We start from the raw sequence: 230,686 nt of genomic DNA, 5'->3' as shown, positions 1-230,686 counted from the left end.
CAGGTATATTTGCCTCTCATATTGGTTTTGAAAGTGCCATCGGCGCCGATACCTGGAACATGACCCGCAGTATACTGGCCGAAAACTCACCTTACTATCTATCTGGGGCGAAAATATCCTATACAAGTAATGATGAAAAGTGGTTTTTAAGTGGGTTGATTTTAAACGGTTGGCAACGTATTCAGCGAGTGCCGGGTAATCAAACACCTGCTTTTGGGCATCAAGTTACCTGGACACCCAATGACCAAATCACCCTTAACAGCAGTTCGTTTGTTGGAAGCGATACACCGGACAGTACCAGACAAATGAGATATTTTCATAACTTTTACGGTCAGTTTCAATTTAATGAAAAATTCGGTTTGATTGCTGGCTTTGACATTGGATGGCAACAGGAATCTAAAGGTAGTCATGATTACGATGTTTGGTATTCGCCGGTATTGATTGCCAGATATACCCCAAGTGAAAATTTGGCTTTTGCAGCGCGAGCAGAACATTATTCAGATATAGACGAAGTGATTATCTCAACAGGAACTCCAAACGGCTTTCAAACTTTTGGGTATTCTCTTAATATGGATGTGGGCCTTATGGATAATGTGCTCTGGAGATTGGAAGCGAGATCTTTTAACAGCCGAAGAGACAATATATTTCTGGACAGAAATCAAATACCGGTAAGAAAAAATTACTTTGTCGGAACCTCATTAAGTATTGCTTTCTAATGGATAATGGATAATGGATAATTGATAATGGACATTGAATTATCGTAATTTTGTTGGGTGAAATATAATATAGTTAAAGACAAATGTTTTTCATTATCAATTAAGGTGCTTATGCTAAGTAAGAAATTACAGGAAGAGATAAGAGAATATGTAATGAGCAGGCAGCTTTTACGTCAAGAAACGGCCATTGGGGCGTTAATCCGTGTATCTGAACATGCTGTATCAAAAGCTGATTTTATTCATAAACTTTCTATTTCTTTAAAGTAAGCAAATGAGACCGAATATTGGATGTTACTACTGAAAAAGACCAATTATAACAAGGAGCTTTAATGTATGAAAATGACAAAAGATTTGGACGAATTGCCAAGATTATTGACGTCTATCTATCCTAATCACTAAATCAAACCGCAACAACTAACTGTTAATTATCCATTATCAATTGTCTATATTAAAGTGGAAGAAACAAGAAAGTCGGCTGAAGAATTTTTAAACCTGATAAAAAAATCACGGAAAGGAAAATTAAAAATCTACATCGGTATGAGTGCCGGGGTAGGTAAGACTTACCGCATGCTGCAAGAGGCCCATACATTACTGAAAAACGGTATTGATGTAAAAATAGGGTTTGTAGAAACCCACAATCGGGAAGAAACCCATGCATTAATTTCCGGGCTTCCAATCATTCCCTTACGGAAATTGTTTTATAAGGGAAAGGAACTGGAAGAAATGGACTTGCAAGCTATTATCAGTTTACGTCCTGAGGTGGTCATAGTCGATGAATTAGCCCATACCAACATAGAAGGAAGCAGAAATGAGAAAAGATGGCAGGATGTCCTGGATATTATCGATTCAGGAATCAATGTCATTTCAGCAGTAAATATCCAGCATATCGAAAGTCTCAATAATGAAGTCAGGGAGATCACAGGTATTGAGGTAAAAGAGCGAATTCCAGATAAGGTGCTAAGGTTAGCGGATGAAGTGGTTAATATAGACCTGCCGGCGGACGAATTGATAGAACGGCTAAAACAAGGGAAAATCTATAAGTCAGACAAAATACAGACAGCATTAAATCACTTTTTCAAAAGTGAGCATATTCTACAACTGCGTGAGCTTGCATTAAAGGAGGTTGCTTCACAGGTAGAGAGAATAGTTGAAACTGCGATTACCAAACCCAACGCATTAAAACATGAGCGGTTTTTGGCTTGTATCAGCTCCAATGAAAAAACTGCCAAAACTGTAATTCGTAAAACTGCCAGATTAGCAAACTACTATCACAGCAAGTGGTATGTGCTTTATGTGCAGACTCCTAAAGAAAGGGGGGACAGGATACAGTTGGATAAACAGCGGTACCTTATCAATCATTTTAAACTAGCTACCGAATTGGGGGCAGAAATAATAAAAGTAGAAAATACTTCGATTTCTAAAGCTATTGTTGAGCAAGCCGAACAAAGGAAAATCACCACGATATGTATAGGGAAGCCTCATATGACTTTGTTGAAAATTATGCTGTCAAACAATGTGTTCAACGAGCTTTTGAAAAAGCTGTCTTCAAACAATATTGACCTTGTTATATTAAGTTAAATATATAAAATAGAGCACGACGAAATGCGTCTCACAATAGGATGATTACCAAAAAGCAATATACCATCCCGGACAAGTTATGACCTTTAAAAAACAAAATGTAAACAGATGAAACAAAGCATGATTAAAGTTAAGTCAAATGAATCTGCAAGTAGACTGGTAGGATGCTATGTTTTCTTAAAAAACGAAAAAAGAGCGTCTCTATTATCAAAAAAAGTGCTCCGTAGCGGTATCGCCCTTGGTACGCAGATAGAAGAGGCTCTACAAGGAAACAGTAAAGTGGATTTTTTACAAAACCTCCCAATAGTATATCATGAAGCTAATGAAACATCGCTATTGGATGAGACTTTTAAAAAATCCCGGACTTATTGATTAAAATGGAGCTATTCGATTAATTGCAGACTGTGAAATCAATCAAAATGCTGGCCTCCATAATCTAAATTTCAAAAGCTATAAAATACTAATGACCGATCCACTTCTACTTTCATTTATAAACTTTCATTTCAATGAAATGGATTCCAACTTTTCACTATTAATTCTAAACTTTTGGCCGTGAAAATCAAAACGAAATTGACCCTTGGGGTAGGACTCCTTTTTTTGATGATACTGCTGCTGAGTATGGTTAGTGTAAGATACATGTTTGCACTCAAAGCCGATACTGAAAACGTATTAGTGGACAACTATCGGACACTGGAATACTCTAGAAACATGCTGCTTACCCTAGAATCAGGAACGGCATCAGCACTTCAAAAATTTGAAGAAACCCTATTAAAGCAAGAAAAGAACTTAACTGAAACCAACGAAAGGGAAATTACTCAAGAGTTAAGAGAACATTTTGATGCATTTAAACAAAACCCCTCTGAAAGAGATATCGAATCTGATATTCGTAATGACATTTTCAAATTGATGGATATGAATATGCAATCCATTCAAAGAAAAAGTGAGATGGCTAAGAATACGGCTAACAGTGCTGTTTTTTGGATTGCCAGTACTGGGGCTTTATGCTTTCTTATAGCTTTTATTCTGCTAATAAACCTCCCCTCAAATATTGCCAATTCTATAAAAAGGTTGACAAAAAGCATATGTGAAATAGCAGATAAAAATTATTCGGAAAGGGTACATTTTGAAAGTCAAAGTGAGTTTGGGGACCTTGCCAAATCATTCAATGTTATGGCCCAAAAACTGGAAGAATATAATAACAGCAATATCGCCAAGTTGACGATGGAAAAAAAGCGTGTTGAAACCTTGATTGATAAAATGCACGACCCAGTCATCGGTCTGGATGAAAAAATGTGTGTCATATTTGCCAATGAAGAAGCCAATCAGATTTTAGGCCTGCCCGCTTCAGAGCTAATCGGATATCAGTCCAAAGATCTAGCACTAAAAAATGATCTATTGCGGGAATTGATTAAGGACATTGAACAAATTAAATTTAATAAGAATGGTACAAAGCCTATAAAAATCTTTGCCAATGGAAAAGAGAGTTATTTTGAAAAAGATATTCAGCATATTTCCATAACCCCCACTGGGGAGAATAAAGCTACGATTGTAGGGCATGTAGTATTGCTTCGCAATGTTACCGAATACAAAGAACTGGATTCGGCAAAAACCAACTTCATTGCCACCGTATCTCATGAATTTAAAACGCCTATATCTTCCATTAAAATGAGCTTACAGCTTTTAGAAAATGAGCAGGTAGGAATCCTGAATGCGGAACAGCAAAATTTGATTGAAAGTATAAAGGACGATGCTCAGAGACTGCTGAAGATTACAGGAGAACTGTTAAATATGACACAGGTAGAGAGCGGTAATATTCAGCTGGCCATTTTACCTACAGATCCAAAAGAGATTTTACAATATGCTATCAATGCCACCAGAATCCAAGCGGATCAAAAACAGATTCAGATGGAGCTAAACTGCCCCGAAAAAGTTTCGTACATCCATGCTGACAATGAAAAAACAGCTTGGGTACTTACTAATTTAATTTCAAATGCCATACGTTACTCGTATGACAATTCCACCATCTATTTGACTATAAAAGAAACCAATCAATATATTTCATTCTCAGTCAAAGATACCGGACAGGGTATAGCTCCACAGTATAAAGACAAGATTTTTGAGCGATATTTTAGGGTGCCCGGTACAAAGAAGGAAGGAACCGGACTGGGACTGGCTATAAGCAAAGAATTTATAGAAGCCCAAGGAGGCCAGATTTTCGTTGACAGTGAATTTGGAGCAGGAAGCACATTTACTTTAATATTAAATTTAGCTAACGTTACCTGATATCTACATTGATGATAAACGTAAGCAGCCTCAGGGCCTTAGGTTATCTGGCAGCTTTGACTGATTCTTCAAAATCAAATTTTTGGGGTATAAACAACCTTCGAGAAATAGCCTACAGTTAAAATATATCCTGATTGACATTCTAAACAACTGGAAATTGATCCTGTGGTATTTTAAGATGACATAAAGTACTACCGATTTATCTTAGATAAAAATAAATAAAACCAAAGGGATCGTGTTTTAGTAAAGGTGCAAAAGGAGGACGGAATTGATGAGGTTCGATTCGTCCCTCATGGGAGAAAAAATAATTACCGCAGAACAATTATACTTTTAATAAGCAAACAGTGATCATGCAGGCTGGATGATATGTTGTAATATGGAGATAGTATAACCCCTACATATTACCAAATCCATAATGCTGTCTACCTCCAAAACACCTTTACCTTCTACACGGAGGATCTTATCACAATCTTCCAGATCAAAGTTGGCCTTATAGTCTGGATATAGCTCACCTATCATAGCAAGTATCCTGTCAGCTACTTCAGAACTTGGTATATTGGTGCAAAAGACTTCAATCATGTTTTTAAAGCTATATACAAAAATCAATGTTACAAAATTATCATGATAATTTGTAACTTTAATATGCAAATACGACAAATCCTTAGGTTGATTGCGACATAAGGTAAGCTTATATTTGGATTATGATATCCTGCCATAGAATGTACCGTTCACATGGGGATGACCCTATTTATATCTGGGACTACACACTAGACTCCATGGCAACCTGCCTTACAGGACAAGTTATGGCCTTTAAAAAAACAATTATAAACAGATGAAACATGTTTCTATATTACTGCTTCACCATGTAAATCTGGGTAGCATGGAGAATGCACGGCAAGGTCTGCTGGAGGCCAATGAGTATTTGGCCATTAAAGGCAGGCATGGATTATTCGAAGTGGAGCTGGTGGGTCTGGAAACTGAAATCACGCTCAATAAAGGCTTGTATACCATCAAAGCTGATAAAACCATAGATCAAGTTCCCCGTACAGACCTAATCATCATACCTCCCATACAGTTTGATCTCCAAAAGGGCATCTTTGAAAATAAAGGGTTTTTGGAGTGGATTTTCAGTCAGTATGCCATAGGGGCAGAAGTTGTTTCCCTGTGTCTAGGGGCTTTTATATTGGGAAGTACAGGTCTGTTAAACGGGAAAAAATGTGTTACCCACTGGAAAGCTGCTGACCATTTTAGGCAATTGTTTCCTCAGGCCTATTTGGTGCCAGAAGGCCTCATGACCGATGAAAAGGGAATCTATACCGGGGGAGGGGCATTTTCATCGGCTAACCTCATCCTGTATATTATTGAGAAATTCATAGACAGAGAAGCTGCCATATATTGTTCCAAGATTTTCCAAATAGATATGGGAAGAAATTCCCAATCGGAGTTTATCATTTTTACCGGTCAAAAGGATCATGCTGATGAAACCATCATCCATGTGCAGGAATACGTGGAGAAAAATTTTCAAGATAGGCTCAGTGTGGAGGAGTTATGCCTAAAGTTCAATATGGTAAGAAGAACCCTGGAAAGGAGATTTAAGCAGGCCACCAATAATACTTTAATAGAATATATGCAAAGGGTGAGGGTAGAGGCTGCCAAACGAAACCTCGAAAAAACCAGGAAAACTATCTCCGAAGTCATGTATGATGTGGGTTATGCTGATTCCAAATCTTTCCGAGATGTATTCAAAAAATATTCCGGTATTTCACCCGTAGATTACAGATATAAATATGGATTGGTGGAAAAGCATTAGGTTGGCAAATTGGTTTGTTGCCTTTACTTTTTTAATTTGGGTATAAGCACGATTAGGGAGGAAGAAATTCATTCATTTTTGTTTATCTTTCGTGTACCTATAATCGAGCCTGTACCTTGTTATGCAGGTACTTTATGGGCAGTACCCTCTTCCGGGTATCTGTAATTATCACTCACTTCTCAGATTGTCGGCAGGGTTCCTGCTTGCTGCTTTGTGTGACTGGAAGAAAACGGTCAAGCCGGCAAAAATTAAGCTGAGAAGAATGACCATAAGGATTATTTCCAGTCCGATTTCCGTTCTATAGGGGAAATTCTTCAGCCATTCTTCACCTGACATCCAGGCTACCGGTATGGCCACAAAGGCAGAAATGATTACCAACACCAAAAATTCTTTCATCATGGATACTGTCACTTGCCCAATCCCTGCCCCAAAAACCCTTCTTATCGAAATTTCCTTCCGTTTTTGAGAGGCCATATATGAAACCAATCCTATTAACCCCAAGGCACAAATGAGATAGGCCATAAAGGTAAATAGGCCCAATACTTTGATAAGTTTTTCTTCTTCCCCATAAAATCCCGAAACTACTTCCGATACAGTATACGTTTTAATTTCATTTACCCCAAACAGTTCCTTGGCAATACCCACCACTTGCTGGGTATGGGTTTGGAAATCTCCTTCGATAAACCGATAAGACAATAAGGAGCCCGCATCATCTTTTATAAACATGATAGGCCTGATTTCTTCTTTAAGAGGTTGGAAATGAAAATCAGCTACCACACCGGTAATGTTCCAGGATTTCTCATTCATCATGATTTCACGGCCTATAGCATCTTCTGGGCTGGAGGCACCGATTTCCCTGGCAAAAGATTGATTGATCACCATGACTTCCTTCTGTTCGGGTTCAAAAGCTTTTCCTGCCAGAAAATTCATCCCATAGGTTTTGAAATATCCAGCATCCACGGTCTTGGTATCAAAAAAATTTTCAACCCTTTCTCCGTTCCTTTCAAACTCTGCCGTATTTTTTGACCATCCTGTACTGATGATCGTGCTTCCTGCAGTGGAGACCTCTTCCACATATGGCAATAATTTTATTCTTTCTTTGAGTAAGGCAGCCTTATCCTCTTGTCCGGCGTGGGAGGGTAGGTAGAAATATCCTGTATGGCTATGGTTGAAACCAAGTTCTTTTGTTTTGAAATAATCGACTTGGCGACCGACCAATAAGGTCCCAAATACCAAAACCATGGATAGGGCAATCTGAACTACCACCAAAGTCCTTCTCAATACCAAGCCCGTTTTATGTTTTCCTGAATGTGTTCTAAAGGCCTTAAGAGGACTGAAACCTGAAATCACCAATGCTGGGTACAAACCACTGAGGAGAGTAAGCAGGAAAGTAAATGAAATGAAAAAGATATAAAATTCCGGTTTTAATAAGAAATACCTTAGAAGGCTTTTCTGCAGTCCTAAGTCATATACAGGCTCGATATATGGGACCAGAAATTCGATCAGCATCAAGGATAAAAATCCCGCAGTCAGCACCAAAAGTAATGTTTCTGCTAAGAATTGAGCTACTATATATATCCTAGGACTACCAACTACTTTCCGGATGCCAACTTCTTTGGATCGGGCAAAAGAAAATGCAGTAGAAAGATTGATAAAATTAATACAAGCGGATATAAGCACTATAATACCCACCAAGAATAGGATATGAAGGCTGGCTATAGAGGCTTTTCTGGGATGATCATGCCCATAGGTTTTATCAAAATGGATATCCAATAAAGGCATCAAGGAACATTTCCATTGATTGATAAAAGAGTTTTCTGATGCTCGAAACTTCTGGTTTATATAGCCCTCAATTTTATCAACGGAAGCAGTTCTATCTGAGGTTTTATCCAGTTTAAGGTATAGTTGGAAATTAGAAGAAATATTTCCCCACTTATTAGAAATTCCCAAATAGTCCTGATAGGAATCATATGGAATAAATAATCCTGAAATAAAGTCTGTATTGGGTTTCGAATCATCAAATATAGCTACTATCTGAAAATCGAGTGCCTGGTCCTCATTTGTATCAAAGTCATGGTATACAGTAGACAGTTCCTTACCTATGGCTCCACCTGTAAAATAAGTATCAGCGAGGGATTTGGAAATGGCCACTCCATTTGGAACTTCAAAAATGGAGTTTTTATTGCCTGCTATCCATTGATAATCAAATATTTCAAAAAACGCTATATTCACAGCCGATGGGCTGGGATTCTCTATTTCATCAATTACCCCATTCTTATGGGCTTTCCATTTTCCTATAGCATCGGTTTTATATACGGCTATATGCGCTATTTCAGGGATGTCATTTTTCAAAAGTTCATACAATGGTCGAGGCGCTCCCCTGTTTTCCATCTTGGAACCGTTGAAATCGATCATGGTATTTATCCTATAAATGCGCTCGGCATCAGTATGATAGGTATCAAAGCTCGTTTCATAAGAATAAATTAAGAAAACCAATAGTATTACAGCCATGCCCAGTATCAATCCTGTAATATTGAGAAAAGCATAAAATCTATTTCTGCGAAGGTTTCTAAAAGCGGTTTTAAAGATGTTTCTAAGCATGTTGATGGTTCGTAAAGTATCTATTTACTTTGGTTTCACTTATCTTCTTTGCTATTTAATATTCTATATCTGCCTTTTTTACTCCATCTGGCCGCGTACCCTTACGGGTTCCTCTCCTTCTTTCAGAACCGGGGGTGATTAACCTGCCTTCCGTATTGAACATAGACAGTTTCACGGAAATAGAGTTTATGATTCAATATAAGCCTATTTAGATTAGGTGGATACGACATTCATGCCATATCAAAAACCGCATTGTTGTATGCATACTGGCTTTATTGTTATTGACATATAAAGTGGGCGAACACATTTGCCCGTAGACGAACATTTTTGTTCTTTGGTAGGAAATAGATGATTAGAAAAGAACAGAGTGCCCCTAGTCAGAGATTTATTTATTTCAGTGGATACCAACGTACCTTTTATCTGTATTAGGGATGACTTGAACGGAATAATACCGTTACTTTTTAAACCATATCGGAGACCAATTTTATATTTGTATGAGAGGCTGAAGTGGTAAAGTCTACCTGCTGGCTTTGGATAAGGAGAAATTGGGGCCGTCTGGAAGGGGAGGATAAATAGTAAAGTTTGTAATAATTTTTACTGTAAGAGGCTGAGTACATGTAATAATTATTGCATAGGGATTAAATAATAGAGAGAATATTATAACCGTAAAAATAGGTGTCAGGTATGATTGGCATTTATTTATTATAAATATATTGATTAAAAAGATATAAAAAATAAAAGGGAGCGTTTAGCTCCCTTGTTTATTCTATTGTGATATCATCACCATATTGACTGGCCAGAGATATCATTTTTTCCCATACTGGCATCAACCCTGCTTCAGCGGCTGTTTCTCTGCTGACGATATTGCCTGATCTGAATTTTTCACTTTTTCTATCATCTTCATTTCGGATGATATAATTAGCTTTTAGGTGTAGCTGATCTGCTATCACGTAATGTGTTATTCTATATGAGATGGAGTCATTGAGGCTGATCCAGGGATTTCTCATGATCCTATTCTGTGAATCCCCTATCAACATTAATGGTGCATAATCTTTATACTCCTCATTCCATCCCTGTATACTTTCCAGTTCATTCATAAATTTAAACTGATCAAAATCTTTATCCGGATTTAACTGCACCGAGATGATGCTGTTTTTTTCTACTTCTCTAAAGAAATCGCTTTCATAGGATTTAACTGTTGGCTCTATATGGTCTTCCGGCGTAATGGTAGTTTTGTATGCGTGATCAGCTGTGCAGGCTCCCAGACTAAAAATAGACAGGAAAGCAAGTCCAGCATATTTTGTTATTTTGCTAGCTTTTTTCATGGTCTTCTAAAATTTATATTAAATTAATTGTTTTCTTCTTCCGATAGGATAGAAGCATCTTTTTCTTTTAAAAAAGACTCCCATTCTTCGAATGCATCAGATTTCATTACCTTGGCAAATTTTACCTGACCGCCTTTTTTCTTTTTGTATTCATTGTAATCGTTAAAAAGATCTACAGGTATCAGTTTGGTCTCTACTCCTTTGAGTGATTTACTTCTGGCTACCTTATAATTTTTATTGTTTTCCTGAAGTATTTCATCAAGAGCTATTGCTATTTCAGATTCATTATTGCCTTCTTTGTTCTCATCATATCCGAGGTACCATCGGTGTATGTATTCATCATTCTTTTTTACTGCTGCTACAGTAAATTCGGTTATCGTCACTTTAAACTTATTTTGGATCTCTTCTATGGCCTGATCCATCTGATGTACACTAAGCTGTGACCCTACTACATTCAGAAAGAATTTGGTTCTACCCGTAATGATGATCTCAGCCTTTTCTTTATCTGTCACCTGAACGGTGTCCCCAATCATGTATCTCCAGGCTCCTGATACTGTAGAGATGACCAGTATATAATCGACGCCTTCTTCTACTTGATCTATAGTAAAGGCAGGAGCATCTGGGTGGACTGCACCAGATTCGGTCATATGCTCAGGCTTAAATGGTACAAACTCAAAGAAGATGCCATTATCCAATACCAATGCCATGGCTGTAGTATCAGGGCGGGCTTGAAAAGCCAGAAAGCCTTCAGATGCCAGGTAGGTGTCTATATAGGTAAGGGGATGCGCCAGTAATTTTTCAAAACTCTTCCTGTGTGGTTCAAATGCTACTCCTCCTGGTGTATAAACCGATAGGTTGGGCCAGATATCATGAATATTGTCCACCTTATGGTATTCTATGACTTTCTTCATCATCAGCTCTATCCAGGACGGGATACCACTGATACTGCCTATATCCCAATCTTTGGCTTCCTTAGCTATCCTCAATACCCTTTCATCCCAATCTTCTATAGAAGCGATCTCATCCCCAGGCTTATAAAAGTTTTTGAACCAAAAAGGAATCCTGCTGGCGCTGATACCACTGATTTCTCCTTCAAAAAAACCGTTGTTTTCAACCAATCCGGTAGAACTTCCGAGCATCATGATCTGCTTTTCAAAAAAATCTGATGGCAGGTCATATTTTGAAAGGGTCATGATCTGCTTTACGCCTGTTTTGCGGATGGCATCCAGCATATCTGCCGTGACAGGGATATGCTTACTACTGCTGGTGGTACCGCTACTGACAGCGAAATATTCATTTATCCCCGGCCAGGTTATATCATGATGTCTTTCATGGATTTTGGACCACCATTTTTCATGGATACTGTCGTAATCGTGATAAGGCACCTTTTGGCCAAAAGTTTTGGCAATATCTTCATCCTCACTGTCTAGGATCTGATCAAATCCGTGATATAGACCAAAGGCAGTATCCTTTGCGGTATCTAACAAGTCCCTAAGCACCGCCATCTGGGCATCTTTGGGGCTTTGGTCAGAATTAAGTTTTTCACCCAGCTCAATAGCTTTTTTGATAATTTCTCCGATTACTGCCATCTATGTATTGCTATTATATTATAGTTTATAAAAATTATATATTATATGCAATTAGCAATTATCAGACCATCCAAACTTTTAAGTCACTTATAATAATATATTTTAAGTTACTGATCAAACTAGTTCGCGGAGGTCTACCGGTACGACCCTGGACACACCGGCTTCTATCATGGTGATGCCATATATGATATCGGTGCTCGCCATGGTCCGCTTGTTATGAGTGACGATGATGAACTGGGATTCTGATGAAAAGGTCTGTATGATGTTGTTGAATTTGTCTATATTGGCATCATCCAAGGGGGCATCCACTTCATCGAAAATACAGAATGGGGCTGGCTTTAATAGATATATGGCAAATAATAGGGAAGTAGCTGTCAGTGTTTTCTCACCTCCCGATAGTTGGTTGATAGTCAGGGGACGTTTTCCCTTTGGTTTGGCCATGATTTCTATGGTGCTTTCCAAAGGATTGGTAGGATCAGTCAGTTTAAGATCACAATCATCTTCGGCCGTAAAGAGTGACCTGAATACCTTGATGAAATTTTCTTTTATTTTATCGAAAGCATCCATAAAGGTGGTTTTGGCTACCTGATCTATTTCCTTAATGGTCTCTAATAAAGAGTTTTTAGCTTTTATTAGATCTTCTTTCTGCTCAGTGATAAATGTGTGTCGTTCTTTGATCTCATTATACGCTTCCATTGCCATAGGATTGATGGGGCCTATTTTGTCCAATTTTTCTTTGGCTTTAGCTACCTCTGTGCGTAACTGGTGGTCGTCCCAATCAGCATATTCAGGCGAGATTTCCGGATCTTCTTCCATCAGGGTATCCAGATCGATTTCAAACTCCACACTCAGTCTTTCTTTCATTCCGGAGAGCTTAAGCTTTACCTCATTGAGGGATTGCTGCAGTTCCATGATGATCGTGTCGATGTGTTCTTTTTGTTTTTGGATCTCCCGCAGTGCTTTTTCGATTTCGTCTATATTGCCACGGTAGGCATAATAAGCTTTTTCAGCTTCATTGACCCCGATTTCTATCTGTTCTTTTTCAGTGTAGAGTTCGATCAGTTCGTCATCTTTTATCTCGTTATTGTCTAAAAGGTTCTTCACCTCCTGCTCTATGCCGGATAGTTCATGCTGGGATTTTTCTATTCTTTCTTTACTGGTTTCAAAAGCATTTTGCTTAAAATCAATTTCCTGCTCCAGGCTGTTTACCTTGTTGATATGCTGATGGTAAAGTATGTTTTCCTGATTGAACAGATTGGATTTTAAAGAGACACTTTCACTCTCCACCTGGAGATTTTCATTGATCTCCTCCAACTCATATTCCAGTTCTGAGAATCCGGATTTGCTGGCATCCAAAGACGGGAGCAGTTCGGCTACTTCTTCTGATAAGGAATCTATTCTGATCAGTATATCTTCCCGTTTATTGGCATTTGTAGAAAGCAGTTCAAATAGTTGTTCCTTTTTGGTCCTTACCGAGATATATTGTTGGTTGTATTCATTTATTTCATTTTGCAGGACCTCGATTTGCGATTTATGGGATACTTCCTTTAATTTCATCAGGTCACCCATTTTTCTGTCCAGATCTGATCGCGTCTGGCTTACTTTTTTATTGAGTTCCTTGATGTCTTTTTCCAGTTTTTCCAGATTTTTTGCACGTCCTATTCTTTTGCCCTCAAATAGACCTACTGATCCGCCGGATATGCTGAATTTTCTTTTGGTCAATTTACCGCTTTCGGTGATGAAGACTGAAGTATGATCTAGTGGGATATCTCTGTATTCACCTTTGATGATATATACGTCATCCAGTATGAAACTGATCAGTTTACTGTATTTTAGATCGTATTCTATGATTTCTGTGGCAGCGATGACATTGGGAAATAATTTGGTGACAGAAGGCTGAAATCTCTCAAAATGTTCCAATATGAAAAAATTCGCCTTACCCCTGGCAGCATCGCTGAGCAGGTTTACGGCAGCAATGGCCTGGGCTTCTGTTTCTACTACATAGTAGTTCATATAACCTTCCAAAAAATTCTCTATGGCCACCCTATATTTCTCTTCAGTAGTGAGTATATCAGATAGCAGTGGGGTGTCTTTTCCCCATGAACTGTTTTTTTTCAGGAATTTTATGGCCTCAGGAAATCCTTCCAGATTTTCCACCAGCGATTTGGTGAGGTTGTACTCGTTTTGCTTTGCATCCAGTTTTCTGCTGGATTGGGTTACTTCATCTTTGATCAGGTCGATAGTGTGCACAGCCTCTTCTATCCTGGCAAGCTGATCTTCTTCCTTTTTTTTCAGCTCATGGAGCGCATCTGTCCTTAGGTCCAGTTCCTCTTTTAGCAGCACCACTTTTTCTTCAAACTCAGCCAGGTTTGCTTCCTGATTGTCATCATCTGTAGCTGTTTTTTCCAGCTCTTGTTTTAAAGTAGAAAGTTGGATTTGCTTTATTTCCAGGTCTTTGGAAAGTTGATATATCGTTTCTTTTCTACTGGTAAATTCTTTGTTCAGTACCTTTTGCCGCTCTTGGGATAGGGCATAGGTATCTTTTTGTTCCTGAAGCTCAGTCTTCAGATTATCCACTACAAATTCCTTTTCTCTTAGGAGTTTTTCTGCTGATTCTTTCTCCTGTTGCAGAGAGCGAATACTGAATCCCGCCCTGTCATTGCTTTTTCTGTCCAGATCTATCTGTTCGCGGAGCTTTTGTCCACGGTCTTCGAGAAATCTCAGCCTTTCATTTTTGATTTTTTTATCACTTTCAAACTGTCTGATTTTATTTACCTGCTCGTTGAGCGACCGCTGTCTGGCCGAAAGTAGTTTTTCTTTTAGGAGGAGCTCATTTTTGTTTTTTTCAAGCAGGGCTTCCTGTTCAGCTACTTTAGCGTTAAGGCTGAGTTTCCTGTCCTGTTCCTGTGTGATGCTGGCGGACATTTGGACCAGCGCAGTGGTGTGTTTGTTCACGCTCTTTTTAGCCAGGGCAATACTTGCTGCTTTATACTCTTTTTTTACAGTAAAATATTTTTCGGTCTGCTTGGCCTGTTTTTCCAGTTGCTTCAGATTTTTCTCAATTTCAAAAAGCACATCTTCGACTCTGGACAAGTCGCCATCTGTATCTTCGAGTTTGCGTAGGGTTTCTTTTTTACGTGTCTTAAATTTAGATATGCCGGCCGCTTCCTCGAAAAGATCCCGTCGGCTGTTGTTTTTATCATTCAGCAGTTCATCGATCATCTTCAGCTCTATGATGGCGTAGCTGTTAGAATTGATGCCGGTATCCATAAAGAGGTTGGTGATATCTTTAAGCCTACAGGTGATGCCGTTCAGGAGGTATTCACTTTCTCCGGATCTATAATAGCGGCGGGTGATGGTGACCTGTGTGTACTCAGTAGGAAGCAGGTTTTTATTGTTTTCAAAAGTCAGGGAAACCTCAGCCAGATTGGTAGGTTTACGGTTTTTGGTGCCGTTGAAAATCACATTTTCCATTTTGTCCGAACGGAGCATACGTGTCTTTTGCTCCCCCAGCACCCAGCGTATAGCATCGACTACATTGGATTTACCGCAGCCGTTTGGACCTACTATTCCGGTGATGCCTTTATCAAAATGGATCACCACCCTGTCCCCAAAACTTTTAAAGCCTTTAATCTCAAGCTTGCTGAGCTGCATATAAATATAATCTAATCAACGAAATACCAACAAAATTAAGCAGATATCCCTAATAGACAAGTTGCAGGGGTGAGGAATCCTCTATTTACGCTACCTTTCTGAATATTCAGCCCTTAAAATGGCTTCTTCTAACAGCTGAAAATCAACCTTTAATTTTAAATCTGAAACTATTTGGCCTCTATTTACTTTTCTATTAGAAAAGAAAAATGTCTACATTAGAGCAGACAAACAAATAAGACACCGTGGATATAGGAACAATAGTATATATAGTTTTAGTTATCATCTATTTTATCTTCACTGCATTTAAGAAGAAAAATGCGCCTGAGCAGGAAGAGAGATATGAAGGGGAGGAAGCGGGAGAAAAAAGACCTGCCTCATTTGAAGATATGCTGCGCGATATACGCAGGGAACAGCATGAACGGGAAAGGGATATAGAACATGCTGGCCAGGGGGACGTGGCAGATCATAAGTATCAGGATCGAAAGGAAGATACCTTTGAGACCAACTATGAGCCCTGGGAAGAAAAACCTGCCTATAAGCAACCTGAACCTGCGAGGTCTGTTCCAAATAAATATTATGATGATGCTGAAGGAAGTCTGAAAAACTATGACAGGAAGCCATTAGTCAAACTGGATGATCAGATAGACCTGGATTCCGATGAAAAAATATTGGGAGAAGTAGAGGACGTAGCTGAGGAGTATGGCGGAAAAAACAAATACGGCCATCTGCTTAAAAGTCCTGAAAGTGTACGCGATGCCGTGATACTTACCGAAATATTGAACAGGAAATATTGACAGCATAAAAGGGTGCTGTTTGTCATTTGCATATGGCTTAAACTGGTTATATTTTTTTAAAATTAATAAGCAGAAACGTAGCGGGGTAAAGTAGTTCCCGACCCGGGGACCTTATTTGTGAGGATCTCTCATGGATAACGCCCTAAATGGACATTTATGACAGGCAATGGATGAAGTTTGCCTCCTGCCGGATTCATTTTTTATAACCAAATATCTGAAGGCGTACTTTAAATTCTTGTATTTTGACTATATGTGTCAAAAAAATAATGGTTATCCATATTAATATTATCTTAGATGCCTAAATGCAATATGATATGGCAAAGGAAAACCAGATAGAGCAGCAGAAGATCCTAAGAGTATTTAAACTCATCAATTTATTAAAGACTAATGCCGGAAAGTCAGTCAAAAGATTAGGTGAATCACTTGATACCGATCCCCGTACTGTTTACCGCTATTTTAATCTTTTGGAAGCTCTAGGATTTCAGATCGAGAAACAGTTTGGTAAATTCAGAATAGTGGATAGAACGGATAGTTTGACAGATTCCTTTTATGGTACCTTTACAGAGGAAGAATCTGCATTTTTGGCCCAGGCCATCTCAAAATCCGGTAAAAAAAATCTACTCAAAGAATCTATTTTGAAGAAAGTCATTGCCCGCTCACCATTGGAACTGGGTGCCCAAAGAATATTCAATGCCAAGCTCGGGGTGTTCGTAGATGAACTGGCTGAGGCTGTAAAGCGTAAATATCAGGTGGTGTTGATAGATTATTATTCTTTGAACAGTGATTCGGAGAAAAACAGGAGGATAGAGCCTGTGGGCTTTTCAAAGGATTATGAATACATACATGCCTTTGAGGTCGAAACCAAATCTATGAAAAAGTTCAAACTAGAAAGGATCAGTGAGCTCGAAGTGACGAGTAAAAAGCATCAATACGAAAGTCTGCACATCGGGTATGGAGATGAATTTTTTGGTTTTTCTGGTACTGCCAAATATCATGTAAAACTTAAACTCTCTAAAAAAGCATATCAACTATTGATCGAGGAATACCCAGAAGCCAGGCCGTTTACCACGACGGCCCATAGGCAGTTTTATTATTTTGAACATGATATAGCGGAATTTCCAGGTATATCCAGGTTTATATTAGGATTGCCTGGGGAGGTGCAGGTAATGGAAGGCGATGAATTAAAGGCATTTTTAAATGAGCAGCTGACTAAACAAAGGTTTTAGAATGTCTTCAGACTAAATCTAAACGTAGCACCTATGGACATTTGCCCAAGGTAATTAAGATGCTCTTCCTTGATTTGAAAGATACGCGGATAGCCTCCTGTCACCTGGGCGTCTCTCATTAGCAGGATTAATTTTCCAGCAGGGGTCAATTGCACCGTGCCTGGGAAAACAGGGTGTGTGAGTATTTGGGGTAAATGATTAGGTAACCTTTCCTCTAGGATGATCGCCATTCTGTTGCTGTGCAGGGATATGGTATACCTATTTTGAAATATTTGACCTTGAACTTCTTCATTTAATAAGGAAAACTCGGGCCCCGGATATACGTCAATAGGGCTATCGTTTATCCAAGGATATGCAGGTTTTACGCGTGTGGTGGGAAAGGTGACGGGAAGGGGATTTGAATCGTATGATACGGTATCAAATTTTAGGAGCCGTTCATGGGGGGTTATGCCTTTGGATTGACTCCTGCTTCTCAAGATAAATTCAGAATAAAAGCCTCCCTTGATAGCCATATAAGATCTCAAACCATGCTTTAAATACCCTATCTGCAGCACATCTCCTTTTGATATAGAAAGCCAATGGTGATTTGCCTGCTTCCATGCTCCTTTATTTAAAGATACAGGAGTGATGGCACCCGAGAATAAAACGATGGTTTCATCAGAAAATTCCAGCACAGGTCCTGATTGGGTGATTTCTAAACAGGCTGCCTCCGCAGGATTTCCCAGCAGGAGGTTGGCCATCGAATGAGCATACTGGTCCATAGCACCTGCTGAAGGAACTCCCAAGCTGGAGAATCCATACCTGCCAGTATCCTGGATACTGGTAAATAGACCTGGTTGGAGTAAGGTGACCCTAGCCATTAGCGGTATCAGGAATTAACCCTGTGTTCTGATTTTTTATTTTCTCATATTCATATTCGTCTATTGGATAAAATCGGACTTTATCACCCGTATTTATCCTTACCAAGGGATACTTTTTTGGATCAAAAATTTTTATGGGGCAGCTTCCTATGATATGCCAGCCGCCTGGACTCTCCAGAGGATAGATGCCGGTTTGTGCTCCTCCTATGGCTACAGCACCTGGGGGCACCATGGCATCTGGATTTTGCTTCCTAGGGTGATGAAGGCTATGATGCAGACCTCCTAAGTAAAGGAATCCAGGCATGAAGCCGTAAAAATGAACACGGTATTCCTGCATGGTATGTAATGATATAATTTCCTTTATAGATAACCGTAATGCAGAGGATAGACTATTTAGGTCTTTTCCATTATAATAGACAGGTATAGGCCAGCAGGCAACCTTCATGTGGTCGGGTACATCCAGTATTTCATAAAGCTTTGATAGTTGCGGCAGTACCACTGATCGGTCATAGGCATACCTGAAATGCAGTGAGAGACTATGGTATCCACTGGCGCAGTCTTTTAGATCATCTTTATAAACTTTGCTCAGTACTTTTTGAAATGCCAGTATCTCATACAGCGTCTGGTCGTTGACATTAGGTTTCCATGATATTTCCAGGATATATGGTGATATACAATAAAAACTGATCATAAATTAGCATTCCAGTGTTGATGGATAGCTTTGGCAATGGACTCAGCATGGGGGTGGTCTCCATGGATACAGATCGTATCAGCTTTAATAGGCTGTGATTTACCACTCAGTGTGACTACCTGGTGCTGGTTCATCATATTGTCTATATGGGCAAGTATGTCCAGAATATCCATTTTCAAAGCCTCTGCATGGCTTCTGGGGATAAGGCTGAGATCATCGGCGTAGTTTCGGTCAGCAAAAGCTTCTGACCAAACGCTGATGCCATATTCTTTAGCCAGCAAAGATATGACTGAGGAAGGTGGGGCAAATAGGATAAGATGAGGAAAATGCTGTTGCATGATCTTTAAGATCACTTTGGCCGTATCTGGGCTTTTGGCTGCCTGATGATATAAGGCTCCATGGGGTTTGATATGGTGGATAGTAACGTTTGATTGTATCGCAGCCATCTGGAATGCGAGCAATTGGTCCAGAAGGCTTTCTTCCAGATCTGCAAGCGACATAGGAATGTCCATTCTGCCAAAATTTTCCCTGTCAGGGTAAGACGGATGGGCCCCGATTTTTAAACTGTACTGCTTAGCTTTTATCAGTGTTTGGGCTAAGATTGCCCGATCCCCGGCATGAGCTCCACAGGAGATGTTGCAACTGGTAAGATAGGGCATAATCAGTCCATCTGTTTCCATCCCTTCTCCCAGATCACAGTTAAGGTCTATATGATTCATATCCAGTCTTCAAGTACTTTTAACACACTTCTGCTTCCCAATATTAAGGTAATGATCCATATGCTAAATCCCAATATATTATGCCTCCATTTATTCTTATGTTTACCCAAGATACTGTACTGGTTAACTAAATACAAAATGTAACCAGTCACCAATGGGAGGAGTATACCATTAGTCAATTGGGCAAATGTGATGAGTTCTACAGGTCTGATGCCCAAAGAAGCCAGGGCCAATCCGGTCAATAGTATGAGGCCCATGGTGATTCTCATAGGGGCAGACTTTACATGCTGTGGCCATCCAAAGCAGCCACAGACGACAAATGCTGCAGCCAAAGGAGCTGTCATGGCTGAGGTGATTCCTGCAGCAAATAGTCCGATGGCTATCATATACTTGGCCGCATGGCCATACATAGGCGTAAGGCTTAACGCTAGATCTTTAGCACTGTTGACTTCCTGGGCCTGACTGGCAGCGGCCGTGATCAAAATGGCCAGAGATATCAATCCGCCCAGAATGATACTGACTATGGTGTCGAGCCTGACCGACTTTAGATTTTCAGGCCTGCTCCATCGGTCTGCCACCAGTGCGCTGTGCAGAAAAAGATTGTAAGGAACCACAGTCGTCCCTATAAGAGCTACTATAGTAAGCATATTGTCACCAGATAAGGTAGGGGAGAACCCTCGCATAAGATCAGTAAGAGATGGTCTGGTCATAAATGCAGCTGTGATAAAGGATATGCTCATTATCACCACCAGCACCATCATGACCCGTTCTACCAGCTTATAGTTTCCGGCATATAAAAATACTCCTGACAGCAGCCCGATCATTAAGCTGAATATATTGATAGCAAAGCCATAAGAGGGTATGAGGGGCAGCTCAAAGATCAGTTCGGCACCCATGGCGCCACCGGTAATATTGCCGGCCTGATATGCTGCATTACCAAAGACAACAGCCATAATAACCAAGCCTATAGCTAGGTATCTGGAAAGTGGCTTTTGGAATTGCTCTCTTATTATAGAGGCAAGGCCTTTCTTATAGACCAGCCCAAGCCTTGCTGCCATTTCTTGCAAAATTACCGTTGCTATAACAGAAAGTGCCAGGGTCCAAAGGAGTTCCAGTCCATAATTTACCCCTGCCAGCGTACAGACCGTTACTGTTCCGGGGCCAATAAAGGCCGCAGTGACTAAAGAACCTGGACCAGGCGCATATTTAATTTTTCTGAACTCAAAACCCATTTTGCTGGATCATATCTTATTTTCCCAATAGGTATAAATTTGAGGTAAGCATAAGCTGGAGATATCCTTTGGTCACATTGGCAAAATTCTGGGCCATATAGCCTGCCTGAAGATGAGTGGAGGTAGTAAACTGGTAACCTATAGCACCATATAGCCTGTTACGGTCATATGGCTGATCTTCAAAATGGAAGAATATTTCATTATAGGCAGCCAAAAACACAGTCTTAGGCTGCATCCTGACTTTATTAAGAGGCAAAGTGGCCAATAACCTGTACCTGATCCTGTTCCTGTAGCGATCCCCTACGAAACGCTGTTCCAGTCTACCCCTGTGCTCCAGGGCCACTCTGCCAAGAGCATGGAAGTATAGCCCCTGTTGCCAGATCCGGTGCTCCACTACCTTTCTTCCCCCTGCATCGGTAGTGGGATAGTTTTCTATATACCCATATCCAGCAGTAAGCCATAACTTATCTGAATAGTGATAATTAAACCCTGTCCTGATGAGCAGCTGTTCTCCTCTTCCCGCCACATCATAAAACCGGTCCTGGACTTCATTGTGCATACTCCATTTGTCATGGAAACGTATCCTGTTAAAAACCATGATCCAGCCACCTATTTCATTATTGACGATGTTCTGGGAAAAAGTAGGTAAGGAATATAGCGCTAATGCCATGGCCAGTCCCAAAAATTTTATATGCTTCATGCTTAACTTTGATTAATCTTTCAAGTTCGTAATTTTTTTGAATCTATACATGAAATGATGGGTTTGTAGGGGAGATTATTATTTAAGAGGTAAAAACCTTAAGACCTTTCAGAGAGCGGATGGTGGTTGTTTTGACATTGGCAGTAATTTTTGGTAATTACATTAATTGTTTATTTATTAGGGAAATTTAAGATATATAAAGGAACGGAAAGTCATTTGATCCGATTATCAAGCATGATGGATAAAATTATTTTAACGGTAAGTTTGCTATTGGTAGTGGTGTTTCATGCCGCTGCTCAGAAGGAATATGAAGTAAATATAGAGGATAGGGAAGAGGCCATATCACTGACTCAAAAAGGTCTGCAGCATATAGAAGCGGGGAACTTTCTGGCCGCCATAGCCGATCTTGAAAAAGCCATTTCAGTCGACGGGACGTTTCATCCTGCCTATATCAATCTTTATAAAGCCTACAATCAAACTAATGTAGACAAATCCAAATTACTCACCATACTGGAGGAAGGCACCTATATATTTGAGGAAGATGATGAGTTGACCTATTATCTGGGTTACCTATTTTATGAAAAACAGGATTATGCCCATGCGATCAAACTGTTTACCCGTGCCATAGGATACAGCAAAATCAACGGGGAGGATTTTCATCAGGTATATGGTTACCATTTTAATAGGGGGAATGCCTATTTAAAAACAAAAGAATTTCAAAGAGCCATTACCGATTACGATTATGCATTGCAATTAAGTCCGGGAAATCCAGATATTCTGACCAATAGGGGCATAGCTTATTATCAGGTCAAAAATAAAGATGAAGCCTGTAAAAACTGGAATAAATCTGTCTCTGAAGGTGGCATGACGGCTCAGAAATACATTAAACAATTTTGTAGGTAATATAAATGGTTCTGAATGGTTAAAGTTGACCTGTTATAGTAATGATTGGTAAATATGTGATAAATTTGCCCTTGCTTTAATAAATAATTATTAGGATCCATTTATGGGTATGAATATAGTAATAGCCGGAGCGGGAGATATGGGATATCACCTTGCGGAACAATTAAGTTTCGAAAACAAGGATATCATCCTGATCGATACGGAAAAAGACATACTCGATAATATTTCCAGCAGATTGGATGTCCTGACCATATGGGGAGATTCTGCCTCTATAGATATTCTTAGAAAAGCCAATGTAAACCAGGCCAGTTTGGTATTGGCAGTGACGACTTCGGAAAAAACTAATCTGGTGACTGCGATGCTGGCCAAGCAACTAGGGGCAAAAAAGGTGGTGGCACGTGTAAGAAACCATGACTATCTAGATGTAAATAATCAGGAATACTTCCGCAACCTTGGGATAGATTCCATCATTTCTCCTTCGATGCTTTGTAGTACAGAGATAGTGAAGATGATGAAAAATTCTACTTTTTCGGATGTGTTTGAGTTTGAAGGAGGAAAACTGAATGTAGTCGGGCTTACTTTAGACAGGTATTCGCCGCTGATCAACAAAAGACTTTCAGATTCCAGTACAGATCCGATCTTTGAGGACATCAGGATCATAGCGATCATCAGGGATCAGATTACACTCATCCCCAAGGGGGATACCATCATCAGAAACAATGACCACGTATTTTTTATCAGCAATAAAAAAGCGGTAGACTCTATAAAAAAACTTATCCGGCATAAGGAGATCAATATAAAAAATGTAATGATGATAGGGGGGGATGACCTCGCATTTTCCACTGCTATAAAGCTAGAAGCCCATTACAGACTGACACTTATCCATAAAGACAAAGAAAGGTGCAAATGGCTCAGTGAGCGGTTATCAAATTCTTTGGTCATACATGGGGATTACAAAAATGTGGATTTGCTTATAGAAGAAGGCCTTGAAGAAATGGACGGATTTTTGGCCCTTACCGAAAGTTCTGAAACCAATATCATCACGAGTCTGAGCGCTAAGAACCATGGTGTGTATAAAACCATAGCCCATGTCGATACGCGGGAATATATCCATATATCACACAGTATAGGGGTAGATTCCCTGATCAATAAAAAACTGGTGGCAGCTAACCAGGTAAGCCGATACCTTCGTAAGGGGAATGTGGAAGCCATATCCGGGATCTACGGCGTAGAGGCTGAATTTGTCCAATATGTAGTGACAAAGAATAACCGGCTTACAAAAAAACCTTTGATGGAACTTCACTTTCCTAATACAGCCATAGTAGCTGGTGTAATCCGCGGTGAAGAAGTCTTTATTCCAGATGGTACCTTTACATTGGAGATAAATGATAAAGCTATTGTCTTTGCGCTGCCGGAGGCTAAACCAATTCTTGATAAACTTTTCCATTGATCGATGATCCATTATAAAGCTATTGGGAAAATAATTGGCGTCTTATTGGTATTGTTAGGGATTTTGATGCTGCCCAGCATTGCTTTCTCCGTATACTATGGTAGCAATGATCTGATGGCATTGGTATATTCCGCCATCATTTCAGCCTTAAGTGGTGGACTGATGTTTTCGTCATTTGCCAAACAGGATGAGAATATAAGGAAAAGAGAAGGATATCTTATTGTATCTTTGAGCTGGATATTCATGTCTATTTTTGGGATGATTCCCTATCTTTTCAGTGGGTCTATTCCCTATTGGCCTGATGCAGTATTTGAAACCATATCTGGATTGACCACCACTGGGGCCACCATCCTGGAAGATATAGAGTCTGTACCGGTGGGTATCCTGACGTGGAGAAGCATGACCCAATGGATAGGAGGCCTTGGTATAATCGTACTGACGGTAGCCATATTCCCCCTTTTGGGCATAGGGGGTATTGAGCTTTTCGTGGCAGAATCTCCCGGGCCCACTTCTGATAAACTGCATCCACGCATCAGGGAGACTGCCAAAAGATTATGGTTTGTCTATGTGGGACTTACTTTAGTCCTTATGGTGCTTTATAAACTGGCGGGGATGTCAGTTTTCGATGCGGTAAACCACGCTTTGACCACCATGGCGACAGGAGGGTTTTCTACCAAAAATGCAAGTATGGCGCATTTTGATATTCCGGCTATCCAATATATAGCCATTGTCTTTATGTTTTTGGCCGGCACCAATTTTACCATTATATATTTCGGACTAAAGGGGAAGTTTAGACAGGTATGGGCAAGCGATGAATTCCGTACTTATCTATTTGTAGTCATTTTTATAGTGGTAGTATTGACTGTACCTATTTATTTTTTGACATGTGACCCAATGGAAAAAGCTTTTAGAGACGCCCTGTTTCAGGTGGTATCTTTAATCACTACTACTGGATTTGTTACGGCAGATTACCTGTCTTATCATGATAGTTTGGTGATTATTTTCTTCATGTTACTTTTTTTAGGTGCCTGTGCAGGCTCTACCAGCGGCGGAATAAAATTTGTCCGACACCTGGCATTTGTCAAAAACAGCTATCTGGAATTTAAAAGGATCGTGCATCCCAGAGCAGTGGTGCCACTGAAAATCAACGGAGACAGGGTGACAGGAAAAGTGATCACCCATATTATGAATTTCCTATTAATTTATCTCGCCATATTTGTTTTTGGCACTATAGTGATGTCATTGGCCGGCTATGACCTTATTACTTCATTTGGTTCGGTAGCTACCTCGCTTGGAAATGTGGGACCGGCGATCGGACTGGTAGGCCCGATGGATAATTTTGCTTTTTTCTCCCCTTTTGCAAAATTATTTTTATGTTTTTTGATGCTTTTGGGAAGATTGGAGCTTTTTACCATATTGGTTTTATTTACACCTTATTTCTGGCGGGCTAATTGATCTGCTATATCTTTTTATAAGTTAGTGCGTATCCATATTAGGAAGTTGTATTTATAAATGAATGAAATGTCTATGATATTAAACGGTCAAGTGATTGCTGTTTTTACGGATAAAAAAAGGGGATATACGGGTAACCCCGCGGCATGTATCTACACCAAGACTCCTTTGACAGAGGAGCAGATGCAGCACGTCGCAAAGAAAAACAAACAGCCCGCCACTACTTTTTTATGGCCTGTGGAAGGTCAAGATGGCCATTTCCATGTAAGGTGGTATGCAGTAGATGACGAAATCATCCTTTGTGGTCATGGTGCTGCTGCAGCGGCTATTTTTTTAGGTAAAAAATTTAACGCTCACGATCCATTTACACTGCACCATAAGAAGGGTATAATAAGGGTGCAGTGGCAGATGACGGATACATTTATCATAGAGTTGGAGGCTATACATCTCTTGGAAGAGATAGATGTACCCGACGCTATAGAAGAGGGATTGGGGATACCTATTCTAGCTATGTACAAAACTGATGGTAAACACATCATCATGGTGGAAAGTGAAAGGATTTTATCCAAAATGAATCCTGATTTTGAAAAACTTCGGAACAGTGATATTTTCGGGTATGCCGTTACCGCTCCAGGTCTTGAAGTGGATTTTGTAAGCAGGACTTTAGTTCCACATGTGCATCAGTTAGAAGATCATGCCACTGGATCATCCCATGCAGCACTGGTACCATTCTGGGCCAAAAAGTTAAAATCAGATGATCTGTCTTCTTTGCAGTTGAGCAGAAGAGGCGGAAAATTTATATGTAAGTTTAGGGAAGATCGAAATAAGGTGTACCTGGAAGGGAAATATAAAGCCATAGAGACATTTACGGTAGAAATTTAAGCTTTTGGAAAGGTGAAATAGAAGGTGGTCCCTTCGCCTTCTATACTGTGCAGCCAGATTTTGCCATTGTTCTTTTCTATTAATTCTTTGGAAAGGATCAAGCCCAAGCCGCTGCCTTTTTCTTTATGGGTACCGGTGGTGGTAAAAAACTTGTTGCTGAAAATTTTGGATAGGTTCTCAGCGGCTATGCCTACCCCTGAATCTGAAATGATGATCTTCCAGCTGTCACCTTCATCTTCGGCATCTACGATGATGTTTCCGCCTGCGGGGGTGAATTTTATGGAATTGGTCAATAAGTTTCGCATCACAATATCCACCATTCCTTTATCCGCTTTTACCAATACATCTTCTCTTATGTGATTATCTATGATGATATCTTTTTTTCTTGATAAAGGGTCAATAAATTCAAAATTATCTGATAAGACCTGTTTGATCTTTACAATTTCCGGGAGGGTCTGCATTCCCTGCATTTGGCTTCGGGACCAAATCAATAGGTTTTCCAGTAGAATACTGTTATTTCCTACATTTTGACTGACCAGGGGAATGACATCCCTAAACTCCTCAGGTGACAGTGTATCTTCTTCTAACAGTTCGATCATTCCTCGTAATGCATTAAGTGGTCCTCTCAGGTCATGAGCCAATATGGAAAAGAGTTTATCCTTGACACTGTTCAGCTTATCCAGTTCTTCTGCCTGTTTTTGTATTTCTTTTTTCTGGGCGTCCAATAGCGCCAGGTTGTTTTTTTCATTTTTATAGGAGCGGTAATAAGTCATGGTCAATGTAGTGGCTAGAATCAAAAGAAGGATTAACCCTGAATTGACATACTTTTTTAAAATATTTTTGTCAGCCTGTAGCTGCCGGTCCAGTTCCAGCGCCTTTATTTCTGCATCTTGGCTTCTGATTTTATGGTTGGTAAGGTATTGGTTAATTCTTTCCTCAAAAAGCAATTCCTTACTTTGGGAATATTCTAAATTATATTGATAAGCTGATTTATAATTGCCTATGGAGGCATAGTATTTGGATAGTCCCTGGTAAATAGGCAAGATAACTTCCAGTGAGGGGTGTTTTTCATGTAGAGCCAAAGCTTTGTCTGCGTATTGTAGTGCTTTATCTACTTCTCCCTCATTATAATACAGTAATGCCATCCGTCCGTAGATGTTCAATTCTCCGCGTGGGTATAGGTCTTTGACTTTAGTGAGGTATAACTGGTAATCTGCCAATGCCTCTTCATACATTTTCAATTCACCGTAAAGATCACCACGTTTCAGGATGGCTGTCAGGTATTCCCGGGTATCTTTATTCCCATTGCTTACAGCCATGGATTTGTTGATAGCATCTATTGCTTTATCATATTGGCCCATTTCTCTGAATACTGTACTGAATCCATTATAGGTATATCCTAATCCCACTGGATAATTGATATGGGTGAAAATCGCTTCTGCTTTGGTATAGTAGGATAATGCCTCCTCTTGTAATCCCTGATAATTAATGATTTGTGCTAAATTATTATAAGCATATCCTTCTTCTATCTTATTACCGGTTGCTATGGATATATTAAGGGCTTCTTCATACAGTTCGAGTGCATTTTCCTGTAAATCCAGGTTTCTAAAAGTGACGCCGTACCTGTTTAAATTCTGTGGCAGGTATTTATGGTCATTTAATTTCCTGCTTAAATTGATGGCCTCTAGGTAAAATTTTTGGGAGGAATCTGAGTGATGGATGTACCAGGCAAATTCAGTCAATAATCTCAATTTAACCGTGTCTTCTTCTAATGATTTAATACGGTCATAAAGTAGGGAAATCTTGGTATCCTGGCTATATGAAATGCTCGGCCAGAAAAATAAACATATGCACAAGCATAAAAATAAAATACTGAAATACTTCTTAACCATTCAGATAATAAGATTTATTTCCCCCTTTGGGAGAATTTTGTGAATGCAATTTATAACTAGATATAACGATAACAAATTTTTATATATAAAGAAAAAATTATTTTATCAGACGGGCCTGCATCTTTAATACCCTGTCTTCCAGACTTTCGGAGCTGAGTGTGGACCTAAGTCTGTCCACCATAATAGGGAATGCAAAAGGTGTAAACTTATTAGTGTATTTCAAGATAATTTTTTGGTCGTTTATCCTTTTTACAGCTTCGATAAGACGGTCGTGTTCCATTTGCATGGTCAAAGCTTCTTTTTGTGCCTGCTCTAAAAGTAAATTTTCAGGATCATATTCCTGAAATACTCCGTATAAAATCCCGGAGGTAGCCTGAAGGTGTCTGTTGGTGATGGGTTTACCTGGATATCCCTGAAATACCAGTCCAGCTATGGATGCAATATCCCTAAATTTTCTTTTAGCCATTTCACTTTCATTGATACTGGTTAAAATATCCTCTTTAAGGTTATGCAATGAAAACAGGTCTTCAGCTAGAACATCTTCAATAGGTATGTCACTGTCAGAAAGCAGTTCAAATCCATAGTCATTCATGGCAATGCTAAAACTGATGGGGTAGCTCACACTAATTCTATAAGCTATGAGTGCTCCCAAAATTTCATGGACAAACCTACCTTCAAAGGGATAGAAGAATACATGGGTACCTTCTTTTGAGATGGTTTTTTCAATCAGCAGGGTGCGCTGGTCAGGTACCAGGGACAACACTTTTTGAAGTTCTAAAATAGGTTGTATCGCTGTGATTTCAGCTGAGGCCAAAGGATCATTTCCGGCGAGTTCAAGTTCTTCTCTGAGCATTTTGGACATCTGTGAAGAAAGGGGCAGTCTTCCCCCCATCCATTTGGGTATGGTATTGGTTTTCTTTTTTGATCTTCTCACCAAAACGGTCATGTCTTTTAACATGGCATATTCTAGGCTCTTTCCTGCAAACCAAAAAACATCCCCGGGCTTCATCTTAGCTATAAAGCTCTCTTCCACGACTCCCAGATAGCCCCCGGTCATGTACTTGACTTTCAACATGGGGTCACTGACTATGGTCCCCATAGAAAGGCGGTGCCTCATGGCTATCTTTTTGCTGGTGACCTGATACCTTCCTTCGTTAGAGATTTCTACCTTTAGAAATTCCTCATATCCACCCAGGGATTTTCCACCCACTGTCACAAATTCCAGTGACCACTCATACTCTTCCAATGTGAGCTCTCTGAATGCATAAGTATCTTTAAGCAAGTGAAACATTTCATCTCTGACAAAGCCTATACCTACTGCTATGGTCACCAGAAACTGGACGAGTACATCAAAGCTTTTCTCCATAGGATACTGTATTTCGTATCTTTCCTCTGCTATGGCATGACGCAGTGCACTTCCTTCTATAAGTTCCAGTGAATGCGTAGGAACAAAAAATATTTTACTGGGCAATCCGGGCTGATGTCCTGCCCGTCCCGCCCTCTGCGCAAATCTGGATATTCCCTTAGGCCCTCCTACCTGTATCACTGTATCCACTGGCCTGAAATCCACACCCAAGTCAAGACTGGAGGTGCAGATAACTAATTTCAATCTGCCGTCATGGAGTGCCTGCTCCACCCAGTTTCTCACATCATTGTCCAGTGATCCATGGTGCATGGCTACCAGACCAGCCATATGAGGTGCCTTTTCCATCCATTTTTGATACCATATTTCTGTCTGTGATCGCGTATTGGTAAACAGTAGGGTGGTCTTGCTTTCTTCTATGATTGGAAAAAGTTTCTCTATCATTTTGACACCCAAATGACCGGACCAAGGGTATTTTTCCACTACATCCGGGATAATGGATGTTATGATAATTTCCTTTTTAATGTCTGCCTTTATGATATTTAATTTAGGGGCATTTGGGCCCAGCAATGCAGAAAAAGCTATTGGCATATTTCCTATAGTGGCTGATATGCCCCATATTTTTGGAGGATGTTTTAGCAGGGTTTTAATATAACTCAAAGCGAGCTGAATCTGCACCCCTCTTTTATTGGCCAGGAGTTCATGCCATTCATCTATGACTATAGCCTTCAGGTTGGTGAAGATCGCAGGATTATCTTTTTGGGTCAGCAGCAGGTGCAGGCTCTCCGGTGTAGTGATTAAACATTCAGGCATTTTCTTCTTCTGCTGCGTCCGTTCTTGGGTAGATGTATCACCATTTCGTATAGAAACAGTCCATGGCAGTCCTATCTCCTCACATACAGCTGTCATAGCCTTCTGGATATCTCTGGCCAGTGCCCTCAAAGGGGTAACCCAAATGAGTTGCAGCCCATTTTTTTTGGGCTTTCTCCAATCTGGGTTTTGCTGTATATACTCTATCAGGACCGGTATCCATAAACTGAATGTTTTTCCACTTCCTGTGGGGGCATTTAAGAGCCCGCTTTTTCCTGATAGGTAGGAATCCCAAGCTTCATATTGGTAGGGAAAAGGTTTCCAGCCTCTGGAACCAAACCATTTTTCTAGAATTTGCTTAGCATTATCCTCCATATAATTTCAAATAGTCCTTTAAATCAGATAGTGTATTAGCTTCTTCTGCTTTTTTGTCCTTTCTCCATCTCGCTATCCGCGGAAACCGTAAAGCTATACCTGACTTATGCCTGGAGCTTTGCTGAATTCCCTCAAAGGCTATTTCAAATACTAAAATGGGATTTACGGTTCGCACAGGTCCAAATCGTTCTTTGGTATTCTTTTTTACAAACTGATCCACCTCTCGCATTTCTGCATCCGTCAGCCCTGAATAGGCTTTGGCAAAAGGCACCAAATTAGGGCCATCCCATACGGCAAGCGTGTAATCCGAATACAGGTCGGCCCTTCTCCCGCTTCCTTTTTGAGCGTAAAGCATTACGCCGTCTATAGTCAGTGGGTTTACCTTCCATTTCCACCACCCGCCCCGTTTTCGGCCTACCTCATATGCAGCGTCTTTTTTTTTCAGCATGAATCCTTCTGCCATCATGGTACGGGATGTCTCTCTCAGTTGCGCTAACTCTTCCCAGTGCTTAGCCTCTACCAGGGTGCTCAATTCGAGCCTGTCATGCGGAACGGTAGCTTTAATATGTTCGAGGATATCTCTTCTCTCTTTCATGGGTCTGGATCGGATATCTTCCTTATTCCATTCCAGCGTATCGTATGCAATAAAGGAGATAGGAGCGCTCTGAAGGATTTTTTTTGAGAGTGATTTACGTCCTATCCGGGTTTGAAGCACGCTGAAGGGTAATGGATGCCCATCTATAAATGGAATGATTTCACCGTCCAGTACTGTGCCATCAGGTAAGCTTTTACCCAATGAAACTAATTCCGGAAACTTATCAGATACCAGTTCCTCACCCCTGGACCATACGTATACTTCCCCCTCCCTATGGATGAGTTGTCCCCGAATACCATCCCATTTCCATTCTGCCTGCCATTCGGATATATCTCCCAAAAGTTCAGGCTGTATTTCCAGCGGGTGGGCCAAAAAGAAGGGGTATGGCCGTGAGAGGTTATCTTCTTTGTTTTCATATAAGATTAAATCTTCAAATCCTATTTTCTCTGGAGACCACTGGCCCATTATCCGATGCGCTACCTCGGTTTTTTCCATCTGGTATGCCTCTGCTATGGCCCTGGTCACCATTTGTTGGCTGACACCCACCCTAAAGCTACCGGTCATCAGCTTAGTAAAGACAAAGCGTTCGTTTTTGTTCAATACTTTCCATGCGGCTTTTATTTTATCTTTTTTCGCAGCATCATCCAAGCCTTCCATTTGCTGCAGATAATTGATCCAAAAATGTAACGTTTGATCATCTCCTTCTTCGCCTGGGGGGAGGAGTAAAGATATGGTCTCAGCAAGATCGCCTACGGTATGGTAGGATTCCTGAAAGAGCCATTCAGGTACACCGGAAATTTCCTGACACCATTCTTTCAGCCTGGTAGTAGTTACCTGGCGTTTTGGCCGCTTATGGGTAAATAGAGCCAGGGCCCATAGTTTATCTCGATCAGGGGCTTTTATAAAATAATCCTTAAGGGCAATTAATTTATCTCCTGTTTTATTAGAAAGGTCCAGCTGTGCAAATAAAGTGGCAAAAAGCTTCATAGGCTAATGATTCCTCAAAGCATCGATCAATTCCCCTTTGTTCATTTTGGAATACTTTTCAATTCCTATTTCTTTAGCTTTATCATAAAGGTCATCTTTGGTCCAATCCTCATATTTTGGTGCTTTTCCTCCCTTTTTACCTGTTTTGCTACTATCTGAATTGGCTATGCGGGCGGATTTCTCCTTAGAATATCCCTGGTCCCTGAGCGCTTCGTATTGTTCTTCGTTTTTGATTTTGCTTTTAGCCATTATCCTTGATATTTATAGGTTTACATGAGTTGAAAACATACCCTCATGTTTTTAGGATTTATTATTTTGTAAGCCAAAATAAATGCCAATAGTTTAGCATTGGATTTTTTAGTATTTTTAATTAACCAAAACATATAAGCATGCAGTCAAAATGGAGTAAAATAATAGTTCTATGGGTAATTGGTATCATATGGGGCTGTAGTTCTGAGGAAGAGGGGATTTATACCCAAAACCAGGTGTCATATTCTTTAACGGCTGCGAGTGATTTCGATATTCAAGGCATGGCACATGTACGGGAACTTAGAACTGGAGGTATAGAAATTGAGTTGGTTTTAGAAGGGCTTACATCTACCGAAGCTTATTTTTATCCATCTCACCTACATTATGGACCATATGATAGCCCTAATGCCCCCATGGCCCAAATGCTGTCACCTGTAGATGCCCGTACCCTAGTTAGTAAGACCGTCATAACTACCCTTCATGATGGCTCCATCATGGACTTTAATAGGTTCTTAAGTTTTGATGGTCATATTAAGGTGCATTTGGCTGAGGATGGGCCTGATTACGAAGTTATACTGGCAGTAGGTAACGTGGGAGCCTATAATGAGAGGGTCGTGGATTTGTCAAAAATTGCTGTTTGTTCTCCCTATACCAATTAAAAGCCAACATTAACTTTAGGTTTTATTTACGGCTATAAGACGTAAATAAAACATTTATATCATTCAATAGGGGAGATATGGAGGGTTCATTATATGATAGCATTATTATAGTATGATATATAGATCATTTTTCAGCGATTATATACATAAAAAAGTAGATTGGAAATAAAAAAATGTAATTACTCTTTGTTTTATTAAAATCAGTATTTATATTTAACACGATAAACAACTTGATTTTTTACTTTAACCTCAAACATTGTGAATGGTCGTAGACCATTCACATTTTTTATATATGGCCTTTTATAAAAGTAACTGTGCGCTACTATGGATAAGGTAATACCGATAAACACAGAAGGTCTATTTAACTTATTTATACCGCTTCTTCAGTTCTGTGATTAAATGGTCCAAACCATTAAGTTTTATTTCATACATGGTACTCAGCCACATTCCCAATTTACCTTCAGGGAATCCCTGCCGATGAAGCCAGATAAGATAATGTTCGGGAATATCACATATCAGGCTGTTTTTATATTTCCCAAAAGGCATCCGTTTTGTCACAAGATCTATCAATATTTCATTTTGCATGTATAAAGGTAAACATTAAGTATACATGAAGTGATTGTGATCTTATTAATAATTTAGAATAATTATATATAAGTACCTAAAATTTATATTTAAACCTTAAATTCCTACTAAAATGTATTTAAATATTATTTAGATCAATACTAAATTTCATATTATAGAAACTTTGGATAAATAGGGGCGTTTATGAAGTATAACCAAAATAAAAAAACCATGAAAACCTTAAAAAAAGAATCAGCCGTTAATGAATGTCCAGTTTGTCACGCCTCTGCGGTAGAACCATGTAAAAATCCAGAGAAAAAAGCATCTAGAGAATGTCCCAGAGTAAAATAAATTTACTCGCAATCATAATATAAAAAGCCGCCAGATTTACTTCTAGCGGTTTTTTTGTTTATATTCTTTGATTAAGGGAAGATTCCCAGGTTTCGGTAGCTAATGGCAATTCTCTCTATGGCTACTATAAAACCTGCCGTACGCATACTTTTAATTCCTTTTTTCTTTCTCATATCGTTCATACTGTGATAGGCATTTACCATGGTATCTTCCAGACCTGAATACACCAGATCCTCCTCAGTGGCTCCTCGGATGATCAGTTTTTTTTGTTCTTCTGTAAACTGGCTATCTGTAGCTTTTTCTATACTTTCCATAAGTATTTCATATTTTTTCATATCATACCTCTTTTGCAGTTTCCCAAACGATACCCTGGATAGGTTTTTGAGCCATTCGAAATAGGAAACCGTAACCCCACCTGCATTTAAATACATGTCTGGTATGACCAATATGCCTTTTTCTATCAGAATCTTTTCAGCTTCCTGTGTGGTAGGCCCGTTGGCCCCTTCGCCTATTATTTTAGCCTGTATCTTATCAGCATTTTCATTGGTGATCTGGTTTTCCAGTGCTGCAGGGACCAGGATGTCACATTTATAGGTAAGCATTTCTCTACTGTCATCTATGAATTGGGTATTTTTGTATCCTTTAAAACTGCCATTTTCTTTTTGATAAGCTTTTAACTCTTTTATATCAAGGCCATTTGGGTCAAAAATTCCTCCGTTATATTCGGCTACCCCTATGATTTTAGCTCCTGCTTCCTGAAGGAACAGCGCAGCATAATATCCTACATTTCCCAATCCCTGAACGATGACTTCCTTACCGCCAAGTCCCACCGTAAGTCCAAGTGCATTCATATCATCTTCTACACTTACGGCTTCTCTTAATCCTATATAAACACCCCTTCCCGTAGCTTCTGTCCGGCCGGGTATACCATGAAGGGGCAGAGGTTTTCCCGTTACACAGCCTTTAGCATTTATACTGTCAGGATGAAAAGTCATATAGGTGTCCACGATCCAACCCATTTCTCTGGCTCCAGTACCATAATCCGGAGCAGGTACATCTAAAGCGGGACCTATAAAATTTTTCTTAATAAGCTCTGTGGTATACCTTCGGGTTATTTTTTCCAGCTGTTTTTCATTGTAGTTTCTTGGATTGATCTTGACCCCTCCTTTGGCACCACCATAAGGGATCTCTACCAGCGCACATTTATAAGTCATAAGTGCAGCAAGTCCTTTAACTTCTTCCTCATTTACTTCATCACTGTACCTAATTCCACCTTTTACCGGCAATTTATGATGAGAATGCTGCACGCGGTAACCTTTCAAAACTTCTTTGGTTCCATCTTCATTATCTATAGGGAAGCTGAAACTGTATACACTGTTACACTGTTTGATGTGGTTTACCAGGGATTTTTCTAAATCCATATGTTGGGCTGCATCATCGACAAAACTGCAGACATCCTCAAATAAACTATATTCTTGATCTTTTGACATAATAATGGTGTTAGGTTAAAAATAAGTTCTAATAAAACAACCTTGTTTTAACTTAAGTGTTCCAAAAAAAAAAGGAGGCTGATTTTCATCAAGCTCCTTTTTCATTTATAATATCATATGTCCTGCGTCAACAGGGGGGGACTCAATGTGGCCATGCAGCCCATGGGATTCTGGAAAGAATTAAAATCAAAGCGATACCATAAAACACATATACACTTCTAAAACGACTTCTGGCAGGAGCTATTTTTTTTGATTTACTAAACCCTATTGTAATCAACACTACGGCAATTATATTGATCAAAGGATGCTCCAAAGCATATAATCTTGAAGTAGCATCTGCCATGGTGTGGTCTCCAAAATTAGAAATACCCAGTGGGCTAATAATATAAAGCACTATCCCGGCTAATAACTGTATGTGTGCAGGGATCAATCCAAAAAGTCCAAATTTTCTGTCTTTTTCTGTAAATTCTCTATTGGTCAATGCTCCTATAAGCGCATAGACGAAGCTAATAGTGAGACCCAATAGCACTACATAAGCTAAGTAGGAATGTAAATGAAGTATACCCGTGTACATATCTTAAAATTTTTTTCTGTAAAAATAAGAGAAAAAGAATCAAATACATGCTTCTCCGTCAATTATCCTGGGTTCTTTTGGGTTTCAGGTTCCTGAATATCTACATTACTGAACAGGTAGCCGAATGGATTCAGCTCAGGTACATGCCGGCAAATTACGGCCACTATAGCAAATAATGGAATGGAAAGTACCATGCCCATTACTCCCCATACGGCATTTCCAAGCACTACGGACAAGATTATAAAAAAAGGATGTACATTCAGTTTATCCCCTAAGATGATGGGCTGTAGTATGTAACTGTCTATGAACTGTGCTATCAAGAATGTGGCCGTGATGATCAGTAGGGCGGAGGTATCACCATTTGTCAATAGACTGACTGCTATAGCAATACCATAACCTATTACATTTCCAATGAAAGGAATGATGGACAATGCTGCAGCTAACATGCTGATCAGTATGGCGTTTTCCATACCGGATATATATAATCCGATAGAATATAGAATGGTCAATATAATTCCTAATAATATCCTGCCTGCCAGATAGTTCCTACTTACAAATGAGGATTGATAAATTACTTCTTTAACTTTTTGTCTCCTCTTCAGAGGGAATAACCTTAACAGAAATTCTTTAAATCTGCCCCTGAAATGTATAAGAAAAAAAACATATACGAAGGTGATCAAAAAATCTACAGAGAAGCTCATAAAGGCTCCTAAGGCTGAGACAGCCTGTTCACCCATTTCTTCTGCTTCTTCATCTTCTTCTTCCCGGGCAGCTTCTTCCTGATATTCCTGTGCAGCTCCATTGGCTTCTGAAATTTCTTTAGGAGTTACGCGGTCTAGCTGTTCTTTTTCAATAGGGGTTTCATTGACTAGCCATTCACTTATCTCTTCGAATTTATCCTCCAGTTTGGACTGCATCATGTCCCAATCATCGGCAAACTGTTTGATCTGTACGATCAATAGTGTGATAAAGCCTAATGTGACTATTAACAGGGTCAACGTAGAAACAGAGGTGGCCAGGATTTTACTCCATCCCCATCTTTCCAGCCTATTGGCTATCGGCAGCATCAACAATGCCAAAACCAAGGCCGTTAATAATGGGACCAAAAAAGGCTCTGCCAAAACCAATCCTACAAAGAAAAAATAAGATGCAGCTAAAAATAATGCTATATATAAAACAATTCTTCTCCCTTCCATAGATGCTTTTGAATGCTGACTATGCAAAAAGCTTACCCTAATTTTATAGAGATAACTTTTTTGTCAAATTATTTAAGGTCGGTAAAATTCTTCGTGTTTAAAGGGTATAATTTATTAATTTAGGCTTTTTAATTATTGTTAATATCTATTTATGGCCAAAGGTTTACTATTTTACATAAAAATTCTTTTACTTTTCTGTACTCTGGGTATTTACATCACACCTGCTATGGCCCAAATAATAGTTGATCCAGAGGAGGAAAATGATACTACTCAAATCATGCAGGCAATTCCCCTTGCCTTTTCACAGGTGCCCTATTTTACGTACGGTCAAGGATTGGGGATAATGTCTCCTGATAGTTTATTTTTGATGAACATCAGGTTTAGGATGCAAAATAGAGCAGGGTTTACATTTACGGAGGGAGAAAACACTCAGATTGAAGCCAGAGTAAGGAGGCTTAGACTGCGTTTTGATGGTTTTGTATATAGCCCCAGACTGAGTTACGTGATACAGCTCTCTTTTTCACGAGGAGACATGGACTGGGACAATACTGAATTTCCAAATGTAATCAGGGATGCCATGATATTCTACAGGATAAGTCCAAAACTGATACTGGGAATGGGCCAGACCAAGCTCCCCGGTAACCGCCAAAGGGTAAACAGTTCAGGTGACCTCCAATTTGTGGACAGGAGCATTGTAAACGCTACCTTAAATGTAGACAGGGATTTTGGTATCCAGGCTACTTATTCTGATCGCCTCTTTAGCAATTTCTACTATGTACTCCGTGGTGCTATAAGTTCGGGGGAGGGGAGAAATATTATAGCTACAGACGGAGGACTATCTTATACGGGGAGAGTAGAACTGCTTCCATTAGGACGGTTTGAAAGATTTGGCGATTATTTTGAGGGAGATCTGATTAGGGAAAGGACACCTAAAGTATCCATAGGCATATCTTCCAGCCAAAATAACAATACCCTTCGCACCGGTGGTCAGATAGGAACGCTTCTGTACGAGCCTACAGACATGTCCACCTATATGACGGACTGGTTACTGAAATATCAGGGTTTTGCATTTGCAAGTGAATTTCTCTATAGGACTTCACCTATGGCGTTGACTTATAATGAAGAGGGGAATGTAAGGTACGTTTACACTGGTTTGGGACAAAACTATCAGGCGAGTTATATCTTCTATAATGATGTAGAGATAGCAGGCAGGTACACCAATTTGGCTCCAGGATCTGAAATCAATGCGATGACTCCTACCATAGAACATTATACCTTGGGGGTGACTAAATACCTAAAAGGACATAGAGTGAAAATACAGAGTGACTTGACATATGAAAATAGAATTTTTGACCCTGCTGCAGGAAGACTCAATAATAACAATTGGCAATTGAGGTTTCAGGTAGAATTAGGTATTTAAACAGAAGGCGGAAAATTTACCGCCTTCTGATTAAGTATTTAGTAAAACATGAAGTTGGTCTTCTACTTTTTTGAAATCAAAAGCTTTTAAACCTTTTTCCATTTTATCTCTGATTTCCTTCAAACATAAGTTTCCTATACTTCCTTCATGCTTATGATCGATATCGGTATCGGGATGGAACGCCCCCTTTTCAATATTTCGCCCAACTTCTTTATAGGCATCCCTAAATGGTTGGCCGGCCAGTACCATCCTGTTTACTTCTTCTACACTGAAGAGGTAGGTATAGAATGGGTCTTTTAAAATGTCTTTTTTCACTTCAATATTTTCCAGCATCAGCTGCGTCATCTGAAGGCAGGATTTTATTTTTTCAAGATCTGGAAAAATGGTTTCCTTTAGAACCTGCAGATCCCTGTGGTAACCTGTAGTCAGATTTCCCAGCTGCAGCATGATGCCATTGGGGCTTGATTGGATCTGGTTGGTCTTAGCTCTGATGAGCTCAAATACATCCGGATTCTTTTTGTGCGGCATGATGCTGGATCCGGTAGTCAGTTCGTCCGGAAATCTGATGAATCCAAAATGGGGATTCATATAGGTGATGGCATCGGAGGCCAGTTTATTAAGGGTACCGGCCACTCCTGCAAGGGCAAATGCCAATGTTTTTTCCGTTTTTCCTCTGCTGTTTTGCGCATTGATCACATTATAGTGCATCTCGTCAAAACCCAGCAGTTCAGTAGTCATCGTCCTGTCCAGAGGGAATGATGAGCCATATCCTGCCGCCGAACCCAGTGGGTTTCTGTTGACCAACTTATAGGCAGCCAATACCAGCTCTAAATCTTCGGCCAGTCCCTCAGCAAATGAACCAAACCAAAGTCCGAACGACGAAGGCATGGCCAGCTGTGTATGGGTATAGCCTGGCATCAGGGCTTCCTTATACTTTTCAGCTAAGGCTACCAAAAGGTCAAAGAGAGCTTTAATGTCATCTATCAGTGATTTGATCTCTTCCCTATAGTATAGCTTCAAGTCGACTAAGACCTGATCATTTCTCGATCGGCCACTGTGCAGCTTTTTGCCTACCTCACCATATCGTGCGGTCAGTAAAAATTCTACCTGGCTATGGACATCTTCTACACCGTCTGCTATGGTGAAAGTGTTATTCATTATTTCGGCATAGATCTCCTTAAGGCCTTTTTTAAGTAGGTCCAGTTCCTCAGCTTTCAGCAGTCCTATCTTTTCCAGCATGGAGGCATGTGCCAAAGATCCCAGCACATCATAGGGAGCCAATAAGATATCAAACTCAGGATCTCTTCCAATGGTAAAAGCTTCTACTTCTTTGGTACTGGATTTATCTTTCTGCCAGATTTTCATATGAATATAATTTGATTTTTAATGGGCATAAGGAATCTAGCAAGATAGATGTTTATCACAGTATTTGAAGTTTTCTTCATGCTCGATTTCATAGCATTTCTTTATTTAATGAGTGGGTAACTTCAGCATATTGCTGAATTAAGTTAATGTAAAAATCAATTCCCTGATAGACTTCTTCTACATAAATAAATTCATCAGAAGTATGCGACCGGGCGGAATCACCAGGGCCAATTTTTACAGACGGGTAGGGGATGAGTGCCTGATCTGATAAGGTAGGGCTACCGTATTGGACCAGATCCATTTTCTTAGAAATTAATAAAATTTTATGATCATCAGGTACTTTGGAAGAGTTGAGCCTTAAGGATCTCGGAACCAGTTCAGCTTTTAATATTCCTCTAAGTTCCTCGAGGGCTTCTTCCAAGGTATAGGCATCAGTCACCCTCACGTCTATACAATAGGTGCAAAGGTCTGGCACTACATTATGCTGAAGACCGGCATTGATGACAGTGACCGAGGCTTTGCTTGCCCCTAGAAATTTAGACGTTTTCTTAAAGCTAAAATTTTTTAAAACCTGAAGATCTCCCAATGTTTTATAAATCGCATTTTCACCTTCTTCCCGCGCAGCATGTCCAGATATTCCTTTTACCCGCGCATCTATGACCATAAGGCCTTTTTCGGCTACTGCCAGTTGTAGTAGCGTAGGTTCACCTACTATGGCCAATTCAATTTCGGGAAAATCATTTATAATCGCAGCAATACCTGACTTTCCGCTGATTTCCTCTTCTGCAGTAGCAGCTATGATCAGGTTAAAAGGCAAATCATGTTCATAGTAATAAGTAAAAGCAGCTATAAGTGCTACCAGACATCCACCGGCATCATTTGACCCCAGTCCGTATAATTTCCCGTCTTCTATCTCTGCTTTATAAGGGTTTTTGGTATACCCAGCATTGGGCTTTACAGTATCATGATGGGAGTTTAGCAGGAGGGTGGGAAGTAAGGGATCGAATTTTTTGTTTTTTGCCCAAATGTTATGGTATTTTTGGTGATAAGGGATCTTCTTTTTTAGAAAATAGGCGGCTATAAGTTTTGCGGTGTGTTCTTCATTCTGGCTTATGGAAGGAATTTCAATCAGCTGTTGAAGTAACTGAAGGGTTTCACTATGGACTGCTTTTAAATCTGTGTGGTTCAATGTAATTTTTTTTAAAACCTGATGAATGTACCGACTTTTTCCTCTTTTATAGCCTCATGTACCTGATCCGCGCGGCCTAACCATACTTGCAGGATTCCTTTAGAGATGGCTTTAAAGGCATTGTCCAGTTTTGGGATCATACCGGAATGGATCACATTTTCCTCTTTGAGTTTTTCATAGCTAGAAAAATTAATTTCTGGTATAAAGGAATCTTCATCGGAAATATCTTTTAGTACACCTTTTTTGTCAAAGCAATAAAATATAGAAACTTCATGCTTTTCTGCCAGGGCTATACCGATTTCGGCAGCTATGGTATCTGCATTGGTATTCAGTAGTTGGCCGCTGCCGTCATGAGTGATGGCAGGAACTACGGGTACGCAGTTTTTTTCCAACAAAATTTCTAGAAGGGGGGCATTTACATCTTGGACATCCCCTACATAACCATAGTCTATTTTACCCACAGGTCGTTTAATAGCCCGTATGAGGTTACCATCGGCACCGCTTAGTCCCATGGCATTGATATGATGGCTTTGAAGTTTAGCTACGATCTGTTTGTTTACCAGACCAGCATATACCATGGTGACCACTTCCAGTGTTTCCTGATCAGTAATTCGGCGGCCTTCTACCATATTAGGCGTTATACCTAACCTTTCGCTAAGCCGTGTGGCCAGGACTCCTCCTCCATGCACCAGGACTTTTTGGCCAGGTACTTCCTCAAATAAACTTAAAAAATGGTCCAGCTTATCAGGGAAATCTATGACATTTCCTCCTATTTTTATTATACTAATTTTCATGATTTATACAGTCAGGTTATTTTAAAATTTTGCTTAAAACGGCCTGGGCGGCAAATACCCGGTTATTGGCCTGCTCCTGTACCAAGCTTCTTTTTCCATCCAGTATTTCATCAGAAATTTCCAGGTTTCTCCTTACCGGAAGGCAGTGCATGATTTTGGCATTGGGACTAGCTGATAGTTTTTCCTCCGTAAGCATCCAGTCATCACCCATCATCTGAATTTTTCCATAATCATGGTAGACACACCAGTTTTTCACATATACAAAGTCTGCATCTTTCAGCGCTTCCTCCTGATCTATGGTGATGTGGGCTCCCTGGGTAAATTTTTCATCGAGTTCATACCCTGGAGGATGGGTAATGGTAAGGTCATAATCACAGCCCAAAGCCCATTCTGCAAAAGAATTGGCCACTGCATGGGGAATGGCTTTGATGTGGGGTGCCCAGGTGAGGACTACCTTTGGCTTATCTTTCACCTTTTGTTCTTTGATGGTGATCATATCCGCGAGGCTCTGCAGGGGATGCCTGGTAGCGCTTTCCAAGCTGATGATCGGCTTACCTGCATATTTGGCAAAAGTGGTAAAGATATATTCTTCCATATCTTTTTCTTTATCAGTAAGCGAAGGGAAAGCCCTCAGCGCCAATATGTCAAAATAAGACCCCAGCACAGCGGCTGCTTCTTTGACATGTTCTACTGATTTTTTATTCATCTTCACCCCGTCTTCAAATTCCAATGCCCAGCCATCTTGGTCAATATTCAAAACTATGGCTTCCATGCCTAAATTGGATGCTGCGATTTGGGTACTGACACGGGTTCTAAGACTAGGATTCAAAAAGATAAGGCCTATCCTTTTGCCTTTCCCCAGTGAAGCATCTACGTAGGGATATTTTTTATAATGCAGAGCAGTTTCAATCAATTCATTGGCTGAATCATAATCTTTAAACTGGGTAAAAGATTTCATAAAAATAGAGGTAAAGGGTTAAACAACTTTATTTAAAACAAGGGCTTTTTCAAAGCTTTCCACAAAATAATCCAAAGCAGATGCGGATATATTGAGTGGAGGCAAGATCCGGATGGTATGTTTATTGGCTGCATTGCCGGTAAAGATCCTGAAGTCTTTTATGAGCGCTGAGCGTATAGGCGCCGCTTCTCCCTCCAGATCCAAACCGATCATGAGTCCGCGGCCCCTGACCTGGGTGACCCCTTCCATAGCTTTTAATCTATCTGTTAACTTCAGGCCTAAATGGTGGGCATTCTCAGTCAACTCTTCAGAATCCATTACCTCTAAAACAGCCATAGCCGCCACACAAGCCAGATGATTACCACCAAATGTCGTACCCAGCATACCATGTTTAGCAGGAATATCCGGACTGATGAGTACACCTCCTATAGGAAACCCATTTCCCATGCCCTTGGCTACCGTAATCAGATCCGGCTTTAATCCTTCTACCCATTGATGGGCAAAGAATTTTCCTGTACGGCCATAGCCGGACTGTACTTCATCCAAGATCAATTTGGCACCATACTGCTTGGCCAGGGTCTGCAGTCCCAACAGAAAACCGTCTCCGGGGACCTGAATACCTGCTACTCCCTGAATCCCCTCAATGATGATCCCGGCTATATCTTTACGCTTAAGCACTTCTTCTACTACGCCTAAATCCATAGGCAGGATGTGGGCCTGATGGGCGGCATTAAAGGGAGCTATTATCTTGGGATTGTCCGTCAGGGCTACTGCTCCACTGGTACGGCCATGAAACGCCCCTTTAAATGATATAAAACCTGCTTTATTGGTTTCAAAGGATGCTAGTTTAAGTGCATTTTCGTTAGCTTCTGCACCTGAGCTGCAAAGGAATAGGTCATAATCTTCATATCCCGACAGTTTTCCCAGAAGCGTTGCCAGTTCTTTTTGTATGGGTATCTGTACAGAATTAGAATAAAAAGATATCTTTTCCAGTTGCTCTTTGATTCTCATCAGGTAGTGGGGATGATTATGTCCTATGGAAATAACTGCATGCCCACCATAGAGGTCAAAGTATTCGTTTCCCTGATCATCCCAGAGTTTATATCCTTCTGCTTTTATGGGGGTGATGTCTATCAGAGGATATACGTCAAATGGTTTCATAGTTTTTTCAATTAGAAAGCGATACTTTTCAGATGAAGGCCTGCCGTTTCTTCGAAGCCCATCGCTAGGTTTAAATTGTGGACAGCCTGTCCTGATGCTCCTTTTACCAAGTTGTCAATAGCTGCTGTCACCACCAGTTGTCCTTGTAGATTTTGTAAATGAATGATACATTTATTGGTATTGACTACCTGTTTCAAGGAAATTTCTTTATCTGAAACATGTGTAAAGGCTTCTTCTTGATAGAATTCCCTGTACATCGCGTAGGCGTCTTCCAAAGTCCTGTTGTATGGAAAATAGGCAGTGATCCATATGCCCCTTGAAAAGTTGCCCCGATAGGGTACAAATAAAATCTCTTTTTTAAAATCTTTATCCAAGGCCACCAGGGTGGCATTAATTTCCTTTAGATGCTGGTGGTTAAAAAGCTTGTAAACTGATATGTTTTGGTTTCGCTGGGTGAAGTGGGTGAATTCGTTCATCTGCTTACCCGCACCTGTACTGCCAGTGATACCGGTGACATGGATATCTCCTGCCACTAACCTGTGGGCGACCGCTGGTGCTACTGCGAGCTGAATCGCGGTAGCAAAACAGCCTGGGTTAGCGATCTTTTTAGCAGTCATGATCCTGGATTTGTTGATTTCAGGCAGGCCGTAAACAAAATCCTCAGATTCATCCCTATAATCTGTGCTGAGGTCGATGATAATTGTTTCTTTTGGATACTGATGACGCTCCAAAAATCCTTTGGCCTCTCCATGGGGGAGCGCTAAGAATACCACATCCAGATCAGTGTGGACGTGGTCTGTGAAGATCAGATCGGAGTCACCTATCAGATCAGGATGCGTTTCATAGATTTTTTTACCTTTCTGACTGTTGCTGTGGATAGAAATAAGCTCACAATTTGGGTGGTTTAGCAGTAGCCTTGCCAGTTCTCCACCTGTATATCCTGCTGCCCCGATGATGCCTGCTTTTATTTTAGTCATTATCCAATGTTTTATTGACTTGGTGAAAAATAGAAGTCTGGTTTCCAAATATTTTGGTGAAGCCTTTTACATCATCTCCTGTCCATCCGGTGTTCATTTCTCCGTAGCTTCCAAACTTAGCAGACATCAGGTCATGTTCAGAAGAGATGCCTATAAGCTTAAATCTGTAGGGCAGCAGTTCAACTGATACCTTACCGGTAACGAACTGCTGGGTATCTGACATAAATGCTTCCATATTTCTCATGGCAGGGTCCAGGTAATGGCCTTCATGCAAGTGGGTGCCGTAAAATTCAGATAGCTGGTTTTTCCAGAAAGTCTGCCACTTGGTAAGGGTATGTTTCTCGAGTAGCTGGTGGGCCTTTATGATGATCAAAGCTGCTGCAGCTTCAAATCCCACCCTACCTTTGATGCCGATGATGGTGTCTCCCACATGTATATCCCTGCCGATGGCAAAAGGCGCGGCCAGTGACTGTATTTTTTGAATGGCTTTGACAGGATCTAGGGATTCCCCGTTGACAGCTGCTATTTCACCTTTTTCAAATGTAATTTCTAACGTTTCCGGTTCCGATTTGGTAAATTGTGTAGGATAGGCTTCATCTGGGAGACTTCCATGTGAGGTCAGTGTTTCTTTGCCGCCAACTGATGTACCCCAGATCCCTTTATTAATGGAATAAGCCGCTTTTTCAAAGTTCATTTGAACGCCATGCTCTTTAAGGAAGCTGATTTCTTCCTCTCTGCTTAGCTTAAGGTCTCGTATAGGAGTAATGATCTCAGCTGCAGGATGGATGGTCTGGAAGATCATATCAAACCTTACCTGATCATTGCCGGCTCCGGTACTGCCATGTGCTATGGCAGCAGCATTTATTTTTTTTGCGTGTTCAGCTATGGCTTTTGCCTGAACTATCCGCTCAGCACTTACCGAAAGTGGGTAAGTCTGGTTTTTTAGTACGTTACCAAAGATGAGAAATTTGATTACTTTATCGTAATACTCCTGTGTCACATCCAATACTTCAAAAGAAGCAATGCCCAATGCTGCGGCTCTTTTTTCCACTTCGGAAAGTTCACTTTGATCAAAACCTCCTGTATTGACCATAACAGCATGGACTTCAAATCCTTTAATTTTACTTAAATACAAGGCGCAGTAAGTGGTGTCTAGGCCGCCACTGTAGGCGAGTAGTACTTTTTTCATGACTGGATGATGTTTGTAATGATGTTTTTATTAAATTTTAATAATATTTTTTTCTTGATCCTTACCCATCTTTCAAAAAGGTTTAGATTATTGCTAAAATCTCTCAGTTTAATACCTTTTTTTTGCTTTTGGTCCTTAGGTACATAAAGCATGGCTGTGCAGAGACAGTTTTGCCTGTTTTTACTTTTCAGTATTTCCACATTGACACAGCTTTGGCAGCCTTTCCAAAAATCATCATCCGTGGTCAAGTCTGAATAACTGACAGGTATGTAGCCTAATTCAGAGTTTATCTTCATCACGGCAGCACCTGTCGTCAGTCCAAAGATCTTGGCATGTGGGTATTTTTTTCTGCTGAGCCTAAAGATAGCCTGTTTTATTTCTCTGGCCAACCCAGATTTTCTGAACTGTGGTGAAACAATAAGTCCTGAATTGGCTACGAACTTCTCGTGTCCCCAGGCTTCTATGTAGCAAAATCCTGCCCATTCCCCTTCTTTGGTGAGGGCGATGACGGCTTTTCCTTCCAGCATTTTCTGTTTGATATATTCAGGACTTCGTCGGGCTATTCCGGTACCTCTGGCCTGAGCTGAGAGTGCCATCTCTTCGACAATTGTTTCTGCGTACTCGCCGTGTTTGGCCTCAGCAGGCTGAATAATGAAATTTTTCTTTATCATGGCTGATAGTAAAGAAATGTAGATTCGGTAGATTAGATCTAGACTTTAAATCGGATAAGAAACTTTATTGATAGGTAAGTGTCGGAATAGGTATCCACATAGGATGCCAAGAATATAGCAGGGACTATGCCCTATAAAAAAAGCCGGTCCTTATAAATGTAGTCATAGCCATACTCATCACACCTGAATGGGTGTTTTTAGCGGTGATTCTAGCTATGTTATAGATATAAGTCATTTTTTAAATTGGAAGCGTAAAGTTTGTTACTATTTAAATTAAATGCAAGGAAAGTAATGAAAAATTATTTTTGTCATAAGAAGTACGATGTTTAAATGTAATGGACAAGTATCAGAATTATGTCTTATATCAGTTGGGCACATAAGAAAGATAAAATCCAAAAAACGTAAAGTCGGGAAGGCTTTTTCGCTGAAATGAGGATATTTACATATTGATGCAATGAAAAATGTCTAAAGTAATCAGCTGAAGAACAAGCGCTTCAATCAATAACGAATGGTCCTGCTTATTTCAGGGGGAACTCTTTTTCAAAAACACTAATTTTACAGCTATGAAAGTAGAAATCTGGTCGGACATCATGTGTCCATTTTGTTATATCGGTAAAAGAAAATTTGAAGCTGCTCTTTCTCAGGTTACGTTTCGGGATAAAATCGAGGTAGAATGGAAAAGCTTTTTGCTCAATCCTGAAATTGTAACTGACCCTTCGAAATCTTCTTTGGATTATCTGGCGGAGATTAAGAACATGTCATTGGAACAAGCCAAACAGATGACAGATCAAGTAGCCCAAATGGCTGCCCAATCTGGATTAAAATTTAACTTCGAAAAAACCGTGGTCGCCAATACCCGCAATGCCCACCGCCTGATACAGATGGCCAAGGTGCATTTACTGGGAGATATGGCTGAGGAAATTCTTTTTCAGGCTTACTTTATCGAAGGTAAGAACATGGATGATAAGGATACTCTAATAACCCTCGGAAAAAAAATCGGACTTGATGAAGACGAAGTTAGAAAAATGCTGGAATCGGATCTGTTTGAGGATAAGGTAAGGCAGGAAATATATGAAGCGCAGCAGCTTGGTGTTAGAGGAGTCCCTTTCTTTGTAATTGACAACAAATTTGGAATCAGTGGAGCGCAGCCGGAGCAGGTCTTTGTAGATGCTTTATATAAAGCTTTAGGAGAGAAAGAAGGGGCCTCAGAGTAGGTGGAAAAAATGAGTGGATAGGAAAGATGTCAGGTTTATTGTTGTATATTGGCTCTATTTATTCTCCTTATAGAATAAAAAAAACCGTGTCTTTAGCTCAACCCTAGATATAAAGGATAAAATGAAACCTACTGATGAAGTATAATTACCGATGGCCCTATTTTTAACCTACTCCAGTCCAATGTTAATTTGGATAGCTGGACTATTTATTTTGACGGGGGGTATAATCTTTTATATGTATACCCGATTGGTTTATGCACAAAGAAGATTAAAGGACACGGAAAATAGATTTCGTCTTTATGAAAAAGAAATCAATTCGCTAGAATTGAAGTCACTTGAATCCAGATTGGATCCCCATCTTTTTAAGAACATATTAAACTCTATCCAGTCCCATGCTTATCAGACCTATTATGCTCTGGATAAAATGGCCAATGTTCTGGATTATATCTTATATGAAAGCCAGAACCGATTTGTAACACCCAAGGAGGAAATAGAATTTGCCTTGAACCTGATCGAGATAAACAAGATAAAAACCAGTCCATTATTTGATATAAAAGTAAAGACTAGCATCAATGAATCTGAGCCGCTCTATGAGCAAGAGCTACTCGCCCCATTGATTTCTATTGATTTGATTGAAAATGCCTTTAAACATGCTGATCTCCAAACTGCGGATGCATTTATCTCTATAACTTTTGAATTTAAAGAAAGTGTTTTTTACTTAAATGTTTCCAATAAGATATCAGTAAAAAAGCAACTGTATAAGCAGCACAGTGGCATCGGCACGCAGACATTGGAACAAAGGCTAAAGATTATCTATAAAGAAAACTTTAAACTGGAAAGATTTACAGAAGGAGACGTGTATATTGCCCAACTAAAAATCAATCTACTTGGACACAAAGCTAAAATGCTTGCTACTAGATGACGAGCTTCCTGGACTGACTTATCTGAAAATGCTCTGTGAACAAATTCCTGAACTGGAAGTGGTAAAAGCATTTAATAGCCCTATCGTATTCCTAAAAGAGGCGGCTAATCTCACTTTTGATTTTTGTATCCTGGATATAGAAATGCCAGAAATGAGCGGGCTCCAAGTGAGTAATTTGTTGCAGGGAAAACCCGTTGTTTTTGCTACTGCATATAAACACTACGCTTTGGAAGCTTTTGATCTAAATGCGATTGATTATATTACAAAACCTATCAAACTTGAAAGGTTACAGCAAGCTGTCCAAAAGGCAATCACCCATTTAGGAAAAAAGAAACAGCTCAACACCAAAAATTTTATTCAGGTTAATACGGACAAAGGGAAAGCGATACTTTTCTTTGATAGATTAGTCTACATCAAAACCTCAGATACGGACAGTAGAGATAAAGTAGCTAGACTTTTTGATGGGGAGGTACTGGTGTTAAAAAACATATCTTTTGACAGATTATTGATTGATTTGCCTGAGTTTGAATTTTGCCGGATAAATAAAAAAGAGCTCATCTCCCTCAAAGCTGTACAAGTATTTACCTATGATGAAATTTCTACCAATATATTTATAGATTCGGGCAAACCACTGAAACTAACGCTTAGTGAGGCTTACAAGCGTGAGTTCTTATATAAGATCAGCGGCTGATTGGTTACAATTTTTTCCTTTCTTGGTACACAATCATATGCTTTCATACCATATTCAAAATTTATCGACAGATATCTTTTCATATTTGTGTAAATCAACTGTGCAAACAATGGAGACAGAACTTACATTAAATTCGATCTGGTACCAAAGAAGCCATAAACCTTCTTTGAGGAAAATAGACATTCCTTTCACTTGCAGTGAGCCGATTAGATATTTTCCTTTGGGTGAATGGATAGAAGAAGGTGTATATATGTTTCATATAAAACCTGGAGATCTTGCTGCTATGGTTATAGAGAGGGTCCATTGTCCAGCTTCCTATGATTTTAATCTAATTACTGTAACTAAACCTGCAAAAAGCATCGTGACTGCCATTGAAACTGGATCCGAACTCAGTGTTCTCACGCCCTATACCAGTAGTAAGCTTCTCCGGTCCATCCGGGCACTAGTCAGATGTAAACCGGTCATGACCATAACCTTACTACGTAGCACCTGATAAAAGTGAGGGTGGACTTTTTTAGAATAAGTTCATGACCATCGATCAGTGATAGGTTATGCCTTTTCAGAAACATAATTAAAGATAGATCAAAAAGCTAGCTGATCATGGAGAAAATGAAAAACAGTATATTTTATATAGGAATTATAGGAGGGTTTACTGCATTGATGTATTGGATACTTCTTTTGGGTGCGGGGTTAGAGCAGGGAAGGAATGTAGTGGTTCCCAACACAGGAAAGACCCAATGGCAAGAATTTACGGATTCCCTATTGCATAATTTAGAACATCCATTGGCAATTCTTTTGGCTCAAATTGTTACCATTATATTTACGGTCAGGTTATTTGGCTGGGTCTGCAAGAGAATCGGTCAGCCAACCGTCATAGGGGAAATCATAGCAGGGATTGTTTTAGGGCCTTCTTTGATAGGTATGTATTTCCCCGGTTTTACTGCTACATTATTTCCTACGGCTTCATTAGGCAATCTTCAATTTCTCAGTCAGATAGGGCTTATCATGTTCATGTTTGTGGTAGGGATGGAATTAGACCTTAAAGTATTAAAAAATAAGGCCCACGACGCTGTGGTCATCAGTCATGCCAGTATTATCATACCATTTGCATTGGGGATGGGACTTGCTTACTTTATCTACCAATCATTTGCTCCCGAAGGTGTTCAGTTTATATCCTTTGCACTATTTCTGGGGATAGCGATGAGTATTACTGCATTTCCGGTTTTGGCCCGAATCGTACAGGAAAGGGGTTTGCATAAAACCCGTTTGGGTACAGTGGTGATTACCTGTGCAGCGGCAGATGATATTACGGCCTGGTGCTTGTTGGCTGTGGTGATAGCCATAGTCAAAGCTGGATCTTTTCTAAGTGCTCTTTATATCATAGGCTTGGCAGTTATTTATGTATTATTGATGATCAGAGTGGTCCGGCCTTTCCTTGCCAGGGTGGGACATCTGCATAATACACGCGAAAATTTGAGTAAACCCATTGTAGCTATATTCTTTTTAACTTTAATTATTTCTTCGTATTTAACGGAAGTTATAGGCATTCATGCCTTATTTGGAGCATTTATGGCAGGTGCTATCATGCCTGAAAACACTAAGTTCAGAAATATTTTTATAGAGAAAGTGGAGGATGTAGCCCTAGTTTTACTTTTACCTTTATTTTTTGTATTTACCGGATTGAGAACCGAAATTGGATTACTGAATGATCCATATTTATGGAAAGTGACAGGGTTGATCATATTGGTGGCGGTAGTAGGCAAGTTTTTGGGGAGTGCCATTGCTGCTAAATTTGTTGGACAGAATCTGAAAGATAGTTTGACAATAGGTGCACTGATGAACACAAGGGGCCTTATGGAATTGGTTGTACTGAATATAGGCTATGATTTAGGGGTATTGGCTCCAGAAATTTTTGCTATGATGGTCATTATGGCTTTGGTTACTACGTTTATGACAGGGCCGGCATTAGATATAATCAATAGGTGTTTCCGGTCAGATATGGAAGAAGCTCCCAAGGAGATAAGCCAGATTAATAAATATAAGATCCTGATCAGTTTTGGTAACCCTAATGGGGGTAAAAACCTGCTCAAACTGGCAAACAGCTTCATTAAAAACCTTAATGGTCAGGCTGTCGTCACGGCTATGCACCTGTCACATACTAATGAACTGCATCATTATAATATTGCCCAGTACGAGAGGGAAAGTTTTTTGCCGATTATAGAAGCATCTGAACAATTGGGCCAAAAAATCACCACCTTATTCAAAGCGTCCAACAATATAGATTCAGATATTACTGAAGTGGCCAATAAAGGGGGTTTTGATCTACTGCTCGTAGGTGTAGGGCAGTCCATCTTTGAAGGCAGTTTACTGGGTAAAATCCTAGGTTTTACCACCCGCATCATCAATCCTGAAAAAATCTTAAACCAGGTGACTGGCAAGGAGGGTCTTTTTGAAAACTCTCCATTTGATGAAAGGACCCAGTTAATTATAGCCAATAGCAAAATACCGGTGGGCGTTCTTATAGATAAAAACTTCGAGAAAGCAGAAAGCGTTTTTATCCCTATATTTGCTGAGACAGATTTTTTCTTGATCAGATTTATGCTGAAGCTGATCAATAATTCCCAATCGCAGATTACTCTACTGGATGTGCAGGGTATGCTTAAGGATAATCCGCATTTTAAAGAAAAGATTCGTTCAATAGAACAGACGGCACCAAACCACATTCACGTACTTCGCGAAAAGAATATAGATAAAACCATCGTCAGCAATCAGGACTTAATGCTGGTAAGTGTGGAAAGTTGGAAGAAACTGGTAGATGCTAAAAGTCTTTGGCTTTCCGATATACCTTCCACCCTTATATTGAAAGAGGATTGATTTAAATTAACACTATATATTGGTCATATTTTCACATTCATTGAGATCAATATCATACAAGGAGATAGATTTCCTTTAATCTATGATGTGTGACATTCCATATGGATATGACTGCATTTAATATGCAGCATGATTTTCCAAATTCTCATTGAAAAAAGGAAAATCCCGACATACAGGCTTACAAGGATCATTTAAACTGATGGATGCTATGTAGCTAGATATTGTTTTAACCTTTGATTGATGGCCTTCAATTTAGATATTTTAAAGCTATGAAAACGAGTATGAAGACACCTCTCACACTGGGAGGTTTTTTCACTATGCGAGTGGTCTAATATAGAGGATCCGTCCAAAACTATTATTGACAGTAATGCTTACTTATAAGTATTGGAAATTTGCAATTAGACATTTGGTAAGCTGACTTAAGAGAGCATACTTGAACAAGAATGGCTTTATGTTTCAGAACTTTGATTTGTAGATTAAAAATAACTGTAGGAATCATTTTTCCACCACCAAGATCTATTTGTCAGGGGAATTGTGTCGCCAGGAAAAGCAAAATCCTATAAGATAATATCCAAGGATAGTAAGTAGGTAATATGCTTTTAATGATAGGGCCTTATTTACCATAGTTAAATAATCCACATTCAGTGCAAAAGTTAACTCCCTTTGAAACCTATTCCTGCCCCTGTTGTTAAACAATTACAAATTTTTGAATAGAATAAAAGATAAGAGAACTTATGAAAGGAAAAGTCGCATTGATCACCGGAGGGAGTTCCGGAATAGGCTATGGTATAGCCGAGGCCCTGTTGAAGAATGGCGTAAATGTAGGAATCACCGGTAGAAATAAAGAAAGAATAGAAGAGGCAGCCAATAGGCTTAAAGATGCAGGGGAGGGGGAAGTCCTGGCCATAACGGCAGACGTGAGTGATCTCGATGCCCAGCAGGACGCTGTAAAGCAAGTGACAGAAAAGTGGGGCAGCTTGGATTATTTTGTAGCGAATGCCGGAGTAGGCCATTTTGCAAATATAGAGGAACTGTCAGTGGAGCAGTGGCATGAAACCATAGATACCAATTTGACAGGAGTATTCTACAGTATCAAAGCATCTGTGGAGGCGCTAAAGAAAACGAAAGGCTACTTTATTACCATATCAAGTCTAGCGGGCACCAACTTCTTTGAAGGAGGATCAGCTTACAATGCCAGTAAGTTTGGACTGACGGGCTTCACGCAGGCCATCATGCTGGATCTGAGGCAGGCAGGGATCAGGGTGAGCACGATCATGCCGGGCTCAGTAGCTACGCACTTTAATGACCACCAGCCTAGCGACAAGGATGCCTGGAAGATTCAGATCGAAGATATAGGGGAGATGGTCGTAGGATTGTTTGCTTTGAACGCTAGAACCTTACCAAGCAAAATAGAGGTTAGACCCTCTCAGCCGCCAAGTAAGTAGGATTTATCTACCATAGTAAAAGGTCATATTTATATATGGCCTTTTTTTATACTCCGAGATGAACCTATGATCAGTAGTATTAAGTCCTGAACTTACTTCTAATTGATGACTATTTGTTCATAAAGAATTTTACTTCCAGTTATTATTATAATACTTAATCGTCTCATTCAGCATTTTAAAATCCAATACTCCCTTTACTTCCTTAAGGTGATGGATTATAGCCAATGATTTGCGTAATCTGCTATCTGGATTTTTTACTGTAGTGACAATATATACTAGGCTGCGCTGTTTTCCGGGGGTAAGCATTCTGAAATAGTTGTTGCCTTCCTGATCCTGATCCAACATCACCTGCAACTCTTCTGGCATATGATGCCCAAATTCCGTATGGTCCTTTTCCAGCAAAACGGCTATCATATCACCTTCGTCTACAGCCAAGTTATTCCTGATCTCTTTATTAATTAAGACATACCAATAAGATTTTGATTTCATCAGTGCACACTGGGTTTTGTACCTGCCATTTAAGGTGCAATAAACCCTTCGGTTTTCACCTTCAATATAGTTGGCTGCTATTTCATGCGGTATAGGGATATGGTACTGCCAGAGATTGGAATCAAATTTTTCCATTTTGCTAAAAAAAGTATCCATGGTAATATATCAGATTAAAAGGATCGTTCTCTGTCTGCTAACATTCCCCTATTTACACATTCTTCTTTGAAAACCTGATTCGGTTCATGATATCCTTTACGGTCTTTATAGCTGGTGATCCAGCTATTTACATAGTGATTGAGATATTCAAGTTCCTCTTTTTTATAAAGAATGTAGTCCTCCACTGCTATTACCTCAGCGCATAGGTCCTTAAGCTGCGAGAGATGTGACATGGCAGATCTGCTCGTCTGGGAATTATGGGTATAAAATTCTATATTTTCAAAGTAGATGTCAGGGTTGAAACCATTATGCCGTAAAGAATGTGATAAATATGTGCTAAAAGTATTATAAAAGTTAGTCTTTTTATCCACCCGATAGTCAAGGACCACAAATGAAAATTTGGTTAGCCCATTAGAGAATATGAGATATTTTTTTCGGTTGACATCAAAAACATCACCATACCAGAGATAAAATTCATCTGCTATAGGTTCATTTACCTGTGAAGCTAAATTAAAAAATTCTTTTCCGATGAATGGGTTTAACTTTTTTGAAAAGTATAGACCTAAAGTGTTGGCTTTCGACATGGCATGAGGATCAGGTAGTTAATTGTTTAGGAAGTTGAAGGTAAATATTTAAAGATGTAATATGAAATATACGGCATTTAATTAATTATATTCTTAATATAGAATGCCACCAAAAACAAAAGGTGAAGATTTTCCCTTCACCCCTTATTTATCATCAAACTATTATTAAATGTGAGAGCATCTGGTGCACGTCGATCATCTACTATTCAATGCGCCTCTACCACCACATCTTCCACATGCTCGTCCGCAAAAGACCCCTCCGGCTCTTTAAGAAAGATCAGGCAGAAGAGGAAGCTAAAAGCAGCTCCAGCAGATAGGATGTAGAAGAATGTACTGGCATCTACCATCGAATAGATGATCAGATAAACCACTGCTCCCACATTGCCATAGGCACCAGCCATTCCTGATATCTGCCCTGTCATGTTTTTCTTCACAAAGGGGATAACCGCAAAGGTGGCTCCTTCAGCCCCCTGCACGAATAGGGAACACAGGATGGTCACAGCGATCGCTACCCATAGCGGCCAAGCCGCATTGATAAATCCCATGGCCAGAAATCCCAGTGTAATTCCGCACATATAGATCAGCATGGTCTTTTTCCGGTTTCCCAAAGCATCTGACAGTACACCGCCTATCGGTCTGGCAAATAAGTTCACCACCGCAAAGGAGGCCGCTACCATTCCAGCCATCGTGGGACTGATGGAAAAGGTGCTTTCAAAGAAAACAGGTAACATAGACACTACCGCGAGTTCAGCTCCGAAGTTGGCAAAATAAGTGGTGTTCAGGGCGGCCACACTGGAAAAGGAATACCTGTCCTTTTTTGCAAACCCTTTTTTCAACAGTGGAATATTTACCTGAAGGGTCTTGCCGATATGGGCCAAAAAAACCAATAAGAGAATTCCCCAGATGATATATAGCAACTCCTCAGAGATAAATGGTTCACCGGTATCACTGAGGGATACATTACTCAATCTCCAGGCTAAGGCTCCCAAAGCCCCAACGAGTGGGAAAGACCATAGTACCAGCTGTACCAGATCAACCCAAGAGGTGGCGATAAACGGCTGTGTTTTTTTAACCCCGACGAATTTCTTTCCCTCAGGCACATCCTTGGCTACTCTGTAATAGATAAATCCGTATACAAAAGAAACCACACCATTGATGGCCAAAGCGTATCTCCAACCATCTTCATAATTCTTGAAAAGTTCAAGGGCAATCCATGGCAGTGTCATCGCAGCAAAGGCAGATCCGAAGTTGCCCCAACCCGCATAGAAGCCTTCCGCTCTGCCGACCATCTTGGGAGGAAACCAGTCCGCCACCAGACGGATCCCGATCACAAAGCCGGCACCGATGGAGCTTAGTATCAACCTGGATACCAACAGCTGCATAAAGGTATTGCCAAAGGCAAAGAAAAAGACTGGAATGGACATCACGATAAGCAGACCGCTGAAGATCTTTCTGGGACCATATCTATCAATAAGGGACCCAACAATTATCCTAGCGGGTATGGTAAGTGCCACATTACATATGGCAAGAATCTTAATATGTTCCGGTGTCATCCAGTCCAACTTGTCCAACATGGTGGAGGCCAGTGGGGCCATGTTAAACCAAAGGAAAAAAGTTATAAAGAAAGCAATCCAGGTATAGTGCAGCATACGGATTCTTTCCTGGTCAAAGTCCAATAATTCTGGCTTCTTCATCTTTTTCAATTATTAAGGGTGATTTTGGTCGTTTTTCAACCGTAAAAGTACAGGTGAAGCCTTCGGAAAAACATGATGATAGTCAGGTAAAAAAGTGATTGTTGCCGTGTAGAATATGGTCCATAGGCCATAGTTATTTCGAAAAATAAACATGGTCTATGAACAGTAGAATGTTAATCATGCCGGGCACCCTCCATCACCCTGAAGACATGTAAAATGGCCGGGAAGATTGCCTGCATGGATTCGGCGGCTCCTTTAGTGGACCCCGGTAAAGCGAGGACTAAAGTTTCGCCGATAAGTCCGGCCACACTGCGGGAAAGCATGGAGTAAGGGGTACGCTGCTGGCCATAGGCCCGAATGGCTTCTTCTATGCCGGGTACTTTGGTGTCGAGAAGTGGTTCTACAGCTTCAGGGGTTATGTCTCTTGGTGAAAGGCCCGTTCCCCCTGTGAAAATGACCATATTGACTTTGGTATCACTATAATGCTTTAACTTTTCCTGTATGACATCGTGGTCATCAGGTATGATGATGTAATCTGCTATAGATACTTGATGGGAATTGAGGTTATCAATAATAGCTTTGCCGGCGCGGTCTTCTTTGTCCCCCTTTGATATAGAATCCGAGCAGACGATCACTGCAGCGGTAAAGCTATCAGGGACTGCCTTATTGAAATCTGATTTACCACCTTTTTTTTCCACCAGTTTGATGTTTTCAATGCTGATGCCTTTGTCGATGGGCTTCAGCATGTCATACATCGTGAGAGCCACCACGGAGGCGGCATGCATGGCTTCCACTTCCACACCTGTCTTGTAAATAGTGTGGATTTCCACAATGATATGAATATCTAATCCTTGGATGTCATATTTGACAGAGGTGAATTCTATCGGCAGGGGGTGACAGTCAGGGATCATGTCACTGGTTCTCTTGGCAGCAAAAAGCCCTGCTGTCTTGGCCATTTCAAAAACGTCTCCTTTGGGAACTTTTCGTTCCTGCACTGCCGTAATGGTATCGGGCGAACTCACCTTTACTATGGCCTGAGCGGTGGCCTTACGTAATGTACTGCTTTTATGGGTAATGTTTACCATGGTTGTTTATTTGTCGGATGACGGATGTCAGTAGAACCCGATTTCCGATTTTTTTCATTTAACTTGTCACGTCCTAATTTTATTTGACACAATTTCTTTCTTATCAAAGCTTTCATATTCCATACCTACGTCACGGCGGTGAAGCTATGATTAGTTTCTTTTATAAATATTCGGTAACTATGGCCCGGTCATCATACATAAACTCTGCGTGTAGCTTCTCTTGTCTCCGGTATTCTGGCCTTTTTCTATTCCGGTATTCGGTCCTTTTTTTATTTATTTTCCTTCCAAACTGCCTTTTCCTCACCTATGATCTCTTTGCCCCATATAGGGACTTCTTTTTTAATCCGCTCGACCAGTTCTTCGCAGGCATCTATGGCTGCTTTACGATGTTTGGAGGATGTGAACACGAAAAGACATATTTCACCTGCTTTTATATAACCTAAGCTATGGTAGATGTGCATACAGGTAAGGGGGTATTTGGCAAATACATCTTCCCGGATCTCGAAAGCTTTTTCGAGGGCCATCTCTTCATAACAAGTGTACTCGATTCCTTTTACTGTTCCTTCTTCCTTTACATCGGCCCTTACCTGTCCGAGAAAAATACTGTGGCCCCCTATACCTGTTTTCTTACTGTGGTTTTCTATAGAGTTCCCGATTTTTATAGGTGTGATCGGCCCTTCAACAAATATGTTTTTAGGTTTTCTTTCCATCATCTCAGTTTTTCTGAAGCAGGGATTTTATACCTCCTTCTATTGTATAAATATTTTTGGCCGGCATAGCAGCCTTAAGATCCTCTACCGCTCTTGCGCTCCTTATACCGGACTGACAAAATACAAAAATAGTATCCAATGCGGCCAGTTCATGCATTTTGTCTTTCAAATGTGATAGCGGCATAGGAATATAAGGTAAATTGTCCAATTTTGGCAATTCATGATCTTCTCTCACATCTAGCAACCATGCGTTTTCAGGATGTTCCGCCATAAATGTTTGCACATCTTCCCATCTTTTCAGATCACCTGGACCACACACTACTGCATAGTCCATTTGATGAAATTCAGAAGCGGTCCTGGGCATCAGTTTTCTTCCATCAGGATTTAAACCGATATCAAGCATATAGGTGCCATGGTCTTTAAGATTGTAAAAGAGAACCTTGTGGATCAATGGGTTTCCAAAATTGGTTAGATATTTTATAGCTTCTGTGGCCTGCATGGTACCGATGATTCCCGGCAATACGCCCAACACACCGGTTTCGGAGCAGTTAGGCACCTCGGAGGCAGATGGAGGAATAGGGAATAAATCCCTATAGGTCAAAGGTTCCTCATTATCCTGTACATTCAGTATGGCTACCTGTCCTTCATGTTGGTATATGGCACCAAACACGAGTGGTTTTTTAAGGATATAGCAGGCATCATTGATCAGATATCGGGTGCCAAAGTTATCTGAACCATCCAGCACCAGATCATAGGCGGCTATAACCGAGAGAGCATTATCCTTGTTTAAGAAATAGGGGATCACATTTATCTGAATGTCACTGTATTTGTTTCTTATCTGTTCTGCTGCTACTTCAGCTTTTGATCTGCCGATATCCCTTTCTCCGTAGATTACCTGGCGGTTTAAATTTGATAGGGATACCTCATCACCATCAGCTATACCGATAGTACCCACTCCGGCAGCGGCCAGATAGAGAAGTGCAGGGCAGCCAAGACCGCCTGCTCCCACCACCAGCACTTTAGAATGGGATAATTTTCCTTGCCCTTCCTGCCCAAATCCAGATAATATGGTCTGTCTTTCAAATCTGCTCATGGTAGGTAAATTAACCTCCTGAAAATGGAGGTAATAGGGCTACTTCACTTTCAGGTAATATCAGCTCATTTCCATGAACCTGTTTGCGGTTTACCGCTATTGAAAACTTTGTATGCTTCAGTGCTGGATATTGCTGGTATAGGTAGCCGAGCAATTGGTCCGTATTGGCTATATTTTCCAGTTCCAGTTCATTGGATGGCAGTTTTTCTGCTATCATACCGAAAGCTCTGACTTTTATTTTTCCCATAATTTTCTACTTTTTTCTAAATCTTCAGGAGTATTAATATTTGAGAAGTGCAGCGGTGTGTGGAGTACAAGGTCTTCCATATCTATTTTCACATGTTCAGAATGGATTATGAAATCCTTCATTTTCAATTGACCATTTGTAATATTATTTTTGACCTGCTGTTTCAGATGTGTATGATAGAGGGCAAAAAGAGGATTTATATCTTTCATAAATTCTGAAACGATGATAGATTGGCCTTTAGCAGCTTCTACTAATTTGAATATAGCTTCTTTGGGAATAAAAGGCATGTCACAGCTAAACAACAATACATAGGTGGCCTCATTATGTTCCAGTGCTGTATGTAGGCCGCCCATTGGCCCCAAATCAGGTATCAGATCTTTGATAACGGGATATCCCAGAGCAGTATATTCTTCTTCATTTGCTACGAGTATGGGAGAATATCCTATTTCCTCGCACAGGTTTAACATATAACTTACCATAGGCTTTTCGTTTAGATGGATGAGCCCTTTGTCTGTGCCCATCCTTCTACTTTTCCCGCCGGCCAATATATAAGTCGCTATATTATGTTCCATTATGCTAAAATTAATTTTACTGATGCTATTAACAATACGGTGGTCAGCAGGTATTTCACTACGTGCACATTAAACTTTCGGGCTCCATAGTAGGCACCTGCCATGCCGCCGATCAGGGTGAGTGGCATCAGTAGCCATAGCTGTAAATCTATAGGTGTACTATACGCTGCCGATCCTATATAGCCTGAAACTGAATTCAGAAATATAAAGAGCGCGCTCAATGCTGCTGTCTCCTTCATATTGGTCCACCCAAGCATAAGGAGGATAGGGGAGAGGATTATCCCCCCGCCAATACCGATCAGTCCGGAGAAGAATCCTATGATCAGTCCCAATACAGGTGCCATCCATACTTCCTGATCTACCCTTTTCTCTGCCACTGGAAATAGATTCAGGAAGCGGATAATAGGAAAGAACAACAATATACCAAGTATCTTTTTATAGAGGGCAGTATCTACCAGAATAGTTCCGCCCAAATATGCGGCGGGCACTGAAAATATAATAAGTGACAGAAAAAGTTTCGTGGGGAAATTACAGGTCTTCCTATAGGAAATATATGCAAAAAAGGATACAAATAAATTGATGATCAAAGCCGTTGGCCGTATCTGTTCCGGTGCGAAGTTAAATAGGGCCAAAAACATCAGGTAACTGCTGGCACCACCATGGCCTACAGAAGCATATAAAAATGCCGCCATCGGCATTAGAAAAAACAGGTACATCCAGGCACCTTCTATAAAGTCCAAAGTTACCATGCGTATACGTCCACCACGGTGCCGGCGGCTACTTCTTCTGTATCTTCCGGAAACTCGGCAAAGCAGTTGGAAACACCAAAAGACAATTGGTTAAAAGACTCCTGACCGGTGAGCGTGCTCACTTCATTATCTTTCATTAGTGCTTTCATAAAAAAGGTTAACCCCCCTTTTTTACTGAAATTATGGCTCAAGGTAAGTCTGGCGGTAGGCTGCCAGGGATAGGTATGGCCAAGCAGCTGCAGTAGGCTGGGCTTCACATATTGGTTAAAGCAGGTCATTACAGAAGCAGGATTTCCCGGCAGGGCAAAGATAAGCTTCTCATCTTTCATTCCTGCAAATAAGGGTTTACCGGGACGCTGTCTGATTTTATAAAAAAGCTCTTTCACTCCTGCCTTTTCCAGTCCTTTTTTTACAAAATCATAATCGCCCACCGATATGCCTCCAGAAAATAAGACCACATCATATCCGGCCAAGGCCTCTTCAATAGTGGACTTTAGGGCCTCAGGATCATCGGCTGCTTTATAAGTTTTGATTTCCTTGATGCCCAGTGTCGATAGGTATGCATTCAAAACAGGGCCGTTGCTGTTATAGATTTCTCCGAATTTAAGTGCTGTCCCCACATCCTTTATTTCATTACCTGTAATGATAATCGCTACCGAGGGTGCTTTGTATATTTCCACTTCTGCTATTCCCACAGATGCTAATAAACCGATGGTTCCCGGTGTGATGAGGCTGCCACTTTGGACCAGTAAGTCACCGACTTTGTTTTGGCTACCCTTAAGTCTGATGTTTTGACCTTTGGTAAATCCCTCTAGATCGAATGTAATACGTTCACCTTCTCTATTGATTACCTCCTGCTGAATGACTGTATCAGTACCTTTGGGTATGGGGGCGCCGGTAAAAATTCGCGCAGCTTTATTTTCCGCTATTACCGGCAGATTGGTTTCGCCGGCCTGGATGGTATGGGTGACTTCCCAAAATCCCTTTGGGTCAGTAATCGAAAGGGCATAGCCGTCCATGGCGGAATTGTCAAAAAGGGGGACTTCTATAGGGGAATGGATATCTGCTGCAAGAATAAATCCCACCGAGTTTTCCAATGAAACCTTATGGGTGGGACTTTGAGGGATATTTGTCGAAAGTATCTTTTTTGCTTCTTTTACCGAGATCATGTTAACCTCCTATTTTAATCATGCTTCTATTTTTTATTTTGTCCACGTCGGCCTGGTTATAATCTTTTGTAAACTGTCCGCCCAATATGGCATGTTTGATATAGATAGATTTCTCTATAAGAGGTACCACTGGCTCACCTTTTCTCAAGGTACCCAAAAGATCCATTTCATCTTTGCCGAACAGGCAGTTTTTCATCTTGCCATCAGCAGTCAGCCTCATCCGGTTACAGTCACCGCAGAAGTGTTCACTCATAGTCGTGATAAAGGCAAAGGTGCCCTGATGTCCAACTGCCTTATATTTCTTGGCCGTGTCATGTGGCGCATCCTTCAGTTTGACAATGTCAAACTCCTTCTCCACCAGCTCCAGCATCTGCCGTGCGGTAAGCACCTGATCGGTCTTCCAGTGATTGCCGGCAAAAGGCATAAATTCTATAAACCTGATATGAAGAGGCAAATCTTTGGTCACCTTGACAAAATCCGCTAGCTCATTTTCTATCATTCCTGTGATCGCCACCACATTGATTTTTACCCTGAAGTCATTTTTCAGTAATAACAGGATATTATCCCATACCTGCTGGAACTGGTTCCTTTTGGTGATTTGATGAAAAACTTCAGGATTGAGTGTGTCCAGACTTACATTGACAGATCTGATACCTACTTCTTTAAACAGGTCAATATGCTTATGCACCAGTACCCCATTGGTGGTAAGGGTAAGTTCTACCGGCAGCTTGGCCAACCTACGGATGATGTCCACAAATTCTTTTCTCACCATAGGTTCACCCCCGGTCAGACGGATCTTATCCACTCCAAGCTCCACAAAGGTCTTGGCCAGTGATTCGATCTCATCCGGATTCATCAGGTGTGAGTTAGGCATGCACTGTATGTTCTCATCCGGCATACAGTACTGGCACCTGAAGTTACAGCTGTCCGTAAGGGAGATCCTTAAGTAATTATGAACTCTTTTGTGTTGGTCTATAAGCATTATAGGTTGACTTTTTTACTTTTGGCTGTCGTGGATCAGGTAAATATCGCAAAATCCAGAATGAAACCAAAGCTAATACAAGAGAACCAAGGAAAGTAGCTACTGCTATATCGAAATTATCGTCCAAGGCATTATTCAAAGCACTGTAAAGAAACCATACCTGAATGCTTATCACGAGGATCAGTATCAGGATAATACCAGTCATCAATGTGTTTGATTTATTTGGGTGTGCTTCGTTCTGTGAAGATCTAAAGTCGCTCATGAGGTATATGGGGTATCTTTAAATGATTTGACATATACTTTTCCATCCGCCACCTTTACTTCCAGCTGAGGAAGTGGGCGGGGAGGAGGTCCCTGTATCACTACACCTGTTCTGGGATCGAAATAGCCCTTGTGACAGGGACATTCGATCTGCTGTATATCCGCCCGATATCTTACCGCACAGGCTAGATGGGTACACTTCTGCTCAAAGGCACGCCATTCTCCTTCCTCCAGGTGTATAAGGATATAGGGTATCTCTTTGGTTCCCCTTATTTCGAATTGTTTCATGCCTCCTACAGGCACTTCATTTTCATCGCATATAAAATGTTCGCCCTCGAGATCCTTTTCCGGAAATGCCCAGCTGTTAAGCACGATAGCACCATTGCCCAGTGCCAATGCACCTGAAAACAGGCCAAGGAATTTGGCGAATTCTCTTCTGGAAACGTGGGTAGACTCTTCTTGATCGATAGGGAAATCCCTCTTCCAATCCGGGATTTGTTTGTTTTTATCTTCAGCCATCTTACTGGATTTTTAATGTACTTTTAAATGGGTGCTGCCTTTTGGCATCATGATATTTACCTTGGTGTTCACTTCCTGCATGCCGAAGAAGAACTTATTGACAGGGGTACTATTGGGTCTCATTTTCTGGATTTCCTCTCTGGTGCCGTAGAATAAGGCCTGTGTAGGACATACCGTAGCACACATCGGTTTTTTGCCGGCGCTGGTCCTGTCATAGCACATATTGCACTTCATCATAAGTTCGGCCGCCTCATTTTTCTGTGGCACCCCAAAAGGACAGGCAAGTACACAGTTGGAACAGCCTATACATCTAGCCGTATTTGCGGTATGCACTACTCCAAAATCATCTTTTGAGATGGCATCCGCAGGACAGACATTGGCACAAGCAGGGTCTTCGCAGTGCATACAGACCTGTACCGTGGTCTGGGTAGTCACTGCTCTGTCTACATAGTGAATGTGGATCATACTTTCCTGACCGTTGGTCTCACATTCAGCGCAGGCCATCTCGCAGGCATGGCAGCCTATACATCGCTGCATGTCCACGAAAAATTCCATCTGCTGATCATATTTTGTATTTGGCATAATATGGTGGTTTTGGGTTAGTTACTTTGATATGCATTGGATTCGGATGGATGCGGAGCCAGTTTTCCCGTAGGGTCAAGCTTACAGGCACAGACCTTGAATTCTGGTATCTTGGAGACAGGATCCAAGGTTCCGATCGTCAGTTGGTTGGCAGAATGTACCCCTCCCCAGTGGTAGGGGATAAAGACTGTATCCTCCCTGATGGTCTCTACCAGCTGGGCAGGAAAAAGCGCTTCTCCTCTTCTGGTAATCACTTTTACTAATTCTCTTTCTTTGATCCCGTACTGATAAGCCAGTTTGGGATGGATTTCCAATAGTGGCTCTGGGTATTGGTCCACCAGTTTCCCTATTCTTCTGGTCTGGGTACCACTTAGGTATTGGGAAACCACTCGGCCAGTAGTCAATACAACTGGATATTCCTTGTCCACCACTTCTGAAGATGGTCTGAAAGGCGCAGCGTTGAAATGGGCTTTGCCATCCGGGGTCCTAAATTTTTTATCTTCCCAAAGCCTTGGCGTGCCCGGATGATCCAGAGATGGACATGGCCAGAATATGCCCATGTTATTTACTATTTTTTCATAGGTAATTCCATAGTAGTCGGCAGTGCCTCCTTTTGATGCTACTCTTAATTCATTGAATATAGCTTCGCTGTTCTCGAAATTAAATTTATCTCCGGCACCCAGTCTATGGGCCAGCTCCATGATGATGTCTCCGTCTCTTCTCGCATTGTCAGGTGGCGTGACGGCGGCATTTATTTTTACTACCCGGCCTTCGGCGGTGGTGACAGTTCCTTCCTCTTCCTCGTGAAGGGATCCTGCCATGATCACATCAGCATGTCGGGCAGTTTCATTGAGGAAAAAGTCTATGGCCACATAATACTCCAGTTTTTCCAATGCTTCCCGTACAAAGTTATTGTTGGGAAGTGATACCAGTGGATTGAAGCAGATGGTGATGAGTCCTTTGATTTCACCTCTATGGATGGCTTCGATCAGTTCATAAGCCGAAAGGCCTTTGCCAGGCATATCCTTTTCATCTATGCCCCAGACATCGGCAATATATTTTCTGTGTTCAGGGTTGGTAATGTCACGGTTACCGGGCAGCTGGTCACATTTGTGGCCGTGCTCTCTTCCTCCCTGACCATTGCCCTGTCCGGTGATGGTACCATAGCCGCAGTATGGCCTGCCGATTCTACCTGTAGCCAGTACGATGTTGATACAGCTCACGACATTATCCACCCCTTTGGTATGGTGCTCTATACCACGGGCGTGGAGGAGAAAACTGGTGCTGGCCTTGCCCCAAAGGGTGGCAGCCTGGAGTATAAGATCTTTATTAATGCCTGTGGTTTCCTGTGCCCAGTCCAGATCATAATCTTTTACAGCGTCCAGTGCCTCTTCAAAACCACTTGTATGGTTATCTATAAAGTCATGGTCCAGCCAGTCATTATCTGCCAATATTTTCAATATCATTCCAAACAAAGCGGAGTCGGTTCCCGGTTTGATAGGAAGATGCAAATCAGCAGTTCTAGCTATCGGAGTGACTCTTGGGTCCACTACTATCAGCTTGGCTCCATTGTCCCTTGCCTGCCAGATGTAGTGGGTGAGGGTAGGGAAGGTTTCACTGATGTTGGTTCCGGCGATGATGATGACTTCGGCATGCTTCAGGTCACTCCAGTTATTGGAAATCCTGTCCAGACCAAAAGCTTTCTTATTTCCTGCCCCGGCACTTACCATACACAGACGGCCATTGTAATCCAAGTTGGCCGTCTTTAAAGCCACCCGGGCAAATTTGCCCACCATATAACTTTTCTCATTGGTAAGGGATACGCCTGAAAGCATTCCGAATGCGTCATTGCCATAATCCCTTTGGATCCGCTTGATTTCATTGACAGTCCGATCCATAGCGGCATCCCAACCGATTGGTTCGAAGCCCTTTCCTTCCACCCTTTGCAGAGGAGATAGAATACGGTCAGGGTGGTTGTTTTGAAGATAGCGCTGCACGCCTTTTGGGCAAAGCCTGCCTTCATTAAAAGGGAACTCCATCCAGGGCTCAAAGCCTACTACTTTATTTTCCTTTACCTTTAGCTGGATCCCGCACTGCATCCCGCAAAAACAGCAGTGGGTCTTTACCAATGCGTCCGGCTCATGCGTTCCCTTGTACCCATCCACTGGGGTAAAGTTTTTGTGGGGACCGTGTTTGTCTATTATATTTTCTACTGATGTAGGTAGCTTAGCCATAGTATGTTTAATTTTTATAATTGCTTATCCAAAGAAATGACCTGCATCTTTTCTTGCCTGAAAATGGGCCTTGGCCAGGGCTGATCTTTTTCCTTCCGGGGAATAGTCCAAATGACTTCTTCCGTCTTCCAGTGTGAAATCAAAACCCAGATCTTTGGTGACATCTTTTAAATCATTTACATGAAGTTGAGAGGCAAAGTCCTGCTGGGTATGTGGACATTTAGCCAGGCCTCTTCTGGTACCTTCCACTTTGTAGATATTCGCGCCTACCTGCGCCAGTCTCTGGAAGATGTGGAAGAACTTACCGAATGGCATCCAGATCAGAAACAGGATTACCGTAATGGCATGCGTCACCGACATGAACTGGTGGGTACGCCCCTGCAGGAATGTATAATCATAGGAGATGCCCAATCCGGTAATGGATATGGCGATCAATAGGATCAAGGGTAACCAGTCCCCTTCAAATGTTTGGGTAGCGATCATGCCCCCATGGGTCAGTCTGCGCTTTAGCATGATCACCGCACCTATGGTCACCAGTACAGAGCACCATACCAAGGCGTGAAAGGTAGCAAAGGCGATAGGTGATCCCAGTTCAAACTGACTAACCGGAAATCCAAAGAAATTAGCCGTATAGGTAGTGTCCGATCCTGCTTCCAGTGTGAAATGCACCCAGCCAAAGGTCAGTGGAATGGTCACCGCAAAAGCGATCAGACATCCTGTGGCCAACATAAAGTGTCCCCACCAGCGCATCCTGCCCCTAGGGTAGATATGACGCTGGAGCATGATGTTTCTGAAAAACAATTTGGTGGAATGAAACGCATATTGGGCAAAATCCTTACTCAAAAGAAACTGCCAGCTACGTCTCCAGTAGAGGCGTGTCGGCGGTCTCTGGACCCAAACCGAATATCTGTATGCCACTCCGAATACGGCAAACACTGTCCCGAAGAGATAGGCGATCAGTGCCGCGTCAAAGTGTTGGAGATTTCTGGATCCTATAAAGACTATGATGATTACTGCCAGGGCAGCTATGATAGCTTTGATAAGAGCGGTACGATTAAGCGTTTTAATTAGTCTATACATAGTGGTAGTTTTATAGAGATAATTTAACTAGGTCTTTCAGCCCCTTTACGGTTGTAGAAATACCAATTAATCCAAGTGGCCAGGATAATGAAGGCTCCAAGTATCCAGAAGAAGCCAGTAGCGTGACCGGTTGCGCCGATGAAGGCACCTATCGCCATTGAAAATATAAAAGGTCCGTAGGCAGCGATAGCTGCTGTCCAGCCTATGACCCCTGCAGCTTGACGGGGGTTATGTTTAAATATGATTGGAAATTGGCGAAAAGTTGATGCATTTCCTATTCCCGTGAAGAAAAACAATGAAAGCATAACTCCGATAAATAAAGGGAATTGTTCTAATCCAGTAGGGTTTACCAGATCAAAAGCTATTATCATCACTATACCGCAGAATAATCCAATACCGGTGATAGTGGTAAGAACTGCCCCACCTACCTTATCCGCAATAAATCCAAAGAGCACCCGCGAAGCTGAACCGATCAGTGGGCCATAGAAAGCAAAAGCCAGCGCATCCGGAGCATTTTCAAATTTGCCATAGATGGTATGGATCATCATGGGGAATGCAGCCGATAGGCCGGCAAAGGTGCCAAAGGTCATAAAATAGGTGATGGTACAGTACCAGGTATGTTTTTCACCGAATATATCCAGCTGCTCTTTAAAGCTTGCTTTTACAGGTACGCTTCTTAGGAAATACCAACAAACTACCGCCATGATGATCAACAGCGGTGCATACCAGAATGAAGCACTTTGAAGAAATATGGTTTGCTCTATCATCTCGCCAGTGTCCAGATTCACTTTGGCAAAAAACTGTGGTGCTCCATAGATGGCCACACCGAGCATTACAGGAGTCATAAACTGAGCTAAGCTGACACCAAAATTACCTATACCGGCCTGTATGCCAAGGGCGGCTCCTTTAAGTCTAGCAGGAAAGAATAAATTGGTAGACGGCATATAAGATGAGAAGTCACCTCCTCCAAAACCGGCTGTCAATGCCAGTACCACAAAAACCCAGAAGGGTGTTCCGGGATTCATCACGGCTAGCCCTATACCAATCACGGGTATCAGTTTAATTATGGTAGAGACGGTAATCGTATGTCTGGTACCGTAAATTGGGATCAGAAACGTATGCACTATTCTTAGGGTACCAGCTGCAAGACCTGGAAGGGCTGCTAACCAGAAAAGTTGATTGGAAGTAAAGCTAAAGCCGATACCATTAAGCCGGGTGACTATGGCACTCATCATAAACCAGGTGGCGAATGATAAGGTAAGCGTAATGGTGGTGATGATAAGGGTTCGCCAAGCTATTGCCTTGCCTTTGCTCTCCCAAAATTTTTCATCTTCAGGATTCCACTCTTTTAACCATGTATCCTGCTCACCAGCATTTGGTTTTTTTTCTATTGTACTTTGCTTGAATCCGCTCATGTCTCTGTCTATATGATTTCAGATAATAAGACAAAATTATCTTATTATGAAATAGTAAAACATGACGGAAGTCAGTTTATAATATGATTGATCTTAGGGGAGGGGCAGGAAATGTCTTATAGGGCTATTTTTACTGTATATTATCTTGAATTGCTTCAATTTTAACTGTATTTACGGCCAACCCACATTGGATTTAGCCAAATCTTTTGTTTAATCACTTATACTTTCACTGATCTAAATCAGTTTTTATATTAAAGGATTTCCCCACCTTTGCAATCTGTTTACTGTACTATGAAAAAACAATATCAAAGCGCTATCTATAACTGGCTGATGATAGGTTGTCTGATGGTGACCTGCATGGTGGTGGTGGGAGGGATTACCCGCCTTACGCAGTCAGGACTTTCTATGGTAAAATGGGAGCCTATAAAAGGAGCAATCCCACCACTTACCGAGGAAGCGTGGCAGGAGGAGTTCCGCGCCTACCAGAGTTCGCCCGAATATGAAGTCTATAACACCCATTTTGGATTAAGTGAATTCAAACAGATCTATTTCTGGGAGTATTTCCACCGGTTGTTGGGAAGGATAGTGGGCTTGGTTTTTTTGTTTCCGTGCATTTATTTCTGGGCCAAAGGGGCATTTACATCAAGGCTGAAAAAGCAGGTGGTCATCATCTTTCTGGGAGGACTCTTTCAGGGAGTGCTCGGCTGGTACATGGTGATGAGCGGATTGGTAGACCTGCCCTATGTGAGCCACTACCGCTTGGCTGCGCACCTGATTACTGCTCTAGCGCTGATTGCATATATATTTTGGGTAGCACTGGAAGTCAGAGGGACTAGAGTAAACCAAGGTAAACTTTTGCATCAGTTGAGCATTGGCATGCTGGTACTTGTAGGTGTTCAAATACTATACGGGGCATTTGTGGCTGGCCTCAAGGCTGGCCTGCTTTACAATACCTTCCCAAAGATGGGTTATCAATGGATACCGGAAGAACTTGGCATTGCTTTTCAGATGAACGGCTGGATGGCCATTATAGAAAGCCATGGTGTAGTGCAGTTGATCCACCGTGTACTTGGTGTGGCAGTTTTGGTTATGGTAAGCATCATTTGGGTCAAAACCAGAAAGAGTACTGCCTCCATTTTCATAGCTGGAAATGTATTAATGGCTTTGGTAATAGTGCAGTTCCTGTTGGGCGTTTTTACATTAATATATGCAGTGCCTATCACCTTGGGAGTTATTCATCAGTTGGGGGCGGTTATGGTACTATTTAGTATTATATATCTACTGTATATCACAAGGCCTCATAATGAAAATTCAATAAAAATAGAGGGACGAGCTAAAAAAAAAGAATCACTGATTTAAAAATAATTATGAGCATAAATTAATTATGTGAGGGAACAGCAAGTAGCATCCATTTAAGGATGTTATTATTTGCTATAGCTTAGCCAGTTTGATTGCAAATATATTTACATCAGTCCAACTGGTGTATTCAATATTCGTATTAGATTTGGTAGGTCCTTTAGTGATCAGCATGATCAGCATGATCATAAGCCGATCCATAAAGCCATAAAGCTTATAGTTTAACCTTCCCGCAAAAACACCAACCATAGTAGGTTTCCAAGTTAAGCTTTTGAGAAATTTAGCTACATATGGATTGGTACCGGCTCTGCTTTTTTCAGATTTCCGGGCCACTAAATTTACAGAAATGAAAGCGGTTTTTTTAATATTTAGAAGGTCGGAGTTATCCTGGATGAGTTTATCTAATTTTTCATTGTGTTTTCCATACCTGATACTTGACGCCAATACAATCTTCTCATAGGTCTCAAGGTTTGAAGTTACATCATCGACCGAGACTAGGTCAACCAAGTGGTTGCTTTGTATCAAAATATCTTTAATGTATAAGCAGATTTTCTTTGTCTGTCCCTCCACAGAGGAAAAAATGATAATGGTTTTGATCATGTAGCCCTTCGTATGATGTTGGTTTTAGTTTGATTCCAAACTTTAGTAATTGCCAGTTCTCAAATGTACAGGTACATCTTTTACCGCATACTTCAGAAAGTAAAACTTTCTATATGAAGTTAAATATTGTAATGAAAGCCCCTGACTTTTTCACTTTTTAGAAATGGCCCTTAATTATCAATATGAAGCTGGATGTTAAAATTGGTATGAAGGTAAATATAATCTAATTCCTGTTATTTTATAACAGTATGGTAAAGTCCACAAAACATAAAATGTCAGTCAGGATTCTCCCATTTCACTTCATTTTCCAATGGCTCTCCTTTCTCAAAACTGGTAATGTTATTGAGCGTAGTAGTAGAGATCTGAGTCAAAGCTTCTTGGGTCAGAAAACCCTGATGGGCAGTGATCAGCACATTTGGGAACCCGATCAGCCTCAACAGAATCTCGTCCTGGATCAGATATTCGGATAAGTCCCTAAAAAACAGTTTTTCCTCTTCCTCATAGACATCTACTCCCAGATACCCAATCTTTCTTTTCTTAAGGGCCTCGATAGCATCTGATGTTTTGATCAACGCACCTCTGCTGGTATTAATGATCATCACCCCTTCTTTCATTTTGGTAAAAGCCTCATTATTGAGTAAGTGTTGGGTTTTAGGTGTAAGTGGACAGTGGAGGGAAATGATGTCTGATTTTTCCAGCAGTTCATCCAGGGATGTATATTGTATTCCTTTTTCTTTCAGTCCATCTGCTTCATAAGGGTCATAGGCTATTATTTTGCAGCCAAATCCGAGCATGATGTTGCAAAAAGCAATTCCGATCTTACCGGTGCCTATTACACCAACAGTTTTTTTATAAAGATTGAAGCCGGTGAGTTTTTCTATGGAAAAATTGCCTTCCCTTACCCTGTTAAAGGCCTTATGGATTTTTCTGTTGAGGGTCATGATAAGTGCCACCGCATGCTCTGCCACCGCTTCAGGGGAGTAGGCAGGTACTCTGACCACCTTGATATCCTTTTCATGGGCCGCTTTCAGGTCTATATTATTGTAACCGGCACAGCGCAGGGCGATGATCTTCACCCCGTTTTCAGACAGTCTCTCGATCGCCTGTGCATCTACCTTATCATTCACAAACACACAGATAGCCTCATATCCATTGGTCAACTCTATCGTGTCAGGATTTAAGGATACTTCAAAAAAGGTAAGATCATGCTTCCCTTCTTGGTTATGCAGGTTGAAATATTCTTTGTCATAAGACTTTGAACTGAAAAATGCTACTTTCATGATGATGCCGCGTTTTAGTAAAAATTAAAAATACAGATTTTTGGGCAGGGATCAAAAGAGGAGAAGGGATATAAAAGACAACAACCTAATTTACCAAAACAAATTAGGGCTTCACTGGTCAAGTTAAACTATATGCCTAGTATTGAACGTGCCATAAGTGCAGTCATGCCTTTCTAAACGTTATGCAAAGCGACAGGTTGGTAAAATAGTCGATGGACTTAAATGTTGAAAAATCACATCTTAGCTGCAAAAATAGTTGATGAGATGAATAAACATCATATCAGAGAGTTCCATGGCACCTATAGAATAAAATAGTATATAAAGTTATTATTGATACTACAGTGGTTATTTTAATGGTTTATCATGGTTTTAGGAATTTAAACTAGAGAATATCTAAAAAAGAATAGGGCCAGACCGTATTGTAAAAAAGGGATTAATATATGAGGGTGGAACTCTATTATTCTTGCCCTATATCTTCCAAGTCCAACTTCGAACTTAATTTTAAGACCTTTAAAACAAGCTTTCAAAGCATTTTCTTACTCTGTTATTTCTGGATGGATGATGAATGTATTTTATATTTTCATGGTACTACCTTACCATTATATTTCAATCACTATAACAGCCGGTCTCCAGTTATTCATTAAATTAAAATTCAATATTTATTTAATCCCCAGATCGGGATTGCCAAAATAGGATAAACATCTTAAGAGAAATGACTACCCTCTCCAAAACTTAATCTTCTGCAAATAAGTCATTTCCCGAATTTTTCCTGATTTATAAGGATAGATCCTGTTCTTGGACAGATTGTTAAGCAGGACTCCCATGATAAATAGTATCAGTGTGCCTGTCAGCACCGGATTGATGACATAGAAGAATCCCATATGGGTGATTTCTGCAGATCCGATATTAGCTATCAGTGCCGTAGCGCCTCCGGGAGGGTGCATGGTCTTGGTATACTGCATGACCAGTATGGATACAGATACTGCCAGGGCGGGAGAGAGCCAGAGATAGTCCTCAAAATGAAATAGTTTGTACATCGTCACCCCTATGACCGCGGACATTACATTGCCGAAAAAAAGGTTTCTAGGTTGGGCCAGTGGGCTGTTGGTAGCACCAAACAAAAGTACGGATGTAGCTCCAAAGGATCCTATAAGAAAAAGTATATCTGTTGAGTCCTCTGTATGAAAAACATCCTGAAGTAAGCCGACAGTACTCAGGGCTATAAAGGACCCTATAAATGCCCAGAGATTGTCAATAGGTTGGTGACTGGTCTCTTTATAGACGATGTGGCGGACCTTTTTAATCCCCCTTTTGATTTTTTTTGTGGCCAATGCTAAGTGAGTTTTTTAAGATTGATACTAATAATGTGTAGAGGTTTACAAAATTATCATTTACACACTTAAATCTATAAAAAAACTTACTTTCATCATTTTGTGCATATCAATATGAGCTTTTTTAATTCATATCGCTTATATTCATTTACAATGTCCAATAATACATAATACTATAACTTGGTTCTGGTAAAAGGTACAAATCTTACCGGCATGAGATCTTTTGTCTTTATTTCATGCTTTGTTTTCTCTACCATTATCAGTTTCTGGGTGCTAGCTAGTGGTCCTACCGGGATTATCATTCGTCCACCGACCTTCAGCTGATCTATCAGCGGTTGGGGGATTTGGGAAGCGGCTGCAGTGACCAGTATGGCATCAAAGGGTGCATGCTCCTCCCATCCGGTATATCCGTCCCCGATTTTTACGTGGATATTCTCATATCCGATTTTTTTAAGATCTCTTTCTGCCTGCCGCCCTAGCTTTTCTATTATCTCAACAGTGTAAACTTCAGAAACTATCTCCGCCAATACGGCGGCCTGATATCCAGAACCAGTTCCTATTTCCAACACTTTCATACCTTTTATCGGTTCGAGGAGATGGGTCATATAGGCGACTATATAAGGCTGGGATATCGTTTGGCCATTACCTATTGCTAGTGGTCGATCCAGATAGGCATTACCGCGCTGATTTTGCGGTACCAGTAGGTGGCGGGGCACCTTCCTCATGGCTTCCAATATGAGCGGATTTTTTATACCCCTGTCATCTATTTGGGTTTTTACCATCCTGTCCCGGGCAGATCTGTACTGATCTTTCTGGAAAAATGATATCAAAAATATGATCACCATCCACTTCATACCTTCGTCTAGTTGAATCCATTTATAATTTAAGATTATTTACCGAAAAGTCAAAAAGGTGGATGTGCTTAATAGCTCATATACCCTAGTATCAAATAACATTAATTTCTAAAAAAAAAAATTTTTTTTATTCAAACCTTTATTTGTTAATCATAAGAAAATTCACAGCAGGTAATAATCACCAAATGAGTTGATTAAATACTAAAAAAGATATCAATATCTTTTAATCTTATGGTATTAAATGATAAATACATGACATCTATCATGTTTTATCATAACACGTGTCATAATAGGGAAGAGCATCCTGCTATAGCTTTGTATCATCATAAGGAAAGAAACTAATCTGAACCCCTTAAATGAACAAACATGAAAACGATACATCAAACCTTCCGGATCTTCACTTTCGCTTTACTGGTAATACTAAGCCATACGCTTCATGCCCAGCAAAATTTTACCCTTGACGGAAAAAGTGAGCTAAAGGTGGCCGGTACCTCTACTATCCATGACTGGGATATGGTCTCTACTTCAGGTCAAACGGGTAAAGCCGCTATGAAATTGGAAAATGGTAAGATCACTGAACTGAAATCATTACAATTGACCATGCCTGTATCCACGCTAAAGAGTGGTAAATCTGGAATGGATAAAAATGCTTATGAGGCATTAAAGTCCAAAGATAATCCCAATATACATTTCCAGCTGACAGAAGTCCTTTCTATCTCAGATAATACTATCAAAGCAAAGGGAAACCTTACTGTAGCAGGGACTACCAAAAATGTCCCAATGGAAGTGAATTATAAAGTAAATGGTGAAACCGTACAGTTTACAGGAAAACAAGATATAAAATTTACCCAGTTTAATATTTCTCCGCCTACAGCTGTATTCAATACCATTAAAACCGGAGATGACCTAACCCTTTCTTTTAATTCTACATTTAAATAACACCTTTACAATTCAATCTCTAAGATTATGAAAACGCTTAATACATTATTCGCAGCCGGCCTTTTTTCTGCACTGGCTATTATTGGAGGCAATACAAATGTTTATGGTCAGACTGTAGTGGTTCAGCAAACTGAAGTGGAAGTACAGACAGTCGATCCACTGGAGTTACAGTACCACAGACCTAATAATAAAGATGGTATCAATGTTTTTGAAACATCCAAAGATACCGATGTTCCCTTTACAGGGCTAAGGGTACGTGTAGGTGGTGACTTTGCTTTACAATATCAGGGTATCAGACATAGCAATAACCTGGGTAATCTGTCGATTTTGGAAAGCAATCTTAACCTACCTACTGCTAACCTTAACCTGGATGTGCAATTGCACCGTGGTGTGAAAATGCACTTAAGAACCTATCTGTCTTCCAAACACCATAATGAAGCATGGGTAAAAGGAGGACACTTACAGATCGATAGACTTGACTTTATTGCTCCCGGGTTCTTGGAAGGCATCATGCAGTACACTACCATTACTGTAGGTTTGGATGAATTTGCATACGGTGATGCGGTGTATAGAAGAACAGATAATGCAAGAGCTATTTACAACCCATTCATTGGTAATTATATCATGGATGCTTTTACTACAGAAGGATTCGGACAGGCTACAGTGCAGAAAGATGGGTTTTTGGTAGTACTAGGTGTCACCAATGGTAAATTAAACCAAAACGTGGTGGTAAATCCTGATGTTGACAACAGACTTTCTTTCTTCGGAAAGATTGGATATGATAATTACTTAACTGACGACCTAAGAGTAAGATTAACCGGTTCTATGTACCGAAATCAAGGCCTTAATACCGGTACTTCTTTATATGGTGGAGACCGAGCTGGATCTAGGTATTATGGCATCATGAGAACTTTAGAGGGAGACGCTACTGATTTTGAAGGCAGATTTAATCCAAGATTCAGTCAACTTACAGCCATCCAGATTAACCCATTTATCAAATATAAAGGTTTGGAGTTCTTTGGTATCTACGAAGTAGCCAATAATAGTGAAGAACAAGGTAACGGTTCCTTTACCCAACTGGCCGGTGAGTTGCTATATAGATTTGGCAATACTGAACAATTCTATCTTGGCGGCAGGTATAACGAGGTATCCGGTAAAATGAATGAGACTGCAGGTGAGTTAAATATCAGCAGGTTAAATATCGGTGGTGGCTGGTTTATGACCAAAAACATCCTTGCCAAGCTCGAATATGTGGACCAGAGGTACGATGGATTTGCCGCTCAAAGTAAGTACAACGGTGCCAGATTCCATGGTTTCAATATCGAGGCAGCGATAAGCTTCTAAATTCAAATAAATAATAAAATGGTGCCGGGATATTTCCGGCACCTTATTTAATTAAACCTCCATCATCCATGTCTTTTTTGTTCATCTTATGGAGTATCCTATTTATGGATCCAATATTTTCTTTAGATAAAATCAAGTGGATAGTCTCTGAAGATAGCCGTCTTGAAATAGAGGGGTCTACGAATGTAAATAAATACAATTGTGCCTTAATAGATTATTCAGGAACGGATATCTTGATTCAAAATGATGAAGTAGGGGTAGGTAATATGTCCTGGGCTGGTGATATTGTGATGAAAGCGAATAATTTTGATTGCTTTAATCCCATCATGACCAGAGATTTTCTCAAAACCGTCCAAGCAGAAGAATATCCTGAAATAAGGATCCGCTTTTTGGAATTAGTAGGTTCTAGAAATCCCTCACAAAAAGAAGCTTTTTATGGTAAGGTGGATATTACCATAGCGGGAGTTACGAAGCGTTTTCCGGTAAGCTGTCAACTGGTCACTTTAAGCGAAAATTCAAAAAAAATAGTAGGTAGCCAGTCTTTTAAATTTACCGATTTTGGGATAGATCCTCCTGTTAAATTTTTAGGTACTGTAAAAGTAAAAGACGAGATAAAAGTTAATTTTGAGTTGTTTCTGGTGGGTAAGAAGTAAATTAATATCTGGAATCATTCATATAAATTATACATTGTTTCGAAACCTGATATAGGTCATATTTTTTTTGTCTAGGGGTGCTTTTATTTGTACTTATAAAATACACCAGAATATGCAAGAGCGAAACACACCATGTGAACAGTGTCTGTCAAGGAAATTTTCTATGTTTTCCGAACTTTCAGAAGAAAACCTTTGCAGCCTTACTAAAACTAAAAATCTGATCACCCATAAAAAAGGTCAGATCCTATACTATGAAGGTACCAAACCCATGGGTGTGTTCTGTGTCAGTTCCGGTGTGGTCAAGACTTTTAAAATAGCATCCAACGGTAAAGAACAGATCATCAGGTTGGCTAAAAAAGGAGATTTTCTGGGTTATACAGCCCTATTGGGAGAGGAGACCTATTCCTGCACTACTACCATAGTGGAGGATGCCAATGTCTGCTTTATACCAAAGGAGACATTTTTGGATCTGATATCCAAAGATAGGCATTTCCATCAAAGGCTGACTAAAGCAATCTGTCATGAACTGGGCATAATGGAGGAGCAGCTCACTGATGCTACTCAAAAGACCATCCGGGAAAGACTGGCTTTCACCCTGTTAAAACTTTGTGATGGATACGGTGTGGAAGGCGATAAAAGCCAAAAGATAGATATAGTCCTTACCCGGGAAGAAATAGCGGCCCTAGTAGGTACAGCCACAGAGACAGTGATCCGATTATTATCTGAATTTAAGAAAGATAAGCTGATCACTTTTGAAGGTAAGAAAATAGTGGTTCAGAATAAAGCTGGATTGGCTAAGCTGGCGGATTTTTATAGTTAGTAGAATGCTGAATGCACCATAGATTCATAGCTATTTATAGATAAGTCATTGACAAATGGTGGCATAGAATAAATGTGGCGGGAGAAGTTTAATGCTGCAATCACCATCACATACGATCCTTTCAGGATCGGTTCAAAATTCATAATATCTTTCTATAAACTGCGATCCTTTTAGGATCGGCCTACTAACCATTCATATCGCTTCTATAAGCAAGAAGAAAGCTATTATCCTACATTTAAAACAAAATTTTGATGCTGAAGGCATCACATGTTTAGTAATAATTTTCAGATAGTCCTCGACACTGAAGGTGTCGAACATCCGCGTTGGGGGGAGAATCGAAATTGAATCAAATATCACATTCAAAATTCATAATGTCTTTCTATACAATGCGATTCTTTTAGAACCAGTTTGATGTTCTAAATATTTTTCTATCAACAGTCGGGAATTTATGGTTCAGTCTTAGTTTCCTGGCAAAGCCCTTTTTACCATCCCTATAAGCTGATAGGTCGCTCCTATAGCGGTATATGATGCTGAAGGCATCAAATGTATATAGCAAGGTTAAAGTCCAGTTTGCATTCGACACTGAAGGTGTCGGACAACGGCGTCGGGGGAAATATCGCTTGTGAATCGACTTTCTCAGACGGATTTATATTTCATACCCTTTCAATGGGTAAATCACAAATGGCCAGTACCAATGAACCTAACTGGTTTATTGCCATCCAAAAACCTGACGATAATCAGGTTTTCATGCTTTAAATGTCATTATTTCAGCAGTAAATAGATGGTAAGTTTGTATAAATAATAGATCTATGCAACTGAAATCTAAAACATTAGCGAATTTTGAGATACCAGAGGCACTGCTGCAGCTTCACTGTTTTTCGAAAGCCCCCGTGGAGCTGATAACTAACAATCCACCTCCTCCACCTATTGTGACAGATCCTTTAGCTGATCCTACTTTGGTGACGGCCTATCTTCCTCAGATCCTCGAATGGCTCCATGAGATGGACAAGCCGCGTATGCTGGAGAGAAATACCTGCGATATACCCCTGTTGCTTTTTGACCATGTTATATCCATGAACAGGATACTGTTTCATTATGACGGTACAGGTAATTCCGCTAAGATCATCAAAAACTTCATCCATTTGTTCTCTGATGTTATCAAGGACAGTCAGGTTACGATCATATCGCCAAGCTTTATACCTAAATCAAAGCTGGTGGAAGAGCGGCAGCTTATCGAACTCATCACTTCCCACACGGCTGAAACGTCTTTTATAAAATTCAATTTTAGCAAGATAGGTGATTTTTGGTCCTATGCGACCAAGCATGAATGTACCCTTTTGGTTACTTCCAAATCTTACCAGGCGGATCTGGCAAAGGTGCTATTCCATTTCTACAAGGGGGAAAGGTGGTATGATAGGTTGTCTATTTATTTGGCGCAATAGTCGACCGTTTACTATGGATAATTAAGAAGGTAATATTTATGGTGAAAAAAGTTACTTTTTATCAATATTGTGATAATGAAATCATATAAAAAGGCAATGACATAAAGTTGGCGCCTTTTCTATAGTTTTAATAGCTTAATTATTAGAGATTTATTCCAGTTTTAAATTATGCGGGTGCATCACATACGACCCCTTTAGGATCGGTATATGGTATGAACATTTTACCTATAAACATGTAATCCTTTCAGGACAGTTTCATTACAATGCGGATTTAGCAGATCGGCATTTAAGTTGTCGATTTTAACAGTTGGGTCCCATATTAACTTACTGCCTTGCCCAATAATCCACCACCAGCACTTTATCCAGATGAGGACCCAGAATTTCACCGAAGGTTTTGTGATCAGGGTGGGGGAGGTATTCGTCTCTAGATCTTTCATCCCTGAAAGTAACGAAAAAGCAGTGGGTAAAACCATCTCCCAATCCCTCGGGGCTAACATTTGTACCCCATTCAAAACCTGTGATGCCGTCTATCTGATCGGGAAGGGCTCTGAATGCATCCACTATTTCCTTTATATCAGCTTCGGAGGAGCTGTCTTTGAATTTAAAAAGGACTACATGCCTTAATAGGCTATCTGGTTCATTCATAGTTCGGGAATCCGTTTGTTCATCTCTTAAATCTTGTTGCTCATTGGCTGGAGCATTACAACCTAAAAATAAAACAGGTATCATAAATAGGAATATAGTTTTTTTCATGATGTATAGTAGGTAGATATGAAACCTTAAAGTAAACAAAATGCTTATAAGTGGAACTATTTAAGAGGTCAAAATAAAAAAAATATTTCAATTAAAAGGTTTCGATATTATATTCAACCTCAAAAATAAATCCTCGGCTTCCTTCTCTCTTCCTTTTTTTTATTTGTCAACGTTGTTCTACATAAAACACCCATCTTCTCAAAACCCTCTCTCCACTATCTGAATGTTTTTGGTAGAATATTGGATAAGATCTTTGAAAGGTTTACCGTCATTTATATTTCCTATAGTAGGTTTGCCGTTCGTAAAATGCTGTATATAATATTTTCCTTTATAGCCTTTTGTGTCCAGGTATTTTACCATCTGTTTAAGTTCATCTACACTGATTAGATCTGAATGTACTGTTGTTCTCACTTCATATGCTATTTTAGATTGGATAAGAAGTTGAAGGGTACTCTCAAAAGCATCAAATAAACGGGAACCCGTTATCGATTCAAAGTTTTTTGGCAGGCTTTTAAAATCTAGCGCAATGTAATCCACCAATCCTTGATTAATCATTTCATCTATACGTTCGGGCAGCGCTCCATTTGTATCTATTTTTACATCTAAACCTTTATCTTTTATGTTTCGGGTCAAAGGTATGATATCCCTGTGCAGGGTACATTCACCGCCACTCAATACTACACCATCAATAAGGTGCTTTCTGGATTCTATAAATACCATGGCTTGGTCAAGAAATAATTTTCCCTTTCCCATTACGATTTCCGGGTTGTAACAATATATGCATCGCATATTACACCCTGCAAACCATAAGATGCAGGCTATCTTGCCTGGATAATCCAATAGCGTGAAAGGGGTAATATTGAATATCGGTCGGGCTATCCTTTCTTTATTGACCGTGCGTTCGATTTTTGGGCTCATGTTATGTGGGTCTATGTAAATTTATAAATGTGTTTTATTTCAATACCGTAGGAAAAATATCCTGTTCAAAAATAATATAGATCCATAGCTTAAAATAAGGGATACATCAATCCATATTATGATAATTGTCACATAAGGAGATCTATAATATTGTGTTTACGTTATTGCAGTAGTTATGATAGAAGAATGAGACCCAAGTAAATAAAGCCTGCGCATATAAATGGCAGGCTCTTTATAACAATTGTCAAAGAAGTCCATATATCACGTGGACTTCTCTTCGAAGTGCAACCTTTGGCGATGTTCACCTTTCTTCCCGATATTAAAACTTTCCACAGGTCGGTGATAGCCCATCACCCGGGTATAGACCAGGCATTTTGTTCTTTTTTCTGGTATTGTTTTTAAAATTTCTTGGATTTTCATATTAGTTCTTTTTGGTTTTGGTTTATTTCTGTAATCAAGAGGTCATCACATTTGGGGCAGTACTCATGTTCACCGTTCAGATAGCCGTGCACGGGGCAAATACTGAAGACGGGTGTCAGGGTGATGTAGGGGAGTCTGAAAGTTGACAATACTTTCCTGATAAAATTTCTGCAGGCTTCAGGGCTGCTGATCTTTTCACTCATATACAGGTGCAGGACTGTTCCTCCTGTATATTTGCACTGCAGATCATCCTGCAGCAATAAGGCTTCAAATGGATCTTCGGTATGGTCTACCGGGATCTGCGAACTGTTGGTATAATAGATGTTTTCTCCCTGACCGGCTTGTATGATGTCGGGAAATCTCTTTAGATCCTCCTTTGCAAATCTATAGGTAGTACCTTCCGCCGGAGTAGCCTCTAAGTTGTATAAATTGCCGGTTTCCTCTTGGTAAATTTTCATGGTAGCCCTGATATGCTCGAGGATGACCGTGGCAAGATTGATCCCATATGGAGTGGTGATATCTTCTTTACCTAAGGTGAAATTTTTGATCATCTCGTTCATTCCGTTCACTCCTATGGTGGAGAAGTGGTTTCTGAAATGGGTGAGGTATCTTTTGGTATAAGGGTATAAACCTCTGTCAAACATATCCTGGATAAACTTTCTTTTTTTCTCCAAAGTTGACTTGGCAAACTTCATCAATTGGTTTAGCTTGTCAAAAAGTCCATCCTTATTTCCAGGGTACAGATAGCCGAGCCGGGCCATGTTAATGGTGACTACCCCTATGCTTCCGGTCATCTCCGCACTGCCAAAGAGCCCATTGCCTCTTTTTAACAGTTCTCTTAGATCAAGCTGTAGTCTGCAGCACATACTTCTTACCGCATTTGGTTTATATGCTTCAGGATTTTCTATGCGGTTACCGTCAGCATCTGTCCGGTATTGGCTGCCGATAAAATTTTGGAAATAAGAAGAACCTATTTTGGCTGTGTTTTCGAATAAGATGTCTGTATTCTCTCCATACCAGTCAAAATCTTCTGTGATATTTACAGTAGGAATGGGGAAGGTAAAGGGTTGGCCATTGGCATCACCCTCCGTCATTACAGTATAATATGCTTTGTTGATGAGGGCCATCTCCGGCTTGAAATGTTTGTAGGTGAGCTCCTCAAGGTGGTTTACTCCGCGGGACTTTGCCAATTCCACCAATTCAGGACGATCTAAATCTTTAAACAAGTGCAGGTCCATTTTGGTAGGGATCTGTTCCTTCAGATCTTCGGGAACTGTCCAGTCTATGGTGATATTGGTAAAAGGCGACTGTCCCCACCGGGCCGGCACATTAAGGTTGTATACAAAGCTCCTGATGGCTTTCAGAATATCGTCGTAGGATAGCTTATCTTTAAATACATAGGGAGCAAGGTATGTGTCAAATGAGCTGAAGGCTTGGGCACCGGCCCATTCGCTCTGGAGGATGCCGAGGAAGTTTGCCATCTGGCCAAGTGCCTCGCGGAAGTGGGAGGGAGGACGGCTTTCGACACGTCCCCGTACCCCGTTAAAACCTTCATTCAGCAGTGCTCTCAGGCTCCAACCGGCGCAATAACCGGTTAGACAATCAAGATCATGGATGTGTATGTCACCATTTCGATGGGCATTGCCCTCCTCTTTGCTGTATATTTTATCCAGCCAATAATTGGCGATGACTTTTCCCGCTACATTGTTTACCAGCCCTGCATTGGAATAGGAGGTGTTTGCATTGGCATTTATGCGCCAGTCTGTCTGACCTATGTATTCTTCTATAGTCTGCGTGCTATTGATATAGGTGGTATCCTCGTTAAGTCCCGCTATGTGCTCCCTCTGCAGTTTGCGCGTATGTCTATAAAGCATAAATGACCTCATCACCTCAAAGTAGCGGTGGGCGAAAAGCGTTTTCTCGATTAAATCTTGGATTTCTTCGACAGACCATATGGTACGGGTACCAAGGCTGCAGGATATTACTTCGAATAGTTCTGCATCATATGCTTGATGTACACTGTTAAAGCCCCGCTCCAAGGCGTCTTTGATTTTATAAGCATGAAAGATTTCATAGGTGCCATTCCTTTTGATTACATATTGATCCATAATGTTAGATTAAATTAGCAATAGTTCGTTTCAAGGTAGAAATATTGGACAGGGAGGAAGAGATCATTTGTCATATTGGGTGATGATTAATATCATACCTTTTGGTCCTAAATAAATAATGTTAATTTTTGGTGAATACAGGGTATCAGGATAGCTTTGTTCAAAAAAATAGAAGTTGGGCGAATCATGGGGAATACTTTTTCTTTTAAAAATATTATTTCCATAAATACATTATCATATGCTTTCCATTACAAAATCTTTTCACTTTGAAGCGGCACACCGCATATCAGATTATGATGGTGCGTGCCAGTATCTTCATGGGCACAGTTATAAATTAGAAGTGACTATCTCCGGAAAAGAGATGGTTAAAGGAGATATGCTGATGGACTTTAAAATTCTAAAATCACTTGTAAATAAAATTGCCATTGAACCCTGGGACCATGCTTTAATTTTAAAGGACAATGAAATCAACCATTCTGAATTCGATCATCTGAATGGGAAAACCTATTGGATGGAAACAGAGCCCACCGCGGAAAGAATGGTTTTACACTTATCAGAGCAGCTAGCTGGTTTACTTCCTCAAGGGTTTTCTGTAAGAAGAGTAAAGCTTTATGAAACAGATTCCTGCTTTGCTGAATATGAAAATATTCATTAAAAGCGAGGATTAAAAATAAATAAAATAATAAAAGACTTTTTTGTCCTAAATAGAATTTTATACGTATATTTGTATATCAGATAAAAGGAAAGACTTCAATGGTTTCAAGAAGATGTGAATATGGTATAAGGGCCAGTATCCTCATAGCGAGGGAGTCACTCAAAGGAAATAGGATTAACCTGAGATTAATCTCTGATAAAATCGGCTCCCCCTTGGGCTATACAACTAAGATATTACAGTCACTGAGCAATGAGGGTATACTACTTTCCCGTAGAGGTCCAAAAGGAGGTTTTGAAATTGCACCGGAGGCAATGGAGACTATTAATTTTCATGGGATAATAATGGCTCTGGATGGTGGCCAGATCTACAGTAGCTGTGGACTGGGACTTTCAGAGTGTTCTGAGGACCATCCCTGTCCCATACATGAGCATTTCAATCTGGTAAGGGCAGATCTAAATGCCATGGTGAAAAAAGCTAATCTGTTACAGCTGGCCCATGGGCTGATCAATGGGAAAACATTTCTAAATACCAGTAAAAAAAATACATTAATAAAAGATAAAAAGGTATAAAAATCTAATTAATATTATGAAAAATTTAAATCAGACTATCGGGGAATATGTAGCGCAGGATTACAGAGCAGCTACGGTGTTTGGATCATTTAAAATTGACTTCTGCTGTAAGGGCAACAGGACAATAGAAGAGGCATGTGAAGGCAAAAATATTAATCCAGCAGAAGTAAGGGAGGCACTGGCTGCCGTCCTAAATGAAAAATCTGATGGAGACATCGATTTCAAATCATGGCCCATGGATCTATTGGCAGACTATATAGAAAAGAAGCATCACCGGTATGTGGAAGCCAGAATTCCAATTTTGCTGCAGTATCTGAATAAATTATGCAAAGTACATGGAGATGCCCATCCTGAGCTGTTTGATATTTACCGACTGTTCAGCGCATCTGCCGGGGACCTTACTGCCCATATGAAGAAGGAAGAACTTATTCTTTTTCCATATGTCCGCAAGATGGTGAAGTACCATCAGGAAGTGAAAAGCATGGATGTACCTCATTTCAGTACAGTAAAAAATCCTATCCAGATGATGATGTCAGAGCATGAGGCAGAAGGGGACAGGTTTGAGAAGATAGCCCAATTGACTAATGGATATACGCCTCCAGCAGATGCCTGCAATACTTATAAGGTGACATTTGCCCTATTGGATGAATTCGAAAAAGACCTGCATAGACATATCCATCTTGAAAATAATATCCTGTTTCCCAACGCTGTCAAAGCTGAATGTACTGTTGAAGCCATAGGTGTTTAGTGTGTTAGATGATGAATAGGCCCAGTGGCCACCGGATACTGTCCGGTGGTGCTGGATTTAATTAGAGAAAGGTAAAACGATGCGTAGTTCCTGGGTATTGATATCGCTTTTGAATTTTGTGGTCGCTTCCATCATGGGAGTTTTATTGCGCTATGTTTTCGTAGCAGAAGTACCATGGATGGATTATAGAACCATGCTCCATGGACATTCCCATGTAGCGATGCTGGGATGGGTATACTTGATACTTTTTGCCCTGCTGATAGATGCCTTTGTCCCCAGACATAAAAAAACCTCTTCGTTTTACAACCGCTTGTTTTGGTTTACCCAGTTTACAGTGGTAGGCATGATGATCAGTTTTCCTATACAGGGATATGGCGCTGTATCCATCACATTTTCTAGCCTGCATATTATAGCCAGTTATCTATTTGTCTGGAGGATATGGAAGGATCTAGTGATTGAGAATAAACATATTTTTCTTTTGGTCCGGGCAAGTCTGCTTTTCCTGATCATTTCCACCATCGGCATATGGTGCATGGGCCCTGTGATGGCGTTACAGCTACGGAATGATCCTATATATATGGTAGTGGTTCAGTTTTACCTGCATTTCCAGTTCAATGGGTGGTTTGCCTTGTCTATACTTGCTTTACTGGTATATCAGCTTAACCAATGGGGGCTTACCTTCACGGATTCCCATTTCAAAATCTTCTTTACCGTTTATATTTTCAGTTTAGTTCTGACTTTTTTCCAGGTACTGTACTGGGCATATTTAGAACATTATATGTATGTCATCAATGCAGTAGGGGTGATCTTACAAGTGATGGCATTTGGCTTTTTACTATTGCCGGTTAAAGATAAATTTTTTCAGGTTTTAACTCAAAAATCCGGTACAGTCAGCTGGTTGATAGGATTTGGCCTGGTCTCACTGATCATTAAGGTAGCCATACAGGCCGCTTTGGTGGTGCCGGAGGTAACTGAAATATCCACCACCATCAGGCAGTTTATGATCGGCTATATCCACCTGACCATGTTAGGCTTTATTACCGGACTTATCCTTCTTCTTCTTTATATCAAGGAGGTGGCTGTCATCAAAACCTCCGGCATTTACATATTCAGCATCGGCTATATCATGACAGAAGCTATCCTTTTTATCCAGGGGCTTTTCTTCTGGGCGAGATGGGGGACACTTCCATACTACCATGAAGTACTGCTGGGTTTCTCCATATTATTGCCTTTAGGATTATTGGTAATGGCCATAAAGCCTACTTTATCCGAATATTCACACGCTAACAATCATATAAAAGCATGATGTATCTCATGCTACTCTAAAAAGATTTTAATCAATTTCACATAATCAAAAGGATAAATCTATGAATACTATAAGATCGTCTGCAATGCTGATAGCCCTACTTTTCCTTATCTCATGTGGAGGTGGGGACACAGGTACTATTACCTCCACTACCACCCAATCTTCGGGTGGAGACGACGAACCCCAATCTATAAGAGAAGGTAAAGGTATAGGTGAGATCACCCATGTAGAACTTACGGCAGATATCGATGAAAATATGGTAGAAGTAGGCAAATCCATCTATGACATGAAATGTTCGTCCTGCCATAAGCTGAATGACCAGCGAGTAGTGGGGCCTGGGTTTGAAAATATAACTAACAGAAGAAAGCCAGAATGGATCATGAATATGATTACCAATGTGGATGTGATGCTGGACAAAGATCCTGAAGCACAGGCCATGTTGGAAGAATGCCTGATGAGAATGCCCAATCAAAACGTATCAGTTGGCGATGCCAGGCAGCTGCTGGAGTTCATGCGCAAAAATGACAAAGAGCGTACCGGACAGATGGACGCTGCTGTAAACTAATAGAATAATCCCCCTTTAACAAGAGTACTATGAAAATAAAGCAAGTATTTCGTATCACGGCGGTGTCGGCAGCTATAGTGGCCATGGGCATGGCTACCGGCTGCAGGCCGCAGACCAGCGGTTCACAGAGTGTGGGAGATGCCGCTTCCAGGGTCTATGTGGCGCCCGGAGAGCATGATGAGTTTTACAATATTGTTTCCGGTGGTTTTAATGGGCAGATAAGTGTGGTAGGCCTTCCTTCAGGGAGGGTTTTGAAGATAGTGCCGGTGTTCTCCGCCCATCCTGAAAATGGCTATGGATTCAGCGAAGAGTCCAAACCTATGTTGAACACTTCACATGGCTATGTACCTTGGGATGATCTGCACCATATAGCCATATCTACTACCAATGGTGAGCATGATGCACGATGGGCCTTTGCTAATGGAAATAACACACCAAGAATCGCAAGATTAAATCTCAATACTTTCGAAACAGAGGAAATCATAGAGATACCAAACAGTGCTGGAAACCATTCATCTCCTTTCATCACAGAAAATACTGAATATGTAATAGCAGGTACCCGATTCTCTGTTCCTATAGGAACGGATGAAGACAATGATGTCTCTATAGATACCTATAAGAAAAACTTTAGAGGAACGGTCAGTTTCATCAAGGTAGGTAATCAGGGGGATATGAGCCTGGCATTCCAGCTCGTGACGCCGGGGGTGAATTTTGACCTGTCAAGAGCCGGTAAAGGAAAGTCACATGGGTGGTTTTTCTTCTCTACCTATAATACAGAGCAGGCGCACACCTTACTGGAAGTAAATGCCTCCCAGAGAGATAAAGATTTCATCATGGCGGTAAACTGGAAGAAGGCAGAGGAATACATCAAGGCTGGTGAAGGAAATCTGGTTAAAGCCAGGTACGCACACAATAAGCTGGATCACAATACCCATACTGCTTCCTCTACCATGATGGAAGAAGTGCTTCAATTGGATCCTAAATTATTAAAGGACATCATCTACTTTATCCCTTGTCCCAAGTCTCCCCATGGTACTGATGTAGACCCTACAGGCGAGTATATAGTGGGTAGTGGCAAACTCGCAGCCCTGATTCCTGTTTTCTCCTTTACTAAACTGATGAAGGCGATCGAAGATAAGGATTTTGAGGGGGAATACGACGGTCATCCTATTATAAGATATGAATCAGCGCTTCATGGAGTCGTAGACAAGCCAGGCCTAGGCCCCTTGCACACTGAATTTGACGGGAGAGGCAATGCCTATACCTCAATGTTTGTATCTTCTGAAATAGTCAAATGGGATATAGAAACCTTAGAAGTACTAGACAGGACACCTACTTTCTATTCTATAGGCCACTTATCTATCCCTGGGGGACCTACTGCCAAGCCACATGGAAAGTATATGGTAGCCTATAATAAAATAACCAAGGACAGGTACTTACCTACAGGACCTGAACTGGCCCATTCAGCTCAGCTGTTCGACATATCTGGAGATAAGATGCAGTTATTGTTGGATTTTCCTACCATAGGAGAGCCTCACTATGCTGAAGCTTTTCCAGCTACTTTGATAAAAGATAAACAGGTTAAAATATACAGAATAGAAGACAACAATCACCCATATGTGACCAAAGGGGCTGGCAATGCCAGAGTCGAGAGAGATGGAAATAAGGTTCATGTATATATGACCTCCATCAGATCTCACTTTGCCCCGGATAATATAGAAGGTGTGAAAGTGGGGGATGACGTTTATTTCCACGTCACCAACCTAGAGCAGGATTGGGACGTGCCCCATGGCTTTGCCATCAAAGGGGCCAATACGGCCGAAATACTGATCATGCCCGGAGCCACTCAGACACTAAAATGGACACCGGATAGGCCGGGCATCTTCCCCTTTTACTGTACTGACTTCTGCTCTGCCCTGCACCAGGAAATGTCAGGATACCTCCGTGTGTCTCCGGCCAACAGTACGGTGGCTTTGAAATCATCCCTAGGAGAATAAACCCAACTGGCTACAGGTGGTCAGTCGCCTGTAGCCTTTAAAAAACATATTCCATGAACTCCATGCAGCCTATCTCCAGGATTCTAATCCTACTCTCTTCACTGATTATGGTAGCACTGTTCTTTGTCCCTATCTGGCAGATTCAGATGTGGGCTCCCCAGTATCCTGAATGGCTGAGTATGCATATATGGATAGATAATATTACAGGAGATATTGCAATCATTAATGGTCTTAACCACTATATAGGGATGAAAGAGATCCATGTGGAGATGTTTCCTGAATTTGAAATTATGCCTTACATACTAGGTGGTATTATAGCACTCGGGATCATTCTAGCCCTAATAGGTAAGCAGTTTGGGGTATGGACATATCTTGTGGTATTGGTACTGGCTGGAATAGCAGGGATGCTTGATTTTTACCTTTGGAGCTATGATTATGGACATAACCTAGACCCCACAGCCGCCATTAAGGTACCGGGTATGAGTTATCAGCCACCCTTGATCGGGTCTAAGGAGCTACTGAATTTCCTCGCATTTTCTGCCCCCGATATAGGAGGATGGCTTGCTGTAGCGGCTGGAGTACTGGGTATAGCTGCCGCGGTAATTGAAGTTAGGAAAAGGATTCAGTATAAAACAGCCAAAAGAAATCCACTAGTTATAAAATAAACAATATAATTATGAAAACGCACTTCCTTTACTTTATCCCCATTTTGTTGCTTTTCGCCTGTCAGGTAGATCCAGAGCCGATAGACTTTGGCAAAGATGCCTGTGATCACTGTAAGATGGTAATCATGGATCCTAAATTCGGAGCCGAGATCATTACCGATAAAGGCAGGATCTATAAGTTTGATGATGTAAACTGTAAAATTAACTATATCGATGAAAATGATATTGCGGAGGAAAATTTAAAATATAAACTCGTAATCGACTTTAGCGAACCTAAGACACTTATCAATGCTGACCGGGCATATTATGTCAAGTCGGATGAAATTAAAAGCCCAATGGGCAGCCATATAGCAGCCTTTAATTCAGAGGATGCTGCTCAGCAGATGATGAAGAGGTGGAAGGGAGGGGAGATGTTGAATTACTTTCAGATGAGAGCATCCATAGATTGATCAGTCAGAAAATTCAATGGGGTGTAGATATGATAAACTAAATGGAGATGAAGATAAACCTATATATAATATTTCTAATTTGCTTGGGCATGGCTTCCGGTCATGCTCAGCAAATATCTGTTGGACTAAATGGACAATATAAATCCATAAAGCAGGCAGTGGAGAAAGCCAATGCAGGGGACACTATCATCATCAATCCAGGTATCTACCACGAAAACAATATAATTATCCAGAAACCCCTCACCATTATCGGTAAAGATTATCCTATAATTGATGCCGGAGGAGTGGGTGAGATATTTACCTTGGCGGCTAAAAACATTACCTTAAAAGGGCTATTCCTCAAAAATTCAGGCATGTCCAGTGTGGATGACCTGGCAGGCATCAAATGTCTGGACGCTCATCAGGTAAGGATAGTGGATAATAAATTTGATGATACTTTTTTTGCCATACACCTGTCCAATACCAATGGAGCCTTGATCCGAGGAAACAGATTAAAAGCATCCGCTGCACATGAATATCAACTGGGAAATGGCATCCACCTATGGAAGTGCAAAAACGCCAGGATAATCGATAATGAAATTAAAGGGCACCGGGACGGGATATATTTTGAATTTGTCACTAACTCGACTATCAAGCAAAACCTAAGTGATGGTAACATGCGGTATGGCCTTCATTTCATGTTTTCCCATGAAAACGAATATATAGATAATACCTTTAGAAATAATGGAGCAGGGGTGGCAGTGATGTATTCCCACTCCATGAAGATGCACCGAAATAACTTTGAAGACAACTGGGGCACATCCTCTTATGGCTTACTGCTGAAGGATATGCGCGACTGTGAAATATCCGGAAATAAGTTTAAGAAAAACACCATAGGTATCTATATGGAAGGGACGAGCCGTACCCAGTTTCATAACAACATCTTCAGAGAAAACGGCTGGGCCATCAAGCTTATGGCCAGTTGCGATGACAATGTGTTTCTGAAAAATAATTTCATCGCCAATACATTTGATATCTCTACCAATGGAAAGTTGGTGCTCAATACCATAGATGGGAACTACTGGGATAAATATCAGGGATATGACCTTAATAAGGACGGGATAGGGGATATACCATTCCACCCGGTCAATATGTTTTCTTTCATCGTAGAGCGGGTACCCGCCGCCATGCTGATATGGAGGAGCTTTCTGGTCCAGATGCTGGACAAGGCCGAAAAGGTAATCCCTGCCATCACCCCCGAAAATCTAAAAGACAATTACCCAACCATGAAGCCTTATGATCTCGATAGAAAAAATAAATAAGAAATTCGGAAAGTTCCAAGCCATAAAAGACCTGAATCTTAGGTTGGAACTAGGCAAATCCTATGCGCTCATTGGTCCAAACGGGTCGGGAAAGACCACGCTGATCAAGATCCTCCTAGGTCTGGTGATCCCGACATCAGGTGATGTGCAGATAGGAGGGGAGAGTATCCTGCAGGAATGGAAGTACCGTGAAAAAATAGGCTATATGCCCCAGATCGGTAGATATCCCGAAAACATGACCGTGGGTCAGGTGATAGGTATGATCAAGAATATACGAAACCATAAGGGTGTGATGGATGAGGAACTCATCAAAAGCTTCGAACTGGAAAAGTTCTACGACAAAAGGATGCATACTCTGTCCGGAGGCATGCGCCAAAAAGTGAGCGCTGCCCTGGCTTTCTTTTTCAATCCTCCAATTCTGATATTGGATGAGCCTACTGCCGGACTGGATCCGGTGTCGGTGGAGATCCTGAAGGATAAAATCAAACAGGAAAAAGAATCCGGCAAACTGATCATCATCACTTCTCATATTATGAGTGACTTAGATGACCTGGCCACCGACCTGGTATATCTCTTTGAGGGAGATCTGCTCTATCATGATACCATCAAGCAGCTCAAAAAGGAAACCGGAGAAATAAGATTGGGCAAAGCTATCAGCTGCCTGATCACCCAAAATAATTTTGTCAATCAACTCATAAAGTCATGACACGCATTATAAAATATATCCTTTATGATATGCTGCGGACCCGCTTCATATTATTATACTTAGGTTTTCTGTTATTGGCGACTTTCTCCATGTACATGCTGGATTCGGATGATGCGAAAGTGGTACTGAGCCTATTGAATATCATGCTGCTCATCGTACCTCTCGTAGGTGTAATTTTTACAACCATCCATTTTTATAATTCATATGAATTTATAGAAATGATGCTGGCCCAACCGTTGAATAGAAAGAAAATCTTTATCAGTCAATATCTGGCAGTTATAATGGCATTAAGCCTAGCTTTAATTGTAGGAGTTGGTTTACCCATATTCATTTATGGGGTAAACAGTTCCGCCCTTATGCTGCTGTATTCTGGATTGATGCTGACTTTTGTATTTGTATCCATTGCATTTTTGGCAGCTGTATTTACCAGAGACAAAGCCAAAGCCATCGGGGTAGGACTGTTGTTCTGGTTCTATTTTGCCTTAATTTATGATGCTTTATTACTTTGGGCCATTTACCAGTTCAGTGATTACCCTATCGAAAAGGCTACCCTTGCTATGATTTCATTTAATCCTGTAGACCTGGCGAGGATACTTATGCTACTGCAGTTGGATAGTTCGGCCATGATGGGATATACCGGTGCATTTTACAAAGACTTCTTTGGATCCAATATGGGCTTCATTTATTCGACTATGGTATTGATGCTGTGGGCTTTGATTCCTGTGTCCTGGTCTATGTATATTTTCAAGAAAAAAGATCTTTAATATAACCCATTATGTCTGGTCAGAAGATTATTGATTCAATAAAACCACAATATCTTATGCCGCTTATCCTGATAGGTTTACTGATAGGGACAGTGGGGGGTTGGATTCGATTGGGTTATATAGCTCTGCCTATAGCATCTGCTGCGATGAGCCATGGCTTGCTGATGGTGGGAGGTTTTATGGGCACCCTGATCTGCCTGGAGCGATGTATGGTGATGAAGAATAAGGCTTGGCTCATTGCTCCTATTCTGGGATTGGTGGCTACAGGTTTATTTATAGCTGGACAAGAAGAATTGGGCATGTATTGCCTCGCGGTGGAAAGTGTGGGCTTATTTTTAGTCATGTATATCCAGTACATGAAGCATAAACTTCCTGAACAGGTAGTGATGTGCGTAGGGTCAATTTGCTGGCTTATAGGTAATATTTTGGTGATTAAAACGGGCTTTGTGCCGGTGGCTACCACATGGTGGATAGGCTTTGGTTTATTGACCATAGTTGGCGAGCGATTGGAATTTGGTAAATTCTTACCCAGTCCCTTAGGGAGCAAGGCATTGTTGCATACCTTGTTGACCGTGTTCTTTGTGGGATTAGTGGTTCCTTTTCATGAAGGAGGAAATTGGATAATGGGAATATGTGCGGTTACTATGGGATTATGGTTGCTGCGGTTTGATATGGCACGGATAGCTGTGCGTAAGGGTGGCTATCACCGTTATATAGGTCTTGGGCTGATTATTGGCTATGTATGGTTAGTGATATTTGGTCTTGTACTTTGCCTGATGGAGAGCCATCCCTATTTCTACGACCTTTTCCTGCACACATTTTTCTTGGGTTTTGTCTTTTCAATGATCTGGGCACATGCTCCGATTATAATTCCGACAGTATTTAAAAGATCACAGACGGTTTTCCATTCCATATTATGGCCTCTCTGGAGTGTATTTCAGATTACCCTGATAGGCAGGATGCTGTCAGGGCTTTTGATGATTACCGAGGGAAGAAGCTGGTTTGGGATTGTCAATGGCTGGGTCCTTTTATCCATGTTTTCGGCGATGGTAGGAATAATGGTTTATCAGGTAGTAATGGAGCGGAAGCAGGAAATAGTATTACAAAAAGTGAAGGGATAAACTTAAGGCTACAGGCATCCTTCTATATTAGAAATAAATGGGTAATTTCTTTATAAGGGTTAACAAATCAAAGAACCGGCTCCCCGTGGATTCCTGTTCTTTTTTAATCTTAGTCATACCCGGACATTCTGCCTTTTCAATCAAAGAGGAAATATGTATCCGGAGATTATCATCCATAACATCATTGTACTCCTCCAGATATGGAATGGGATTCAGATAAAACCCTTTCTGCCAGCCTTGGATTTCATCGTCCATCAACCATACATAGGAGATGGGTGTAAGGATAGAATAGTGGAGATGGGGTGGTGGCCGGCTGCATTGCCACTGGTCCCTACGGTCCCTATAGGCTCATTTCTACCTACCCAATTAATAGTGGAAGTGTGGATGGCTTCCACCTTGGCTTAGTAATGAAGTCTTCTTGTAGGGCCAAGTACCAAAACCACATTTCCTCCCATATCGAACAGCCTGCTGTACAGGATAAGACCGTAGGTGGAGCCGACTACCTCAGAGCTTTTTTTTGCAAAAAAACCACTTCTTTATGGGTGACTGATTTACCCCATGGAGAATACCAGAAGGACTGTGCATTGTAACTGTATTTGGCAGCACCTACTAGAGGATTAGAGAAGCGCTGGGGAAGGAGCCACCCTAAAACACCGATGAATAGGATAAAAAGTAGGAGTAATTTGAATGCTTTCATTAGCAATAGGCTTACCAATAGTGGAACATTTTCTTTCGGACGAAAGTTAGATTACAAATAGCATTGATAGCATTTTTATAGCAAAATATTATATAGTAGAACATTATAGTCTTTTCCCAAATTTATTTTATGTCCATAAACAACCTTTTTCCAGAAGCCATCAACCCACAAAAAAACCTGCTTCCCAAAGAAGGGGAGGCCTACTACCACGGAAAAGTAATGGATATCCAAAATGCTGATCAATATTTCAAAATATTATTTGAATCGATAGAATGGAAAAATGACGAAGCGGTAATCTTTGGTAAGCGCTATGTGACCAAGCGGAAGGTGGCCTGGTATGGTGACAGGCCATTTGAATATACCTATTCCAATGTCACCAAGTCTGCTCTCCCTTGGACCAAAGAACTGCAGGAACTGAAAAATTTGATAGAACGATCATCTGGTGAAACCTTTAATTCCTGTTTGCTCAACCTCTACCACAGTGGGGAGGAGGGTATGGCCTGGCACAGTGACGGGGAGAAAGATTTGAAAAAAAACGGGGCCATTGCTTCCTTGAGTCTGGGTGCAGAACGGAAATTTGCCTTTAAGCATAAAGAAAGTAAAGAAACGGTTTCGATAATACTATATAACGGAAGCTTATTGATTATGAAAGGTCTTACCCAATCGCACTGGCTCCATCGGCTTCCCCCTACTAAAAAAGTAAAGGGCCCCAGGATCAACCTTACCTTTAGGACGATAATCAATCATTGATATAAAGATTTTATATTTTTCCCAGCTTTAGCTTATAGTGGAAAAATTTTTTCACTTTTTATCCTATCTTTTCCTTTAATTAAAGATGATCGGTACTGATGACCACTTATGAAATAATGGAGTGCTCCACCTTAGGTTCATGAGATAGTAAGGGGCAATAATGGGTTTAAACTATATTTTTAAAGAATCAAACAATCATAGCAATCTTCATAGCTATGTGTTAAAAAATTTATAAGTGTCATGTATTTAGTTGCCCATAAAAAAAAATATAGCCTGTCTTTGTCTGACGTTTTCACTTCTTATGTATGCATTATTTTTCTTCAATATGTGTGATTATGAAATCCATCATCTGGTTGATGCGATTTTGCATGAGTGAAATGGATTTGACGAAAGCCTTCCAGTCTTCATCAGCACAGTTTTCTATTGAAGAACTGTACTGGTCCCAATCTATCATTTTGATCCGATCCCCAAAAGTACCTGCACAGCTGGGCTCGTGTAATTTATTGGCATGCTGGGCCCATATATTGATCAGATCATCTCTCATTTCATCAAAGGTCATCATCAGGTGCATGGCTGCATGAAGATGCCTTCCTTTCAATTTATCCGAATGCCAGACAAAATCCCGGAAGCTGTCTCTGTGGATATGGTTTAGGTTCAGCGTATGGAGTTCAGGGAGCACATCACCGACATCATACGGCGCCCTGTCCTCATCTGCATATTCCGTAATATTTACGCCCCTGTTCTTTAATTGATTGTCCAGCATCACGGCATAAAACATCGCTTGGTGCACACGGTCATGCATGAGTTCAGCCTGCTGCACAAAATCCTTCCATGTACCTTCTTCATTTTTCTCGATATTTTTCCTATACGCTGTCCACTCGCCTCCGGAGATTCTTTCAGTGAAATCTGGAATCATGTCGGTTTCATCTTCCGCGCCACCATTATACCTGGCCAGTTCGCTCATCATCTCATGCATCAGGGAATGGAAAGTGCCAAATTTTTTCATTGATGTAGCCCATAGATCATCTTCGGTAATATGTGCTGAAATATAATCCCTAAAAGCCCCACCACCGATAGCGTTCATATCAAAATCATCCCGATGATCCTGCTGGCCAGTACTAACCTTACTAAAGGAAATACATAATACGAATATCAATAAATAGATTTTCATTTTTTTTTTTGAAATTATATTATGATAACAAGTTAGACATGATAAGGTTGTGATAAAGAAGATGTTATAAGAGAATGATAGCTAAGTTATCTTAATGATAGAAAGCAATGCCTGAAATAAAAAATGATGGTCTACTGTGGGAGAAAAGTATGTTGTGAGTATTATTAGATCACTATTTGCCATTAGAAAAGATTCAGATATTATTGTATTAACAAGAAACTAAAAAAATGTAAAAACCGGCCATAATAAGAGCCGGTTTTGATGGCTATCAATTTAAACTTTTCTTAAAATTTTAAGTATTTGCCGATAATTTAAACTTGATAGGCACTCTCATTTTACAGTTAACTTTTTGACCTTTTTGGGAACCAGGCTCCCATTCGGGTGCATTTTTAACGACCCTTATGGCTTCTTCATCACAGCCTCCGCCAATGCCCCTAAGTATTTCTACCCCTTGGACGGACCCATCCACTTCGATGACAAAGGCCACATACACCGTTCCCTCTATCCCATCTTTTTTGGCTTGAGCAGGTTAAGTCAAGTTTTGACTGAGGTAAAGGATCCACCCGTCAAATCCTCCCGCAGGCATAGGCGGATTCTCAACCACATCATATACCTCTCCAGAGGAAGCTTTCAACACTGTTTCACCGCTCTCATCAGCATCTATGATCAGTTCATGATCCTCATTCCCCTCACAGGAGAATATTATCACCAGTAATGCAATTAATGGTAGAACCATTAAAAATCTGGATTTTTCTTTGCTTTTGGATTCTGTTTTTCCCATCATAATGATTCTTTTTTTAGTTTGAAATTTATTGAAATAGTTATTCAAAGGCTGTTTTTGCCGATCTGCTATAATAAGTTTAAGTAAAAGATTAGCATATGCGGCCTTGGAATAGGATTTTGTAATGGCATGGTCTACCTGAAATTCATGGACTTCTGTAAGACTAGACTCCAGCGTTTTGATAAAAAGGATGGAACCATAATATGATTTTTACGATCTGAAAAAATATGATGTCAAGGCTGTGATTCTTGGCGGCATGGCTTGCTTCATGTAATACTATCACCTGATGATCAGGGTCCAAAGGGTCATATTGAGGTAAAAATATGTAATTAAAGAAGGAGGATGGCTGAATATACGGGTGGATGGCGATGATATTATTGCCCTCATATATTTTTTCTGCCTTGGAGATATGTTTTGAAATCTGTATTAGTCAAAAGATAAACTTGGCCGTAGCTATAAATACTCCTAAAAGGTAAATACAGAATAGGATTATGAGAAAAGTATTTAGAGAAAGTATTGTGTTTTTAATGTCAGCTTGAACGTTAAATTCAGGTAGTATATAACTATATGTCAAAGGAAAACCCGAACCCTGATCAAAGAAAAAGGATGGAATGGAAAGAAGTGGAATAATTAACACCATCCCCATCATACCAATTAAATAACCACGGTTCCAATCAAAAAAGGTATGATGAGACAAGCTCATCCAATAGAATCCATAAAGCAGCAATAGGCAGATACTAGCTTCCCAAAGATAGTTGATAGTGGCTTCCATAATTATTAAGGTTTAGGTAAATTTTTAATGAGATTTTGAATTTCTTGGATTTCTTCCTCTGATAATTGGTTTTCTTTCATCAGATAGGACAGCATGTTTTTAGCCGATCCGTCGAAGTAATTTTTGACCAGTCGATTCAGGCTTTTGTGCTGATAATCTTCCCTGGAAATAAGTGGATAATATTCATGCGTGTTTCCATAGGATTTATGCGAAAGAAATCCTTTATTTTCTAATTGTTTAATATGGGAAGCTAATGTAGTGTAGGGTGGCTTAGGGTCAGGTATTTCATTGAGAACATTCCTTACCAAAGCTTTCTCCAGCCTCCAAAATATATGCATAATCCGTTCTTCCTGAGGATTTAATGTTTCCATGGAATAAATATAAACTAAAATATTCAATTATAATACGAAAATCTCGTAATAGTACGAAGTTTTTGTAGTTATTATCTATTGTCCATTAGATAATAGCTATGCATAAGACCGAATGATCATTTTTTTCTTCCCTGAGGGATTGGATAATGGAGGCATAGACATTTAAGAAATGAGTATTTGCTATCCCTAAGTGCACATAGGGGATACCTCATTGTATATAATTACAGGTATAGGGTATTGGTGGGGATGGTGCATGGGTGAAAAAAAAGTTACCCATGCACCAGGATTTTATATGTTTGTATGTTGGGATTCTGAGTAATTACTTTCCATTTAAAAATCTTTTTTCAGTATTATACTTTTATGGGGAAATCATATAATAATGAGATCATACTACCAGATTCTTTTTTTCCTTATCGCTCAATCCCCTATATTTTACAATAGCCACTACAGAGATAACCAATAAAATGCCCACTATCCAATAAACCCAGCCAGGTATCGGCACAGGATCTCCAGCAGCGTAGGAGTGGAGTCCGGAAAGATAATAGTTTACCCCAAAGGATGTCATGATGATCGAACTGAAAGCCCACAGACTCGCCAGGTTATATAACAGTGAACTTTTAAAGATGGGAATCAATCTCAAATGAAGCACAAATGCATATACAATGACCGAAATCAGTGCCCAGGTTTCCTTAGGATCCCAGGCCCAATACCGGCCCCAGCTTTCATTAGCCCATACCCCTCCCAGGAAGGTTCCCACTGTGAGCAGAAATAATCCTATGGTGATAGACAATTCATTTACGATATTCAGCTCCTGCATGCTTACCCACCACTGTGCAGTAGGTTTAGCAGGCTTAAAGATTAAAAGTATCAGACTTAATAGGGCAAGGACAGCGGCCAGCGCCAGCGGTGCATATCCGCTTACGATAACTGCCACATGGATTTTAAGCCAGTAGGAGTGGAGGACCGGCATCAGGTTGGTGATCTCCGGATTAAGCCAATCCAGGAAGCCTACGAATAAGAGCGTACCGGAAAAGAGTAAGCTTAAAGGAACGGTAAATTTTGATTTATTTGAAAAAACCAGACCAAAGAAAAGTACTCCCCAGGCAACAAATACCAGCATCTCAAATCCGTCACTCCAAGGGGGATGCTGGGCTATATACCATCTGATGCCCAGATGTGCTGTGAATAATAACAGACCAAGCCAACTAAGTAGTTGCCCTGTATTCCAGGCCCACTTGACAGGCCTGGATTCTTTGAACAGCATAGTAATGCCCAAGATGAGCATGAATATTCCAATAATCCAGAATGGCCCGAAAAGATTATTTCCCAGATTTAGTTTATTATAAAGCAGTTCTGCATTGATCATATTGATAGTAGGGTAGACTTCATTTCCAGCCTTCTGCTGGAAGAGATTGATATAACTCAGGACTTCATCTGCTTCAGCCCAGCTGCCTTCTTCTATGCCCTTGTTAAGGCCTTCCAGATAAAGGAAAGTGATGTTTTTAACAAACGTCGCGTCCTCTTCCTCAAACCCCATATTGTACTGTTGGCTGGTAAACCAGGTATTGTTCCCATCCAGCTTGTTTGGAAAAATACGGAGAAAATCTCCGGTAAGTATAGCATAAAAAATATTGAACCTTTCATCTGTTTTTAGTAGCTCCTTATGTCCTTCATTTCTTTCAGATGGCTTCAGAAGGTTGGCTTCTTCTACCAGTTCATGGAGTAAATATTCCCCATCCTCGCTGAGAAACTGTCGGAAGCTGACCCTATCTGTAGGCTCTATTTCAAGAGCAGCAAAAGCCACCATTGATTTTTTTTTATCGATCTTGATGACAGGAAGGTGGCTCATCGTTACAGGATCCATTTGTACTGCCAGGAGGAATTGCTCTGAATTCAGCTGTACTTCCCCCGAATCTGTTGGGATCTGGATGTATGACTTGCCGTTAAGCTTTCTCATGATCTCATTGGCCAGTGTATTCAAAGGCTTCATCCTTCCATCAAGGTCCTGGACGATAAGCTTACCATAATCGTTTGCTATATCTTTTGGCACTATAGGAGGGGTGGCGGTAGTACTAGTTTGTGCTTCCGCTCCTGTGCTAAAGGCCATCAAGGCCGTGAGTATACCCAAAATGGCCCTTTTACGGATAGTCCCGAGTTTTTTGTTCAGCATCTGAAACCTGCTGCCTTTGGCAAATAGTGTAAGTATCATGCCCAATGTCAACAATGCATAGCCTAAGTAAGTAAGATAAGTGCCTGGTCTATCCTGATTGACAGAGAGGATGGTGCCTTTTTCATCATTGTCATAGGAAGATTGATAAAACCTGTATCCTTTATAATCCAGGACATTGTTCATAAATACCCTATATGGAAATTGTTTTTCGCCATCCATCACCATTACTTCACTGGCATAGCTGGCAGGACTTTTACTTCCGGGATACCGATCCAGTTCGAATGCATTGAGATATAGTTCAAAAGGCATAATCTCTGCCCTAGGGCCATAGGTGAGAGAATAATTTTTCCCCTGATAGGTAAAAGGATGCCATGCTGGATTAAAGCTGACCAGTTTTATATAACTTGCTGTTACCAGTTCATCCTGCTGGTCAGTTACGCTAATCTTGACTACATCCGGTAAATTTTTTGCCAATGTTTCATCTTTTTCTGCTTTGAAAATCAAAGCTGCATCTTCATATATGGATTTTATGATAAAGGCTCCACCGTCCCATTGGTATAGTGACCGCATCTGAAGAGGCTGTACTTCTCCGGCATGCAGTACGCCCATCAGCTGGGTGGACATCTCCATCACCTGTAGGTGAAGGTCTGATTCTATGAACCAAGTACTGTCATTTTTATAGATCCGTATAGGGCTTTTGTCTTCCTGAAGTGTTCCTAAAGATATATTGCCCATCTGGACAGCGTTGCCCTGGGTGATGAGGTAATCTTCTCTACCTGATCCTATGGCTACAGCCACCCCTATGTAGGTTTGATCTCCACCTATGAATTCTTCCTGAGCGCCTAGAATGTATTCCTCAAATGTAATCTTGAAATTCTCACCCAATGCAGCATTAGCAGTTTTAGGTTTGAAGTTATGGCTTATGAGAGAAAATGGTTTTTCAAATCTTTGATCAGTGCCCTCACCGTGTTGTTTTATCTGAATATAGTGACCTGTAGAGTAAAAAGTGTTTTGGCCACTTCCCTCACGTATATGAATAATGCCTTCATTGCTAAAATATCTAGTAACGCCAGCACCCAATATGATGATCACAAATGCTAAATGGAACAGCCCTACTGGCCATCTGTTTTTATGGAACAGCTTATAATGGCCGATATGACAAAGGAAATTTATCGCCAGCCAGAGCATAATGATCTCAAACCACCACGCCTCATACACCAATCCCCTCGCCACCGCAGTGCCATGATCATTTTCTATGAAGGTAGCCACCCCCATAGCGCCCCCAAAGGCGATCAACAGCACCAGGGTCATTCTGGTCGAAATCAAATAACGCAGATATTTCATCTTTTATAATTGTTTTATAATGGTAAGATGGAATCTCGCATGATGTCAATGTATAACGGTATCGTCATGCTCCATTTCATTCTGATTATAGTAAAATACCAATAAATTTATTTTTCATCGTAGGCCTAAAGATCAGCATCAGATAAGCCCAGTTTTGATTGTTTTTTAGTGTTCCGTTATTTTGGACCGCTTCAAAGGTATCGGTATATAAAAATTGGCTGTAACCTCCCTGAAGGGAAATGGCATGGTTGAAAATGTATCCAAATGATAGGTCCAGTTCTGTCCCGAAATAATTGTCCATCCGTTCTCCTGCTCCAGAAGCTCTATAGACAGCTGCATCTGAATAAAACAGGTGGCCATCTGTCTGCACAAAGAATTTTGGGTTAAAATCATAGCGGGCTCTTAAGTAATAGTCCTGCAAGCCCACATTGTTTTCATGGGCTCCACCTACAAAGAATAGATCCATATAACCGTTGAATAAATGGTTGGTGCCGTATAGGGGAGAGTAGGACCTGTTTTCAGAGCGGTCATTGTTTGGTGTTCCGCTTAGGATCTCAAATCCACCTGTTATCCTCAGCCTCCTGCCGGTGCCGGCTTCGCCATCCACCTGCTGTGATATCTGAGCACTGGCATTATAAGCATTGATATTTCTTCCGGCCACATCAGTACCGAACTGATGATAGTAATAGCCAGAAAAAGTGGTATTCCCCATCTGATATCTAAGCGTAGGCAGACCGATAGTCTGGCGATAACGGATACCCTCATCCAATATGGCACCTGTGTCATCTGTTGTAATGTATTGTCTGCCATCATTCCAAAAAAGAGCGGAGAAATGAAAGTCTCCCCACACATTCCCATATCTGGCCATCTGGGCAGCTTTATATTGGTTTGGGACAGTGAAGGTATTACCTGACAGTGCTTGTCCGTCTTGGTTATATCCTCCCCCAAAGTGGAAGTTCATTGCATCTTTTTCATATTTAACCAGTGCAAAATCATGAGCTCTTCCCTGAAGTGCCCAGTCCAAATTGCCCAGAAATCTGAAATTGTCATAATTTAGCTCCTGACGGCCGAGTTTAACTTTCCAATTTTCACTGAGATTGGCCTCTAACCATGCTTCATGAACGGATAGGAAATTATCGGTCAGCTTAATCTGAGCAGTATTTCCCCAAGTGCGTACATCCTGTATGCTCATATAAAAGGAAGCTCCTTCCATTTTGTAACTGGCCTGAAGTCTCGCCCTATGGGCTATAAAAGAAGCTGGGTCGTCCGTTTCGTTGATCAGTCTGTTAAATCCATTTCTGAATTCACCACGCTGGAGGATCTGGCCATCTATGTTAAACTGTGCTTGCGCGCTGGTAAAGGAAAAGGCCATTAATAAGCCCAATCCGTATATTTTTTTTTGGAACATCCTATTTTGGATTATTATCTACTGATGAGTCTAACTGGCTTTTGGGCTTCTCTCGCCTTTCCTTCCTGTAGCCATCTGGGCACTACCTGTTCGAGGAAGTTTACTTTTTGGCTCCTTTCCTTTTCTATATCTACACCAATATAAGTTTGAAGAGCTTCTTTACTATCTAGGTTGGGCATATCTACCGGCCTATTGTGACCAAGGGAAGCCAATACTCTGGCCAAATCTATACGTACTTCCTGAATGATCGATGATCCTGAAGAGATGATACGGCTGGATTCTAGAGGGGCATGGAAGCCAGCTCCGTGAGAGGCAGCCACAAAATCCCATCTCCACTGGGCATGTCTCAATCCGGTAAGGATGTTTTTCATCTGTGCTTCGGTGGCTCCGAGTTCCCAGGCTTTTTCAGCTTCCAGATGGGCCATGGCTATCTGCCTCTGCAGTTTATTGGTGCTTTCCTTTACTTTGCCCTGACGTTCATATACATCGCTGACCAGATCAGATACTTTCTCTCTATGGCAGACAAAACATGAATTTTCTACATTGCTCAGAGGAGATCCTATATGGTGGTCGGTAAATTTCTGTCCTCCTTCAGTTCTGTATGGCATATGGCAGTCGGCACAGGATACGCCCCTTTTGGCATGCACGCCCAGCTGATATAGCTCCCAGTCCGGGTGCTGTGCCTTCAGCATCCTGGCCCTGCTAAGCGGGTGTATCCAGTCCGCAAAATCTATTTTGTCAAAATAGGCTTCGATGTCTTCCACTGTAGTGCCATCGTGCCATGGGAAGGTAAGATACTGGGCACCTTCTTTTCCGGGTTTGGTTTTATCAAAATAATACTCCACATGGCACTGCGCGCAGACAAGAGATCTCATTTCCTGATGGGAAGCTTCATTTATATCCCTTCCCATATTTTCGAAAGCCTCGACCAAGGCTGGCCTTGTAATGGTAAGGTTCATGGTTTCAGGATTGTGGCAGTCTGCGCAGCCTATAGGGTTGATTACCTGGCTTCCGAGATCAGAAAGTTTCTTGCTATAAAACTCAGTGACCCCCATTTCGCTCATGAGACGGGGTACGTCTGGACTCTTACAGGTCCAGCATGTACTTGGCATCACCCCTTCTCCGGCCTCCATGGGTGCGCCTATTCTGATGGATGCCAGTACATCATTTACAGCATGGGCATGGCCTCTTGGCTGGTTGTATCCCTTACTGAAGGCATATCCTGCCCACAGCACCACCATGTCGGAGTTTTCGGCCAAGGCATCCTTAAAGCCGCTGGTATTGTATTTACTCTGGAAGGTGGTATCTATAGTCTTTTGGTAAGACTGATATTGGCGTGGATAATTGAGCCCCCAGATAGAATCACGTGGCTCTATACCTTCGATGGCAACTTTGGCCTGATAGGCAAACCTTGCCTCAGTCTTTCTATCCATAATAGTATAGGCAAGCATTGCCAGTAAAAAGACTATTACGGCTGTGAGAATAAAAAGAATCCAGTTTTTCATGTTGTAATTATTTACTTGTTGATGCGTTCTGTTCTTGGTTTTTCATGGATTCACGGAGCCATTTAGGCACTATCTGTAGATCTGGGGGAGCGTGGGCACGGATAGGTTCTATTTGATGTCCTACCGCTGAGAGGCTTTTAACCCTGCCGTGTGGTGTCTCCCTATGGCACTCCCAGCAGGTCCTATCCGTTCGGTTATAGTGATGGTTTTCTACGAAACTCGCCATCTTGGCATCAGTCACCTGTGGTGTATGGCACCGGATGCAGTTGTCCTGGATCACATTTACAGATGGCTGACGCGCTTTGATCACTTCAGGCTCTGCCCTTAGGGTGAATATGGTGGAATGATACAGACCATCCATAGCTTTGAAATAGTATTGATTAAATACATTGTTGTGTGGCACGTGGCAGTCATTGCAGGATGCTACTTCGCGATGAGAGCTGCGGGCCCAGGTGATATATTGCGGTGTCATCACATGGCAGTTTACACATGCCTGGGGATCATCGGAAAGGTATGAGGCAGCATTGCTCAGTCTAAGGACGTAAAGGCCTAACCCGAACAGTGAAGCTACTAAGATTATGGCTGCCGGTCTCCATTTTTTTGGTGGTATCAAGCTGTACCTAAAGAGGAATCTTTTGAATCTAGGGTATCTCGCCATAATTTTTAAAGGATTAGTGCGATAAAAGTAAAGAACTCTAAACCTTTAAATTATGATAATTATCAGTTTGATAAAAATTTTATAAAAAAAAACTTAAAAAATGGACCTAATAAATAATATAAATACCATTTTTTTTAAAAACATAACTGATAATAAGTGTTTTAAAATGTCAAACCGTGTTTAAGACCATTTTTAAAAAAATTTTTAAAACGGTATGATCTTGCTTGTCAGAGATATTTTCCGGTTCCCAGAATTATTAAAGATTTTATGATTTTACAAAGTATAGGATGCTGAAATTTATTTACTGACTATGTTAGGTAAAAGTGGGGCCGTAGAGGTATTATAATGCTCTGGCTGATTATAGTAGCTTTGAGTATTGTGATGATAAGTGGGGGTTAATTAGGTTATTTAGTCTTTAAATCCAACACCTTTGGAGATGGGTAGTCTAGATGGACCGTGTCATTGGTTTCTTTACACATTGATATACAATGTGGACAGCAGGAGGTATTGGGGAGCATTAGCTTGGAGGTGAGTGCAGCTTGGGCGTAGGTATCAAATAGACCTATTTCATAAAAATTATTAGGAAAATGAAGACAACCATATTTATGTATGAGGTGATATCCATTTGGATCTGATAGTAAATCGATCACGTAAAACGTAGTCATGATGTGCTGGTTTTAAGACTTAAAGACTAAAATAGTATATTAATATATATATTCAAATAATTTTAATTCAAAAATTTAATATCGAGCTTTGTTATATAACCTTTAATAAATAAAATGTAATTTTTTTATGAATACCTTATGCGTTTTCCGTGTTAAGTTTAAGGATATAAAATATTAAGGATGTAGGAAGTGAAGGTTCCTTTATGCTTTTTGTACCAGTTCTCTTAGGGATAAAATTTCTGGTATTAAAGTAATGATTAGATATATTTTATTCTTAAAGATTTAAATGTGGATACGGTACTGTTTAACAGGGTTTGGCAGCTTTTTCAATAAAGAATGATTAATCCAGATAAAAATGTCTTTTTAATAATCTCTTATATCCGTATCTTTGATTGAAAGATAGAGGATAAAGGTTATTTTTTAATTTCATTTTAGGGGCGTAGAAAATAAAAACACACATGGCAATGCCTTTAAAAAGACATACTGCACTCATACCATTGTCCCAAGACCATCACGGAGCCTTGTTATTGGTATGGAAGATCAGACAGGGGTTGAAATCAGGAATAGAACGGAATAGACTGATCGGTTATATTAAATATTTTGCTGAAAGTTATTTAGAGCCACATTTTCAGATTGAGGAGGGGTTGGTATTTTCCTATTTGGGCAAGAATGATTCTATGAGGATTCAGGCAGAATTTGAACACCAACTTTTAAGAACACAGATAAGTAATATAAATCAGCAAGTTCCTAGTGAAAATTTAGATATCAAAAAGTTTTCTGATACATTAGAGTCCCATATTCGCTTTGAAGAAAGAAAATTATTTCAACACATGCAGGCAGAACTGATGGATAAAGATCTGGCAGAGATGGAAAAAGCCATAAAAAAAGTACACTTTAAATTTCAGGAAATTTGGGATGATGAGTTTTGGGTTGAGAATAAGTAATTAAAATTGATGTTAGGAGATCCATATAATAGGTCTATCTTTATTAAGATGTTTTGCCGCATTGACTTATGACATGATTTGTTTTTCAATATATTGGCATATTTTAGATATAATCTGGACCATTGGCTATGCTATTCTATCTAAATAAAATAGATGCCTAAAGATGAAGTAATAGTAAATTAAGATTAATATGTTTTCAAAAGCTTGTGAATATGGTATCAGGGCAGTAATATTTATCTGCTCGCAAACTAAACACGGGAAAAAGATGGGAGTAAAGGATATCTGTAAAGAGATAGATGCTCCAGAATTCTTTACAGCAAAAGTATTGCAATCTTTGGCCAAAAAAAATATAATCAGTTCATCCAAAGGTCCTACTGGTGGCTTTTTTATCAACAGTGAACAAGAGAAGTTAAAAGCCATAGACCTGGTAATAGCCATAGACGGAGACAAAATTTTTAGAGGATGTGCCCTAGGGTTAAAGCAATGCTCAGAACTAAATCCGTGTCCCATCCATAATGAATTTAAGGATATCCGGGAAAGCCTTACCCATATGCTGGAAAACAAAACCATCCAGGAGCTAGCTGCGGAAGTAGAAAACGGTCTGGCTACATTGGCTCGGATCGCTTAGAAGCTATTATTCCTTATCAGGAGATTGAGTATGAGTAGCTATATGGATCTGTTCAGCCCTGGCAGAGATATCTCTAACGATATCATCGAGTTCATGAGCAGAATCCAGTATATAATCTAGCAGTTCCTGGTGGTTTTCCACATTATCACGGTCCATTTTTATTAAGTTTACCAAGCTCATCAGGCGGGCTATAGGTGCCCGTACTACATGGGATTGTATCCAGGATATTTCCTTTAATTTAGAATTTTGTTTTTCTATGGTAGATATATGGTTCATCTGGTCCGTGATGTCATTGGCCAATACAATCCGTGCATCCCTGCCTTTATAATTGATATAGTTGCTTTGGATTTCTACCTGAATAATTCTTCCGTTTTTTGTTATATGTCTATTGATGAGTTTATTATAGGATTTGTTATTGGATGAAGCGACTTTCCATATTTCATCAAATTCTTGAAGATCTTCTTTTGGCCGGATCTCCCTGATGCTCATAGATAAAAATTCTTCGATAGCGTATCCGTAATGTTTTATGGCGGATATGTTAACATCTAAAAACATCAAAGTCTCTGAGTCAAAGACAAACATAGGTTGAGGGCTTAATTGAAATAGATTACCGTATCTTAACTTTGCCTCTTCTAAATCAGATAGTATTTTTTTTCGTTCGATGTTATAAATCAGACTTTTATATAAAGATGATGGGGTGAGTTCATCCTTAAGTAAATAATCAGAAATGCCCAAAGAAAGGGACTTAATACTGAATTCAAAATCAGAATAGCCGGATAAAACAATAATGGGGCTGTTGGCATTGATGCTTACTACCTCGTTAATTAAATTTTCCCCTTGATTATCCGGCAAAGAAAGGTCTAAAAATATTACATCAAAGGTTTTATGTTCAGGACTGGTCAATAACAGGGACGCTTCTTTATAATTTTTGGCGATCTCTATTATCGGAGTGGCTATATGTTCCTCCAGATAATCTGTAATGAGAAGTAAATCTCCAGGATTGTCCTCGATCACAAGTATGCGGTATGGATGGGTATCTTTAAACACTAGTTTATATCTGTTATATTATATATATGATTGGCCCAATGGACTTTCAATTTAGAAACTATTTCATCAAAAATTTCCACTTCCACAGGCTTTACTATATAACCTTCAGCCAGTTTTTGCATTGATATAGGCTGGTCATTTTCATAGGGTGAAGTGCTGATGATGATAACCGGTAAATCGGAAGTTTTAGGATTGTTTTTTAAATGATCGAGCACTTCGTGTCCGTTTTTTTTAGGCAAATTAACATCTAGTAATACCAGATCAGGGTAGGTGGAAATTTGGCCCGGACATCCTTTTTCTAAGTAATGAATTGCTTCTTCACCATTTCTTACGATGCTTACAAAGTTATTTAACTTACTCTCCTGTAAGACCTCCGTAGTTAAAAGTATGTCACCTTCTGAATCTTCTACCAATAAAATATGAACAGGTTTGGCAAATATGATTCTATAAGTGTTTCCATTGTCTTTTGAAGGTTTTACTGATAATTTGCCACCATGACGCTGCACTATTTTCTGACAGATGGCCAGATCCAGCAGATTATTTCTGCTATTTGATGAGATGGGCGAATGTTTAAACGGATTGATAGGAGTGTCTCCTGGGATGTTTAAAGCCACTGTACCTTTATCTTTAAGGATAAAATGGTAGAAATTATTTTTTTCTTCTACGTCAATAGATATTTTAGGATGGACAGTTTCCCTTAGGTGCATAGTAGACTGCATTAAAAGTATGGAAAAAACTTTTTTTAATAATGCAGCGGGTAAATAGATGTCAGCGTACTCCTTGATCTCTATGTGGATACTTTTATGCGATACTCCTGTACCGAGGTGAAGAAATATGTCGTTAATGAGATTTTTAAAATCAATTTTAGCATATACTGAGGGGGATATTTCAGTATGGGCATACGCTAATACCTGGTCCAGGGTAAGATTTATTTCATCCAGGGCCCCTTTTAAGTTTTGATAAAACGGTCCATCTATAGGCAGGTTAACATTGATTTCATCTTTATTATTAAAGTAAGTTTGCAGTTTGTTTAAGGTAGAGATCAGATTTTTCCCGGTTATATTGGCGAAATCCTCCATTAATATGCTTTGGTGTCTTATTAATTTTCGTGTTTGTTCCAGAATATTGTTTTTGCGTCTTAACTCCAATAATCTCTGAACTTGTCTCGACAACTTTTTTAAAGCGTCTATTTGGCTTGTATTTAAGGATCTGGGTTCGATATCTTTTACACATAACGCTCCTATCGGAGCATTATCTGAAGAAACCAATGAAATGCCTGCATAAAAAACCACATGTGGATATCCCGTTACCAATGGGTTATCGTTAAACCTATCATCGATACGCGCATCTTGAACCACAAATGGTTCTTTATGTTGTATGGTATGCATACAGAAGGAGTGGTCTATGATGGTTTCTTTAATATCGATTCCATGGTTAGATTTAAAAAACTGTCTTCTTTCATCCAGAATAGTGATCAAAGAAATAGGGGTCCCGCAAATCATAGCGGCTAAAAAAGTAATATCATCATATTCTTTTTCAGATAAACTATCTAAAATATCATACCCTTTTACAGCATTTAGAGATTGTTCTGACAATTTAAAACTGTTGTTATCTACCATATGTACTTCATTATAAGCTAAATTTTCATATTATCGAAAACCTATATTCTTATGTCAATCCAACACTTTTAATATAGTGAAATTAAATGTGCTGCCTTCTCCTTCCCGGGATTCCACCCAAATGTCCCCACCCAAATAATCCACGATTTTTTTACAAATAGCCAACCCCATACCGGAGCCCGAGTATTGGTCTTTATAATGTAGTCTTTGGAACATGATGAATATTTTTTCAAAGTAATCCGGATTGATTCCTATTCCATTATCTTTCACTTGAAAATGCCAATGATTTTGCAAACTTTTGCTGCTGATCTTTATATGAGGGGTAGCCCCTTCAGCTTGGTATTTTAACCCATTTTCTATTATGTTTAAAAACAGGTGCCTAAGAGGGGTTTTTACACTTTTAATGATGGGAAGTCTTTCATAATCGATGATCGCCTGAGTATCATCGGTTTGTTTTTTTAGCAAAGCTTTGATCTCTGAAATAAGTTCATTCAAATTTATGTTTTCATGTGACTCTTCCATTCTGCCTACTCTCGAATAGGATAACAGGTCCAATATAATCTGCTTCATCCTTTGGGCACCATCTATGGCAAAATGTATGTACTGCCTACCCTTGTCATCAAGTAATGGATTATATTTCTTTTCAATTTGCTGAAGAAAACTGCTGATCATTCTTAGAGGCTCTTGAAGATCATGGGATGCGACATAGGCAAACTGTTCCAATTCAGCATTCGAAAACGCCAGATCTTTGGCTTGTTTGGTTAGGTTTACATTTAACTGATATAACTTTTTTTCCACAGCTTTTCTCTCACTTATATCTGTATGGATACCAAATGCTGCGATCAGTTCCCCTTTATCATTGTAGATAGGTCCTGCACTTAAGTAGAAATGAATAGTTTTCCCTTCTTTGGTTATCAGATCTATATCACCCTGCCAGTGATGGCCAGAAAATATTTCTTGAAAAACTTCGGTTGCAAAAGCTTGATCGGCATAATATTCCAAAGAATTGTCAACTTTTTTTACTTCTTCCTCCTCATATCCCATTAATGACGAGAATGATGGGTTGATGTAAGATGTTTTTTTGTCACTATGGATGATGCCTATACATTCTTTGGAGCTTTCTATGATCTTTTTGAATTGAACCAGTTCCAGTTCGGCTATTTTTTTTGAGGTAATGTCTTTAAAATAAATCGTTAACCCCTGACCTGAAGGGTATACACTGGTATCAAGCCATAGCTCTAATGGGGCATAGTACGCTTCAAATCTAGATGGTTCTTGTTCTTTTAATGCCTGTTCATAACGGCTATGAAATGCCAAATCACGGGTTTCGGGAAACATTTTCCAAAAGTTTTGATTTAAAACCTCTTCCCTTTTTTTGCCTATGATTCGCTCAGCTTCATTGTTCCAATAGGTAATGTTCCATTTTTTATCCAGAGAAAAGAAGCCGTCACGTATACTTTCAAGAGTTTCTGCAATTTTCTTATTAGAGGCTGCTAGTAATGATTCCTGTTCTTTCTTTTCAGTGATATTTTTAGCTATGCCGAATATTAGTCCGTCCTCTTCCAGGGGCGTAGATGTCCAGGCAAGCCAAATATAATTTCCATTTTTTGTAAGATACTTCGTTTCATGGTAGGATACTTTTTGACCGCTACTCAGAAAAGCCAGTGTCTGGTAAGTGTTTTTTTTAAAATCAGGGTGCACTAAGTCTATAAATGGTGTTTTTAATATCTCTTCATGCGTATAGCCCAAAGCCTGTTCGAAAGACGGATTTATTTTCTTGAAATATCCATCAAAACTTGCAATGCATAAAAAATCAGGAGAAAGGTCAAAAAACAGGTTGAGTTCTAGCTCGGCTTTTTTTCTTTGGATATCTGTAGCAATTTGGTCTATGATATATTGGCTGATAGAGAAGCCATGATCCAGGGTTGGATCTGAATTTTTATACAACACTATTACGCCCACTACCTGCTCCTGAATGATGATAGGATATGCTATAGCGCTCTTGAGGCCGTTTTTCCTTGCAAATGCTTTATGTATATAAATAGGACTCTCGTCTAAATCATGTATGATGTGATATGATTTTGACTGCCAAACATATCCAGGTAGACCTTGATTAATGTTCAGGTTGATTTTCTCGTAATCCTCTATATGGATAGCACTACCGAAGTGAGCTGCCCTAAAGAGTCTGTTTTGTTCATAATTGGTAACCCATATCTCACCAAAAGGAAGTTCCCTATATCCTACGATATGCATCAATATTTTCTCATAGGTTTTTTCCAGGGACAGGTTTTCTGAGAATACTTTTCTTAGGCCAAGTTTGAGTTTGTCTTCTCTTTCTGTCGCTTTTTCTTCAGTAATGTCGTGTGCAGCCCCTACCATCCGGACGGCATGGCCATCAGTATCTCTGATGATTACCCCTCTGTCTTTGATATATGTATATATACCGTTGGCTTTCTTAAACCTGTATTCGGATTCCCAGGTAAGGCCTTCCCCTTTTAATACTAGATCTATTGAATCTATTACTCTTTGCATGTCATTAGGGTGTACAAAGTTAAACCAGGATGTATTAGGCATATTGAAATCATCTGCCTGATATCCAAATGCATTATAAAAACCTGTAGATATAAAAATAGTCCCTTCGGTCAAATCCCAATCCCAGATAGCATCAGAAGTAGCCTGAATCACATATTCATATCTTTTTTTACTTTCTTGTAATTCTTTTTCTATTTTTATCCTAGAGGTGATATCTGTTCCCATACTCTGAAATTCCACAGGTTTTCCATCAGGATCCGTAAGACAAATAAAATCCCATAAAGTATGAATGGTACCTCCATTTGGGGTAACCTTGTCCAATTCGACCTTATAGACCTGATTAGGGTTTTGAAGGCATTGTGCGATGATCTCTCTTATTCTGTAATGGTGATAATCTTTTGTAGACAGAAATGAACGCTGATCACTGCTATTGTCTTCGTTGAATACCCAACCAAAATCTTGCTCATATTTTTTGTTGATAAAGGTATAATTTCCATTTAAATCTATTCTCACTACATAATGAGTCTGTGTTTCTACTAAGCCCCGATGCCTAGCTTCACTTTTCAATAATTTCTCTTCAGCCAGTTTTCTCTCGGTGATATCTTGTACCGTACCTTCTAGAAGCACTATTTCTCCATGGCTATTGGTTACTAGATTTTCCTTTTGGTACAGCCACTTGATCTCACCGGAGTTTAAAATTATTCTGTGTTCAAAATCCTTATTGGCATTACCTTCCATAGCAGCAGATAATCTAGAGCTAAAGGCTTTTCTGTCATCCGGATGTACATAATGGAGAAATGCTTCAGGTGCATCAATCACACTGTTTTTATCTATTTGCCATATTTGGTAAATTTCTTCTGACATAAACACATCTCCCGTCATGAGATCTACCTTCCAATACCCTATTTTAGCCAACTGCTGAGCAGCCAGCAGCTTGGTTTCATTGTCCTCTAATTTTGCTAAAGCGGCTTCCCTGTCAGTTACATCCTGACATATTAAAATTTTAGCAGGGTGTAATGCATTAATTACATTAAAGGTGCATGATACTTTTATTAATTGGCCATCTTTTTTTTGGAGGGTCATTAAAATAGGCAGCTCCATATTCAGGGTTTGCTTTGACTTCTTGTTTTTAAAAACATCTATGTTATCATTTAAAACAAATAATTCATTCACTGCCATGTCAAAAAACTCCGAATAATCATATCCCAGTGCGTGTATAGCAGGTTGGTTGACCTCTACTATTTGCAGTGTGTCAGGATGATAAATAAATTTATATAAAGGGTCTAAATTGAAAAGTAAATGGGCATCTTTATGCGAAAAAAACATTTTTTTGGCTATAAATCCTACCTCAGACCTTTCTAATGGGTCAATTTCAGCAGTGATATCCGGTAAAACGTTTGCCGGATCAAACATTTGTAAAAATAGGTATTCAATTTTTTCAGTAGCATTATAGATAGGAGTTACCCTTATTTGTAAGTGCTTGTTAGCGGTATTTGCTTTCGTATGGATAGGTACTGATATTTCCTGCTCTGATTTAGTATTTATTACTACTTGGACAATTTCATATATGCCATCTAGTAAACTTTTTTGAAAGGGACTATCTATTTTATTTAATATTCCTTTTACCTGCCCACCGTCATGTTCTTTTCGATTTAAACCCAGAAGATTTAACATGGCATCATTTATTGAAATAATTTCAAAGTTGGCATTTGGATTCAATAGAAAACCAGGTGTATACGATTTATTGAATACCTCATACATAATTTTGCTGTTAATCATTTTGGGTTTTCTGGGTTTTTATGGTTTTACTTACTCTTTTAATTTTATATCGTTTTCTATTCGCTTTGCATTTTTAATATACACCATATTCTATGATCTTTTTTTAATGGCCATAAAATATTTGCTAATTTGTAACAATTATAAAATAATAGTAAAGCTTTCAATCTATGGTAAGTGTTTGCTACCATGTAAATTTTACCAGCAGAAAGTAAAATTATAGGTTATTGATACTGTATGATTAAGGGTAGAGGCTTAACTCTATGTTTGGATAGGAGATAGGATATTTAGTATATAAAAGTAGAGGATAAACTCATGGCAAATAGGAAGGGCAGCGCAGTAATACTGGAAAAAACAGCAGAGGTGTGCAGCTCTTTATTAGCTGCACACTTGAATATAATGCGTTTCCGGCTATTAATAACCTTAGAATAAAGTTATAGGTCTTTTGATAATGTAAAATAAAAGGTACTACCAATGTCAGGTTGGGACTCTACCCATATTTTTCCGCCATATTTTTCAACTAATTTCTTGCATAGGGCCAGCCCTATTCCTTTTCCAGATGTTGAATCATGATGTTCCAGTGTTTGGAACAGCTGGAATATCCTATTGGCATTTGAGGGGTCGAATCCGATGCCATTATCCCTAATGGAAAAAAACCAGTGGGTTTTGGTAGCATTGAAATCAATATTAATCCGTGGTCTTTCAACATTGAAAGTGAGGCTATTATCCAATAGGGATTCAAATATTTTAGTAAAATCCGATTTATTGCCTTTGATGGTAGGTAGTTTTGGATAGTCGATCAATGCATATCTTGCTACTATTTTATGTCTTAGGGACTTATTTATATTCTGAATAACTTCATTGAGGTCTACCTTCTCATAGGCATCTTTATCATTACCTGCCAAGGTGTATTCCAAGAGACCCTTAATCATGTATTGAAGTTTATCTGTGTTTTGAATCGCATCAGATATAGCTGGAATCACCTCTGGATGTGTGTTTTGATGATAGGCTTCATGAAGATTATTTAGGTTTTCTTTTATCCTGATTATGGGCATTTGAAGGTCATTGGAAGCTATGAGTGCAAACTGTTCCAATTCTTTTTGAGTATCAGCAAGTTCTTTAGCCTGTTGCTTTATATCATTGTATAGGACTTTTAGTTTACTTTCTATCTCTCTTCGCTTACTTATATCTGTATGGATCATATATACGGCTATAAGCTTGCCTTCTTCATCGAAAATAGGACCGCCACTGATATGATAGCTGTGCAGTTTTCTTTCCTTAGTAACAAGTTCTACATCTCCTTTCCAATATTTTCCTGATAACAGCGTGGAAAACACTTCCGCTGCAAGGTCCTCATTTGCAAAGGCTTGTTGGGGTCCACCCAGCTGTTGGAGCTTCTCAGCGCCATATCCCAGTGATTCCGTGTAAGCCGGATTTAAATATATAGAATCATTTACGGTACTGATGATAGCTATTTCATCTTTGGAGTTTTCGATTACATTTTTGAATGTTAATAGTTTAGTAGATTCGTTTTTAATCTTAGTAATATCTTTAAAATAAACAGTAATTCCTCCGTCACTTGGAAAAGCGCTAACGTTAAACCATTTGGCAAAGGGAGGGAAATACTCTTCAAAATTTACGATTTCCCTATCTTTCATCGCCCGGTTGTATTCTTTATAGAATAACAGTTTTAGTGCCTCAGGAAACGATTCCCACAGACTCTTTCCCAACACATCTTCTCTTTTGGAATAAAGAATCTTTTCTGCTTCTTTATTCCAATAGGTTACTTTCCAGTCAAAATCCAAGGCAAAAAATCCATCCTGGATACTTTCCAGGGTTTCAGAAAGCTTAGCGTTTGAATTTTCAAGTGCCTTTTCTTGTTTTTTCCGAGCAGTGATGTCCTTTCCTATAGTGAATAAAAAGCCTTGATCTACAGAAGCTACTGTATCCCAGCCTACCCAGATATAATCTCCTGATTTAGTTCTATATCTTGATTCATTATAAGCCGTTTTGCCGTTTTTCAGTGTTTCAATAGCTCCTTCAACATTTACCAGGTCCTGCTCATGGGTGTAATAATGATAGGTTAAGTGATGGCCGTCTCTTTGTATCGGACCTATTTCATTTAAAAATTTTTGGTTTACCTTAATAAATTTACCTTCTAAATCTACAATGCATAGAAAATCAGGAGATAGATCAAAAAATTGATTTAACTCCAATTCTGCTTTTTTACGCTGTATCTCAATACCAAGTAAGTTGAGGATATCAGTACTTAAGGTTGCCGATATAGCAGATCTTTGTTGTTTTTTATAATATAGCAGGATGATCGCGGTAACTTTTTCATTGAAAACAATGGGGTTTCCCCACACGCTTTTAAACTTATTTGTCTCAGCAAAACTTTTTCTGAGAAAAACGTCACTCTTTTCTATATCCTCAATAAGGGTAGGGTTTCTTGATTTAAATAGTAGCCCAGCTAAACCTTTGTCAAGATTAACCTGAAGGTAATCTTTGTCTATAGTATATGTGCCTTTACCATAGTGGGAACTTAGCGATATTGTGTTTTGGTCAAGATTAGTAAGCCATACCTCTCCATAGGAAGCTTCTGATTTTTTTAGAATGGTTTTTATTGTTTGCTTAAACGATTTCTCTAAAGAAGATTCTGTGGTAAAAATTTTATTGATGGATAATTTAATATCGTCTTCTACCTCTTTGATTTTTTCCTGATGGATGTTCTGCATAGCGCCTACCATTCTTATAGCAGTACCTTCGGCATTGCGCTGGACAAATCCTCTGTCATATACATATACGTATTCACCTGAAGATTTCAAAAAACGGTATTCACCCTCCCATGTAGAAGTATCGCTATTCAGGGTATGTTCTATGTCATCGGTTATTCTTTTATAGTCCTTGGGATGGATCAGTTTATTCCAGGAACTGATGTCTTTGTCCAGGTTTCCTGGTTGGTGACCAAATATTTTCTGAAAACCATTTCCCCAATATAAACTATTAGTCGTTATATCCCAGTCCCATATAGCATCAGAGGTGGCTTGAGTGACGAGTTCATATCGTTTATTGCTGATCTGTAATTCAGTTTCAAAACCTTTTCGTTCAGTCACGTCTCTTAAGGCACCTATCATCCTTATAGCTTCTCCTTCAGCATTTCGTATAAAAAATCCGTCTTCTATGATATCTAGATAAATTCCTTTGGGATTTTTAAATCGATACTCTTTTTTCCAATGAAATGCTTTTGGATTCTCTATGGTTTTTTTCAGGTCAGCGGAAATAATGTCCCTATCTTCTGGGTGTAATCGCTCTTCCCATAGCTTCAATGGAGCGTTTACAGTGTTAGCGTCATTATCTATAATTTCATTGTTTCCTCCCCACTGAATATAATCTTCAAGGATGTCCCAATCATATATAGCATTATTAGTAGCTTTGTTGACGTATTCATGCCATTCTATATAGTGTTTTTTCTCTGTTACATCACGGGAATTGATCACTATACCAGCTACAGCAGGATTGTCCCTCATATCTATGGCGATGGTTTCCATCCATTGATATTTACCGTGAGCAGCTTTATATCTGAAAGTGTCTGAAATAAGTTTTTTTCCCTGCAATAGGTTTAAGAACAATTCCTTAATTCTTACTAAATCATCTTTATGGATTAGTCTGAAGGCGTTTTGGCCTACTAGGTAATCTGATGTATAACCTATGATGGATTCGGAGTTTAGACTGACATAGGTAAACTCTCCTTTCTCATTCAGAATAGCTGTAAAATCAGCCCCATATTGGACCAGGCTCTTGAATCGCTGTTCATTGTGTAGAAGCTGCTTTTCAATCTGTTTTTTATATGTCCCGTCTTTAGCTATACAATAAATTACCTGCTCCCTTTCATCCCATTTAGCTGACCATAATATATATACAATGCTACCATTTTTATGGATATATCGGTTTTCGAAAGTGGATGTAAAATCCCCGTTTATAATCTGTTTGGACTCCATAGAAGTCATTTCTTTATCTTCTGGATAAACAAAGTCTAAGAAAGGCTTTCCTGTTAATTCTTCAGGTTTATATCCTAATATGCTTTCTGAGGCGGCACTCATTTCTACAAATAACCCATCTGAATCTATGGTGCAGATGATGTCAAGGGAATTTTCGAGTATTTTCCCGATTTTTATCCTGTTTTCAAAGGCCTGCTTTTCAGCAGATTTTTGAGAACTGATATCTGTCATTACCCCACGGAGATTTATCCCCCCTTTGGGATCTCTGATAATACTTACTACATCACTGATCCATACCTCAGATTGATCTTTGGCGATCATTCTATAGATATTTAAATGGTTTTTTCGCTCCTTAATTTGAGATTGAGAAAATGCTAATACATGTTCACGATCATCGGGGTGTACATGTTGGAGCCAAAAGTCCCTTGCATACCATGATTCCTGATCATAGCCAAGGATTTTTTTGGCTTGGGAACTTATAAAAGTATATTGATAGGTTTCTGGATCAGCTTCCCAAATAATGGCATCCATACTTTGGACCAGTTCTATATATTTAGATTCAGAAGCCTGGAGCTTTTTGTTACTGATAGAGGATGCTGTGACATCGGTTACGGTATGAAGAATCTGGTCTACTTCCCCATTGTCATTGATGAGTGGGATGTTATGTGGGTGCCAGTACCGAACTTCAAATTCCGACCTACCTCTGATTGGAATATCATACTGTATAGGGTCCAGGGTATGTGGTTTTTTGGAACGTATGACAGTATTTAAAGATTCTGATAATTTTTCAACACCTTCGGTGTAGGATAAGTCATATGGATTTAAGGGGAAAGCTTCAAATAATTTTTTTCCGATTAGCTCATCATTTCGCGTATTAGTTGCTTCTAAATAAGCATTATTTGCTCCTATTATAGTAAAATAGGGTGAATCAGCTTTAACAATTAAAGTTGGGGTGGGGGAGATCATGAAGATCTCACTCATATGTTGCATACTGATCATTTGTATTCGATGGGAAGGAAATATAGGGTAACAAACCAAATACATAGATACTTCTTTTTTTTTGTATGAAGAAGTATATTTGATACTAATCACAAAACATAAAAACTTTTACGAGGTATAAATACCTAAAATATGTAAACAAACTGAAGTAAAGAAGTAAAATTATCATGAGCATTTAGATAAAATAGGAATGTAAAGATCTATCCCATAAAAAATCCTGAATGAAATATAAATTATAGGTGATGACTGTTTTCATTGCTAAGCTTTCTTGGCAAATTGGTGGTACTTTTCCCATCGCTGTAAACCTGCCTGATCATTTACATGATAAAAGTCGTAAAATTAATCCAGATCTTTGGAAATGGTGAAATGTATGACAAAGCCAGGGGAGTCAGATTCTATCCAGATTCTTCCTTTGTAAAAAGATACTATTTTTCTAATTATGGATAAACCTATTTCTTTACTGTCATAAGGCTTGTCACCTTTCACTTCAAAAAGCTGAAATATTTTATTTAATTCATCTACATTATTTTTAGGACCTTTATCTCGGCATGAAAAATTCCAGGTGGTATTATCCGAACTAAAATGGATTTCAATCTCTGGTTTTCCTGGGTGATTGGTAAGGCAAATTCCGATCAGATTTTTAAATATTTGAAAAAAATGAGATTTATGGCCTTTGATTAGGGGTAGTTTGGCTACCTCTATTTTGGCATATTTTTCATGAATGTCATCTTTTAGTATTAAAAGTGTTTCTTTTATTACCTCATTTAGATCTACTTTGGAGAAATGACCCTCTTCTTTGCCGGCTAAAGTATAATCCAAAAGGTCACCGATAAGGTGCTGCATCCTGTCTGTACTCTCCATTGCTTTGTGGATATCCTGCCATCCATCCCCATCTATAGATTGGGCATAATTTGTCTTAAAGGCATGGAGGTTATGGTTTAGTTCCTCTAAAGGTTCTTTTAGGTCTTTTGAGGCAATATGGGCAAATTGGTCCAGCTCCTTTCTATAACGGGTAAGTTCCTTGGCCTGTTGTTTCAAACTATTGTATAGCGTGCGAAGTTTGCTTTCTATATCTTTTCGATTAGAAATGTCAGTATGAATGATGAAAACAGCTATCAACAAGTTGTGGTCATCATAGATAGGTCCTGAACTGATATAGTAACTTCGTATGTTTTTGGAATTATCTTTAAGTTCCACATCCCCTTTCCAATGCCTTCCTGCCAGAAGGTCTGCAAAGACTTCTACTGCCTGACTTTCATTGGCAAATATCTTTTGGGGACCTCCGAGATGTTTCAGCATTTCTGAACCATAACCAAAAGATTCTATAAATGCCGGATTTAAATACACTGATTCATTTATAGTACTGATGATTGCGATTTCATCTTGACAGCTTTCTATTACTTTTTTAAACTGGGCTAATTTAACCGCTGCAGCTTTGGTAGCCGTGATGTCTTTTAAATAGGCAGTCATACCTGTTTTAGATGGATAGGCGCTCACCATTAGCCACATGTCTAATGAGGCGAAATATTCATCAAATCTTGAGCTAACTCCCTCTTTAATTACTTTATCAAACTCTGTATATAATTTTGGAGTTTTAGCTTCGGGTAATACGCTCCAAATATTTTTTCCTAATATATTTTCTCTACTGGCATTGATCATCTTTTCAGCTGCGGTGTTCCAGTAACTAACCGTCCAGTCGCTGTCTATGGCGATAAATCCATCCTGAATGCTTTCTAGAATACTGAGCATTTCCAGATGTGAATTGGCCAAGGCTTCCTCCTGTAATTTTTTTTCTGAAATATCCTTACCTACAGCGATAATAAGGCCATCTCCCGGAAAAGGTTTAGCTGTCCATGATAGCCATTGGTAAGTGCCTGACTTTTTTTTCATTCTGCTTTCATGGTTCATGATCTCACCGGAGGCTACCTTATCTGCCATATCAGTAAAAATATGCCTATCTTCTGAATGGATAAGCTCTATAAAGTTAGTAGATATAATGTCGTCTTTATGGTAACCCAACAATGTGATAAATGCCTCGTTTATTTTCATATAAACACCATTGGCATCTGTGATACACATGAGGTCAGGGGATAGTTCGAAAAAGTGGTCCAGTTCTAATTCTGCTTTTTTTCTTTGAATTTCACTTCCCAAAAAGTCTAAAATCTCTTGAGTGAAAGGAGCACCCTTACTCATGTTCTCTTTCGTTTTATAAAAGAAAATTATTACTGCGATGACTTGCTTATTAGAGTGGATGGGAAAGCCTGAGATAAATCCAAAGTTATTTTCTTTGGCAAAAGTTTTTCTGATAAAATCAGGATCATCTTCTATAGCATCTATATAAAAAGGTACGTTTTGACTCCAAACCTTGCCAGGAAGTCCATGGTCTTTCTCAAACCAGCCATGATCTTCACTTACAGTATATTTATTAATCCCGTAGTGGGCTCTTAAAGCTATGCTTTTCCTATCTAGGCTTGTCATCCATATTTCTCCAAAGGCGTATTCGTGGATTTTATAAATTGCTTTTAAAGAATCTTTTAAGCAATGATTTAATGTTTTTCTAAGGGTAAAGATTTTACCTATTCCTAATTTTAGGCTCTTTTCCACTTCTCTAATTTTATCTTGGTGTATGTTCTGCATGGCCCCCACCATACGTAGGGCTTTTCCAGATTCATCCCTAACTACAAACCCTCTGTCATAGACATAATTATATTCACCATCTGATTTTAGAAACCGGTATTCACCTTCCCAGATGTTTTTATTGCTTGTTATGATTTGTGATATTTGACCTGTTACTTTTTTAAAATCTTTGGGGTGAATCCGCGAATGCCAGGAATGGATGTGGTCCTGGGATAGGGCTGAAGAATATCCAAAAAGTTTCTCTATCCCGCCTCCCCAGAAGACACTATTAGTTCCTATATCCCAATCCCAGATAGCATCCGATGTCGCCTGGGTGACCAGTTCATATCTTTGATTGCTTAGCTGGAGGGCTGTTTCGTATTTTCTCTGTTCTGTGATGTCCCTTATGGCGCCTATCATTCTAATGACTGCTCCGGACCTGTTTCTTACAAAGAAACCGTTAATGTTGATATCTAAGTAATGACCTTTTTCATGCGCTATTCGACAGGTAGTTTCAATGTGCTGAACATCTGTCTGTGAAATCATCTCATTTAGATGTTTTAGGGTGTTTTCCCTGTCATCAGAGTGTATTCTTTCAGAAAAATCTTTTATTTTCTGCTTCATTATTTCACTAGGAGCATTAAACAGCAGGGCGGTATTACCTCCCCATTGAATGAGATCTTCTTCGAGGTTCCAGTCAAAAATGGCATTGTTGGTAGCTTTGTTTACATATTCATACCATTCAAGGTAATGTTTTTTCTCTGTAACATCTCGTGCGTTTATAACCACACCATTGATGATGGGGTTATTTAACATATTAATAGCGTAAGTCTCCAACCATATGTATTTCCCGTCCTTTTTCTTCGTTCGGAAAGTATCGATGACTGTTTTCTCCCCATCTATGATTTTATTGAATAGCCTGATGATTCTATCGACATCTTCAGGATGGATAAAAGAAAAGGCATTTTTTCCTAATAATTGGTCTGTTTCCCAACCTGTAATAGTTTTGGAAGAAGGACTTACATAAGTGCTAATACCGGTTATATTGAGAATGGCTATAAAGTCCGCACCATGCTGTACCAAACTCTTAAATTGTTCTTCATTTAGCTTCCGATGCGCTTCTGCTTTTTTAAATATGGTAGCATCTTTTCCTACGCAGAAAATCCTTTCTTCATTTCTATCCCAATGGGCAGACCATAGCATGGGGATAGATTTTGCATTTTTATGAATAAATCTGTTTTCAAATGATAAGGGTTCTATTGCGCCTATCAGATTATTGGTTTGCTGTAACGTAAGTGGTTTATCTTCCTCATGTACAAAATCCACAAACGCCCGGCCTTCTACTTCTTTACGGGTATAGCCCCAGATTACTTCTACTGCTGCATTAATTTCTCTGACCTTACCTGTGGCATCTACTGTACAGATGATGTCCAGAGAATGGTCAAGAATCTTTTGGATTTTTCTTTCACTTTCCTTCACAAATTCATCAGCATCCGTCACTTCCGTGATCATGTGAAGAATGTATTCTATATTTCCATCTTCATCTAAGATGGGATGGTTCTGCGGTTCCCAGTATTTTATCAGGCTTTGGTTGTATGTATGATGGTGTATGTCATAACTGAACCGTTTCATAATATCTGGCTTTTTAGTAGCAATCACTCTTTCGAGTGAAGAACGAAGCATGTGTAGCCCATGGGATCCATTAAAAACAGCATGAGAGTGAAATACATCGAATAATTTCTGTCCTATTAATTGCTCATTTGTCAAATCAGAAATTTTGTTAAAAGCTGGGTTTGCATTTACCATTTCATAATCAGTAGAAACAGCTTTAATAATCAGCATTGGAAGAGGTGAAATATGGAATATTTCTTTTAAATAACGATTACTGACCATGTAATATAAGGTTTATATCAAAGTAGCAGGGAACTTTGAATGAGGTTGGTTATTTGTAATAATGGATTATCGCTACTGACGGCTACCATATCTTTATAATAGGGTATATATGTATCAAATATGATTATGAATTGTAAATATATAGATATCAATGTAGGTATAGCGCGTGTAATAACCAATTAAGAAACTATTTTTTTCCATGATTAAGCTACCACTAATCCCATATAAATGAATAACAACTCTTTATTTTAGGAACATCTTAGATACATGATATTTTCTTACAAATGTGCTTTCCGTTCTTTCTACAAATTATACATAAATGATATTTTTTCTACCTGTATACAAACCATGTAACATACACCCCATAATGATTGAATGCTTTTGAGTCCAATAATATATTGAATTATATACATAATTCACAAATTTATTTTAAAAAACAATGAATAATACGTGAATTCAATCAGAATACATGATTAATATCATGATTATTGCCTAATGGTAGGTAGAATTATAGTTGAGGTAAAGGATGGATAGAGAATACGCGTGAGGGACATTTCATCCCCGCGAAATCTACGTGGGGACATAGGTATGCCTTAGGATTGGAAGGTGGTAATAATAAATATCCGGATATTGTAAAGTGTAGTAATTATCCCGGTGAAATAAAATCCGGAGCACTGGATTTGCTATTTATTAATTGTGGTGGAAAAGACCCAATGTATCACTTGTGAAGAGCGAAACCTGTAGCCAACTTCCATAGAGGTTTTTATTCATAAAAAAAAGAAATATTTTTTAAACATTCTATGGAAGCTCCATTTTCTCGTATTAGTACCGAATATTGTTATTTAAATGTCTTAAAAATCAGTATTAAATGGATTTAAATTAGCTGCAATATATAGATTTGTTATTTTGTAAACCTTGACTAATAACTCCATATTGTAAATTTTTAAATTAATATATAAACCAAACAAGAAAAAACAGTATAATTCTATTTAATGGCATGGTTTTTTTGGTAATGATAAGAGATGAAGCATTTTGAACTCCAAGGTTTATATGGACTGACCAAATCGAAATGTTCTAATATTTTTAATCTTTTAACCTTTAAAACAACATCAATATGTTAGCAATGAATTATAGAGGACCCCAGCGGGTTCGTATGGATCGAGATAAACCAATGCCTGAAATACTACATCCACAGGATGCGATAGTCAGGGTTACCCGATCTTGTATTTGTGGATCCGATCTCCATTTATATAATGGACTGGTCCCTGATACAAGGGTAGGTTCTACATTTGGCCACGAATTTATTGGAGTGGTCGAAGAAGTAGGATCTGACGTCCATAAATTGAAGGTGGGGGATAATGTAATGGTCCCTTTTAATATTTCATGTGGAGAATGTTCATTTTGTAAGCAAGAATTATATGGTAACTGCCATGAAGCTAACCCAGGAGCTACGGCAGCCGGCGGTATATTTGGGTATTCTCATACTACAGGTGGATATGATGGGGGCCAAGCAGAATATGTAAGGGTCCCTTACGCAAATGTAGGACCTACTGTAATACCTGAAGGAATGGATCCTGATGATGCTGTATTGCTTACGGATGTAGTGCCTACAGGATATCAAGCTGCAGAGATGGGTGGCATACAAAAAGGGGATACCGTAGTTGTATTTGGAGCTGGACCAGTTGGGATCATGGCTGCCAAATGTGCTTGGCTTTTCGGAGCGGGCAGGGTTATAGTTTTCGATAAAGAAGAATACCGATTAGAATTCGTAAGAAATTACGCTAACTGTGAAGCATATAATTTTGAATCCACAGGTGACCCTGTACTTTTCGTAAAGAAAGAAACGGATTGGATAGGAGCAGACGTCTGCATAGATGCTGTAGGTGCCGAGGCAGCCGGCAATGCACTTCAGACCATAACTGGTAGAAAATTGATGCTCCAGGCTGGTTCTGCCACAGCAGTACATTGGGCCGTAAATGCTGTAAAAAAAGGAGGGACAGTATCTATAGTGGGTGTATATGGGCCTACTGATAACCTAGTCCCTATAGGTAATGTAGTCAATAAAGGCATTACCATAAGAGCCAATCAAGCTTCTGTAAAAAGATTACTTCCAAGGCTTATCGAGCACGTTCAAAATGGAGTATTAGACCCAAAAGGTCTAATCACCCATAGAATACCTATGGAAGAAACAGCTGATGCATATCATATTTTCTCCGAAAAACTTGATAATTGTATCAAGCCAGTACTTATACCACCATCCGCTAAACGATAAAATATAATAATCATGGAAAATACCAATCAACAATTTGCACATATAAAAGGCTGGGGTATAGATGCGGATCCTAAAAATGATCCTACTTACCCTATGAAAAATAGACAGATAGCCATTAAAAGAGGATATAGCTGGAATAGGCCTGAACAACAACCTATCAACCAAGAGATCCTTCATTCCATAGAAAGACCGAATGTCACAGCTGTATTTGGAACATCAGCACCACCTTCAGGTTTAAGTGGTGCTATCAGAAGATTTGCTTTTACTCAAAGCGAAAATTCCTACTTACACTGGCTGCCCCTGATCTTAGCCGACCGGGTGAATGAAGTAGAGGGAATAGTGGAAGACTTGAAGGCAGGTCATGTTCCAAACATTTTTGCAGAGAAAGGGTGGAAGGCAAAATGGAAACATAATCCAGAAGGCCTGATATTGAATGTAGCATTGAGTACTGCCGTTGCGACAGCTTTCATTACTTATATGGTAAAAAGCAAAAAGGATTCTGACCTTGAATACGATGATTCGGTTACCGCCAAGGCACATGCTTTAGGCACAGCCGCTAAAAATAAAGGTAAGCGCTATGTGCATAGTGCCCATGACCATCTTTCAGAATCCCCAGCAGACCATGTTGCTAAAAATGAGGTTGAGGCATTAAAAGATAGAGCAAATTCCGAAATAAGTAAGGCTGAAAACTTCACAGATAAAGCTATTGATACAGTGGAACCGCTGATACCTTCTAAAGGCTGGTTGTCCCACCTATTTGCTGCAATTATTCCTTCAGTTGTGAAATAATATATTAATCTGATAAGAAAAGCTATCCGTACATTACGGATAGCTTTTTTTATGAAATGGTTATTTTTTAGAATATTTATAAGTAGCATCAGTTACCTGATATACTTTTGTCATCGGAAATAATTTGACTACAATATAGAATCACTTTTGATAACCATCATTTTTATCCTGGTCATTTCCTGTATAGCATAAGGGATACCTCCCATTCCCTCTCCCGAAGCATCTCTACCTCCAAATGGCATCCAATCCACTCTAAATGCTGTATGATCATTAACCATCACACAGGTAGCGTTTAATTGATTCACACACTCCAGTGCAATATCTAGATTCTTAGTGAACACCGCAGCCTGAAAATGGTAATCAAGTTGATTAGCCAATTGTATTGCTTCCTTTCTATCGCGAAAAGGATATATACAAACTACTGGACCAAAGACTTCTTCTTTAGACATCTTAGCATCTTTTGGGGGATCAAATAACACAGTAGGGCTATAGCAAGTAGCCGATAACCGCTTTCCCCCACATAGGATTTTTGCCCCTTTTTCTTCTGCTTCTTTTACCCACGTATCTATTCGATCCACTTCTTCTGGACTGATGAGGGGGCCCACGTCAGTTTCTTCATCTAAGGGATCACCTACTTTTAAAGCATTGGCTTTAATAACAATTTCAGCTGCAAGATCTTCAGCCATATCATGCTGTACATATATCCTTTGTACAGAAACACATACCTGGCCAGCATGATAAAAGCTACCTTTTATCAGCAATGGTAGCATACTTTCAAGATCAGCATCTTTTTCTACTATAACAGGAGCGACTCCACCATGTTCCAAAGCACATCTGGTACCTGGTGCCAGTTTACTTTTTAAGTACCACCCAACCCGAGCAGACCCTATAAAAGAAAAATAATTTACCCTATTGTCCGTGACCATAAATTCTGCTGTTTCATTATCACATATTATGCACTGCACCCATCCTTCCGGTACGCCTGCTTTTTTCAATATTTCAATGAAAGCCAAACAGGATATCGGTGTATTTGGGGCTGGTTTTATGATCACTGGGCATCCTGCAGCAAAAGCAGTAATCGTTTGATGTACTATCAGGTTGAGCGGATGATTAAAGGCCGATATGGATAAGACTACGCCAATAGGTTCCCGAGTAGTGAAAGCTATTCTTCCTGTAGAAGAGGCCATAAGGCCCATAGGTACCTGTTTTCCTCCTAAATGTGAAATTTCCTCATTGGCTATTCTTATCCCATCTATAGCCCGGAGGACTTCTACCTTTGAGTCTGTATAAGGTTTGCCACCTTCTTGCGCAGCAGTAAGTGCTAGCTCATGAATTTGATCGTTCATAAGACTTGCTACTTTATTAAGAATGGATTTTTTTTTATGGGCTGGAATCCATGTATGCTGATCCAGGAACAACTGGTTTGCTGTCTCTAAAGCTTTCTCTGCTTCGGCTTTACCTACCAATGGGATTTCTTTTATCAAACTTTGGTCATAGGGTGCATACACCTTTAGGATATTGCTCATAATTCTTTCGTTTTTTCTTTTAATTTAACATTAAGAATAGAATGGTTTAAGGAATAATCCACAGGGAGATCAATGACATGGACACCTTTGGTATTTAGACACTTTTTTAATACTTCTCTAAACTCCAAATCGGAATGAGGTCTATAACCGTACGCCCCGAAACTTTCAGCATACATGACAAAATCTGGGTTTTGGTAGTCCAGCCCAAAATTTTCAAATCCCATAGCTTCCTGTTTCCATTTTATCATTCCATATGCTCCATCATTTAATATGATGATGATAAGGTTAAGCTGAAGCCTTACTGCAGTCTCCAGCTCTTGGGAATTCATCATAAACCCACCATCCCCACATACTGATATTACATGTTTATCAGGGTTTAGCATGTTTACTGCCATAGCTGAAGGCATCCCAGCCCCCATAGAGGCAAGTGCATTGTCCAGCAATAGTGTGTTAGGTTTATAGCAGGTATAGTTTCTGGCAAACCAAATTTTATAAATCCCATTATCTAAAGTGATGATATCTTCCGCCTGTAGATGTTCTCTTAATACGTGTACCAGCCGCTGCGGAAGCATTGGAAATCTTTCATCATCTATATATTTGGACAGGTGAAGAGATACTTTCTCTTTAACTCTCTTAAAAAATGAAAAATCCCAATTTTCCTTTATGGTTAATTTTTCAGCCAGGTCTTCAATTGCTTTGGTAATATCACCTACGACATTTAACTGAGGAAAATACACAGGATCTACTTCTGCAGGGTCAAAGTTTATATGAATGACTTTTTTACCTCCATGGCTCATAAAAAATGGTGGTTTTTCAATGACATCATGTCCAATATTGATAATAAGATCAGCTTCATCTATGGCAGCATGCAGAAAATCATCACTCGAAAGTGCCGCAGTACCCAAGTACTGTGGATGCCTTTCATCTATGACGCCCTTACCCATTTGGGTGGTGAAGAAGTAGATGCCAGATGCATCTACTAAATGCTTTAATGCTTCACAGGTTATTTTTCTATTTGCTCCAGCACCTATTAATATCAGGGGCATTTTAGCTTTTTCTATCAACTCTACTGCTTTATCAATGGCCGATAGGTCAGGATGAGGGATAGTATGGCCCACTACTTCATATATATATGCCTCACAGTCCTCCTGCGCTATATCTTCGGGTAATTCCAGATGGACAGCCCCAGGTTTTTCTTGGATGGCTATACGAAATGCTTCCCGGACATTTGATGCAATGACATTAGCGTCGACTATCTGTTTGGTAAATTTGGTTACAGGCCGCATCATTTCCACTACATCTATAATTTGAAATCTCGCCTGCTTGCTTTTTTTTATTGGCTTTTGCCCTGTGATCATTACCATCGGCATGCCTCCCAGCTGAGCGTAGGCGGCAGGTGTCATCAGGTTAGTGGCGCCCGGGCCGAGTGTGGACAGGCATACACCGGGCTGTCCAGTAAGTCTACCGTAGGTGGCGGCCATGAAACCCGCACCCTGTTCATGTCGAGTAAGAATGAGTTTTATATTGGATGCTTTAATGGACTGGAGGATATCGATGTTTTCTTCACCGGGCACACCAAAAATGTATTTTACGCCTTCATTTTCGAGTGCTTTTATAAAGAGGTCTGCTGCTTTCATGTTATGTTTGGTTTATTTGTGTAACAAGGAACTTAGCGTAGGATACCATACTTCTGTTTGATACTTTTTTCTCGCTTGATTTTATGTTTATTTATTAGCTGTAGGGATGAGACAGTCTACAAAATCTGTTTTTTATTATCATTGAACATAATTTAATTGGAACAAGTGAGGAAGAAAGTATCTTAGGTAAATGATTTTATATTCATATAAGTCGATAGTAGGGTAAAATGATTAGTAATAAATCATTTTTTATACTGTAATTATGAATTTGGCATTTTGAAATCAGAACTTACTGCTGGTGGAGCGCTAGTTTTCAGGATGGTCCAGGTCCCTATAGTTGGGTTCGGGATAGTAGGTTATACGTGTCGGGGGGAAATTATTCTAGGAGGCGAGTTTCTTTAAAAAGAATGAAAGACATGCTCAGGAGATGCAAATACGGTTTGGAATAGAAAGTCTTCTAATTTGTATTCATATGAAAAAGTTATTAGGCTAATATTGATCTAAATAATGGGACTTTAAAGTCCCACTATTTAAACCTGTAATTTTGGTTCCCAGCCTTTTTCATAATTACGGCTCCAAAGAGCCATAGCTTTTTTGCTGTTTTTAATATGACCGTTTTTTGGGTCACATTCAAAATTTTCTTTTACTCGTGAAGAAATATTTGCCAAATGACACAAAAGAGAACTCTTGGCCCCTTCATCGATAGGGGAATTCTGATCGGCTTTACCCCTGATGGCTTCAAAGAAATTGAATACGTGGCTGGTGCTCATGTCCCCGCCACCACCGAGTCCGGTACCTCCCTCTACGTTGGCCGAAGTGACTTCTTTTGTCATTTTTCCGGTTCTGTCAAATAGCTTATAATGCCCTCTATCTACATATACAGATCCATCCGTACCATAGATGATAGTACCTCTGTCTCCGCCATATGTTTTTTGGTTGTTTCTGCTCTTGCCGTCCCATTCTATTGTTTTACCCCCTTCAAATTTAAATGTGGCCTTCATAGTATCATACATTGTCCACCCGTCATTTATAAAGTGATATTTGCCGGAATCCACCATTACATAGTTAGGAAAATCGGTCTGCAGCGCCCAGCGGGCTATGTCCAGTTCGTGGGTGGCATTGTTGCCTGTTTCAGCAGTACCGAAATCCCAGCCATACCAGTGCCAGTTGTAGTCCCAAGTATCATGTTCGTAGGCCTTTCGAGGGGCTGGCCCTTGCCAAAGCTCCCAGTCAAGTCCTTCAGGTGGAGCTGCCTTTTTTGGGAGGGGTACCTCGCCTCTATTGTTGGTATAAAAGGCTGTGGCCAGATAAGGATTACCGATTATGCCGTTATGGATATCTTTAATAATTGCTATGGTATGGTCAGAGGAACGCTGCTGGTTTCCCATCTGCACCACTTTACCATATTTTTTCTGATAAGCTACAAGTAATTCTCCCTCCTTGGGGTTGTGGCTGCAGGGTTTTTCTACATATACATGTTTGCCCGCTTCAAGGGCCAGCCAGGTGCCTGGAGCATGCCAATGGTCAGGGGTGGCATTTATAATGGCATCTGTTTCTTTATCTTCAATTACTTTAAAAAATGAATTTTCAAGTTTGGGTTTGTAATCGATTTTTTTTGTAAAATTACCTGCGGCCTTTTCTCTTTGTGATTTCATCACATCACATAAATAGAGCAGATTGACATTACTTTCTTTTAATGCTATAGGGTCATAAAAAGCTCCCAATCTTCTACCAAGTCCTATGATAGCTATATTAAGCCGGTCATTGGCGCCTAATATTTTTCCGTAACTCTTAGCCGTAAAACCAAGCGCTCCCATAGAGGAAATACTGGCAGTAGCCAAAGCTGATTTTATGATAAATTCCCTTCTCGAATTCAAGTTCTTCATGGGTTTATTGTTTTAATTTATTACTTTTCGTACCTAGAAATGAATACCAAGTATCAAGTATAAAATAGGTCCTATCGCTGCTTACCCAACTTCGTTTTTTGGTCTACCCTACTGTCTTTTAACTATTTCTTACTTTTACCTTTCTTTAACTTTTTTAACTTCCGGTATCTTTCACCGGGGATCATTCATCCAACTCCCTTATCTTAATATTCCTAAAACTTACTTCATCACCATGGTCCTGAAGGAGGATATGGCCTTCTTCTGCTTCGCCAAACTTTTCCCACTGAGCATATTTACTGTTGGCTACATTATCTCTGAATGCTTTAGATCCACGCTCGTATTCAAGAACTTTTAGCCCGTTAAGGAAATGCTCCACTTTATTATTAGGGTGTACGATGATCCGGCCTCTGTTCCATTCACCCATAGGACTGACAAACCTGTTTGATTTTTTTGCGGTGATGAGGTCATATAAGGAAGCCAGCGTCCTGTTCCCATCCCTGCCCATCTTGGCATCCGGGTGTCTGTCATCATCCAGGATCTGGTATTCTAAACCTATTGCCGATCCTTTGTTTCCCTCTGTTAAGGTGACAAAATATTTCACTCCACTATTCGCGCCTTCTGTCATTTTAAAATCAAAAGATAGGTCAAAAGAGCTGAATTTGTCCTTGGTTACGATATCTCCAAAGTTAGTGGACTCCGAGCCATCGGCAGCTTCCACTCTTAAGATACCATCTTCTACATGCCAACCATCTTCAGGAAAATTATCCTTATAAGCTCCTTTCCATCCATCAGAAGTTTTTCCATCAAACAGCAGTTTCCAACCCTTCTCTTTTTCATAATCTGTTACTACATTTTTCAACGTATTAACCACAAATACATCTCCGGTAAAAGGTTTTGGATTTAAATTTTCTGTTTGGATTCTGATGTTTCTAAAGTAGCTTTTTTTGCCTTCGTCTTCTGGATTATTTATACTGTGAACCTGAAGGCCTATAAATCCTCTGCTGTCCATATCGTCGATCACATAAGCCACTTCCTGTCCATTTATCCAGGATTTGATAGTATGGCCGATAGCTTCTATTCTGTAAGTGTTCCATTCTCCCATTTTAAAAGCATCTTTTGCCTCAGGATTTAGGTCTAGCGGGTAAATCCAGCCTCTTCTTGCCTCATCATATAGGCCACCTGACCAGGCTCGGTCTGTAGGATCAGCTTCGATCTGATACCCATAAACTAGCCCGTTATTGTCTCTGGCAGAAGGATCAAATTGACCCCTGGCCATGATGCCGGAATTGCTGCTCAAGTCTTCGATCTTCAGGTCAAGTTCCAGAATAAAATCACCATATTCCTGTTCAGTGATCAGAAACGTGTTAGGTGTATTGGCCTTGGCATACCCGATGATAATGCCTTCTTCTACCTGAAAATCAGCTTCTCCCATTACTGTTTTCCAGCCATCTAAAGTCTGTCCATCAAATAATTGTGTCCAATCATCTTCCTGCGATTGCTCAGCAGGTGAACAGCAATAAAATAGGGCTGCGCAAGTACATATAAGCGAGAGTGTTTTTATTATTTTCATAATCTGAGGTTTATTTTGGTCCTATTAAACGTTTATATTCAATAATTAAGGGATTATATTCAAGCGAGTAGGAATGTTTATTTACGGAAACGTTTGCGCATTAATGAGGGTAATGAAGTGATAATTTATCATCATTATATTAGCTCGATCCTCTAAATTAAACACCTTTTAGGGAACCTAAAGATCAATATACAAGCTTATTTAATAAAAAATACAGGAGCGGTTTATTATATCTTTCAAAGATTATTAATATTATGCTTTTAAATTGAGAGTAGTGAACACATCATAATGTGTCTCCATACTCATTTTAATATTAAAACCGAAAACCGAAACAACCCAAAATAATTGTGTTTTGAAAAGAAGAGATTTTATTAAAACAGGAAGTGCATTGGCAGGAACGGCCTTATCCTTACCGATAACAGGATTTGGTTCCTTATTTGGCGACCGGATATATAAGGTGGGTATTTTAGGGTATGGTGACAGGGGATCTGGGTTACATAATATTCTCAACCAGTTACCGGGAAAATTTGAGGTCTCCTCCGTCTGTGATGTACTGGATTTTAGGCTGGATAAAGCCAAAAAAAAATGGGCCGGTAAAAAGATCAAATACTTTAGCGATTACCATAAAATGCTAGAGGAGAAAGATTTGGATATTGTAGTGGTTGCTACTCCTTTAAATGGACATTTTGAACAGGGCAAAGCTACCATAGAAGCCGGGAAGCATCTGTACATAGAAAAGACCATGACTTTTACCGCGGATCAGGCCATGCAGCTGGCTGGAATAGCTAAGAAGCATCCTAAGCAGGTAATTCAGGTAGGCCATCAGTATAGATATTCGCCGCTTTACTTTAAGGTAAAAGAAATGATCAACAGTGGGTATCTTGGCAAAGTGACACAGGTAGATGCTCGATGGGACCGTAACCATAACTGGCGAAGGGCTGTACATGCTCCTGAACTGGAGCGAATGATCAACTGGAGGATGTACAGAGAATATTCTGGTGGACTGGCAGCTGAACTGCTAAGCCACCAGATGGATTTTATACATTGGGCATTTGACTGTGTACCTAGTTCAGTATACGGGACAGGGGGTATAGATCACTTTAATGATGGCAGGGAAACTTATGACAATATACAAGTAAGTCTACGATATGCCGACCAAGGTATGATTGGCAGTTTTGGTGCGACCTGTTCCAATAAGCATGAAGGATACCACTTCAAAATTAAAGGGACTAAAGGAATGGTTTCTTTGCTGATGGATGAAGGGATTTTTTATCCCGAGGAAGAGATCCGTACGGAATTGCAACAAATAGACGGTGTCTCAGGTGCTACTAAACTGGTTTGGGCCAATGATAGCGGTGGAATAAAAATACTGGATCAGAAAACCAAAGATGGATCCATTTATGCCATGGAGGATTTTTATAGGTGCCTTCAGGAAAATAGTTTGCCTCATTCGAATGTTTATAACGGTGGAAGGACGGCTATTGCTGTAGCTTTAGCCAATAAATCGCTGCAGGATAATAGTATAGAGAACTGGCAGGAAAAGTATAGTTTGTAAACCCCGTTACTGCTCCATCAGTTGTCCAAAATCTTCCATTTTATTTAATACCCACCCTGTAGTCTGGTACCATAGGGGCCGTAGGGAGAACCCTGCATGTCGTATTGCCCTGGCAGCCCAAACATTGGAATTGTTCGGGAAATAGTAGTAGGAACTGCTTTTATAAAATTGGCTTTCGGGATAAAATCCTTCTGCTTCAGGTATCGCCCTTCCTTGATTATCCCTTTTAAATTCCTGAATTAAAAATTGGCTCAAGCCCTTTAATTGATCATCATTCATACTTATTCTTACTACATCTGTATCATGATAATAGGATGCTATAGGCTGAAAGATAGGATTGACATGCAATACCGATGCGGTGGGGAAAAATATAGCTTTAAGGGCATACCAGACATTAAACCTGTCATTTGGAAAAAAATCAGCATCACCCCAGCCGATCTCCAGGTAAGTAGTATCAGCAAAAGAAGCTTGTGGCCCCCAAAGGCTGTCCGGTAAGGCATAGGCAGGAATGACCACACCGGTATGCCAGCTTATGCTGCTGACATAGACAGTATGTCGTTCGGCTAAAGTTCGCTCTTGAGCCCTACCACTTATAAAAACCATATTTAGCCCAATAAAGGATATGATAGCCATGTACCTTTTCATACCTTATTAACATGTAGCATCCTTTTTGGTTGGCGATTGATGTAGGTTTCTGATACCGGGGTTTCAAATATTAAACTGTGGCCCCGTTGTTTATTTATTATCTATTTCCCCCACTTTCTGAAAAACCCTAACATAATCTATTTCAAATAATTGGGGGAAATCAGAATGAGAAGGATCGCCACCCTGAACCCCCATGGCAAGGTTAATTAAAATGTAATGTGGATGGTGAAATGGGTTATAACCGTCTGGATTGATGGTCTCTTTAAGCGCTAATTCGTTGAGCAATTCATCATCCAGGTACAAACGGATCAATTCAGGTGTCCATTCCATTTTCCAAATGTGAAAATTATCGGTCCAATCTGCGTCTTTGGATAAAAAATGGCTCAAAGGTATTTTTCTATCTGCCCATTGTACCTTGTTTTTTGGTCCTTCCCATGCTACATTGGCTAAGATAGTAGGCAAACCTCTCCACCGATAATACTCCATGATATCGACCTCACCATTGGCTGGCCAATCCCTGTTTTCTCCCATCGTCCATATCACAGGCCACATCCCCAATGCGGTAGGGATTTTTGCCCTGATCTCAAAGATGCCATAGGTAAACGCTTTCTTACCATGTGTAATTAAACTGGCAGAGGTATAACCAGCCCACTCATCCACCTCTCTCCAGTCTTTCGATAATGTATCATAGGCATCATTTTTTACTTTCTCTCTTTTGCCGTAGATGATGAGTTTACCTTCTTCAATAGCGGCATTTTCAGGCCGATAATACTGCAGCTCATGATTGCGGACAAATCCTGTTTCATAAGACCAGTTCGTAGAATCCGGTCTGCCGTCTACATTAAACTCATCATTCCAAACTAACACATACCCTTCAGGTACAGCTATAGTATCCGATGAACTCAGGGATCCGAAACTCGCTGTGGGAATATGTAAACCAAATATGGTTATGAATATAAATACTAAACCTCTCATACAACAGAAAATATATTTTATGATCATCTATCACTTTTAATGCCTGATATAAAATTATGGTATAATATAAATCTCCATTCCATAACCCTTATAACTGCACTTTTTTAAGGTTGCAAATTTAAAAGACAATCATAAATATTTCGTCACTACTGCACAGATGCCTGCTGACTTTCTTGGGGCATAGGTTTTCTATCTTCAATATGGTAAATTTAAGATCTACCTCTACCTCGCAACATCCGGTCTCCCTCATCCCAAATCCGCCACATTTTCTACTTCCTCCTTCCAACTTCTTACTTTATCCTGTATCTTGTACCATACATCTTTTTATACCTATGGCCAATATACTCATTCCATATCCCCAGCTACAGGGAACTTTCGAAAGTATCTTGATTCTCCACTACAAATTCAGCAAATCAAGGGCAAGTCTTTGTGCAGAACTTTTTGCAAAGGCCAGTTTGGATGGGGTAGCTTCCCATGGTGCCAATAGGTTTCCGGTATTTCTGGAAATGATCAGGAAAGAATTTGTAGATCCTACCGCAGAAGCTGAATGTATGGATTCATTTGGCTTTTTTGAAAGGTGGGACGGGAAGCTTGGACCGGGCAATCTCAATGCACATAAATGTATGGATAGGGCGATAACGCTAGCCAAAGCCCACGGAGTGGGTATGGTAGCGCTGCAGAACACCAACCATTGGATGAGGGCCGGCAACTATGGCTGGCAAGCAGTAGAGGAGGGATGCATTGGGATTTGTTTTACCAACACAAAACCCAATATGCCTGCCTGGGGAGGCAGTGAGCCAAAGCTCGGGAATAACCCACTGGTAGTGGCCATACCCCGATCCAAAGGTCCAATAGTGATAGATATGGCCATGTCTCAGTTTTCCTATGGCAGGATGAGCAGCTATTTAAGAGAGGGGAAAGATTTGCCTTTTGAAGCAGGATTTGATAGTAAGGGTAAGTTGACCAATTCACCTAATGAAATCATAGAAAACGAAATGGCCCTTCCTGCCGGACTATGGAAAGGAGCAGGTCTTTCTCTTGTTTTGGATATGCTCAGTGCCTATCTGTCTGGAGGCAGATCCACAGCGCAGATAGGTGAAATCGGAGAAGAGTACGGAGTTTCCCAAATATTTCTCTGCTTTAATCCGGAAAAGCTAGGAATAGGGGAGGCTAGTGAGGAAATACTTGATAAGATCATCGAAGATTTGGTGTCGTCGAAAGTTTTTCCCGGAAAAGAAGTCCGGTATCCGGGAGAAAACATCCTGAAGATAAGAGAGGAAAACCTACAAAAAGGGGTGCCGGTAAATAAGGAGATATGGAATAAAATCCAAAATGAACTTACTTAAATTTTTTATATAGAGAATGATATGAGAAGAAAGATAGGATTTGGGATCATAGGAACAGGAGCTATCACATCCAAGCATGCCGCCGCCATAGACGAACTGGAAGGCGCTGAGCTGGTGGCTTTGTGCAGTTCATCAGAAAAACGAGCCGGTGTAGCTCAAGAAAAATATAGGGTCAAGGCATATGCTGATCTTACGGCCTTTTTACTGCATCCGGGCATGGATGTAGTCTGCATCTGCACCGGCAGTGGTTATCATCTTGAACCTGCTATCGAAGCAGCCAAAAAAGGCAAACATATTTTTATCGAAAAACCAATAGAAATAAATCTGGAACGTGCCGATCAGATCATCAAAGCCTGCCGGGAAATAGGTGTAAAGCTGGGCGTGGTATATCAAAATAGGTTCAGTGAGGGTTACATTAAGCTAAAGCAGGCTGTAGATGAAGGTAAGTTGGGGAAACTTTTGATGGGCAATGCATATATCAACTGGTTCAGGGAAGAAAGCTATTACAGTAGCAGTGCTTGGAAGGGTTCTCTCCAGGGAGATGGAGGCGGGGCATTGATCAATCAGGGCATCCATACTATCGACCTTTTATTGGATATCATGGGGGAAGTCGGATCAGTGTTTGGCCAAGTGAAGACAGCACTTTATCCCATAGAAGGGGAAGACCTGGGAGCAGCAGTAGTAAATTTTAAAAATGGAGCTTTAGGCAATATCACCGCCGGTACATCCCTTTATCCAGGTTATCCGGAACGGTTGGAAATCTATGGAAGCAAAGGGAGTGTGATCCTATCTGCCGGAAAAATTATTGCTTGGAATATAAAAGGTGAGGAAAATAGATCTGTATCAGGAGGGGTAGAAGATAAGGGAACCTCTGATCCCATGGCCATAGGCCATAGTCTGCACCTGGCCCAGTACCGGGATTTTGTGGACGCCATCTGGGAGGAAAGAGATCCGGAAGTGACAGGGGAAAAGGCCAGGAAATCTTTGGAGTTAATCAGGGGGATTTATGAATCTTCGAAGAGTGGGAGGTTTTATAATTTAGGAATATATCCGATCCCTTAACTAAGAAATATATGTTTTAAAATAAAAACCAAGATCATCCAATTCTATAATTTGTACCGAATCTGTAGTTAGTTTTAAGAATGAGGTTTACTTCTTTTTAGTCTTTTTGGCTGGTTTACATGTTTTGCAAAAATCATAAAGCTCTTTTATCTCTTCTAATACATCTCTATGTAATATCTTCAATTTATCTTCCTGAATACCTATATCAGTTTGGCTTCCTGCCAAAGCATGTCGGGATGCATATTCTTTTTGAACGGATTCATATATAGGACGGGAGTAATTGATATCCGAAAATGCTTTTTTCTCATCAAACATCCTTTTTCTAAATTTTCTAGCATATAGCTCTTTAAGGTCAAAGTCATATTGAGCAAATGCCAACAACTGCATAGCAGTAGCACTGTCTGGTGCTATAATATAAGCACCGTCTCTATTAAAACTATTACTTACCTTATCGTTAAAATTTTTAGAAAGTATGAATTCAGCATTGCTCATATAAAAGGAAAAATCAATGGTAGATGCAGCATTTAAACTATAAAAATTTCCTTCACCAATTTTACTGTTAGGAGATTGAAAATCGGATAATTGAAGAAGGTATTTCCCATCCCAATCTACAATATTCTGCGCCTGACCAATAGATACCAAGGTCAAAAATGTAAGAGTGAAAATATATTTCATTGTATTTTTTTTGATAATTTGAATCTAATGAAAGAATAAGGTGAGTTGACTGATTTTGACCCATCAAAATTCTGGTGGAAAATTATAACTTTAATTTAAACAATTCTATATGTGGTAAAATTATTTTTCTATGCTTATAAGAATGATTTTAACTTTAATAGATTATTATATGACGATGGATAAACCGATAAGATAATTGAAGATTAGATCTAATTCTGGAAGATAAAATTCATGAAATTGCCGGTTTGTACTTTACAGGAATGATGAGCAAATCCTATGAACAGAGATTTAAACGATATTGAGTAAATCTGTAAGCTTTGCAGTAATTAATCAGGAAGAAGCTCTGTGGGATGAGCCTGCTTTAAAATAGCAGTATTAGCAAATAATCATTGGTAAAATAAATATGAGTTGGATCAGTTTTTAAGCCCTAAAAAAGGATAAGATTAAATAAATTGTAATAATAAATTCTAGTAGGAATGATGGGCTCATGCGTTTCCCATATCACCTTCCAGTTGTATTAGATATTAATTTGATTATCAAATTCATAAACCTGGAATTTATTTCTAAATCAAAAATCTGAAATCAACAATTAATCATTCATAACAAAAAAATAAAAAAGAGGTTTTTAGGCCTCTTTTTGTTACCAATACCTATCAGTAAATAATTAAAGTGAAACCCCTCTTTTCCAAGGAATAAAGTCATCCTGTCCCAGTTCCATGGCTTTGGATTTCACTTCTCCGCTGGCTACTTTGATGATGAGTTCGAGCATTTCCTCGCCCATCTCTTTTATGGTTTTCGTACCTTCTATTACTCCTCCGGTATTAAAATCTATGATGTCAGGCATTCTTACGGCCAGTTTGGTGTTTGAGGATACCTTTATTACCGGGGTAATGGGATTGCCGGTAGGCGTGCCCAGTCCAGTGGTAAATAGGATGATATTGGCCCCGGAACCCGCCATGGCCGTGGTGCTTTCCACATCATTTCCAGGAGTACAAAGAAGATTCAGCCCAGGTTTAGTTGCGTATTCGGTATAGTCCAGTACATCCACTACGGGTGAGGTGCCACCTTTTTTGGCTGCACCGGATGATTTCATCGCATCTGTGATAAGCCCATCTTTAATATTTCCTGGTGAGGGATTCATGTCAAATCCTGATCCTACTGCCACAGCTGAGGCAGCATATGCGGTCATCAGGTGGCTGAATTTTTCAGCAATCCCGGTATTCGTGCATCTGTTGATCAGTTCCTGCTCCACACCGCAGAGCTCGGGAAATTCAGAAAGAATGGTTTTACCTTTAAGGGCTACTATGATATCAGAGGCGTGTCCGACCGCTGGGTTAGCCGATATGCCAGAAAATCCATCGGATCCCCCACATTCAAGGCCTAAAGTTATTTTACTGAGAGGGGCAGGGGCCCTTTCATATTTATCTGCTTCTGCCATAGCCAGGAAGGTTTTCTTAATGGCTTGGGAAAGCAGGTTTTCTTCCGTACCCTCTTTTTGTTGTTCCAGGATGATGACGGGTTTTTGAAGGTTTGGGTTGATAGTTTGCAGTTTTCCCTCAAGGATGGAAGGTTGTGCATTCTGACAGCCCAGACTTAGTACGGTAGCGCCAGCCACATTAGGATTATTGATATAGCCAGCCAAGAGGCCACAGAGAGATTCGGAATCTTTGCGAATACCTCCGCATCCACCTTCGTGGGTTAGGAATTTTATTCCGTCTATGTTTTTAAATAACCGATTGTCTTCTTTTGGTATCGCTTTCTCTATGCTTAGGTTTTCTATATCGTCCTTTTGCCCCTGTTTGTACAAATTAGCCATCTGTTGCACAAGTGATTTGTAAGGGTTCTGTTTTCCAAACCCCAACTCTTCCATAAAGGCATCTTTAATGGTGGCCACATTTCTGTTTTCACAAAAAACCAAAGGTATGACTAACCAGTAATTTCCTGTGCCCACCTGACCATCAGGGCGGTGGAAACCCATAAAAGTACGGTTTTCAAATCGGGTAATATCCGGCGGCGACCACTGATATTCACCTGTTTTTTGACCAAAGCTGTTTGCCTCATGCGCTGTATTAGATACTGTGAGTACGCCACCCATGCTGATAGGAGACATAGCTTTTCCCACTATAGAACCATACATGTAAATGAGTTCACCCTTTGCTAGATCGGCAATTGCAAATTTATGTTTTGCAGGAATATTATCCCGAAGAACTATGGATTTACCACTAAATTCTATAGTTTCTCCAGATTTAAGGTCAGTTAATGCTACCAGTACATTATCTTTGGGATGAATTTGTAAAAACTTATGGTTCATTGATTTTTTTGTTTATATTGCGCAATCGATTGCACAATTTATGCAAAACTATTTTGAAAAAAAAACATTAGCCAATATTTTAAATATATCTTAGCAACATGGGCAAAAGAATAATCACTTTGGGGGAAGTTATGATGCGGTTAAGTACACCGGGTTATCAAAGGTTCCTCCAAACGGACAGTTATCAGGTAGTTTATGGTGGAGCGGAAGCAAATGTCGCTGTCTCTCTGGCGCAGTGGGATCAGCATACTGCCCATGTGACCGTTTTCCCAAAAAACGATATAGGAAAAGCTGCGAGCCAGTATCTTAGACAAATGGGTGTTTCCATAGACCATGTTTTTCAGGCAGATGGCAGGATGGGCCTGTACTTCTTGGAAAATGGCTCTATGCAGCGGTCATCGAAGATCATTTATGATAGGTTTGATTCTGCATTTGCTAATTTTGATAGTTCCGCAGTAAACTGGGATGCGATCTTTGAGGGGGCAGATTGGTTTCACTGGACAGGTATAACTCCTGCCCTGTCTGACAATGCAGCTAAGATGACACTGAAGGCACTTCAGGTGGCAAATGATAAAGGTCTTACTGTTTCGGGGGACATTAATTATAGAAGAAATCTATGGCAGTATGGCAAGCAGCCACTGGATGTCATGCCGGAACTCATCAATTATACCCACGTGATAGTGGCAGGATTGGCGGATTTTGAAAACTGTATGGCTATAAGTTCGGAGGATTATAATACAGCCTGTACCCAAGCTAAGAAGGATTATCCCAATATAAAATACATCACCACTACTGAGAGGGGCGCTGTATCCGCTTCGCACAATCATTTGTCTGCTGTGCTTTGGAGCGCTGAAAAATCATCAAAAGACCTGCTGTTTTCCAAGTCTTATGAAATGACTCATATAGTAGACAGGGTAGGAGGAGGTGATGCCTATATCGCAGGTCTGATTTATGGGCTGCTTTATATGGAACCCCAAGAAGCTTTGGATTTTGCTCTGGCAGCTTCAGTTTTGAAGCACAGCATAGCTGGAGATGCTAACCTGGTGACAGTAGACGAAGTGGAAGCATTGGTAAAAGGCGAAAATATAGGGAAACTTTTGAGGTAAAAAGTACGGAAATATATTATTATTCAGGTAATGTCCCTGCATTTAAAGCATTAAGCTTTAAATTTATAATCGTGAAAATTATAAACTTATTTATTGCATGAAACCTACGAGTGAACAATTATTGGCGAGTATTTCCCAAACAGGAATGATACCTGTCTTTAACCATAAAGAGTTAGAAGTAGCCAAAGCAGTATTAGATGCTGCATATACAGCGGGGATCAGGGTTTTTGAATTTACCAACCGTCAAAACAATGCATTGGAAGTTTTTAAAGGTTTAAAAATATACGCCGAAAAATACAAAGATATGTACTTGGGTATAGGAACTATTTTTACAGTACAACAAGTAAAGGAATACCTTTATGCTGATGCTGACTTTATAGTATCTCCTGCATTAATTCCCGAGGTAGCCAAGTACTGCCAGATGAAGGGCGTATTCTGGGTGCCTGGATGTGCTACGGTGACCGAAGTATTCCAGGCCCAAAAGCTTGGTGCTGTACTGGTAAAAGCATTTCCTGGAAATTTGTTGGGAGTTGATTTTATCAAAGCTGTTCTTTCTGTAATGCCTGGTCTGAAGATAATGCCCACCGGAGGAGTGGAACCAACCGAAGAAAATCTCCAAGAATGGTTCCGAGCAGGAGTGACCTGTGTAGGTATGGGTAGTCAGCTGATAAAAAAGGATTTGCTCCAAGATAAAAAATATGATGAGTTGAACGAGAAATTTACTCAGACAATAAGTATAATAAAGAATATCAATCAGAAGACCGAAAAGTCTTAATGTGTAGCAAAAATATTATATGATTAGTAAACCCAAAATATGCTTTTTCTTTTGCCTATTATTATTTAGTGGCTGTCAGCAGACACAGGATGTAAGGGTAATAAAATTAGGCCATGGTCTAGGGGTGGCCCATCCGGTACATGAAGCCATGCTGTACATGGCAGAGCTACTGGAGCAGAAATCAGAAGGGAAAATGAGACTGAAGATCTATCCCAACCAACAACTGGGAAGTGAGAGAGAGCTGGTAGAACTGCTTCAGATAGGAAGTCTAGGCATGACAAAGGTGTCCTCCGCAGTAGTAGAGAGCTTTGCGCCAAAACTTCAGATACTGAGTCTTCCATATCTCTTTAGAGACGATGCCCATAGACAGAAAGTTTTGAGCAGTGATATAGGAAAGCAATTACTTCTGGATGGAGAAGATTTCTGGTTCAGGGGACTAACTTATTATGATGCCGGCAACCGAAGCTTTTATACAAAGAATAAACCAATAGCATCCCCTGAGGACCTGAAAGGGCTAAAAATCCGTGTAATGGAAAGTAACATGGCGACTAATATGGTACGGAGCTTTGGCGGATCTCCCACTCCTGTTTCTTATGGCGAACTATATACCGCCTTGCAGCAGGGGATTGTGGACGGAGCGGAAAATAACCCGCCTAGCCTTTATACCTCCAGGCATTATGAAGTGTGTAAATACTATGCTATAAATGAACATCTGGCTATACCTGATATGATTATCATCAGTACCAAGGTATGGAAGATTCTTTCAGATCAGGAAAAGGAATGGTTACAGGACGCTGCAGATGAATCCGCCATATATCAGTATAAAATATGGAAAGAATCCGTTGAGTTTTCTTTATCGGAGATGGAAAAGGCAGGTGTGGAAATATCCTACCCTGATCAAGAAGGCTTCCGGGAAGCAGTAGAAGGTATGTATGATGCTATCAGAACCAGCCAACCTGAAATGTATGAGATAGTAAGGAAGATTCAGCAAACTCAGTGAAGGAATACTTAATCTGCGACAAACTCCCAAAATAATAATTTATGTTTAGTATTTTTTATAAAAATAAAGTAGACAAGCTAGTGGGCACCGCACTCGTCATATTGATGTCTTTGATGGTCCTTAATGTTACTTGGCAGGTGATCTCACGGTATGTACTGATGAATCCGAGTGCTTTCACAGATGAGCTTTCCAGGTACATGTTGATTTGGCTGGGTATGCTCGGAGCAGCCTATGTTGCAGGTCAAGATAAACATCTCGCCATCGATCTGTTACCACAGAAACTTACCGGTAAACCAAAACAGAATCTGCTGATCATCATCAATGTGGTTATTATTTTCTTTGCGGTGGCAGTGATGGTATTGGGAGGATTAAACCTGGTTTATATCACCTTTATACTAGACCAAAAATCCGCTACATTACAGGTTCCTTTAGCTTTTGTCTATACCATCATCCCCTTTAGTGGACTGGTAGTAACCTACTATCAAATAGTATTGATTTCTTCACACCTGAATAGCAAAAATATTAGCGCATAATGGATTATATCAGCATATTGATTCTTGTATTTTCTTTTTTGGTTTTAATGGGTATTGGCGTTCCAGTGGCATGGAGTCTTGGATTGGCGAGTTTTGTTACATTAATGGTTTCTGTGGCCGTAGGGCCCTCTGCGACTACTATAGCCCAAAGGATGGGAACAGGACTTGATAGTTTTTCTTTATTGGCCATTCCCTTCTTTGTTTTGGCAGGAGAGATCATGAACCGGGGAGGAATAGCCAATCGGCTAATAGAACTTGCCAAATCCCTTATGGGGAGATTGCCTGGGGGATTGCTTTATGTAAATGTACTTGCTGCCATGCTTTTTGGAGCTATAGCGGGATCAGCGGCTGCTGCTGCCTCTGCTATTGGAGGGATATTAGGACCCAGGATGGAAAAGGAAGGCTATCCAAAGGAACTGGGTGCGGCAGTAAATATCACGGCATCCACCACAGGACTCATCATCCCGCCATCTAATATTTTGATAGTGTATTCCCTCGCATCTGGAGGTGTCAGTATCGCAGCACTATTTATAGCGGGCTATATTCCAGGATTATTTATCGGATTATTATTGATTATTACTGCCGCCATATTTGTAAAAAGAAAGAACTTACCGGGTGGTGAAAGAACCTCTTTGAGGGATTTGGCAAGAAGTTTTTTCCGTGCTATACCCAGCTTGATGCTTTTGGTTATAGTAATGGGAGGTATAGTGGCCGGTATTTTTACGGCTACGGAAGCTTCTGCTATTGCGGTTATTTATACCTTAGGGTTATCGTTTTTTTATAGGGAATTGAAGTTGATTGAACTACCCTCCATATTGCTCAAAGCATCCGAAACTACAGCGATAGTAATGCTCCTTATCGCTACATCTATGAGCATGTCATGGGTGATGTCCAGCGAAGATATCCCTCAGTCTATTAGCAGTACGTTATTATCCCTAAGCGATAATATTGTTGTAATCTTAATTATTATCAACTTATTGCTATTGTTTGTAGGTATATTTATGGATATGACTCCTGCGGTTTTAATATTTACGCCTATATTTTTGCCCATAGTGGTAGAATTGGGAATAGATCCCATTCACTTTGGAATCATCATGATCCTAAACCTGTGTATAGGGCTATGTACCCCTCCGGTAGGGTCGGTGCTATTCATAGGGGTAGGAGTGGCCCAGAGTACTATTGGTAAAGTGGTAAAGCCTCTGATCCCATTTTTCATAGCAATGATTTTAGGGCTTATAGTGATTACCCTTTTTCCAGATTTGACATTATGGTTGCCAAGGGTTTTGGGATTGTAATTTATTTGCCTTACTAAAATACAGCACCAGTGTTTCGCATTGTCTGGAATAGAAGCGGTCAATGGGTATGTTAAAGGGGATCAAGATGGAATCGAGCATCATAATAGCTTCATGCACAGGCAATCCCTTTTTAGCTGTCGGGGATGGGAGATTCTTCCGAATTAATCCGGGAGAGGTGATCCCGAATTTTGTGATGTTATAAGTTATGACCAGATAAAAGTATCCCTTTCCTGGTCTTCAGAGAGCGTGAATGAGTGGAAATAACCTGAAATGCTGATAATATTAAAATGAACTAAAACTTAACAATAAGAAGCCTACCTATTTTTATATGAACGTAAAAACAGATTTTCCGGCAATGGAAAATAATCGTGATTGGTTTAATATTTACAGACTTAGTTTTTAAAATAATTTTGTTTTCATTTTTCTGAATAGGTTCTAAAGGGTTGCTTCAGAAAGAGTAGGGTATGATAACAATCTAAGTGGGTTGAATTTATCTTCTACTGTATCCGCATACAATCCTTCCTGGTGATATTCTAATATATAGATTATTATTTAAATGTAAGGGATAAATTTCTATTGCCTGCGCAGGGCACGGCAGACCGGTATAAGTTTTACCACGATATGGATCTGTAAAAGGATTACACCATAATTTTAAAAAATGATTTTGGAATTTATACAAAGCATAAAAAAAAACCGGGTAGTAATTTCTACCCGGTTTAATAAAAATAGTGGTTTTTATGATATTAATATCCAGGGTTTTGATATCCTGCTCTATCCCCTTCCATAGCATCTATCTGACTTTGTGGTATAGGGCGCAAATAATGGTAAGGCTGGATATTTCTGGTAATCGTTTGTGCCGTACGGTCTCCATAATTTCTACCGGCTATCTGGTACGTACCTGCCAGCTCGTTCCATTTTTGGGTACGGACCAGGTCATACCATCGGTAACCTTCTCCATAATATTCTCTTGAACGCTCCGCAAGGATATAGTTGATATCGATGATAGCGGGAGTGGCTGCAACCATTAATGCACTGTTGTCCACTATTTTTGGTTGGTTGCCATTGTTGTCCCAACGCCATACACCTGCTCTTGCCCGGAGTACATTGACCAGATCACGTGCACTTTGAGGACCTGTAGCACCCTTTACGGCGGCTTCAGCGGCTATTAAATAAAGCTCTGAAAATTTGGCAATATTAAATGGTCTTGTACTTCCTGCATTTGGTTCACCTAATCCAGTGCCACTATCTGTTCGGTATGGACCAAGTTTCCAAAGTCCTGGATACACTATTCTACTTATATTATTTGGACCCATCACAAAATCAGACCTCCCAGGCAAAGTTCCGGCTCCAAGATTTGCTCCTAAATTAAAAGGGGAGGGGAAATTTATTGCTTGAGCAGGTTGTTCATTAAGGAAGGTCAATATGGCATCACCATCCTGAACAGGTAGAAAGTTTGCATTATATACCGGTCCTGGGATAGGAGTTGTTCGGCCAATATTGGCACGATAAACTGTAGTAAAGGTGCCATCATATCGGGAATCATTTGTTTTATCGGCAAATGTATTAGTGATGGCACCAATGGTGGGAGCCATACGTGTCCATGGTCTGCCTAGGGCCTGAACAGCCTCACGTCTTACTGATTCTACATCATTCGTCCAGGTAGTATTGGATCGGCTACTTCTCAAGACGGTATAGTTCCAGGTCATCATCCATCCGGCAAAGTTATCAGGAGCTTCGCCATTACCCCATGTTAAACTACCTGCATTGTAAAATTCGCTGGTTTCTGTATGATCTGCATAAAGCAACAACTCCATGTTACGGTCATTTTGAGCTACGTTTACATCATAGAAGGTTTCCTGTAATCTGAAAGGTCCAGGATTTGCAATTGCTTCCAATGCAATATCATACGCTTGCTGATAATACCACTGTGGATTATGACCGTCAGGATCTACCCGAGGCGTGTCAGGATAAGTAGGAATGTTATTTGGGTTTTCTAACCACCAACCATAGGTAAGGTATGCTTTGGCCAGGTATAAGCGGGCCAATGTTTTGGTAGCAGTACCGGTTAAACGAGGTGCGTCAGGCAAATCATTAATTGCTCTCACTAAATCTGGAAATACTCCCTTTGTATACACTTCAGGTACAGTGTTCCTGGTTGATGTCCTTGAAGGAGTAATATTAAATTCTAGTTCTCCAGCCCCTAAATCCAGTGGGACCCCCCCGAATGTCTGAACTAATTGAAAATAATCAAAAGCCCTAAAGAATCTTGCTTCTGCTATTAATGCATCAGATGTACCTACTTCAGAAGCAAATTCTATTATCCCACTGGCAGTATTGATATTTGAATATGCGGCATTCCACAGTACATCTGCCCTGCTGCTATTAGGATCAATATCACCCTGACCGCTTAGGTCCATGACCAGGAAATTTTGGTCAGCACTTTGGGCATAAGTTACTTCATCAGTACCGGTAAGGGTAGTATTATAAAAGTAAGCCTGTCCGTAAATGTAGCGTAGATGCGCATACATCGAGGTCAATCCTCCCTGGATTCCTTCCTGAGTCTGAAAAAAACTGGGTTCAAAGGTGGCCCTTGGTGTTTCTTCCAATATATCAGTACAAGAAACCAATAAAAGAGCTGCCACAAGCGAGCCTTTCATTGAATTCATATATATATTTATCTTTTTCATTTGGTTGATTTTTTTTTAATGTCACATGGAATCTTGCATGTTAACCGGGTGATCTCCGGAATTGAAGTTTTCATCATGCCCGATTTCATAAATGATTAAAATGTCAAATTAATACCGAATATAAAATTACGCGTAGCTGGCGCATTGGTACCGATGGTTAGTAATCTGCTAGGCAAAGGGCCTTGTACAGCAGTGTTCTGATCTGCAAATGAATTGGTTTCCGGATCCAGACCCGTTTCCCTGTTAAATGGTGAAAACAATACAAAAGGGTTCTGCACGGCACCGTATATCCTAAATCTACTTATCCCTGCTGCGCTCATCCAATTACCTGTCTGATCAAAATTATATCCTAAAGTCATGGTTCTTATTTTTAAATAAGAAGCATCAAAATAACCCAACGTGCTGCCATACTTAGGGTTGTCCCCTGAAGCTAGGCCACCTGGAGCAGGATATTTGGCACCCGTATTTTCCGGTGTCCAGTAATCTACGCTTACATTGTTTCTTCTGCCGTTCATCATATTGAGGTATCCGGAAGAGGAGTGAAGATTACTGATAAGTACCCCTCCACTATTGAACATCCCAACGATGGTGAAATCAAAATTCTTGTATTTTAATAGTGAATTAAATCCACCCATGAAATTTGGCTGAAGATCCAAAATCTGACGGTCATCAGGTCCTATCGCTCTCAATGGGACACCTTCATCATTAAAACCTCCGGTATATTCTACTTTAATCATACCAGCATTTCCTCCTGGCTCCAGTATATCACGATGTGGATCACCTTCCTGCCATAATCCTATATTTCTATGGTCAAAAATCACATTTATTGGATGTCCCACAAACCACCAGTTTGATTCGTCTCTCTGGTTCCCAGAAGCCAACGCCAATAATTTGTTTCGGTTAACATACACATTCACACCAGCTTCCCAACTCCAATCCCTTTTTTCCAGGATTAATCCGTTTAAAGCTAATTCTACACCTCTGTTTTGTGTTTCCCCGATATTGGCCGTATAGCTTCCTACACCGTTAGTAGCAGGTAGGGTTACATTCAGTAATATATCCCGGGTTTGGGTGTCATAAAATTCTAAACTACCGGTCAAACGACGATTGTAAATATCAAAATCAATTCCGATATTCCAGGTTTCTGAGTATTCCCAACCAAGATTTTGATTCGGAAGTGAATTTACAAAATATCCCATTGCATAGGTATCATCACCAAAGTTATAAGGTCTGGTACCCAAACCGCCCAAAGTAGCGTAAGGAGCAATTGCCTGATTGGAAGTCTGACCATAGCCCACACGCAACTTTAGCATGTCAATATTGGTGAAATTATTCATGAAGGGCTCTTTACTCACATTCCAACCTGCAGAAATGGCAGGATAAGTATGCCAATTGAAGCCCGGTGAAAGCCTAGAGGATCCATCTGACCTTAATGTCGCAGAAATCATATATCTGTCATCATAGGAGTACATTACTCTACCCATATAAGACATCAATCCCCATTGATTATATTGCTGATCACCTGGGTTGATCTGAATTTCTTCTGTTGCTAGACCTATGTTATAAAATTGAAATTGATCAGAAAGCATACCACGACCCGTCATTCTAGAGCTATAAAATGTATTCTGTTCTGTTGAGTAAAGCGCTGTTACATTGAATATGTGTTTATCTGCAAAAATTTTATCATAAGTAAGCAAATTTTCCATTAACCAGTGAAAATTATGTGAATTTCCCACTGCTGCTGTGGACAATGTTTCTTCGTTAGGACTGTTTATTCCCATTCCGGTATACTCTCCCTGGTTACTCTGACGATAATCCAACCCGAGATTAGCCCGATACTTTAAACCTTCCACGCCAGGTATTTTTACCTCCGCATATACGGCATTGTAGGTAGCATAAGCTCGCGTTTCATTCAACCACTGTCCATCTATATCATTTAGCCTGTCTCTGGTTAAAACAAATGTATCATCCTGAGGCATGTTTATAACCCTTCTACGCGTGCCATCCGGATTGAAAGGACTAGCTAGGGGAGACATGCTTAAAACATTATATAAGCCTACCTGTGAACCTTGTGTCGTGCTAAAATTGTTATTGGTATTGAAACCGATCCGGAGATGGTTTCCTATTTCCTGATCTACTGCAGCCCGCATAGAAAACCTGTCGAATTGCTGTGTCGGCACTACTCCCTCTTCATGGTAATATCCCAAACCAAAACTATAGGTGCTTTTTTCTCCTCCCCCCGCTACACTCACATCATGGTTTGACATGGTACCGGTCTGGTAAAATAAGTCCTGCCAATCTGTATTAACGTCCCTGGATTCACTAGCTCCTTCATTTTGGAATAATCCTGCAGCATCACGCATTTGCATGAATTCATTTGCATCCATCATAGGATACGGGGAAAATACTGTCTTTGGACCATGGAAACCGCTATAACTTACTCGTGCCTGCTGCCCCTTAAAACCAGCTTTTGTGGTGATCAGTACCACTCCATTAGCACCTCTTGATCCATAAATAGCAGTAGCAGAGGCATCTTTTAATATGTCAAGGCTTTCAATATTTTCTGGGTTAATGTCAGAAATAGAGCCTGCAAAAGGTATCCCGTTCAAAACAATAAGAGGATCATTACTAGCTGTCAGAGACCGTGTTCCACGAATCCTGATTTGCTGTGTAGCACCAGGTTGGGTAGACGTTTGTGAAATCTGTACACCCGGTAACCGACCCTGAAGTGCTTCAGTAACATTCCCTGCAGCTACTTCTCTCAAGCTCTCTCCACCGATGGATGCTACAGATCCTGTAACGGCCTCCTGACGCATAGTGCCGTAACCTATAACTACCACTTCATCCAATGCCCCTAAGTCAGGCTGCATTACAATCCTTAGGTTGGATCGGTTTCCTACCGCGATTTCCTGTGAAGCAAAGCCTACAAACGAAATTACTAAAGTAGCACCTGGCTGAACATTGATGGAAAAATCACCATCCAATCCTGTCACTACACCGTTACCTGTACCTTTTTCTTGAATAGATGCTCCAGGTAATCCCAATTCGTCATCATCCAAGACCACGCCTGTTACATTTACTGTTTGGGCCATTGACAGGGAGCTGAGAAGCACAAATACCAATACTCCTGTCATTCGAACTAGCCAATTATCAGCGGTCTTTAAATTGACCATTCTGATAATCTTGGCGGATTTCAATTCCATACGTTGATTATTTAAGGGTTAGTTAATTAAATATTTCTTACTAAGTCGCACTTGCTCACAAGGCATGTAAACACCGAAGAACCTAATAATTAGCTAAACCTCTTAAAAAAAAATAATAAATGCAACCGATTTCATAACTATTTTATTTCACTTAACTTAATAGCTTAAATATCAAATAAAAATGATAATTTATAAATTAAATATATATTATATAACTTATTAAATTAAGATAATTTTTAGTTATTTTTTATATTTGAAATATCCTATTATAATAAAAATATAGCTTAATAGTTATATAATAAAATTATGGGATCGATTTCATTTATTAAGGTTATGAATAAGTTGATTTATATGTTATAATCTATAATTTATGATGTACTAATACGGATAGCGACAATTCGGTATCTTCGGTTACTATTTAATCTATAGGGCAAAAATCTTTGTGCATACTGTAATAATGATGACCTATTTAAAATTTATAGTATTAAAAAATGAGCTTGGTGGACGTGGTTCTTTTGATATAAAAAAAAATAAAAAATGGGAGGGTGGCTTAAAAGTAATTACTAAGCTATCCCGGTTCTATGGAGATAGCTTAGTGGTTTTTAATTTAAGGCTGTAGGTTATCCAGCTCTTTTAAAACGTTTTCTTTAGGGTAGCCATCTCTATCAAAAAGCAGTGGGTATGCCGTCCTTCCCCTCATGGGCCAATCATTGAGCCAGCTATCTTGGTCTGTGAGTCCCCAAAAGGTTACTCTTGATATTTTGTCTTCATGTTTGAGAAAAAGTTCAAATAATTCTTTGTACCGGTCCTCTAATTTTTTTTGGATATCTGCCGGTAATGCTGTGGTATATGGATTATATTTTTCTTCAAATTCAAAAGTGGCATCTATATCTGCCCCGTGTCGGTTTACTGGGTTTGGGAGCACATCAATGTCCACTTCTGTAAACATCACCTTAAACCCGGCCTTAGCTATGGCTAGTATAGAGTTTTCTATTTCCTCTAAGGAAGGGGATTCCAACCCATAATGTCCCTGCATACCTATACCATCTATTCTAATGCCTTCAGCTCGAAGTTCTTTGGCTAGCTGAATGGCAGTTTCTCTTTTGGCAGGCTTCCACATATTATAGTCATTATAATATAATTCCATATCTGGATCCACCTTGCTGGCTGATCTGAACGCTTCTTTGATAAAGTCTTTACCAGTGATATTATACCAATGGGAGTTCCGGTAATTTCCATCATCAAATATGGCTTCATTGACAACATCCCATCCGTGGATGCGTCCTTTATACCGTCCAGCTACTGTATTGATATGTTCCCTCATCCTTTCTAATAAGGCTTCTTTAGATAAAGCATTTCCATCTTCATCCTCAAAAACCCACTCTGGAGTCTGCTGGTGCCATACCAGTGTATGTCCGACTATAAATGCATTCATTTTATTCCCCAAATCTACAAAGCGATCAGCAGCTTCAAAATCGTACTGGTCGGGTCGGGGATGTATACTTCCCCACTTTAATAGGTTCTCTGCAGTTATACTGTTAAAATGGGCAAACAATATTTTTTCTTCTTGTTGAGTCAACTCCCTCACTTGACGGTAATTTATGGCCGCTCCGATGGTGAAATTATTATGGAAACTGTCTTTAAGGTATTGTGCTTGTAGGTTTTCTACAGGCAGTAAATTTATTATAGCTGATGATATAACTATCTTGGTTATATTATATAAGTAGGACATGGTATTTTGGGTAATAGAAGTTTAAGCATGATATATGATTAATTAGAAACCAATAGAATTGCCTCCGTCCACGGCAAGGATAGCACCTGTTACGTATGAGGATGTTCCATTGGAGAAATAATACACTGCTTCAGCTATATCTGAAGGGTCCCCCATTTTGCCCATTGGGGTCCTACTGAGTATTTTTTCCTTTCTCTGAGGGTCATCTTTAAAGGCAGTAGCAGTCATATCTGTTACTATGAACCCCGGAGCTACGCAATTTACTCTAATGCCTAGTGGAGATAGCTCTACAGCCATGGCTTTGGTCATTCCTTCGATCGCTGATTTTGAAGCGGTGTATGCTATAACTTTCGGTATACCATATTGTGCTGCCATGGAGCTGATATTCACTATGCTGCCCTCACCTTGTGCTATCATCATTTTACTTACTTCACGGCTCATTACAAAAACGGATACTACGTTGGTATTGAGTACTTTGTGAAATTCTTCTACCGTCACATCCAGCATTGGCTTTTTAAGGTTGATCCCGGCATTGTTTACCAATATATCTATTCTGCCATATCTGTCTTGGATAAGCTGTATTAGTTCAGGAATGCCGCTTGCTTCATTCAAATCAAAACTGATGGTGTGAGCAAGTTCTCCCAGTTCATCGGCTGCTTTCTGAAGCTTGTTTTCATTTCTTCCTATAATAACAGTAAGAATGCCTGATTCGGTAAATTTTTTTGCTATAGCAAATCCCAGGCCTGATGCTCCTCCGGTTACTATGGCCACTTTCTGCGTCGTATTCATGATTTTGGTTTTAGATCCCTGGTACAAATTTTGGGTCAATATTTTTATAATAGTTTAAATCTCTTTCTGGCTCTTCTACACCATCTGGAAAAGGTTTCTGTGAAAATTGCTGAAAATATAGCAGGCAGGCATTTTTCCACCATTCTGCTTCTTCGGCCTGAATTTTCAAAAAAGATGCTATATGTTTAAATCTTTCTTGATCTATTTTACCTTCCATTTCTTGCCAGGTCTCTATGTTGTTTCTGGCTTCATTAACTCCTTTTTGATACCTGAGCGCCAGCTCGTCCCAAAGTATTCTCCCGCTGGAAAGGGTATGGTCCCAGGCTACATGATGAAACCAGAGTAGGTATTTTTCTGGTACGCTGGATTTATCAGACCATTTTTCCGATAGGTGAGGGTGATATTGGCTTAGGGCATTGCTGCCAGATGCTGTCCTGTCAAAGCCGATACCATAGCTGCTGGCCTGATGATAATAAGTACTGGTCCAGTCATCCCGGTGCTTATCAGTAATCCATGGACCAGGTCCGTAATGATGGTTCCATGCCATGATATGGTGCAGACCCAATGGAGTCATATAATTTACCACCATTTGGTGTGAATCTAGCATCATCTTTTGAATTTTGGATACGAAGGTTTCGTCACGGGTAAAAGTAAGTTCAAGCCAATCTTTAGCTATGATATCGGATGATTCATCAGGGTCCCAAGCCAGCCTGCCATAAGAATACCAGTTAGCCTGATGAAAGTGATTTCCTGTCCAATTCCGGTCCGTGCCTATATTTGCAACTCCTGCTATAGCGGTCAGATCATGGTCGTGCAAATTACCGCTGATGATTTTACTGACCGTTGATCCTTCACCCTTGGCATGGGTGTCGGTTTGAAGGACTTCTTCATACATGTTGGATAGAAAAGCCATGTGGGTATCGTGTCCTAAGTATTCCTGGGTGATCTGAAATTCCATCATCAGAGGTGTTTGGGTCAGCCCTCCAAACATAGGATGAAATGGTTCTCTTGGCTGAAAATCTATCGCTCCGTTTTTAACCTGAACGATCACATTGTCACGAAACTTACCATCCAGGGGTTTGAACTCATTGTAAGCTTGTTTAGCCCTGTCATCAGGAGACTCTTCGCTATACACAAATGCACGCCACATGACTATACCGCCATGGGGTTTTAGTGCATCTGCCAATAAATTTGCTCCCTCAGCTTGTGACCTTTTATAATTATGGGGACCAGGTTGGCCTTCTGAATCAGCTTTTACCAAAAATCCGCCAAAGTCTGGAATGTGCCGGTAAATTTCTTCGGCCTTGTCTGCCCACCATTTCTGTACATCAGGATCAAGTGGATCGGCTGTGTTTAATTTGCCTATTTCTATAGGTGATGAAAATCTGGCAGTAAGGTAAGTCTTTATACCATATGGGCGAAACACATCTGCCAGTGCCGCTACTTTTTCAAGGTATTCTTCTGTCAGGACAAGCGAATTTGCATTGACATTGGTCACCACAGTTCCGTTTATGCCAATTGCGGCATTTGCGCGTGCATAATCAAGATACTGCTGGTCTATGTGACGAGGGAGTCTGTGCCAGTTCCATATGCTAAATCCCGAATAGCCTCTTTCCACTGTTCGGTCTAAATTATCCCAGTGATTAAGGATTCTTCTTTCTATTTTGGGACTTTGTACCAAACCGTCTTCAGGGAGCATATCACCTTTTTGGACATATTGTAGCCATTTAAAGGTCCCATATAACAATCCTAAATCACTATTAGCGGTTATATAAATTTTTGTTTGTGAGCCCGATTTGATTGTTTTTATGACAAATCCCTGGTCACCTATTGAGTTAATGTCCTTTTTACTGATGACATTTGCGATTTCTTTATCATGTTTTTTTATAATAATACTCGCCTCATCGGCCTCTTTCATAATAGCCTGTGTTCCAAAAAATCCATTTGCAGCCAGATCGAGTTCTTGTTTAATAGCCTCTATAGTAGGGGAATTTCCACTTACATGTATGGATCCGAAATGGCTTCGGCTCTCACTATCATCTGGTATAGAGTAGTATTGAAGCCACAGTTTGTAGCCATCATTAGCACTGGCCTGTATGGCTGAGGTCAATAGGAAATAAAAAATTATCCACTTTTTCATATTTTTGGGTTTATATATAGAACTGAGGGCTTACTTTCTTAGTGAAGAGCCTCTGATAATTAATTCTGATCTAAGTGTGATCTTATTGGTACTCTGAAGCACCCTGTCAGAATCACCTTTTAGATGGTTGATGAGGTTTTTCATAGCCACCTCGCCAACTTCATATGCTGGATAATTTATAGTGGTTATATTAGGTTCTACCAGCCTGGAGATGACATCGTTATTAAATCCTACTATGGCAATATCCTGGGGCACGCTGATTCCTTTTAGCTTGAGCTGTTGAAGGCAGCTGGCGGCGCAGGCATCATTGGACACAAATAGGCCATCAGGCATAGGTTTCATTTTCAGAAGCTTTTCTACTATATCTTTGCCTGATTCCTCATTGAGATCAGAATGTAAGATCAGCGTTTCATCCAGAGGCATATCCTTATCCATAAGTGCATATTTATAACCTTTCAAACGGTCAGCATATACATTTATCTTAGTGTAACCGATGACATGAGCTATTCTCTTACACCCCTGTTCTATCAGGTGGGTGGTAGCTTTATATCCAGCCTGTATATTGTCTATGACTATACCTGTATATTGGTCGTTCTCTATGATACGATCAAAAAACAGTACCGGGATACGTTTTTTTATAAAAGGTGTAAAATGATCTATATTGGGAGTGTTGGATGCTAATGATACCAAAAGGCCATCGACACGGCTATTGAACATGGCCAGTACATTGGCTTTTTCTTTATCATAAGACTCTAGGGACTGACTGATGATAAGGTTATATCCCGCTTCATTAACGGCCTTTTCCATACCAGCGATTACCGAACTTTGGAATGAACTATTCAGTCGGGGTACTATCACACCAATATTATGGGTTTTCTTACTTCTTAAATTAGAGGCGAAAACATTGGACTGATAACCCATCTCAACGGCTGCGTCATAGATTTTCTTGCGGGTTTTTTCCTTGACCGCAGGGTGGTTATTCAATGCTCTGCTTACTGTAGTAGGAGAAAGGCCTAAATCCTTAGCTATATCGTATATAGTTATTTCTTTTTCCATTATAAAGGCTAAGTGATATTAATTTTGGTTTGGCAGGGTCATTTTTAATCAAAAATGATAAATAATAATCAATAATTGTATTCAATCAGGATTTAAAGTCTTCAAAGTATCCAAATGTATAAATTAAAAATATTTATTCAAAAGAAAATTTATGAAATCGGTTTCAACGCCATGGGTTGTTTCCAAAATGCTTAAATTTTCATTTTTGATCCTTTATGTTTTTTCTTCCAAGTTATGTAAGGTATAGGTTTATGTTTCTATTTTACAAGTATATAGAGCATCATATTTACGGGGCCTGTCCTATAATCAAGTATCTAATTATAATTGGTCATAGGTGGAATTGTTCACAAGGATCAAGTAGTTTTATAAAATAAGTATGAAATCGGTTGTTTTTTTAGTTTATAATTTTGATGTTTATGAAGTTTTTGTCAAAAACAAGATTTAGATGCTCATGCTGAATGCTAAAAGATAGTATTTTAGAATGATGTTCTACGACTTGTAGGTGTATTGAGCTGATCTCCCTTAAGGAATTTATACAAAGGGAGCTGTTTAATATACCCTCTTTTCTTTCACCCTTGAATAAAATGGTGTCTGAAAAAGTAATAAACAGATGAAATACGATATAGTTAACCCAAAATGACATTTATAATTAGCAAAAGTATTAATATATTATTTTTATCATTTATCGTGTGGGGGTGCACAGGTGTGGAAGCTTCGTCCCTAATTATAACTGAACAAATTTTACCTTCATATATGGAGGTAAATCCCTCCATAAATCATCAGGCTAGGATCGGTTTAAGTGAGGGGATGCCGTGCCTTAGTGATAGGTACATGTCCCACCCACATAGAGCAGGTAATCTATCTGTCATAGTACATTCATCCTTGCGCCCACCTGCTACCTTAAGGAGTCACAATTACCTGATGGATGGCCATCTAAAAAAGAAAGGTAGTAATTATACGGATGAGGAATATACCCAATACAGGATTGATGTGCCCCGTAATCTTCAATTTTCTACAGATGTATTAAGCATTCATAATGAGCCTGAAAACGTCAATCCAACAATTATTAAAAAATCAATAAATTCTGTGGCTACCATAGTGACAGCCTTATTAGATTCGCCAATATGATTCAGAATGCCTCCCAAATTATAAAGACCCGAAAAATTTAAACCTATGTTAAAGTCTAAAAAACTACTACAAACCTGGAGATGGTATGGTCCAAATGATCCAGTATCACTTCAAGCTGTCAGACAGGCAGGAGCTAGTGGTATAGTGTCGGCACTTCATCATATTCCTCATGGAGAAGTTTGGCCATTAGAAGAAATATTAGAACGTAAAGCTATCATCGAAGCCAGTGGATTGGAGTGGTCTGTGGTAGAAAGTGTGCCGGTACATGAATCTATCAAGATAAAGGATCAAAATTCAGAAAAATACCTAGAGAATTACCGCCAATCTTTGAGAAATCTTTCCAAAGCAGGTCTTAAAACCATCTGCTACAATTTTATGCCCGTACTGGATTGGACCAGAACAAATTTGGCCCTTACCTTAGAAAATGGAGTGAAAGCCCTATATTTTGATTGGGTGGATTTAGCCATTTTTGATAAATATATTCTTAAAAGGGATCGCGTGGAGGAGTCATACTCACAAGAGGTAATGCAGGAAGTGGAAGCTAGGTATCCCAGCTATTCAAAAGAAAAACTGGAACAGCTTGCAGATGTAATCCTTATGGGGGTACCCACTGAAGGTAGTGTGAGCATTACTTCACTTGAAGAAAGCATTGCGGTCTACGACAAGATAGGCAAACAGGGATTATTTGACAACCTGTTCAATTTTCTCCGCAGTATACAGACTACTTGTGAGGAAGAGGGAATTGTGCTGACACTTCATCCAGATGATCCACCATATCCTATTTTAGGACTGCCTAGGATAGCCTCCAGCCTGGAAGACCTCTTATATATTTACCAGCAGGTAAACGAGGAATTCAATGGGTTCTGTTTCTGTACAGGGTCACTAGGGGCAGGAAAGACCAATGATTTGCCCGCTATATTGGATCAAATAGGAGAGAGGGTTTATTTTGCCCATTTGCGAAATGTAAAAAAAGATAGCTTGGGTAATTTTTTCGAGTCTGATCATCTCGACGGGGATGTAGATATGGCTGCGGTGATGAGAAAGTTGATCCTTATCAATCAAAACAGCAAAAGTCAGATTCCTTTCCGGCCTGACCATGGGCACCAGATGCTGGATGATTTAGATAAAGAAACCAATCCGGGATATTCCGCTATCGGCAGATTAAAAGGCCTTGCAGAACTTCGCGGTCTAGAGTTAGGGATACTCGGATCTCTATAATAATAGCTTTGACAGATATGAACCTAAAGAATTATACCTTTTTATATATCCTTATATTCACCCTTCTTTATTCCCACCATTCACTGGGGTTTCAGAGGGGGAATATAGTGTTTACTGAACAGGGGGCTGATAGATTTCCACTAGTAAGTTCAGAGACGGCAGCGGGATTGGTCATAGATGCAGATGAACCCGAGGGGGTAAAGATAGCAGCTGCCAATCTTCAGCTTGATATCGAAAAGGTGACAGGAAAAAAGCCCACCCTTGAAGAAAAAGTAAATATTAAGGGGTCCGCTCCATTAGTCATCATAGGTACTATTGGGAAAAGCAAGCTAATAGATCGCCTGATCTCTACAGGTAAAATAAAAGGAAGTGAACTGGGTGGCAAATGGGAAACATATCTTATACAGACAGTAGAAAACCCTTTTGATGGAATACCTGAAGCATTGGTTATCGCAGGAAGTGATAAAAGGGGGACGACTTTTGGTATTTATGAACTATCAGAGCAAATAGGAGTGAGTCCGTGGTACTGGTGGGCGGATGTACCTGTCCAAAAGAAAGACCAATTATACATCTCTCAGGGAAAACATACAAAGGGAACTCCCGCTGTAAAATATAGAGGCATATTTATCAATGATGAAGCCCCAGCTTTAGCAGGCTGGGCAGAGGAAAATTTCGGGGGATTTAATCACCAGTTTTATGAAAAAGTATTTGAACTCATATTAAGGCTTAAAGGGAATTATCTATGGCCAGCCATGTGGGGCAGGGCAATTTATGACGATGATCCCATCAGTCCTATACTGGCTGACAAATATGGGGTGGTCATTGGCACCTCACACCATGAACCCCTGATGAGGGCACATGTGGAATGGAGCCGATATGGAACAGGCGATTGGAATTATGAAAGCAATGCTCCTGTACTCCAGGAATTTTGGAAAGAGGGTATAAAAAGAATGGGGGATAACGAAAGCATCGTAACCCTTGGGATGCGTGGTGACGGTGATGAACCTATGTCGGAAGAAAGCAATATTCAATTATTGGAAAGAATAGTAGCAGACCAGCGTGGTATTATCGAAGAAGTTACTGGAAAGCCCGCTTCCGAGACCCCACAAGTATGGGCTTTGTATAAGGAAGTACAGGATTATTATGATCAGGGTATGAGGGTCCCTGATGATGTGACTTTGCTTTTAGCTGATGATAATTGGGGAAATGTAAGAAAGCTTCCTGGTCTGGGCGAGGCGCCTCGCCCTGGAGGGTATGGTATGTACTACCACTTTGATTATGTGGGTGGGCCTCGAAATTATAAATGGTTGAACACAAGTCCAATTAGCAGGATCTGGGAACAAATGAAATTGACATATGAGCATGGAGTGGATGAACTTTGGATAGTCAATGTAGGAGATATCAAACCCATGGAACTTCCGATTACTTTCTTTTTAGATTATGCCTGGAATCCAAACAATTACCCAGAGGATCGTATGGGGTATTACACTGAAGAGTGGGCTGTTCGACAATTTGGGCCTGAATTTGCCCCTGAAATAGCCCATCTATTAGATAAATACACCAAGTATAATGGTCGAAGAAAGCCAGAACTGCTGGACCAACATACCTATTCTTTACATCATTATAATGAAGCTGAGCGAGTGGTAAAAGAATATAATGAGCTGGTGGAGCTGGCTGAAGGTTTATATGAAAATCTCGATAATAAATATAAAGACGCCTACTATCAGCTAGTATTACATCCTGTAATAGCATGTGCTAATTTAAATGAACTTTATCTTACCGTAGCCAATAATCATTTATATGAAAAGCAGGGGAGAAACCTTACTAATTACACAGCGGAAAAAGTTAAAGAACTTTTTGAGCGAGATGCGGAATTGAGCAGAATTTATAATGAGGAGCTTGCTGATGGCAAATGGAACCATATGATGGACCAAACCCATATAGGTTATACCTACTGGCAGCAACCAGAAGAAAACGTAATGCCCGAAGTAAAGACCAAAAGGCCAAACAGACGACCTGCATTAGGAGTGGCCCTTTCGGGTTCAGAAAACTTTTTCCCTGCCCAAAATAATTTAACATTTCAGACGCTCACTCCCTATATGACGACTGATCATTATCTGGAGATATTCAATAGAGGAGAAGGCCGGCTCCAATATAGTATACATTCGGAAGATCCCTTCATAGGATTATCTACCAATGAAGGAAACACTTCAGATCAGGAAAGGATATACCTAAAAGTGAATTGGGAAAATGTCCCTATTGGTCAAAAAACTTCGAGGATTACTGTTCATTCAGGTAGAGAGAAAGTTACCGTAGAAATTCCTTTACACCATATGGTCATACCCGAAGGCTTCACGGGATTTGTAGAAAGTGGAGGATATATCTCCATAGAAGCAGCCAATTTTACGGGGAAGAAAGAGACCATGCCATTTAGATGGATCACGGTACCTGATCTTGGTAGAACAGGATCAGCAGTAACATTATCTCGTCAGGTAAAGTCAGATGAGGAGATGGTAAATTACCTTGAATATACTATTTATGTAGAAACTCCTGGGATGATCACCCTGCATACTTACCTATCACCTACACTAAATTACTTAAATTTACCAGAAGGGATAAGGTTTGGAGTATCTATAGGAGGAGAGACCCCTCAGGTGATTTCTATGCATACAAACAGTGGGGAAGGAGACTGGAATAAATGGGTAGCTAATAATATAAATGTCGTAGAAAGTGAACATAAAATAGCTACAAAGGGAGAGCATAAAGTGAGAATATATTTTGTAGATCCAGGAATTGTCTTACAAAAACTAGTGATCAATACAGGAAGTGTAGATGAAAGTTATCTTGGTCCTCCCGAAAGTTATTTTAAGGCGAGGGAATAGTTTAAATTATCTCTTTTAATTTAAAACAAGTAATTGCCTTTGGACCGTTTTAACCGAAAAATTGATTTGATATTGGATTTGAAGATAAAAATTATGCATTCTATTATAATTTAGGTGCCTTGGATTGGAGAGAATTTTATACATTTACCGAAAGAGAATGCTTTAGTCTCAGAGTGACTGGAGGCTAGGAAGGAACTACCTTAAATTTATTAAGAGCTTCCTCCGGCGATCAATCTACTACTGGGGCCATTTTCCATAATTTTATTTATTTTGGAGATGTTGGGCAGTTAAAAAAATATAATTGCTACTCATCTTAGTCATTAAAACATCTTTATATACCCCATGAATTTTGAGACCTTAGATCTGGTAATTTTTGTTGCGTACTGTTTTCTTATTATTGCTATGGGCCTTTTCGTGTCCCGAGAGAAAAAAGGCCATATAAAAAACTCACAGGATTATTTTCTGGCATCCAAAGCACTACCCTGGTGGGCAGTTGGAGCGTCTTTGATTGCATCCAATATTTCGGCAGAGCAATTTATAGGTATGTCGGGATCGGGATTTGCCCTCGGACTGGCCATATCTACTTATGAGTGGATGGCCGCGGTTACCCTGATAGTGGTAGCTATTTTCTTTTTGCCTGTATACATGAAAAAAGGGATATATACTATGCCCGGCTTTTTATTGGACAGGTATGACACACGTGTCAGGACCACTATGGCTATCTTCTGGCTGCTATTGTATGTATTTGTAAACCTTACTTCTGTTCTTTATTTAGGAGCCCTTAGTTTAAATACCATTTTAAATGTTCCTATGACGTATGGGATTTTGGGATTAGCACTGTTTGCGATGATATACTCTATCTATGGTGGTTTGAAGGCTGTGGCGTGGACAGACGTTGTCCAAGTGTTTTTCCTTATAGCGGGGGGCTTAGCTACCACTTATATAGCACTTACTATGGTAGGAGAGGGTAGTGCTTGGGAAGGTTTAGGCTTATTAAGGAGAGAAGTGCCAGGCCATTTTTCTATGATCCTGTCCAGAGGAGAGATGATGATTCCAGACGGTCAGGGAGGCACTAGAGATGCTTATTTGGATCTGCCAGGTATTAGCGTATTGGTAGGAGGTATGTGGATCACCAATTTGAGCTATTGGGGTTTCAATCAGTACATTACCCAAAGGGCTCTGGCGGCCAAAAGTTTAGATGAAGCACAGAAAGGGATGATTTTTGCTGGTTTTTTAAAATTATTAATGCCATTGATTGTAGTCATTCCAGGTATCGCAGCGTTGGTCATAGTTAAAAACGGTATTGATCCAGGATTTATCGAATCGATGAAAGATCCGGTTACAGGTATTATCAAATCTGATCGTGCCTATCCCACATTACTTCAACTTTTGCCTGTAGGTCTAAAAGGGCTGGCATTTGCAGCACTTACCGCAGCTATAGTATCTTCACTGGCTTCTATGGCTAACAGTACTTCTACTATTTTCACCATGGATGTGTATAATAAATATTTTGATAAAAATGCTTCCCAAACCAAACAGGTAAGGGTAGGTAGGATTACTGCTGCAGTCGCCTTTGTAGTAGCGGCACTAGTAGCGCCGGCACTGGGGCAGCTAGACCAGGCCTTTCAGTTTATACAGGAGTATACCGGATTTATAAGCCCAGGTGTTTTTGCTATTTTCTTCTTTGGGGTATTTTGGAAGAAAACCACTTCCAATGCTGCTCTAACGGCAGCGGCACTTAGTATACCGATGTCAGTGGTGCTTAAAATATTCTTCCCAGGACTTCCATTTTTGGATAGAATGGGAGTGGTTTTCCTAGCTTTGGCGGCTTTGATGATCATTATCAGCTTAGTGGAAGGAAAAGGAAAAGATCATCCAAACAGCATAGAAATAGAAAAAGATTTGTTTGTAACCAGTACAGGCTTTAAAATAGGTGCTTTTATCATATTAGGTATCACCGCGGCATTATATATCGTTTTCTGGTAAAATTTAAAAATGATGAGAAGATTATTGATAGGATATGACATCGGAAGCTCCTCTGTAAAGGCCACTTTACTAGATGCAGATACCGGTAAAGTCGTAGCATCAGAAGGATTGCCTAAAGTAGAAATGTCCATTAACTCACCACAGAAAGATTGGGCAGAGCAGGACCCAATGATGTGGTGGAAGTATATCATTGAAACTACCAAATCGGTTGTAAATGCCGGTGGCATAAAGAAGGGTGAGTTAAAAGCCATCGGCATTTCTTACCAAATGCATGGGCTGGTATTAGTGGATAAAAACCAACAAGTATTACGCCACTCTATTATCTGGTGTGATAGCAGAGCAGTAGAGATAGGGAATAAGGCATTTAAAGAGTTGGGAGAAGAATACTGCCTTCCACATTTGCTTAATTCCCCAGGCAATTTCACTGCCTCCAAACTGAAATGGGTAAAGGAAAACGAGCCGGAACTATATAGCAAAATACATAAAATTATGCTTCCTGGCGATTTTATAGCTATGAAGCTGACTGGGGAAATACTTACTTCTGAAACCGGACTATCGGAAGGAATTTTTTGGGATTTTAAGACCAACGGTGTCTCAGAAAAACTTTTAAGTCATTATGGTATAGATAAATCCCTATTGGCCGATGTGGTGCCTTCATTTTCCCAACAGGGCAAGGTGACCCAGGAAGCTGCTGAAATTCTCGGCATTGAAGCTGGGGTGCCTATTACTTATCGGGCTGGAGACCAGCCAAATAATGCTTTTTCACTGAATGTATTAAAAGCTGGAGAAATCGCGACCACTGCAGGAACTTCAGGTACTGTATATGGTGTGAGTACCGAGCCGGTATATGATGAAAAATCCAGAGTAAATACATTTGTTCACGTGAATCATAGTGAGCGTACGCCCAGCTATGGGGTGCTGCTTTGTGTAAACGGGACGGGTATTTTAAATTCCTGGATGAAAAAGCTGATGGGAAATGGTACAGTTGATTATGCTGAAATGAATGAACTGGCATCAGAAGTCCCTATAGGATCAGAAGGGCTATCTTTTATACCTTTTGGCAATGGTGCAGAACGGATCATGGAAAATAAGCATGTAGGTGCACATATGAATAATCTGAACCTTTTAAAACATGATCGCAGACATATGTTACGTGCAGCCCAGGAAGGGATAGTATGTTCTTTGACCTATGGGTTTAATATTATGAAAGATATGGGATTAAACCTAAAAACGGTAAAGGCAGGCAAGGCCAATATGTTTTTGAGCCCACTCTTCAGAGAAGCTTTTGTGAATATGAATGATGTAAGCCTGGAACTCTATGATACCGATGGCGCACAGGGAGCTGCTAGGGGAGCTGGTGTAGGGGCAGGTATATATGAAGATGGCCATCAGGCTTTTGATGGTCTGGAAAGGATAGCACTTATAGAACCTGATTCTTCTCTCACTACTGCCTATACAGATACCTACCACCATTGGGAAAATTATTTGGGTAGATTAAGATAAAATCCAATATATATAGTATTAATATACTAAGATTAACAATAAAAATTAACCTATTAACTAAATACAATTAAAATGTCTAAAACCTATTTTCCATCAATTGAAAAAATTAAATTCGAAGGAAGGGATTCCAAAAATCCTTTTGCTTTCAAATTTTACGATGAAAACCGTGTAGTAGGGGGTAAAAGCATGAAGGAGCACTTCAAGTTTGCCATCGCATACTGGCATTCATTCAATGCCAAAGGGGATGATCCTTTTGGTCCAGGAACCAAAACTTTTGAATGGGATGAGTCATCCGATGCTGTTCAGAGAGCCAAAGATAAAATGGATGCTGCATTTGAATTTATTCAAAAGATAGGAGCACCATATTACTGCTTCCATGATGTGGATCTGGTAGATGAAGGTGATTCTATAGAGGAATATGAAAGAAGGATGAAGGCCATAGTCGAGTATGCTAAGCAAAAGCAGCAAGATACTGGTATCAAGCTTCTTTGGGGCACAGCCAATGTTTTCAGTAACCCACGTTATATGAATGGTGCTTCGACTAACCCCGATTTTAATGTAGTTTCATGGGCAGCTACTCAAGTTAAGAATTCTATTGATGCTACTATAGCCCTAGGTGGGGAAAACTATGTATTCTGGGGTGGAAGAGAAGGATATATGTCTTTACTCAATACCGATATGAAACGAGAAACAGAACATTTAGCTCAGTTTCTTACCATGGCGCGGGATTATGCGCGTCAGCAGGGTTTTAAAGGTAATTTCCTTATAGAGCCAAAACCAATGGAGCCTACCAAACACCAGTATGATTTCGATTCTGCTACGGTAGCCGGTTTTCTAAGACTTTATGGATTGGATAAAGATTTTAAACTTAATATAGAAGTAAACCATGCTACCTTAGCCGGTCACACATTTCAGCATGAGTTACAGGTAGCCGCTGATGCAGGTATGCTAGGAAGTATAGATGCCAATAGAGGTGATTACCAAAACGGTTGGGATACTGATCAGTTTGCACTTAACCTCCAGGAATTGACTGAAGCCATGTTGGTAATACTGGAAGCAGGAGGAATACAAGGTGGTGGAGTAAACTTTGATGCCAAGCTAAGGAGAAATTCTACGGATCTAGAAGATCTTTTTCATGCACACATCGGCAGTATGGATGCTTTTGCAAGAGCATTGCTTATAGCTCAGGACATTCTGGATAATTCAGATTATAGGGCTATGCGTAAAGCGAGATATGCTTCGTTCGATGAGGGTAAAGGCAAAGAATTCGAATCGGGGAAACTGACTCTTGAAGACTTACGCGAACATGCTCTTGCCACTGGAGAACCTAAATCTATCAGCGGAAGACAGGAAATGTATGAGAATCTGTTGAATCAATTCATTTAAAGCCTGTAATATCCTAAATACTTCCTACCCAGGTTCGGCTATTCTAATCTTTAGGGCGGGCCTGGTAGGAAGATGATAGGGATATTCCCATTTGTTGTATCAAAATAAAAAACCATGCCTCTACGGAAGCATGGTTTTTTTTATTTTCGAAAAAAATATCACGTGATATCTGTTTAATAAATCTACTTTTCGTCCGTAAAGGACATACATTTTATCTTCTCATAGGATCGATGGTCTCTATAGTACCATCAGGTCTGTGTTTCAGTTCCGTCATTTTAATATTTCTTAGGTGCGTTTCACCTGACAGCTCAGTGTCATGATAGAATATATACCATTTCCCTTCAAATTCTACTATAGAATGGTGATTGGTCCAGCCTTCTACTGGTTTTAAGATTACACCTTGATAGGTAAATGGACCATATGGAGAATCACCTATAGCATAGGCGATGTTATGGGTGTCACCTGTAGAATATGAAAAATAATATTTATCATTATAATGGTGGACCCACGCAGCTTCAAAGAATCTCCTGTCATGGTCTCCAGCTAATATAGGACTCCCATCTTCATCCAATATCTGAATATCCCTTGGTTCTTCTCCAAACTGTAACATGTCGCTGCTTAATCTGGCAACTTTTGGTGCTATGGCAGGTTCATCATCAGCAGGCTCATCATCATATGGACTGGTGCCAGTAGATAAATATTCTCCTGTTCTCCATTTCTGCAACTGTCCACCCCAGATACCGCCCCAGTAGATGTAGTGCTGCCCATCATGGTCTTCAAAAACGGCTGGATCTATGCTGAAGCTTCCTTCCATCGGATCAGGCTGTGCCGTAAAAGGGCCGGCCGGTGAATCAGCTACGGCTACACCCAGTCTAAATATATCTTCCTGGTCTTTGGCGGGAAAGTAGAGATAGTATTTACCGTCTTTAGTAGCTGCATCAGGTGCCCACATTTGTCTTTTTGCCCAGGGTACATCATCTACATCTAGGACCATACCATGGTCGGTGATCTCTCCTCCAGGTCGCTCCATAGAATAGACATGGTAATCCCTCATGTTGAAATGAGCTCCAGAATCATCCTCTTCCACTACGGACTCTACATCATGCGATGGATATATATATATCCTTCCTTCAAAAACATGGGCGGAGGGATCTGCCGTGTAGTGGTCGGAAATCAAAGGTTCATTTAAAAATCCGTTTTCCGTGGTTTCCTCTTCTGTGGTATCTTGCTGTGGAGATTCACAGGAGTAAAATGATAAGAATAAAGCTGCAGCTAAAGTTTGCTTTAGCCATTTGTTATGGTACATCATGAACTATAGGTTTATTGATTTTATCAAAAATATAGATAATTTTTAAATTAAAAAACAAAATTGAAATCGGTTTCATATTTGAAATGGTTTACAATTATGCTAATTACAAATTTGTCTAGTTTTTTTATATGCTAAATCACTTTAACAGGTTGGAATTATGACTGTCAAACGAATTTTTATACTTAACATCATGGGATATCAGAGCTCGCTGTAGGATATGGTTATCCAAATTACGATAATAGATGCTTAAAAAAGGTTAATATTATTATTCTGGTTTTAATTAATTGTAATTTTACCTTTTATGAAAATATCACCGTTTGAGTATACAGCTAATTATTGTGAAGAGAATATATGGCATTTGTGCCAACACCCTTTCTTGGAAGCCGATCACAAAAAAGTCGTACTGATATCCAATACAGCTAAAAATTGTCCATTTTATGCCCAAAAATCAGCTCTACAAACTCAGCCTGTCTGGTGGGACTATCACGTAGTACTGTTGGCTACCATAGATAGTGTGGATCACATCTATGATTTTGATTCTGATTTGCCATTTCCTACTCCGCTTACCCATTATTTAAATCAGACATTCCCCAATTCAGAAAGCTGGTTATCCAAAGATTTACCCCAATTCAAAATAATACCTGCTGTATCATATATCAATGATTTTAATTCTGACCGCAGCCATATGAAAGACTCCTTTGGAAAATGGATATTTACTCCTCCCGCATGGCCCCTTATCGGTACAGCAGGGAAGTTATTACTCCGAGATCTTTTGGATTTTGACGGCGACCGCTACTATAAAAGATTTACTTTAAATCAAATGCATTTATATATTAATAGCCAGTAATTTTTTCTGTTTATATAAATTACTTGTCTATGATCATTCTGATTTGAAAATGGTTAGGATCCAGTGAAACAAAAGTCTATGTGAGCTTAGGTAGATTAAAACCATATGACACTTCTCTTTCTGTCAATTTGCTTACAGATCAACTTATTAAATGATTTGTCAGATTTTAACTTAAACATCCCCGTCATCCCATCCATTTACTGAGAAATTGCATAAAAGTTTCTTTATGATTTTCGCTTATGGTGATTTGGGTGTTTCCTATGTTGACCATATTTCTTGAAATGGAATCGATGTGGTCCAGGGATATGATAAAGGACCGGTGTATGCGCATAAAGCGATCAGCAGGTAAGAGGTCTTCCATACTCTTTAGGCTGGATAGAGAAAGTATAGGGTTAGACTTGTCCAGTAAATATACCTTTACATAATCTTTGTAAGCCTCTACATAGGTAATGTCCTTAAGCATGACCTTTACAAGCTGGTATTCTACTTTGAGAAAAATGTAATCCTCCGGTTTGTGATGGTTGGAAGGGGCAATATTGTTTATGTGCTGAAAGGACCTGGTAGACGCTTTCAAAAAATCCTCATAACTGAAAGGCTTCAATAAATAGTCTATAGCATCAACTTTATAACCTTCAATGGCAAATTGATTATAGGCAGTTGTAAAAATTATTTTTGGTTTATTTGATACGTTCTTAGCATCTAAAACCCGGGCCAGTTCCATACCAGAAAGGTCGGGCATCTGAATGTCCAAAAAAACTAGATGAACTTCATTTTTGTTTAAAAAGCCAAGGGCCTCAATGGCATTTTCAAATTTACCAACTAAGGAGAGGAAGGAAGTTTGTCCAATAAATCTGCAGACTAGATCGAGCGCTAATGGTTCATCATCTACAGCTATACATTTGATTTTCATTTCAGCTTTATTTTTAAATGTAACCTGTATTCATTTTCCGGATTTTCATCATCTACTTTAAGTTCGTGCTTTTGATCATAAAGTAAAGCTAGCCTTCTTCTGGTATTGGCCACTCCTATGCCGCTGGCATTTCCTTCAGGTGTGCTTTGGTTTGAACTGAAAATTGAATTTACGGTTTCAAGAACCATTATTTTATCTCTAATATAAATATTTATACTGATCTCACTGGATTTTTGGGAACTGATCCCATGTTTAAAACAGTTTTCTATAAACGGCAGTAACAGCATCGGTGCTATATTATCCTCTTCAAAATTTTCTGGTATGTTGATCTTCAATTTGATTTTTTCAGATAGCCTTAATCGCATCAGTTCGATGTAATCTTTGATAAATTCTAATTCTTTACTGACACGGGTATTGTCTTTTTCAGTTTCATAGAGTACATATCGCATCATCCTAGAGAGTTTGAGTATAGCTGTCTGCGCTTTTTCTATATCTAGATTGGTAAGTGAATAGATATTGTTCAGCGTATTGAAGAAGAAATGCGGATTGATCTGTGCCTTGAGGTATGTAAGTTCAGAGTTGATCCTTTGCTGCTCCATTTTTAACCTTAATGCTTCATCTGTTTGCCATTTTCTCACGGCAGCCACACTAGTGCTGATGCCTATACCCATATAAAACACGAGCAAATTATATAAATCAAATGTGCCAAATGTTCTAGGCCTTCTCACGTAAGGTTGATCGGGGCGAAAGACACTATGCATCACTTCTGCCATATTGAAAAGAATATCATAAGTAAAAATAACTCCAATGTATGCACCTCCCATAGCCAGAGCTATCAAAAGAAATTTTAAGTTATCGTTTTTAAATAAAATCCTAGGTACCAGAAAATGTAAGTTGATATAAAAGGCAGTGAGCAAGAGTATCAGCATCAATCCCTGCTTAACCCAAAATTCTAACGGTAAATCTACTTTCCACGATAATGGGGTAATGATAAACAGATAAGAGCCAAATAATATCCATCCTAGGAAATGTATAAGTACCGCAATATTTTTTTTATAAGGACTTTCCTTTATCATATTAAAATGAGGTGTTTGATCAGTAAACTAAAATAAAATTTTGTTGTGAACCTAATTCAATCTGCCAATCAGTTAATTATGCCTGCCAATAGTGAAAATGAATAGACTAAAAAAGTTTATGGCCAACCGTAAAATATTCGTCTGTTTAAAAGACAGTTTGGTCGAGACAACCGTCCTTTTGGTCTATTGTGCTTTTTTTAATGTGTATTGATTTGTTCCTTTGTTTCCTCAAAGTGTCCAATAGGGCCGCAATTTATATTTATTCCTTATGAAAATTACTTATTTCCTTTTAATCTCCTTATTCTTAGTATGGGCTGCTGCATGTCAGACTGTAAAAGCTCAGTCTACTGAAAGGGATAACTACCGGATTTCGGGGCGGATTCTTGAAAAATCCGGAGAACCTGTCCCTTATGCCACCGCAGTCCTTTTAAATGCAGCAACCCAAGAACAAATAGCCGGAGCGGTAGCAGATGCGGAAGGCAGATTTTTTATAAGTGGATTTAAAAATGGTACTTATGTAGTCCAATCAGCTTTTATGGGATTTAATCCTATTACATCCTCAGCATTTGACATCACCGAAGCCAGAAAATCCTTTGATCTGGGTGATATTACCTTGGAAGAAGAGGCAGTAAATCTGCAAGAAGTGACAGTAATGGGACAAAGGAGCCTGATAGAAGAAAAAGTAGACAGGACTATCTATAATGCAGAATTTGATAAAACCACAGTTGGTGGTAGTGCTACAGATGTATTGAGAAGAGTGCCAATGCTTTCAGTAGATTTAGATGGCAATGTTTCTATGAGAGGGAGTGCCAATATATTGGTTTTGATAGATGGCAAACAGTCAGCGATAGTAGCATCCAATATAGCAGATGCGATGAAGCAGATACCGGCCGAGGAAATAAAATCAGTGGAAGTCATTACATCTCCATCAGCTAAATATGATGCTGAAGGTACAGGCGGGGTGATCAATATCATTACCAAAAAGAACAATCTTCAGGGAGCCTCCTTAAATATAAACAGCAGTGCGGGCCTAAGGGGATCTAATCTAGGCTTAAATGCCAGTTTGAAAAGAGGGAAAATGGGTTGGACTCTCGGAGGATTTGGTAGGAGTGGCTATAATATCCTAGGGGCATTTGAAAACCAACAAACATTGCTCAACCCAAATGCTCCTAATGTAAATATTAACCAATCTGCAGATACCAGATCCAATATGCTTTTTGGAAGGTATAATTTAGGATGGGACTATGAAATAAATAAGTTCCACTTTCTAACAGCTTCTGTCAGTGTAGGGGTGAGGAACATGAAAAATCGTCAAAATAACCTTTTGACCGAAACCTTTGTAGAAGAAGAATTTTTAAATGCATTGCTCCAAAATGTCAGAATAGAAGACCTTTCCAATAATGTGGATGTAAACTTCAACTATACCAAAACTTTCGAAAAGAAACTTAAAGAATTCAGTGTTTCCGGTTTGTACAGCAAAAATAACACTACGAATGATTTTGTCAACAGCCTATATAACGAAAATTTTGATCAGATAGCCCGTAGGGTGATGAATGAAAACAGGGGCGTCAATGAGGAGTTTACGATACAGCTGGACTATATAACTCCTTTGGGCAGTGGTACTAACCAAATATTGGAATATGGGGCAAAGAATATCCTTAGGAGGGCGACAAGTGATTTTGGTTATTTTAGAGCAGATGGTCCAGATGGCCCATTTATCCAAGATACGAATGTGGCTTTTTCGAATGAATTTACCTATGACCAAAATGTCAGCGCTGCGTATACTTCATACACATTAGGTTTTTTAGATCATTATACCCTAAAAGCTGGCCTAAGATATGAATATACTACTATAGATGCTGATTTTAGAAATTCCGAACTTCCCGCTGATATTCCCTCCTACGGGTTGTTCGTTCCCAGTATCAATTTAAGCAGAAAATTGACCAATGGTAATATGATTAAAGCAGCTTATAATAGGAGGGTCCAAAGACCTTCATTACAGTTCCTTAATCCCAATATAAATGCTGCCAACCCACAGCAGATATCTCAGGGTAACCCTCTATTGGATCCGGAGCTGACTGATAATTATGAACTCTCTTATAGTACTTTTGTAAAAGGTTCTTCAGTTAACTTTTCCAGTTTCTTTAGAAATACCACCGGTTCTATCCAGCCCGTAAGAACTATACAGGACAATGATATCATTTTCACCACCTTTGAAAACATAGGCCGTGAGCAGGCTGTAGGCCTTAGTGTATTTTCTAATATCAATCTGTCCGGTAAATTTTCACTCAATGGAAGTATAGACGGGTACTATGCCATGCTCAGCAATGGTTTAAGTGATCCGCTTTATGCTGCTTCAAATGAAGGTTTTGTTATCAGTGGTAGGTTATTTGCCAATTATACATTGCCAAAAGATTGGCAGATTCAGGCCTTTACATTTGCCAGAGGCAGACAGGTTCAGTTACAGGGAACTGCCGGAGGATTTGGCATGTATGGTCTTAATATCAATAAACAGTTTAATGAAAAAAGAGGGAGTATAGGTTTTGGTGCTGAGAATTTTCTGATGTCCGAATTGAGGATACATAATGAACTCATTACACCCACTATATTACAGCAAAGTACCAATACGATGAGAAATATGAATTTTAAAATTAATTTTTCTTATAGAATTGGTAAATTAAGTGTAGATGGACCTCGAAGGAGACGCAGAGGAGTAACCAATGAGGATCTTAAAGAGGGAGGGGGCTCTGGAGAAGCTGTAATCAGTAATTGATCAGAGTTATTAGACAAAATTCACATAATAAAGCCGCTAAGATCTTTAGCGGCTTTTATGCTGGTAAAGAGTGCGCTATTATAACTGGTCTTTTTAAAACTTTTAAAAGTGTATCAGCATAACGTTGCGCTTCCCAAATTTCCATATCTATATTTTCATCACTGATAGCATAAATAGTAATATTGTCGGCAGCTATATTACATGATAGATCTTCTACCCATTGGTTTTTTGTCTTGTCCAATCCTACCGCTAGCCTTAATATCCCAGCTAACATCATTAACCCTTTACGCTGATACTTAAACAGCTGTTTTACTTTTTTATGTTTTTTTTTAGGACCTGATTTTCGGTGATACCTCGCTAATAGCGCCAGCATGATAAGCTCTTCATTATTAAATCCCCGGAGTCTTCCGTTCAGAATGAGATATTCAGAGTGTTTATGATAGTTTTCAAAATTGATAAATAATCCTATGTCGTATATAAGACTGGCATGGTAGAGCAGCTCTCTGAAATGATCATCCATTTGGTGCAAAGATCGGAGCTGGTCAAATACCTTTAAACCTAAAAAGGCCACGTGTTTTTTTGATTCTATGTCAGTGTCATATCTGATTGATAATTGTAAACAGCTTTTTTCTTTCAGCGTAACACCTGATCGCACAATAGAGTGCTTCTGCACATTTTTTTCAAGGTAATCAATAATTAAGCCTTCTCTGAGAGAAGCATCACAGAGCGTTATTTCTTTAGCATCTATCAATTCTAATAATGTAGAGAGTAATACTCCTCCTAAATGGATAGCATCACTTCTACTGGTCCCTATTCCCACTATCTTTGATCTCTCGTCTTGGTCTTTTTTCAGTAAACTATGTACTAAATAGTCCAAATCCTCTTTATGAATTACTTCAGCATTGACTGAGTTTATGATCTGTTTACCCATTTTGTTCATGATGGCTTCGCCAAATGACCTAATGGTGCCAGATGTACCGATTACCTTCTTGTATCCTACATATTTAGCACTGGATAGTGTTTTATTAGCTTTACCAGCTATTTGGTTCCGAATGGATTCTAGTTCTGTTTTTTTCATTTTGCCAGTATGGCCTACCGCATCAAGGAGACGAAGTACTCCCAGTTTTATGCTGCTTTTAAAAATCACCTCTGTTTGATTGCCTACCACTGCTTCAGTACTCCCTCCCCCTATATCCAGTACCAGGGCATTGTCTTTTCCTATGTCTATAGCCCGTTTGACTGCTAGGAAGATAAGTCGGGCTTCTTCTTTTCCTGAAATAAGTTGTGGGATCACACCCACTTCATGTATGATCCGGTCCAAAAAATCCCTCCCGTTTTTGGCTTCTCTGGTAGCAGAGGTAGCTGCTGTTATTATTTCGTCCACACCAAACTTATCTGCTAACTGGACATAGCGTGTAATCGTATCAATGCCCAAAGCAAAAGCTCCCGGGTTTATTTCCTTGTTAGAGAATACACCTACCCCCAGCTTTACCATTTCCTTTTCCTGTAACAAAATCTCAAAGGTTCTCTGGGAGGTCACCTTCACAATGATCATATGTATGGAGTTGGTTCCAATATCTATGGCAGCTAGATTCATTTTCTAAAATTTTATATAAAAAGAAAAGCTGAATGCGTTTCAGTATAAAATCGGAATGAGTAGGGGATAGTTTAGAATTTTCTTTGAAGTATTTTGTAAGGTTTAAGTGGTGATGACCTGAATTTCACATATGAAAGGAACAGATGCATCGGAAATGGCCATGAAATCTACCACGGCTTTGCTATTTAAAGTGTCCCAATGGTGTGTATAACAATCGTTTTTTTTATTCTATGTAGTATTAAATACATCCCTTTCAGATCATTCGTTTCCATATCTATGCCCTTTTATTAAAGTTATAGATTATTTCTTGATCCCGTAGATTTTTTTCAGATTATTGCAGTATCCAATACCATATTAAAAGTGTGATCATCGACAAAGGAATGCCTACCCCTACCATGAGTGAAGCAAGTTTTGGCTTTAAATGATAAGTGACCGCTATAATGGAGGCTGTGATCATAGGTGGCATAGCCATTTCCATCACAGTGACCTGGAATATTAGATCCTGAAAATCCAGAAAAAAACCTAGGAAAACATATACCAATCCTGGCGCTATCACTAAAGATAAACCTAATCCTACGATCAAAGGTGGCTGAATTAAATCTTTCCCTTTTATTTTTATCTGCAGTCCTACAGCTATCAAAGCAATAGGGGTTAAAGTAAGGGCTATAAGATCTAAAAGCCCTTTTAACATTCCTCCGACCTCAAAATTAAAAATGTTCATCACTAGTGAAAGGATAAAAAATAAAAAAGGAGGGAATTTGAATATTTTTTTAGTTATATCTCTTTTTCTTAACCTGTTTTCACCATATATAGCGGCAACAATAATGGCCAAACTACTGACCAACAGAAACGAACCTGGCTGATCTACCAGCAAAGCTATTTTCAAGCCTTCCTTTCCATATAATGCATCTATAATAGGGAATCCCAAAAATGAGGTGTTTGAGAGTCCAACAGTAAGGACCAAACAGCCAATGGTAGCTTTATCCCATTTGGATAATCGCCCAATTCCTTCAATAATCACCCAAGCAGCCAAAAAAAACACCCATACCGTAACTACCGGTAAAATTAACTCAATACTTAAAGTAATGGCTGGAATATGACGGATTGCAATAGCCGGAAGCACCACATAGATAAGGTATTTATTCATCATATGGACAGTATTTCCCGGTAAAAACGTGAACCTTTGGAGGCTTACTCCGAAGAATAGATAAACAAAAACTAGGATTAGGTTCAGCATGAATGGTGAATTTGACTTTCGCTATATTGAATTGATGGAAGGTTTTCTACTGAACTTATAAAACATTTAACAGGCTAATTATACACTGGAAACCTATTTATTAAGGATCAGTGCTAAAGTGCATAGCCTTGGTCCATTGCCACATGATTGACTTCCATTCCTTTTACATAGGTAATTGTTAAAATGGCTGTTTGAATATTTTCTTGGTTCTTTTTTCCATCAATTTGATCCTTTCATGAAATTGAGTATAAAGTTCGTCAATAAAAGAAAGGGGATTTTCATACGTGCTTAAAATGCCATATGTATAGGTACTTTTAAGTTCCGCTAATTCTTTTTCAATCATTTTTTTCTTTTTGGTCAAATGAGATAGTCTTATCTTCTCATTTACCTCAGGTATGTGGATTATTTGATCTTCCTTAGCATTATCTAATATTACATATTGGTAAAAATTAAGAAGTTCTTCCAGATCTCCAGATTGATAGATCTCGTTTAGTCGGGCGGTGAGATCGGTAGCCCGGTGTATATGTTCAGCTGTTGCTGCATGTAGGAGCTTATCGGGATGAACATGCACTATAGCCTGTTTATAAAGTTTTCTAAGTTCTTTTTGTTCGGCGGCTTCCAGATTGGTAGGTGGTAAGGGAGTTGTGTTTACCTGTTTTATTCCAGTAGGTGGGATATAATTTTTTCCTTTCTGTTTTTGTAGGAGTCTTTTTGATTTTTTTTCCTTTTTGTAGTTTTTATATAATTGATTTAGTTCATCAAGCTTTTTTATTTCATTTTCCAGCCTTTTGTGGATGGTATTCTGAAAATCAGACAATTCCTTTTTTATATCATTAAGTGACTGCTCTATAGAGGTGATTTCCTCTAGCAGTTTTTTAATATGGTCTTCAGGAGAGAGGTTTGGCTGATGTGTCGAGGGTAACATTTAGAATGAATATTTTCTTCAAAGGTATGGATATAATTTCCAATCCTAAAAGAAAAATCCGGCAGTATTTATAATACTGCCGGTATAAAAATCCTTTAAAAGTATATAGGAACTAGTTTTTTATAAAGTAAAATTTTTTTTATTTATTATAACCAAGTACAATAGGTATTATTGATTATGAGCTATTCTATAGATGACCCCATTAGTATCGTCAGAGACTAGAAGGGAACCGTCTGCATGCACAGCCAGTCCTACCAATCTACCAAAATGAGCATTGTTATTGTTTACCAAAAAGCCGGTTAAAAAGTCCTCAAACCTCACCGGGGTTCCGTTTTCAAAAATGATCCTGCTCACTTTATATCCCTCTGGTGTACTTCGGTTCCATGATCCTCTATAGGCTACAAATGCATCACCGTTATAATCTGCAGGGAATTGGTTTCCTGTATAAAATACCATCTGCATAGGTGCAGCATGCGCTGTATACATCAAACTTGGAAAGGTAGACATCGCTGCAAATTCCGCATAGGTCATGTCTTCAGGCCTAGGATACGCATTGTATCTGCCGTCATCAAAGATATAAGGCCAGCCATAATGTGCACCGTCTATGATATGGTTCAATTCCTCATGGGACACATCATCGCCTAATTTATCTATACCATGATCCATTCCCCAGAACATCGACGTTTCAGGATGCCATCCAAACCCAATTGTGTTTCTCAACCCTTCTGCATAAATCCTCATATTGGAACCATCAGGATTGGCCTGGAGCATAGTAGCATGAAGAGGGTTTGGTTCAGGGCATGCATTGCATGTACTACCTACACTTACGTACATCATGCCATCTGGGCCAAACCCTAGGGTCCTATTGGGGTGCTGTCCGCCATCTGGCAGACCGCCGTAAATGAGTTGAGGTGCTCCCAAGGTACCATTGGTATTAATATCTGCAGCGTAAATCTCTTTTATGGTGACTATATATAATTTGTTATCAAAAACGGCCAAACCATGTGCATCCTCCAAAGTGGCCACCACTTCTCTACGGTCTGCGGCACCATCCCCATTAGTATCTTCCAATAATATGACTTCTCCATCTTCTCTGTTGGTGACATATACATGTCCAGAGGAAGTTGCTGCCAGGATTCTAGCTTCCCCAAGCTCATCTGCAAATTTCCGAACCGAAAAACCTTGTGGAACCCTTAGTTGTTGGATTCGTTCATCGGTAGCTGATAATTGGGCCGGCTTGAATACATAGGTGCTGATTTGGGATTGGGTAGGGTCTTCGTTTGTTTCCGGGATGATAGAGTCCCAAAATTCCGAAATGGTATCACTAGAACATGCTAATAGCAAACAAGTTATAGATGTAATGAAACCAATAGAAAGTAAAATTTTTCTCATGTTATACGTATTTAGATGTGATATTCTATTATCAAATTAAATTCCACAAATTTTTTAATATTAATAAAAGGAAATTGGGGTAAAAATCCGCCTAAAATGGTTGATGCTCACATTTCGATTCAATCATATGATACATTTAGGGTAAATGGGTGGTACTAAAAAGGAACGGATTGTTTCCCAAGCTACTTGAGATGGTTTAAAATCATTTAACCCTTTATTGTAGGTAAATCCCGAAGATTCGTTTTAATTGCCTTTGAGTTTAATCTATCTAATGGGTCAAAATGGATCAAAAATTTGAAGGTATCCTACAGCTTAAAAAAATCCGTCCTACTGCGATGCGCTTGCTGGTGCTGGAACAACTCTCTGCGCAAAAATCTGCTATCAGCCTTTCGGATTTAGAACATTTTTTTGAAAAATCCGACCGGGTAACCTTATACAGGACTTTAAAAACCTTCCGTCAAAAAGGTCTGGTTCATACTATCGATGATGGATCCGGAGCTCCAAAATATGCGTTATGTGAAGAAGGCTGTTCATGTGTTCTAGATAAAGATTTGCATGTGCACTTTCACTGTAAAGTATGTACAGAAACCTTTTGTTTGACAGACTTTAGGATACCTGAGATTTCTCTACCCGTAGCATTTAAGGCGGATGAAGCATCTTTGGTAGTAAAGGGGGTATGTAGTAGTTGCAGCGGATAATTGCAATACCTATGCATGGTATAATTGTCTAATTTTGATAGATAATTTAAAGGGATAAAAAAATGAAGGATCATCACAATGAAAACATACCTGATGCAGTAGAGATCAATTCTCCCCGGACGGCTGAACATCCAGGTCCAATGGATGCTGACAACTGCTGCGGTGCAGTACATCCTAAAAGGAAGGAACAATCTATTGGCTGGAACCAGTGGAAGACATATATACCTGCAGTGGTAAGTTTGATTTTACTTATAACCGGTATTGCATTGGATTTTTTTGAAACGGGATGGTTTACTGGGATTATCAAATTGGCCTGGTTCACTGTGGCTTATTTCTTAGTAGGCTGGGATGTGCTTTGGCATGCGGTCATCAATATAGGGAAAGGAGAGGTGTTCAATGAGTTTTTCCTTATGGGCATCGCTACCCTAGGCGCATTTTATTTAGGCGAATACGCAGAAGGTGTGGCGGTAATGCTTTTTTATGTGATCGGTGAGCATTTTCAGGAAATAGCAGTCCGCAGGTCAAGAAAATCTATCAAAGACCTGATAGACAACAGACCTTCAATGGTAAGTGTAAAAAGAAATGGACATTTTGTTACAATTGACCCTGCTTTAGTGGGATTGGATGAAGTCATTCAGGTCAGGGCTGGAGAGAGGGTTGCCTTGGATGGGATAATGCTCAGTACTGTTTCTTCGTATGATACAGCTGCCCTTACAGGTGAGTCAAAACCCCAGACCATAAGGAAAGGAGATAAGGTACTGGCAGGCATGGTGAATCTGGATAAGGTATCCGAGCTGAAAGTAAATGCTGTTTTTGAAAATAGTGCTTTGTCAAAAATATTGAAACTGGTGGAAGATGCCAGTGGCAGAAAAGCAAAAAACCAAAAGTTTATTACCAAGTTTGCTAAAATTTATACCCCTATAGTAGTTTTTCTCGCTCTTGGCCTGGCTTTATTGCCCTATTTTTTCGTTTCTGATTATATTTTTAACGAATGGTTTTATAGAGCATTGGTATTCTTGGTGATATCTTGTCCTTGTGCCTTGGTGGTTTCTATACCCTTGGGTTACTTTGGAGGTATAGGAGCTGCTTCCAAAAATGGAATTCTTTTTAAAGGATCAAATTTTCTCGATCTGATTACCCAGGTGGATACGCTCGTACTGGATAAAACCGGAACCCTTACAAAAGGTGTATTTGAAGTTCAAAAAGTAGAAGTCAAAGGTGAAATGTCTCCAGAATTATTTATGGCACTGGTAGCAGCACTCGAAAGCAAGTCTACACATCCTATCGCCAAAGCACTGGTGACATACTATGGAGACATAACAAGTCCATTAGCGGCTGATGTGGAGGAGTTTTCTGGTCAGGGTTTAAAAGGTAAAGTAGATGGCCGAGAGATAATTGCCGGGAATGCCTCATTGATGTCACGTTTTGGAATATCCTATTCCGAAGATTTGAACCACATCGTTGACACCGTAGTAATGGTGGCTATAGATGGTGCATTTGCCGGCTATATTACCATAGCGGATGAAGTAAAAGAAGGAGTGGCAGAAACACTTCAAAACCTACGGCAATCAGGCATAAAAGAGATTATACTCTTATCAGGTGACAAAGATGCTATAGTTAGTGCCCTGGCTAAGGAATATGGTCTGGATAAATCTCATGGAGGCCTGTTTCCTCAGGATAAAGTAAGTCATTTGGTAGCTTTAAAAAAACAGGGAAGAACAGTAGCATTTGTAGGTGATGGTATAAATGATGCTCCAGTGATAGCGATGGCTGATGTGGGCATAGCAATGGGGGGCCTCGGATCCGATGCCGCTATAGAATCAGCCGACGTAGTCATCCAAAATGACCAGCCTTCACATATCATGACTGCTATTAAAATAGGCCGGAAGACCAAGCAGGTGGTTTGGCAAAATATAGCGCTTGCTTTTGGGGTCAAAGCATTGGTTTTGGGTTTGGGTGCTTTTGGAGTGGCATCGCTTTGGGAAGCAGTGTTTGCAGATGTAGGGGTGGCGCTGTTGGCCATACTTAATGCAGTGAGGATCCAGCGGATTTTCTAATCTATTAAATCTATAACGGCTAAAAGATCAAATTCTTAAAAATATTGAGATTGTCTATTTTAAATAACCATATAGTATGACTTTATAGGTACAGCAGATTATGTTTGTCAATTGATTAAAGGAATGCATATTATATTTTCTTACGTAGGGATAATGATATCTCGGTGGCGATGAGATAAACTGGGAAATGCATAATTTGAGGTAACTTGCACCTGTAACCTTCGTAAAAAAGTTATTAAAAATTATACCATGAAAAAGCAATATATAAATTTTAAACGTACTGCCTGTGGGCTGATGATGGTCCTCTCTATAGGAGCTATTGATCCCGTAGTAGCTCAGACCATGCTGAAAAATAAGAAAGAAATGAAAAGTAATACGTCGCAAGAGAATATTTTACTGAAAGAATTCGAAGGTCCCTACGGAGGTGTGCCAGCATTTGACAGAATGGATCTGGCACTTCTGAAACCGGCCATGGAAAAAGGTATGGCGATGCACTTGGAAGAAATAGAAAAAATAGCAAATAATCCTGCTGCTCCTGATTTTGAAAATACCATAGAGGAAATGGAAAGATCAGGCAAGGAAATCAAAAAGGTGTTTACGTATTATGGTATATGGGGCAGTAATGTTTCATCCCCAGCATTTAGAAAAATACAGGGCGAACTATCCCCTCAGATATCTGAATATTCTTCAAAAATAATACAGAACGAAAAACTTTTTGAAAGAATCAAAACCGTTTTTGAAAATTCACAGGAAAATCCTTTACCGGCAGATCGACAGAGGGTAGTAGATCTGGTATATGAAAATTTTGCTATGGAAGGCGCAGATTTGGATGCAGGAGCTAAGGCTAGGTATGCAGAAATCAACAAGGAGCTATCCAGACTCTACACGACATTTTCCCAAAATATTCTTGCAGATGAAGAAAATTATGTGGTTTACCTGAATGAAAATCAATTGGGAGGTCTTCCGGATTCATTTATCCGCGCCGCTGCCACTGCAGCAGATGAACGGGGACAGAAGGGTAAATTTGCCATCACCAATACCAGGTCATCTATGGACCCTTTTCTCACTTATTCGGACGAAAGGGAGTTAAGGGAAAAGGTTTGGAACAACTACTATTCACGCGGAGATAATAGAGATGAATTTGATAACAATCAGGTAATTACAGACATATTAAGACTTCGTAATGAACGAGTAGCCCTGATGGGATACGATAACTATGCGCAGTGGCGCCTGCAGGATAGGATGGCCAAAAATCCCGAAGCAGCAATGGATCTGATGCTTGCCGTCTGGCCGTCTGCTATCGCTAGAGTAGAAGAGGAGGTAGCGGATATGCAGACACTGGCAGATGAAGAAGGCTCCAGTATTACTATCAAACCATGGGATTACCGTTACTATGCAGAAAAGGTGAGGAAAGATAAATATGATCTGGACAGCGATGAGGTAAAACAATATCTGGAACTTACCAACCTTACTAAGGCTATATTCTATACAGCGGGAGAGTTGTTTAATTTTAAATTTGAACCCGTACCAGATGGATCTGTTCCTGTATTCCATTCAGATGTAAAAGTATGGGAGGTTTCTGATAAAAACTCCGGTGAGCATATTGGTCTTTGGTACCTGGATCCATTTGCCCGTCAGGGAAAGAGATCAGGAGCATGGGCTACCACATACCGAAGCCACACTACTTTTGATGGCAAACAGACGGTTTTGTCCTCAAATAATTCCAACTTTGTAAAGCCTGCCCCCGGTCAGTCGGCATTAATATCCTGGGATGATGCTAAGACTTTTTTCCATGAATTTGGACATGCTCTACACTTCCTGGCTTCCAATGTGAAATACCCAACATTGAACAGCGGTGTAAGGGATTATACTGAATTTCAGTCACAGCTTTTGGAAAGATGGCTATCAACTGATCAGGTGATTGATCAGTTTTTGTTGCACCATGAGACGGGTGAGCCTATGCCTAGAGAATTGGTGACAAAAATTGAGAATGCAGCTACGTTTAACCAAGGATTTGCCACTACTGAATTTTTGGCTTCGGCTCTGATGGATATGAAATACCATACCACTGACCCGAGAGGACTGGATCCCAGAACTTTTGAAAAAGAGACTCTAGCAGAACTGAATATGCCTGATCAGATCGTAATGCGTCACCGCTCTCCGCACTTTGGACATGTGTTTTCCGGGGAGGGATATGCCACAGGATATTATGGGTATCTATGGGCGGATGTCTTGACTTCTGATGCTGCGGAGGCATTTAAAGAGTCTCCGGGTGGATTTTATGATAAAGGGGTAGCTGCCAAACTGGTAGAATATCTCTTTGCTCCAAGAAATGCCATGGACCCTGCTGAGGCCTATAGGAAATTTAGAGGAAGAGATGCCACCATAGATGCCCTCATGAGAGATAGGGGTTTTCCTGTACCGGAAAAAAATGACTAAGGATCAAGAAAACTGAATAGTTTTTTAAAAAGAGGTTGCTTTGGTACATAAGTAACCTCTTTTTTTATGATCTAAATTTTGTATTATCTGTCAAAAAATAGACCTAAAGTTGTATAATAAAAATAGCTGTGCTAATATAATTTAAACACATGAGAGGTTGATAGGTTATGGTAATTATGAACCTTTAGTGAGGTTATATCTTTAAATCATAATTGGCTAAATATGAAAAATCCTTTCAATAAAGCAATAGGGCACATGCCTCCAAATTTTACTGCTGGATTTGATTCCGGGTTGGGATTTGTTACCGCTCTTAGCCACTTTTTAAAAGGGGAGGATTTTGAAGGATTAGGTACGATGCCTGCTATCAAACCTTTGGCATCTATTATAAATCTATTGCCAAGAAAACTAAGGGAAACTTTATATGTGGAAAGTACTGGTGCAGAAGGTATTAATCCTAATGAGACTGGAAGTATAGAAGCGGAGGAGTTTTCCAAGGCGGTAGTAAACATGTATCCCAAAAGAAAATACCCAGCCATTATCATCGGTTCCTCTAGTGGGGCGGTTTCTCATTTAGCTGCGGCCATGGGGATACCGTTTTTACCACAGACACATTTAATACCTATAAATAGACCTTCATCACTATCGGTAGATGACCCTAAGGCCACTATGGAATGGGGGATTCCAAGTGGAGAAGCTTTACTTAAAAACAACCCCCAGTTGAAGTTACATTTTATGATGGATCCGGCCCAGGATAGGCTTACACTTGAGAAAGTTGGGTTTTTTAGGGTGAAAATGCAGCGGGTAGATTTAGCTTATGAAAGATTCATCATAGAAAATCTGCAGGAAGGTGGGACCATTATTATATCCAATTGTGAAAGGAAATGGCCCGTAACTACAATAAATAAAAGGTTTTCATTTCAATTTGGCTGTGTTGGAGGAGCTGATCAGGAAGATTATTTTCAAAAGACAGATAGGACAGCTGCATTTTTGGAAAAATACAATGCTAATGTACGAAGTTGGGACCCCCCAAAAACAGATTCTCATCAACCTGAGTCAGAATGGGGCTTTGATCCGGCTATATCAGATGATATATTAAGAATAGCTAAAGATAATGATTATGGAGTAAGGGAATGGAAATTTGAAGATGCTGATGACCCTTCTCCTTTCGTGGCAGAATTATACAAGTGGTTTTATCATAAAAACGGAGTTCTTACAAACCGTCTAGTGGTGGAAAGTTTTATTATGCATGATCCCTACTGGATGCTTAAGACAGGATCTATACCTTTCTGGATGAAATTTAATATGGAAACATCTGCAGCCAGGCTGAAAGAGTATTTGGAGAAGTCTGATCAATATGATGAAATTTACCTTATGCTTTTTTCTCACGGTACGGAAGGGATAGGTTTTACAGGCATAGAGGATTGGAAAAAAATCATTGGTAAATCCAGGTATAAAAATGATTTTTTAGGAGTTGATACAGAAAAATTTCCATGGGATTTGGGATCTATGATCATGTATAATAAAGATTTTCAAGAAAAAATCACTGATAGGTACACATTCGGGACTCCACTTACCTTTGAGAAGTTAGATGGTTTTTACCTGGAATTCCAAAAGAATAGCCCTTTTAAAGACAGAATAGTGATGCAAACTTTAAAAGAGGGGGGGCAATTAAACAATACTTCCAAACCTACTATATCCAATCCCTCGGAGTAGCAGGAGAGCTGGAAGGCAGTTTAAGAATAAGAAAGTATTATAGTGCTACATCACTCTAATAAGGGGTAATGGCGAACCATACTTATCTGGATTGTGCTTCAAAATATCTTTTAAATAATTTTTTTATCCACATAAGCGCGAAAATAGCCATAAGAAATAAATTTTTTCGTAATTTAAATCTTTTCTTAAATGGCAATTAATTTTAATCAATAAATAAACAACTTATATGAACACTATTAAAGGACCAGCAATATTTTTAGCTCAATTTATGGACGATAAGGCACCTTTTAATAATTTGGAAAATATTGGAGACTGGGTAGCCGGTCTGGGATATAAGGGGGTACAGATTCCTACTTGGGATGCCCGGTGTATAGATCTTCAGAAAGCCGCCGACTCTAAAACGTATTGTGATGAACTGAAAGGCAAGCTTCATGAAAAAGGTCTTGAAATCACTGAGCTTTCCACTCACCTGCAGGGACAGCTAGTAGCTGTAAATCCGGCATATGACATAGGATTTGATGGATTTGCTCCTGACAGTGTGAAAAATAATCCCAAAGCAAGAACGGAATGGGCAGTAAATCAACTTAAACTGGCTGCCAAGGCGTCGGCTAATTTCGGATTGACTGCCCATGCTACTTTTTCGGGTGCTCTATTATGGCATACCATGTATCCATGGCCACAGCGTCCAGCTGGGTTGGTGGATATGGGATTTGAGGAGTTAGGCAAAAGATGGCTGCCGATATTAGATGCATTTGATGAAGTAGGAGTGGATGTATGCTATGAACTCCACCCCGGAGAGGACCTTCATGATGGGGTTACCTTTGATATGTTTTTGGATAAGATAGATCACCATACTAGGGCTAATATATTATATGATCCATCTCATTTCGTATTGCAGTGTCTGGACTATAAACAGTTTATAGATATTTACCACCACAGGATTAAAATGTTCCATGTCAAAGATGCTGAATTCAATCCATCAGGTAGACAGGGTGTGTATGGCGGATACCAAAGCTGGGTGGATAGAGCAGGCAGGTTCAGAAGCTTGGGAGATGGGCAGGTAGATTTTAGCGCCATATTTTCGAAGCTGACCCAGTATGGTTTTGAAGGCTGGGCTGTACTGGAATGGGAGTGTGCCATAAAAGATCCAGTTCAAGGTGCTACAGAAGGAGCCCCTTTCATACAGAGCCACCTCATTCAGGCCACCTCCAAGGTATTTGATGACTTTGCCGGCGGGGGAGTAGATGAAGATACTAACCGGAAAATTTTAGGATTATAACATTGTCAACTATATAGACCAAAGTCATAGGGAATACCCTAATTACTTTGGTCTTTAAGGATATTTTTAAATTCGATTTATCAGATTGACGCATTGTTTTGAAACCCATATTAATGAATAACTAATACTATTTACGCTTATCTACTAACCTCTATATCATGGAATACAGATTATTGGGGGCATCCGGTCTGCAGGTGCCCGTATTGAGTTTCGGAACAGCTACCTTTGGGGGAGGCAATGAATTTTTTAAAGCATGGGGAAGTACTGATACCAAGGAGGCTACCCGACTGGTAGACCTTTGTATGGACGCCGGTGTTAATTTTTTTGATACAGCAGATATCTATTCAGCTGGTATGGCCGAGGAAATATTAGGAAAAGCAATAGAAGGTAGGCGGGATAAAATGCTTATTTCTACCAAAGGTACTTTTCCTTTTGGAGAAGGGCCGAACAATCAGGGGTCTTCGAGACATCATTTAACCAAGCAAGTGGAAGGAAGTCTGAAAAGGTTGAAGACTGATTACATTGATATCTACCATATGCATGGATTTGATGCCAACACACCAGTAGAGGAAACTTTAAGGACATTGGATGATCTGACCCAAAGCGGTAAGGTCCGGTATATAGCAGCATCCAATTTTTCCGGATGGCACCTGATGAAATCACTGGGTATATCTGATAAGTATGGATGGAATAGATATGTGGGGCATCAAGTTTATTATTCACTGGCCAATCGTGAATATGAGTGGGAACTGATGCCTTTAGGTCTGGATCAGAATGTAGGAGCTTTGATATGGTCACCATTGGCAGCAGGTAGGTTGGGCGGAAAGTACCGCAGAGGTAAGCCGCATCCGGCTGACAGTAGAGTGGCCCAGGGAGGAAGCCCAGTACCAGAGGCGGTCGTAGATGAGGAGGTTTTTTACAATATCATCGATGCTCTCGATGAAGTCGCGGAGGAAACAGGAAAGACTGTGGCACAAATATCCCTCAATTGGCTGATTCAACGGCCTACCGTTTCCAGTATCATCATCGGTGCCCGCACTGAGGAGCAGTTGAAGCAAAACCTAGATTCAGTAGGGTGGAACCTTACTACTGAACAAATAAAAAAATTAGATAAAGCAAGTGAAGTACCAACCGTCTATCCGTATTGGCATCAGAGGCAGAACCTAACATTGAATCCTCTACCGGATTTTTATAAATAACTATATTTCTAAACTGGTTTAAAATTCAAATATAGAAAATGCCCCCTATGTATATTGTTACTGTGGTGTATTGGTTCTATTTGCATCAGCAATCTAATGTGCCTTTCATCATGTAATATACTACAGGATAAAAAATTAATCTGAGTAATCTGTATGACGCATTTTAACCTTTTAACCGTTTCTTTAAATTAATTAAATCACCCTTTTTAGCTAAGAGCTGCCAAGCACTTAATTCCACTGATTTTACCTTCCATACTTCTGGTAAGGTAAATTTACGGTGTGTAAAAATATACATCAGCAGGATGTCAAAGAAACTACCTATTATAAAAACTCGGTCCAATAATGAAGGTTCTTTTACTTTGAACCCGAACTTTTGTATGGTCCTTTTAGATAGAAAGTATGGAGCCGCTATTATTTTTTTATTTCTATGAATGCTTCCGTTTTCTATATCGTGGATGATTCTTAACAGACCATTTACCACTTCAGTAATGATATTTAATTTTGAGCGGCTACCAAAATCCCTTAATGAAAAATGCAATATAAAGTCAAAGGTGGTGCCCGTATGTAGTTCAACGGCGGAGGAGTCAGAAGTATTCGCCATCAGAAAGTGGCTGTAATAATGAAAAATTCCTAAACCTCTCAGCAATGGAGTTAGGCAGAACTGTACTAGTGAAAATATCAAGGGAAATAAAAGCAAATTCCAAAGTGAGGCAGCTATCAGTTTGAACCAAATCGCTATTGAAATTAATAATAGCAAAGTCATCCCTAGGCCAAAAGCAGTTTGGGCATTTTTGTTTTTTAGCAATTGTTCTTTCATGGGCAGTGAAGAAAGCAGTTTTCGTAGAAGTAACCTAAGTTTAAATCAATATCTTTATCACATATTTGTAAAGTCATATGCTATTGTGATGTTTTAAATCTGTTAAATATTATAGCTGATCTAAATGGCAGTTTTACGGAGAACCTAGCGGATCCATGGGTAGCTTTATGTTGTAGCCTACTATACCTTTACTTTCATTTTCTAGGATAGTTACTTTGCGACTCGTTTTTACAGAACTTTACCCATTTATATTTACTTTAACCTTGGTGGATGTAAAATAGGTATCGGCTTGAAAATCAGCATAACAACGTCTTCAATCTATTTGGAGCTGTTAAGCATCTAAACTTAATCCGTCTAGCTCTATCTTTATCGGTGCCTGGAAGTGATATAGCCGTCCTCTCTTATAGGGATCTCAAAGGAAAAAGGAAATAAATCTTTATCTAAAAAAAATATCAATATCTTTTGAAAAGGGGAGTAGATAAAAACATATTCACCATCTGACTTTACTGGCGGCTATCTTTTCATCCTATCGTACTTGAAGTCCAATAGAATGAAGCGTTATATTGTTTAAAAGGATGATAGATTTCATTGGCGCAGAAACCCAAGCTAAATAACTTTTTTTCATATTAGACATTTATGTAGGAAGAAACCTGATAGGTATGTCATTTAGGATGATCGAATTTTAGGTGTAGATAAATTATTTTATAGTTCCGTTTAGGATATTTGTGGATGGTATAACTTCTTTTGACTATTTTAGTAGCGGTAGTTCACCTGGCCATTCCTTATCAGTTTATCTTTTGTACTAAATTCGAACCCAGTGATCAAAATATTTTCAATATCATTAATAATAAATGTTATATCCATCCTGACCTCTTTAGGACAAATAGGTGTAGGTGCTGTCAAACCAGAAGGTGCTGAAATGCTTTTTGATGGTTCCCGGGAATTGCTTGACCAGAAGTGGGAATACTGGCAAGGCCCTCGTCTGTCAGCTGAACCTCCGATCAAATGGCAGGTGGTCAATGATCCAGTAGATCAGGGAACGGTCATGGACAGTAATGATCCCGCTGCGGCTGGTGGTGTTTATGGGGCTGCTGATATAGTTACAAAGGAAAAGTTTGAAGATTTTCGCTTGCATGTGGAGTTTTTGGTTAAAGAAGAGGGGGGTAACTCTGGCGTTTATCTTCAAAACAGATATGAGATACAGATACTCGATGGTGACTACGGACTACACGGAATGGCCGCTATCATCAATGAACACCTACCCACTCAAGAAGCCTATAATGGTCTTGGTAAATGGAATGCTTATGATATATTATTTAAAGCGGCAAGATTTGAAAATGGAAATCGCACAGAACCTGCCAGAGTAACCATTTATTTTAATGGTAAAAAAATACATGATGATAAGGAGATCAAGCAAGTCTGGGGAGGTCCCAATTCAGGGCTTGACGGAGGTAATAATGGTGGCCAAGACATCACTGATCAGCCCGGAGGGATAAAGCTGCAGGCAGAGGGTCATCATGTGCTTTACCGCAATATCTGGATTGAAGAAAAAAACCTGGATGGCAAAAGGACCGGATTTTAAAATTCAGGCAACAATATTTCTACTATTTTCATTGGATATATTATCATTTGGATAACTATAATGAATGGGACATGTTATCATTGTGGGTATTCATAGGATTTTGTTCTCCTAGGTTTTTTTATCTTTTCCTTATCTACATCAAATGCAAATCAGCTATAAATTTCATAAAGTCAACGGTATAAAATTGCATGTCCTTCATGCAGGAGAGCAGCATAAAAAAGTTGTTATATTATTACATGGTTTTCCTGAATACCACCAAGGGTGGAAGAATCAGATCCCCTTTTTAGTAGACCTGGGTTATCATGTTATAGTACCCGACCAGCGAGGTTATGGAGAAAGTGATAAACCCAAGGGGGTAAAATCATATATATTAGCAGAGCTCATAGAGGATATCGTACAGCTGATCGATAATGTCACTCAGGATAAAATTACCTTGATAGGGCATGACTGGGGAGGTGGAGTGGCTTGGACACTAGCGCAGCAGCATACCGAACGCATCCATAAATTGGTTATCCTTAATATGCCGCATATTCAGGTAATGAAAGATACACTCAAGACCAATTCTGAACAACGTAAAAAAAGCTGGTATGCAGCTGTCTTTCAATTGCCTTTACTTCCGGAAATAGTCATTGGTTTATCTAATTATAAATTATTGACAATGAGTCTTCAGAAGACCTCCAGGAAAAATACATTTTCGGATTTAGATCTAGCGGATTATAAAAACCAATGGGAAAGAAATGGTAGTTTGACCTCTATGCTGAACTGGTATAGAGCATTTTTCTTTAACAAATTAAATTTCGATAAAGAGATCACTATTCCTACTTTAATTATTTGGGGAGCTAAAGATAGCGCATTAGCGGTAGAGATGGCTTATGATAGCATTGAGAAATGCACCAATGGTAAATTGGTAGTGCTGGACCATCTTACCCATTGGCTCCATCATGAAGATCCTAAAACTGTAAATGCTGTAATAGGTGATTTTGTTTTAGAATGATAAATACTAAGGCCGGTAGATTTTGATTTTATTTTGGTCACATTCCAAGTAGGGGCCACCTATCAGATCTATGCAGTAGGGTACAGCAGGAAACACAGCTTCAAGACACTGTTTAATAGCAGATGGTTTTCCAGGCAGGTTGATGATCAGACTAGCATTACATATGCCTGCAGTCTGTCTGGAAAGTATGGCGGTAGGTACATGCTGTAAGCTTATTTGCCGCATCAATTCCCCAAATCCTGGCAACATTTTATCACATACGATCTCTGTCGCTTCGGGGGTGACGTCTCTTTTGGCCGGCCCGGTTCCTCCTGTTGTAATGATTAGACAGCAATTATTGGCCACCATTTCCTCCATGACGGATACTAAAATTTCGAGCTCATCAGGTACGACCTTATAGTCCGATTCCCAAGGATTGATGAGTGAGTCATTTAAAAACCGAATAATTTCACTACCTGACTGATCATCATATATTTTCGCAGAGGCTCTGTCTGAAGCGGTGATGATTCCTATTTTTACTGTTTCCATATTTACCTGTGAAGATAGAGGATATTCGTTTTATCAATGCGCACCATCAAAAATAATGTTATTTGTATAAGGGTGAGTGATAATATTATAAATTTATTGATTTCAAGTGGCCATATTCTTCTTAACGTATTTACCATCAGTAGGGTGAAAAATTAACTCTTTAACCGATCATTCATTATTATCCACTTATGAGGGCTTTATTTTCATAAATGATTTACTTGATGATAATTTATAGAGGATTCTACTATTTCAATTGATAAGCGTCAATGCTGCATGCTTTGAGGTTTCAAAAAAAATCAATATAAGGATTATGCATTTATAGGGAATTATTTTAAACTATAGTGATAATAAAAATGAGAGAGTCGAAAACATATGTCATCGACTCTCCCATAATTTTTAAATATAATTCTATTCCTGAAGTTTGATTTTTTTATATAACACTTATACGGTTATTATACCTAGCTTCACTAGTCTGCATTCTAAATGAAATGCTCAGTGTAACAGGCTGAATCTACCTAGTATAGGTTCTCTTTAATCGAGGTGATAAATCTCCATCACATCATCTAAAATTCTTTTAAAGTCAATTTTTAGATCAACCAGCTTGCCAGAATGAATATCAAAAACCCAACCGTGAATATTGATTTTCCTGTCTCTATAAGCTCTTTGGACTGCTGCGGTTTTGATTACATTAATACATTGCTCTTCCACGTTTAGCTCCACCAATCTTTTATATTTTTCCTCTTCGTCATCAATAGCATTGAGTTCATCTTTATGAGTACGGTATACATCTCTTATATTTCTTAACCAAGGATTTAATATACCCAGATCTTGAGATTGCATAGCCGCTTTTACTCCTCCACAAAAATAGTGTCCGCATACTACAATATTGTTAACTTTCAAATGCATCACGGCATATTCTATCACTGACATGACATTCAAGTCGGTATTGGGAACCATATTAGCAATGTTCCTATGAACAAATACATCCCCGGGGGCCACACCCATAAGTTCCTCAGCTGAAACCCTACTATCTGCACATCCTATATATAGAATGTCAGGGGTTTGTCCTTTGGAGAGGTTGCTGAAGTAGGATGAATCTGTATTGATCTTACTCTGAATCCATTCTTGATTATTCTTGAAAATTTGCTCAATATTCATAAAACTATATTATTTCGTATAAATTAAATATTCATTTGGTGCAAAAGATTTACTCAATTTTTGCATGCCCGATTCTTAAATATACATTAAAAACGAGCTAATTCCAAAATGGTTTCCCTTTACATGATGGACCTAAGTGAGGATTACAGGACCATCGGGAATGATTGGAGAGGCAATATATTCTAATCATAGTAATTAACTAATGATGATGGTTAATGTAAAGATTTAACAATATATTGCTTCAATAGTTTTCGATAAAAAAATTGGTTCTCTTTGTTCAGGTATTTAGGCTGTATAGGGGCATATTTTTATTCTGTAAATGAGTTAATTTCATTTGTTTTATTATAGTACTAGTTCCAGTCAAAGTATTTCATGTTAATTTTCGGTATGTGGGTAATCATCTGATCCTTTACTTCTTTACAGGCATATAGCTTGATATGAATTCTCAATTATTTATAGGCATTTGGATATATGATCTTGAGTTATGGTGCTTTGTACGGAGTCTACAGTGACTTATAAAAAAAAAAATTACCAATAATTTTCTGTCTATAAATACATAGATAAAAAATTGTCAGTAATTTGCAATATTGTTGCGTAAATGATATGATAATGGATAGAGATAGAATAAAAATTTTTCTGATTACCGGCTTTTTGGGATCAGGTAAAACCACATTTTTAAATGTGCTTTTAGATCATTACAAAGCTGAAAAAAATTTTGTGATAGAGAATGAATATGGAAAAGAATCAATAGATGCCGTACTGGTGAAGAAAAATTATAACCAGCTTTTTGAAATGAATAATGGCTGTTTGTGTTGCGTACTCGACGACGAACTTTTATCAGTTTTGGAAGAGCTTATTTCACATCCTGAAGCACCTGATAATTTATTCATAGAGGCATCAGGGGTGGCGGATACAGGGATATTAGCGTCTGTGTTTAAAAGAGATGATATACAGAAATTCTTTGAACTGAAAAAAATAATTACCATCGTGGATGCGGAAAATATTGAAGACAGATTTAATGAAGTAGTGGAAGCGGAACGTCAAGTCAGTGCGGCAGAACTACTGATTATCAATAAGATGGATTTGATCAATTTAAGATATGCGGACATTTTAACAAATCGTCTTAAAACAATCAATCCATTTGCTACCATTGTCACTGCTACTCAGGCTAGTATTGAACTAGGCATTTTGAATGACCCTCCATCACGGAATTTTACTGATCATATCAATAGTGATCTGCCACATACTTCTCATCTCAAAAGTATCCTTATGACCTTTGATTATCCATTTGACATGCAAAAGCTGTATTCTATTTTAACTGTTTCTCTTTTTCTTCATTATCACCAGATATATAGGATAAAAGGTTTTGTAAATTTGGATAAAGAAGATGGGAAATTTCTCATACAATCAACCGGAAAAAAATTATCAATTACCAAAGAAGGGGAATGGCCAGAAGACGAACCTGTACAGTCAAAAATTGTAGTCATCGGTAAAAATATAGAGCGAATAAGTTTAGAAAGGATGTTTAATAAAGCTTATCCTAATAAAAGTTATTCAACTTATTGATATAAGGGAGTATGATTATCGCAAAGATGGGTTCGTATAATATATTGGAAAATTTTCGGGTAAATCCTTATGATTTTGACCTGTGATTGAGGGGAACATTATTAGTAGAGTATAATAGGAAGCTGGTTTTGAATTTAAGAAGTTGCATAATAGTTAAAAATTACGCCCGGGGATTGAAGCTAGTACAGTAAAAGCTTTACTAATGAAAACAATTGGGATAGCCTGGTGCCAATGCTGAAAGTAAGCTCCTCAGCATTAAAAAAATGGTTGATATAATTCAGTAGGAGATCTCCGTTTCAGGTTTCTTCATTGCTGTCAAGTAGCTGTAGGGGCAGTCCCTATTAGTTAAAGATAATAACCATGGTGAATAGGGTATATAAAGGTTGGGTTTATGGATTTTATGTATTCGGGGCACACATGGCCATGCCCAGTAGCTTTAAAAAGATAAGATGTTTAAAGTAATTTCGCATAGGTGGTGATTAGGATACCATATACACCCGGACTTTTTTTTTAACTCTTAAATTATAGCTACATAGGCATATGGACCTTTGAATGCTCATATATAGGCTAAATCAGATTTGATCCTTTTTGGATGCCCGGATGTTTCTTTCAATAACATGACCTGGTCTTGTCCACTTAGGTTTTTCATTCAGCGCTGAAGAAGTAGCCGTCTGTTCTACAGGTTCTCTTTTAGCATGTTTTTCAAAAGGGGACTGTGTCTTGATGCCCAGTAAGTTGAAAAGCTCGTGGTCTTCATTTGAATCAGGATTTGGCGTGGTGAGCAATTTATCTCCTGCAAATATGGAATTAGCCCCGGCCAAAAAACACAAGGTTTGGCCTTCTTGGCTCATTTGTGTCCTTCCAGCTGAAAGACGTATTTGGGTATGAGGCAGTACGATCCTAGAGGTCGCTATCATTCTTACCATATCCCATATAGAAACCGGTTTTTCTTCTGCCAGTGGAGTGCCTTCTACAGGGACCAGTGCATTGATAGGTACACTTTCTGGCTGTGGGTTCATATTGGCCAGTATTTTTAGCATACCGGCACGGTCCTTAAGACTTTCACCCATACCTATTATACCTCCCGAACAAAGGGTAATGGAAGTTTTGCGTACATTGTTTATGGTAGATAGACGGTCATCAAAAGCACGTGTAGATATTACTTCTTTATAATACTCTTCAGAGGAATCTATATTATGGTTATAGGCATATAATCCGGCTTCCTCCAATCTTTTGGCTTGATTCTCGGTCAGCATACCTAATGTACAGCAAACTTCCATATCCAACTGAGTGATTGTCCGTACCATTTCCAGTACCTGGTCAAATTCAGGCCCGTCTTTAACATTTCTCCAGGCAGCACCTAGGCAAACCCTTGATGAGCCGGCTGACCTTGCACGTAAAGCTTGTGCTTTAACTTGCTGTACATCCAAAAGCTGATTACCCTCTACACCAGTGTGGTACCTAGCTGCCTGTGGGCAGTATCCACAATCTTCAGGACAACCTCCGGTTTTGATCGATATTAAAGAACTTACCTGTATTTTATTTGGATCATGATGCAGACGATGCACTGTCGAAGCATCGTATATTAGGTTTAAAAGTGGGGTATTATAAATTTCTACTATTTCGTCTATACTCCAGTGTTTATTGTTCATATTTCCATTTCTAAAGTGCGATAAAAAAAAGCGAAATCTAAATTAATGTAAAAATTCTAAAATCTTTACTTTACCTAATGAAATGAAAGCTTATATTAATTTTAATCCATTCTATTCTCTTAAATTTATGGCCTTAATTTATGGTTCAGGGTGGATGTAATAAAACTAATATAAATACAATGTTTTGTATGCGTTTAGACTGATCACTTTAAATTATAGGAACTTAAACCACAAGCTAGTATGTACTCTAATCTAAAAATAGAAAAGCATTAAGCATGCTCGATTTCATATGTTTTATGGGATGTGTCCGGAATTCTCCTATCCAGTTTAATTACTATAAATCCGCCTAAAGCACAAATTGACATCCCTATTACCATAGGTAATGCAGTACTGGAGTGAAATAAACTTACACCAGCAGATACAAGTCCTCCTATGGCCATCCTCATGCTGCCTAATAATGCTGAAGCACTGCCGGCATTTTTTGTAAAAGGGTTTAAAGATAATGCTGCCGCATTAGGACTGTTTAAACCATGAGCAGTTAAAAATATAAACATCAGTACCACCAGCCCCAATACACTGAACCAACCATTATAAACCCCAAATACCAAAGTAATCCCTACAATGACCTGGTAGTGTAATGAAAAATGAATGATCTGCTGACTGGTGAATTTTCTCAAAAGAAGGTGGTTAAGCTGTGTGGAACCGATCATGGCAAAAGCTAAAAACGCAAATATCCATCCATACTGCTGCTCACTAACCCCATATATATTCATAAATACATCAGCCGAACCTACAATATAGGCAAAAGGTGCCGCTCCAGCTATCCCACCTACCAGCATATAGACTAGGAATTGCCTGTTTTTAAAAACTTTGAGATAATTATTATATACTTTTTTCGGTTTTAGAGAAATATGTGCATTTGGAGCTGAGCCGTCTGGCAATACCCATATAGCAGCCAGCCAGATCAGCAGGGTCAGCACGGCCAGTATGATAAACACAATGTGCCAATCGTAATATGCTGTCACATAACCACCCACTGTAGGCGCTATCATAGGGGAAACTGCTATTACCAATGTAAGTAATGATAAAATCTGGGCTGTTTTGGTGACCGGAAAAAGGTCTCTTACGAGGGCCTGTGCAGCTACCATACCGGCACATCCGCCGATGGCCTGTAGCAGCCTCATGACAATGAGGTTCTCTACAGATTGGGAAAAAGCACACCCCAGTGAGGCTATTAAATAAATGCCCAATCCCACATATAAAGGTTTTTTTCTGCCAAACTTATCTAATAAAGGCCCATAAAATAACTGTCCTACAGCTATACCAATAAGATAAGCAGTCAATGATAGCTGAACATTAGAAATGGAAGTATTCAGATCTTCTGCCATGGCCGGAAATCCGGGTAGGTACATATCTATAGAAAAGGGGCTAATCGTAGCTAGCGCACCCAATACGATAATTATGCCTGTATTTTTAATTTTTGTATAGCTTTTTTCCACTGTGGTAATTTTTCATAAAAATCTCTTCGTGGTAAACAGCTCTAATTTTTATTTAGTTCTTTAAAAATATTGTTTGTTATTAATAAATCTTGAACAAAATATCTGGTTTGGTGGGGAATTGTTAATATCAGATTTTCTTTATGTATGCATGTATGTACTTTATATCATAATCAATCGTAGGATTATCGATTGCATACTATAATAGAGAGTTTTTTTAATCTGGTTATTTATGGAACTTAGCTATATAAATCATTCACCATTGTAAGGACTAAAATAATCTAATTTCTTTTCGCAGTAAGCTTTATTCAATTTGTGCAGATAGGTGTCCATTTCTAATGAAGTGTTTTGGATATGCTGAATGATATCTGAAAGCGTATGATGATCTATGTGATTAGGATCCAGCATTCCGGTCAATCCCATCATAGTAGCTACAGGTTTGCGCATGACGTGCGAAATATCGAATATAATCTGTTCTAAAGTTTCTATGTATTTTTTCTTTTCTGTGATGTCCTGAAAGGTGCCATATAAAATAACTGATCCGTCATCTTTCTTTTCAGGTTTGGCCCTGGCCCAGTGCCAAGAGGTAATACCGGTATCGGTAGCTATAACCCTGTATTCTATATCCCACATGATAAGATTGGTAAATGCACTGAATAGTGTTTCCTGCACCATGGCCACATCCTCAGGATGAACCACTTCGAAAGCTATTTCGGGATTCTTTTTTAAATCCTCTATATCCAGATAAGGATGTACTTCTTTGATGCCTTCACTTAAAAATGTGAACGACATCTTACCTTCAGTGTTCATTTCCAGTTGATAAATCACACCTGGTGCCTGATCGGAAAGTTTTTTTAATCTTATAGAACTGTTTTCTATAGTATTATTCTGTTCCGCTAGAAGTTTTTTGGTTTCCAGTATGTTCATTACTTTTTTCGCCAGCAGTTTGAGAGCATTTAACTGACTATCTGAAATATTCCGCGGCTGATTGTCTATTACACATAATGTGCCCAATACATGCCCTTCCGAACTTACTAAAGGCGCACCAGCATAAAAACGGATGTAGGGGTTTCCCAAGACTAGAGGGTTGTTGTTAAATCTCTTGTCTGTTAAGGGATCATTGACTACCAGTAAATCATTAGGATTAGTCAGGGCATATTTGCAGAAAGCATCCGCCCGGGGTGTCTCATTGATCACAAGGCCTTTTTTAGCCTTAAACCACTGACGTTTATCATCTACAAAGGTGATCAGGGATATGGGTGTGTCACAGATAGTAGAAGCTATTTCTATAATATCATTAAGTTCTTTGTCGGGAAGGGTATCTAAAACTTGATAGGATTTTAAATCTAACAACCTTTTTATTTCATTCATACTATTTGATAGGCAATACAGAAATCAATATCTATTTACCACAAATATATTTAAAGAAATAAATAATCCAACTTTATGGCAATATGCTCATATAAGGACTACGGAGTATTATGAACTATTTTATGCGTTAAAATGAGTTATTTAATGTCCATAGTGCAAATTTATGTATATATCACAATTTTATATATTTCTAATTATTTGTATTTTTGATTAGGCCCAAACCTGAACTAAAAAAAATCAACCCTAGTATAAAAAATACAACTTGGGTTTTCCAGTCGACATTGGTGTCATCCAAGAAAAGAAAAGCAGCGTAAATGAGTCCAATGATTCCTAGAATAGTAAGTAAGGGTCCGAAAATCCGTTTTTGATCCATATAAAAGTTATTAAGAATAATATGCTTTCAAAAATTTTGCCAAAAGACATCCAAATCCGTAAAGCCAATAGGCGGATATTGGAAGTGCATGCCAAAAGACCCCGTTTATTTTACCGTGGTAAAAATTAGAACAAACATAAAAACTACTATATTACACCTTAAAACCAATTACATACTATTAATGAAGAAAATATTATACCTCTTATATGTATGTATCTGTATGCCGGTGATGGCACAGATACAAAGTGATGATGTGCAGTCTTTTACTCTGCAGAATGGCATGAAATTTTTGGTAATGGAAGACAGCTCTATTCCCAATGCGAATATGTACATTTTTTATAAAGTAGGTTCGAGGAATGAACACCCAGGTATAACCGGTCTTTCGCATTTTTTTGAACATATGATGTTCAATGGATCGGAAAAGTACGGTCCCAAAGAATTTGACAGGGTGATGGAATTTAATGGCGGGGCCAATAATGCCTATACGACCCAAAATGTAACGGTGTATACCAATTGGTTTCCTGTCTCGGCTATGGAAAAGATCTTTGATCTGGAATCAGACCGAATCGGACATTTAACTATAGACTCTGCCATGGTAGAAAGTGAGCGGGGGGTGGTGTTATCTGAACGCAGTACCGGGCTGGAAAATTCACCTTGGAGGATGCTAGGTGAAGCTGTAAATGCCACCGCTTTTCAGGAACATCCTTACCATTGGTCAGTGATAGGGTATGAATCTGATATTAAAAATTGGACCAAACAGGATCTAGAAACTTATTTTCAAACCTATTATGCCCCCAATAATGCTCTAGTAGTCATATCAGGAGACGTGAAGACTTCTGAGGTAAAAAGGCTCGCCAAAAAATACATGGAACCCATACCGTCGAGTAAAGAACCGAAAACTGTTCATCTGATAGAGCCGGAGCAAACTGGAGAGCGAAGGATTACTGTCCAAAGGGAAGTAGCCAGTCCATACATGATGATCGCTTACCATACACCAGATACACGTCATGATGACTATTATGCATTGGATATTTTAAGTTCGGTTTTATCCAGCGGTAATACTTCCAGATTATATTCTGCCCTGGTAGATCAGAAACAATTGGCGACTTCTGTGTTTACCAGTTTTGGCGAAAGTTTTGACCCCAATCTATTTGAGATCTATGCGGTATCTGCCAAAGGCATCGAAGAAGATGTTTTGGAAAAGGCCATTTATGAAGAATTGGAAAAGATCAAAGCAGAAGGGATTACTGAGAGGGAACTTCAGAAAATTAAAAATCAAAAACTTATGGAGTTCTATAACCAGATTGAAACCATAAATGGCAAATCCAATAATATCGGAACTTATGAGCTATTCTTTGGCGACTACAAAAAGATGTTTGATGCGCCTGCGGAATATGAAAAAGTAAGTATGGCAGACGTATCCAGGGTGGCCAAAGAATATTTCAAGAAATCAAACCGAACTGTAGGCATTTTAAAAGCCAATGTAGAAGATTAAATTATGAAAATAACAGCTAAATATATTTTGCTAGTCTGTGTTGCTTTATTTGGAACGTTTGCACTAGCGCTGGCACAGGATGCTAATTTTAAAGTGCCAGAATATGAGAAGTTTACTTTGCCTAACGGTCTGACAGTCTATTTAATGGCACAGCGTGAAGTACCTACCATCAGCGTATCTGCCGTAGTTCCTGCCGGAGCCATATACGACGGGGAGAAATCAGGCTTGGCTGCCCTCACAGCATCAGGGCTGCAGTATGGTACCCTAAGCTATGCTAAAACACAGATAGAGGAAGAACTTGATTTTATAGGAGCCACTCTCAATACTTATGCATCCAAAGAATCAGCTGGATTATCAGCAAAATTTGCCAATAAAGACCAGGATATTGTTTTTCCTATAATCAAAGAGGTCTTGACTGCTCCAATATTTGATGAAGAAGAGTTTGCCAAAGAACAGAAAAGAGTGCTTTCAGGATTAGAAAGGGCTAAAGAAAGTCCACGGTCAGTTATCAATTCTTATTGGGATAAGTTTATTTTTGGAGACCATGTTTATGGCAATGCCGTAAGTGGAAGTCCATCCACTGTAACAACTTTTACAGCGGATGATCTCCGATCGTTTTATAAAGCCAATTATTCTCCTTCAGGAAGTGCCATAGCCATAGTAGGGGATTTTGATGCTGCGAAGATGAAAAATAAAATAAGTGAGCTATTCATCGCATGGGAAAAGCCAGCTGCAGACCAGCATAATATAGTTTCCGAAGCTGTACCCACTTTGGACCATTCTCGCGTTTTATTAGTTAATAAAGAAGATGCGCGGGAAACTACTTTTCTGATAGGGGGACTGGGGGTAAGGCGTGATAATCCAGATTATGTAGCCATCCAGGTAGTAAATACGGTGTTTGGAGGCAGGTTTACTTCATGGTTAAATGATGAACTTAGGGTCAATTCAGGCCTGACTTATGGCGCTAACAGTAGGTTCTCACCTTTAAAAAATGCTGGCACATTTGCCATTTCCACCTTTACAGCTAATAGTACAACAGGAGCAGCCATAGACCTGGCATTATCCGTATTGAACAAGTTGCACCAAACAGGTATCGATGAAGAGACCCTCACATCTGCTAAAAACTATGTAAAAGGCCAGTTTCCTCCCAATTATGAAACTTCCGGACAATTGGCAGGGTTGCTCACACAGATGTTTTGGTATGACTTTGACGAATCTTATATCAATAATTTCCAATCCAATGTAGAGGGTATGACTACTGAAAAAGCTGCTGATATAGTAGAAAAGTATTTCCCTAAAGATAACATTCAATTTCTGCTGATCGGAAAAGCTGAGGAGATAAGACCTATCGCTTCCAAGCTTGGAAATGTCATAGAAAAAGATATTAAAGCAGATGGCTTTTAATTTTGTGTTTTTACATCCCTTCACATACAGGTGAAGGGATTTATATTTAAAACCGGTCAGTTTTAACAGCTTAATTTGATTTTATAACAGGACTTAACGATAGTCTTAAGCTAACTGTAAGATTATATACCGCAATATTGGAATAAAGAGGGCATGATGTGTATCATAATGTCCCGGTTAAAAACATAGCTATCGCCATACTATTTTTATTCTCCAATATCCTCATTCCATAATGCCGGCTTTGCCTGAATGAAATTTTGCATCATTTGAATTGATTCGGGATCATTTAGTACAGTTATTTCTACTCCTTTGGCTACTAACAGATCTTCTGCACCTTTGAAATTAACGTTTTCACCTATTACTACTTTAGGTATGCCATATAGTAATATAGCTCCTGTGCACATAGGGCACGGGGATAAAGTGGTATAAATAATTGAATTTTTATAAACCGAAGCCGGCTGCCTTTTGGCATTTTCGAGTGCGTCCATTTCTCCATGGAGCACCACACTTCCATCTTGAACCCGCTTGTTGTGTCCTTTGCCTATTATATTGTTTTGATATACGAGTACGCTCCCTATAGGGATTCCCCCTTCAGCTAGGCTTTTTTTAGCCTGGTCTAATGCTTCTTTATAATATGGATCCATGGTTTAATTTAATTATCGGTATATATAAATGGCTATTGAATGAATAGATCATCATCCTAATACCCAAATATATATATTATAGAATGAATTATGTTCATAAAACCTTGTATGGTCTAAGCCCGCCAGATAAAAGTAATATATATATAGAGAGCGTGTGACTTCTTTTATATAAAAACCACATAGGTAAAGGTTATTTTTGAACTTTATTGATGGTTTTCAGATTTAGATATATATTCAATGTATATACATATAATATGGAAATAGGAATAACCACTTTTGTAGAAAATACGCCTGATCCGGTTTCAGGCAAATTGTTGGCTCCTTGGGAGAGGATGCATAATTTAATGGAAGAGATGGAACTGGCTGATCAGGTGGGCCTGGATGTATTTGCTATAGGGGAGCATCACAGATCTGATTTTGTCGTTTCTTCTCCAGCGATAGTACTCGCCGCCGGAGCCATGAGAACAAAAAACATCAGGCTTTCCAGTGCCGTAACAGTGCTGAGTTCAGATGATCCGGTGCGGGTTTTCCAGGATTTTGCCCATGTGGATCTGTTATCAAAGGGCAGGGCAGAAATTATAGCCGGCAGAGGTTCTTTCATAGAATCTTTCCCGCTCTTTGGCAATGACCTAAAAGACTATGATACTTTATTTGCCGAAAAGCTAGAACTGCTCCTAAAACTAAATAAAAGTGAAATCATTTCCTGGCAGGGAAAACACCGTCCTTCTATAGATAACCGGGGGGTATATCCGAGACCTTATCAGCGGGCCTTACCTGTTTGGATAGCCATAGGTGGCACTCCAGAGTCAGTAGTAAGGGCTGCCACGAAGGGTGTGCCTATGGCTTTGGCCATCATCGGAGGAATGCCGGATAGGTTCGTGCCATTGACAGATCTATATAAGGAAACGTACCTCAATGCAGGACATGATCCCGCAGATATGCAATTAGCTATAAATTCACATGGATTTATAGGCGATCATGACAGGGAGGCTGCAGACGCTTACTATGCACCCTACGCTTATCTAATGAGCAAAATAGGAAAGGAAAGGGGATGGCCTCCTATGAACAGGCCTCAGTATGAAGCCATGCGGTCCCCAGAAGGATCCCTTCTCGTCGGGAGCCCGCAGCAGGTGATCGATAAAATTTTGATGGAGCATGAGCTATTCGGCAATACCAGATTCCTGCTTCACATTAGTGTAGGTACTCTTCCACATAGGCAGGTTATGAGGGCCATCGAACTTTTGGGCTCTGAGGTGGCTCCGGCAGTACGGAAGGCGATAGGTAAGAGGGTTTAAATAATCTAAGGATAATGAGCTTATTGATTTAAGTTAGGCTCATTATCCCTTTATTGGAATCTACCTTCCATACAGCTTTTTTTATCTTCTTCCGAAAACATGTACCACATGTATACTGGCTATAGGATCATTGGTTATATACTAGTGAGGCTTTAAAAGAGGACAGAATTTATATTTATCTGATTTTTAATGTTGAATTTAAGTTAATGGCCCTCTACATATTCTTTCAATCCAGCTAATATCTCTTGCCATGACTTTTCCTGTGCTTCCTCCGGCAAGTTGTCATCTGCATCAAATGTAGTAGTCACAGTAGTGGTATCCCCATCTTCATCAAAGGTGATTTTGACTTTTTGGCCATCTCTCATCGTATAAGCGATAGTGTCTTCTTGAATGACCTCATCGTATGTTCCCTCCAGGTCTAATTTTGCACTTTCATTTTTGGAAGATTTCCTGCTGAAAAATTTCTCGCCTTCTTTAATTTTATTTTCCTCGTCAGAGGTTTCCCAATGATCCGATACCGGGTTCCATTGGACTATTGCTTTGGGATCGTTCCAGATTTCCCATACCTTCTTTACGGGAGCATTTATTTTTTCGCTCACTTCTAGACTTTTGTTACCGGAATTTGACATTGTTCTTGTATTTAGATAAATAGATGGTTTCAATGATTAACTAAAATATGCCAAATATGTTAACTATTAAGTTTATAGAGGTGAGTGGACTAGGAAATCTCTATGTTTTGATATGGTGGGAGGTTGACTGATTCATTTTAATTTACTCTAAATATATATTCTCTAAAGAGGGGATGCCCATTATCAGTGATTCCTTCTATAGTGATCCTGTAGTTACCAGGAGTATCTGCAGTGGTAAAATTTATTGATTTTGTTTGCTGGCTGTCCAAGGTAATCGATGGGTTCCAATAGATAGTACTACGGAGGTCTGGCATTTTGTTATGTACTGGCCTATCAAGGCTTGGGATATAAAATTCCCTTATCTTATTAAAACCGGATATCCTTTCCACTATGATGTGCTTGCCGGTATCGGAATCCGCTACTTCTTCATAACCCGGATCTGTAAAGAGTGCTATCACACCGCCACTTGCTCTTCCTCCATAAATACCAGCTGTCCCGGGTGTTTTTAGTATTTCTATTCTATTGATGTCAAATTGATTGATCATCTGCATCGTTTCTTCTGGTATTGGCATTCCGTCCAATAAATATAGAGGAGTGCCCTGACCCCTGATGACAGCCCTGAATTCATTCATTCCAGTGCGAGTGATATTCAGTCCGGCCACTCTTCCCTGCAGGCTTTCTAATATATTACCGGATGGTGATACCGGCAAACGATTTCTATAAAGTACAGCATCCGCCCGCTGATGAAGTTTAAATGGTTTAATCACTTCTGCTCTTCCCTCTACTACTATCTCTTCTAATAGCAGTGCCTGTAAATCCATCTCTGCTGAAGCCGACCCTATGCCTTCAAATTGTTTATGGGTATCGGCCACATATCTTTCGGGAAGTTTGGTTTCAAAATTATCAGGCAGACGTATCAAATTCTCTGCTATTAGAGGAAAAGTACCTTTTTCCAACATTTGAACCTCCACACCTTCTGTTCGTCCCTTATCATCGGAACCCTGTATGACTACCTGTATATTTCCGGTAAAGTAAAATCCCCTGAAGGTAAAATAGCCTTCTTTATTGGTTTCGGTTGTAATGAATGTCTGGGCCCGGTCCTTTAGAAAAAGCAATGCCTGGCCATTAGGAATTGGTTCCCCTCGTCTGTTTACCAGCCTTCCCCTAATATTTAGATCAGGTTCAATACCATATTGGATGCTTGGGAAGGCTTGCGTTATCATGTCGTTCCATCCAAATTTTCTCCATCCCTGAGTCATCATCAGGTGCCTAAGTGCTAGCTGCCGTTCTAAGCCATCATCTTCAAAATAATAGCCAGGGGATTCAATGAATCCTTTCAGATCAGCGCTTAAGAGCAGGTAGGTTTTTATATTTTCTGCATGAGGTGGCTTTTGGACCAATGAATCTGCTGTCACAGAAATGGATATCCGAGCTAGACCGTGATCTGCCTCTAAACCCATATCCAGCGTCACTTCTTCTCTTTTGCCAATCTCATTGTCTGATAAATTTATACTGATAACATGGCTTTCAGGATGATTTACAAAAACCAACCGTTCAGCAAGAGGGGCTCCATCTGCATTTGTTAATGTCAGCCGCATGATGCCTGTAGGCAAAACACTTTTAGGTATCCTTGTATTGAACTTTTGATCACTGGGAGTTATAAGTTCTTCACTATGAAGCAGATTTTGATTTGCTATCGCAAAAAGCCTTAGCAAAGCAGAGTCCCCGGAATTGGATGTGATCTCAATAAGGATATGCTCTGGGTCACTGGTTTCATCTACATGTAAAACTGTTCCTTCTCCCATAGATGTGGGCAAAGGGTAATCTATGGTCCTTCCATCCCTAAAATTAATTTTCGCATGATATGCAATGTCCCTTGCCGGGATAAAACGAAACGAACCCATACCGGTATGTTCATCACTAAAGTCCAGGACTTTTTTACCATTATCATCAAACAGCGAAGCAGTTACCGGTACGCCAAAACCATTTTCATCGATTGCTTTGAAAGCTACGGTATTATTAAGTCCCGCTATTAGCTCGCCGCTTTCAGGAAAAAATTGCAGATCAAGGGAGGGCTCGGGAGTAGCTCCAGCATGTCCAAGGGGTTCATTGGCAGCAAAGACAAAAATTTCCTTTTCGAAAAAAGTATCTCCACCAAAATTCCTCATATATTCAGTTAAAGCTGACAGCCTATACATGCCCTCTTCCAGATCATCAGGTAAATTAATATCCCCTATGGCTTCACCGTCAGCTATTGGCAGGGTTAATCTTTCTATTAAATCGTTACTATCATTGTATAGGTCTATATATAATACCCCGCTTTTATTTGTGGGTTTTTTGGTGATATCATCTACTACATAAGCCTTAAACCAGAGCATTTCTCCGGCCATATAATAGGGTTTATCATGATGTACGTAAACCTTTTCAGGGGCATAGTTCACTCTATATGTATTGAGTGAATTTTTTATGGTTTCTATAGGATCGTTTTGATAACTTATAAATGCAGACATCCATATTAATACTCCCAAATGTGCCGCTATATATATACTGGTTTTACCTTTCATTAGTCTTATGGTAATATCTTATAATAGATACGAAGAGATCAAGGGTTAAGCCATTATAATTGAGATAAATGTGTTAAAAAAGGTGAAAGTATTAATCTTATGGTGAAATCTGATAGGCCTAATAAGGTATTAGTGGGGGCATTTATTAAAAAAAGAGGCAGTCATGATGACCAAATAGCATAGAAAGCTTCACTTTTACCGATCTTCCATGTCATCCTAAACTTAAAGCATAAATTCAAAGGTGAAATTCTGCTGTAAATAAATGAAAGATTACACGGCATGTTACAGGAATGCTACAGATCGGATTTTATTTAATACTTATAATGAATGAAACAGTATAGATACGGTATAATTAGGGATAAATTTAATAACTAAATTTATTTGGCAGAATTTTTTATACAATAGATGAAAAACATCTACCACTAACACATCACCAGATTTTCTTTATATGTTGATTGCTTCTGCTCCTTCCTTCGAATTGGCCACTATTGATATTGTTATTGTATTGTTTTATATACTGTTTATATTGGCATTAGGTTTTTATGTCGGAAGAAAAGAGAAGTCATCTGACTCATTTTTTTTAGGCGGTAAATCTTCTACGTGGCCGCTGGTAGGATTCGGTCTGATAGCGGCCAATCTTTCAGGGACTTCATATTTAGGATTGGCAGGGGCTGGATATTATGATGGGATATCTGTATGGAACTATGAATGGATGGCTACCATACTGCTCATATTTTTTACAATTTTTATATTACCCTTTTATATCAGGTCCAATGTGCAGACGATACCTGAATATCTTGAAAAAAGATTTGATAGCCGTAGCAGATATGCTTTTTCAGGTTTTTCTATTTTCACCGCTATGTTTATAGATAGTGCAGGAGCATTGTTTGCCGGATCTATAACTTTAAGTTTAATATTTCCTGAGGTACCTATGTGGGTATTGATCGTGGGATTGACGTTTTTAGGTGGCATTTATGTAGTGATGGGTGGATTAAGAGCCGTGATGATCACTGATACCATTCAGGGTTTTCTACTTTTGACAGCAGGTGGCATCATATTTTATTTTTGCTTTAGGGAATTAGGTTCATGGCAGGCTGTAATAGAATCTGCCCCTGAAGATGGCTTTAAACTTTTTAAACCTACTGATGATGATTTTATGCCGTGGCCTGGGGTTTTCACAGGGGTGCTGTGGTTGGGTATATATTATTGGACCACTAATCATGTCGTAGTTCAAAAAGTACTTTCTGCTAAAAGTATGGATCACGGAAGGGGAGGGGTACTTTTTGCAGCTTTTATTCAGTTACCGTTTTTGTTTCTTTTGATTTTACCGGGTGTAATGGGGCGAGAACTTTATCCCGGACTGGAAGATCCCGATCAGATTTGGCCTGTATTGGCATTTGATTTTCTGCCTATAGGAATCAGGGGACTTGTTTTTGCTGCATTGGCCGCTGCATTGATGTCATCTCTTGATTCCGTTTTGAATGGAGCTTCATCACTTGTAGTCAATGATTTTTTGAAAGCCCAGGGATATGTGAAAGATGAAAAAAGGCTGCTTACATATGGTCGCATCACTGTAGGTATACTGATGGTGGTAGCAGCACTTTGGGCCCCCGTGATTTTTATGTTTGATGGTTTGGTGGCATATTTCCAGTCATTTATAGGTCATATTACCATGCCGGTGGTAGTAATTTACATGGGTGGGTTATTTTGGAGGGGAGCTACAAAGGAGGCTGCATTTTATACACTTGTTATCGGGGCACCTATAGGATTGCTGGCTTTTCTCGGAAATGAAATTTTTGACCTTTACCATATGCAGTTCCTTTATTCTACCGGTATTATGCTGGTGTTTAGCGTAGTTTTATTCGTAATTATAAGTTTGGCTACCAAGGAGCCGCTGGATGAGGATAAGGTGCCATTTATATGGACTTCACAGGCTTGGAAAAATGAATCCCGGGAACTTAACGAAAAACCTTGGCGAAAAAATTACAGAATATGGGCTTTGGTATTGTTAATATTAACACTGGTTATGATCTTTATTTTCGCTTGAAATCACAAAACTCCTAATTGTATGAGCTCATTTTATACACAAAATAAAGCAATAGCAATCCCGCACTTCTACCTCTCTTGAGCCGATTTATTGGTTATCATGAAAAAGCCCTTAAGTAAAATAGGAATTTAATAACGAAGGGTATGTTACTATATGCCTCACTGGCAAATTAAAAATCTTAATGCATACCATTTTGTTAATTATGTAATGAAATAGGTTCTTCCCGCCTATACCCAGTTAATAGTTTGGTGTAATTTAAAATAATCCTTTAGAGAGTTCCTGATAATTTAAAGGCTCCTTTACTTCCGGTACATCGCTATTTTCTTTTCGGGAGGTCACCAGTCGGCTCACGGTATGATATGCCATGCTTTCAGCTTTGAAGGGTTGCATTAATAAGCTGATATCCGTATTGGAAAGGTCTTGTGAAAGCCAGTCCATTTCGGTTTCGGGGTTTAATATTAATGGCATTCTTTTTTTAGAATTATGTATCTTATCCATCATATCATTGGCGGCGGTGGTGATGATAGAAAATGTTCTTTTCATTCTACCGGTGCTTTGATCTGACCATTGCTCCCAGATCCCACCGAGTGAAAATACAGTTTCATCTTTAGGATAAATGTAATGAGGGTACGTTTTATTTCTATGGTGCAGCCATTCAAAAAAACCGTCTACCGGTATGATACATCTGCGTTTTAAAATAGCCTCTCTAAAAGATGGAAGCTCAAATACCGTTTCACATTTGGCGTTCAGTGTTCGGTTTTCCATCTGCTTGGCATGGCCGATATCATTTACCCAAAATGGGATAAGTCCCCAATCGAATGTCTGAAAACTGGATGGGGCATCATTGGCTATTACTATCACGGTGGGATGATCAAATCCATTAAGATGATGACCGCTCCCTTTTTCGAAAAGGGGGCTTATGGATTTATTTATACCATATCGTTCTTTAATAACTTTTTTTGTGACCTTCTTAAAGGTCTGGGACATGTGATAGCACATTAGCAAATAAAGAAGTGTATAATATTTAATTCATTTATATTCAGATATTGAAAATAAAATATAGAACTTTATGTCAGTTCTTAGGATATTGGATTTATAGGTTTAAAATCCCTTTTAACTGATATGTATCTCCCCTGATAAAAGTTGGTTTTTAAATATTATCCTATTATGTCAATAGAATGTAATCAGATTAAAATTGGTTTTCGTTTTGAAAATTTATGATAGGGCTTGTGGTGAGGGACTGCCGGCTGGTTTGGATCGATCTTCTGGCAGAGGTACAAATTCTAAATTATCTGTAGGGGGTAATAGTATTCTTCCTTCTTTCCAATCAGCTTTTGCCTGTTCTATCCGATCTTTGCTGGAAGATACAAAATTCCACCAAATATAGCGCTCACCAAGTGGTTCCCCACCCAAAAACATTAAAGTACAGTTTTCTTGAGCCTTGATTTTAGGGTTTGCTGTTTTATTGAAAACCAGCATCTGACCTGCGGTATAATATCTTCCTGATACTTCCACACTGCCTTTGGCCACATAGATGGCCCGTTCAGTGTGTTTATCAGGAAGTCCAAATAAATGCCCCTTCTCCATATTGACATGAAGGTAATAAAGAGGGGAATGGGTTTTAACTTTATTCTCCAGTCCATATGCATTTCCGGCTATTAGCCTCATCCATATGCCTTTATCTGTATAAATGGGGAGTTCTTCAGGTTGATAATTCTCAAATGTAGGAGCTGTTTCCTCATCTTTTTCAGGTAATGCTACCCATGTCTGGATCATTTCAAGTTTACTGTTGGCCAGTGTATGGGGGTCTTCAAACCTTTCTGAATGGGCTATGCCACTGCCTGCAGTCATCCAGTTGACTTCTCCTGGTCTGATGATTTTATTCACGCCTAGGCTATCCCTATGCGTGACCTGCCCGCCAAATAGGTAGCTTACAGTGGATAGTCCTATATGGGGATGAGGTAATACATCCATAGAAGAGGAGGGATCCTGGCCAACGATATCCACCGGCCCTGCATGGTCCATAAAAATAAAAGGACCCACCATTCTTCTCATTCTAAACGGCAATATCCTGTTTACATTCATTCCTTCTCCTATGGAAGCTTTTCTTGCTTCTATTACTATATCTATCATATTATTTTTTTTTAGTAAAATGCTGAAATAAAGGAAAGTTATAAACCGGCAGTAATGGAAGGATATAATTATGGCCTGTTTTGAAAGGAATCTATTTTCCAAATTAAGCTACTGTAATCCTGTATAGATCTGTCTGATGAAAACTTACCCATTCTGGCAACATTTATAATAGACTTTTTGGTCCAGTTGGATTGATTGCCCCATTCTTCATACACCTTTGCCCTACTGATCAGATAAGATTCAAAATCAGCCATGATCATATAAGGATCATCGTATAGGAGTTGTTCATAGATGGGTTGGAATAGCTTGGGGTTTTCTGGTGACAAAGCTCCTGAGATCAGGAAGTCCATTACTTCCCGAAGATGCAGGTTATGAACATAATGGTCTCCAGGTTTATAATTCCCCTGTTTTTTATGCTGCACTTCTTCTGCGTTAAGTCCAAAGAGAAAGAAATTGTCCATTCCTATTTCTTCCATCATTTCCACATTGGCACCATCCAATGTACCTATAGTCAAGGCACCGTTTAATGATAGCTTCATATTACCGGTCCCTGATGCTTCTTTGCCAGCCATTGAAATCTGCTCGGATAGATCAGCTGCTGGATAGATGTGCTGAGCCTTTTTTACACTGAAATCCGGGAGGAAAATTACCTTTAGTTTATCATTTACTTCTGTATCCTGGTTAATGAGGTCACCTACAGCTGTAATGAGTTTTATGATCAGCTTGGCCATGAAATATCCAGGTGCTGCCTTTCCTGCAAAAATGAAAGCCATGGGTATCATGTCCTTATTGTTACCTTTTTTTATTTGCAGATATAGGTGTAGGATATTTAAGACATTTAAATGCTGGCGCTTATATTCATGTATCCGTTTTACATGAACATCAAACATCATAGACGGATCTACCGATATTCCAGTTTCCAGTTTTATATGATCTGACAGCGAAGCTTTATTGGTCTGTTTGATAGCCATCCATTTGTTTTGAAATGTAGGGTCTTCGGCCATATTTTCCAATTTACTCAGTTCCTTTAGATCTGTTAACCAGCCTGAACCTATGGTTTCTGTAATCAGGCCTGTTAAAAGTGGATTGCTTAATGCTATAAATCTGCGTGGACTGATGCCATTTGTAACGTTACAGAATTTATCCGGCCATAATTGAGCAAAATCATATAATACATGTTTTTTGAGAAGCTCTGAGTGTAGCGCTGAAACTCCATTTACCTTATGGCTTCCTACTGTAGCAAGATGCGCCATTCTAATAGAGCCTTCCCCACTATGGTCTATAAGGGCCATCCTGGATAGCTGCTCATCGGAGCAGCCATGTTGATACTTCAATTCTTGTACAAACCGGTGGTTTATTTCATATATGATCTCCAGATGACGGGGAAGAACTCTCCTAAAGAGGGGAATAGACCACTTCTCCAGGGCTTCTGGCAGGAGTGTGTGATTGGTATACCCAAAGCACCGCTGGGTGATGTTCCAGGATTTGTCCCAGTCAATCTGGTAATCATCTACCAGCAGTCTCATGAGTTCTGCTACTGCTATAGCTGGGTGCGTGTCATTAAGTTGAATGGCGAATTTTTCATGCAGCGTATCCAAGATCCGGCCTTGTAGCAGATGCAACCTGATCAGATCCTGTAGTGAGCAAGAGACAAAGAAGTATTGTTGTTTTAATCTCAGTTCCTTTCCTGTTTCTTGTTCGTCATTTGGGTAGAGTACTTTGGTGATGTTTTCTGAAAGAATTTTTTCCTGTACAGCTTTATAATAATCACCCTTATTATAGGCTGAAAAATCAAATGTGTCTATGGCTTCTGCTCTCCATAGCCTTAGTATACTGCCGTACCCTTTGTATCCTAAAATAGGAGTGTCATATGCAGTTCCCCTTAATTTGGAATCGGGGATCCAATTTACTGTAAAATTTCCATTGGAATCTGTAACATGTTTAGTACTTCCACCAAACATGATATTATATCCGATTTCACTCCTTACTACCTCCCAGGGATTTCCGTATTGCAGCCATTTATCGGTATATTCTTCCTGCAATCCATTTTTAATATGCTGTTCAAAAATCCCGAATTCATACCTGATCCCATAGGCTATGGATGGTATACCTATAGTGGCCATCGAGTCGAGGTAACAGGATGCCAGTCTACCCAGCCCCCCGTTTCCTAATCCTGGTTCTTCCTCCTGAAGGATCAATTCTTCCATGTCAATCCCCAGTTCGGCCATAGCAGCGGCTGTCTGTTCAGTGATGCCGAGGCTTAAAAGGTTATTGGCCAGGTGCGGGCCGGGAAGATATTCTGCTGAAAGATAAGCCACCACTCTGAGATCTTCATCCGAAATCCGTTTGACTGTAGTGACAAATTCCTTAAAAACCCTGTCTCTGACTGTATAAGCTAGCGCTTGGTAATAATCCATGATAGTGGCGCCTTTTGGTACCCTTCCGATATGGAAAAATAGGTTTTCTAAAAATGAGTCTTTGATATCATTTTTAGAAAGTCCGATACGCTTGGATTTGATGGTTTTGGAGGTCAGTAGATCGAAATTGATAGCTTTCCTTTCTTTCATCATTATAGGTAACTTTAAGGGTAGGGGTAATGTGTTTAATAATTTAAGCAATTTGAAATAAATAAACCTAATAAGTTGATGGCACTTTATAGTCTTATTTGATGCCTTTACTTTTTCAACCCGTATAAATAATAATTGTTAGGATTTTTTTTACCAAAATAGAATAGTATAGTTGATAAAAGGAATAGCACCTCATCTAGTTTTAGCCTCGTAATGTGTATACTTAATTCTTGTTTTCCATCCTTCCGTCCATGATCCTAAAGAACAGGATATGGGCCATTTTACGGGCATGCTCTTTTGCAAAATGGGCATTTGCTCCTTCGAAATGCTCATCCAGTGAGGAAAACCACATTTCCAGCCAATGACCAAATAAGGCCTGGTGAATCTTATATCCCGTGACCTGATCTACTTCCTTATGAACTTTTACTGGATTAAATTTACCCGCTCCAGGTCCTGTGTTCAGTAGTATGATTTCCCAAAAATCTATAAGTCGCTCTAAATGTGACTCCCAATCATTTACGATTCCATTAAATATAGGCCCTAGATCTGCATGTACCCTGACCTTAGCATAAAAATTTCTGACCAAAAAGGAAACGTCCTTTCGTGATGTAATATCTTGCTTTGGCATGTAAGTTTTAAAATGGTTGATGCTTAAAGATATGATTTTTACGGCAAAAAGCATTGTCTATAATAAACCAAAGCATGAATAGTGGCTATTCCATATAGTCTACCAAAGGTAATTCTTATAAAGGTAATCAAGATGGCGGTTGAGTGTCAGTTCTTTTAATGGCTGGTTTTCGAGCATATTGGATGCTTTATAATACACCACTTCGTCCCGTTCATTGTCCAGTATCAATACACTGACATTTGATTGTGCGGTATAGGGTATGATCATTACCATGCCAAAAGTAACAATACCAATACCGATAGATTTTAACATTTGTCCGGTAAGGTTGCCTTTTTTTCTAGTAAAACCCGAAGTAGCCGTAAGCATTCCAAAACGGTTTCCTGATAATTCTAGATGTGCTTTAATAGAAGGGGGCAAAGGGATGCTGTGAAATTTTTTCATGCCTGATACTTCTTTAAATAAATACTTGGTCTCTTCCTGTATCTGGACTTTAGTGAAATTTTCTTCTAATATATTGATCATATTTACTGGAAGCCGATTGCGGTTTTGGTTTACTACATTCAACCATAGTTGGCCTGATATATAGGAGAGGGAATCGCTATATTCCATTTTATTGCCCCTGTTAATAATGTAGATATCAGATACAGGTTCGAATACCATCATTTCTTTTATTTCCCAAGGCTGAACCTTAGATGATAAAAAAGATTTTTTAGCGCAGGAACTTGCGCTGATCAGTAGAAGGCAATAAATCAGTATCAATCTGGGCGACATAGAAATGAAAAGTTAAATATGAGTTTTAAAAATATAATAAAAATGTGAGTTTTTAACTTGTTGCCGAAAATAAATGTTTGAATATGATACAATAGTAGAATTTAAATTGTGTATTTATAATAAAAAACTATATTAAATTTTGTAATTAATACAGAGGTTTGTGGCTAAACAGCTTTAAATAGAAATATTGATATTAAATAATTTTAATTTAATATCATTTGTCTGAAGCAAAAAAGGACGGTTGAACCCGTCCTTTAATTATTTCAATGGTTAATTATGAAATTTTTATTAATCTTGGTGCTTTTTTCTTGGCTTCATCTTTTTTAGGCACCATGAGGTAAAGTACCCCATCTTGGTATTTAGCTTCAATCTTATCTTCTTTTACCATACCTTGTGGAAGGGTGAATGACCTTTGAAAAGATTGGTAACTAAATTCCCTTTTAGTGAATTTTTCCCCATCTTGTTCTACTTTTTCATCCTGTTTTTCGGAAGAAATGGTGAGCAGGTTATTATCAATTTCCACTTTAAAATCCTCTTTCTGCATACCCGGCGCTGCCACTTCTACCGTAAACCCTTCCTCGTTTTCTTTTATATTGACCGCGGGAAGGGTTGTGCCGGTATTAGAAAAGTTGTTGCTGTTCCAGTCAAAGAGTTCCCTGTTCATTAATTCCGATAACCAATTAGATGGGTGACCGTTTGCATTTCTTTTTGCTAATGTTTTCATGATATCCTCCTTTTTTTAAAGTTGTGAAACGATAAAGTAGTTAAGAACAATCTAGTCCTTTCAACCAAAATGCCAACTTTACTAATATGGATATAGATAAAACAGTATGTGTCAAAGTGTCTTAATGTGAAGCATGGAGTGATTTAAAACCATCAATCTGAGACCTATATGAAAGAAATTATGTCAGTAATCTAGTATTTACTTGTCGAAATTTATCAGTGAGTAAGAAATAATATTATTATATCTATATTAATTATGGTAATTGTGGCATTATATATGTACTTATTGATTTATAACAAACCAAAAAACTAAATATTATGAGCGCATTCACAGATAAACTTAAAGGAAATTGGAACCAAATTAAAGGTAAGCTTAAACAGCAATACGGAGACCTCACAGATGATGACCTCACATATACTGAAGGTAAGGAGGATGAACTAATCGGAAAAATCCAAGCAAAGACTGGGCAAACTAAAGAAGATGTCCAAAAGTTTATAGATAACTTATAAAAACACCTAACATACCACTAACCACTAACATCGAAAATCCTCCAGATTAATTTTATGGGGGATTTTTTTTTATGTTGATTCCATGCTGATTAAATAGCCAATTTATTAGTGATAATGAGGTACATAATTAAGCAAATATCCTACATGTACTATAACATTCTAAGTACATAGCAGCATCAAAACATTTTTCATTTTATAAATTTAATATACAATAATCTTCCTTTTTGCTTTAAGAAATTGATGTTTAGGATGAATTATACTATTAATTTTTTAAAAGGCTTAAAAATTGTGGGTGAATCAGGACTAATAGGTGGTGATTTACAAATGAGGATAGGACCATGACACACAACTCTACAACCGAGCTATATTATTTTATGGACGATGGTCTGATTCCAAACAGTAAGTTTGCTCTTATATTATATCGCCAGGTAGTGTCTGAACATGGTGAAAAATGTGCAGTATGGATGGAAAACTCTTTCTACTCACATAACTGGACCAATACATGGAGATGGGGCATATATAAATATCATCACTACCATAGTAATACACATGAAGTTTTGGGAGTTTTAAATGGATCAGCTGATTTACTCTTAGGAGGTAAGCATGGTGAAACCATTTCAGTAATGGCCGGAGATGTAATGGTAATACCTGCCGGAGTGGGGCACAAATGCCTCGTAAGTAGAGGTGATTTTGAAGTGGTGGGAGCATATCCTGATGGAATAGCAGCCGACCTGCTGAAAGGAGAACTTTCAGAAAGGCCAAAGGCTGATGAAAATATTAAGCTCGTTCCGTTACCCAATATGGATCCTATATACGGTGCAGATGCCGGTCTGAAAGATATTTGGGGTAAAGGATAAAAAAATACCGGCAAAGGAGGTGTGTATGCTTATTATCAAACATGTCTTATATAGATTTCATTTAAAACTACAAAGCATAGTTCAAAAAATATCTTTAAAAATCTAACATCTACCTATCGTATAAATCTTATGACATCGAGAAGAAATTTTATCACTACAGGGTTAAAAATTACCGCTGGGGCCAGCTTGGCGCCATTGCTCCCGGCATTTGGTAGCCAGCATCAGGCTGATCTTCCTATATTGGAAAGACTCACCAAAAGAGGAACTGTCAATCGGGATATAATACTACCAGCCAATCATGGTTTGGGAGGGGTGGCCATAGGGAATGCTTTCCGTCCCACTACGGACGAGGAAGCCAGGGGTGCCATGGAGGCAGCATGGGAGGCAGGGGTTCGCTTCTATGATACATCACCTTATTATGGACTTGGGCTTAGCGAAAGAAGATTTGGTCAATTTCTGCACAACAAAAAACGGGAAGATTATATTTTAGCCACTAAGATAGGTCGAATCATGAAACCAACCAGCGAAAAGCAGGATACCATGTGGAAAGAACCCGCTCCCTTTAAATATGACTATGATTATAGTGCCTCTGGAACCAGAAGGTCTATTGAAGATAGCCTTCAGCGACTGGGAATTGAAAGCATCGATATTGTTTTTATCCATGACTTATCCCCTGAAAATGAAGAAATGGACTGGGAGGAAAATTTTAAAAAGGCAGAAAAAGGAGCTATGCCCGAACTCGTTAAAATGAGGGAAGAAGGCCTAATAAAAGGATGGGGAATGGGAGTAAACAGGATTGAACCTATTTTAAAAGCCATAGAAGCGTCAGATCCGGATATTTGCCTGACTGCTACGCAGTATTCACTCATAGAGCATGAGGATGCATTGAACCGTTTATTTCCGGTCTGCGAAAAAAACAATGTTAAACTCGTTTCTGGAGCACCGTTAAATTCCGGGTTTTTGGCAGGGATAGACAGGTATAATTATAGTGAAGACATTCCGGAGAAGTTTTTACAAAAAAGAAAACAGCTGAAGCAGATAGCGGATGATCACAATATAGATCTACGAACTGCAGCACTTCAGTTTTGTGCAGCTCCTGAAATTATGGCTGCGGTAATACCAGGCACAAGATATGCGTCCCAAGCTAAAGAAAACGTGGTCTCCATGACGGCCGACATTCCGGCAGCTTTCTGGCAAGAACTTAAGCAGAAAGGTTTGATAGCTAAAAATGCACCTTTACCAAAAAATGTTTAAAATACATGAGGTAGTTTCAAAATATCTACTCCGCAAAATTAGACCTGAGAGCTATACCTGATTTATTAAAAGTATAGCTTATCAGGTCATTTTTTTGACCACAAATGCCTATAGGATGCACTTTGGAATGAAAGGTTTAACATTTTTACCATTAAAGTAGGATTTAAATTGGACCTATATCGAGATATAAAACCATTTTTGTTATTTTACCATTCCTAAATTTTATACTCCGCACATATGTTGACACGGCTTTACCTATTTATAATCCTTTTAAACCTAAGTCAAACCATAGTGGCCCAGCAGCACCTGGCCCGATGGGAAAGGCATGCCCATGATACAGAGATCATCAGAGACCAGTGGGGTATACCCCACATTTATGGTAAAACAGATGCTGATGCTGTATTTGGGCTATTGTATGCCCAGTGTGAGGATGATTTCAATAGGGTGGAGGTAAATTATATTACAGCCATGGGCCGCATGGCAGAGGTGGAAGGGGTGAGTGAACTCTATGCCGATCTTCGGATGAGGTTATATATAGATCCTGAAACTGTAAAAGAAGAGTATGAAAACAGTCCGCCGTGGCTGAAATCGCTTATGGATGCATGGGCGGATGGTATCAATTATTATCTTCATACCCATCCTGAGGTAGAACCTAAACTGATTACGAATTTTGAACCTTGGATGGCTTTGACTTTCAGTGAAGGCAGTATCGGTGGAGATATAGAAACCATTTCTGTCAATAGGCTAAAGGATTTTTATGATAGAGATTTTCATGCTTATCTTACCTATACCGAAAGAAATTTTGATGAGGAACCCAAAGGGTCCAATGGATTTGCCATAGCCCCTGAGCTCACAGTTAATGGCCATGCACTTCTGATGATCAATCCTCATACGTCATTTTACTTTAGACCTGAAGTTCATGTGGTGAGCGATGAAGGGCTGAATGCCTATGGAGCAGTGACCTGGGGTCAGTTTTTTGTTTATCAGGGATTCAATGAATATAATGGATGGATGCATACTTCCAGTAAAGCAGATGCTATAGATCATTATGCGCTGACGGTAGAAGAAAGAGATGGGAGGTACTATTACAAATTTGGAAAAGAATGGAGGCCGCTGACCGAAAAATCTATCCGATTAAAATATAAGGAAGATGGGAAATTTAAGGAGAGGGCAATCACAGCTTACTACAGCCATCATGGGCCCGTCATCCGTGCGGATGATGATAGATGGATAGCCATTGCCCTCATGGTGGAGCGTGAAAAAGCGCTTACACAGTCATTTCAGAGAACTAAAACTACCAATCATGATGCGTATAAGCAAGTGATGGAGCTGAAGACCAATTCTTCCAATAATACGGTATATGCGGATAGGGACGGAAATATCGTATACTATCATGGAAATTTTATCCCCATCCGAAATCAGGGATTTGACTGGAGAAACGTGGTAGATGGAAGTAATCCCGCTACTGACTGGAAGGGGCTACATGCTATAGAAGAAATGATTTATATCCAAAACCCTGCCAACGGGTGGATCCAAAATGCCAACTCAACCCCATTCACTGCAGCAGGTGACCATAGTCCCAAACCATCAGATTATCCAGATTATATAGCTTGGGATCTGGAAAATGCCCGTGGGCTTAATGCCGTACGCTTGCTAAAAGATCAGAAAAACTTCACCCTTCAAAGTTTAATAGACCTTTCTTACGACCCTAAACTGCTGGCTTTTGAGCCCTTGATTCCGGTTTTGGTCAATGCCTATAATCATTTGGACCAAAATGACAGGAGGAAAAATGAGCTCAGGGCTCCTATAGATACCCTACAGCAGTGGGATTTAAATACTGGTTCCCAGTCAGTGGCTACAGCTCTGGCCATTCATTTTGGATCGCAGATTGTAAGAAAGGCAGCAGTTATCGAGCGGCCTTGGGATGCTTACCTTTTTGATTTCATTGCTGAAAACGCTCCTGATACGATGTTCATAGAAGCTTTAGAAAATGCTATTGCTGTGATGGAGACAGATTTTGGTACTTGGAATACACCATGGGGAGACATAAATAGATTTCAGCGGCTTACCCATGATATTCAGGGAAGATTTGACGATGACCAACCCAGTATTGCTATTCCATTCAATTCTTCATTTTATGGCTCACTGGCCGCTTATGGCAGCAGGCAATATTCCAATACCAAAAAGTGGTACGGATCCGTGGGTAACAGTTTTGTGGCAGCAGTGGAATTTGGAGACAAGGTTGTGGCCAAATCGCTTTTGGCGGGAGGTCAAAGTGGGGATCCCTCATCGCAGCATTTTACAGATCAGGCAGAAATGTATAGCAGGGGGGAGTTCAAAGATGTACATTTTTATAGAGAAGATGTCTTAAAAAACAAGAAAATAAGTTATCGACCAGGACAAACCTATTAACATACTTATTTGGCAGAAGCTATTAAATTCATTTATATATTTTTTTTAATAGCCAGATGGAATCTCGCATGTATATAATCATTCCGATGTGGGACGCTCACCGTCATGCTCGATTTTATATGATGATTTGTTTCTAACTTTAATAACTAATATAGATAGTTATTAAGCATTGTGGGTGAAGAATAAATAATGTGGCAATTATTATCTTATGCAGGCGGGTCATTGATGTCTTAATAATCCAAATTCATTCAGGGAAGACAGTGCATTATCAATAATGGAATCTGCCACTTTACCGTTTAGCAAAATTTTGGCACCTACCCATAGAAGAGCCTTTTCTGTTGGACTATAATCCGCAAGGTTAAAAAGAACTGATTCTACTCTTTTTTTGAGCGCATTTCGATAACCTGAAATTTCTTTCTGCGTGGCTGAGGGCCAGCGTTGACCATTAGAAAAAATGGGCATATAGGGTTCATTTTTTCGGCGTGAAAAAATAGGGATGATCTGCAGTCCATTGTTTTTTTCTGAAATGAATACTGATTTATCTATTTTGGAATAGCCTTCTTTAAATATCGGGTTTTCTGTATCTTGGGGAACAGTAAAATGGTCCCGCAGAAATTTTTCACAATTGGCCCTTCCAAGAAAATAATCATGTATACGGAATTCCTTATTGATAAAACCACCAAAGCCACTCATGGAGCCACTGGCGATGGCATATCTTCCTTCATAATTTTCATCTGTCCCTTGACCATACCTGATGGGAGCGACCAAAAACTGACCTGCCAACTCTGAATCCATTGCTTGTATAAGCGTTTCAGGCTTGATTCGTGACTGGTTGATTATGGCTGTGAGGGTATTGCCCATCACGGATGTGAGCTTGGTATCAAAGGTGAATTTACCTGGTTGACTGGGAAATGGATCTACCATCAGAACGGTGCTGTTGAAACTTTGATATGATTGGTACTGATTAGGATCTTTTTGTCCTGTTATGTCTATAAGCACCCGTCTTACTTTTTCAAATGGTTCGTTATTGATCATTCCTCCATCTACATTTAGGGTCTTATATGGACCTTTGTCAAAGGGTCGGTCTGCCGCTTTGGTAATGGGGTCAAACCATTTGAGGTCATTGAGGTATTGCCCATCCCTGGTAATTTTGCGGGGACGGAAGATGATAGGAAAGGCTCCTGTAGCTATAGCTGCCTGCTTGGCCAGATCAGCATTCAGCTGTTTCTGAAAGTTGAGGGGAATCCATCCATCTGCCTTATAATCACTAGCTGATTCTGCCATTCGAAAATTAAGATAATCCTTATGGCTGGTGATGATATACCTGTTGTAATTGGGAAGATTGGATCTAAAGGCTACATCAAAATCCATCCCTTCCAGATTAGACAGCGTGAAGAAGAGCTTCATCTGTTTATCAAGGTATTCTCGCTTTACTGCTGCACCGGCAGATACCGTTAAGGCCCTAGCTGCTATCTGGTCGATAAAATCAGTATTGAGCAGAGATTGCATGTTCTGCTGATTGAGATCAGAAGTATCCAGCATGACTTTGATCATATCATCAGCTACCAGATCTACCCAGCTGTGATAGAACTTATTGGAAGGTACCTGGGCCAATAGGGGATCAGGGGCTAGCTTTACAGGTGGTATGGGATCGTGCATAGCCGATGCCATTATTGCCCCTGTCATCCCTCCTGCAGAAGCGCCTCCTATCACAGGTATTACGACATCATGCTTAGGTACGTTTACATCTCCTCTACTCTTGCGCATCTGCCAGTCCTCCAGGGCTTCGAGCAGGTAATCCATAGCACCTGCAGTATAGGCTCCGGCAGATACAGCACCTGCCAGGCAAAGCCCTAAATAAAAGGTTTTTGGTTTTGATGTATTGGGAATTTCCATTTAGTTCAGTTATCACTATCTACTTTCATAAAATACTTTAAGCTGTATTAGATGGAGTAAACTTATAATGTATACCTTTTTTAAAAGAACTTAGGATACCTACAGATGGTTTTATATTATGTCAATATAGGTATGTCAAAAACTTTCAGATAAGCTATTTTTCAACAGGGGATAGTTCATTTATAATTAGGGATAATTTTTCCTGGTCGTCCATGAAAGGAGCCAGATCGACGAGCTCCACTTTTCTAAATTCAACAGGATGGCTTTCACTTTGCAGCGAGATATATCCGCTTTTCAATGGTTTGCCATCCTCTTTAAGATCAGGATGATGTCCTGACACATTGCCTCCTCCTATCTGAGGTTTAGAATATCTTAGGACCGTTCTTCCACCGATTCGGTGCTCGATAAGGGAATCACTCAGAACCAGAAAATCGGCAGTCACCCACTGGTCACCGTGGTAGGTATCCGAAGTGGAACTGATGCAGTGCGGTGTAAAGAGGTTCCCATCCATCACCACATGCGTACCAGGGGTACAGAGGTTACTCGTAGGTCGGGGATGATCTCCATCTCCTCCCAAAATCTGTCCCTCGATAGATATAGGAAAATCCTGATCCAGTCCCATGGATGCTGGTGACTGGCCATGCAGCATAACACCGCTGTTTCTAAAGGCCCATCCTTCACCCCCCGGGGCCTGTTCTCCTACAAATCTATACTCCACTCGAAGCAGATAGGCAGCATACGGTGTATTGTAAAAGATATGGCCAAACTTATCATCAAAACGCTCATATCCATCATAGGAAATTTTCATTACACCCTCTTCCACTCTAAAGGTATTTTTATAGTTGTTATGGAGCTCATAGCCTCTGATTTTCACTGACCAGTCATCAATATTTCGACCATTAAAAAGTGCTGTCCATTCCACCAGTTCCTGATCACTGGCTGGCGTGGATTCGCAGGCAAAAAATGTAATACATAGAGATGGGAAAAGTAAGTAGTAGCAGATTTTTGGTATGAATAGATTATCCATATAGTAATAGGTTGATTAAAGATCAAAGATTTAGGAATATAAGGGTTTAATATTTTTATTGGTAATTATTTCAGGATTATCCTACCCCCTTATTTTTTTGTTTTCATTTTAATATAAAGCATATTACATTACTCATGCTAAACCCATATATCATTATATGAAATTTCTTTCTACACAGTTGATAATTTTTTTAAAGAATAAGCCCGACAGAAGGAATCTTAAGCTATTGGGGAGATTTTTGATGATCTTATTGATCCTTATCGTTTCGTTTTCTGTCATCTTTCATTTACTGATGCTGCAGGAGGGGCAGTCTTACACTTGGATTACAGGTATATATTGGACACTTACGGTTATGTCCACATTGGGTTTTGGGGATATTACTTTTCACAGTGATGCAGGGCGGTTGTTCAGTGTAGTAGTATTAATGTCTGGGATGGTATTTTTGCTGATATTATTTCCGTTTACTTTTATTAATTTTTTTTATTCACCTTGGATGAAAGCCCAGGAACAGGCCAAAGTTCCCGGTGAACTACCTGAAGATACCAGAGGACATGTTATACTTACTAAGTATGGCCCGGTGACAGAAGCACTTATCAAGAATCTTAAAAGATTTAATTTTCCATATGTAGTACTAGTGACTGACATTGTAGAGGGATTACGTCTAAAAGAACTTGGAGTAAGGGTGATGGTGGGGGACATGGTGGACCCCAAGACTTATGAGAAAGTAAGGGTAAAAAATGCCGCGCTTGTAGCCACTACAGAAACAGATGTAATCAATACCAATGTAGCTTTTACTGTAAGAGGGATCAGCAAAGATGTTCCCATTATTGCCTCCTGTAATTTTGAAGCATCCGTAGACATCCTTCATCTTGCTGGCTGTAATCATGTGCTTCAGTTGGGGGAGACCATGGGGGAGTTTCTGTCACGCCGGGCAAATGGTGGCGATGCAAGAGCACATGTTATAGGTACATTTGGTAGACTTCAGATTGCAGAAGCTTTGGTGACAGATTCCCCATTGGTAGGAATGGAGCTTAAGGATACCCAGCTCAGGCAGCATGTGGGAGTGAGTGTAGTAGGGGTTTGGGAAAGGGGAAAATTTAACGCAGCCCAGCCAGGTACATTGATTTCTCAAAGTACGGTATTGGTTCTCGCAGGTTCTTCTGAGCAAATAGAAATGTATAACCAAACCTACAGACTTCCTTCTACTTCTGATGCACCTATAGTGATTATTGGAGGCGGGAGGGTAGGAAGGGCTACTGGTAAAGCCCTTATAGAAAGGGGGGTGGATTATAGGATAATTGAAAAAGACCCCACCAGAATTAAAAATAAAACAAAAACCATATTGGGAGATGCGGCAGACCTGGAGACATTACAAGAGGCTGGGATAAATAAGGCTTCCTGTGTGATCATCACTTCCCATGATGATGATGTCAATGTATACTTGACCATCTACTGTCGTTTATTAAGGCCTGATATTCAGATTATCACCAGATCTACCTTAGAAAGAAACCTAGGTACCATGCATAGGGCAGGAGCAGATTTTGTAATGTCCTATGCCGCTATGGGAGCTAATATAATTGTAAATCTGCTCCAGCGCAATGACATTCTTATGGTAGCAGAAGGTCTTGATTTGATTAAGGTGAATGTGCCCAAAGCATTGGTAGGAAAGACTATTTCTGGATCTTCCATACGGAAAAACACCTCCTGTACGGTAATAGCGGTAAATAAAAACCACCATATGTATATCAATCCTGATCCTGATATGGTATTGACAAGTGGTGCTGAAATTATACTTATTGGTACAGTGGAGGCAGAAACTTTGTTTTTTGAATTGTACGGTGAAAAATAATCCGGCGATCACCTATAACCTTAGCTTTACACCACATGTAAAGCTAAGGGAAGGTGGAATGGAACGCGATGTTTATCATTATAAAGTTATCCTCATCAAGGATGTTAATGCTGACATAACTGTCATGCAGTTAAATTCAGCTTTATAGTACTTTCTGATCTAAATAGGTCAGTTATTTACTTTTTCAACCCCATTTTCTATAGCTACCCGGTATATTTCCAAATCAAGACCAAATTGGTTCTTATAGGCCGATCTG

185 protein-coding genes and 1 pseudogene (2 of these 186 only partly in view) are annotated in these 230,686 nt (G+C 39.6%); 81 read left to right on the top strand and 105 right to left on the bottom strand.

The features are described from left to right. The 5 genes from EL17_RS01375 to EL17_RS01355 all read left to right on the top strand — a co-directional run. Window positions 1–716: the 3' portion of a porin gene (locus tag EL17_RS01375; protein ID WP_035069055.1), read on the top strand. It extends 373 nt beyond the left edge of the window; the window shows 716 of its 1,089 coding nt (coding positions 374–1,089); its start codon lies beyond the left edge, outside the window; it ends in the stop codon at window positions 714–716. Between the two features lie 57 nt (window positions 717–773). Further along, entirely contained in the window at window positions 774–983 is a 210-nt protein-coding gene (locus tag EL17_RS23795) for a four helix bundle protein (RefSeq protein WP_262482632.1), read from the top strand. Window positions 984–1,169: 186 nt separating this feature from the next. After that, on the top strand, window positions 1,170–2,294 hold the full coding sequence (locus tag EL17_RS01365) for a universal stress protein (RefSeq protein ID WP_035068928.1): 1,125 nt from the start codon (window positions 1,170–1,172) through the stop codon (window positions 2,292–2,294). 108 nt (window positions 2,295–2,402) lie between these two features. Then, on the top strand, window positions 2,403–2,666 hold the full coding sequence (locus tag EL17_RS01360; RefSeq protein WP_051719695.1) for a four helix bundle protein: 264 nt from the start codon (window positions 2,403–2,405) through the stop codon (window positions 2,664–2,666). 180 nt (window positions 2,667–2,846) lie between these two features. Next, window positions 2,847–4,577: an ATP-binding protein gene (locus EL17_RS01355; protein ID WP_035069052.1), complete on the top strand. Its 1,731-nt coding sequence runs from the start codon at window positions 2,847–2,849 to the stop codon at window positions 4,575–4,577. A 348-nt stretch (window positions 4,578–4,925) separates the two neighbouring features. Here EL17_RS01355 and EL17_RS01350 read toward each other — a convergent pair whose 3' ends face one another. Beyond that, window positions 4,926–5,156 (bottom strand): hypothetical protein, encoded by a 231-nt coding sequence (locus tag EL17_RS01350; protein ID WP_035068926.1) that lies wholly within the window; start codon window positions 5,154–5,156, stop codon window positions 4,926–4,928. A gap of 253 nt (window positions 5,157–5,409) precedes the next feature. Between EL17_RS01350 and EL17_RS01345 the strand changes: the two genes are divergently transcribed. After that, window positions 5,410–6,387, top strand: coding sequence for a GlxA family transcriptional regulator (locus EL17_RS01345; protein WP_035068925.1), 978 nt, complete (start codon window positions 5,410–5,412; stop codon window positions 6,385–6,387). A 168-nt stretch (window positions 6,388–6,555) separates the two neighbouring features. Here EL17_RS01345 and EL17_RS01340 read toward each other — a convergent pair whose 3' ends face one another. The 4 genes from EL17_RS01340 to smc all read right to left on the bottom strand — a co-directional run bounded on the left by EL17_RS01340 (window position 6,556) and on the right by smc (window position 15,556). Next, window positions 6,556–8,988: an ABC transporter permease gene (locus EL17_RS01340; RefSeq protein ID WP_035068923.1), complete on the bottom strand. Its 2,433-nt coding sequence runs from the start codon at window positions 8,986–8,988 to the stop codon at window positions 6,556–6,558. A 761-nt stretch (window positions 8,989–9,749) separates the two neighbouring features. Next, complete coding sequence (locus tag EL17_RS01335) at window positions 9,750–10,313, bottom strand: hypothetical protein (protein WP_035068921.1); 564 nt, start codon at window positions 10,311–10,313, stop codon at window positions 9,750–9,752. A 23-nt stretch (window positions 10,314–10,336) separates the two neighbouring features. Next, window positions 10,337–11,902 carry a GH3 family domain-containing protein gene (locus EL17_RS01330; RefSeq protein WP_035068918.1) on the bottom strand — a complete coding sequence of 522 codons (1,566 nt, stop codon included), beginning with the start codon at window positions 11,900–11,902 and terminating at the stop codon, window positions 10,337–10,339. A gap of 114 nt (window positions 11,903–12,016) precedes the next feature. Beyond that, window positions 12,017–15,556 (bottom strand): chromosome segregation protein SMC, encoded by a 3,540-nt coding sequence (smc, locus tag EL17_RS01325; RefSeq protein ID WP_035068917.1) that lies wholly within the window; start codon window positions 15,554–15,556, stop codon window positions 12,017–12,019. 242 nt (window positions 15,557–15,798) lie between these two features. On the opposite strand from smc, the gene EL17_RS01320 reads away from it, so the two are divergent. Together EL17_RS01320 and EL17_RS01315 are read left to right on the top strand one after the other, a co-directional pair. Further along, the gene (locus EL17_RS01320; RefSeq protein WP_035068914.1) at window positions 15,799–16,350 is read left to right on the top strand and encodes a hypothetical protein; all 552 of its coding nucleotides are present in this window, start codon (window positions 15,799–15,801) and stop codon (window positions 16,348–16,350) included. 314 nt (window positions 16,351–16,664) lie between these two features. After that, window positions 16,665–17,576 (top strand): helix-turn-helix transcriptional regulator, encoded by a 912-nt coding sequence (locus EL17_RS01315; protein ID WP_035069049.1) that lies wholly within the window; start codon window positions 16,665–16,667, stop codon window positions 17,574–17,576. Here EL17_RS01315 and EL17_RS01310 read toward each other — a convergent pair. Genes EL17_RS01310 through EL17_RS01290 form a run of 5 tightly spaced genes read right to left on the bottom strand, consistent with a single transcriptional unit; the run spans window position 17,573 to window position 21,778 of the window. Next, a complete protein-coding gene (locus EL17_RS01310; protein ID WP_035068912.1) occupies window positions 17,573–18,436 on the bottom strand; it encodes a 5-oxoprolinase subunit C family protein in 864 nt (287 codons plus the stop codon). The two genes, EL17_RS01315 and EL17_RS01310, sit on opposite strands and share 4 nt — an antisense overlap. Further along, window positions 18,429–19,127: a 5-oxoprolinase subunit B family protein gene (locus EL17_RS01305; protein WP_051719694.1), complete on the bottom strand. Its 699-nt coding sequence runs from the start codon at window positions 19,125–19,127 to the stop codon at window positions 18,429–18,431. The genes EL17_RS01310 and EL17_RS01305 overlap by 8 nt, the downstream gene beginning before the upstream one ends. Beyond that, window positions 19,124–19,846, bottom strand: coding sequence for a 5-oxoprolinase subunit PxpA (gene pxpA / locus EL17_RS01300; RefSeq protein WP_035068910.1), 723 nt, complete (start codon window positions 19,844–19,846; stop codon window positions 19,124–19,126). Before pxpA ends, EL17_RS01305 begins: the two co-directional genes overlap by 4 nt. After that, complete coding sequence (locus EL17_RS01295; RefSeq protein ID WP_035068908.1) at window positions 19,843–21,078, bottom strand: Nramp family divalent metal transporter; 1,236 nt, start codon at window positions 21,076–21,078, stop codon at window positions 19,843–19,845. Before EL17_RS01295 ends, pxpA begins: the two co-directional genes overlap by 4 nt. A gap of 16 nt (window positions 21,079–21,094) precedes the next feature. Continuing rightward, on the bottom strand, window positions 21,095–21,778 hold the full coding sequence (locus EL17_RS01290) for a DUF2490 domain-containing protein (protein ID WP_051719693.1): 684 nt from the start codon (window positions 21,776–21,778) through the stop codon (window positions 21,095–21,097). 234 nt (window positions 21,779–22,012) lie between these two features. Between EL17_RS01290 and EL17_RS01285 the strand changes: the two genes are divergently transcribed. From EL17_RS01285 to EL17_RS01270, 4 genes are all read left to right on the top strand, one after another. Beyond that, window positions 22,013–22,681 carry a tetratricopeptide repeat protein gene (locus tag EL17_RS01285; protein WP_240485907.1) on the top strand — a complete coding sequence of 223 codons (669 nt, stop codon included), beginning with the start codon at window positions 22,013–22,015 and terminating at the stop codon, window positions 22,679–22,681. 103 nt (window positions 22,682–22,784) lie between these two features. Next, complete coding sequence (trkA, locus tag EL17_RS01280; protein WP_035068906.1) at window positions 22,785–24,131, top strand: Trk system potassium transporter TrkA; 1,347 nt, start codon at window positions 22,785–22,787, stop codon at window positions 24,129–24,131. A gap of 3 nt (window positions 24,132–24,134) precedes the next feature. After that, window positions 24,135–25,586 carry a TrkH family potassium uptake protein gene (locus EL17_RS01275; RefSeq protein ID WP_035068903.1) on the top strand — a complete coding sequence of 484 codons (1,452 nt, stop codon included), beginning with the start codon at window positions 24,135–24,137 and terminating at the stop codon, window positions 25,584–25,586. A 66-nt stretch (window positions 25,587–25,652) separates the two neighbouring features. Then, on the top strand, window positions 25,653–26,465 hold the full coding sequence (locus EL17_RS01270; protein WP_051719708.1) for a PhzF family phenazine biosynthesis protein: 813 nt from the start codon (window positions 25,653–25,655) through the stop codon (window positions 26,463–26,465). On the opposite strand, the gene EL17_RS01265 is transcribed toward EL17_RS01270, so the two are convergent. The 4 genes from EL17_RS01265 to EL17_RS01250 form a co-directional block, all read right to left on the bottom strand. Beyond that, window positions 26,462–28,216, bottom strand: coding sequence for an ATP-binding protein (locus tag EL17_RS01265; protein WP_164674890.1), 1,755 nt, complete (start codon window positions 28,214–28,216; stop codon window positions 26,462–26,464). The two genes, EL17_RS01270 and EL17_RS01265, sit on opposite strands and share 4 nt — an antisense overlap. A 238-nt stretch (window positions 28,217–28,454) precedes the next feature. Beyond that, a complete protein-coding gene (locus tag EL17_RS01260) occupies window positions 28,455–30,905 on the bottom strand; it encodes a ligase-associated DNA damage response DEXH box helicase (RefSeq protein ID WP_035068897.1) in 2,451 nt (816 codons plus the stop codon). Beyond that, window positions 30,895–32,487: an ATP-dependent DNA ligase gene (locus EL17_RS01255; protein ID WP_035068895.1), complete on the bottom strand. Its 1,593-nt coding sequence runs from the start codon at window positions 32,485–32,487 to the stop codon at window positions 30,895–30,897. The genes EL17_RS01260 and EL17_RS01255 overlap by 11 nt, the downstream gene beginning before the upstream one ends. A gap of 3 nt (window positions 32,488–32,490) precedes the next feature. Then, window positions 32,491–32,736 (bottom strand): DUF7218 family protein, encoded by a 246-nt coding sequence (locus EL17_RS01250; RefSeq protein WP_035068893.1) that lies wholly within the window; start codon window positions 32,734–32,736, stop codon window positions 32,491–32,493. Window positions 32,737–32,876: 140 nt separating this feature from the next. On the opposite strand from EL17_RS01250, the gene EL17_RS01245 reads away from it, so the two are divergent. Further along, on the top strand, window positions 32,877–33,395 hold the full coding sequence (locus EL17_RS01245; RefSeq protein WP_035068891.1) for a hypothetical protein: 519 nt from the start codon (window positions 32,877–32,879) through the stop codon (window positions 33,393–33,395). Between the two features lie 366 nt (window positions 33,396–33,761). On the opposite strand, the gene EL17_RS01240 is transcribed toward EL17_RS01245, so the two are convergent. After that, entirely contained in the window at window positions 33,762–33,980 is a 219-nt protein-coding gene (locus EL17_RS01240) for a DUF3820 family protein (protein ID WP_035068888.1), read from the bottom strand. 183 nt (window positions 33,981–34,163) lie between these two features. Between EL17_RS01240 and EL17_RS23375 the strand changes: the two genes are divergently transcribed. Continuing rightward, window positions 34,164–34,310, top strand: a complete 147-nt coding sequence (locus tag EL17_RS23375) for a hypothetical protein (protein WP_164674889.1) — start codon at window positions 34,164–34,166, stop codon at window positions 34,308–34,310. Window positions 34,311–34,381: 71 nt separating this feature from the next. Here the strand turns inward: EL17_RS23375 and EL17_RS01235 are convergent, their stop codons facing one another. From EL17_RS01235 to EL17_RS01225, 3 genes are all read right to left on the bottom strand, one after another. Then, complete coding sequence (locus tag EL17_RS01235; protein ID WP_035068886.1) at window positions 34,382–35,800, bottom strand: Glu/Leu/Phe/Val family dehydrogenase; 1,419 nt, start codon at window positions 35,798–35,800, stop codon at window positions 34,382–34,384. Window positions 35,801–35,942: 142 nt separating this feature from the next. Next, window positions 35,943–36,374, bottom strand: a complete 432-nt coding sequence (locus tag EL17_RS01230) for a hypothetical protein (protein WP_035068883.1) — start codon at window positions 36,372–36,374, stop codon at window positions 35,943–35,945. Window positions 36,375–36,436: 62 nt separating this feature from the next. After that, the gene (locus EL17_RS01225; RefSeq protein WP_051719691.1) at window positions 36,437–37,570 is read right to left on the bottom strand and encodes an AI-2E family transporter; all 1,134 of its coding nucleotides are present in this window, start codon (window positions 37,568–37,570) and stop codon (window positions 36,437–36,439) included. Window positions 37,571–37,796: 226 nt separating this feature from the next. Here EL17_RS01225 and EL17_RS01220 point away from each other — a divergent pair, with 226 nt between their 5' ends. Next, the gene (locus EL17_RS01220) at window positions 37,797–38,990 is read left to right on the top strand and encodes a porin (protein WP_164674888.1); all 1,194 of its coding nucleotides are present in this window, start codon (window positions 37,797–37,799) and stop codon (window positions 38,988–38,990) included. Between the two features lie 30 nt (window positions 38,991–39,020). Here EL17_RS01220 and argH read toward each other — a convergent pair whose 3' ends face one another. The 8 genes from argH to EL17_RS01180 all read right to left on the bottom strand — a co-directional run bounded on the left by argH (window position 39,021) and on the right by EL17_RS01180 (window position 47,294). Further along, window positions 39,021–40,355 (bottom strand): argininosuccinate lyase, encoded by a 1,335-nt coding sequence (gene argH, locus EL17_RS01215; RefSeq protein WP_035068877.1) that lies wholly within the window; start codon window positions 40,353–40,355, stop codon window positions 39,021–39,023. Window positions 40,356–40,443: 88 nt separating this feature from the next. After that, a complete protein-coding gene (locus EL17_RS01210; protein WP_035068875.1) occupies window positions 40,444–41,544 on the bottom strand; it encodes a M20/M25/M40 family metallo-hydrolase in 1,101 nt (366 codons plus the stop codon). Window positions 41,545–41,555: 11 nt separating this feature from the next. Next, window positions 41,556–42,338: an acetylglutamate kinase gene (gene argB / locus EL17_RS01205; protein WP_035068872.1), complete on the bottom strand. Its 783-nt coding sequence runs from the start codon at window positions 42,336–42,338 to the stop codon at window positions 41,556–41,558. A 16-nt stretch (window positions 42,339–42,354) separates the two neighbouring features. After that, on the bottom strand, window positions 42,355–43,296 hold the full coding sequence (locus EL17_RS01200; protein ID WP_035068870.1) for a Rossmann-fold NAD(P)-binding domain-containing protein: 942 nt from the start codon (window positions 43,294–43,296) through the stop codon (window positions 42,355–42,357). Between the two features lie 18 nt (window positions 43,297–43,314). Continuing rightward, entirely contained in the window at window positions 43,315–44,457 is a 1,143-nt protein-coding gene (locus tag EL17_RS01195) for an aspartate aminotransferase family protein (RefSeq protein ID WP_035068868.1), read from the bottom strand. An 11-nt stretch (window positions 44,458–44,468) separates the two neighbouring features. Next, entirely contained in the window at window positions 44,469–45,434 is a 966-nt protein-coding gene (gene argC / locus EL17_RS01190; protein ID WP_035068867.1) for an N-acetyl-gamma-glutamyl-phosphate reductase, read from the bottom strand. Beyond that, a complete protein-coding gene (locus EL17_RS01185; RefSeq protein WP_035068864.1) occupies window positions 45,427–46,623 on the bottom strand; it encodes an argininosuccinate synthase in 1,197 nt (398 codons plus the stop codon). Before EL17_RS01185 ends, argC begins: the two co-directional genes overlap by 8 nt. Continuing rightward, complete coding sequence (locus EL17_RS01180; RefSeq protein WP_035068861.1) at window positions 46,620–47,294, bottom strand: acetyltransferase; 675 nt, start codon at window positions 47,292–47,294, stop codon at window positions 46,620–46,622. Before EL17_RS01180 ends, EL17_RS01185 begins: the two co-directional genes overlap by 4 nt. Before the next feature lie 563 nt (window positions 47,295–47,857). On the opposite strand from EL17_RS01180, the gene EL17_RS01175 reads away from it, so the two are divergent. The 6 genes from EL17_RS01175 to EL17_RS01150 all read left to right on the top strand — a co-directional run bounded on the left by EL17_RS01175 (window position 47,858) and on the right by EL17_RS01150 (window position 54,440). Beyond that, window positions 47,858–48,508: a DsbA family oxidoreductase gene (locus tag EL17_RS01175; protein WP_035069032.1), complete on the top strand. Its 651-nt coding sequence runs from the start codon at window positions 47,858–47,860 to the stop codon at window positions 48,506–48,508. A 235-nt stretch (window positions 48,509–48,743) separates the two neighbouring features. Next, window positions 48,744–49,430: a sensor histidine kinase gene (locus tag EL17_RS01170; protein ID WP_240485906.1), complete on the top strand. Its 687-nt coding sequence runs from the start codon at window positions 48,744–48,746 to the stop codon at window positions 49,428–49,430. Beyond that, complete coding sequence (locus EL17_RS01165; protein ID WP_240485905.1) at window positions 49,417–50,121, top strand: LytR/AlgR family response regulator transcription factor; 705 nt, start codon at window positions 49,417–49,419, stop codon at window positions 50,119–50,121. Before EL17_RS01170 ends, EL17_RS01165 begins: the two co-directional genes overlap by 14 nt. A 109-nt stretch (window positions 50,122–50,230) precedes the next feature. Beyond that, window positions 50,231–50,614, top strand: coding sequence for a hypothetical protein (locus tag EL17_RS01160; protein WP_035068855.1), 384 nt, complete (start codon window positions 50,231–50,233; stop codon window positions 50,612–50,614). 107 nt (window positions 50,615–50,721) lie between these two features. Beyond that, a complete protein-coding gene (locus EL17_RS01155) occupies window positions 50,722–52,995 on the top strand; it encodes a cation:proton antiporter (RefSeq protein WP_035068852.1) in 2,274 nt (757 codons plus the stop codon). A gap of 734 nt (window positions 52,996–53,729) precedes the next feature. After that, the gene (locus tag EL17_RS01150) at window positions 53,730–54,440 is read left to right on the top strand and encodes an SDR family oxidoreductase (RefSeq protein WP_035068850.1); all 711 of its coding nucleotides are present in this window, start codon (window positions 53,730–53,732) and stop codon (window positions 54,438–54,440) included. A 129-nt stretch (window positions 54,441–54,569) separates the two neighbouring features. On the opposite strand, the gene EL17_RS01145 is transcribed toward EL17_RS01150, so the two are convergent. The 17 genes from EL17_RS01145 to EL17_RS01065 all read right to left on the bottom strand — a co-directional run bounded on the left by EL17_RS01145 (window position 54,570) and on the right by EL17_RS01065 (window position 70,061). Beyond that, on the bottom strand, window positions 54,570–55,085 hold the full coding sequence (locus EL17_RS01145; RefSeq protein WP_035068847.1) for a YdeI/OmpD-associated family protein: 516 nt from the start codon (window positions 55,083–55,085) through the stop codon (window positions 54,570–54,572). A 14-nt stretch (window positions 55,086–55,099) separates the two neighbouring features. After that, window positions 55,100–55,669, bottom strand: a complete 570-nt coding sequence (locus EL17_RS01140; RefSeq protein WP_035068846.1) for a DUF6933 domain-containing protein — start codon at window positions 55,667–55,669, stop codon at window positions 55,100–55,102. Between the two features lie 206 nt (window positions 55,670–55,875). Continuing rightward, window positions 55,876–57,363 carry an MFS transporter gene (locus EL17_RS01135; RefSeq protein ID WP_035068843.1) on the bottom strand — a complete coding sequence of 496 codons (1,488 nt, stop codon included), beginning with the start codon at window positions 57,361–57,363 and terminating at the stop codon, window positions 55,876–55,878. 173 nt (window positions 57,364–57,536) lie between these two features. Further along, window positions 57,537–58,448 (bottom strand): bifunctional molybdenum cofactor biosynthesis protein MoaC/MoaB, encoded by a 912-nt coding sequence (gene moaCB, locus EL17_RS01130; protein ID WP_035068841.1) that lies wholly within the window; start codon window positions 58,446–58,448, stop codon window positions 57,537–57,539. Between the two features lie 269 nt (window positions 58,449–58,717). Further along, complete coding sequence (locus tag EL17_RS01125) at window positions 58,718–59,161, bottom strand: molybdenum cofactor biosynthesis protein MoaE (RefSeq protein WP_394332151.1); 444 nt, start codon at window positions 59,159–59,161, stop codon at window positions 58,718–58,720. A 1-nt stretch (window position 59,162) separates the two neighbouring features. Next, entirely contained in the window at window positions 59,163–60,251 is a 1,089-nt protein-coding gene (locus EL17_RS01120) for a HesA/MoeB/ThiF family protein (protein ID WP_035068838.1), read from the bottom strand. Window positions 60,252–60,261: 10 nt separating this feature from the next. Next, complete coding sequence (locus EL17_RS01115; RefSeq protein WP_035068836.1) at window positions 60,262–60,498, bottom strand: MoaD/ThiS family protein; 237 nt, start codon at window positions 60,496–60,498, stop codon at window positions 60,262–60,264. Then, entirely contained in the window at window positions 60,486–61,070 is a 585-nt protein-coding gene (mobA, locus tag EL17_RS01110; RefSeq protein ID WP_035068834.1) for a molybdenum cofactor guanylyltransferase, read from the bottom strand. Before mobA ends, EL17_RS01115 begins: the two co-directional genes overlap by 13 nt. After that, on the bottom strand, window positions 61,070–61,819 hold the full coding sequence (locus EL17_RS01105) for a sulfite exporter TauE/SafE family protein (protein ID WP_240485904.1): 750 nt from the start codon (window positions 61,817–61,819) through the stop codon (window positions 61,070–61,072). Before EL17_RS01105 ends, mobA begins: the two co-directional genes overlap by 1 nt. Beyond that, entirely contained in the window at window positions 61,813–62,988 is a 1,176-nt protein-coding gene (locus EL17_RS01100; protein WP_035068831.1) for a molybdopterin molybdotransferase MoeA, read from the bottom strand. Before EL17_RS01100 ends, EL17_RS01105 begins: the two co-directional genes overlap by 7 nt. A gap of 1 nt (window position 62,989) precedes the next feature. After that, a complete protein-coding gene (gene moaA / locus EL17_RS01095) occupies window positions 62,990–63,970 on the bottom strand; it encodes a GTP 3',8-cyclase MoaA (protein ID WP_035068829.1) in 981 nt (326 codons plus the stop codon). Continuing rightward, entirely contained in the window at window positions 63,939–64,232 is a 294-nt protein-coding gene (locus EL17_RS01090; RefSeq protein ID WP_035068826.1) for a DUF6755 family protein, read from the bottom strand. The genes moaA and EL17_RS01090 overlap by 32 nt, the downstream gene beginning before the upstream one ends. Beyond that, on the bottom strand, window positions 64,229–64,750 hold the full coding sequence (locus tag EL17_RS01085; protein WP_035068824.1) for a QcrA and Rieske domain-containing protein: 522 nt from the start codon (window positions 64,748–64,750) through the stop codon (window positions 64,229–64,231). The genes EL17_RS01090 and EL17_RS01085 overlap by 4 nt, the downstream gene beginning before the upstream one ends. Window positions 64,751–64,762: 12 nt before the next feature. Then, on the bottom strand, window positions 64,763–65,332 hold the full coding sequence (locus EL17_RS01080; RefSeq protein WP_035068821.1) for a 4Fe-4S dicluster domain-containing protein: 570 nt from the start codon (window positions 65,330–65,332) through the stop codon (window positions 64,763–64,765). Between the two features lie 17 nt (window positions 65,333–65,349). Continuing rightward, window positions 65,350–67,566, bottom strand: coding sequence for a molybdopterin oxidoreductase family protein (locus EL17_RS01075; RefSeq protein ID WP_035068819.1), 2,217 nt, complete (start codon window positions 67,564–67,566; stop codon window positions 65,350–65,352). A gap of 24 nt (window positions 67,567–67,590) precedes the next feature. After that, on the bottom strand, window positions 67,591–68,646 hold the full coding sequence (locus EL17_RS01070; protein WP_035068816.1) for a hypothetical protein: 1,056 nt from the start codon (window positions 68,644–68,646) through the stop codon (window positions 67,591–67,593). A gap of 23 nt (window positions 68,647–68,669) precedes the next feature. Continuing rightward, window positions 68,670–70,061 carry an MFS transporter gene (locus EL17_RS01065; RefSeq protein ID WP_051719690.1) on the bottom strand — a complete coding sequence of 464 codons (1,392 nt, stop codon included), beginning with the start codon at window positions 70,059–70,061 and terminating at the stop codon, window positions 68,670–68,672. Between the two features lie 291 nt (window positions 70,062–70,352). Here EL17_RS01065 and EL17_RS01060 point away from each other — a divergent pair, with 291 nt between their 5' ends. Beyond that, on the top strand, window positions 70,353–71,420 hold the full coding sequence (locus tag EL17_RS01060) for a COX15/CtaA family protein (RefSeq protein WP_051719689.1): 1,068 nt from the start codon (window positions 70,353–70,355) through the stop codon (window positions 71,418–71,420). A 72-nt stretch (window positions 71,421–71,492) separates the two neighbouring features. Here EL17_RS01060 and hemG read toward each other — a convergent pair whose 3' ends face one another. The 4 genes from hemG to EL17_RS01040 all read right to left on the bottom strand — a co-directional run bounded on the left by hemG (window position 71,493) and on the right by EL17_RS01040 (window position 75,482). After that, window positions 71,493–72,017, bottom strand: coding sequence for a menaquinone-dependent protoporphyrinogen IX dehydrogenase (gene hemG / locus EL17_RS01055; protein WP_035068812.1), 525 nt, complete (start codon window positions 72,015–72,017; stop codon window positions 71,493–71,495). A 275-nt stretch (window positions 72,018–72,292) separates the two neighbouring features. Beyond that, window positions 72,293–73,297 carry a 2-hydroxyacid dehydrogenase gene (locus EL17_RS01050; RefSeq protein WP_035068810.1) on the bottom strand — a complete coding sequence of 335 codons (1,005 nt, stop codon included), beginning with the start codon at window positions 73,295–73,297 and terminating at the stop codon, window positions 72,293–72,295. Window positions 73,298–74,013: 716 nt separating this feature from the next. Beyond that, a complete protein-coding gene (locus tag EL17_RS01045; RefSeq protein WP_035068807.1) occupies window positions 74,014–74,628 on the bottom strand; it encodes an HPP family protein in 615 nt (204 codons plus the stop codon). A gap of 173 nt (window positions 74,629–74,801) precedes the next feature. Next, the gene (locus EL17_RS01040; RefSeq protein WP_035068805.1) at window positions 74,802–75,482 is read right to left on the bottom strand and encodes a protein-L-isoaspartate(D-aspartate) O-methyltransferase; all 681 of its coding nucleotides are present in this window, start codon (window positions 75,480–75,482) and stop codon (window positions 74,802–74,804) included. Between the two features lie 366 nt (window positions 75,483–75,848). Here EL17_RS01040 and EL17_RS01035 point away from each other — a divergent pair, with 366 nt between their 5' ends. The 6 genes from EL17_RS01035 to EL17_RS01015 all read left to right on the top strand — a co-directional run bounded on the left by EL17_RS01035 (window position 75,849) and on the right by EL17_RS01015 (window position 80,680). Continuing rightward, window positions 75,849–76,421, top strand: a complete 573-nt coding sequence (locus EL17_RS01035) for a YceI family protein (protein WP_051719688.1) — start codon at window positions 75,849–75,851, stop codon at window positions 76,419–76,421. A gap of 27 nt (window positions 76,422–76,448) precedes the next feature. Further along, on the top strand, window positions 76,449–77,765 hold the full coding sequence (locus tag EL17_RS01030; protein ID WP_035068803.1) for a hypothetical protein: 1,317 nt from the start codon (window positions 76,449–76,451) through the stop codon (window positions 77,763–77,765). 68 nt (window positions 77,766–77,833) lie between these two features. Beyond that, on the top strand, window positions 77,834–78,418 hold the full coding sequence (locus tag EL17_RS01025) for a YceI family protein (protein ID WP_035068800.1): 585 nt from the start codon (window positions 77,834–77,836) through the stop codon (window positions 78,416–78,418). A gap of 112 nt (window positions 78,419–78,530) precedes the next feature. Beyond that, window positions 78,531–79,238, top strand: a complete 708-nt coding sequence (locus tag EL17_RS01020; protein WP_035068798.1) for a Crp/Fnr family transcriptional regulator — start codon at window positions 78,531–78,533, stop codon at window positions 79,236–79,238. Between the two features lie 570 nt (window positions 79,239–79,808). Further along, entirely contained in the window at window positions 79,809–79,994 is a 186-nt protein-coding gene (locus EL17_RS23370; RefSeq protein ID WP_164674887.1) for a hypothetical protein, read from the top strand. A gap of 53 nt (window positions 79,995–80,047) precedes the next feature. Continuing rightward, window positions 80,048–80,680 (top strand): hypothetical protein, encoded by a 633-nt coding sequence (locus tag EL17_RS01015; RefSeq protein WP_035068796.1) that lies wholly within the window; start codon window positions 80,048–80,050, stop codon window positions 80,678–80,680. 324 nt (window positions 80,681–81,004) lie between these two features. On the opposite strand, the gene EL17_RS01010 is transcribed toward EL17_RS01015, so the two are convergent. The 4 genes from EL17_RS01010 to EL17_RS01000 form a co-directional block, all read right to left on the bottom strand. Then, a complete protein-coding gene (locus tag EL17_RS01010; protein WP_394332153.1) occupies window positions 81,005–81,325 on the bottom strand; it encodes a Dabb family protein in 321 nt (106 codons plus the stop codon). A 306-nt stretch (window positions 81,326–81,631) separates the two neighbouring features. Continuing rightward, on the bottom strand, window positions 81,632–82,351 hold the full coding sequence (locus tag EL17_RS01005; RefSeq protein WP_051719687.1) for an anaerobic ribonucleoside-triphosphate reductase activating protein: 720 nt from the start codon (window positions 82,349–82,351) through the stop codon (window positions 81,632–81,634). A gap of 261 nt (window positions 82,352–82,612) precedes the next feature. After that, window positions 82,613–82,771: an anaerobic ribonucleoside-triphosphate reductase gene (gene nrdD / locus EL17_RS24170; protein WP_164674886.1), complete on the bottom strand. Its 159-nt coding sequence runs from the start codon at window positions 82,769–82,771 to the stop codon at window positions 82,613–82,615. After that, window positions 82,768–84,879, bottom strand: coding sequence for a ribonucleoside triphosphate reductase (locus EL17_RS01000; protein ID WP_035068791.1), 2,112 nt, complete (start codon window positions 84,877–84,879; stop codon window positions 82,768–82,770). The genes nrdD and EL17_RS01000 overlap by 4 nt, the downstream gene beginning before the upstream one ends. A 238-nt stretch (window positions 84,880–85,117) precedes the next feature. On the opposite strand from EL17_RS01000, the gene queD reads away from it, so the two are divergent. From queD to EL17_RS23790, 13 genes are all read left to right on the top strand, one after another. Then, window positions 85,118–85,534, top strand: a complete 417-nt coding sequence (gene queD / locus EL17_RS00995; RefSeq protein ID WP_035068789.1) for a 6-carboxytetrahydropterin synthase QueD — start codon at window positions 85,118–85,120, stop codon at window positions 85,532–85,534. Between the two features lie 98 nt (window positions 85,535–85,632). After that, window positions 85,633–86,103 (top strand): RrF2 family transcriptional regulator, encoded by a 471-nt coding sequence (locus tag EL17_RS00990; RefSeq protein WP_051719686.1) that lies wholly within the window; start codon window positions 85,633–85,635, stop codon window positions 86,101–86,103. A gap of 16 nt (window positions 86,104–86,119) precedes the next feature. Beyond that, window positions 86,120–86,851: an iron-sulfur cluster repair di-iron protein gene (gene ric / locus EL17_RS00985; protein WP_035068787.1), complete on the top strand. Its 732-nt coding sequence runs from the start codon at window positions 86,120–86,122 to the stop codon at window positions 86,849–86,851. Between the two features lie 79 nt (window positions 86,852–86,930). Beyond that, the gene (locus EL17_RS00980; RefSeq protein ID WP_035068784.1) at window positions 86,931–88,157 is read left to right on the top strand and encodes a hypothetical protein; all 1,227 of its coding nucleotides are present in this window, start codon (window positions 86,931–86,933) and stop codon (window positions 88,155–88,157) included. Window positions 88,158–88,218: 61 nt separating this feature from the next. Beyond that, window positions 88,219–88,722, top strand: a complete 504-nt coding sequence (locus EL17_RS00975) for a c-type cytochrome (RefSeq protein ID WP_035068781.1) — start codon at window positions 88,219–88,221, stop codon at window positions 88,720–88,722. A 29-nt stretch (window positions 88,723–88,751) separates the two neighbouring features. After that, complete coding sequence (nosZ, locus tag EL17_RS00970; protein WP_035068779.1) at window positions 88,752–90,719, top strand: Sec-dependent nitrous-oxide reductase; 1,968 nt, start codon at window positions 88,752–88,754, stop codon at window positions 90,717–90,719. 53 nt (window positions 90,720–90,772) lie between these two features. Then, window positions 90,773–91,384, top strand: coding sequence for a hypothetical protein (locus EL17_RS00965; protein ID WP_035068778.1), 612 nt, complete (start codon window positions 90,773–90,775; stop codon window positions 91,382–91,384). An 11-nt stretch (window positions 91,385–91,395) separates the two neighbouring features. After that, the gene (locus EL17_RS00960) at window positions 91,396–91,833 is read left to right on the top strand and encodes a nitrous oxide reductase accessory protein NosL (RefSeq protein WP_035068776.1); all 438 of its coding nucleotides are present in this window, start codon (window positions 91,396–91,398) and stop codon (window positions 91,831–91,833) included. 47 nt (window positions 91,834–91,880) lie between these two features. Next, window positions 91,881–93,134: a nitrous oxide reductase family maturation protein NosD gene (locus EL17_RS00955; RefSeq protein WP_035068774.1), complete on the top strand. Its 1,254-nt coding sequence runs from the start codon at window positions 91,881–91,883 to the stop codon at window positions 93,132–93,134. Next, window positions 93,109–93,840 (top strand): ABC transporter ATP-binding protein, encoded by a 732-nt coding sequence (locus EL17_RS00950; protein ID WP_035068771.1) that lies wholly within the window; start codon window positions 93,109–93,111, stop codon window positions 93,838–93,840. The genes EL17_RS00955 and EL17_RS00950 overlap by 26 nt, the downstream gene beginning before the upstream one ends. Then, window positions 93,837–94,604 (top strand): ABC transporter permease subunit, encoded by a 768-nt coding sequence (locus EL17_RS00945; protein WP_035068769.1) that lies wholly within the window; start codon window positions 93,837–93,839, stop codon window positions 94,602–94,604. Before EL17_RS00950 ends, EL17_RS00945 begins: the two co-directional genes overlap by 4 nt. A 56-nt stretch (window positions 94,605–94,660) precedes the next feature. Continuing rightward, the gene (locus EL17_RS00940) at window positions 94,661–95,725 is read left to right on the top strand and encodes a hypothetical protein (RefSeq protein WP_164674885.1); all 1,065 of its coding nucleotides are present in this window, start codon (window positions 94,661–94,663) and stop codon (window positions 95,723–95,725) included. Between the two features lie 153 nt (window positions 95,726–95,878). Then, window positions 95,879–96,130, top strand: a complete 252-nt coding sequence (locus EL17_RS23790) for a hypothetical protein (protein ID WP_035068766.1) — start codon at window positions 95,879–95,881, stop codon at window positions 96,128–96,130. 94 nt (window positions 96,131–96,224) lie between these two features. Here EL17_RS23790 and EL17_RS23785 read toward each other — a convergent pair whose 3' ends face one another. Beyond that, window positions 96,225–96,422, bottom strand: coding sequence for a hypothetical protein (locus EL17_RS23785; RefSeq protein ID WP_035068763.1), 198 nt, complete (start codon window positions 96,420–96,422; stop codon window positions 96,225–96,227). A gap of 129 nt (window positions 96,423–96,551) precedes the next feature. Here EL17_RS23785 and EL17_RS00925 point away from each other — a divergent pair, with 129 nt between their 5' ends. Next, complete coding sequence (locus EL17_RS00925) at window positions 96,552–97,172, top strand: alpha-ketoglutarate-dependent dioxygenase AlkB family protein (RefSeq protein WP_035068761.1); 621 nt, start codon at window positions 96,552–96,554, stop codon at window positions 97,170–97,172. Between the two features lie 310 nt (window positions 97,173–97,482). Here EL17_RS00925 and EL17_RS00920 read toward each other — a convergent pair whose 3' ends face one another. From EL17_RS00920 to EL17_RS23360, 9 genes and pseudogenes are all read right to left on the bottom strand, one after another. Beyond that, entirely contained in the window at window positions 97,483–98,343 is an 861-nt protein-coding gene (locus tag EL17_RS00920) for a hypothetical protein (protein WP_035068759.1), read from the bottom strand. A gap of 292 nt (window positions 98,344–98,635) precedes the next feature. Beyond that, window positions 98,636–98,860: pseudogene (locus tag EL17_RS23000) on the bottom strand (energy transducer TonB); the annotation flags it as partial. 12 nt (window positions 98,861–98,872) lie between these two features. After that, window positions 98,873–99,127 (bottom strand): hypothetical protein, encoded by a 255-nt coding sequence (locus tag EL17_RS24310; RefSeq protein WP_051719683.1) that lies wholly within the window; start codon window positions 99,125–99,127, stop codon window positions 98,873–98,875. Between the two features lie 774 nt (window positions 99,128–99,901). Next, window positions 99,902–100,267, bottom strand: coding sequence for a BlaI/MecI/CopY family transcriptional regulator (locus EL17_RS00905; RefSeq protein ID WP_035068753.1), 366 nt, complete (start codon window positions 100,265–100,267; stop codon window positions 99,902–99,904). 385 nt (window positions 100,268–100,652) lie between these two features. Further along, the gene (gene ccsA / locus EL17_RS00900; protein ID WP_035068751.1) at window positions 100,653–103,781 is read right to left on the bottom strand and encodes a cytochrome c biogenesis protein CcsA; all 3,129 of its coding nucleotides are present in this window, start codon (window positions 103,779–103,781) and stop codon (window positions 100,653–100,655) included. An 85-nt stretch (window positions 103,782–103,866) separates the two neighbouring features. Beyond that, complete coding sequence (locus EL17_RS00895; RefSeq protein WP_035068748.1) at window positions 103,867–105,189, bottom strand: alginate export family protein; 1,323 nt, start codon at window positions 105,187–105,189, stop codon at window positions 103,867–103,869. Between the two features lie 14 nt (window positions 105,190–105,203). Continuing rightward, complete coding sequence (gene nrfA, locus EL17_RS00890; RefSeq protein ID WP_035068745.1) at window positions 105,204–106,694, bottom strand: ammonia-forming cytochrome c nitrite reductase; 1,491 nt, start codon at window positions 106,692–106,694, stop codon at window positions 105,204–105,206. A 7-nt stretch (window positions 106,695–106,701) separates the two neighbouring features. Then, a complete protein-coding gene (gene nrfH, locus EL17_RS00885; protein WP_035068742.1) occupies window positions 106,702–107,352 on the bottom strand; it encodes a cytochrome c nitrite reductase small subunit in 651 nt (216 codons plus the stop codon). A gap of 404 nt (window positions 107,353–107,756) precedes the next feature. Next, window positions 107,757–108,017 (bottom strand): hypothetical protein, encoded by a 261-nt coding sequence (locus EL17_RS23360; protein WP_164674884.1) that lies wholly within the window; start codon window positions 108,015–108,017, stop codon window positions 107,757–107,759. A 464-nt stretch (window positions 108,018–108,481) separates the two neighbouring features. Between EL17_RS23360 and EL17_RS00880 the strand changes: the two genes are divergently transcribed. Both EL17_RS00880 and EL17_RS00875 read left to right on the top strand, forming a co-directional pair. Next, window positions 108,482–108,961 (top strand): hemerythrin domain-containing protein, encoded by a 480-nt coding sequence (locus EL17_RS00880; protein ID WP_035069005.1) that lies wholly within the window; start codon window positions 108,482–108,484, stop codon window positions 108,959–108,961. 190 nt (window positions 108,962–109,151) lie between these two features. After that, window positions 109,152–109,589 carry an RrF2 family transcriptional regulator gene (locus EL17_RS00875; RefSeq protein ID WP_035068740.1) on the top strand — a complete coding sequence of 146 codons (438 nt, stop codon included), beginning with the start codon at window positions 109,152–109,154 and terminating at the stop codon, window positions 109,587–109,589. A 6-nt stretch (window positions 109,590–109,595) separates the two neighbouring features. On the opposite strand, the gene EL17_RS00870 is transcribed toward EL17_RS00875, so the two are convergent. The 5 genes from EL17_RS00870 to EL17_RS00845 form a co-directional block, all read right to left on the bottom strand. Further along, complete coding sequence (locus EL17_RS00870; protein WP_035068738.1) at window positions 109,596–110,636, bottom strand: response regulator; 1,041 nt, start codon at window positions 110,634–110,636, stop codon at window positions 109,596–109,598. Next, a complete protein-coding gene (locus tag EL17_RS22410) occupies window positions 110,636–112,255 on the bottom strand; it encodes a response regulator (RefSeq protein ID WP_051719681.1) in 1,620 nt (539 codons plus the stop codon). The genes EL17_RS00870 and EL17_RS22410 overlap by 1 nt, the downstream gene beginning before the upstream one ends. A gap of 54 nt (window positions 112,256–112,309) precedes the next feature. Beyond that, on the bottom strand, window positions 112,310–116,566 hold the full coding sequence (locus tag EL17_RS22405) for a PAS domain S-box protein (RefSeq protein ID WP_084166062.1): 4,257 nt from the start codon (window positions 116,564–116,566) through the stop codon (window positions 112,310–112,312). A gap of 431 nt (window positions 116,567–116,997) precedes the next feature. Next, complete coding sequence (locus tag EL17_RS00850) at window positions 116,998–121,542, bottom strand: PAS domain S-box protein (RefSeq protein ID WP_164674883.1); 4,545 nt, start codon at window positions 121,540–121,542, stop codon at window positions 116,998–117,000. A 357-nt stretch (window positions 121,543–121,899) separates the two neighbouring features. Continuing rightward, entirely contained in the window at window positions 121,900–126,069 is a 4,170-nt protein-coding gene (locus EL17_RS00845; RefSeq protein ID WP_035068730.1) for a PAS domain S-box protein, read from the bottom strand. A gap of 1,114 nt (window positions 126,070–127,183) precedes the next feature. Here EL17_RS00845 and EL17_RS00840 point away from each other — a divergent pair. Beyond that, window positions 127,184–128,341, top strand: a complete 1,158-nt coding sequence (locus EL17_RS00840) for a zinc-dependent alcohol dehydrogenase (RefSeq protein ID WP_035068728.1) — start codon at window positions 127,184–127,186, stop codon at window positions 128,339–128,341. A gap of 12 nt (window positions 128,342–128,353) precedes the next feature. Next, the gene (locus tag EL17_RS24240) at window positions 128,354–129,130 is read left to right on the top strand and encodes a hypothetical protein (RefSeq protein ID WP_316932607.1); all 777 of its coding nucleotides are present in this window, start codon (window positions 128,354–128,356) and stop codon (window positions 129,128–129,130) included. A gap of 128 nt (window positions 129,131–129,258) precedes the next feature. Here the strand turns inward: EL17_RS24240 and EL17_RS00830 are convergent, their stop codons facing one another. From EL17_RS00830 to EL17_RS00815, 4 genes are all read right to left on the bottom strand, one after another. Continuing rightward, a complete protein-coding gene (locus EL17_RS00830) occupies window positions 129,259–130,656 on the bottom strand; it encodes an aldehyde dehydrogenase family protein (protein WP_035068725.1) in 1,398 nt (465 codons plus the stop codon). Further along, window positions 130,653–132,293 carry an acetolactate synthase large subunit gene (locus EL17_RS00825; RefSeq protein ID WP_035068722.1) on the bottom strand — a complete coding sequence of 547 codons (1,641 nt, stop codon included), beginning with the start codon at window positions 132,291–132,293 and terminating at the stop codon, window positions 130,653–130,655. The genes EL17_RS00830 and EL17_RS00825 overlap by 4 nt, the downstream gene beginning before the upstream one ends. A 530-nt stretch (window positions 132,294–132,823) precedes the next feature. Beyond that, entirely contained in the window at window positions 132,824–134,179 is a 1,356-nt protein-coding gene (locus tag EL17_RS00820; protein ID WP_035068720.1) for a Gfo/Idh/MocA family protein, read from the bottom strand. 181 nt (window positions 134,180–134,360) lie between these two features. After that, window positions 134,361–135,749, bottom strand: coding sequence for a 3-keto-disaccharide hydrolase (locus EL17_RS00815; RefSeq protein WP_035068718.1), 1,389 nt, complete (start codon window positions 135,747–135,749; stop codon window positions 134,361–134,363). A 352-nt stretch (window positions 135,750–136,101) separates the two neighbouring features. Between EL17_RS00815 and EL17_RS00810 the strand changes: the two genes are divergently transcribed. After that, window positions 136,102–137,304 carry a Gfo/Idh/MocA family protein gene (locus EL17_RS00810; RefSeq protein WP_035068716.1) on the top strand — a complete coding sequence of 401 codons (1,203 nt, stop codon included), beginning with the start codon at window positions 136,102–136,104 and terminating at the stop codon, window positions 137,302–137,304. A gap of 6 nt (window positions 137,305–137,310) precedes the next feature. On the opposite strand, the gene EL17_RS00805 is transcribed toward EL17_RS00810, so the two are convergent. Further along, window positions 137,311–137,907, bottom strand: coding sequence for a DUF2459 domain-containing protein (locus tag EL17_RS00805; protein ID WP_035068714.1), 597 nt, complete (start codon window positions 137,905–137,907; stop codon window positions 137,311–137,313). Between the two features lie 132 nt (window positions 137,908–138,039). Further along, the gene (locus EL17_RS00800; protein WP_035068711.1) at window positions 138,040–138,924 is read right to left on the bottom strand and encodes a glycoside hydrolase family 16 protein; all 885 of its coding nucleotides are present in this window, start codon (window positions 138,922–138,924) and stop codon (window positions 138,040–138,042) included. A gap of 200 nt (window positions 138,925–139,124) precedes the next feature. Between EL17_RS00800 and yiaK the strand changes: the two genes are divergently transcribed. Both yiaK and EL17_RS00790 read left to right on the top strand, forming a co-directional pair. Further along, complete coding sequence (yiaK, locus tag EL17_RS00795; RefSeq protein WP_240485903.1) at window positions 139,125–140,270, top strand: 3-dehydro-L-gulonate 2-dehydrogenase; 1,146 nt, start codon at window positions 139,125–139,127, stop codon at window positions 140,268–140,270. Between the two features lie 21 nt (window positions 140,271–140,291). Continuing rightward, complete coding sequence (locus tag EL17_RS00790; protein WP_035068706.1) at window positions 140,292–141,332, top strand: Gfo/Idh/MocA family protein; 1,041 nt, start codon at window positions 140,292–140,294, stop codon at window positions 141,330–141,332. A gap of 87 nt (window positions 141,333–141,419) precedes the next feature. On the opposite strand, the gene EL17_RS00785 is transcribed toward EL17_RS00790, so the two are convergent. Continuing rightward, window positions 141,420–142,007 (bottom strand): hypothetical protein, encoded by a 588-nt coding sequence (locus tag EL17_RS00785; RefSeq protein ID WP_035068704.1) that lies wholly within the window; start codon window positions 142,005–142,007, stop codon window positions 141,420–141,422. A gap of 664 nt (window positions 142,008–142,671) precedes the next feature. After that, complete coding sequence (locus EL17_RS00780) at window positions 142,672–144,318, bottom strand: UxaA family hydrolase (protein ID WP_035068702.1); 1,647 nt, start codon at window positions 144,316–144,318, stop codon at window positions 142,672–142,674. Between the two features lie 98 nt (window positions 144,319–144,416). On the opposite strand from EL17_RS00780, the gene EL17_RS00775 reads away from it, so the two are divergent. The 5 genes from EL17_RS00775 (at window position 144,417) to EL17_RS00755 (ending at window position 149,027) form a co-directional block, all read left to right on the top strand. Continuing rightward, entirely contained in the window at window positions 144,417–145,424 is a 1,008-nt protein-coding gene (locus tag EL17_RS00775) for a sugar kinase (RefSeq protein ID WP_035068699.1), read from the top strand. A gap of 97 nt (window positions 145,425–145,521) precedes the next feature. After that, window positions 145,522–146,199, top strand: a complete 678-nt coding sequence (gene eda / locus EL17_RS00770) for a bifunctional 4-hydroxy-2-oxoglutarate aldolase/2-dehydro-3-deoxy-phosphogluconate aldolase (RefSeq protein WP_035068697.1) — start codon at window positions 145,522–145,524, stop codon at window positions 146,197–146,199. A gap of 19 nt (window positions 146,200–146,218) precedes the next feature. Beyond that, window positions 146,219–147,199 (top strand): TRAP transporter substrate-binding protein, encoded by a 981-nt coding sequence (locus EL17_RS00765; RefSeq protein ID WP_035068694.1) that lies wholly within the window; start codon window positions 146,219–146,221, stop codon window positions 147,197–147,199. A gap of 41 nt (window positions 147,200–147,240) precedes the next feature. Then, window positions 147,241–147,732 (top strand): TRAP transporter small permease, encoded by a 492-nt coding sequence (locus tag EL17_RS00760; RefSeq protein ID WP_035068691.1) that lies wholly within the window; start codon window positions 147,241–147,243, stop codon window positions 147,730–147,732. Then, the gene (locus EL17_RS00755) at window positions 147,732–149,027 is read left to right on the top strand and encodes a TRAP transporter large permease (protein ID WP_035068689.1); all 1,296 of its coding nucleotides are present in this window, start codon (window positions 147,732–147,734) and stop codon (window positions 149,025–149,027) included. Before EL17_RS00760 ends, EL17_RS00755 begins: the two co-directional genes overlap by 1 nt. 743 nt (window positions 149,028–149,770) lie before the next feature. Here EL17_RS00755 and EL17_RS00745 read toward each other — a convergent pair. From EL17_RS00745 to EL17_RS00720, 6 genes are all read right to left on the bottom strand, one after another. After that, complete coding sequence (locus EL17_RS00745) at window positions 149,771–151,714, bottom strand: RagB/SusD family nutrient uptake outer membrane protein (protein WP_035068684.1); 1,944 nt, start codon at window positions 151,712–151,714, stop codon at window positions 149,771–149,773. A 95-nt stretch (window positions 151,715–151,809) separates the two neighbouring features. After that, window positions 151,810–154,917, bottom strand: a complete 3,108-nt coding sequence (locus tag EL17_RS00740) for a SusC/RagA family TonB-linked outer membrane protein (protein ID WP_035068681.1) — start codon at window positions 154,915–154,917, stop codon at window positions 151,810–151,812. Between the two features lie 607 nt (window positions 154,918–155,524). Then, window positions 155,525–156,649 (bottom strand): endo-1,4-beta-xylanase, encoded by a 1,125-nt coding sequence (locus tag EL17_RS00735; protein WP_035068679.1) that lies wholly within the window; start codon window positions 156,647–156,649, stop codon window positions 155,525–155,527. Between the two features lie 42 nt (window positions 156,650–156,691). Continuing rightward, complete coding sequence (locus EL17_RS00730; RefSeq protein WP_035068995.1) at window positions 156,692–157,438, bottom strand: SDR family NAD(P)-dependent oxidoreductase; 747 nt, start codon at window positions 157,436–157,438, stop codon at window positions 156,692–156,694. 10 nt (window positions 157,439–157,448) lie between these two features. After that, on the bottom strand, window positions 157,449–159,578 hold the full coding sequence (locus EL17_RS00725) for an alpha-glucuronidase family glycosyl hydrolase (RefSeq protein WP_035068676.1): 2,130 nt from the start codon (window positions 159,576–159,578) through the stop codon (window positions 157,449–157,451). Between the two features lie 30 nt (window positions 159,579–159,608). Next, window positions 159,609–160,634 carry a LacI family DNA-binding transcriptional regulator gene (locus tag EL17_RS00720; RefSeq protein ID WP_035068673.1) on the bottom strand — a complete coding sequence of 342 codons (1,026 nt, stop codon included), beginning with the start codon at window positions 160,632–160,634 and terminating at the stop codon, window positions 159,609–159,611. A 753-nt stretch (window positions 160,635–161,387) separates the two neighbouring features. Between EL17_RS00720 and EL17_RS00710 the strand changes: the two genes are divergently transcribed. The 6 genes from EL17_RS00710 to xylA all read left to right on the top strand — a co-directional run bounded on the left by EL17_RS00710 (window position 161,388) and on the right by xylA (window position 170,737). Beyond that, window positions 161,388–161,762, top strand: coding sequence for a hypothetical protein (locus EL17_RS00710; protein WP_035068668.1), 375 nt, complete (start codon window positions 161,388–161,390; stop codon window positions 161,760–161,762). 45 nt (window positions 161,763–161,807) lie between these two features. Continuing rightward, complete coding sequence (gene uxuA / locus EL17_RS00705; protein ID WP_035068664.1) at window positions 161,808–162,980, top strand: mannonate dehydratase; 1,173 nt, start codon at window positions 161,808–161,810, stop codon at window positions 162,978–162,980. A 17-nt stretch (window positions 162,981–162,997) separates the two neighbouring features. Continuing rightward, entirely contained in the window at window positions 162,998–165,862 is a 2,865-nt protein-coding gene (locus EL17_RS00700; protein WP_035068662.1) for a glycosyl hydrolase 115 family protein, read from the top strand. A gap of 342 nt (window positions 165,863–166,204) precedes the next feature. Further along, window positions 166,205–167,848, top strand: coding sequence for a sodium/sugar symporter (locus EL17_RS00695; protein WP_035068660.1), 1,644 nt, complete (start codon window positions 166,205–166,207; stop codon window positions 167,846–167,848). Between the two features lie 12 nt (window positions 167,849–167,860). Further along, entirely contained in the window at window positions 167,861–169,351 is a 1,491-nt protein-coding gene (locus EL17_RS00690; protein WP_035068657.1) for a xylulokinase, read from the top strand. Window positions 169,352–169,423: 72 nt separating this feature from the next. Beyond that, window positions 169,424–170,737, top strand: a complete 1,314-nt coding sequence (gene xylA, locus EL17_RS00685; RefSeq protein ID WP_035068655.1) for a xylose isomerase — start codon at window positions 169,424–169,426, stop codon at window positions 170,735–170,737. A 211-nt stretch (window positions 170,738–170,948) separates the two neighbouring features. Here the strand turns inward: xylA and EL17_RS00680 are convergent, their stop codons facing one another. Beyond that, window positions 170,949–172,043, bottom strand: a complete 1,095-nt coding sequence (locus EL17_RS00680) for a glycoside hydrolase family 43 protein (protein ID WP_035068653.1) — start codon at window positions 172,041–172,043, stop codon at window positions 170,949–170,951. A gap of 304 nt (window positions 172,044–172,347) precedes the next feature. Here EL17_RS00680 and EL17_RS00675 point away from each other — a divergent pair, with 304 nt between their 5' ends. Beyond that, window positions 172,348–172,893, top strand: a complete 546-nt coding sequence (locus EL17_RS00675) for a protein N-terminal glutamine amidohydrolase (protein ID WP_035068651.1) — start codon at window positions 172,348–172,350, stop codon at window positions 172,891–172,893. A 184-nt stretch (window positions 172,894–173,077) separates the two neighbouring features. Here EL17_RS00675 and EL17_RS00670 read toward each other — a convergent pair whose 3' ends face one another. Both EL17_RS00670 and EL17_RS00665 read right to left on the bottom strand, forming a co-directional pair. Beyond that, entirely contained in the window at window positions 173,078–173,803 is a 726-nt protein-coding gene (locus tag EL17_RS00670; RefSeq protein WP_035068649.1) for a LytR/AlgR family response regulator transcription factor, read from the bottom strand. After that, window positions 173,800–174,879: a sensor histidine kinase gene (locus EL17_RS00665; protein WP_316932602.1), complete on the bottom strand. Its 1,080-nt coding sequence runs from the start codon at window positions 174,877–174,879 to the stop codon at window positions 173,800–173,802. The genes EL17_RS00670 and EL17_RS00665 overlap by 4 nt, the downstream gene beginning before the upstream one ends. A 268-nt stretch (window positions 174,880–175,147) precedes the next feature. Here EL17_RS00665 and EL17_RS00660 point away from each other — a divergent pair, with 268 nt between their 5' ends. Beyond that, window positions 175,148–177,652 (top strand): outer membrane beta-barrel family protein, encoded by a 2,505-nt coding sequence (locus EL17_RS00660; protein ID WP_035068646.1) that lies wholly within the window; start codon window positions 175,148–175,150, stop codon window positions 177,650–177,652. A gap of 55 nt (window positions 177,653–177,707) precedes the next feature. On the opposite strand, the gene EL17_RS00655 is transcribed toward EL17_RS00660, so the two are convergent. From EL17_RS00655 to EL17_RS00640, 4 genes are all read right to left on the bottom strand, one after another. After that, window positions 177,708–179,249 (bottom strand): Ppx/GppA phosphatase family protein, encoded by a 1,542-nt coding sequence (locus tag EL17_RS00655; protein ID WP_035068644.1) that lies wholly within the window; start codon window positions 179,247–179,249, stop codon window positions 177,708–177,710. A 331-nt stretch (window positions 179,250–179,580) separates the two neighbouring features. Further along, window positions 179,581–180,486, bottom strand: coding sequence for an AEC family transporter (locus tag EL17_RS00650; protein ID WP_035068643.1), 906 nt, complete (start codon window positions 180,484–180,486; stop codon window positions 179,581–179,583). Window positions 180,487–180,664: 178 nt separating this feature from the next. Further along, window positions 180,665–181,411 (bottom strand): J domain-containing protein, encoded by a 747-nt coding sequence (locus tag EL17_RS00645; protein WP_035068641.1) that lies wholly within the window; start codon window positions 181,409–181,411, stop codon window positions 180,665–180,667. Between the two features lie 168 nt (window positions 181,412–181,579). After that, window positions 181,580–182,803: a PQQ-dependent sugar dehydrogenase gene (locus EL17_RS00640; RefSeq protein WP_035068639.1), complete on the bottom strand. Its 1,224-nt coding sequence runs from the start codon at window positions 182,801–182,803 to the stop codon at window positions 181,580–181,582. A gap of 281 nt (window positions 182,804–183,084) precedes the next feature. On the opposite strand from EL17_RS00640, the gene EL17_RS00635 reads away from it, so the two are divergent. The 6 genes from EL17_RS00635 to EL17_RS00610 all read left to right on the top strand — a co-directional run bounded on the left by EL17_RS00635 (window position 183,085) and on the right by EL17_RS00610 (window position 192,188). Further along, window positions 183,085–183,501, top strand: coding sequence for a Fur family transcriptional regulator (locus EL17_RS00635; protein WP_035068637.1), 417 nt, complete (start codon window positions 183,085–183,087; stop codon window positions 183,499–183,501). A gap of 62 nt (window positions 183,502–183,563) precedes the next feature. Next, a complete protein-coding gene (locus tag EL17_RS00630; protein ID WP_035068634.1) occupies window positions 183,564–185,558 on the top strand; it encodes a heavy metal translocating P-type ATPase in 1,995 nt (664 codons plus the stop codon). Between the two features lie 249 nt (window positions 185,559–185,807). Next, window positions 185,808–187,997, top strand: coding sequence for a M3 family metallopeptidase (locus tag EL17_RS00625; RefSeq protein ID WP_051719679.1), 2,190 nt, complete (start codon window positions 185,808–185,810; stop codon window positions 187,995–187,997). A gap of 222 nt (window positions 187,998–188,219) precedes the next feature. Then, window positions 188,220–189,710, top strand: a complete 1,491-nt coding sequence (locus EL17_RS00620) for a hypothetical protein (protein ID WP_051719678.1) — start codon at window positions 188,220–188,222, stop codon at window positions 189,708–189,710. A gap of 226 nt (window positions 189,711–189,936) precedes the next feature. After that, window positions 189,937–190,989, top strand: coding sequence for a sugar phosphate isomerase/epimerase family protein (locus EL17_RS00615; protein ID WP_035068632.1), 1,053 nt, complete (start codon window positions 189,937–189,939; stop codon window positions 190,987–190,989). A gap of 158 nt (window positions 190,990–191,147) precedes the next feature. After that, window positions 191,148–192,188: an aldo/keto reductase gene (locus EL17_RS00610; protein ID WP_035068629.1), complete on the top strand. Its 1,041-nt coding sequence runs from the start codon at window positions 191,148–191,150 to the stop codon at window positions 192,186–192,188. Window positions 192,189–192,351: 163 nt separating this feature from the next. On the opposite strand, the gene EL17_RS00605 is transcribed toward EL17_RS00610, so the two are convergent. Further along, the gene (locus EL17_RS00605) at window positions 192,352–193,005 is read right to left on the bottom strand and encodes a hypothetical protein (protein ID WP_035068626.1); all 654 of its coding nucleotides are present in this window, start codon (window positions 193,003–193,005) and stop codon (window positions 192,352–192,354) included. Between the two features lie 820 nt (window positions 193,006–193,825). Between EL17_RS00605 and EL17_RS00600 the strand changes: the two genes are divergently transcribed. Further along, entirely contained in the window at window positions 193,826–194,587 is a 762-nt protein-coding gene (locus EL17_RS00600) for a 3-keto-disaccharide hydrolase (protein ID WP_035068985.1), read from the top strand. Between the two features lie 142 nt (window positions 194,588–194,729). Then, window positions 194,730–195,581, top strand: a complete 852-nt coding sequence (locus tag EL17_RS00595; protein ID WP_035068623.1) for an alpha/beta fold hydrolase — start codon at window positions 194,730–194,732, stop codon at window positions 195,579–195,581. 6 nt (window positions 195,582–195,587) lie between these two features. Here EL17_RS00595 and mog read toward each other — a convergent pair whose 3' ends face one another. Both mog and EL17_RS00585 read right to left on the bottom strand, forming a co-directional pair. Next, window positions 195,588–196,109: a molybdopterin adenylyltransferase gene (mog, locus tag EL17_RS00590; protein ID WP_035068620.1), complete on the bottom strand. Its 522-nt coding sequence runs from the start codon at window positions 196,107–196,109 to the stop codon at window positions 195,588–195,590. A 531-nt stretch (window positions 196,110–196,640) separates the two neighbouring features. Continuing rightward, window positions 196,641–197,267, bottom strand: a complete 627-nt coding sequence (locus tag EL17_RS00585) for a carbonic anhydrase (protein WP_035068618.1) — start codon at window positions 197,265–197,267, stop codon at window positions 196,641–196,643. A 609-nt stretch (window positions 197,268–197,876) separates the two neighbouring features. Here EL17_RS00585 and EL17_RS00580 point away from each other — a divergent pair. Continuing rightward, on the top strand, window positions 197,877–198,833 hold the full coding sequence (locus EL17_RS00580) for a CobW family GTP-binding protein (RefSeq protein WP_164674882.1): 957 nt from the start codon (window positions 197,877–197,879) through the stop codon (window positions 198,831–198,833). 572 nt (window positions 198,834–199,405) lie between these two features. Here EL17_RS00580 and bioB read toward each other — a convergent pair. From bioB to EL17_RS22995, 3 genes are all read right to left on the bottom strand, one after another. Next, the gene (gene bioB / locus EL17_RS00575) at window positions 199,406–200,485 is read right to left on the bottom strand and encodes a biotin synthase BioB (protein WP_035068612.1); all 1,080 of its coding nucleotides are present in this window, start codon (window positions 200,483–200,485) and stop codon (window positions 199,406–199,408) included. Between the two features lie 269 nt (window positions 200,486–200,754). Beyond that, window positions 200,755–201,984, bottom strand: a complete 1,230-nt coding sequence (locus tag EL17_RS00570; RefSeq protein WP_084166059.1) for a Bcr/CflA family multidrug efflux MFS transporter — start codon at window positions 201,982–201,984, stop codon at window positions 200,755–200,757. A gap of 249 nt (window positions 201,985–202,233) precedes the next feature. Then, window positions 202,234–203,352 (bottom strand): GAF domain-containing protein, encoded by a 1,119-nt coding sequence (locus EL17_RS22995; protein ID WP_084166058.1) that lies wholly within the window; start codon window positions 203,350–203,352, stop codon window positions 202,234–202,236. 554 nt (window positions 203,353–203,906) lie between these two features. Between EL17_RS22995 and EL17_RS00555 the strand changes: the two genes are divergently transcribed. Together EL17_RS00555 and EL17_RS00550 are read left to right on the top strand one after the other, a co-directional pair. After that, entirely contained in the window at window positions 203,907–205,220 is a 1,314-nt protein-coding gene (locus EL17_RS00555) for a M16 family metallopeptidase (protein WP_035068607.1), read from the top strand. Window positions 205,221–205,223: 3 nt separating this feature from the next. Then, complete coding sequence (locus EL17_RS00550) at window positions 205,224–206,624, top strand: M16 family metallopeptidase (RefSeq protein WP_035068605.1); 1,401 nt, start codon at window positions 205,224–205,226, stop codon at window positions 206,622–206,624. Window positions 206,625–206,830: 206 nt separating this feature from the next. On the opposite strand, the gene EL17_RS00545 is transcribed toward EL17_RS00550, so the two are convergent. After that, a complete protein-coding gene (locus tag EL17_RS00545; protein WP_035068603.1) occupies window positions 206,831–207,268 on the bottom strand; it encodes a nucleoside deaminase in 438 nt (145 codons plus the stop codon). Window positions 207,269–207,522: 254 nt separating this feature from the next. Between EL17_RS00545 and EL17_RS00540 the strand changes: the two genes are divergently transcribed. Then, window positions 207,523–208,563 carry an LLM class flavin-dependent oxidoreductase gene (locus EL17_RS00540; RefSeq protein WP_035068977.1) on the top strand — a complete coding sequence of 347 codons (1,041 nt, stop codon included), beginning with the start codon at window positions 207,523–207,525 and terminating at the stop codon, window positions 208,561–208,563. Window positions 208,564–208,766: 203 nt separating this feature from the next. On the opposite strand, the gene EL17_RS00535 is transcribed toward EL17_RS00540, so the two are convergent. Then, the gene (locus EL17_RS00535) at window positions 208,767–209,192 is read right to left on the bottom strand and encodes an SRPBCC domain-containing protein (protein ID WP_035068601.1); all 426 of its coding nucleotides are present in this window, start codon (window positions 209,190–209,192) and stop codon (window positions 208,767–208,769) included. Between the two features lie 137 nt (window positions 209,193–209,329). Next, complete coding sequence (locus tag EL17_RS00530) at window positions 209,330–211,756, bottom strand: TonB-dependent receptor plug domain-containing protein (RefSeq protein WP_035068599.1); 2,427 nt, start codon at window positions 211,754–211,756, stop codon at window positions 209,330–209,332. A 448-nt stretch (window positions 211,757–212,204) separates the two neighbouring features. On the opposite strand from EL17_RS00530, the gene EL17_RS00525 reads away from it, so the two are divergent. After that, window positions 212,205–213,803, top strand: a complete 1,599-nt coding sequence (locus EL17_RS00525) for a sodium:solute symporter family transporter (protein WP_035068596.1) — start codon at window positions 212,205–212,207, stop codon at window positions 213,801–213,803. Between the two features lie 255 nt (window positions 213,804–214,058). Here EL17_RS00525 and EL17_RS00520 read toward each other — a convergent pair whose 3' ends face one another. The 6 genes from EL17_RS00520 to EL17_RS00495 all read right to left on the bottom strand — a co-directional run bounded on the left by EL17_RS00520 (window position 214,059) and on the right by EL17_RS00495 (window position 220,626). After that, a complete protein-coding gene (locus EL17_RS00520; protein WP_051719677.1) occupies window positions 214,059–214,790 on the bottom strand; it encodes an SOS response-associated peptidase in 732 nt (243 codons plus the stop codon). Between the two features lie 228 nt (window positions 214,791–215,018). Beyond that, entirely contained in the window at window positions 215,019–215,936 is a 918-nt protein-coding gene (locus tag EL17_RS00515) for a pirin family protein (protein WP_035068594.1), read from the bottom strand. Window positions 215,937–216,004: 68 nt separating this feature from the next. Further along, complete coding sequence (locus tag EL17_RS00510; protein ID WP_205623506.1) at window positions 216,005–218,506, bottom strand: glycogen/starch/alpha-glucan phosphorylase; 2,502 nt, start codon at window positions 218,504–218,506, stop codon at window positions 216,005–216,007. A 220-nt stretch (window positions 218,507–218,726) separates the two neighbouring features. Continuing rightward, window positions 218,727–219,131 carry a group III truncated hemoglobin gene (locus EL17_RS00505; protein ID WP_035068970.1) on the bottom strand — a complete coding sequence of 135 codons (405 nt, stop codon included), beginning with the start codon at window positions 219,129–219,131 and terminating at the stop codon, window positions 218,727–218,729. 99 nt (window positions 219,132–219,230) lie between these two features. Continuing rightward, window positions 219,231–219,902 (bottom strand): hypothetical protein, encoded by a 672-nt coding sequence (locus EL17_RS00500; protein ID WP_035068592.1) that lies wholly within the window; start codon window positions 219,900–219,902, stop codon window positions 219,231–219,233. A gap of 274 nt (window positions 219,903–220,176) precedes the next feature. Beyond that, window positions 220,177–220,626, bottom strand: coding sequence for an Hsp20/alpha crystallin family protein (locus EL17_RS00495; RefSeq protein ID WP_035068590.1), 450 nt, complete (start codon window positions 220,624–220,626; stop codon window positions 220,177–220,179). Window positions 220,627–220,943: 317 nt separating this feature from the next. Between EL17_RS00495 and EL17_RS00490 the strand changes: the two genes are divergently transcribed. The 4 genes from EL17_RS00490 (at window position 220,944) to EL17_RS00475 (ending at window position 225,658) form a co-directional block, all read left to right on the top strand. Continuing rightward, complete coding sequence (locus tag EL17_RS00490) at window positions 220,944–221,135, top strand: CsbD family protein (RefSeq protein WP_035068588.1); 192 nt, start codon at window positions 220,944–220,946, stop codon at window positions 221,133–221,135. Between the two features lie 338 nt (window positions 221,136–221,473). Then, a complete protein-coding gene (locus EL17_RS00485; RefSeq protein ID WP_035068585.1) occupies window positions 221,474–221,992 on the top strand; it encodes a cupin domain-containing protein in 519 nt (172 codons plus the stop codon). Window positions 221,993–222,121: 129 nt separating this feature from the next. Further along, window positions 222,122–223,246 carry an aldo/keto reductase gene (locus EL17_RS00480; RefSeq protein ID WP_035068583.1) on the top strand — a complete coding sequence of 375 codons (1,125 nt, stop codon included), beginning with the start codon at window positions 222,122–222,124 and terminating at the stop codon, window positions 223,244–223,246. Between the two features lie 237 nt (window positions 223,247–223,483). Then, window positions 223,484–225,658, top strand: a complete 2,175-nt coding sequence (locus EL17_RS00475) for a penicillin acylase family protein (protein ID WP_035068581.1) — start codon at window positions 223,484–223,486, stop codon at window positions 225,656–225,658. 219 nt (window positions 225,659–225,877) lie between these two features. Here EL17_RS00475 and EL17_RS00470 read toward each other — a convergent pair whose 3' ends face one another. Next, window positions 225,878–227,554, bottom strand: coding sequence for a patatin-like phospholipase family protein (locus EL17_RS00470; protein WP_035068579.1), 1,677 nt, complete (start codon window positions 227,552–227,554; stop codon window positions 225,878–225,880). A 154-nt stretch (window positions 227,555–227,708) separates the two neighbouring features. Beyond that, window positions 227,709–228,581, bottom strand: a complete 873-nt coding sequence (locus tag EL17_RS00465) for a 3-keto-disaccharide hydrolase (protein WP_084166056.1) — start codon at window positions 228,579–228,581, stop codon at window positions 227,709–227,711. A gap of 157 nt (window positions 228,582–228,738) precedes the next feature. Here EL17_RS00465 and EL17_RS00460 point away from each other — a divergent pair, with 157 nt between their 5' ends. Together EL17_RS00460 and EL17_RS23780 are read left to right on the top strand one after the other, a co-directional pair. After that, window positions 228,739–230,430 carry a potassium channel family protein gene (locus EL17_RS00460; protein ID WP_035068576.1) on the top strand — a complete coding sequence of 564 codons (1,692 nt, stop codon included), beginning with the start codon at window positions 228,739–228,741 and terminating at the stop codon, window positions 230,428–230,430. Beyond that, a complete protein-coding gene (locus EL17_RS23780) occupies window positions 230,420–230,578 on the top strand; it encodes a hypothetical protein (RefSeq protein WP_205623505.1) in 159 nt (52 codons plus the stop codon). Before EL17_RS00460 ends, EL17_RS23780 begins: the two co-directional genes overlap by 11 nt. Window positions 230,579–230,598: 20 nt before the next feature. On the opposite strand, the gene EL17_RS00455 is transcribed toward EL17_RS23780, so the two are convergent. After that, window positions 230,599–230,686: the 3' portion of a galactokinase gene (locus EL17_RS00455; RefSeq protein ID WP_035068574.1), read on the bottom strand. 1,073 nt of this gene lie beyond the right edge of the window; only the last 88 of its 1,161 coding nucleotides appear in the window; its start codon lies off the right edge, out of view — the gene reads right to left on this strand; the stop codon is at window positions 230,599–230,601.

The organism is Anditalea andensis, assembly GCF_000714815.1.
GTDB lineage: Bacteria > Bacteroidota > Bacteroidia > Cytophagales > Cyclobacteriaceae > Anditalea > Anditalea andensis.
This window is presented reverse-complemented; position numbering and strand designations above follow the sequence as displayed.

Excerpts from the sequence above, each read along its gene's own strand:
- EL17_RS00625 (WP_051719679.1), top strand. The coding sequence starts at position 185,808 with ATGAAAAAGCAATATATAAATTTTAAACGTACTGCCTGTGGGCTGATG.
- EL17_RS00660 (WP_035068646.1), top strand. The coding sequence starts at position 175,148 with ATGAAAATTACTTATTTCCTTTTAATCTCCTTATTCTTAGTATGGGCT.
- EL17_RS00815 (WP_035068718.1), bottom strand. The coding sequence starts at position 135,749 with ATGAAAATAATAAAAACACTCTCGCTTATATGTACTTGCGCAGCCCTA.
- EL17_RS01040 (WP_035068805.1), bottom strand. The coding sequence starts at position 75,482 with ATGAAGTGGATGGTGATCATATTTTTGATATCATTTTTCCAGAAAGAT.
- EL17_RS01270 (WP_051719708.1), top strand. The coding sequence starts at position 25,653 with ATGTCTATGATATTAAACGGTCAAGTGATTGCTGTTTTTACGGATAAA.
- eda (WP_035068697.1), top strand. The coding sequence starts at position 145,522 with ATGAAACCTACGAGTGAACAATTATTGGCGAGTATTTCCCAAACAGGA.
- EL17_RS00475 (WP_035068581.1), top strand. The coding sequence starts at position 223,484 with ATGTTGACACGGCTTTACCTATTTATAATCCTTTTAAACCTAAGTCAA.
- EL17_RS00950 (WP_035068771.1), top strand. The coding sequence starts at position 93,109 with ATGATCTCGATAGAAAAAATAAATAAGAAATTCGGAAAGTTCCAAGCC.
- EL17_RS00785 (WP_035068704.1), bottom strand. The coding sequence starts at position 142,007 with ATGAAATATATTTTCACTCTTACATTTTTGACCTTGGTATCTATTGGT.
- EL17_RS22410 (WP_051719681.1), bottom strand. The coding sequence starts at position 112,255 with ATGGTAGATAACAACAGTTTTAAATTGTCAGAACAATCTCTAAATGCT.
- smc (WP_035068917.1), bottom strand. The coding sequence starts at position 15,556 with ATGCAGCTCAGCAAGCTTGAGATTAAAGGCTTTAAAAGTTTTGGGGAC.
- EL17_RS00525 (WP_035068596.1), top strand. The coding sequence starts at position 212,205 with ATGTTGATTGCTTCTGCTCCTTCCTTCGAATTGGCCACTATTGATATT.
- EL17_RS01020 (WP_035068798.1), top strand. The coding sequence starts at position 78,531 with ATGCAAGAGCGAAACACACCATGTGAACAGTGTCTGTCAAGGAAATTT.
- EL17_RS00700 (WP_035068662.1), top strand. The coding sequence starts at position 162,998 with ATGAACCTAAAGAATTATACCTTTTTATATATCCTTATATTCACCCTT.
- EL17_RS22995 (WP_084166058.1), bottom strand. The coding sequence starts at position 203,352 with ATGAATGAAATAAAAAGGTTGTTAGATTTAAAATCCTATCAAGTTTTA.
- EL17_RS01080 (WP_035068821.1), bottom strand. The coding sequence starts at position 65,332 with ATGCCAAATACAAAATATGATCAGCAGATGGAATTTTTCGTGGACATG.
- EL17_RS00540 (WP_035068977.1), top strand. The coding sequence starts at position 207,523 with ATGGAAATAGGAATAACCACTTTTGTAGAAAATACGCCTGATCCGGTT.
- EL17_RS01070 (WP_035068816.1), bottom strand. The coding sequence starts at position 68,646 with ATGTATAGACTAATTAAAACGCTTAATCGTACCGCTCTTATCAAAGCT.
- yiaK (WP_240485903.1), top strand. The coding sequence starts at position 139,125 with ATGGTAAATTTAAGATCTACCTCTACCTCGCAACATCCGGTCTCCCTC.
- EL17_RS00480 (WP_035068583.1), top strand. The coding sequence starts at position 222,122 with ATGACATCGAGAAGAAATTTTATCACTACAGGGTTAAAAATTACCGCT.
- EL17_RS01160 (WP_035068855.1), top strand. The coding sequence starts at position 50,231 with ATGGAGACAGAACTTACATTAAATTCGATCTGGTACCAAAGAAGCCAT.
- nrdD (WP_164674886.1), bottom strand. The coding sequence starts at position 82,771 with ATGAAAATCCAAGAAATTTTAAAAACAATACCAGAAAAAAGAACAAAA.
- EL17_RS00720 (WP_035068673.1), bottom strand. The coding sequence starts at position 160,634 with ATGGAAAAAGAAATAACTATATACGATATAGCTAAGGATTTAGGCCTT.
- nrfH (WP_035068742.1), bottom strand. The coding sequence starts at position 107,352 with ATGGCGAGATACCCTAGATTCAAAAGATTCCTCTTTAGGTACAGCTTG.
- EL17_RS01010 (WP_394332153.1), bottom strand. The coding sequence starts at position 81,325 with ATGAATGAACCAGATAGCCTATTAAGGCATGTAGTCCTTTTTAAATTC.
- EL17_RS00850 (WP_164674883.1), bottom strand. The coding sequence starts at position 121,542 with ATGAGTGAGATCTTCATGATCTCCCCCACCCCAACTTTAATTGTTAAA.
- EL17_RS00980 (WP_035068784.1), top strand. The coding sequence starts at position 86,931 with ATGCGTAGTTCCTGGGTATTGATATCGCTTTTGAATTTTGTGGTCGCT.
- EL17_RS00465 (WP_084166056.1), bottom strand. The coding sequence starts at position 228,581 with ATGGATAATCTATTCATACCAAAAATCTGCTACTACTTACTTTTCCCA.
- EL17_RS00680 (WP_035068653.1), bottom strand. The coding sequence starts at position 172,043 with ATGTACCATAACAAATGGCTAAAGCAAACTTTAGCTGCAGCTTTATTC.
- EL17_RS01140 (WP_035068846.1), bottom strand. The coding sequence starts at position 55,669 with ATGTCGAAAGCCAACACTTTAGGTCTATACTTTTCAAAAAAGTTAAAC.
- EL17_RS01305 (WP_051719694.1), bottom strand. The coding sequence starts at position 19,127 with ATGATCAGTTTTTATTGTATATCACCATATATCCTGGAAATATCATGG.
- EL17_RS01315 (WP_035069049.1), top strand. The coding sequence starts at position 16,665 with ATGGCAAAGGAAAACCAGATAGAGCAGCAGAAGATCCTAAGAGTATTT.
- EL17_RS00580 (WP_164674882.1), top strand. The coding sequence starts at position 197,877 with ATGGATAGAGATAGAATAAAAATTTTTCTGATTACCGGCTTTTTGGGA.
- EL17_RS00730 (WP_035068995.1), bottom strand. The coding sequence starts at position 157,438 with ATGAATACGACGCAGAAAGTGGCCATAGTAACCGGAGGAGCATCAGGC.
- EL17_RS01145 (WP_035068847.1), bottom strand. The coding sequence starts at position 55,085 with ATGGATACTTTTTTTAGCAAAATGGAAAAATTTGATTCCAATCTCTGG.
- pxpA (WP_035068910.1), bottom strand. The coding sequence starts at position 19,846 with ATGAATCATATAGACCTTAACTGTGATCTGGGAGAAGGGATGGAAACA.
- EL17_RS01230 (WP_035068883.1), bottom strand. The coding sequence starts at position 36,374 with ATGTACACGGGTATACTTCATTTACATTCCTACTTAGCTTATGTAGTG.
- EL17_RS00665 (WP_316932602.1), bottom strand. The coding sequence starts at position 174,879 with ATGATAAAGGAAAGTCCTTATAAAAAAAATATTGCGGTACTTATACAT.
- EL17_RS01180 (WP_035068861.1), bottom strand. The coding sequence starts at position 47,294 with ATGATAAAGAAAAATTTCATTATTCAGCCTGCTGAGGCCAAACACGGC.
- EL17_RS01005 (WP_051719687.1), bottom strand. The coding sequence starts at position 82,351 with ATGAGCCCAAAAATCGAACGCACGGTCAATAAAGAAAGGATAGCCCGA.
- EL17_RS01090 (WP_035068826.1), bottom strand. The coding sequence starts at position 64,232 with ATGAGCGACTTTAGATCTTCACAGAACGAAGCACACCCAAATAAATCA.
- nosZ (WP_035068779.1), top strand. The coding sequence starts at position 88,752 with ATGAAAATAAAGCAAGTATTTCGTATCACGGCGGTGTCGGCAGCTATA.
- EL17_RS01085 (WP_035068824.1), bottom strand. The coding sequence starts at position 64,750 with ATGGCTGAAGATAAAAACAAACAAATCCCGGATTGGAAGAGGGATTTC.
- EL17_RS00805 (WP_035068714.1), bottom strand. The coding sequence starts at position 137,907 with ATGGTTTTTATAAGTGGTAGGGCTCAAGAGCGAACTTTAGCCGAACGA.
- ric (WP_035068787.1), top strand. The coding sequence starts at position 86,120 with ATGAAAAATTTAAATCAGACTATCGGGGAATATGTAGCGCAGGATTAC.
- EL17_RS01155 (WP_035068852.1), top strand. The coding sequence starts at position 50,722 with ATGGAGAAAATGAAAAACAGTATATTTTATATAGGAATTATAGGAGGG.
- EL17_RS01310 (WP_035068912.1), bottom strand. The coding sequence starts at position 18,436 with ATGGCTAGGGTCACCTTACTCCAACCAGGTCTATTTACCAGTATCCAG.
- mog (WP_035068620.1), bottom strand. The coding sequence starts at position 196,109 with ATGGAAACAGTAAAAATAGGAATCATCACCGCTTCAGACAGAGCCTCT.
- EL17_RS00510 (WP_205623506.1), bottom strand. The coding sequence starts at position 218,506 with ATGATGAAAGAAAGGAAAGCTATCAATTTCGATCTACTGACCTCCAAA.
- EL17_RS01335 (WP_035068921.1), bottom strand. The coding sequence starts at position 10,313 with ATGAAAAAAGCTAGCAAAATAACAAAATATGCTGGACTTGCTTTCCTG.
- EL17_RS00495 (WP_035068590.1), bottom strand. The coding sequence starts at position 220,626 with ATGAAAACATTAGCAAAAAGAAATGCAAACGGTCACCCATCTAATTGG.
- EL17_RS01195 (WP_035068868.1), bottom strand. The coding sequence starts at position 44,457 with ATGAAACCATTTGACGTATATCCTCTGATAGACATCACCCCCATAAAA.
- EL17_RS00585 (WP_035068618.1), bottom strand. The coding sequence starts at position 197,267 with ATGAATATTGAGCAAATTTTCAAGAATAATCAAGAATGGATTCAGAGT.
- bioB (WP_035068612.1), bottom strand. The coding sequence starts at position 200,485 with ATGAACAATAAACACTGGAGTATAGACGAAATAGTAGAAATTTATAAT.
- EL17_RS00520 (WP_051719677.1), bottom strand. The coding sequence starts at position 214,790 with ATGTCCCAGACCTTTAAGAAGGTCACAAAAAAAGTTATTAAAGAACGA.
- xylA (WP_035068655.1), top strand. The coding sequence starts at position 169,424 with ATGTCTAAAACCTATTTTCCATCAATTGAAAAAATTAAATTCGAAGGA.
- EL17_RS00760 (WP_035068691.1), top strand. The coding sequence starts at position 147,241 with ATGTTTAGTATTTTTTATAAAAATAAAGTAGACAAGCTAGTGGGCACC.
- EL17_RS01035 (WP_051719688.1), top strand. The coding sequence starts at position 75,849 with ATGAAAACGATACATCAAACCTTCCGGATCTTCACTTTCGCTTTACTG.
- EL17_RS00690 (WP_035068657.1), top strand. The coding sequence starts at position 167,861 with ATGAGAAGATTATTGATAGGATATGACATCGGAAGCTCCTCTGTAAAG.
- EL17_RS00840 (WP_035068728.1), top strand. The coding sequence starts at position 127,184 with ATGTTAGCAATGAATTATAGAGGACCCCAGCGGGTTCGTATGGATCGA.
- EL17_RS00595 (WP_035068623.1), top strand. The coding sequence starts at position 194,730 with ATGCAAATCAGCTATAAATTTCATAAAGTCAACGGTATAAAATTGCAT.
- EL17_RS01345 (WP_035068925.1), top strand. The coding sequence starts at position 5,410 with ATGAAACATGTTTCTATATTACTGCTTCACCATGTAAATCTGGGTAGC.
- EL17_RS00675 (WP_035068651.1), top strand. The coding sequence starts at position 172,348 with ATGAAAATATCACCGTTTGAGTATACAGCTAATTATTGTGAAGAGAAT.
- EL17_RS01295 (WP_035068908.1), bottom strand. The coding sequence starts at position 21,078 with ATGGGTTTTGAGTTCAGAAAAATTAAATATGCGCCTGGTCCAGGTTCT.
- EL17_RS01065 (WP_051719690.1), bottom strand. The coding sequence starts at position 70,061 with ATGAGCGGATTCAAGCAAAGTACAATAGAAAAAAAACCAAATGCTGGT.
- EL17_RS00825 (WP_035068722.1), bottom strand. The coding sequence starts at position 132,293 with ATGAAAGCAGCAGACCTCTTTATAAAAGCACTCGAAAATGAAGGCGTA.
- EL17_RS24240 (WP_316932607.1), top strand. The coding sequence starts at position 128,354 with ATGGAAAATACCAATCAACAATTTGCACATATAAAAGGCTGGGGTATA.
- EL17_RS01350 (WP_035068926.1), bottom strand. The coding sequence starts at position 5,156 with ATGATTGAAGTCTTTTGCACCAATATACCAAGTTCTGAAGTAGCTGAC.
- EL17_RS01200 (WP_035068870.1), bottom strand. The coding sequence starts at position 43,296 with ATGAAATCTTTTACCCAGTTTAAAGATTATGATTCAGCCAATGAATTG.
- EL17_RS01330 (WP_035068918.1), bottom strand. The coding sequence starts at position 11,902 with ATGGCAGTAATCGGAGAAATTATCAAAAAAGCTATTGAGCTGGGTGAA.
- EL17_RS01235 (WP_035068886.1), bottom strand. The coding sequence starts at position 35,800 with ATGTCAAAAGATCAAGAATATAGTTTATTTGAGGATGTCTGCAGTTTT.
- nrfA (WP_035068745.1), bottom strand. The coding sequence starts at position 106,694 with ATGAAAAACTGGATTCTTTTTATTCTCACAGCCGTAATAGTCTTTTTA.
- EL17_RS00745 (WP_035068684.1), bottom strand. The coding sequence starts at position 151,714 with ATGAAAAAGATAAATATATATATGAATTCAATGAAAGGCTCGCTTGTG.
- EL17_RS00990 (WP_051719686.1), top strand. The coding sequence starts at position 85,633 with ATGGTTTCAAGAAGATGTGAATATGGTATAAGGGCCAGTATCCTCATA.
- EL17_RS00790 (WP_035068706.1), top strand. The coding sequence starts at position 140,292 with ATGAGAAGAAAGATAGGATTTGGGATCATAGGAACAGGAGCTATCACA.
- EL17_RS01255 (WP_035068895.1), bottom strand. The coding sequence starts at position 32,487 with ATGAAGCTTTTTGCCACTTTATTTGCACAGCTGGACCTTTCTAATAAA.
- EL17_RS00780 (WP_035068702.1), bottom strand. The coding sequence starts at position 144,318 with ATGAACCATAAGTTTTTACAAATTCATCCCAAAGATAATGTACTGGTA.
- EL17_RS00645 (WP_035068641.1), bottom strand. The coding sequence starts at position 181,411 with ATGTTACCCTCGACACATCAGCCAAACCTCTCTCCTGAAGACCATATT.
- EL17_RS01245 (WP_035068891.1), top strand. The coding sequence starts at position 32,877 with ATGCAGTCAAAATGGAGTAAAATAATAGTTCTATGGGTAATTGGTATC.
- EL17_RS00530 (WP_035068599.1), bottom strand. The coding sequence starts at position 211,756 with ATGAAAGGTAAAACCAGTATATATATAGCGGCACATTTGGGAGTATTA.
- EL17_RS00635 (WP_035068637.1), top strand. The coding sequence starts at position 183,085 with ATGGATCAAAAATTTGAAGGTATCCTACAGCTTAAAAAAATCCGTCCT.
- EL17_RS00695 (WP_035068660.1), top strand. The coding sequence starts at position 166,205 with ATGAATTTTGAGACCTTAGATCTGGTAATTTTTGTTGCGTACTGTTTT.
- EL17_RS00670 (WP_035068649.1), bottom strand. The coding sequence starts at position 173,803 with ATGAAAATCAAATGTATAGCTGTAGATGATGAACCATTAGCGCTCGAT.
- EL17_RS00755 (WP_035068689.1), top strand. The coding sequence starts at position 147,732 with ATGGATTATATCAGCATATTGATTCTTGTATTTTCTTTTTTGGTTTTA.
- EL17_RS00640 (WP_035068639.1), bottom strand. The coding sequence starts at position 182,803 with ATGAGAAAAATTTTACTTTCTATTGGTTTCATTACATCTATAACTTGT.
- uxuA (WP_035068664.1), top strand. The coding sequence starts at position 161,808 with ATGTTAAAGTCTAAAAAACTACTACAAACCTGGAGATGGTATGGTCCA.
- EL17_RS01290 (WP_051719693.1), bottom strand. The coding sequence starts at position 21,778 with ATGAAGCATATAAAATTTTTGGGACTGGCCATGGCATTAGCGCTATAT.
- EL17_RS01120 (WP_035068838.1), bottom strand. The coding sequence starts at position 60,251 with ATGAGCAGATTTGAAAGACAGACCATATTATCTGGATTTGGGCAGGAA.
- EL17_RS01060 (WP_051719689.1), top strand. The coding sequence starts at position 70,353 with ATGAAAAAACAATATCAAAGCGCTATCTATAACTGGCTGATGATAGGT.
- EL17_RS01125 (WP_394332151.1), bottom strand. The coding sequence starts at position 59,161 with ATGATGGAAAGAAAACCTAAAAACATATTTGTTGAAGGGCCGATCACA.
- EL17_RS01025 (WP_035068800.1), top strand. The coding sequence starts at position 77,834 with ATGTCTTTTTTGTTCATCTTATGGAGTATCCTATTTATGGATCCAATA.
- EL17_RS00880 (WP_035069005.1), top strand. The coding sequence starts at position 108,482 with ATGCCTTTAAAAAGACATACTGCACTCATACCATTGTCCCAAGACCAT.
- EL17_RS00965 (WP_035068778.1), top strand. The coding sequence starts at position 90,773 with ATGAACTCCATGCAGCCTATCTCCAGGATTCTAATCCTACTCTCTTCA.
- EL17_RS00610 (WP_035068629.1), top strand. The coding sequence starts at position 191,148 with ATGGAATACAGATTATTGGGGGCATCCGGTCTGCAGGTGCCCGTATTG.
- EL17_RS01000 (WP_035068791.1), bottom strand. The coding sequence starts at position 84,879 with ATGGATCAATATGTAATCAAAAGGAATGGCACCTATGAAATCTTTCAT.
- argB (WP_035068872.1), bottom strand. The coding sequence starts at position 42,338 with ATGAAAATTAGTATAATAAAAATAGGAGGAAATGTCATAGATTTCCCT.
- trkA (WP_035068906.1), top strand. The coding sequence starts at position 22,785 with ATGGGTATGAATATAGTAATAGCCGGAGCGGGAGATATGGGATATCAC.
- EL17_RS01075 (WP_035068819.1), bottom strand. The coding sequence starts at position 67,566 with ATGGCTAAGCTACCTACATCAGTAGAAAATATAATAGACAAACACGGT.
- EL17_RS00555 (WP_035068607.1), top strand. The coding sequence starts at position 203,907 with ATGAAGAAAATATTATACCTCTTATATGTATGTATCTGTATGCCGGTG.
- moaA (WP_035068829.1), bottom strand. The coding sequence starts at position 63,970 with ATGCTTATAGACCAACACAAAAGAGTTCATAATTACTTAAGGATCTCC.
- EL17_RS01115 (WP_035068836.1), bottom strand. The coding sequence starts at position 60,498 with ATGGGAAAAATAAAAGTCAGAGCTTTCGGTATGATAGCAGAAAAACTG.
- EL17_RS00490 (WP_035068588.1), top strand. The coding sequence starts at position 220,944 with ATGAGCGCATTCACAGATAAACTTAAAGGAAATTGGAACCAAATTAAA.
- EL17_RS00960 (WP_035068776.1), top strand. The coding sequence starts at position 91,396 with ATGAAAACGCACTTCCTTTACTTTATCCCCATTTTGTTGCTTTTCGCC.
- EL17_RS00505 (WP_035068970.1), bottom strand. The coding sequence starts at position 219,131 with ATGCCAAAGCAAGATATTACATCACGAAAGGACGTTTCCTTTTTGGTC.
- EL17_RS00975 (WP_035068781.1), top strand. The coding sequence starts at position 88,219 with ATGAATACTATAAGATCGTCTGCAATGCTGATAGCCCTACTTTTCCTT.
- EL17_RS23375 (WP_164674889.1), top strand. The coding sequence starts at position 34,164 with ATGAAGTATAACCAAAATAAAAAAACCATGAAAACCTTAAAAAAAGAA.
- argC (WP_035068867.1), bottom strand. The coding sequence starts at position 45,434 with ATGACTAAAATAAAAGCAGGCATCATCGGGGCAGCAGGATATACAGGT.
- EL17_RS00545 (WP_035068603.1), bottom strand. The coding sequence starts at position 207,268 with ATGGATCCATATTATAAAGAAGCATTAGACCAGGCTAAAAAAAGCCTA.
- argH (WP_035068877.1), bottom strand. The coding sequence starts at position 40,355 with ATGAAAATCTGGCAGAAAGATAAATCCAGTACCAAAGAAGTAGAAGCT.
- EL17_RS00905 (WP_035068753.1), bottom strand. The coding sequence starts at position 100,267 with ATGGAAACATTAAATCCTCAGGAAGAACGGATTATGCATATATTTTGG.
- EL17_RS00820 (WP_035068720.1), bottom strand. The coding sequence starts at position 134,179 with ATGAAGAACTTGAATTCGAGAAGGGAATTTATCATAAAATCAGCTTTG.
- EL17_RS01360 (WP_051719695.1), top strand. The coding sequence starts at position 2,403 with ATGAAACAAAGCATGATTAAAGTTAAGTCAAATGAATCTGCAAGTAGA.
- EL17_RS01285 (WP_240485907.1), top strand. The coding sequence starts at position 22,013 with ATGATGGATAAAATTATTTTAACGGTAAGTTTGCTATTGGTAGTGGTG.
- EL17_RS00650 (WP_035068643.1), bottom strand. The coding sequence starts at position 180,486 with ATGCTGAACCTAATCCTAGTTTTTGTTTATCTATTCTTCGGAGTAAGC.
- EL17_RS00470 (WP_035068579.1), bottom strand. The coding sequence starts at position 227,554 with ATGGAAATTCCCAATACATCAAAACCAAAAACCTTTTATTTAGGGCTT.
- EL17_RS01050 (WP_035068810.1), bottom strand. The coding sequence starts at position 73,297 with ATGAAAGTAGCATTTTTCAGTTCAAAGTCTTATGACAAAGAATATTTC.
- EL17_RS00945 (WP_035068769.1), top strand. The coding sequence starts at position 93,837 with ATGACACGCATTATAAAATATATCCTTTATGATATGCTGCGGACCCGC.
- EL17_RS00710 (WP_035068668.1), top strand. The coding sequence starts at position 161,388 with ATGGAGGTAAATCCCTCCATAAATCATCAGGCTAGGATCGGTTTAAGT.
- EL17_RS01150 (WP_035068850.1), top strand. The coding sequence starts at position 53,730 with ATGAAAGGAAAAGTCGCATTGATCACCGGAGGGAGTTCCGGAATAGGC.
- EL17_RS00615 (WP_035068632.1), top strand. The coding sequence starts at position 189,937 with ATGAACACTATTAAAGGACCAGCAATATTTTTAGCTCAATTTATGGAC.
- EL17_RS01105 (WP_240485904.1), bottom strand. The coding sequence starts at position 61,819 with ATGGTAACTTTGGACTTTATAGAAGGTGCCTGGATGTACCTGTTTTTT.
- EL17_RS01275 (WP_035068903.1), top strand. The coding sequence starts at position 24,135 with ATGATCCATTATAAAGCTATTGGGAAAATAATTGGCGTCTTATTGGTA.
- EL17_RS00655 (WP_035068644.1), bottom strand. The coding sequence starts at position 179,249 with ATGAATCTAGCTGCCATAGATATTGGAACCAACTCCATACATATGATC.
- EL17_RS01225 (WP_051719691.1), bottom strand. The coding sequence starts at position 37,570 with ATGGAAGGGAGAAGAATTGTTTTATATATAGCATTATTTTTAGCTGCA.
- EL17_RS00485 (WP_035068585.1), top strand. The coding sequence starts at position 221,474 with ATGACACACAACTCTACAACCGAGCTATATTATTTTATGGACGATGGT.
- EL17_RS00925 (WP_035068761.1), top strand. The coding sequence starts at position 96,552 with ATGTCCATAAACAACCTTTTTCCAGAAGCCATCAACCCACAAAAAAAC.
- EL17_RS00725 (WP_035068676.1), bottom strand. The coding sequence starts at position 159,578 with ATGAAAAAGTGGATAATTTTTTATTTCCTATTGACCTCAGCCATACAG.
- EL17_RS22405 (WP_084166062.1), bottom strand. The coding sequence starts at position 116,566 with ATGATTAACAGCAAAATTATGTATGAGGTATTCAATAAATCGTATACA.
- EL17_RS00955 (WP_035068774.1), top strand. The coding sequence starts at position 91,881 with ATGAAGATAAACCTATATATAATATTTCTAATTTGCTTGGGCATGGCT.
- EL17_RS01100 (WP_035068831.1), bottom strand. The coding sequence starts at position 62,988 with ATGATCTCGGTAAAAGAAGCAAAAAAGATACTTTCGACAAATATCCCT.
- EL17_RS01220 (WP_164674888.1), top strand. The coding sequence starts at position 37,797 with ATGGCCCAAATAATAGTTGATCCAGAGGAGGAAAATGATACTACTCAA.
- EL17_RS00740 (WP_035068681.1), bottom strand. The coding sequence starts at position 154,917 with ATGGAATTGAAATCCGCCAAGATTATCAGAATGGTCAATTTAAAGACC.
- EL17_RS23785 (WP_035068763.1), bottom strand. The coding sequence starts at position 96,422 with ATGAAAGCATTCAAATTACTCCTACTTTTTATCCTATTCATCGGTGTT.
- EL17_RS00550 (WP_035068605.1), top strand. The coding sequence starts at position 205,224 with ATGAAAATAACAGCTAAATATATTTTGCTAGTCTGTGTTGCTTTATTT.
- EL17_RS24310 (WP_051719683.1), bottom strand. The coding sequence starts at position 99,127 with ATGATGGGAAAAACAGAATCCAAAAGCAAAGAAAAATCCAGATTTTTA.
- EL17_RS01340 (WP_035068923.1), bottom strand. The coding sequence starts at position 8,988 with ATGCTTAGAAACATCTTTAAAACCGCTTTTAGAAACCTTCGCAGAAAT.
- EL17_RS01240 (WP_035068888.1), bottom strand. The coding sequence starts at position 33,980 with ATGCAAAATGAAATATTGATAGATCTTGTGACAAAACGGATGCCTTTT.
- EL17_RS00535 (WP_035068601.1), bottom strand. The coding sequence starts at position 209,192 with ATGTCAAATTCCGGTAACAAAAGTCTAGAAGTGAGCGAAAAAATAAAT.
- EL17_RS00460 (WP_035068576.1), top strand. The coding sequence starts at position 228,739 with ATGAAATTTCTTTCTACACAGTTGATAATTTTTTTAAAGAATAAGCCC.
- EL17_RS01175 (WP_035069032.1), top strand. The coding sequence starts at position 47,858 with ATGAAAGTAGAAATCTGGTCGGACATCATGTGTCCATTTTGTTATATC.
- EL17_RS01250 (WP_035068893.1), bottom strand. The coding sequence starts at position 32,736 with ATGGCTAAAAGCAAAATCAAAAACGAAGAACAATACGAAGCGCTCAGG.
- mobA (WP_035068834.1), bottom strand. The coding sequence starts at position 61,070 with ATGGAACATAATATAGCGACTTATATATTGGCCGGCGGGAAAAGTAGA.
- EL17_RS00735 (WP_035068679.1), bottom strand. The coding sequence starts at position 156,649 with ATGTCCTACTTATATAATATAACCAAGATAGTTATATCATCAGCTATA.
- EL17_RS00515 (WP_035068594.1), bottom strand. The coding sequence starts at position 215,936 with ATGATAGATATAGTAATAGAAGCAAGAAAAGCTTCCATAGGAGAAGGA.
- EL17_RS00775 (WP_035068699.1), top strand. The coding sequence starts at position 144,417 with ATGGGCAAAAGAATAATCACTTTGGGGGAAGTTATGATGCGGTTAAGT.
- EL17_RS01170 (WP_240485906.1), top strand. The coding sequence starts at position 48,744 with ATGTATACCCGATTGGTTTATGCACAAAGAAGATTAAAGGACACGGAA.
- EL17_RS00500 (WP_035068592.1), bottom strand. The coding sequence starts at position 219,902 with ATGTCGCCCAGATTGATACTGATTTATTGCCTTCTACTGATCAGCGCA.
- EL17_RS00845 (WP_035068730.1), bottom strand. The coding sequence starts at position 126,069 with ATGGTCAGTAATCGTTATTTAAAAGAAATATTCCATATTTCACCTCTT.
- EL17_RS00895 (WP_035068748.1), bottom strand. The coding sequence starts at position 105,189 with ATGTTCCAAAAAAAAATATACGGATTGGGCTTATTAATGGCCTTTTCC.
- EL17_RS00830 (WP_035068725.1), bottom strand. The coding sequence starts at position 130,656 with ATGAGCAATATCCTAAAGGTGTATGCACCCTATGACCAAAGTTTGATA.
- hemG (WP_035068812.1), bottom strand. The coding sequence starts at position 72,017 with ATGATCAAAACCATTATCATTTTTTCCTCTGTGGAGGGACAGACAAAG.
- EL17_RS00620 (WP_051719678.1), top strand. The coding sequence starts at position 188,220 with ATGAAAAATCCTTTCAATAAAGCAATAGGGCACATGCCTCCAAATTTT.
- EL17_RS01260 (WP_035068897.1), bottom strand. The coding sequence starts at position 30,905 with ATGGAGGATAATGCTAAGCAAATTCTAGAAAAATGGTTTGGTTCCAGA.
- EL17_RS00800 (WP_035068711.1), bottom strand. The coding sequence starts at position 138,924 with ATGAGAGGTTTAGTATTTATATTCATAACCATATTTGGTTTACATATT.
- EL17_RS00940 (WP_164674885.1), top strand. The coding sequence starts at position 94,661 with ATGCCGCTTATCCTGATAGGTTTACTGATAGGGACAGTGGGGGGTTGG.
- EL17_RS00920 (WP_035068759.1), bottom strand. The coding sequence starts at position 98,343 with ATGAAAATCTATTTATTGATATTCGTATTATGTATTTCCTTTAGTAAG.
- EL17_RS01135 (WP_035068843.1), bottom strand. The coding sequence starts at position 57,363 with ATGAAGAAGCCAGAATTATTGGACTTTGACCAGGAAAGAATCCGTATG.
- EL17_RS00875 (WP_035068740.1), top strand. The coding sequence starts at position 109,152 with ATGTTTTCAAAAGCTTGTGAATATGGTATCAGGGCAGTAATATTTATC.
- EL17_RS23360 (WP_164674884.1), bottom strand. The coding sequence starts at position 108,017 with ATGACTACGTTTTACGTGATCGATTTACTATCAGATCCAAATGGATAT.
- EL17_RS00765 (WP_035068694.1), top strand. The coding sequence starts at position 146,219 with ATGATTAGTAAACCCAAAATATGCTTTTTCTTTTGCCTATTATTATTT.
- EL17_RS00630 (WP_035068634.1), top strand. The coding sequence starts at position 183,564 with ATGAAGGATCATCACAATGAAAACATACCTGATGCAGTAGAGATCAAT.
- EL17_RS01015 (WP_035068796.1), top strand. The coding sequence starts at position 80,048 with ATGCAACTGAAATCTAAAACATTAGCGAATTTTGAGATACCAGAGGCA.
- EL17_RS00605 (WP_035068626.1), bottom strand. The coding sequence starts at position 193,005 with ATGAAAGAACAATTGCTAAAAAACAAAAATGCCCAAACTGCTTTTGGC.
- EL17_RS01185 (WP_035068864.1), bottom strand. The coding sequence starts at position 46,623 with ATGAAAAAAGTACTACTCGCCTACAGTGGCGGCCTAGACACCACTTAC.
- EL17_RS23790 (WP_035068766.1), top strand. The coding sequence starts at position 95,879 with ATGTATCCGGAGATTATCATCCATAACATCATTGTACTCCTCCAGATA.
- moaCB (WP_035068841.1), bottom strand. The coding sequence starts at position 58,448 with ATGGTAAACATTACCCATAAAAGCAGTACATTACGTAAGGCCACCGCT.
- queD (WP_035068789.1), top strand. The coding sequence starts at position 85,118 with ATGCTTTCCATTACAAAATCTTTTCACTTTGAAGCGGCACACCGCATA.
- EL17_RS01030 (WP_035068803.1), top strand. The coding sequence starts at position 76,449 with ATGAAAACGCTTAATACATTATTCGCAGCCGGCCTTTTTTCTGCACTG.
- ccsA (WP_035068751.1), bottom strand. The coding sequence starts at position 103,781 with ATGAAATATCTGCGTTATTTGATTTCGACCAGAATGACCCTGGTGCTG.